A 210,000-nucleotide genomic window follows, 5' to 3' on the forward strand; every position below is an offset into this window, starting at 1 on the left:
AGATGAGATTTCCCATAGCGTAAGCTAGTAAGATCCCTGAAAGATGATCAGGTTGATAGGTTCGAGGTGGAAGCATGGTGACATGTGGAGCTGACGAATACTAATAGATCGAGGACTTAACCATATAATATGTAGCAATGTTATCTAGTTTTGAAGGAATATGCCTTCATAGTTTGGTGATGATGGCAGAGAGGTCACACCCGTTCCCATACCGAACACGGAAGTTAAGCTCTCTAGCGCCGATGGTAGTTGGGACCTTGTCCCTGTGAGAGTAGGACGTCGCCAAGCAAGAACCTAAGTTATTTTGACTTAGGTTTTTTTGTGTTTATTTTTATTTACCGAATGCTATAATCCGTAAATTTAATAAAGCTACAGACGAAAAAAGAATGAAGTAGAGACTCTTTAAAATAATAGTAATGATTTTTTGTGTTCCTGATTTTCCTAATGTCGCTAAAGTAATACTTAAAATAGGACACATTATTTCTATCATAAGTATATATTTTAAATAATGAGATGCTATAAATAAATATTTAATAATTACAGAAATTACTGCAATAGAGAAAAATAAATAGGATAATAGCATAGTTCTTTCTTTAACAGTTATCCTCCTTAGAAATTAAATCGTTATAATAATACAAGAGTGTATATATTTTGATTAAAAACATACTGAAGTGCTATTTAAACGATAAATACATAAAATAGATCTCTAGAAATATATATTCTAATTCCCTTTTCTTCTTGTATATAGTTGCAATTCTTCTTTTGAATATAACTAAAACACGAACGTTATTGACTGCTAATAAAAAAACATTCGATTATTTATTGACATTGTTTATGAAATATTGTTAATATAGCCATAGAAACAATAATATAAGACCTCATATAATCGCGGGGATATGGCCTGCAAGTCTCTACCTAACGACCGTTATTCGTTAGACTATGAGGGAAAGTCACTCGGTATTTTTCTATTCACAAGGGATACGTATGCCTGAGTAGAGCGCTTTCTCTCATAGTAAAAGAGAAACTGTTCTATTTCAGGCTTTTTTTATTTGAATCGGGGGGATTCTAATATGAAATCACTAGTTGGAGTCATAATGGGAAGTACGTCAGACTGGGAAACAATGAAATATGCTTGTGACATTTTAGATGAATTAAATATACCGTATGAGAAAAAAGTTGTATCCGCTCATCGGACTCCGGATTATATGTTTGAATATGCAGAGACGGCTCGTGAACGTGGATTGAAAGTTATTATTGCTGGAGCTGGTGGAGCAGCACATTTACCAGGAATGGTTGCAGCGAAGACAAATCTTCCTGTAATTGGAGTTCCAGTTCAATCAAAAGCATTAAACGGCTTAGATTCATTATTATCCATCGCCCAAATGCCAGGAGGTGTTCCAGTTGCAACTGTTGCAATTGGTAAAGCCGGTTCAACGAATGCTGGATTACTTGCCGCACAAATACTTGGATCATTTCATGATGATATACATGATGCATTAGAATTGAGACGAGAAGCGATTGAAAAAGATGTGCGTGAAGGTAGTGAGCTAGTATGACGAGAATCATTTTACCTGGAAAAACAATCGGTATTATTGGAGGCGGCCAGCTAGGAAGAATGATGGCATTGGCAGCTAAGGAGATGGGATATAAAATTGCTGTTTTAGATCCTACAAAGCATTCGCCATGTGCACAAGTTGCTGATATTGAAATTGTTGCACCATATGATGATTTAAAAGCAATTCAGCATTTAGCAGAGATAAGTGATGTTGTCACATATGAATTTGAGAATATTGATTATAGATGTTTACAATGGCTTGAAAAACATGCGTACTTACCACAAGGTAGTCAGTTGTTAAATACAACGCAAAATCGTTTTACAGAAAAGAATGCGATTGAGAAGGCTGGGTTACCAGTAGCAACGTATAGATTAGTTCAAAATCAAGATCAGCTTACAGAAGCAATTGCTGGGTTATCATTCCCTTCCGTCTTAAAAACGACGACAGGTGGATATGATGGGAAAGGGCAAGTTGTTTTAAGAAGTGAAGCTGATGTTGAGGCAGCAAGAAATCTTGTGGATAAAGCAGAATGTATTTTAGAGAAATGGGTGCCTTTTGAAAAAGAAGTATCAGTTATTGTGATTCGTAGTGTAAGTGGTGAAACAAAAGTGTTTCCAGTAGCAGAAAATATTCATGTAAATAACATTTTACATGAATCTATCGTTCCAGCTCGCATTACAGAAGAGCTTTCTCAAAAAGCAATTGCGTATGCAAAGGTACTTGCGGATGAATTAGAACTTGTGGGAACACTAGCTGTAGAGATGTTTGCTACAGATAATGGTGAGATTTATATTAATGAATTAGCGCCAAGACCTCACAATTCAGGACACTATACACAGGATGCATGTGAAACGAGTCAATTTGGTCAACATATTCGAGCAATCTGTAATTTACCTCTAGGAGAAACAAATTTGTTAAAACCAGTTGTCATGGTAAACATTTTAGGCGAACATATAGAAGGGGTCCTAAGACAAGTGAATAGATTAACCGGGTGCTATTTACACTTGTATGGAAAAGAAGAAGCAAAAGCACAGCGAAAAATGGGGCATGTTAATATTTTAAATGATAATATTGAAGTCGCTCTAGAAAAAGCGAAGAGTTTGCATATTTGGGACCATCAAGAACAACTGTTGGAGGGAAAAAGATGATTAGTCGTTATACACGCCCTGAAATGGGTGCGATTTGGACGGAAGAGAACAAATTTAAAGCGTGGTTAGAAGTTGAGATTTTAGCTTGTGAAGCATGGGCTGAGCTTGGCGATATTCCAAAAGAAGATGTTAAAAAAATTCGTGAACATGCATCATTTGATATTGATCGTATTTATGAAATTGAAAAAGAAACACGTCATGACGTAGTTGCATTCACTCGTGCTGTATCAGAAACGCCAGCATTAGGCGAAGAACGTAAATGGGTTCATTACGGTTTAACATCTACAGATGTAGTAGATACAGCATTATCTTACATCTTAAAACAAGCGAATGAAATTATATTAAAAGACTTAGAGAACTTTGTAAGCATTTTAGCTAACAAAGCGAAAGAGCATAAATACACAATCATGATGGGAAGAACACACGGTGTTCATGCAGAACCAACGACATTTGGTTTAAAACTTGGTCTTTGGTATGAAGAGATGAAACGTAACGTAGAGCGTTTCAAACAAGCTGCTGATACAGTTCGTGTTGGTAAACTATCTGGTGCGGTTGGTACATATGCAAATATCGATCCATTCGTAGAAAAATATGTTTGTGAAAATTTAGGATTAGAAGCAGCACCAATTTCAACACAAACATTGCAACGTGATCGTCACGCACACTACATGTCAACACTTGCACTAATTGCAACATCTATCGAAAAGATGGCAGTTGAGATTCGTGGTTTACAAAAGAGTGAAACACGTGAAGTTGAAGAAGCTTTCGCAAAAGGTCAAAAGGGTTCTTCTGCAATGCCACATAAACGTAATCCAATTGGTTCTGAAAATATGACTGGTTTAGCTCGTGTTATCCGCGGTTATATGATGACAGCTTACGAAAATGTTCCATTATGGCATGAGCGTGACATTTCTCACTCTTCGGCAGAACGCGTAATTTTACCAGATGCTACAATCGCATTAAATTACATGTTAAATCGCTTTGGTAATATCGTTAAAAACTTAACTGTATACCCAGAGAATATGAAACGTAATATGACAAGAACATACGGCTTAATTTATTCTCAGCGCGTAATGCTTACACTAATCGACAAAGGTATGGTACGTGAAGAAGCTTATGATATCGTACAGCCTAAAGCGATGGAAGCTTGGGAAACACAAGTACAATTTAAAGAGCTTGTAGAAGCTGATGAGCGTATTACAAGCAAGTTAACACAAGAAGAGATTAATGAATGCTTCAACTATGAGCATCATATGCAACACGTTGATACAATCTTTGAACGCCTTGGATTAAACGAAGCGTAAAATTTCATATGGCACAGAATAGAGTCATTCTGTGCCATTCTTTATAAAAATATTATTCACATTTTTCAAACTACAGGGGGCTTGCGAAATGCAAAAGCTAGAATTGCTGTATGAAGGTAAGGCAAAAAGAATTTATCGTACAGAATCAGCAGATATGGTTTGGGTAGAGTACAAAGATAGTGCGACTGCTTTCAATGGGGAGAAAAAAGAGACGATTACAGGAAAAGGTCGTTTGAACAATGAAATTACAACTTTATTGTTCAGAAAGTTACAAGAAGTGGGAATTAAAACACATTTTGTTGAGAAGTTATCTGAAACAGAACAACTTGTTAAAAAAGTGAGTATTATTCCTTTAGAAGTTGTCACAAGAAATGTAATTGCAGGAAGTCTTTCAAAACGATTAGGAATGGAAGAGGGAACTGTACTTGCAGAACCAATCGTAGAATTTTACTTCAAAGATGATGATTTAGGAGATCCGCTTGTAACGGAAGATCATATTCGTGTATTAAACGTTGCATCGCCAGAGCAAGTAAGTGTATTACGAGATATGGCTCTACAAATCAATCAAGTGTTGATTGATCATTTCGCAAGCTGTCGTGTAAGATTAGTAGATTTCAAATTAGAGTTTGGTGTAACGGAAGAAGGAGAAATCATTTTAGCGGATGAAATTTCACCAGATACTTGCCGTTTATGGGATGAAACGAGCAATGAAAAGTTTGATAAAGATGTATTCCGTCGTGATCTTGGAAATTTAACAGATGCTTATGAAGAGATTTTAAAACGTTTAGGGGGAATTTCACATGTATAAAGTTAAGGTATATGTAACATTAAGAGAAAGCGTATTAGATCCACAAGGAACAGCAGTAAAAGGAGCACTTCATAGTCTTTCATTCACAGAAGTACAAGACGTTCGAATCGGAAAGTACATGGAACTAACAATTGATAAATCTGTATCTGATTTAGATAGCAAGGTAAAAGAAATGTGTGAAAAACTATTAGCGAACGTTGTAATGGAAGACTTCCGTTATGAAGTTGAGGAGGTTGTCGCACAGTGAAATTTGCCGTAATAGTATTTCCGGGTTCGAACTGTGATGTCGATATGTTCCATGCAATTAAAGATGAGCTTGGCGAAGAAGTAGATTACGTTTGGCACGATACAGAGAATTTAGATGAATATGACGCAATTCTACTACCAGGTGGATTTTCTTATGGTGACTACTTACGCTGCGGTGCTATCTCTCGCTTTGCTAATGCAATGAAAGCAGTGCAAAAAGCTGCTGAGCAAGGAAAGCCGATTTTAGGTGTATGTAATGGATTCCAGATTCTTGTTGAATCAGGATTACTACCAGGAGCGTTAATGAGAAACGAAAACTTAAAATTTATGTGTCGCACTGTTCAGTTACGTGTTGAAAATAATGAAACGATGTTTACATCACAATATGGAAAAGATGAAATAATTAATATTCCAATCGCGCATGGTGAGGGGAATTACTATTGTGATGAAGCGACTCTTAAACAATTAGAAGAGAACAATCAAATCGCATTCCGTTACGTAGAAAACCCTAACGGTAGCGTTTCAGATATTGCTGGTATTGTAAATGAAAAAGGAAATGTACTTGGTATGATGCCACACCCAGAGCGTGCTGTAGATGAATTACTTGGCGGTGCTGAAGGGTTAAAAGTCTTTCAATCTATCTTAAAACAGTGGAGGGAAACATATGTCGTTAATGCTTGAACCAAATCCAACACAAATTAAAGAAGAGCGTATATATGCGGAAATGGGGCTAACAGACGAAGAGTTTGCCATGGTTGAAAAGATTTTAGGTCGTCTGCCAAATTATACAGAAACAGGGTTATTCTCTGTAATGTGGTCTGAACATTGTAGTTATAAAAATTCAAAACCAGTTCTTCGTAAGTTTCCAACGACAGGTGAGCGCGTTCTGCAAGGACCTGGAGAAGGTGCTGGAATTGTAGATATCGGTGATAATCAAGCAGTTGTATTTAAAATGGAAAGTCATAACCATCCTTCAGCTATTGAACCATATCAAGGAGCTGCAACAGGTGTTGGTGGTATTATTCGTGACGTATTCTCTATGGGAGCACGTCCGGTAGCTCTATTAAACTCACTTCGTTTCGGTGAATTACAGTCACCACGTGTGAAATATTTATTCGAAGAAGTAGTAGCAGGAATTGCAGGATACGGTAACTGCATCGGTATTCCGACTGTTGGCGGCGAAGTACAATTTGATCCATGTTACGAAGGAAATCCACTTGTAAATGCAATGTGCGTAGGTTTGATTAACCACGAAGACATTAAAAAAGGACAAGCACATGGTGCTGGTAACACAGTAATGTACGTAGGAGCATCAACTGGTCGTGACGGTATTCACGGTGCAACATTCGCGTCGGAAGAACTATCTGAAAGCTCAGAAGCGAAACGTCCAGCGGTTCAAGTAGGGGATCCATTTATGGAAAAACTTCTTATTGAAGCGTGTTTAGAATTAATTCAATCTGATGCACTTGTTGGAATTCAAGATATGGGTGCGGCTGGTTTAACATCATCTTCTGCAGAAATGGCAAGTAAAGCAGGAATGGGTATTGAAATGTACTTAGATGATGTACCACAGCGTGAAACAGGAATGACACCATATGAAATGATGCTATCTGAATCACAAGAGCGTATGTTAATTGTCGTGAAAAAAGGTAGAGAACAAGAAATAGTAGATTTATTTGAGAAGTATGGTCTTGCAGCGGTTACGATGGGGAAAGTAACAGAAGATAAAATGCTTCGTTTATTCCATAAAGGTGAAAAGGTAGCTGAAGTTCCAGCAGATGCTTTAGCAGAAGAAGCACCAATTTATCATAAGCCATCAAAAGAAGCAGCATACTTTGCTGAATTCCAAGCAATGAAAATGGAAACGCCAAAAGTAGAAAATTATAAAGAAACGTTATTCGCTTTATTACAGCAACCAACAATTGCAAGTAAAGAGTGGGTATACGATCAATACGATTACCAAGTTCGCACAAGCACAGTTGTTACGCCAGGTTCAGATGCTGCAGTTGTACGTGTACGCGGTACAGAAAAAGGATTAGCAATGACGACAGATTGTAACTCTCGCTACATTTATCTAGACCCAGAGATGGGCGGTAAAATTGCAGTAGCAGAGGCAGCGCGTAATATCGTATGTTCTGGCGGAGAGCCACTTGCAATTACAGATTGCTTAAACTTCGGTAACCCAGAAAAACCAGAAATCTTCTGGCAGATTGAGAAATCAGTAGACGGTATGAGTGAAGCTTGTCGCACATTACAAACACCAGTTATCGGCGGAAACGTATCGATGTATAACGAGCGTAGTGGTGAAGCTGTATATCCAACACCAACTGTTGGGATGGTCGGACTTGTGCATGACTTAAAACATGTAACAACACAAGAGTTTAAGCAAGCTGGTGATTTAGTGTATGTAATTGGTGAGACGAAAGCTGAGTTTGGCGGAAGTGAATTACAGAAAATGATTCACGGCAAAATTTTCGGTCAATCACCAAGTATCGATTTAGATGTAGAATTAAAACGCCAAAAACAAGTATTAGAAGCAATTCAAGCTGGTCTTGTTCAATCTGCACATGATGTTGCTGAAGGTGGTTTAGCAGTTGCGATTTCAGAAAGTGCAATTGGTGCTAAAGGCTTAGGTGCTACTGTGAAATTAGATGGAGAAGCAACAGCAGCATTATTTGCTGAATCACAGTCTCGCTTCGTGATAACTGTAAAACGTGAAAATAAAGAGGCGTTTGAGAAAGTGGTAGAAGCAATCCAAGTTGGAGAAGTAACAAGTACAAATGAAGTAACAATTCATAATGAAGAAAATGAAGTATTACTTACAGCAAATGTAGATGAAATGAGAAAGGCTTGGAAAGGGGCAATCCCATGCTTGCTGAAATAAAGGGGTTAAACGAAGAATGTGGCGTTTTCGGAATTTGGGGGCATGAAAATGCAGCACAAGTTTCATACTACGGATTGCACAGTTTACAGCACCGTGGGCAAGAAGGCGCAGGCATTGTCGTAAATAATGGGGAAAAAATCGTCGGTCACAAGGGGTTAGGTTTAATATCAGAAGTGTTTTCAAGAGGTGAGCTAGAAGGATTAAATGGAAAATCAGCGATCGGACATGTACGATATGCAACAGCTGGTGGAAGTGAAGTTGCTAACGTTCAACCATTGTTGTTCCGTTTTTCCGATCATAGTATGGCGTTAGCTCATAATGGAAATTTAATTAACGCAAAAATGCTTCGTCGTGAATTAGAAGCAGAGGGCAGTATTTTTCAAACTAGTTCAGATACAGAAGTACTTTTACATCTTATTAAACGTAGTACGAAAGATTCTTTAATTGAAAGTGTAAAAGAAGCTTTAAACAAAGTGAAAGGTGCGTTTGCGTATCTTTTACTAACTGGAAATGAAATGATCGTTGCATTAGATCCGAATGGGTTCCGTCCGCTTTCAATTGGAAAGATGGGGGATGCTTACGTTGTAGCATCTGAAACATGTGCTTTTGATGTAGTAGGTGCAACATACATTCGTGATGTAGAACCGGGTGAATTACTTATCATTAATGATGAAGGAATTCACGTAGATCGTTTCACAAATGATGTAGAACATGCAATTTGTAGTATGGAATACATTTACTTTGCACGACCAGATTCTAATATTGCAGGCGTTAACGTTCATGCAGCACGTAAGAATATGGGGAAACGTTTAGCGGCAGAAGCTCCTATTGAAGCAGATGTTGTTACTGGTGTACCAGACTCTAGTATTTCAGCTGCGATTGGCTATGCGGAGGCGACAGGTATTCCATATGAGTTAGGATTAATTAAAAATCGTTACGTTGGACGTACGTTTATTCAACCTTCTCAGGAACTGCGAGAGCAAGGGGTTAAGATGAAGCTTTCCGCAGTAAGAGGTGTAGTTGAAGGGAAACGAGTTGTTATGATTGATGACTCTATCGTAAGAGGAACGACAAGTAAACGAATTGTTCGTATGCTTCGTGAGGCTGGAGCGACAGAAGTTCACGTAAGAATTGCTTCACCACCTCTGAAATATCCATGTTTCTATGGCATTGATATTCAAACGAGAAAAGAATTAATTGCAGCAAATCATACAGTAGAAGAAATCCGTGAAATGATCGGAGCAGATTCTTTAACATTTTTAAGTGAAGATGGATTAGTAGATGCAATTGGACGTCCATATGAAGGGAAATATGGCGGCCTATGCATGGCTTACTTTAATGGGGACTATCCAACAGCTCTTTATGATTATGAGCAAGAGCTTTTAGAAAGCATGAAATAAGAAAAGTGAGAAAAGCTTCTACTTCTTTTGATGTAGGAGCTAGATCCTTTCTTAAAATAGCCCGCCCTGGATGGGGAGAAATTAAAAGACGAGGTGTAAATAACGATGGCGAATGCATATAAGCAAGCAGGAGTAGATATTGAAGCTGGATATGAAGCGGTATCTCGCATGAAAAAACACGTACAAACAACTATGAGAAAAGAAGTACTAGGCGGTTTAGGCGGTTTTGGAGGTATGTTTGATCTATCAAAATTTGCATTAGAAGAACCTGTATTAGTATCTGGAACAGATGGCGTGGGAACGAAATTGATGCTCGCTTTTATGGCAGATAAACATGACACAATTGGTATTGATGCAGTAGCAATGTGTGTAAATGATATTGTTGTCCAAGGAGCAGAGCCGCTTTTCTTCCTTGATTATATTGCTTGTGGTAAAGCTGAACCTAGTAAAATTGAAAACATCGTCAAAGGTATATCAGAGGGCTGTCGCCAAGCTGGTTGTGCATTAATCGGTGGAGAAACAGCTGAAATGCCAGGAATGTATTCTACGGAAGAATATGATTTAGCTGGTTTTACAGTTGGGATTGTTGATAAAAAGAAAATTGTAACAGGTGAAAAGATTGAAGCTGGTCACGTGCTAATTGGCTTAGCATCTAGCGGTATTCATAGCAATGGTTACTCTTTAGTACGAAAAGTGTTACTAGAAGATGGGGAATTATCTTTAGAGCGTATTTATGGCCGCTTAGAACTACCTCTTGGTGAAGAATTATTAAAACCAACGAAAATTTATGTCAAACCTATTTTAGAACTATTGAAGAAACATGAAGTATACGGTATGGCGCATATTACAGGTGGTGGATTTATTGAAAATATTCCACGCATGTTGCCAGAAGGAATCGGTGCCGAGATTGAACTAGGATCTTGGGAAATTCAGCCGATCTTTAGTTTGCTTCAAGAAGTTGGAAAACTGGAAGAAAAAGAAATGTTCAATATTTTTAACATGGGTATTGGTATGGTAGTAGCAGTGAAGGAAGAAGATGCAAAAGATGTTGTTCGTCTTCTTGAAGAGCAAGGAGAAATGGCTCGTATTATTGGACGTACTATACAAGGAGCTGGCGTTACTTTTAATGGGGGCACAGCACTATGAGTAGATTAGCAGTTTTTGCTTCTGGAAGTGGATCTAACTTTCAATCTCTCGTTAATGCGGTAGAAGAAAAAAGATTGGATGCAGAAATTAGTTTATTAGTATGTGATAAACCAGAAGCACGAGCTGTTGGACGGGCAAATTATCATCATATTCCGTGTTTTGCTTTTTCAGCGAAAGCATATGAGTCAAAAGAAGCGTTTGAAAAAGAGATATTAAAGAAGCTAGAAGAATATGAAATTGATTATGTTATTTTAGCTGGATATATGCGTTTAATCGGGCCGACGTTACTAGAAGCATACGGCGGGAAGATTATTAATATTCATCCATCATTACTACCGAGCTTTCCGGGTAAAGATGCTGTCGGTCAAGCGTTAGAAGCAGGTGTGAAAGTAACTGGAGTAACAATTCATTATGTAGATGCAGGTATGGATACAGGGCCAATTATTGCACAAGAAGCAGTGGTTGTTTCTGAAGGGGATACGAGAGAAAGCTTACAAAAGAAAATTCAACAAGTTGAACATAAATTATACGTAAATACAGTGAATCAAATTGTTCAGTCTGTGAAAGAATCAACTGTTAACTAACATACAACCAGGGGTGAAGGATAAATGAAAAAGCGTGCATTAGTAAGTGTTTCAGATAAAACAGGAGTAGTAGAATTTGTTAAAGGGTTACTAGAACAAGGGATTGAAGTTATTTCAACAGGTGGTACGAAAAAGTTACTAGAAGAAAATGGCTTACAAGTAATCGGCATTTCTGAAGTAACTGGTTTCCCTGAAATTATGGATGGCCGTGTGAAAACATTACATCCAAATATTCATGGTGGTCTATTAGCAGTTCGTGATAATGAAACACATGTAACACAAATGAATGAGTTAGGTATAGAGCCAATTGACTTTGTTGTTGTTAACTTATACCCATTTAAAGAAACAATCGCTAAGCCTGATGTAACATTTGCTGATGCAATTGAAAATATTGATATCGGTGGCCCAACAATGATTCGCTCTGCTGCGAAAAATCATAAATTCGTATCGGTAATTGTAGATCCAGTAGATTATGATATTGTGTTAGCAGAACTGAAAGAGAACGGTGAAGTAGCAGAGGAAACAAAACGTAAACTAGCAGCGAAAGTATTCCGTCATACAGCAGCGTATGATGCGTTAATTTCTAACTACTTAACAGAGCAAATGGGTGAAGAAAGTCCAGAAACATTAACTGTGACATTTGAGAAAAAGCAAGACTTACGCTATGGCGAGAACCCACATCAAAAAGCAACTTTCTATAAAGCGCCATTCGCAGCAACGTCTTCTGTTGCATACGCAGAACAATTACACGGTAAGGAATTATCGTATAACAATATTAATGATGCAGACGCAGCGCTTAGCATCGTAAAAGAATTTACAGAACCAGCAGTAGTAGCAGTAAAGCATATGAATCCATGTGGTGTTGGAGTAGGAACTAATATTCACGAAGCATATACTCGTGCTTATGAAGCAGATCCAGTATCAATCTTCGGCGGTATTATTGCAGCAAATCGTGAAATTGATAAAGCTACAGCAGAAAAGTTACATGAAATTTTCTTAGAAATTGTTATCGCACCTTCGTTCTCGCAAGAAGCTTTAGAAGTGTTGCAAAGTAAGAAGAACTTACGTTTATTAACTATAAATATTGAAAAAGCGACAAGTGCAAGCAAAAAACTAACTTCTGTACAAGGTGGACTTCTCGTTCAAGAGGAAGATACGTTATCATTAGATGAAAGTACAATTTCAATTCCAACGAAACGTGAACCTTCAGAGCAAGAATGGAAAGATTTAAAACTAGCTTGGAAAGTTGTAAAACATGTGAAATCAAACGCAATTGTTTTAGCGAAAGATGACATGACAATTGGTGTCGGTGCGGGACAGATGAACCGTGTAGGTTCTGCAAAAATCGCAATTACACAAGCTGGTGAAAAAGCACAAGGTAGCGCGCTTGCATCTGATGCTTTCTTCCCAATGCCAGATACATTAGAAGAAGCAGCAAAAGCAGGAATTACAGCAATCATTCAACCGGGCGGATCAATCCGTGATGAAGATTCTATTAAAGTGGCAGATACTTATGGGATTGCTATGGTGTTCACTGGCGTACGTCATTTCAAACACTAATAGAGGATGTTTAAAAAGTCCGGTCGAGATAACCTTTTATTGATATGAAAAAGCAAACTAGGAGCATAGCTTCTAGTTTGTACTTATTTAATTATTGGGGGATGAAATATGAATGTTTTAGTAATTGGCCGCGGTGGGCGTGAGCATGCTTTAGCTTGGAAGTTTGCACAATCTGAAAAAGTAGAAAAGGTATATGTAGCACCAGGTAATGAAGGTATGAGAGATGTTGCAACACCAGTTGATATTGATGAAAATGATTTTGATGCATTAGTTTTATTTGCAAAAGAGAATAATGTTGAGTTAACTTTCGTTGGACCAGAAATTCCGCTTATGAATGGAATTGTTGATCGTTTTAAAGAAGAGGGACTTCGCGTATTTGGTCCGAATAAAGCGGCTGCTGTTATTGAAGGTAGTAAAGCTTTTACAAAAGAGCTTATGAAAAAGTATGATATTCCAACTGCGGCGTACGAAACTTTTACAGATTATGAAGAAGCAGTACAGTACATTCAAAAAGTTGGTGCACCAATCGTTATTAAAGCTGACGGCCTAGCTGCTGGTAAAGGTGTAACGGTAGCGATGACGCTTGAAGAGGCATTACAAGCTGTGAAAGAAATGCTGCAAGATGTGAAATTCGGCGCGGCAAGTAAGAAGGTTGTTATTGAAGAGTTTTTAGATGGACAAGAATTTTCATTAATGGCATTCGTGAATGGAACAACTGTACATCCAATGGTAATCGCCCAAGATCATAAAAGAGCTTTTGATGGTGATAAAGGTCCAAATACGGGTGGAATGGGTGCATATTCTCCAGTACCACAAATTCCAGAATCAGCAGTTCAAGAAGCGATTCAAACCGTATTGCATCCAACTGCTAAGGCGATGATTGAAGAAAACCGTTCGTTTACAGGTATTTTATACGCAGGTCTTATTTTAACAAATGATGGTCCGAAGGTAATTGAATTTAATGCACGCTTCGGTGATCCTGAAACAGAAGTTGTATTACCTCGATTAGAAAACGATTTAGTTGATGTATGTAACGCTGTATTAGATGAAAGTGAACTAACGTTACAATGGTCAGAAGAAGCGGTAATCGGTGTTGTACTTGCTTCTAAAGGATATCCAGAAGCATATAAAAAAGGTGATATTATTAGCGGACTAGATGCACTGCAAGATGTGATTGTTTTCCATGCAGGTACAGCAATGAAACATGGGGACTTTGTAACGAACGGTGGCCGTGTATTATTTGTTGCTTGTAAGGCAAATAGTTTACAAGAAGCAAAAGATAAAGTATATAAAGAAATCGGTAAAATTGAGAGTGATGGTCTATTTTATCGAAGTGATATAGGATATCGTGCAATTGGGCATGAGATGACGAAAAGTTAATATGTAAAAATCCCGCTGAGGAATCAGCGGGATTTTTTATGCATCTTTATCTTTTTTTAATTTCCCTTTTTGCTTTGCCATTTCTCGAAGTAAATACTCGATGTGTGCATTGACGCTACGAAATTCATCATTTGCCCATTTTTCGATGACTGCGTGTAATTCAGGATCAATACGTAATGGAAAGCTTTTCTTTTTAGCCATAATTACTTATAGCCCTTAGTATAGGCTTCCTGTATTAATAACTGGTTGCGCACCTTTATCTGAAACGATGGCAACTAATAAGTTGTTTACCATATTTGCTTTACGCTCGTCATCGAGTTCTAGTACGCCTTCTTCATCTAACATATGGATGGAATCTTTCGCCATCTTCACAGCACCTTCAACAATTTCTTTTCTAGCAGCTAATACTGCTTTTGCTTGCTGGCGTTGTAGCATTGCATGGGCAATTTCTGTTGCGTAAGCTAAGTGCGTTAAACGAGTTTCTAATACTTCTACACCAGCAATTTCAAGACGCGCCTCTAACTCACGTTTTAATTCTTCAGAGATTTCTTCAGTATTTCCGCGTAACGTAACGCAGGTTTCATCTTGGAAATTGTCATAAGGATATTTTGTTGCAACATGGCGGATTGCCGTTTCGCTTTGAATTTCTACAAATCGATCATAATGTTCAACACCAAACATTGCTTTTGCAGAATCAACAACTTTATATACGATAACAGCTGCAATTTCAATTGGATTTCCATCAACGTCATTTACTTTTAATTTTTTACTGTTAAAGTTTTCAACACGTAAAGATACAGTTTGACGGAATGCGAACGGAATCGTTAAAAATAAACCGTTTTGACGAATTGTTCCTAAATAATTACCGAAGAACGTAATAACCTTCGCTTGATTCGGTTGAACAATACCGATACCTGTAGCGAGAACTGCGGATAATATAATAGTTAGTGCCGCTCCTATGAAAATTTCTTGTGCAAGGAAAAATACACCGATAGCAGCTAAAATCAAAATTCCAATAATACCGAGAAAACCATTTACATAAAATACTTGTTTTTCTTTCATATGATCGCCTCCTGATATAAAAATGATATCACTTTTATATCGTTTTAAGCAAGAGGTATGCACCTAATTTTCTGAATTTTGTTGATTGATATCTTTTATATACATTTTAAGGTCAAAAAAGAGAATGTACGTTCTGTTTTATGGTAAAATAAAGAAGACTTAACCGCCCACTGCAGCAGCTAAGTCCCTTTGAGAGCATCTTGCATCGTGACAAATGATTCAAAGCGGTTTTGCCAGGATTATATTTTCAATCGCTGACTCAATCTCTTTGTCAGAAGCGTCATAACTTCCTTTTGACTTTGGCTTGTCATGAGTGGAAGTTTGATTCACTTCTTCTTTAGCATGTCCTTTTTCAGCAAAATTCATGCTAGGCATTTTAAATGCCCCCATATTCATGTATTTTCCGAATTTCCACATTTCAACAACAGGGCAGAAACGAACAATTCCTTCTGCAATTTTCATTGCACCAATCCATAGAAAAATGTTAGACCAAGTGCACCACGGCTTGCGTACAAGTTTAGTTGCACTACATCCGAAGAGGACAAGCCCAAGTGTAATTCGAATTAGAGCGTTTATTGTCCCGATATTTTGCTTCATTAGAAAAACACTCCTTTTTATGAAAGTTGAAATAGATAATACTATTTCTTTTATTAGTATCCCGTTTGATTTTTGGGATATGTAATCCAACATTTGACGTGGAAAAAGATGTTGGAATGTGCGTGTGTGTAAGTAACTTTTTTTGTTATAATGAAAGAATGCATAAAAGGAACTTCAAAATTAAATCCTCTAGTTTAAAAAATATGGAAGAGGTAATTCCAAACTTAATTCTCCGTTTTAAACAAATATTTAAGATGAAGTTAAAACAATAATGATGAAAATAAACTGTTATTTTGAACAGAAATATATATAACTAGAGAAAAGGAAGGGTGTTTTCATGTACGATATTTCCGGATGGAAACATGTATTTAAGCTTGATCCAAATAAGGAGTTAAGCGATGAACATTTAGAAATGATTTGTGAGTCTGGAACTGATGCGGTTATTGTAGGCGGAAGTGATGGAGTTACAATTGATAACGTATTACACATGCTAGTTAGCATTCGTAGATATGCAGTTCCTTGTGTATTAGAGGTTTCTGATGTAGAAGCAATTACACCAGGATTTGATTTTTATTACATCCCAAGTGTTTTAAATAGCCGAAAAGTAGAATGGGTAACAGGTGTTCATCATGAGGCATTGAAAGAATTTGGGGATATTATGGACTGGGACGAAATTTTTATGGAAGGGTATTGTGTTTTAAATCCAGAAGCGAAAGTAGCCCAGCTTACAGAAGCGAAATGTGATTTAACAGAAGATGACGTTATTGCATATGCTCGTTTAGCAGACAAGTTATTACATTTACCGATATTTTATTTAGAATATAGCGGTACGTATGGAGATGTTGAACTTGTTAAAAATGTAAAAGCAGAATTGAAACAAGCTAAGTTATACTATGGCGGTGGTATTTCTAATGCAGAACAGGCGAAAGACATGGCACAATATGCTGATACAGTAGTTGTTGGAAATATTATTTATGATGATATAAAATCGGCGTTAAAAACAGTTAAAGCAGTAAAAGGAGAGTAGGTGCAGGCGTATATGAGTATGACAGATAGATTATTAAACGGTTTAAATCCACAGCAACAAAAAGCAGTCCAAACAACGAATGGACCACTTCTATTAATGGCAGGTGCAGGTAGTGGTAAGACACGTGTGTTAACACATCGTATTGCGTTTTTACTTGGTGAAAAAGGTGTAGCACCATGGAATGTACTAGCTATTACCTTCACAAATAAAGCAGCTCGTGAAATGCGTGAGCGTATTGATACACTTGTGGGACCAGAAGCAGAAGATATTTGGATTTCGACGTTCCACTCTATGTGTGTACGTATTTTACGACGGGATATCGATCGTATTGGTATTAATCGTAACTTTACAATCTTAGATTCAGGCGATCAGCTAACTGTAGTCAAAAAAATTATGAAAGAGCGCAATATTGATCCGAAGAAATTTGAGCCGCGCTCTATTTTAGCGGGTATTAGTAATGCGAAAAATGAACTGTTATCTGCGGATAAATATGCAAAAAAAATTACAATGGCTGATCCATATGAAAAATTAACGAGCGATGTATACACAGAGTATCAAAAACGTCTTTTGAAAAATAATTCATTAGACTTTGATGATTTAATTATGACCACGATTCAGTTATTTGAACGTGTTCCAGAAGTATTAGAGTTTTATCAGCGTAAGTTCCAATATATTCACGTTGATGAGTATCAAGATACGAACAAAGCGCAATATCTTCTTGTTAAACATTTGGCAGCGCGTTTTAAAAATCTTTGCGTTGTAGGTGACTCTGACCAGTCTATTTATCGCTGGCGTGGTGCAGATATTTCTAACATTTTGTCGTTCGAAAAAGACTATGAGAATGCACAAGTAATTTTGTTAGAACAAAACTATCGTTCGTCACAAAATATTTTAAATGCAGCGAATGCTGTTATTGAAAAAAATACGAATCGTAAGCCGAAGAAATTATGGACAGACAATCAAGTTGGAAGTAAAATCTCGTATTATCGTGCTGCAACTGAAAAGGACGAAGCGTATTTTGTTGCGAAAAAAATTCGTGACGATATTCAAATGGGGAAACGAAAATATACTGATTTTGCAGTGTTATATCGTACGAATGCTCAGTCTCGTATGGTCGAGGAGATTTTCCTTAAATCTAACATTCCGTACAAAATTGTCGGGGGTACGAAGTTCTACGATCGTAAAGAGATTAAAGATATTTTGGCGTACTTACGTTTAATCGGTAATCCAGATGATGAAATTAGTTTTGCACGTATTATTAACATGCCAAAGCGTGGTATTGGTGCGACTTCTATCGATAAAATTATTAATTACGGTGTGCAAAACGGAATTTCATTAACTGCTGTATTTGATGAAATTGAGCATGTTGGAGTAAGTGCAAAAATTACAAAGGCAGTAAAAGAATTTGCGAATTTATTAAATAACTGGGTAAATATGCAAGAGTATTTATCTGTTACAGAATTAGTAGAAGAAGTTATTGAAAAAACAGGCTATCGCGATATGTTGAAAAATGAACGTTCTTTAGAAGCGGAAGGTCGTTTAGAAAACTTAGACGAGTTCTTATCTGTTACGCAAACATTTGAATCTCAAAGCGAAGATAAGAGCCTTGTTGCATTCTTAACAGATTTAGCACTTGTTGCTGATATTGATCGTGTAGATGAAGACCCAACTGCTGGTGAAGAAGTTATTTTAATGACGATGCACTCAGCGAAAGGATTAGAGTTCCCGGTTGTCTTTATTGTTGGCTTAGAGGAAGGGATATTCCCTCATACTCGTTCTCTTATGGAAGAGGATGAAATGCAAGAAGAACGTCGTCTTGCTTATGTAGGTATTACCCGTGCAGAAGAAGAGCTATATTTATCTAACGCGCAAATGCGTACTTTATTTGGTAGAACAAGTATGAACGCTGCGTCTCGATTCATTACAGAAATCCCGACAGAACTAGTGGAATCATTAAATGAAACAGCGCCAAAGCGTGAAACATCGTTTGGTGCAAAAGGCAGAACGGCAAGTAGCGGCAAAACGACAATCACAACGACAACACGCTCTCGTTCAGCTTTCGCGCGCCCTGCAGCTAAGACGACAGGCGGCGAACAAATTGGCTGGGCAGTAGGAGATAAAGCTTCCCACCAAAAATGGGGAGTCGGTACAGTTGTAAGTGTAAAAGGTGAAGGTGATGCAAAAGAATTAGATATTGCATTCCCAAGCCCAATTGGTGTTAAACGTTTGTTAGCAAAATTTGCACCTGTGACGAAACAATAGAAAGGAATGAGGATATGTCAAAAGAGATAGCAAAAAAACGTATAGAAGAACTGCGTGATTTATTAAATACATTTAACTATCAATATCACGTATTAGACAATCCTTCTGTTTCTGATGCGGAATATGACCGTAATATGCAGGAGCTTATAAAATTAGAAGCAGAGAACCCAGAGTTTATGAGTGAAGATTCTCCCTCCGTTCGCGTTGGGGGGACTGTTCTTGATATATTTGAAAAAGTAACACATAAGTCACCAATGTTAAGTTTAGGAAATGCATTTAACGAAGGAGATTTACGTGATTTCGACAGAAGAGTACGTCAAGGAATTGATGGTGCGAATGTAAGATATATATGTGAATTAAAAATTGACGGGCTTGCCGTTTCGCTTCATTATGAAAAAGGACGCTTCATTCAAGGGGCGACACGTGGTGATGGTGTAACGGGTGAAGATATTACTCAAAATTTAAAAACGATTAAAGCTATCCCACTTCGTTTAAATGAAGAAGTAACGTTAGAAGCACGAGGCGAAGCTTATATGCCGAAGCGTTCATTCGTTAAACTAAATGAAGAAAAAGAGCAAAATGGAGAAGATGTATTTGCGAATCCGCGTAATGCAGCAGCAGGTTCAATACGTCAACTTGATCCGAAAATTGCAGCGAAGCGTAACTTATCTATGTTTGTGTATGGTCTTGCGAATGTAGAAGAAAAAACAATTCCATCACATAGTGAATCGCTTGATTTCTTAGGTGAACTTGGATTTAAGACAAATCCAAATCGCCGTACATGTGAAACAATTGAAGAAGTTATAGCTTATGTAGAAGAATGGCAAGAAAAACGTCCGCATCTTGATTATGAGATTGATGGAATCGTTATAAAAGTAGATGATGTTGCCCTTCAAGAAAGTCTAGGAACTACAGCGAAGAGTCCAAGATGGGCGATTGCTTATAAATTCCCGGCTGAAGAAGTTGTAACGAGATTAACAGGCATTGAATTAAGTGTTGGCCGAACAGGAGTTGTAACACCGACTGCAGAACTAGAGCCAGTGAGAGTTGCTGGTACGATTGTTCGTCGTGCTTCTTTACATAACGAAGATTTAATTCGTGAAAAAGACATTCGAATTGGTGACTACGTTGTTGTGAAGAAGGCTGGAGATATTATTCCTGAAGTTGTGAACGTTATTTTTGATAAGCGTACTGGTGAGGAAGAAGAATACCGCATGCCAACTCATTGTCCAGCATGTGAGAGTGAACTTGTTCGTTTAGAAGAAGAAGTAGCACTTCGTTGTATAAATCCAACTTGTCCTGCTCAAATTCGAGAAGGGTTAATCCATTTCGTTTCAAGAAATGCAATGAATATTGATGGACTTGGAGAACGTGTCATTACACAACTGTTTGATGCAGATTATATTCGTACATTTGCTGACTTATATGCATTGACGAAAGAGCAATTATTACAGTTAGAACGTTTTGGTGAAAAATCAGCAACAAACTTAATACAAGCAATTGAAAAGTCTAAAGAAAACTCGTTAGAGCGATTATTATTTGGTCTTGGAATTCGCCACGTTGGAGCGAAAGCAGCACGTACATTTGCAGAGCAATTTGAAACGATGGATGAGCTTGTAAAAGCAACGGAAGAAGAACTAAAAGCAATTAATGAAATTGGCGAAAAAATGGCTCAATCTGTTGTGACATATTTTGATAATGAAGATGTATTAGAGTTATTACAGCAGTTTAAAGAGTATGGCGTGAATATGACATACAAAGGTATAAAAATTGCAGATTTACAAAATGTTGAATCTTACTTCGCAGGAAAAACGGTTGTTTTAACAGGTAAGCTAGAAGTTATGGGGCGAAGTGAAGCGAAGAAGAAGATTGAGGCATTAGGTGGAAAAGTAACGGGAAGTGTTAGTAAGAGTACGGATTTAGTTGTTGCAGGTGAAGCGGCTGGTTCGAAATTAGCACAAGCGGAGAAACATAATGTTGAGGTTTGGAATGAAGAGAGGTTCTTACAAGAGCTAAATAAGTAAGAGGTGCAAACTTACCATGAAAAAAATAGCATTAGCGGTATTAAGCCTTGGCCTACTTGTAAGTGGGTGTAGTGCAGGTGCCGACAAAGATGAAAAAGTGGCTGAGAAATCGGGGAAAGCAAAAGAACAATCAGTTGTTCCAAAATACGCTATTTCGGATGAATATTATAAGACGACTATTCCATTTGATGGTGGAAAGGCACGTGGTTTAGTCGTGCAAGGGTTAAATAGTCGTCTTGATATAGATGAATTTGAAACAGGGTTAATGCGAATTGCAAAAGAATCATTTAGTACGAAAGATAATTTTTTAAAAGGCGGAAAAGCTCTAGATACTCAAACTATACAGATGCTTGTTAAAAGAAAACGTACAGATGCTGAACAAAAGGAACTAGAGGACAAATTAAAAAAAGATGCAGTTAAATTTCCTAATATAGGATTAAACCCTGCATTAGGAACAGGATCCGAATCACTAGAAGTGAAAAATAAAAAAAATCCAATATATATTTCGAATATTTTAGAGCATGATTATTATGTGAAAAAAGGCGATAACGGCGAGGAACGCGTTGGTATGGTAGTTGGATTAGCGATGAATTCTGTTCAATATTTTAACGAAGAGCATGGTTATCCACGTGAAGCTGCAATCCCGGATGAAAAGATGTTAGCTGAAGGGAAAAAAATGGCGCAAGAAATTTTGAAAGTCATACATCAAAAAGAACCTGAAACCAAAAATATTCCAATAACATTTGCGATTTATCGCCAAGCTCCAAAGTCTTCGCTCGTGCCAGGTAATTTTGTTTCTTATGCAAATGCCGAAAAAGGTAGTGAAACGGTTGAAGATTGGAAACAAATTAATGAAAAATATTATTTGTTCCCATCAGAGCAAGCGAAAACAGATAATAAACGTGAAGACCTTGCAAGAGTATCCAACTTTAAGGCAAAACTAAGCGATTATTTCCAAGGCGATTATACAGCTGTTATTGGTACTGGTATGTATAGAGATGATGAATTAAGAGAAATGAAGCTTGATATTCCTGTCCAGTTTAATGGAAAAGCTGAAATAGTTGGTTTTACACAATATGTGGCAGGGCTTGTTATGGAATACTTCCCGAATTATATGAAAGTACAAGTAACGATTAAATCTGTAGAACGCCCAGAAGCTATTATTATACGTGAAGCAAAACAAGATGAACCACTTGTGAAGATTTTAGATTAAATATGAAGGCTGTTCCTCTATGGAACAGCTTTTTTTCTTATGTAATTTTGTTATAATTTAAAATGTTGTAAAAAATAGGGGTAAGGGGTAAAGCTCATGGAAGAATTAAGTTTTCAAGTCATTATTTTATTAATTGCATTCGGTTTTTTAGCAGCTTTTATTGATTCCGTTGTTGGAGGAGGAGGGTTAATTTCGCTTCCTGCACTTATGTTTGTTGGCTTATCGCCAGCTTCGGCAATTGCAACGAATAAATTAGCGGCAACAATGGGGACGTTTACGAGTGCGATGTATTTCATTCGATCAGGAAAAGTTGATTTTAAAATTGTAGGAAAGTTAATCCCGTTAACTATTGTTGGAGCTGTTGCAGGTGCTTTAGTAGTAAAATTTATTCCACCGGATATTTTACGCCCATTAGTACTTGTAATGTTGGTATTTATTGCTATTTATATTATTGCAAAAAAGAATTGGGGAAGTGTGTCTACCTATAAGAAGATGACGCAAAGAAAAACATTAATATTTTTCTTTGCTATTTTAATGATAGGATTTTATGATGGATTTTTTGGACCAGGGACAGGGTCGTTTTTAATTTTTGCATTTTTATTAATTGGCCTGGATTTTATTCAAGCGGCAGCATCTGGAAAACTTTTGAACTTTGTTAGTAATATTGTATCTTTAATTACTTTTTTATTTTTAGATATAATTCATTTTGAATACGGTATTATCATGGGATTATCAATGATCTTAGGTGCTTATTTTGGATCGAAGTTTGCGGTTCAAAAAGGTGTTGGATATGTAAGGACTTTATTTTTATTAGTTACTATATTATTGATCGGGAAAAATGTTTTGGAATATACTCATATTTTGTAGATTCATACGCATGTATGAATCTCTTTTTTTTATTATATTTTAAAAATTTATTAATTTTTAAAATATAAGTCTAGGAATATTTGAATAAATCTAAATTATCGTGTAGAATAATGTTGTAAAATGTAAACGTTTTTCTAAGGGGAGGCTAAAAAAAATGGTAGTAGCATACAAACATGAGCCATTTACAGATTTTTCAGTGGAGGCTAACAAATTAGCGTTTGAAGAAGGTTTAAAGAAAGTAGAATCTTATCTTGGACAAGACTATCCATTAATTATTGGGGGAGAAAAAATCACTACAGAAGACAAAATTGTTTCTGTAAACCCTGCAAATAAAGAGGAACTTGTTGGTCGTGTTTCAAAAGCAAGCCGTGAGTTAGCTGAAAAAGCAATGCAAGTAGCGGATGAAACATTCCAAACTTGGAGAAAATCAAAGCCAGAAATGCGTGCAGATATTTTATTCCGTGCTGCAGCAATCGTTCGTCGCAGAAAACATGAATTCTCTGCTATTCTTGTAAAAGAAGCAGGTAAGCCATGGAATGAGGCAGATGCTGATACAGCAGAAGCAATCGATTTTATGGAATATTATGGTCGTCAAATGTTAAAATTAAAAGACGGTATTCCAGTAGAAAGCCGTCCAATTGAATATAATCGTTTCTCTTACATTCCATTAGGAGTAGGTGTTATCATTTCTCCTTGGAACTTCCCATTCGCAATTATGGCAGGTATGACAACAGCTGCTTTAGTTTCTGGTAACACAGTATTACTAAAACCAGCTAGTACAACTCCTGTAGTAGCAGCGAAATTTATGGAAGTATTAGAAGAAGCTGGCTTACCAGCTGGCGTAGTAAACTTCGTTCCAGGTAACGGTTCTGAAGTTGGTGACTACTTAGTAGATCATCCTCGTACACGTTTCGTAAGCTTCACGGGATCTCGTGATGTAGGTATCCGCATCTATGAGCGTGCAGCGAAAGTAAACCCAGGACAAATTTGGTTAAAACGCGTTATCGCTGAAATGGGCGGTAAAGATACAATCGTTGTTGATAAAGAAGCAGATCTTGAATTAGCAGCTAAGTCTATCGTTGCATCAGCATTCGGATTCTCAGGACAAAAATGTTCTGCATGTTCTCGTGCAGTAATCCATGAAGATGTATATGATCATGTATTAAATCGTGCTGTTGAATTAACAAAAGAATTAACAGTTGCTAACCCAGCAGTATTAGGTACAAACATGGGTCCTGTTAATGACCAAGCTGCCTTCGATAAAGTAATGAGCTATGTTGCAATTGGTAAAGAAGAAGGTAGAATCTTAGCAGGTGGCGAAGGAGACGATTCTAAAGGCTGGTTCATCCAACCAACAATCGTTGCTGACGTTGCAGAAGATGCTCGCTTAATGAAAGAAGAAATCTTCGGACCAGTAGTAGCATTCTGTAAAGCGAAAGACTTCGATCATGCACTTGCAATTGCAAATAATACGGAATACGGTTTAACAGGTGCTGTTATTACTAACAACCGTGACCATATTGAAAAAGCACGCGAAGACTTCCACGTTGGTAACTTATACTTCAACCGTGGATGTACTGGTGCAATCGTAGGTTACCAACCATTCGGTGGCTTTAACATGTCTGGTACAGACTCTAAAGCTGGTGGACCTGATTACTTAGCACTTCACATGCAAGCAAAAACTACTTCTGAAACTTTATAAGAAATAGTAGAGGAGCTCTTCACAGAATGTGAAGAGCTCCTTTTAAAATTGAAATCCTATATATTACCATCGTTCGAAGGGAATGAGCTAAAACCTATTAATAGCGGGATAAACATGTGAACAGAAATAAAATGATGAGAAAAGTTGACTTATTAGTCATATTTTTTAGTATTCATTTTGAGAATTTCCTGTATAATACAATTTGAAAGAAAATCTATGGTTCGACAAGGAACACTCCTTTCGGTTTTGCTCACTGAAAGGAGTGTTTTTTTATGTAGCTAAAAATTCTTGCGTGCTTATTACATTTGCATATACGCCATTTAAACTAGCTAAAATTGTATTGTGAATGTAAACAGCTGGTATAGTAGCGTTCTTAAAAGACAGGTCTTTTGTAGCACAAGCATCATGTATAACGGTACATTGAAAGCCAAAATCGAATGCAGCCCTTACTGTAGCATCGATACACATATGAGTCATCATCCCACATACAACGACATGTTCAATATTTAAACGTTTTAATTGCTCTAGAAGATTAGTTTCTCGGAAGCTATTTGGATAATGTTTGACTATAACTGTTTCTTCTCTAAGTGGACGTACGCTTTCGTGAATATGTACACCTTCTGTATTAGGTAGGAAAAAAGTAGCGTCATCTTTTATAGCTACGTGTTGGATATGAAAAATAGGTTCGCTGTTTGTTCTAAAGTGTTGTAATAACTGATTAGCATATTCGCTTGCTTCTACTGGATTACGCAATTCCATCTTTCCATTTGGAAAATAATCGTTTTGAATATCGATGAGTAAAAGAGCTGTTTTCATATATTTATCTTCCTCCGAGTTTCATATTCAAATAAATTTATTCAATTCGTAGAGAAGATTCTCCTGTTTAAAAATATGAGGAAGAAGAATTTTAAATAACCTTGAAAGTTACTATTTTCTCATGAATTTTCATCTGAAAATTTTAATAAAGGAATAATTAATATTTTTCTAAAAAATGTATTGACTCTTATTATTCTGAGTTCTATAATGAGAATTAATTAAACGACAATTAAATCGATACATTCTTATCCAGAGAGGTGGAGGGACTGGCCCTACGATACCTCAGCAACGGGTTTTTTTAATACCGTGCTAACTCCAGCAAGCCATATAAAGGCTTGGAAGATGAGAAGATGTGAATGAGTACATATAAGTGCTCTCCTTCTTATCTTTATGGTTGATAAGAAGGAGAGCACTTTTTATTTTACCTCGAAAGCTCTGCTTCAAGTTTTTACAGCATATAGGAGGGGAAAAAATGATTTCTTTTAACAATGTAAGTAAAGTGTATGAATCAGCTGGGCAATCTGTTCATGCGGTAGAGGATGTAACATTATCAGTTGAGAAAGGCGAAATTTTTGGCATTATCGGTTTTAGTGGCGCTGGAAAGAGTACGTTATTACGCCTAGTAAATATGTTAGAGAGACCGACGGCAGGAACGATTTCAATAGATGATAAAGATATTACATCATTATCGACGAAAGAATTACGTAAACTAAGACAAAGAATCGGAATGATCTTTCAAAGTTTTAATTTATTTAATTCAAGAACAGTATTTGGAAATATTGCTTATCCATTAAAGTTAGCGAAAGTACCAAAGAATGAGATAAAAGAAAGAGTAAATGAACTGCTGAAGTTTGTAGGGTTAGAAGATAAAGCAAACTATTACCCAGAGCAGCTATCAGGTGGACAAAAGCAACGTGTGGGCATTGCTAGAGCACTTGCGACATCGCCAGATATTCTTATATGTGATGAGGCAACATCAGCCTTAGATCCAGAAACAACGACAGAAATTCTAAACTTATTAAAGAAAGTAAATAGAGAATACAATTTAACAATTCTTCTTATTACACATGAAATGCATGTTGTGAAAGAAATTTGTCACCGTGTAGCTGTAATGGAGAAGGGAAAAGTTATTGAAGAAGGAAAACTGTTTGATGTTTTCACGCAACCAAAAACAAAGACGACTCAAAACTTTGTACGTTCTGTCATTAATGATCATTTACCGGAAAGTGTTCTAGCGAAAATTCAAAATGGTGGTCAAATTTATCGTCTAACATTTACTGGTGAGGAGACAGGACAGCCGGTACTATCATATATCGCAAAAAACTATAACGTCGATGTAAATGTACTGTACGGAAATATTATTGAACTTCAAAATGTGCTATTTGGAAATCTTCTTGTAGAGTTGCAAGGGGAGCAGAGGGAAATTCAAAAAGCATTACAACATCTAAGACTGCAAGTGCAGCTGAAGGAGGTAGAAGCTCATGCGAGTTGATTGGAGTATATTTTGGCCGCGCATACTAGATGCGACGGGGGATACCCTCTTAATGGTAATTGTAACCCTTATATTTGCTACAATTCTTGGTATACCGCTAGGTTTACTTTTATATGTAACGAGAAAAGGAAACTTTTTAGAAAATAAATGGGTCTTTTCTATTCTTAACATCATAATTAATACAATTCGTCCGGTACCATTCATTATCTTTTTAGTAGCGTTAAGTCCACTAACGAGAAGTGTTATCGGAACGACGATTGGAACAGCAGCAGCAATTTTCCCGATGACCTTAGTCGCATCAATTGGTATTGCTAGAATGGTTGAAACAAACCTTGTTTCCGTTCCGAAAGGAGTAATTGAAGCAGCGCAAGCAATGGGCGCCTCGCCAATTAGAATTGTTTTTGAAATCCTTGTACCAGAAGCGTTAGCACCATTAATCTTAGGTGTCACATTTATGACAGTTGGTTTAATTGAATTTTCTGCAGTTGCTGGGCTTGTCGGTGGTGGCGGTCTTGGTGATTTAGCAATGACATATGGTTATCAACGTTTTGATACATCAGTTATGTTCGTAACGGTCGTGTTACTTATTATTCTCGTACAGATAGCTCAAAATTTAGGGAATTACTTTGCGAAAGTCTTGTTACGCAGATCATAAAAAGGAAGAGAGGAAAAGAAAATGAAGAAAATTTTAGCATTTGCATTATCAGCGATTGTAGGAGTCTCAGCATTAAGCGGCTGCTCAAGTGGAGACACGGGTGCAGGAGCGAAAGAAAAAGTAGTTCGCGTCGGTGTAACTGGAACGGATGGAGACGCTTGGGAAATTTTGAAGAAAAAAGCTGAAAAAGAAGGGATTAAGATTAAACTGGTGGAGTTCTCCGATTACACAACGCCAAATAAAGCGTTAGCTGATGGAGATATTGAACTAAACTCATTCCAGCATATTGCGTTCTTAGAGCAATTTAAAAAGGAACATAAGTTAGATATTACAGCTGTTGGTACAACACAAATTGCACCAATGGGTTTATACTCTGAAAAATATAAGAAATCAAATGAAATCCCAGATGGTTCAGAAATTGCAATTCCAAACGATCCAACGAACCAAGCACGTGCATTAAAACTTCTTGATGCAGCTGGATTATTAAAGCTGAAAAAGGATTTTGGTCTATTTGGAGATCCAAGTGGTATTGCTGAAAATCCGAAGAAATTAAAAATTACACCGGTTATCGCACAGCAAACACCTCGTGTGTTAAAAGATGTAGCGGCATCAGTTATTAATAACGGTGTTGCTGGTCAAGCTGGATTAGATCCAGCGAAGGATCCTATTTTCTTAGAAGATCCAAAGAATGAAAATGCGAAGCCTTATATTAATATTTTCGCAGCTCGTACGAAAGATAAAGATGATCCAACACTGAAAAAAGTAATTGAATTATACCATTCAAAAGAAGTAACAGATGCAATTAAGAAAGAAACAAATGATGGTTCAATTTCAGTAGATCTTTCACTTGAGGAGCTTGAAAAAATCGTAAAATAATTATTGGGTTTAATGGACTAACAGAAGGAACCCCTCCGCTGTTAGTTCGTTCAACATATAAACTTAACAAACAAACCCTAATTCTGTACCTTCCAATTTTGTATAACGTAGAATCCAATGTTTGTTAAGTAGAGTAATGGACCAGGAGTTTTCCTGGTCTTTTTTTATGAATGAAAATAGCTAGCGAACAGTAAGGTAATCCAAATTATAATGGGATAAGAAAATAAGCTGAAAAGGAGTGTAATTACGAATTGCTTTTGATGAATTAAGTGTTTTTTGGATAAAAAAAAGAAAATAGAAAAGAGAGTAATGAAAAATGCTGATATGACGCCGGGGTTATAGGAGCGATAAATGAAAAACAAAATAATATGTTGAACAGAGTTGAAGAAGATGGCCCCTTGTATAAAAATAATCCAGCATATAGAAGACAAGAAGTTAAGTTGATATAGAAAGACGATAAGTAATACAAAGATTGTTAATACGGAAATGGCAATGAAAAATTGTTGGCTAGTTATAAGACGGATTGAAAATTGATTAGCAAGGTATTGTGGCATTTGGAAAGCTTCTTCAAGGTTATGAATGAAAAATAATAAGGGAATGATCCAGAGTATAGTAGTCGAATGTTTTTTCATCAATTTACATCACTCCAATAAAGTATAGAAAGCCCAAAAAAAGGCCCTCTATACAGAGATGGTTATTCAATTATGATATTTTTTAAATTAACTTCATGATGCTCTCGTTCTTTCAGATAAGCAGCTAGTTCCTCTTGTAAAATATTTAATATTTGCTTAGCGGATTGCTGGATTGGATTAGGTAGCTCTTCTAATATATGCATCCCGACTTTTACTTTTGTACGAATTACCCTTCGTAGTAATTCCTCATGCATGGACTACACCTCCAAACCGAATATTTAGTACATCTTCATCAAATTTTGCTCCTTGAATAGAAAGGTGTGTTAATGTTTTTGGTAACGTGATGTTCCGTTTAACAGAACCCGCTCGAATAATAAGTTCATCACCTTTTTGATTTAAGGAAAGTTCACTTTTGTTTGAGAAGGGAATGGACAGAACGAAAATATACTCATCGCCATCCTTTTTTACATATTGAGTGCGCCCGTTAAATTTCACTTCTGTAGGGGAATGATCAGTTTTAAATAAAGAATCTCCTACACGTTCTAACATAGACAAACCAACAACTTCTTGTTCAAACATTGGAGCTTCGTAAATAGGAAGGGGTTGAAAACTATCTTGAATTAATGTTTTATATTTCTTCTGTGTATCTTTCCATGCCTGAAAATAAGGATCGGTGACAGTGTTAGGGATGACGCGGTTAATCATAATGGCATCTACGTTATAATCGTATAAATTCAAATAAGTAAAGCTGCGCTGGGCTTCCTTAATGACCATTTTTTCAGGATTTACAACGATGCGGATACTTGTTACTTCTCGATTTGATAAAATATCTCTCATTTCTCCGAGCTGTTCAAGTGTACTTGTTAATTCGTCCATAATATCGTCGGTTGGAAGAGGGACACCAAGGAGTGGTTGAGCTACAGGACGAACGACTTTTAAAACTTTTCTTTTAATAGGAAATAATTTTTCCATCCACCAGCCGAGCATGTCTGGAAAGCTTAGCATTGCTAATGTTTCTCCTGTTGGGGCACAATCAATAATGATAACATCATATGTGTTTTGTTTATAATAATCGAGTACGCGAAGTAGGCTAATTAAATCTTCCATACCAGGAAACATCGTTAATTCTTCTGTTGTAATATCATCGGCTACTTTGGAAGTGAAGAGTAGTGTAATATATTTCTGTAATTTTCCCCATCCTTTTTCCATCTCATAAATCGTATTAATTTCTTGTGCCCACAAATTTTTACGAACTTCTAATGGCTCAGAAGATAGCTTTATACCAAATGAATCTCCTAAACTATGAGCAGGATCTGTGCTCATTACTAATGTTTTTAATCCTTGTTTCGCACTTTGAATTGCTGTTGCTGCTGAAATGCTAGTTTTTCCTACGCCGCCTTTACCTGTATACAAGATAATTCTCATCATTCATATCCCCTTTGTTTCGAATGTCGAATATTACGAGTGTCGAAGTAAATAGTTGAATAAAAACCCAAATAGGGTTTTATTCAATCGGAATGTTTTTCATTTTAGGTGTAGAAACTTTTTCTTCTGTTTTCTGCTGTGATGTAGCAATGTGATTCATGATTTTTTGGAAGATTTGTAGTAAGAATGCTTTTTCTTCTTCTGATAATGCTTCTGTTACTAAGCTAAAGTAATGGGCCGCATTTTGTTTTACTTCTTGAACGAGCATTGCGCCGTTTTCTGTTAACCGAATTAATACAATACGTCGGTCATTTTCATCACGGTAGCGTTCAATATATCCCTTTTTTACAAGGCGATTTATAACCCCCGTCGTTGTACTCATCGGTATATCAAGAAGGTCAGCAATTTTCGTCATTGTAATATCTGTATTTCGTTCCATCCAAAGTAAACAAAATACTTCTGTTTTAGAAAGTGTTAAATCTAGGCTTACCCATTCTTCAGGATAGAAAAGTTTCTTGGCGTTATCTAGCAGTAAGTCTAAAAAATGTTCATATTGCAACAATTAATTCCACTCCCGTATATTTCGAGGTTCGTAATATTTATTTTTATTTTATGTAGAATAGAAATAATTGTCAATGATTTTAATTGTTTTTTCAGATTAGACAGAAAACTTTCTTTAAAATAGTATTCTTTTATGATAGATTTATAAATATAAAACTAGAATTTACATAAAAATCCATCATGGTAAATATACTTATCTATAATGGGTATACAGCTAACGAGGGGGAGAACGATGAGAAGACGTAATACGCAAGCGTTCACATTTTTAGCATGGACTTCATTTGTTTGTGCGCTTTCAGGTATGCTAATTGGGATTTATACGTTAGATGAAACGCTTAGTGTAAAAGGATACTATTTAATTGGAACATTATTTTTAACGATGTCTTGTTTTGTATTACAAAAAACAATTCGTGATAATGAAGAAGATAACGAGAGATTTCCAAAAAATAAACCGTTAGATAAAGAGTAAATTGTAAAGAAAGGCATTTGCCTTTCTTTTTTTATGTAAAAATGGCGTAAGTACTCTGTGTTGACTTGCTTGAAGTACTGAAAATTTGGTATCATCAATAGTATTGTAGATTGAACGATATATTATGGAGGTGGCCTAGCCGTGTCAAGAATTTCCGTTGAGAATGTAAAGCACGTAGCACATTTAGCACGTCTTGCAATTACTGATCAAGAAGCAGAAAAATTTCAAAAACAACTAGATGCAATTGTTACATTTGCAGAACAGTTAAATGAATTAGATACAACAGATGTAAAACCAACAACTCATGTATTAACTATGAAAAATGTTATGCGTGAAGATGTACCAGAAAAAGGTTTACCAGTTGAAGAAGTATTAAAAAATGCACCGGATCACAAAGATAATCAAATCCGTGTTCCAGCAGTATTAGAATAGAGGAGGGGAATTTCGATGTCATTATTTGATCATTCAGTATCAGAGTTACATAAGAAGTTAAACAACAAAGAAATTTCCGTTACGGATTTAGTAGAAGAATCTTACAAACGTATTGCGGATGTTGAAGATAACGTAAAAGCTTTTCTTACATTAGATGAAGAAAATGCACGCGCAAAAGCGAAAGAATTAGATGCAAAAATCGGCGCTGAAGATAATGGTTTATTATTCGGTATGCCAATTGGTGTAAAAGATAACATTGTAACTAACGGTCTTCGTACAACTTGTGCAAGCAAAATATTAGCAAACTTCGATCCAATTTATGATGCGACAGTTGTGCAAAAGCTAAAAGCTGCTGACACAATTACAATCGGTAAATTAAACATGGACGAGTTCGCAATGGGTTCTTCAAATGAAAACTCAGGATTCTACGCTACGAAAAACCCATGGAACTTAGATTACGTTCCAGGCGGATCTAGTGGTGGTTCTGCAGCAGCTGTAGCAGCAGGAGAAGTACTATTCTCTCTAGGTTCTGATACGGGTGGTTCTATCCGTCAGCCAGCTGCATATTGCGGTGTTGTAGGTTTAAAACCAACTTACGGACGCGTATCTCGTTACGGATTAGTAGCATTCGCATCTTCACTTGACCAAATCGGACCGATTACACGTACAGTAGAAGACAATGCATACTTATTACAAGCTATTTCAGGTATTGACCGCATGGATGCAACTTCTGCAAACGTTGAAGTTGGAAACTATTTAGCTGGTTTAACAGGCGATGTTAAAGGTTTACGCATTGCTGTACCGAAAGAATACTTAGGCGAAGGTGTTGGCGAAGAAGCTCGTGAGTCAGTACTAGCTGCTTTAAAAGTATTAGAAGGTATGGGCGCAACTTGGGAGGAAGTATCTCTTCCACACTCTAAATACGCTCTAGCAACGTATTACTTACTATCTTCTTCTGAAGCATCTGCTAACCTTTCACGCTTTGATGGCGTGCGTTACGGTGTTCGTTCTGATAATGTAAATAACTTATTAGATCTTTACAAAAACACACGTAGTGAAGGTTTCGGTGATGAAGTTAAACGTCGTATTATGCTTGGTACATTTGCTCTTAGCTCTGGTTACTATGATGCATATTACAAAAAAGCACAACAAGTACGTACATTAATTAAGAACGACTTTGAAAACGTATTTGCTAACTATGATGTTATTATTGGACCAACAACACCAACTCCGGCATTTAAAGTGGGAGAAAAAGTTGACGATCCAATGACAATGTATGCAAATGACATTTTAACAATCCCAGTAAACTTAGCGGGTGTTCCAGCGATTTCAGTTCCATGTGGATTCGGTGCTAACAACATGCCACTTGGTCTACAAATCATTGGTAAACACTTCGATGAAGCGACAATTTACCGCGTTGCACATGCGTTTGAGCAAGCAACAGACTATCATACAAAAAAAGCAAGTCTGTAAGGAGGCGAGCATAGATGAATTTAGAAACAATTATTGGTTTAGAGGTTCACGTTGAGTTAAAAACAAATTCGAAAATTTTCTCTGCGAGTCCAACAGAATTCGGAGCGGAGCCAAATACACAAACAAGTGTAATTGACTTAGGATACCCAGGGGTACTTCCTACTTTAAATAAAGAAGCAGTTAACTTTGCGATGAAAGCTGCAATGGCATTAAACTGTGAAATCGCAACGGAAACGAAGTTTGACCGTAAAAACTATTTCTATCCAGATAACCCGAAAGCTTACCAAATCTCTCAATTTGATAAGCCAATTGGTGAAAATGGTTGGATTGAAATCGAAGTAGACGGTAAAAAGAAACGTATCGGTATTACACGTCTTCATTTAGAAGAAGATGCTGGTAAATCAACGCATACAGCTGATGGTTCATTAGTAGACTACAACCGTCAAGGTATGCCTTTAATCGAGATCGTATCTGAGCCAGATATGCGTACGCCAGAAGAAGCATATGCATACTTAGAGAAGTTAAAATCAATCATTCAATACACTGGTGTATCTGATTGTAAGATGGAAGAAGGTTCCTTACGTTGTGATGCGAACATTTCTCTTCGTCCAGTTGGACAAGAGAAGTTCGGTACAAAAGCGGAACTGAAAAACTTAAACTCATTCACTTACGTACAAAAAGGTCTTGAGCACGAGCAAGTGCGCCAAGAAAAAGAACTGTTATCTGGTGGTATCATCCAACAAGAAACACGTCGTTATGATGAAGCAACGAAGAAAACAATCTTAATGCGTGTGAAAGAAGGATCTGACGATTACCGTTACTTCCCGGAGCCAGACTTAGTTGAACTTTACATTGATGATGAGTGGAAAGAAGCAGTTCGAGCTTCTATTCCAGAACTTCCAGATGCACGTAAAGCTCGCTACGTTGCAGAACTAGGCTTACCAGCTTATGATGCACACGTGTTAACATTAACGAAAGAGATGTCTGATTTCTTTGAAGCAACTGTTGCAGACGGTGCTGATGCGAAATTAACATCGAACTGGTTAATGGGTGAAGTACTTGCATACTTAAACAAACAACAAAAAGAATTAAAAGACGTTGCATTAACGCCTGCTGGTTTATCTAAAATGGTTCAATTAATTGAAAAAGGTACAATTTCTTCTAAAATCGCAAAGAAAGTATTTAATGAATTAATTGAAAAAGGTGGAGACCCAGAAGAAATCGTTAAAGCGAAAGGTCTTGTTCAAATTTCTGACGAGGGTACACTTCGTAAAGTTGTAACAGAAATTCTTGATAATAATGAGCAATCTATCGAAGACTTTAAAAACGGTAAAGACCGTGCAATTGGCTTCTTAGTTGGTCAAATTATGAAAGCTACAAAAGGACAAGCAAATCCACCGCTTGTTAACAAAATCTTACTTGAAGAGATTAATAAGCGATAATAGTAGTAACTTTTAAAGATTAAGCAGAAAAACACCCGTACATGGGTGTTTTTCTAGGTTAATCAAACGTTTGTTTAAATGAGACAAAATCGTTTAAACAAACGTTTGATTAACTGTCAAAAGTGGAAAAATGTTTGTATAGCAACTATGGTATGATAGTTGCAAAAAGGTGGGAATAATGATAAATCTAAACATAGAGGTTTTTTTCATCTCATGAAATAATAGATAGTTATTATTCGTTATATGTAAATTTTTATGGAAGAATGGATAGAAATAAAGTGAAACTTTAATCAGTGGGAGGTTCATCCAAAGCTGATTATTAGCCCTCACCAATCGGGCATTTACTGCCCGCAAATAGCGGGATAAATTTTGGAGTCAAATAAAAAACCATTGAAGTGAATATTTACTTTTGATGGACTACACGAATCGGGTTCTTACTGCCTGTTTGAGCGGGATAAAAGAAGGATAGCAAGATGAGAGGAGGTAGGCATGGGAATACTGAATAGAAGTTCAGTATGTTCTTTTTCGATACATAAAGAAATTTCCTGTGCTAATAAATGATGAAGCGAGCAAGAATTATTTATAATCCTACTTCTGGGCGTGAGCTATTTAAGAAGAGCTTACCAGAAGTATTACAAAAATTAGAACAAGCTGGCTATGAGACATCTTGTCATGCGACAACGGGTCCTGGAGACGCTACTGTGGCGGCGAGGCAAGCTGCGGATCGTAAGTTTGATGTTGTTATTGCGGCTGGTGGCGACGGTACATTAAATGAAGTAGTAAACGGTTTAGTTGGGCATGAATTCCGTCCGAAATTTGGAATTATTCCAGTTGGAACGACAAATGACTTTGCACGTGCAATTGGTGTACCTCGTTCTATTGAAGAGGCAGCAGATATTATTTGCGAAGGAAAAACAGTGCCATTAGACCTTGGTAGAGCGAACGATACATATTTTATTAACATCGCTGGTGGCGGTCGTATTACAGAATTAACATACGAAGTACCGAGTAAGCTAAAGACAGTATTAGGGCAGCTTGCTTATTACCTAAAAGGTATCGAGATGTTACCATCATTGCATCCGACATATGTTGAAATTGAGTATGATGGAAAGTTACTACAAGAAGAAATTACGATGTTTTTAATTACGAATACTCGTTCAGTAGGTGGATTTGAAAAGGTAGCACCGTATGCATCTATTAACGATGGGTTATTTGACCTATTAGTACTGAAAAAAGGTTCTATCGCTGATTTAATTAAAGCAGCAACACAAGCACAACGTGGTGAACATATTAATAATCCAAAAGTGTTATATACACAAGCGAACCGAATTAAAGTACATTCACCAGATAAACTAATGATTAATTTAGATGGTGAGTATGGTGGAGATGCACCGATGGAATTCGAAAATATATATCATTGTTTAGAACTATTTGTTCCTGAACATCAAGAGGATGCCCTGTAAAGGCATCCTTTTTTACTTTGTTAAAATGAATTGTAAATTGGGAGTTAGTTTGATTTTTATGGTATTTTTACAATTCTTTTATTTTACATCCATATTTTATTGATACACTGGAGGAGATAAGAAACGAGAGGTAGGATGCTATGGAGAAGGTAAAAGCAATATTATTTGATAAAGATGGGACATTAATGGATTTTCATTCAATATGGATAAAAGTAGCTGAAGAACTTGTAGCTGAATGTATAAGTTTATATCATTTACCAAGTACAATGCGGCAGACCTTATTAGAAGAGATTGGTGTAGAGGGAGCATTTGTTAATCCAAGGAGTGCAATAGCTGCTGGAACAAGCCTTGATGTAGCGAAGGGGCTTTGTAATTATATTGAGTCTGCTAGAGAAGAAGAGATGCATCAGTGGGTAAGTGAGAAGTTATTTTCCCTTATGTATGAGCATCGTTCGCATATGAAAATGACAGCAGACTTACCGAAAGTGTTACAGGCATTAAAAGATAAAGGATTTATATTAGGGGTTGTCACGGCGGATGATTTCGCACCAACAGAATTATTTTTAAAACAATATAAGTTGGAGAACTTTTTTGATTATATTATAGCCTCGGATACATTCCCTGCGCAAAAACCAGATAAAAAGATTATAGAAGTGTTTTGTGAGAAATTTAATTTAGAATCATGTGAGGTTGCGGTTGTTGGAGATACGCCAACTGATTTACATTTAGCTAAAAATGGCGATTGCTATGCAATTGGGGTGCTATCTGGTACAGGAGACCGTCCAACATTAGAACCACTTGCTGATTTAGTGTTAGATTCTGTTGGAGAGTTTATTTCTCAATCGGGTGAGTTTTTCTGGGAGAAAGAAGAGTCTAATGTGTAAGGAAAATAAGTCTATAAAGACTCTTAATGAGTCTTTATAGACTTATTTTTTATGCCTGGATACAAAGAATATAGGATAAATGCTAGAAAAGAAAGTTGGCATATATTTTGCAATAAAAAGAGAAAACAATGTAAAGAAAAGGATGGGGTACGCAATGAACACAAAAAAATTTGCTAAAGTAAATGAACAAATTCCAGGACCGAAAGCGGCATCTTTATTAGAACGCCGTCAAAATATAGTACCAAAAGGAGTAAGTAACGGCATCCCAACGTTTGTACAATCTGCCAATGGTGCTCTTGTAACAGATGTTGATGGCAATCAGTACATTGATTTTGCAGGAGCAATCGGGACAATTAACGTAGGGCATTGTCATCCAACGGTTAAAGAAGCGCTCCATAAACAAGTCGATCAATACATTCATACTGGATTTAACGTCATGATGTATGAGCCATATATTGAATTAGCAGAAAAGCTTGCGGCATTGGCACCAGGAAGTTTCGATAAGCAAGTCCTGTTTTTAAATAGTGGTGCAGAAGCAGTTGAGAACGCGGTGAAAATCGCTCGTAAATATACGAAGAGACCTGGTATTATCGCATTTTCTAAAGGTTTCCACGGGCGTACATTAATGACAATGACGATGACAAGTAAAGTGAAGCCATATAAATTCGGGTTTGGTCCCTTTGCTCCAGAAGTATATAAAGCGCCATTTCCATACGAATACCGTCGCCCAGAGGGATTAACGGAAGAGCAGTATGATGATTTTATTATTGAAGAGTTTAAGAACTTCTTCATATCGGAAGTAGCACCAGAAACAATTGCAGCTGTTGTAATGGAACCTGTTCAAGGGGAAGGTGGATTTATCGTCCCAAGTAAGAAATTTGTTCAAGAAGTACGCCGCATTTGTTCAGAGAACGGCATCTTATTTGTAGCGGATGAAATACAAACAGGCTTTAGTCGTACAGGAAAATATTTTGCAATTGATCACTATGATGTCGTTCCAGATTTAATTACAGTGTCTAAATCATTAGGTGCTGGTGTACCGATAAGTGGTGTCATTGGACGTAAAGAAATTATGAATGAGTCTGCACCAGGTGAACTTGGTGGAACGTATGCAGGAAGTCCATTAGGATGTGCGGCTGCATTAGCTGTTCTCGATGTAATAGAAAATGAGAAATTAAATGATAGAGCGATAGAATTAGGAAAAGTCGTAATGAACCGATTCGAAGAGATGAAAAATAAATATCATTGCATCGGTGATGTGCGTGGGTTAGGCGCAATGTGTGCATTTGAGGTCGTTCAAGATCGTAAGACGAAAGCACCTGACAAAACGTTAACGGCTAATCTATGTGCAGAAGCAAATAAGCGTGGGTTACTGTTATTATCAGCAGGGACATATGGAAATGTTATCCGTGTGTTAATGCCTTTAGTTATTACAGATGAGCAACTTGAAGAAGGTTTAACAATAATTGAAGAATCATTGCAAGCTTGTTATGAGCAAACAAACATCGCTCGCGTGTAAAAACTGAAGTATAAATAGCAAACATTCTAGCTGACTCTATATTAAATGCAGAAAATTCACTTTATAATAAAGGTAGTGAAGTGGATCGATGGATTTGAAGTTAGGAGTGGCTAGGATGGTTGCAGAAAAGGAACGAGTGTTAATGGATTTAAAAGATGTATTTGAATATGCGTTTGACGAAATTTTTGTTACAGATGAGCAAGGGATCGTTGTACGTGTAAATAGTACATGTGAAAGGCACTACCAACTAGCTGCAGAAGAGTTAGTTGGTAAGCATGTAAAAGAACTACAAAAGGATGGAATCTTTTATCCATCAGCGACATTAGAAGTGATTGAAAAAAAGAGGCCAATTGAACTCGTTCAAACTACAAAATCAGGAGAGTATTTACACGTTCGTACAAGGCCTGTTTTTGATGATGAGGGAAATTTAAGAAGAGTGATTAGTTATTCTCGCGACCTTACTGAACTCTATCAATTACGTCAAAAGGTAGAGGAAATGGATAATCAGCTAAAAACATATAAAAAAGAATTAAGAGAAACATATGAGCATGAAGGACTTATTTTTAAAAGTCTAGCTATGCAAAAAATAGTCGATACAATCAAAAAAGTATCTGTAGTGGATAGTACTGTTCTCGTTTTAGGCGAGACTGGAGTAGGAAAAAGTCGATTAGTACGCCATTTACATGAAGTGAGTCACCGTAAGCATGAAAGTTTCTATGAAATTAATTGTGCGGCATTACCAACTAATTTAATTGAATCGGAGCTTTTTGGATATTCAGGTGGATCTTTTACAGGTGCGAATCGTGAAGGGAAAAAGGGACTATTAGAATCCGCGCATAAAGGAACTCTTTTTTTAGATGAAATCGGTGAAATGCCGCTTGAAATTCAAGCGAAGCTTTTGCAAGTATTGCAAGAAAAAACATTTCGTCCTATAGGCGGAAGAGAATTAAAAAAAGTAGATGTTCGAATTGTGGCGGCAACAAATAGAGATTTAAGCGAGATGGTGAAACAAGGAACATTTCGGAAAGATTTATACTATCGTTTGAATGTCATTCCAATTGCAATTCCCCCGCTTAGGGAAAGAACAGAAGATATTTTGCCGCTTATTTATCATTACTTGCAGCACTTTAATAAAAAGTACGGACGTGATGTGAAACTAGCGCCGAGTACGTTACAAATGTTTGTTGGATATCCGTGGGAAGGGAACAATAGAGAAATAGAGAATGTAATTGAGAGAATTGTTATTACTGTTGATGATGTTGTAACGGTAGAGGATTTGCCACTCTCTATGCAAGAGGCTGCAGTTGAACAATCGGGGCAAAGCCTTTATAAAATGCTGGAAGAGGTAGAGAGAAATATAATTCTTAAAGCGTATAAAACGTATGGATCAAGTTATAAAGTGGCTGAGTTTTTGCAAATTAGTCAATCTGCTGCTACTAGAAAAATTAAGAAGTTCATAGAGGAGGAAGAAAACATTGGATAAAAAGGCGACTTTCGTAAGTATAGATAAAAAGGCGATGTATATAAATGGTGAGTGGATTACACTACAAGAACAAATTGAAGTAAATAATCCTGCGACGAAGGAAATATTTGCAACTGTACCAAAAGGCGGAGTAACAGAGGCAAAGCAAGCTGTTGATGCTGCACATGAAGCTTTTAAAACGTGGTCTAAGTTAACGGCAGCAGATCGTGCAACGAAGTTAAAAAAGTGGTTCATGCTTATTGATGAAAATAAAGAAGAGATCGCAGCGATTATGACGAAGGAACAAGGGAAGCCGTTTGCAGAAGCGCTTGGTGAAGTAAATTATGCAAACAGTTTTGTTGAATGGTATGCAGAAGAGGGGAAACGCGTATATGGTGAAATGATTCCTGCTGCTCATCCGAATAAGCGCATTTTAGTTATGAAGCAACCAGTTGGCGTTATGGCAGCTATTACACCTTGGAACTTCCCAGCTGCTATGATTACGAGAAAGGTAGCCCCAGCGCTTGCAGCAGGCTGTACAGCCGTTGTGAAACCGGCAAGTCAAACGCCATTAACTGCATTGAAATTAGCTGAATTAGCCCATGAAGCAGATATTCCAAAGGGCGTAATCAATATCGTAACAGGTAGTGCAAAAGCAATTGCTGATACATGGATGGAAGATGGTCGCGTTCGAAAAGTGTCCTTTACAGGGTCAACGGAAATCGGGAAAGAGTTAATGGCTAGTGCGGCGCAAACGATGAAAAAAGTTTCGCTTGAGTTAGGGGGACACGCTCCGTTTATCGTAATGAATGATGCAGATTTAGATAAAGCAGTAGAAGCGGTGATTGGTTCGAAATTCCGTAATGCAGGACAAACGTGTATATGTACAAACCGAGTATTCGTTCAAGAAGAAGTATACGAAGTATTTGTAGAGAAGTTCCAAAAGGCAGTAGGGCAGTTGAAAGTAGGAGACGGTTTCGATGACGGAACGACTGTCGGGCCACTTATTGATGAGAATGCAGTTTCAAAAGTACAAGAACATATTGAAGATGCTATTCAAAAAGGTGGAACAGTTTTATATGGTGGTCAAAAGGTCGCAGAGTTAGAGGGACATTTCATTCAACCGACTGTAATTGGGTTGGCAAATGATACGATGCTTTGTATGAATGAAGAAACATTTGGGCCAGTGGCACCAGTTGCGAAATTTAAAACAGTTGATGAAGTAATCGAACGTGCAAACAATACACCATACGGTTTAGCTGCGTATATTTTCACGAAAGACATTAGCCAAGCATTCCAAATTAGTGAAGCGTTAGAGTACGGTATTATCGGTCTAAACGATGGTCTTCCATCAGTTGCACAAGCACCATTTGGGGGATTTAAAGAAAGTGGTATCGGTCGTGAAGGAGGCCATTTCGGCATCGAGGAATATTTAGAAATTAAATATATTTCATTGGGATTATAAGTAGTATACTAGAATCTCTATAAGGTAACAGAGAAGGAGATTCTAGTATGGTATATTGGCTATTATTACTTGTTACAATTATTTTTGAAGTAGCTGGAACAATTGCGATGAAACTATCAAATGGTTTAACAAAGCTTGTTCCAAGTGTACTGATTTTCGTGTTTTATGGGATTTGTTTCAGCGTGTTTGCCATCGTTGTGAAAAAGATTCATTTAAGTATTGCTTATGCTATTTGGTCTGGCGTTGGAACATTACTTATTACAATCATTAGTGTGTACTTTTTTAAAGAGCATATTAGTTTATTTCAAGCATTTTGTATTCTTTTTATTGTTTTGGGTGTCATTGGGCTTAAGGTTTCATCGGCATCATGAAAGCTATCTTTTGTAGAAGATAGCTTTTTTCTATTTGTGCAGTTAGCAATTAATACGACAAAATATGACAAGAAAGAGTAAAGCGTTTTGTTATGATACATATGAAATATTGTCTTATGTGGAGGAAAGAGTATGTTAAAAAAGGTAAGTCAAATTGTTTTAATTTTTGGCATAGCTTTTAGTTTAAGTGCTTGCACTGAGACTAAAGATAGTAATGAAAGTAAACAAGAAGATGTTCAAGATAAAGTGTATAAAATAGGGGAGACAGTAGACGTAGATGGTTTGCAAGTAACTATCGATTCAGTTAAATTAGGATATCCGGATTATGATGAGAATAAAAAGAAAGAGGAGATTTTGGGGATTATTTTCAAAGTAGAAAATAATAGTAAAAAGGAAATACCTTTTGCATTTTATGAATTTGAGATTACCGATAAGAAAGGTACAAGATTTAAAGAATATAATAACCCTGATAGCTTTATTAGTAAAAAGTTAGCACCAGATGAAAAAATTCAAGATATCATGCTATTTGACGTAGCGAAAGAAAATACGTATATCGCTACGTATAGACCGGAGTTTACGCATGAAAATAGAACGATAAAATTTGAATTGAAACCAAATAAATAAAGAAACACATTGGATTATCCAATGTGTTTCTTTATGGTAATAAATTTAAAACGCCCAGTTACCTTTACGGAAGATAGGCTCATGTCTGCCATCAGCAGTAATACCGTCAATATCAAGCTCAGCTGATCCAATCATGAAGTCGTTGTGTGTGATACTAGCGTTTGCGCCGTTTTCAGCAAGTTCTTCTTTAGACATTGTTTTTCCGCCAACTAAGTTAAATGCATAAGCATTTCCGATTGCAAGGTGGCAAGATGCATTTTCGTCAAATAGTGTATTGTAGAATAAAACATTTGTGTTTGAAATTGGTGAGTCATGAGGTACTAAAGCTACTTCTCCTAAGAAGTGAGAACCTTCATCTGTTTCTACTAAATGTTTTAAAGCTTCTTCACCAGCTTCAGCTTTATAGTCTACGATACGCCCATTTTCAAATGTTAACGTGAAATTATCGATAATATTACCTGCAAATACTAACGGTTTTGTACTAGAAACTTGGCCGTTTACACCTGTTTTAAGTGGCATTGTAAATACTTCTTCAGTTGGAATATTAGCCATAAATGGTACGTTCTTTTCATTTAAGCTACCAGCACCAGCCCATACATGTTTTTCTGGAAGTTCGATTGTTAAATCTGTTCCAGGACCTGTATAGTGAAGAGCTTTATAATGCTTTTCGTTTAAGTAATCCACTTTTGTATGTAATGTTTCATCATGTTCTTTCCATGCTTCTACAGGATTTTCTAAATCAGCACGAGTAGCTTTGAAAATAGCATCCCATAACTTTGCTTCTTGTTCTTCTGGCGCTACGTCAGGGAATACTTTCGCAGCCCATTCTTTCGTAGGAACAGAAATGACACACCAGCTTACTTTATCTGCTTGTACGTAATCACGGTATACTTTCATTGCTTCTCCAGCTACTTTATGAGCTGTTGCAATACGCGATGCTTCTACACCTTTTAATAAATCAGGGTTTTCTGCATAGATAGACATAAATGCAGCGCCTTCTTTTGCTAATTCTTCACGAGCATGTGCTTTCCAAGATGGAAATTCAGCGAAAGCTTCTTCAGGAGCTAGATCGAACTTTAAGCGTGTTAACGTCTCATCATTCCAATCTACATATACGTGTTTTGCACCAGATTTATATGCTTTTTCTGTAACGAGGCGTACAAATTGTACAGCTTCAAGAGGTGCACTAATTGATAAAGTTTGTCCAGGTTGAATATTAACACCAACATTAACTGCAAGAGCAGCATATTTCTCTAACGTTTGTTCAAATGACATATGTATAATCTCCTTTAATTTGAAAGATTTCTTACTATATATAATACAAGAAAATTCTAAAAATATATATAAATATAAAGTAAAAAGAGAGCTCAAAATGTATTGAGCCCTTATATTTACTTAATTGAAGAAGCAAACTGCTCTACAGTCGTTGTATGGTGTATACGAACGCGCTTCATCTTTAACAATTCATCAGGTTCACCCTTCGTAATGAATTGCCCAGGCTTTGTCGTCGTCGCGAATTGATAATACTTCTTCGTTTCTGTAACAACCTTATCATCTACATGACCGAATGGATAAGCAATCGCGATAACAGGCTTACCTGTTATTTTTTCTAGTTTTTCTTTTGAACCTTTTAACTCTTCCTCATAGTTTGTAATTTTCGGTAAGTCTGCATGTGTTGCAGTATGAGATTGCACCGAGAAAATGCCGGAATCAACCATTTCTTTTATTTCAGAAGTAGACAATGCTCCTTCTACATCAACGTTATCAACAATCATATATTCTGTTGCTGCCGGTTTAAAAGTATCATCTTTTAGCTTTTGTAAAACGCGAAATGCATTCATATTATTTTTCATACCGTCATCAAATGTAACGAAAATCGGCTTATTTACTTTATTTATATCGCTCCAGCGTTCAAACGTTAAAAGCGTATAACCATTGTCTTTTAAATGTTTCATTTGTGCTTCAAAGTTAGCTGGTGATACGAATAAGTCTTTAATACCTTGACCATGATAATCATCGATTGCGTGATACATAAGAACAGGAACCTTTTGTTCGAAAGTAATAGTAGATTTCGTAAGCGGGATTGTTTTCCCATCTTCTTTCATTCCTGTTGCTTCAATTTGGAACTCACCGCGTTTTCCTTCAAATTCTTTTATGTCAAAAGGAATTGTAAATTGTTTCTCCTTTTCTTTAGAAGAAAAAGATTTAGCACGTTCCTTTCCATCAGCTGTGCGCCAAATTTTATATTGTACTTCATTTAAAGAATCTTTTAAGTCTGTAATATGAATACTTGTGTTTGTAGATTCGTGTGTGATGGGAGTATAAGAAATTTTACCTTGTTCTGGTAGAGTCTCTTTTTGTATAGCTACTTCTTGAACCTTTTTCTCTTTTTTAGGTTCTTGGCTTACATTGCTAGTATTGCAGCCTGCTAGAATGGCAGACGTACATAAAGCAATTGCTGCGTATTTTCTCATAAAAATCACCTTCTATTGTGTAGTATGTTGCATATTGACATTAAAATCCCCACCGCTATAAGAGTGGTGGGGATATACCCTTGTTCATCATATCATTTGAAGAAAATGAGGGGAATATGATTTTTAGGAGGCTATTAAGGTAATAGATTAGTGACTTTGAATAGATGTATTTTTTTGTTTCTTATTAGAATTAATAATAATATAACCGACTACAAAGATAAGAGGAATAATGAAGACATAGATAGGCATTCCCCATACATAATAGCTTTTCAGCGTTAAGACTAGTAAATGTAAGAAATCGAAAAGGGCGTGAATTTTCATAAGGTCCTCCAATGTTTTTTACAAATTATAACATTTAACGCTTATTATTCGCATAATTTGGAAAGTTATTTAAGCTAATTTTAAAGTAAGAAGAAGACATATTAATATGCAATTTTGCATAAGGATATGTATTTAATTAAAATATAAAGATTTTATACTATAATGAAAACCGCTATAAAACTAAGTAAGAATAATGTATGGAGTGGAGAATAGAAATGAAATATAAAAAAATAATATATATCTTTTTCATATCGCTATTTATAGTTGGTTGTCAAAGTGAAGTGAGTAAAGCGAATAGCGTGGAAGAGTATATTCCATCGCATCTTATGAATGCGGAAGTGACGGCGGATATTATGACACTAGAATTTCCTTATGAGATAAAAGAGAAATTAGAGAAAATAGGAAATAAAATGAGCGATAGTATTACAAATAATTTAGATTGGTATTTGAAGTATGCCGAAGAAGAAATTATACCGAAAAAAACGTTTCCTTATCATCAAAACTTAGGTATTACAAAAGAAGAATATGATTTTATGATAGATAAAATGAATAATGCAGAATATGTAAATACCAAAGACGGAAAACTCTTTTTTAAACAGAAAGATCATGAAATTCAAATTCTCTCTGATGAAAATTTGAAGCTAATTAAAAATATTCGAATTGATACAGAGAAGAATATAATTAAAACTCCTTTAGGAGAATGCGAATATGAAGGTGAAATAAAGGCGTCGGATGAACAAAAAGCTACTGGTCCATGGAGTGGGAAGATGTGGACTTTAAAAAGCGATGGATTACTTTATCATTTTTCATTAGGAAAGTTAAAAAACATAAACAAATCTATCATTTACATTTCAATAAAAGGTATATATAAAGATAGGATTATCAATACAGAAGAAGCAGTTGAATTTCACTCGGTTTCATAAAGAATCAAAAAAACACCTTACTTGTTAAAGTAAGGTGTTTTTTTATTAAATAAACAATCCAGCGATTGTCGCAGATAAAATAGAAGCAAGTGTTGATGCAAATAGCATTTTCCAACCAAATTTAGAAACAACGCTTCCTTGCTTTTCAGAAAGGGCACGGATTGTACCAACGATTGCACCAATTTGGCTAATACTTGCGAAGCTAATTAAGAATACTGTAACGATTCCAACTGTACGTGGAGCTAATGTTGTAGCTGTGTCTTTTAAATCAAGGATTGCTACAAACTCATTTAAAACAATCTTCGTACCCATAATACCACCAGCTGGGATAATATCTTGAGTTGGAATACCCATTAAGAATGCGAATGGAGAAAGTACGTAACCGAAGATTTGTTGTAAAGTAACAGCATGTCCCATTGCGCCTGAAGCTGCACTAATTACGTAGTTTACAACTTCCATCACACCGATAAAGGCGATCATTAATGCGGCAACGATACCAGCTACTTTTAAACCATCAAGCGCACCGTTAATCATTGCGCCGATAAAGCTGTCTCCGAATAGAGTTCTATCAAATTTCTGAATCACTTCATCTTCTTTCTTCGTATCAACTGGTGTTAATAACGAACAAACGATTAAGCTTGAGAATAAGTTTAGCGGAAGAGCTGCCAGTACGTATTTTGCATCTAACATCATTACGTATGATGCTGTAACAGAAGCAGAAACGGAGCTCATCGCAGAACAACAAATGATAAACATACGGTTTTTATTGAAATGCTGTAAATCGTTTTTAATAACGATTAACGCTTCACTTGAACCGAAGAATACAGAGTTTACTGCGTGGAATGACTCAACACGTGGTAAACCAGTAATTTTTGAAATAGCACCGCCGACAACGCGAACGATGAATGGTAAAACACCTAAATAACTAAAGATTGAAAGTAGTGCTGAGAAAAATACGATGATTAATAATACGTTTAAGAAAAAGACAAAATCTCTGTGAATTCCATTAAAGAGAAAATCGACACCTGTCGTACCAAGTTTAATTAGTTTGTTGAAAACTTTACTAATGAAAATAATGATTTGTTGACCAATCTTTGTAGCAAACATAAACCAACCGATTAAAATTTGGAAACCAATCATAATTGCAATTGCACGGAAGTTGATTTTACTTTTGTTGTTTGACAAAGCAAAACATAAACCTAACACGGCAATAATACCGATAATGCTCATTACATATTGCATGTAGTTGCCCCTTTCAGAAGTTCGTATAAAGTTTGTACATAAAACGCTCGTTATATTACTAAAAATAAAGGAATGAGGTTTTATGTCATACGTAAGATGTCTGACCTTTTAGAAAAATAAAAATAAAAAAAGACCCATATGGATTCACTTTCATCTATGAGAGAAAGCTAATCAATATGAGTCCTTTTTTGCGCATAGGCTAATATTCATTAGTTTTCCCCATAGTCCAGCAATTTAAGGTTGCCGGGTAGAAACTCTCGATCCATATTATCAAGTATATATGAGGTAACATCGTCCGTATTAAATTAGTAGTAGCGTAACATTAACAGAGAAGTATCGTCAATAGCTTTTTTTCTTCCAATAGAAAAAGACCATATAAGTATGATAAAATGTAACGCAGTGTTATGAAAAAGAGAGGTCGGAAAATGAGTACTAAAATGACGCCACCAGTTGAGAAAAACGAGTTTATAGATGTAGTATTTGAAGATTTAACACATGATGGTGCCGGTGTTGCGAAAGTAAAGGGCTATCCTATTTTCGTTAAAAACGGATTACCAGGTGAAGAAGCGCAAATTAAAATTATTAAAGTGAAGAAAAACTTTGCATTTGGTCGTTTAATGAAGCTTCATACAGAAAGTCCATATCGTAAAGATGCTGAATGCCCAGTATATAATCAGTGCGGCGGTTGTCAGCTTCAGCACTTAACTTATGAAGGACAATTACAAGCGAAAGAAAAACAAGTACGTGACGTTATGCAACGCATTGGAGGACTAGGTGATGTTCCTGTTCATCCTGTACTTGGCATGAAGAATCCGTGGGTATACCGTAATAAAGCACAAGTACCAATCGGAGAACGTGAAGGCGGACTTGTAGCTGGTTTTTATCGCCAAGGAACGCATGACATCATTAATATGGAATCATGCTTAATTCAGGCAGAAGAAAACGATACATTAATTCAAGAAGTAAAACGTATTTGTGAAAAGCACGGTATCACTGCGTACAACGAAGAGCGTAACAAAGGAACACTTCGTCACGTAATGGCTCGTTACGGACAAGTAACAGGGGAAATTATGCTTGTCTTCATTACGCGTACAGCAGAATTACCGAACAAAAAAGCAATTATTGAAGAAATTGCAGCGAAATTCCCAGAAGTAAAATCAATTGTTCAAAACGTAAATACGAAGCGTACGAATGTAATTTTCGGAGACAAAACGACAGTACTGTACGGATCAGAATACATTTATGACTTTATCGGTGACATTAAATTTGCGATTTCAGCACGTTCATTCTATCAAGTAAACCCAGAGCAAACGAAAGTGCTTTACGATAAAACGTTAGAATACGCAAAATTAAATGGTAACGAAACAGTAATCGATGCCTATTGCGGAATCGGATCAATCTCGTTATTCCTAGCGCAAAAAGCGAAAAAAGTGTACGGCGTTGAAATCGTCCCAGAAGCAATTGAAGACGCAAACCGAAATGCAGCACTAAACAACATGACAAACGCTGAATTTGGCGTAGGAGAGGCAGAAGTAGTCATTCCAAAATGGTACAAAGAAGGCGTAATTGCTGACACAATGGTCGTAGACCCACCGCGTAAAGGCTGTGACGAAGCATTACTAAACACAATCATCGACATGAAGCCAAACCGTGTCGTATACGTATCATGTAATCCAGCAACATTAGCACGTGATTTAAAAGTACTAGAAGAAGGCGGATATAAAACACAGGAAGTACAACCTGTTGATATGTTCCCGCATACGACTCATGTGGAGTGTGTGGCTTGGCTTAAGTTGGTATAATAGGAAAGCAGTTGATATAGGGGAAATCTATACCACCTGCTTTTTGGTTTACAAAAATACCATTCATAAGCGATTTTAGTTAAAATAAATATTGCTGATTTTCACAAATTATAAATTGAGATTTTGAAATTGTATTCATAGTGAGAGGATTTGAATTTGAAATGATAGATAATTTTTGGCGTGAATTACCACGACCATTTTTCGTACTTGCACCAATGGAAGATGTGACAGACGTTGTTTTCCGTCACGTAGTAAGTGAAGCAGGTCGTCCGGACGTATTCTTCACAGAGTTTACAAACTCGGATAGCTATTGTCATCCAGAAGGTATGAAAAGTGTACGTGGCCGTTTAATTTTTACAGAAGACGAACAGCCGATGGTGGCACATATTTGGGGAGACAATCCCGAATACTTCCGTCAAATGAGTATTGGTATGGCAGAACTAGGATTTAAAGGCATCGATATTAACATGGGTTGCCCAGTACCGAACGTTGCATCAAGAGGAAAAGGTAGTGGCCTTATTCTACGTCCAGACGTTGCGGCAGAACTTATCCAAGCAGCAAAAGCGGGCGGACTACCTGTCAGTGTAAAAACACGACTTGGCTTTAAAGAGTTAAGCGAGTGGGAAGATTGGTTAACGCACATTTTCAAACAAGATATTGCAAACCTTTCTATTCACTTACGTACAAGAGAAGAAATGAGCCAAGTAGATGCGCATTGGGAACTAATTCCGGAAATTAAAAAATTACGTGACCGTATCGCACCAAATACGTTAATAACAATCAATGGGGACATTCTTGATCGTAAAATGGGGCTGGAACTTGCTGAAAAATACGGCATTGATGGCGTAATGATCGGACGAGGCATCTTCAAAAATCCATTTGCTTTTGAAAAAGAGCCGAGAGAGCATAGCAGTAAAGAGCACCTAGATCTTTTAAGACTACAACTTGATCTTCAAGATCAATATGCAGAAGTACTGCCACGCTCAATCACAGGGCTTCACCGCTTCTTCAAAATTTATGTAAAAGGCTTCCCTGGAGCTGCTGAATTGAGAAATCAATTGATGAGTACGAAATCGACTGATGAGGTGCGTGCTTTGTTGGATAAGTTTGAGGATAGTGTTGGTGTGGCACAGAATGGTGAGACGGTTTAACTTTTAAGCAGTTAAATCATTTCATATGTAGTGCATGACATGAGTGAGTTGAAAATAAGTGCAGAGCTGGAAAAGAACAGTGTATTTGAGAAATCAAAACACTGTTTTTTTTCTTTTAGTTAATGTTAAGAGAGAAATCCTTTTATAGGCATATAAAAAACATGTAAGAGCGCTGTAGATACAATGATAGAGAAAAGTTCGGGTAAGACTATAAAACATATCTTTAAAATGTTAAAGTATTAATTTAGCGGACAATAATTAAAAGGTTAGATTAAACATGATAATTTAAAGTAGGTTATAGCATAAACTTTAACCGCTGAATAAATAATCAACATTTCAGGAGGGAAACCCAATGGCAATGAGCAACAACGATATATTAAAAAGAGTACGATACGCTTTAGATATAAAAGACATAGATATGGTAGAAATCTTTAAACTTGGCGGGATGGAAGTAACGAAAGAAGACGTAGTTGATATGCTTACAAAAATAAAGAGAGCTCCTCAGCATGAAGCTGAAAATGATGAGGTAGCTGAAGATGAGTACGTAAAAACATGCGATATGATGATGTTAGAGGCATTTTTAAATGGATTTATTACTTTAAAAAGAGGAAAGCAAGATCCGAAACCAGGGCAGCCTGCACCTGTACAGAGCAAGGAGAGTGCCAATAACCTTCTTCTAAAGAAAATGAAAATCGCACTATCTTTAACGAGTGAGGATGTACTTGATATATTAGATAGCGTAGGCGTTACGGTAACAAAAGGAGAGTTAGGCGCTCTATTAAGAAAGAAAGGCCATAAAAATTACAAAGAGTGCGGCGATAGATACGCAAGGAATTTCATTAAGGGATTAGGTGTAAAGTATAGAGGATAATAAGCTTGCTAAAGCAGTAAATGATATAATAGGTAGAGTAGGACGTTCGTATCCTACTCTTTTTTATTTGTAAAAATACTATGCTAGGTGATGAAATGGTACATACATATTTAGGTGAGACAATTAATTTTCATATAACTTATAAGAAGAAAAAGTCCGTGCGTCTTTTTGTGGATTCGTATGGAAATGTGGAAGTGCAAGCTCCGAAAGGAACACCTGTTGAATACTTAGTCCAGTTGCTAGAGGAGAAGTGGGATTGGATTCAGGCAACACGTAAGGAAATGCAGGAGAGAGCGCTTGGACCACAGGAAAAGGACTATGATCAAGGAGAGGGCTTTCTATATTTAGGAAGTACGTATCCGATACAGATTTCCCAAGATGCAAGCATTGAGCAAGACAATGCGATTTTTGAAGGGGATAAGTTACATATTTATGTGAAAGAGCTTAAGGATGAGAAAATACAACAAGCTTTAAAACGATTTTACTATAAGCAGTGTAAATCTTTAGTAGAGAAGAGTATTAAAGCGCATCAAAGTAATTTCAAAACAAAACCACGTTCTATTCGTATTACAGATAGTAGTCGTACTTGGGGTACTTGCGATTCAAATTTACAACTAACATTCAATTGGAAGCTAGCAATGGCACCACAGCGAGTAATTGACTATGTAGTCGTTCATGAAATGTGTCATATGGTTCATTTAAATCATGATCGCTCTTTTTGGCGTCTTGTCGGGAAGATAATGCCTGATTATAAAGAAATGGAGAATTGGTTAGCGTTATCTAGTTGGAAGATGACGGTTTAGGAAGGGATATCGATTTTTGTCTGTAAATCGATATTTCTTGTCGAATCGTTGATATATTGTGAGTTTTGATAGATATATTTTAAAAATCGTTGATATATTGTAAGTTATGATAGATATATTCGAAAAATCGTTGATATAATTTCATTTACCACAGGATTGTTCAACAAATCGAAAAGAGAAGAGGTCACAGCAGACATCTCCTCTTTTCGACCATATAGATTATCGCCCAAACTTCACAATGAAAGTATCTGCTGTTTTCTCCATCTCATACCCAAGATACCCCTCCGAAAGCAAAGCCTGCTGTCCACTAGCATCACTCATTAGAATACTTTGAATATCCGTCCAATCGCTTTCTTTATCTCCGCGCAATTTCTTCACAAAAACATACCGCAGACTACCACCATACTTCTCCTTTAGCGCAGCAATCGCCATCCCTTGCGCAAACTTATCCTTCAAACTCGGGATGTTAAAAGGAGCAACGGTGCAGCATACATAATCATATTTGCTATCTTCTTTTTGTAATTCGTCCATGATGACGTTTGCTAATATTTTTTGCATCCCATTTCCTCGGCAGTTCGGATGAACGTTTGAGATTTCTTGATAGATGACGCGGTGCAGTTCACTTTCTGATAGACCAATATCAAGCCCTAAATGTTCATCGTCGATAGGAGGGACGAGTAGAGCGCGAAATGCGATGAGTTCGTTTTCGATAAAAGCACCGATCATCATGCCGTTTCCTTCTAGAATGTATTGAAATTCTTCTTGTGAGAGTGGTTGTAAACGACTTTTATCTTCTAGTGTTTCAACTACGATGTTTTGTAGTGATAAAATTTGTTCGATGTGCTCTAGTGATAGTAATGTAACGTGAAATGATTCGTTATTTTGTTTTAATGTTCCTTTGTATAGAACTGTCATGCGTTAGTCCTCCTTTAGCGTACAATGTCCTGAAAGACGGTGAGTTCTTGTAATGTATCTTCGTTTATTTCAATGCCGAGTCCAGGCTTTTCGTTTAAGCGAATGAATGGTACGTCGTAATGTAAGTTTCCGATGTCTTTTGTGAATTTTAATGGCCCTGTTAGCTCTACGCTCGTAATGATTTTCTTTGAGAAAGCGACATGGAATCCTGCGGAAGAGGCAACAGATGATTCGACCATTGATCCCACTTGGCATTCAATGCCTGCCATTTCTGCTTGATGAGCGAGCTTTACAGCTGGATATATGCCGCCGCATTTCATTAGTTTTATATTTACTTTATCAGCAGCTTCTAATTTAATAATTTGGCGCATTTCACGAGAACTTTTTAATCCTTCATCAATCATAAGCGGGAGGTCTGTTTTAGAACGAATATGAGCCATGGCATCAATATCGTCCGCGATAACAGGTTGTTCAATCCAGTCAATGTTTAAATGTCCTAATGAACGTAGTGCTGTTAATGTGTTTGCGCTATTTTTCCAGCCTTGGTTTACATCAACGCGAATAGCGATGTCATTTCCTACACGTTCTCGTACAGCTTCAATACGTTTCACATCTTCTTTTACATTTGTACCAACTTTCATTTTGAAAGATTGGTAACCTTTTTGAATCATAGAAGCAGCTTCTTCAGCCATGTTTTCTGGATCGGCAATACTTAAAACATGAGTGACAGGGAATTCTTCATGATAGCGCCCGCCAATTAATTGATATACAGGTTGATTTAGTTTTTTGCCCATTATATCAAAACAAGCAATATCAATTGCGGCTTTCGCTGTTGGAACACCGTAAATTGTATTGTCCATCATGTCGTGTATTTTTTCGATATTCATTGGATTTTGCCCGATTAGAGCAGGGGTTAGCGTATGTTTTAAAGTATGGAAAGTACTTTCCCATGATTCACCTGTGACGTGATCATCAGCAACGCCTTCACCGTAACCGATAATACCTTCATCTGTTTCCATTTTGACGATAATAGAGGGCATATCAGAATAAGAGCCATAACTAATAACAAACGGATTGCGAAGCGGTAAACGAATTGCGTAAAGATGAATAGCTGTAATTTTCATTGAATAGAAACCCCTTCCTGTTTACAATAGTTTTATACATTTGATATAGTTGACGTTAAATAGTCGTTAATTAATGATAAGGAGTTAGAGAAAATGATGATAAAAATTGCAGTTGTCGGTTCAAAGGAGTTTATGGAGAACCTTTTTCCAATTGCTCAAAAATTAGAAGGAATAGAAATTGATCCATATATTTACCTTCATCCGGCGGAATCTTCTGAACTATTAAAGTGTTTAAAGCCTTGTGATGTCATCTTTTTCTCAGGTGCTTTACCTTATTATATGGCAAAAGAAATAAGAGAACAATTACGAATTCCAAGTACATACTTACAGCAAGACGAGACAACTGTCGCATCTTCAATTCTTTCTATCATGTATCATCAAAGTATTCAACCACATAACATTTCCATCGATTTAGTAGACCGCTCGTTTATTACAAATGTGTTCCATGATATCGGTATAAAAGAAAGTCCACAAGTGTTGGATTATGAAAATATGCTGTGGAGTAAAGATGAAATAAATAGAGTTATCGATTTTCATGTAGCTAAATATCAATATGGAGAGGCTCATTTAGCTTTAACTAGTATTCACGCTGTTTACGACGAGCTTCAAAAAATAGGTATTCCTTCAGAGCGTATGATTGATCCAACACAGTCCATTATACATGGGCTAAAAGATGCAAAAATAAAAGCTGAGTTAGCAAAAAGCTATTCAGCTACTGTTGGTGCTTGTATTATTTCTTCCTTAGAATTACGAGCGAGTTTGCTTGAAAAACTAGATGTCATTTCAAAAGAACTACGTGGTTCATTTAAACAAGTGGATGAAATGACATGCATTTTGTATACAACTCGTGGTGATATCGAATCGATTATTAAAACAAATGCGATAGATAACTTGTTTGCGAGCATAGAAGGAACGATAGCTATTGGATTTGGTTATGGGAAAACCGTGAAAGAAGCGGAGCAAAATGCAAAAATTGCTCAAAGTTTTGCAAAGAACAATCCAATAGATCGTTGTTTTTATATACTAACAAGTGATAAAGATTTGTTTGGTCCGTTCCCGAAAGAACAGAGAGTACAAAGTTTGAAAAATGATAATCCGGAACTAATGAAAATAGCGAAGGAAACGAAGCTTAGTCCGGCCAACTTGTCAAAAATCATTCAATTTAGTCAATCGCACCCGTCATTGAAGTTTACAGCAGCTGACCTTTCTGAGTATTTACAAGTGACTCGAAGATCGACAGAAAGGTTGTTAAAGAAATTAGTTGATTACGGGTATGCTCATATTTGCGGCGAGGAAATGCCCTATCAACAAGGGCGACCTCGCGCACTATATGAACTGAATTTACCGCTATTTTTAAGCTTCTAGTTGAGCTTTTTGTTTCTTTAGTAGTTCTGCTTTTTCAATGTCTGATAGTTTTACAATTGTGAAGCCTGTTATACCATAAATGATTGAGATAATAGGTACGATGAAATTCAAAATAGCATACGGGGCATATTCAAATGCACCTACGCCAAGTGTAGCGAGAATAAATACACCGCACGTATTCCAAGGAACGAAGACAGAAGTTAATGTTCCGCCATCTTCTAATGCTCTGGATAAGTTTTTTGAATGTAGTCCTTTTTCTGTGTATGCATTTGCGTACATTCTTGAAGGGACAACAATTGAAATATATTGTTCAGAGCAAGTAAGGTTTGTTGCAAAACAAGATGCGATAGTAGAAGCGATAAGCCCTTTTGCTGATTTCGCTAACTTTAAAATCTGATTTACAATTGAGCGAAGAATACCTGTATGTTCTAATACTCCTCCGAAAGTCATAGCGACAATTGTCATCGAGACTGTATTCATCATCGAATCTAAGCCACCGCGGTTAAATAGTTCGTCTACTAGCTTGTTTCCAGTGTCTATAACAAATCCAGCTTGGAGTGCACCGACAGATGCTGATACAGAACCACCTTGAATAAAGACTTGTGATAAAAATCCTAAAATAATACCGACGAGAATCGCTGGTATGGCAGGGACCTTTTTAGCGACCAATACCATAACGACTACGGGTATAATGAGTAGGAAAGGTGAGATAACAAAGTTTTGTTGCAATACTTGTAACGTTTGATCGATGCTCTTCGCATCAATATTGTTAGCGCCGAAGCTTCTTCCTAAGACCGCGTAGACGATAAGAGTAATAATTAAACCTGGAACTGTAGTAAATAACATATGACGAATGTGTGCGAATAAATCTGTATTTGTTAATCCTGCGGCTAAGTTAGTTGTGTCTGAAAGCGGTGACATTTTATCGCCAAAATAAGAGCCTGAAATAATGGCACCAGCAACCATTGGAGCTGGAATTCCCATACTTAGGCCAATTCCCATTCCAGCAACACCAATTGTGCCCATTGTAGACCAAGAGCTACCAATTGCTAATGCTACGATAGAACAAATGACGGTAATGGAAACTAAAAATAGTGATGGAGTTAAAAGTTTTAAACCGTAATAAATCATCGTTGCGACGATTCCACCGCCAATCCAAGCACCAATTGTTAAGCCAACAAGAATAATAATGACGATAGCGGGTAATGCAAGACGAATCCCTTTATACATTGCTTCTTCAAGATCATTCCATTTGTAACCGTAACGCCAAGCGACAATAGAAGCAACGGTTGTACCAATAATAAGTGGAACGTGAGGGGTTTGTTTTAATACAACAATTGTAACCATCATAACTGCAACGGTAATGATAATAGGGATAATCGCTATTCCAAAAGGTATTTCTTTTTTCATAAAGTTCCTCCTTGTTACGTATGTTTGTTTGTATTTTTAGAATTGTCGTAAAATAGACGTTTATTAGGTTATGATAACTAAAAGTTTATGTAAGCGTCAACATAAAAAACAGAAAATAAGGAATGTTCTAGTTGTTTGTTTAGTTTGTAATATAAGTGCAGAGTAAGCTTTTTAAGTATTTAAAAATAAATAATTGACTTTTTTCTTAAAATTCAATATGTTCATAAAAACATCTGTTTTTCATAAGTATAATTAACCCGAATCGTTTGTAATGTGGGAAGGAGACTGGAACGTTGAAAACATTAGAACTACAAGAGCGCTTAACGGAGATTTTTCAGCATTTACACGAAAACCCTGAAGTAAGTTGGAAAGAATATGAAACGACAGCGTATATTACTGACTTTTTAAAAGAAGAAGGAATTTCATATAGAACATTTGATGATTGTCCAGGTGTAATTGCTGAGATTGGAGGCGGGAATCCAGTTATTGCGATTCGTGCTGATATGGATGCACTTTGGCAAGAAGTAAATGGAGAATTTAAAGCGAACCATTCATGTGGCCATGATGCTCATATGACCATTGTAATGGGACTTATTTTACAATTGAAAAATATGAGATGGAAAAGTGGTACGGTTAGATTTATTTTTCAGCCAGCAGAAGAGAAGGGGAATGGTGCTTTGAAGATGGTGGAGAAAGGTGCTGTAGATGATGCTGATTTCTTATTTGGCGTCCATCTAAGACCAATTGAAGAACTATCTTTGAAACAAGCAGCCCCATCTATTCGTCATGGAGCAGCAGGATTTTTAGAGGGTATGATTCATGGGGAGGATGCACACGGGGCAAGACCACATCAAGGTGTGAATGCAATTGATGTCATTTCCATGATTAATATCGGTTTGAAAAATATCTGGCTGCCACCGCAAAGTTCTTATTCAGTAAAAATGACGAGATGCCAAGCTGGTGGTGATAATTTAAATATTATTCCGGGAAATGGTCATTTCAGTTTAGATGTAAGAGCAGAGAGTAATATACTATTAGAAGAATTAAAGAAAAAGATTGAGCATGTAATAGAATCAGCTGCATCGATGGGATCAAAAACTTCATACGAATGGATGGATCTTGCACCAGGAGCAGAGGTTTCCGAAGAAGCAGAGCGCTTTATGCGTAAAGGTATTCTCGAAGTGTATGGGGAAGAGAGATGCACAGGGCCTCTCTATACGACAGGAAGCGATGATTTCCATTACTATACAGTGAAAAGACCACATTTAAAAGCTGTCATGCTTGGACTAGGAGCAGACCTACAACCTGGATTACACCATCCGTATATGAGGTTTGATCATAGTTGTATTATGGATGGGGTAGAAATATTGAAACAAACTGTATTGAAAGTGTTAGAAGACAGGGGCTAGAGAGCTCCTGTTTTTTTGTCGTGAATTGTCGGCAAATCGATATATTTGAAAAACCGTTGATATATTTTGAGTTATGATAGATATATTGAGAAAATCGTTGATATATTTGAAGTTACGATAGATATATTGAGAAAATCGTTGATATAATTTCACGTACCTATTAATTTGATGAAAAATGAGCCTCCAGTACATGGTGTATAATAATAAGTATCATTTTTTAATAGGAGAAAACGAATGAACGAACAATATTACGATGCAGTTTTACATATAAAAACAGTCGGTGAGCAAAAAGGGTTTAACAAGTCTATGCATTATCATCGCTATGAACCGACACCGTATAGCGGGTTAGATGAGTTATTGAATCAATATGAAATACGAAGTAGCGACCGAATTGTAGACTTTGGGTGCGGAAAAGGGCGATTAAACTTTTATATGCATCATAAATGTGGTGCTTCAGCAGTTGGAATTGAAATGAATGAAGAGTTTTATAAAGAAGCGATGGATAATCGAGATCGTTATGCACGAAAGGCACGAAACAGTAAGGGGAAAATTCAATTCCAATGTTGTTTAGCGCAGGAATATGAGATTGATCCACATGATAATAGGTTTTATTTCTTTAATCCGTTTTCTGTGCAAGTGTTTATGAATGTAGTAAATAACATTTTGCTTTCAGTAGAAGAAACGGGGAGAGAAGTAGATATTATTTTATATTATCCTTCTGAGGACTATATTTTCTTCTTAGAAAATCAGACTGCGTTTGAGCTGAAGAAAGAAGTTAGATTGTCAGGTGCTTATGAGAAGAATGGGAATGAGAGGTTTTTAGTTTATACATTAGGGTAATAAAAAAACAGGTGCCAAGGCACCTGTTTTTTTATTAGTTACGGATTAAGTAATCAAATGCACCTAAAGCTGCGTTTGCACCTGAACCCATAGAGATGATGATTTGTTTGTACGGATTATTTGTACAGTCACCTGCAGCAAACACTCCTGGTACGTTTGTAGCGCCGTGCTTGTCTGTTACGATTTCACCGCGAACGCGTTCAACTGTTTCGCCTAACCAGTCTGTGTTTGGTACAAGACCGATTTGTACGAATACACCTTGTAATTCAACGTGATGAACTTCTTCAGTTTCACGATCGATGTAAGAAATACCGTTTACTTTATCAGTACCAGTGATTTCTTTCGTTTGAACGTTTTTCAGAACAGTTACGTTTGGTAAGCTGTTAAGACGCTCTTGTAATACAGCATCAGCTTTTAATTCTGGCATGAATTCAAGAACAGTTACGTGCTTAACGATACCTGCTAAGTCGATAGCTGCTTCAATACCAGAGTTACCTCCACCGATAACTGCTACGTCTTTTCCAGTGAATAATGGACCGTCACAGTGTGGGCAATATGCTACACCTTTATTTTTGAACTCAGCTTCACCTGGTACGCCAACATTACGCCAGCGAGCACCTGTAGAAACGATTACGCTCTTACTTTTCAGAATAGCGCCGTTTTCAAGTTCCACTTCAATAAGTTCTTTTTTCTCTAAACGTTTCGCACGTTGTAGATTCATTACATCGATGTCGTATTCTTTTACGTGTTCTTCAAGGCTTGCTACTAGCTTAGGACCTTCAGTCTTTTTTACGCTGATGAAGTTCTCAATGCCCATAGTATCCATTACTTGACCACCGAAGCGCTCAGCAACGATACCAGTGCGGATGCCTTTACGTGCTGCGTAAATTGCTGCACTTGCACCAGCAGGGCCACCACCAACAACAAGAACATCGTATGGATCTTTATCAGAAAGCTCTGATGCATCTGGACCGTTACCCATTTTAGCTAAAATTTCTTCAAGTGTCATACGACCGCTTCCGAAAGATTCGCCGTTTAGGTAAACAGTTGGTACTGCCATGATGTCTTTGCTTTCTACTTCCTCTTTGAATGCAGCGCCATCAATCATAGTATGTGTAATACCAGGGTTAAGAACGCTCATTACGTTAAGAGCTTGTACAACATCAGGACAGTTATGACAACTTAGGCTGATATAAGATTCAAAATGATATTCGCCTTGAATGTTTTTAATTTGATCGATTAATTTTTGTTCAACTTTTGGAGCGCGTCCACTTACTTGTAGTAAAGCTAACACTAATGATGTAAATTCGTGTCCTAATGGAATACCAGCGAATACGACACCAGTGTCTTCACCAGGGCGGTTTACGCTAAAGCTTGGTGTTCTCTCTAATTCAACTTTTTCTACTGTAATCTTAGATGACATAGTAGCTAATTCGTCTACTAGAGCTAACATATCTTTAGATACGTTATCGTCTCCTGCGCTTACCTTAAGTAAAATATCGTTCTCCATTAATTGAAGGTATTGGGATAGTTGTGTTTTTATATCTGCATCTAGTATCATTTTGATCGAACTCCTTAGATTTTGCCTACAAGGTCAAGGCTTGGTTTAAGTGTTGCAGAACCCTCTTGCCATTTAGCTGGGCAAACTTCACCTGGGTTGTTACGTACGTATTGAGCAGCTTTAATTTTGTTAACAAGAATGCTTGCGTCACGGCCGATACCGTCAGCATTGATTTCCATAGATTGGATAACGCCGTCTGGATCGATGATGAATGTACCACGAGCAGCAAGACCTTCTTCTTCCATTAAAACGTTGAAGTTTGTAGTGATTGTGCGAGTTGGGTCACCAATCATGATGTACTCGATTTTGCCGATAGTTTCTGAGCTATCATGCCATGCTTTGTGAGTGAAGTGAGTGTCTGTAGATACAGAGTATACTTCAACGCCTAAGTCTTTTAGAGTTGCGTATTGGTTTTGTAAGTCTTCAAGTTCAGTTGGGCAAACGAATGTGAAGTCAGCTGGGTAGAAACAAACTACACTCCATTTTCCTTTTAAACTTTCGTCAGTAACTTGGATAAATTCTCCATTATGGTAAGCATTAGCTTTAAACGGTTTTACTTCTGTGCCGATTAATAACATATTAAAATTCCTCCTAAATGTTGGTTTTGAGCATCAAAAAATAGTGTGCTCATAAAATATATTTTTTAATTAACTATAATAATTCTAATTCGATATTAATTATCATATAGAAGTGGTTATTTTGTCAAGAGAATAAACCAACTTTATACCGATTTAATTAATATTTATTCTCAATTAAGGCTAACAGAGAATGGAAAGGTAACTTTAAGTTTATAAATTTTCAATGATTGTTTGAAAGAGTAGTGTGTATGTTAGAGATATGGTGTAAGTGTAAATTCTTAGGAAGGAAATATTTCTTAGAAGTTATGTATTTGAAAAGGAACTGCTTATTTCTATTTTACAAAGAATTGTGCGATAAATAAAATAAAATGAATCGAAATCTTTTTGAACAATTTTTGTCATCTCGAATATATAATTAGGAAGTATATTACGATGATAGTTAGAAATATTGACTCAAAGTGCTAACGAGATATAATAAAACCTAGATATACCTTTCAAAAAGAAGAATACATATTTATAGGATGAAAAAATTCAACCTATTATTTTTTATAGCTTTTAGAAAACGCTTACAATTGGTGTGGAGGGGAAACCATGTCTAAGTTCACAAAGTATTTTTTAATGGAAGCTAAAGATGTGATTGCATATGTGAAAGAGAAATTATCTAAGTTTGAACATGCAAAGGGGCTGAAGTGTAAAGAAATAGGTGATGGCAATTTAAATTATGTGTTCCGCGTTTGGGATGAAAAAGAGAACATGTCTGTCATCGTAAAGCAAGCTGGGGATACAGCTCGCATTTCAGATGAGTTTAAGTTGTCGACGAATCGTATTCGCATAGAATCAGATGTTTTGCAGTTAGAGGATGAGTTAGCACCTGGACTTGTTCCTAAGGTGTATTTATTTGATAGTGTGATGAACTGTTGCGTAATGGAAGATTTATCGAATCACACAATATTACGTACAGCACTTATAAATCATCAAATATTTCCGCGGCTTGCTGACGACTTAACTACTTTTATGGTAAATACACTTTTATTAACATCGGATGTTGTAATGAATCATAAAGAGAAGAAGGAACTTGTGAAGAATTATATAAATCCTGAATTATGTGAGATTACAGAGGACCTCGTATATTCAGAACCATTTACAAATCATAATAAGCGTAATGAGTTATTTCCTTTAAATGAGGGATGGATTAGGGAGCATATTTATAGTGATAAAGAGCTTCGTATGGAAGTAGCGAAACGTAAATTTTCTTTTATGACGAATGCACAGGCGCTTATTCATGGTGATTTACATACTGGTTCTGTTTTTGTAAGAGATGATTCTACAAAGGTTATTGATCCTGAGTTTGCTTTTTATGGACCTATGGGATATGACGTCGGGAATGTAATGGCGAATTTAATGTTTGCTTGGGTGAATGCAGATGCAACGATGCTACCTGGAGCTGAGAAAGATACGTATATGGATTGGTTACAAACTACGATGGTAGAGGTAATTGATTTATTTAAGAAGAAGTTTTTAGATGCTTGGGATATTCATGTGACCGAGATTATGGCGAAGGAAGAAGGCTTTAACGAAGCCTATTTACAATCTGTATTAGAGGATACAGCTGCAGTGACAGGTCTTGAATTAATCCGCCGTATTGTTGGATTAGCGAAAGTAAAAGATATTACTTGTATTGAGAATGAGGAAGCACGTGCTAGAGCGGAGCGAATTTGTCTTAAAGTAGCGAAGAGTTTTATTTTACGAGCGAATCAATATAGAACGGGTACAAGTTTTGTAGAAACGTTAAAAGAACAGTCAATGCACTACGCGGAGTAAGGGGAGAATATGATGGAAGAGCAATTAATACCAATTCAGTGGAAAGATGATGCTTTAGTTTTGTTAGATCAAACGTTATTACCGAATGAAATTGTTTATGAATCTTTTAAAACAGCTGAAAGTGTGTGGGATGCCATTCAAGTAATGAAAGTACGAGGTGCACCAGCGATTGGTGTTTCAGCAGCTTATGGAGTGTATTTAGGGATAAAGGAATTTGCTGAAGGTACGGAAGAAGGATTTATGGATGAAGTAAGAAAGGTATGTACATACTTGGCGACATCAAGACCGACTGCCGTAAATTTATTTTGGGCACTTGAAAGAATGGAAAGTGTAGCGACAGATAATATTCATTTATCAATCTCACAGCTGAAAAATAGATTACTAGAAGAGGCAAAAGAGATTCATAGAGAAGATGAAGAAATTAACCGTCAAATTGGAGAACATGCATTAACATTATTCCATGATGGAATGGGAGTATTAACACATTGTAATGCTGGTGCGTTAGCGACGACTAAGTATGGTACTGCGACGGCTCCAATGTACTTAGCGAAAGAAAAAGGATGGGACTTAAAAATCTTTTCGGATGAAACACGTCCAAGATTACAAGGGTCAACGTTAACGGCATTAGAACTACAGCGAGCGGGAATTGATGTTACTGTTATTACGGATAATATGGCAGCTATGGTCATGTCACAAGGGAAGATTGATGCAGTAATCGTTGGATGCGATCGTGTGGCAGCGAACGGTGATATAGCAAATAAAATTGGCACATTAGGCGTATCTATTTTAGCTAAGTACTACAACATTCCGTTTTATGTAGCAGCGCCAACACCGACAATCGACTTAAAAACACCGACAGGAAAAGAAATTCCCATCGAGGAAAGAGATGCTTCGGAAGTGATTAATCGCTTCGGACAATATTCTGCTCCGAAAGAAAGTAAAGTATATAATCCAGCATTTGATGTTACTCCACATGAAAATGTAACAGCGATTGTTACAGAAAAAGGGATTGTAAAGGCACCGTTTACGGAGAATTTAAAAAAGCTATTTCAATAAGTAGATAAATGTAAAAGTCAGTCATCATAAGCTTCATACTTAGGGGGATGTATATGTTATTACAAAAAGAAAGAGAAGAAATTGTAGCGTATGGAAAGAAAATGATTTCTAGTGGTTTAACAAAGGGGACGGGTGGTAATATTAGTATCTTTAATCGTGAACAAGGTCTTGTTGCGATTAGCCCAAGTGGTTTAGAGTATTATGAAACAAAGCCTGAAGATGTAGTTATATTAAACCTAGATGGTGAAGTAGTAGAAGGAGAGAGAAAACCATCAAGTGAATTAGATATGCACCTTATTTACTATAGGAAGCGTGAAGATATAAATGCGCTTGTGCATACACATTCTCCTTACGCGAAGACGATTGCGTCATTAGGATGGGAGCTTCCGGCTGTGTCATATTTAATTGCTTTTGCAGGCCCGAATGTCCGCTGTGCGCCGTATGAAACATTTGGTACGAAGCAATTAGCGGATGCTGCTTTTGAAGGCATGATTGATCGCCGAGCTGTGCTACTTGCAAATCACGGTTTAATTGCTGGTGCAAATAATATAAAAATGGCGTTTACTGTTGCAGAAGAGATTGAGTTTTGTGCTCAAATTTATTATCAAACGAAAAGCATTGGGGAACCAAAGCTATTGCCAGAAGATGAGATGGAGAATTTGGCGAAGAAGTTTGAAGGGTATGGGCAGCAGTAGAATGAAACAAAGACACCCTCAAGGAAAGATCTTGAGGGTGTCTTTTACGCTTTTTTAAGCAACAAATACATAAAGTAAGGAGCCCCAATTAAAGCAACGACAATACCTGCTGGAATGCCATTAGGATCAACGATATTTCGTCCGATTGTATCTGCTAATAATAATAGCCATCCGCCGATTAAAAGGGCGATAGGCATGAAAATTTGATGTCTTGGACCTACTAAAGATTTCGCAATATGAGGAGCCATTAATCCGATAAAGCTAATTCCTCCTGTTACGGAAACAGCTGCAGCTGCAAGTGCAACGGCTGCAACTAATAAGTACCTGCGTTCTTTTTCAATTTCAATTCCAACGCCAATTGCGACTGGTTCGTTTAATGCTAAAATGTTTAATCGATTTGCTTTATAGAAAATAAACGGAATGAATACGATTAACCATGGGAGCATTGCTAAAACGAAGATCCAGTCATCTCCCCAAATATTTCCGGCAATCCATTTTGAAATAAAGTCTACTTTCATACGATCCGCGGATGAAATAAGGACAATCATCGTTCCAGATAGTGCAAATGCAAAACCGATACCGGTTAATGTTAATCGGATTGGTTGAAGTCCAGTTGATTTACTATATGAAAATACGTAAATTAGAACAGCTGTCAGAAATGCTCCGATAAATCCAACTACAGGTAGTAAGTAAAGAAATGAACCTACATCTATTGGAAAGTATAAAAAGAAAATAGCAACAGCAACACCGGCCCCAGAGTTAATACCAAGAATACCAGGTTCAGCTAAATCATTTCGGGTAATTCCTTGCAGAATAGCCCCTGATAAGGCGAGAGCCATACCAGCTAATAATGTAATGACAATTCTAGGTAGTCTTAAAGAGTATAAAACAAACTCCTCTTTAAAAGTCCCTTGCCCCATTAATGTTGGGAGTAGTCGATCATAAGATAAAGACGCTGAACCAAGTCCCATTCCAACTACAATGGTTGTGATGATTACTATAAGTAAAGCGAGTATAATGAGACGCTGTTTTCTTAAAATAGATTGCATCATGAGAATGTTTTTCCTCCTTTACGTACAATGAATAGGAAGAATGGTAACCCTACAATCGCAACAATTGCCGCAACTGGTGTTTCGTATGGAGCGTTAATAGTACGTCCGATTGTATCTGCAAGTAGCATAAAGGAAGCTCCAGCAATTGCTGACATCGGTATAACAAATCGGTAATCTGGACCGACAATTGGGCGTACCATGTGAGGTACCATTAAGCCGATAAATGCCATATTTCCAACAAGCGCTACAGATGCACCTGCAAGTAAGATAATAATGATAAATAAAATAGTTTTAATAACAATAATTTTTTGACCTAGTCCAATAGCCACTTCCTCACTGAAACTAAGAACTGTCAATTTTTTTGCTAGTAAGATAGCGATAAAGATACTAATTGAAATGACTGGAATAATAATTTTTAATTGGCTCCAAGTTGTTCCAATTACGCCCCCAGCAGTCCAAAGTGATACATCTTGTGAAATTTTAAAGTAAATGCCGATTCCTTCTGAAATTGCGAGTAGAAATGCTGAAACTGCAGCGCCTGCTAATACAATTCGAAGAGGAGAAAGGCCGCCTTTTTTCACCATACCAATTCCAAATACCATAATTGCGCCAATTGCCGCACCGATAAAGCAAGCTAATGTTAAGTAAAGATAGCTGATGGAAGGGTTGAAAGCAAGTGTCAGTGCAAGCGCAGCATTTGCTCCACCAGATAGCCCTAATAATCCAGGATCCGCAAGTGGATTTCGTGTTAATCCTTGCATAATTGCCCCAGAAACGGCTAATCCAGCTCCTACAAAAATAGCAGCAACTTCACGTGGTAAACGTATTTCTCGAATAATAGATATTTTGTCTCCTTTAGCGGAGGAAGTGAGTGCTAACCATACATCTTTTATCGAAGTATCTGCAGCACCTAATACCATTGCAACCATAAAAATAAGAAAGAATGCAATTAAGCTTAAAATTAGTTTGTATGTAAAAGCTATAGAACGTGGATTGTCATGATCTTTTGTCATTCGTTTCACATCTTTTCTGTTCATAGAATAAAGGAAGAGGAATTCTTAAATTAAGAATTCCTCATGTTTGTATTATTTACCAAGAAAGCTCTTCTTGAAGAAGTCTAGTTGGAAATCTAATGTAAGTGGATCATTGAAATAGAATTCCATCATGTTTGCTTCATATACGCGATTATTTTTTACTGCTGGGATGTTTTTATATGATTCTGTCTCTTGGAATGAGTTATCAGTATCTTTGTTTTTACTTACGATTAAGTAATCACCAGCAAATTCAGGTAATACCTCAGTAGATAATGCGTAGTAACCTTCTTTTAATGCTTTTTCTTTTACTTTTTCAGGCATTTTTAATTTCATTTCTTGGTACAGGATTTCTGTTCCGCGGCCCCAGTTCTCGCCGTATACATAAAGCTGTTTGTTGAAGTTTTCTACAACAGAAACTGTTGCATCTTCACCGATTTTTGCTTTAATTTCTTTACCAGCTTCTTGTGCACGTTTCTTGAAGTCATCAACCCAAGTTTTTGCTTCTTTTTCTTTATTTAATAACTTACCGATTTCTAAATGCTGTGTTAAGTAATCAACTTTTCCGTAAGTGTATGTTACAGTAGGCGCGATTTTCTTTAACTTATCGACATTTTTAACATTTGATAAACCGATGATTAAATCTGGATTTAGTTCAGCGATTTTTTCAACATTTTCATCAGATACTTCAGCAACATCTTTAAGTTTGCTATCAAAACGTGGGTTTTGTTTAGACCATGAATCTACCCCAACAAGATTTACACCTAATGACATTACGTTACCAGCGAATGATGATAATACAACAACGCGTTTTGGATTTGCAGGAACTTCTACTTTTTTACCATCTTCAGATTGGTATGTAATTGTTTCTGATTTGCTACCTTTTGCATCGTTCTTTTTGTCTGTAGAGCTATTGCTACAAGCGCTCATAACAAGAACGAAAAGGACTGTTAGTGAAATAAATAACTTTTTCATCGTCTTTCTCCTTTAACATAGATGATATGTGTATACAATAATTTGTTTAACTGCAATCTTTTTGAAATAGTAGTGGTAATGCAAAATAATTTATTAAAAATCTTGAATATGAGATTTTATAATATAGTAATAACCATATTAATGAAAGAAGATGTAATCTCAAATTTGCTAATTATTAACAAAATGATAATGATTATCACTATTGATTCTTTAAATAATATAATTTTATATAGGTGTATTGTCAATAGTAATTTTGATTGTAAATTTTGCGGAAACAGGTTATATTTTATTGAGAATGATAATCAACGATTAATAGCTGAGGAGTGAGCACGAATGAATCGAGAAGAATTGTTTGATGTAACCGTGATAGGCGGAGGACCTGCAGGGCTTTATTCAGCTTTTTATAGTGGACTCAGAGAAATGAGAACGAAAATAATAGAATTTCAACCACATTTAGGTGGAAAAATACATGTGTATCCGGAAAAAATGATTTGGGATGTAGGAGGACTATTGCCAGTTACAGGTGATAAGTTAATTGAACAACTTGTACAGCAAGGGTTAACATTTAAGCCGGAAGTTGTATTAGATACAAAAGTAGAATCGATTATTCGTAATCAAGATGGTACTTTTACATTAAAAACAAGTACTGGCGAAGAACACTTTTCAAAAACAGTTATCGTCGCAACAGGAAGTGGTATATTGAAACCGCAAAAGTTATCTATTGAAGGTGCTGAGCGATTTGAAGTATCGAATTTAAATTATACAGTTAAATCTTTAAAGCGTTTTAAAGGTAAAACAGTTATTATTTCCGGTGGAGGCAATTCTGCTGTTGATTGGGCAAATGAATTGGAACCAATTGCGAAAAAAGTGTATGTAACTTATAGAAAAGAAGAATTATCTGGTCATGAAGCACAAGTAAAACAACTTATGAACAGCTCAGCGGAGTGTTTCTTTAATACATCGATTACAAAATTAATTGCCGGTGATAATCATGAAGCGATTGAATATGTAGAATTAACAAATCATGAAACAGGTGAGGTTTCTCATTTACCTATTGATGAAGTTATTATTAATCATGGATATGAACGCGACATTACATTATTAGAAAATAGTGAGTTAGACGTTGCAATTATAGATAATTATTATATTGCAGGTAATGCAAATAGTGAGTCTTCAGTAGATGGATTATATGCTGCTGGAGATATTTTAAAGCACGAAGGGAAACTACACTTAATTGCAGGTGCATTCCAAGATGCTGGAAATGCTGTGAATAAAGCAAAACAATTTATCCAACCAGATGCAAGTGAGTACGGAATGGTTTCTTCTCATAATGAAGTATTTAAGAAGAGAAATCGCGAACTGATTAAGCAGATGATGAAATAATAAGGAACAAGTATACCCCCACGTATTTCTCTATTCAAGTGAATGAGAGATGTACGTGGGGGTTTTCCTGTTTACTATATTTTCTATCATTATAATGACACCGGTTTCATCAGTTCATATGATATGAACATTTTATTGGTAAAGCATCCTAGAAAACAATTTAGCTATGTTTTGCTTACACAGAACATGGCTAAATTACGCTGTCCCTTTAGCGCGTTTATTAGGAAATGGCATATTTAGTATAGAAGCAATATACTGTTTTCCGTGTTTTCGAGCCAATGATTCTAATATTTGACGGACGCGTTTTGTAAGATGACCTTGTTTTTGGATGGCTTCACAATATGCGTCATAGAAGGCATATTTAGCCCAAAGGAAATCATCTTGTTGGAATAAGAAATGATTTTTGTACCATTCACCAATTGTATGATAACAATTGTTTTCATGTATTGCTGTGCTTTGAGAAAGAAAACGATCAGATAAAGATACATTCAAATGAGAAATTGTGTTTTCTGTTTCAACTTGTAGTGTTTTTTCTAACATTGTAATGATGTGACGAGTAGCCATATGTTAACTCTCCTTTGTGTAAATGGGTAATACCATTCTATATTTAAAAAATTCTTACTATATAATACTATACAATATATGGAATGCATCTACCTGCTTTTTGAACTGCATTTACAAAATCTTTTTTATTTGTTTACAAAAATAAAGTAAAGTAAGATACAGTATAGATGAAAAAATAATAAAGGAATGAACGCATTGTATATAACAATAGAAGAGACTGCGGAGTATTTGAATTTACCAAAATCGTATATTGAAGAGTTAATTCAGCAAAAGAAAATTCGTGCGCTATTCGATGGAGAGCAATATTTAGTAAATAAAGAACAATTCAATACGCATTTAGAACAAATGGAGAAATATAAGCAATTAGTGGAAGAAATATTGAACGAACCAATTCCAGAAGATATGGATGTTAAAGACGAAGATTAAACTATGGGAAATCCCTTATGAAGATATGCAGAAATGTATCTTCATAAGGGATTTTTTGTTTGAAGATATCAAAAACATAAGGAGTTCTTAGCCTTTCTTCAAATTTTGATAGGTAGTAGTCTACCATGTTAAAAGCATATTTTTTTCTAGCTAGGACAAACATAGAGAACGTAACCTGTACAGATACATATACTATCAGTGCAAAAGCTTATAAATTAATGGAAGGGGTTTTCTCGTGAGTTTATTTCATTGTGATTTTCTGAAAGACTTAATTGGATCTTTTGTGAGAGTAAACAGGGGTGGTCCAGAATCTCAAAAAGGAACAATAATATCAGTATGTCAGGACTACTTCGTATTGAAGAATGAAAAAGGTGAGCTTTATTACTATCAACTTAAACATCTAAAAAGTATTACAAAAAATGCGAAAGAATGTGGATCAAGTGATTGTGAGTGGGAAGATTGCGCCTGTGCAGAAGATTTTGAAGCACTACTTGAAAGTTTCAAATATTGCTGGGTGAAAATTAATCGCGGCGGTCCAGAGAAAGTGGAAGGCATTTTGCAAGATGTTTCTTGTGACTTCGTAACATTAATCGTAAAAGAAGAAATTATATTAATTGCAATAAAGCATATTAAAAGTGTTAACTATAATGCTTTAGCATGCGGAGAGAGCGATGAGAGCGACGATAGTAAGGAAAGTAGCGATAATTCAGGTCGTGCTCGTGCACAAAGACAATCAAGTAGAGGAAGATAATAAGAAAGGGGGATACGAAATTGGAGAATGTATTATGCTGTGACCAAATTAAATGTTTAGTTGGTGAGACTGTAAAAGTAAACCTTCGTGGACCAGAAAGTCGAGTTGGTGAGCTCGTATCGTTAGGAAAAGATTATCTAACGTTACAGTTACCTCATGGTGAATTAGTATATTATCAGTTGAAACATGTGAAGAGTCTAGTGAAGAAAGTGAAAGAAAGTAAATGTGGCGATTGCTATAGTTCATGTTTCTGCTCTGATGAGGATACTTTTTTAGATATATTAAAAGACTTGAAGTATAAGTGGGTAAAAATTAATCGTGGCGGTCCAGAGTGTGTGGAAGGTTTATTAAGTGAGGTACACCATGGCTGTATTACACTAGTAAACGGCGATGAAGTTATTTATGTAATTAAGTCTCATATTAAGAGTGTGAGTCAAGTAGTTAAATGTAAAAAGAATGAAGATGAATAATGTTTAATAAATAAGAGGGGCATTATGAGGGAAAGAGAAGAACAATTTCTTATTTCGATAGTATGAAAAGGAATTACTTACTATTAAAACAGAACTTTGCCCTGATTATTTTTTTAGAAATGGAAGACAGATAAGAAGAAATTCGTAGGAAGGAGGATATAGATGAATGAGTTAAACAAAAGTATTGGAGAAAATATATATGTTAAATTAATCGGTGAAAAAAGATTTAAAGGTGTATTAATTGATGTAGGAAATGATATCGTTGTTCTTTACAATGGACAAGACTACGTATATATATCTTTATATCATGTACAATATTATAAGTTTTTAAGATCAAATGATGAAGAAATCTCAAAACCAGATGTGGATTCTGTAATTAAGAGAGAGTCTCCTTCAATTTCTTTGAGGAAAGTATTAAGTACATCTAAAGGGATTTTTACGGAAATTTATGTAGCCGGAAATGCTCCAATACATGGTTATGTTACAAGTGTGATGAACGATTATATTGTTTTTTATAGTCCAGTTTATAAAACTGTATATATATCTTTAAAACACTTGAAATGGTTAATTCCGTATAAAGAAAATCAAGTGCCTTATGCCCTCAATAAAAATGAACTCCCCGTGAATCCGTTAAATATTACGTTAGCTCGAACGTTTGAAGAACAGCTTATTAAAATGGCTGGGAAAATTATGGTGTTCGATTTAGGTGAGGAGTCCAATAAAATTGGAAAAATGGCGAAAATTGATGAAGGTCATATTGAAATATCAAAAGCACGTGATGCGAAAATGTATGTAAATATTCAACATGTAAAATCTGTCCATTGTCCGTAAGCTAGTTGAAAGGGCTGGCTTTTTCTTTTATATGCAGAAGAAAAGGTCGAGCCTATTTGTTTTAGTTTAATTTGGAGATGAGGGGAAAATGAATTGAATATAAGCATAGTATAGTGTGATTTTTTAAAAGGTAACTTTGCACTAACTTATAAACATTGTGTACGAGCTATCTTATTATATATTCAATTTATTTTTTGAGGAGGAGCTGCTCAACTAATTTATTAAAGGGGTTTTGTTTGTGGAGCAGTTTCCGAATTCGTTATCAATTACATTGCTTGGTAGTGCTGGTGGAGCAGCAAAAGCAGTTTTAGCAATTTTAAATCAAGCGATAGCAAATGAAAAAGATCCAATTTATGAAGTATTAAAGAATGCTAAATTTCATTTGGTGGATATAAAACAAAAAGATAGGAATTATTACGATGAGTTGTTTTCGAATTTGAAAGATCAATTATATTTATATGAAATAAACCTTCAAAATGTAGTGGAATTTAAAAAGCATTTAAAAGAAAAAAGAACGAGTGTTGTGATTGATGTTTCAGGGGCAGATACAATTAGAGTATTAAGCTGCTGTAATGAACTAGGAATTTGTTATATTAATTCAGCCTTGGAAAATGAGGCAGTAGATCAGGACGATAGCTTAATCGGCTTTCAGCTTACGGAAAGATATACAAGGTTTGAGAAGGAGAAAGAGAAATTTACAAATACAAAAGCGATTATAGGTTCAGGTATGAATCCAGGTGTTGTTCAATGGATGGTTGTTGAGCTTATGAAGGAACGACCAAATGAAAGGCCAAGAGCATGTTATATTGTAGAACATGACACATCGTTTTTAAATGATACAGCACTTATAAAGCCACATACACTTTATGCTTCATGGGCAGTAGAGCGATTTTTAGATGAAGCAATCTGGAGTTATCCGATGTATATGAGTCATCATCGTCCTCTTTACTTTTATGAAGATGTATATGCTTCAGAGTATAAAGTGAAGTTAGGAGAAAAAGAATTCTATGGTTGTTTAATGCCACATGAGGAAGTATTAATTTTAGGGAAAAACTTTAATATGGAAGTTGGTTTTCTTTACCGAATTAATGAGTATACAACAAATATAATTAGACAGAACTTAGATCAAGTAGAAGATTTATGGAACTGGAATCGTAAAGTGTTTAATCCAGCGGAAGAAGAGGTTGCTGGAGAGGACTTGGTCGGTGTGTTACTCGTTTATGAAAATAGTGAGACATATATGTATAATGTGATGAATAGTAGCCAAGTTTTTCGTAAATATAAAACGAATGCAACGTATTTTCAAGTAGGGTGCGGGATTTATGCGGGCTTGTCCAGTTTACTTTTAGATCAATTTGAACAAGGTGCTTATTACGTTGAGGAGTTGTTATTAAATACAGAAAGTAAGTACGGTGAGTATTTAAATTTATATATGAAGGATTTTGTAATAGGGCATAATAATTTTACGGATGGATTGTTACATGACAGGGTAAGATGGATGTAAGTTGTTACCAAAAGGAAGGGGAGATCTCCTTCCTTTCATTATTATAAGGTTAAATATTGCCCTGAAAGCAATTTCATACTTATACTTTAAGGAGATAACAATGAAAGTTTTTTGTATCGATCAAGGGGAGTTTTTATATGAATAAATACAAGAGCTTGATTTATGAAGAAAGAAGAGCCTTAAAGGTATTTATATTATTATTTTATATTATATTCTTTTTATATGACGCTATATATTATTTTGTATATCCTGCTATGAATATTAGTGGAACAGCGGTAGGTTGGCCAGAAGGCAGTCTTGGGATAGGTGTGCCTATATTTGTAATAGCATTATTTCCTATTTCTATATATCTTCAAAAAAGAGGGTATGTATATTCTGTAAAATATTTATTTTTATTTGGGTACATGTTTATCAATCTTGTGAATAATTTAATGATTTATTTGCGAACGGATAGACCTTTTGAACATGGTAGTATGGTAGAAATGTTATTAATTTTATTTGCCCCAGTTTTCGTGAATAGAAAATACTTTTATTTAGTTTCCTTTAGTGTAATTGGAAAGTACGTATTTTTCACATTGCTATTACAAGATTTAAAAGTGGTAATTCCACTTGTTTTATGTATATTCTATTTCATTATTTCACATTCTTTATTAAAACGATTTCAATCTTATGTAAGAACAGTGGTTGAAATGATGAACAATATGAAAGAGACGGAAAATTTAGCTGTGATTGGGACTATGTCTACAACAATTGCCCATGAAATTCGAAATCCGCTAACAGCGTTAAAAGGGTTTACGCAAATGCAAAAAGAAAGAAATCCAACTGATACGATGAGCTACGACATTATGCTACAAGAAATTGAAAGAGTCAATGGATTTGTTAGTGAATTGATGTTGTTAGGAAAACCAAAGCCAACAAATTATGAAAGGTGTAATATACGAGACATCCTTCTATATGTTGTGCATCTAATGGAAAGTTATGCAACGCAATATAGAGTTAAATGTCATTTACAAGTAGATGGGAATTTACCGGCTATAAACGGTGATGATAAGCAATTAAAACAAGTGTTATTAAATATCATTAAAAATGGAATAGAATCAATGCCAGAGGGTGGAGAAATTCATATCCGTGCATATCAAAAAACGCAAGGACATTTGTGTATTTCTGTTGAAGACCAAGGATTTGGTATAGAGAATGAGAAGTTAGAAAAAATCGGCAAGGCGTTTTACACAACAAAGGAGACTGGTACAGGACTTGGATTAATGATTACATATAAAATTATTAAGGAACATCAAGGGAGTATCACGATCCAAAGTAGTGTAGGAGTAGGAACGAAAGTAGAAATTTTTTTGCCGACCTTTTAATGTATTGGGAGAAAAGATTTTTCAGAAAAGTGTTCTTGTTGTGTAAATATAAACATTTTATAAAATGTTTCAAGAAGGGTTTTTTTTATAAAATACTTCGTTTATAATGGAGGAAAATATCGACATGAGATTGATTGCTCATGTAGCGGTTCAGTAGTGTTATGAAAAGATAAGAAGGGGTGCACACGCATCCTTTTTTCTATGCAGATATTATGAAAGAGGTGGTATGATGGAATTAACATTAAATTCGACTGTATGTTTACACACGATTCAATTTCGAAAAGAGCAAAAGAATTATATTGTAAAAGATACAATTACAGGAGAAAAATATGAAATGCCGCCACTTTGGATTGATGCATTGGCAATGATGCGTGACGGTTTTTTATTGGGGGAAATTGAGGAGAAATTAAAAGAAGAGTATCCATCCGAAGAAGTGAATATGTTAGCATTCACGAGGCAACTGTTAGAACTAGAACTTGTTGAAATGGTAGATGGAGAAGAGATAGCTTGCACAAAGAAGAAAGAGATAGATTGTTTAGCTTGGGTGCGTCCTCGTGTGGAACAATTCTTTCTTAATTTAAATAGAAAATATAGAAGCAAAGACCAGTAGTGGCCTTTGCTTTTTTTATAGGCTGTGTTTAAAAAATAACAGCAAATGCTCTTGCGAAAGCACCGTCACTATTTTTAATTTTTAAAGGTGCTGCTGAGAAAAAGAAACGTTTTGCTTCGATAGCATCTAGATTTGTTAAGTTTTCAATTAAGTAAATATCATTCCCTAGTAATATGTGATGAATCGGTGATGTTTCTGTTGTGACTTCATCAGGAGAAATGAAATCTAAACCGATAGATTTTACTTTTAATCGCACTAGTTCTTTAGCTAATTCTTCAGAAAGATAAAATGCTTCCTTCTCATAAGCTTCTGTATTCCATTTTGTGGATAGATTAGAATGAAAAATAACAATATCACCTTCTTTTATGTCAGTATTATGCAATACTGTCTTAGGTAATTTTCGCTCTTGAATATGTGTTACATCTATAAGAACAGCTTCACCTACAAATTGATCCAGCGGTAATTGATCGATGGTCGTTGCGCCTGAAATAAAATGCGCAGGAGCATCACAATGCGTGCCAACATGAACGACAGAATGAAAATCTGTAACTTGATATCCTGATTCTTCAACACTTGTAACAGCTTCTAGTTGTATTTTAGGTGTTCCAGGAAATTGAGACATATTATTTTCAAATGTTTGTGATAAATCAATTACTTTCATTTTACATACCTCCAATATATGTTTTTCAAATAATAAAAAGCTCATCCTTCAGTATCAAGAAAGATGAGCTTTACATGCTAGTTGAGTTTTATCTTCCAAAATGCATTGCATTTTGCAGGAATTAGCACCTATTCAGTTCGTATAAACTGAGGTTGCTGGGCTTCAAAGGGCCGGTCCCTCTGCCTCTCTTGATAAAGAAGTATTCAGTTTTTAAAATTGGAACTTTCTGATAGTTAAATTGTAATTCATTTCCTTTTTGCGTGCAATACAAAATAGGTATTCACCCAAATAAAGCTGCTCGCATATTGTAGCTTATGTAAATAGAATGCTGCGAAGGAGTGAGTGCAGTGACAGGAAATGTATTAAATTATTATGCTGGTGGTAATACAGCTAGGGGATTTCACAATTTATACGAAGAGAATTTAAAAGGATTAGACAGATTATTTATCTTAAAGGGTGGCCCAGGAACGGGAAAATCTTCTTTAATAAAGGCAATAGGTCGTGAATGGATTGAAAAAGGATATGATATTGAATTTTTACATTGTTCTTCTGATAATAAATCGGTTGATGGTGTAATTATCCCACAATTAAAAGTAGGAATTGTTGATGGGACATCGCCGCATGTTATTGAGCCAAAAATGCCAGGAGTTGTTGAAGAGTATATAAATTTAGGAATTGCTTGGGACTCAGATAAACTAAGAAAGCAGAAGTTAGAAATTGAAAGATTTGTTTCAGAAGCAAGCAAAGCTTTTCAGTCTGCTTACGCACGTTTTAAAGAGGCATTGGTTATACATGATGAGTGGGAGAAGATATATATTGATAATATAGATTTTAATAAAGCAAATGAACTAACCAATCAGCTAATCCAGAAATTATTTGCAGATAAAAGCGGGAGACAATCGCTTGTAAAACATCGTTTTTTAGGAGCTGCTACACCGAAAGGAGCAGTTGATTTTGTTCCTAATTTAACAGAAGGGTTACCACATCGTTATTTTATAAAAGGGCGCCCAGGCTCTGGAAAATCGACGATGCTCAAAAAGTTAGCTAAGGCAGCTGAAGAAAAAGGGTTTGAAGTTGAAGTATATCATTGCGGATTTGACCCGAATAGTCTTGATATGGTTATCGTAAGAGAATTAGGTTTTGCAATTTTTGATAGCACCGCACCACATGAATATTTTCCAAGTCGCGAGGGTGATGAAATTATTGATATGTATGCCCTTATTGTTACGCCAGGGACGGATGAGAAATATGCGAAGGAAATTCGTGATGTTTCCATTCAATATAAAGCAAAAATGAATGAGGCGATGTCTTTCTTAGCGAAAGCAAAATCGATTCGTGATAAATTAGAACGAATTTATATTGCTGCTATGGATTTTTCAATAGTAGATGCATATAAAGAGGAGATTCAAAAAGAGTTTGAACGAATTGCTGCTACTGTAATTGAAAAGCAACAATAGACGTTTCATTAGGCTGTCAGTAATTTCTGACAGTTTTTTTAGTATGTAGTAAAATTAATAGTGTATTGTCGAATTTCCAGGGAAATAATCAAAAAATGGAGATGTTATGAAATGAGAGAGAAAATCGAGTTGGAGTTAGAAAGAATTGAAAAAGAGAATGATGTAAAAATTTTATTTGCGGTGGAATCAGGGAGTCGTGCTTGGGGGTTTCCATCGAAAGATAGCGATTATGATGTTAGGTTTGTTTATATACATCCGGTAGAATGGTATTTATCAATTCATGACAAACGAGATGTAATTGAATATCCAATTAGTGATGATTTAGATATAAGTGGTTGGGATATTAAAAAGGCGTTGCAACTATTCGCGAAGTCGAACCCAGCTTTACTTGAGTGGATTCGATCACCAATTTTTTATTCGAAAAACTCTAATTTTCCAGAACTACTTCAACAGATGAGTGAGAAGAATTTTGATCCAAAAGCAACGATATATCATTATTTACATATGGCGTCGAAAAATTATCGTGAATTTTTGCAAGGTGAGAATGTAAAGTTGAAAAAGTACTTTTATGTATTACGCCCTATTTTAGCTTGTAAGTGGCTAGAAGAGAAAGCAACTTTACCACCTGTAGAATTTGATCGATTGATTACAGAATTACCATTAGAACGTAGTGTATTAGATGAGATTGAAAAGTTGTTAATAAAGAAAAAAGCAGGTACTGAATTAGATGTTGGATTGAAAATTAAGGTGCTAAATCAATTTTTAGAAGAACAAATTCATTACTATGGGCAATATGTAAAAGGAATTGAAAAGGGATCAGGGATCGATATTGAGATTTTAAATACATTATTTCGAGACATGCTGTTTGAAGCATATGAAAAAGAGCACAAGTAAGTTTGTGCTCTTTTTATTTTGTAGGAATGAAGAAAACAGATATAGCTGCGATAAGACCTGCAAAGGAGAATAAGTAAAAATTCCATGCTAAGTCATATTGCATTGTCATAATAATACCGACGAGAATAGGGCCAGCAATTGCACCAACTCGGCCAAGCCCCAGTCCCCAGCCTAAGGAGGTAGCTCGGATATGTGATGGGAAGTATTGTGTTACATATGCATTTAATATTTGAGTAATACCGACTGATCCAATACCAGCAAGGCCAATTAAAAGATAAATGATTGTAACAGATGGTTTGATTGTTAATAGTCCGATACATATGGCTGCCATAAGATAAGAGATGCTAATAACAATTTTTGCTCCTATACGATCAGCAATTGCTCCAGCGAATAAAGCGCCGATAGCTGCGGTAATATTTAGCATAAGTAGAAATGACAGACTAGACCCAAGAGGATATCCTGCCTGGCGCATCATCTGTGGTAACCAAGTGTTTAAACCATATATTAAAAACATTCCCATTATATAAGTGATCCAAAAAAGTAGCGTTGCTTTTATGTATTCTTTTGAGAATAAAGTAAAAAATCCATTTTTCTTTCGTATAGTAGATGGGTCTTGATGAGTTTTATCTTTTACATGAAATTCAATTTGAAAACGATTAAGAATTTGGTTCACTTCTTCTTGGCGATTACGTGATAATAAAAATTGAATGGACTCGGGTAAATAGCGAATAATGAAAGGAATGAGGAGTAGTGGAATCATTCCGATACCAAACATAATTCTCCATCCGAAATCTGCTAACATAAGCATGGACAAAATAGCACTTAACACGATACCTAAAGGATAGCCAGTAAACATAAGAGCATAAATAAAAGATTGCCTTTTTTTGGGTGAATATTCAACAGTAAGTGCTGAAGCTGTTGGGATAACACCGCCTAATCCGATTCCTCCTACAAATCGAGATAATCCAAATAACTCAGGAGAAGGAGCGATAGCCGCTAAACCCATTGTGATAGAAAAAAGTGCTAAACAGCATATAAGCGTCCATTTACGCCCAATTAGATCTGTAATCGTTCCAACTAGAATAGCTCCAATAAACATCCCAAATAAAGCATAGCTTGCAATTGTACCAGCATGCGCTGGTGATAGCGCCCAGCTTTTGTCTTCTAGGAGCTTTGGTAGAACGGCACCGTAAATACCTAAATCATATCCATCAGCTAAAATGGCTAGCCAACAAATAAAAACAACAAGTTTTGTAATAGAGCTTGGAAAGATAGTTTCTGTAGATTCTAGATGAGGTGGAGCTGAAGGTTGCATAATATTCACCCCTTTTAATTTGTAGATGAATATATTATTTTATTTAATGTTAATATTTTCCTCCTTGTGTCGAATTTTATCTGAAAAGGGGTTATAACAAATAAAGAAGTTCAACAGTAATTTTGTTGAACTTCTTTATTTGTTTACTCATTATCAACTCGTTTTAACGGTTGATCTGCTGGGCCTTCAATAACGTCCCCCTCAATAGAAAAACGAGAACCGTGGCAAGGGCAATCCCAAGTACAATCACCATTATTCCATTCAACTTCACAGCCGAGATGTGTACAAGTTGTATCGACGATATGTAATTTTCCTTCTTTGTCTTTATAAGCACCTGCTCGTTTACCGTTAACATGTACGACAGATCCTTCACCAACTTCGAGATCTTCTGGCTTACGTAATGCGGTTTCAATCTTTCCTTCAATTAAATGTTTCGCAACATCAATGTTTTGGGAGAGGAACGTTTTTATATCTGGATTTGCATGGAAGCGTGATGGTGCATACAGTTCTTTATAGGGACTGTGAACTTTTAGGATGGAGTCCTTCAGTAGGTGAGCGGCAGCAGTTCCAGTTGTCATTCCCCATTTGCGATATCCAGTTGCAACAAATATATTTGGATTTCTTTCGTTAATATGTCCGATATAAGGAAGCTTATCTAGAGTGATTAAATCTTGTGCTGACCATCTATAAGGAACTTCGTCTATTCCAAAAGTTGCTTCAGCAAAAGAATAGAGTGCTTCATAATGAAGCATCGTATTTATTCCTTGTCCTGTTTTATGACTCTCTCCGCCAATCAAAATTAATTTTTCTCCATTGTTTGTTATATAGCGTAAGGAGCGCTTTGGATCATCAATACTTAAATACATGCCACCTGGATAATCTGTTTTTGCTTTTATTGCAAGAGCGTAGGAGCGTTCTGCGTACATTCGCGTAAAGAAAAAGCTATTCGCATCATAAAAAGGAAAATGTGAACAAGAGACGACATATTCACAAGTGATATGATGGCCCTCTTTTGTAATTATTTGTGGATAATCTCCCTTTTCCACATCCATAGCTGTTGTTTGTTCGTAGAGCTTTCCGCCCATCTCCACAAACTTTTCTAAAAGTGTTTTTAAATAAAGAAGGGGATGGAATTGTGCTTGATTTTTCATTACAAGTGCAGATTGTACTGGAATAGGAATCGATAGAGATTGAACATAGTCACAAGGTATATTTAATTTTTGATAAGCTTCATATTCTTTCGTTAAATTTCTTAATCCGTTATCGGTAGTTGTATATAAATATGAATCTTCATTTGAGAAATTACAGTCGATTTTATATGTTTGAACAGTTTCATTTATGAATTGTAGAGCCTGATTATTTGATTCATAGTAAAGCCCGGCCTTTTCTACACCGAAATGATTTATTAATTCATCATAAATAAGATCATGTTGTGCTGTTACTTTCGCTGTTGTATGCCCAGTTGTTCCATTTAAAATACGACCAGAATCAATTAAAACAACATCGATGCCTTCTTTTGCAAGTAAATAGGCGGTAGTAATACCTGTAATACCAGCACCGATAATAGCAACTTTCGTCTTTATATTTTCGGATAAACGAGGGAAAGTAGGAAACTGAGTAGATTCAATCCAATAAGATAGCGGCAGTTGTGGAAATGTATCACTTGTCATTGCGGAAACCTCCTGATTTTAGAACAATTTTCCTTTTAATATTTCCATATTATATGAAATTCATGTGTGTTGTTTTAGAAGTAGTCTATTTTTATTAAAAGAGGTTATAAATTATTTTAATATAATTAATTAGATGGGGCATTATGAAGTGGTAGGATTTATATAAAACTAAATTCAAGGGATTCTGTTTGTTGATTACATAGGGAGTTATTGAATGAGATAGAGTCTATGGCGTTTAAGAAAATGTCTATATATAGTGGGTAAATCCTTATGGAATCTATACATTTTCTTTAGTGAAATAAAGTATGATTATAAAAATATAACCACCTTTTATTACTAGGTCATAAAAGGTGTTGACAATATAGAAATTCTATTGTTATGATTCATCATGTGGAAAGGTTGATAGAGAGTAAAAAGAGAAATGTTTTTCATTGATAATAAAAGCGAAAAATAAGTGACGATAGAGTGAGTATATTTTCCTTATAATAGATGCTTTTTGGATCATCTAGTAAAATCAATCTGGAAGCAAGAATTGATATATGTAAGTTGCGCAAGGCGCGGCATAAGAAAGGAGCAAAAGGATGAAGGAGCTTCATACGTTTGGGTGGTATGCAGCACGTGTATCACCACATTTGCCGAAAAAAGCATTTAAACCAGTGCCTACTCGTTTATTTGGTGGACTGGCTTATTTGCTTGTGGCATTGGCGGGGTTAATATCGATTGGTGTATTTGAATTGAATGTGTGGGCGAATCTAGGAATTGCGATTGTTCTTGGATTATGTTTTGCTTCACTAGGATTTTTAGGGCATGAAATTTTACATGGAACTGTTGTAAGAAAGGCATGGCTTCGTGACTTCTTAGGCGCGATTGCATTTATGCCATTATCAACAGGGCCAAAGCTTTGGAGAAAGTGGCATAATGCAACGCATCATGTTCATACACAGCATGAAGAGAATGATCCAGATGCATGGCCGACACTTGAGAAACTTAAGAAGAGTAAGTTTTTGAGTTGGGTATATCGTATGCCTTTACATGTACGTTCATTCTTTAGTTTTCTGTCACTAACAATTCAATTTACATTGCATTCGACTCGAATGTTCTTTCATTTTATAAAAGAGTTCAAGTCATCCAATCAAAAATCTGTATGGCTTCAACTTCTTTTGCCTTGGACAGTTTGGATTAGTTTATTGTTTATTATGGGACCTGGAAAATGGTTATTTGCATATGTCATTCCGTTGTTAATTGCTAACTTTATTGTAATGGCATATATCGCAACAAATCACCGCTTAAATCCAATTGTTCCAGTAAATGATCCGTTAGCAAACTGTTTGTCAGTAACAGTGCCGCGTTGGGTAGACGTTTTACATTTCAATTTCTCATATCATACAGAACATCATCTGTTTCCTGCTATGAGTTCTAAATACTATCCGTTAGTAAAAGAGAAGATTAAAGAAATGTGGCCGGAACGCTATCATGAGATGCCGATGACAAAAGCTTTGGCAGCGCTATGGAATACACCACGTGTGTATTATCAAGGAAGTGAATTAGTGGATCCGCATAGAGAGCATTTCTATGGTTCTTTAGGAAATGGACTAGATCCTCATAATATTTCATATCGTGAGGAACATATAGAAGAAGAAAAGAGTATTAAAAAAGTAAATCAGTAAAAATTAATATATTTTTGCAATGAAAAAGCAAGCCATCTCAGGCTTGCTTTTTCTTATAAAGAAACTTCCTTTTTGTTCCTTTTATGGACTTGGACGGAGTTAGTTTCTTTTCGTTGTAATCGTTTTTCTAAAAGATTAACAAAATAAGTAAATAGAAGAACAAGTACGAGATAGTATGCACCAACGATTATGTAAGTATCTAATTGTTGGAAGTTACCTGCTGCAATTGATAAACCTGAACCCCATAATTCGGACATTCCTACATAAGCAACAAGTGAAGAATCTTTTAATCCGATAATAAATTGGTTTCCTAGAGGAGGAAGAGACAGACGAAATGCTTGTGGTAATATAATTCGTCGCATAGCTAAAGGATAAGGCATGCCTAAAGAGCGAGCTGCTTCTAATTGTCCCCGGTCAACGGATTGAATAGATCCACGGAAAATTTCCGTAATATATGCACCGTTATGAATTGCTAAAGCGATTGCACCTGCCCAAAAAGGGGTGAAAACAACAACGGATGTAATTCCAAAATATAGAATGGCAATTTGAACAATTAAAGGTGTACCACGAATAATAGCAATGTAGACATGAGCGATACTATTTAAAACTTTATTGTTAGAGATTCGAAAGAAAGCGAATAATAATCCAATTAATGAACCGAGTACTAGGGAAGTTAATGTTAATTGTAATGTGACAATAGTAGCCTTTAAGAGTGTGGGATAGGAAGAGATAAAAATTTCAAACATGCGTTTCACCTCATATTGTATAGATTTTAGTAGAGAATGAAATGCCCCACATAAAATGAACATTTAATCAGTGGGGCACTGTTTATGAATCTTTTGAATGGCTAACTTACTTCGTTTTTTCCTCTTCACCGAGAATATTACGCCCGAACCATTTTTTACTGATCTTTTCATACGTACCATCTTTAATGATTTCATCTAACGCTTTATTTACTTTCTCAACCATTTCTTTATCATCTTTGCGAATAGCAATTCCCATTTCATCAAGATTTAATGGTTTTCCGGCTTCTTTTATATTTGATTTTCCTTCTTTTATCATACGTAGACCAACCATTTGATCCGTAATTACTGCGTCAACACGCCCAGGCTCTAAATCCATAAGAGCAGTAATATCGCTGTCATATTCTGTGATTTGATCCGTATATTTTGCAACAAGATTTTTAAAGGTACTAGCTTTTACAACACCAATTTTCTTACCTTTTAAATCTTCTGGAGAAGAGATAGCGTTATTCTTTTTAGCTACAAAAATTTGGGCGCCGGAGCGATAGTACGGATTTGAGAAACTAACAGCTTTTAAGCGCTCCTCTGTAATTGCCATACTACCCAGTATTACATCATATTTCTTCGCTTGAAGACCTTGAATCAGCGTTTCCCATGGGTTTGTAACTGGCGTAGCCTTCATGTTCATCTTTTTAGCAAGAGCTTCACCGATTTCTACATCAAAACCGACAAGTTTGCCGTCATTTTCTTTATAGTTAAAAGGTTTGTATAATCCACTCATCGCATAGCGAAATTCTTTTTCACCATTTGTTGAAGTAGTAGAGCTTTCTTTGCTACAAGCTCCTAGTATGAAAGATGTACATAGTGTAATGCTAGCAACAATGGTTAATAGTTTTCTTTTCATAAAACCCCTCCTATATATTGATCATACGGATGGTTTTTTAGTATGTTATTGAAATATTTTATTTGGATGATTAGTTGTGCACCGTATGAATGTATTCTTTTTTGTTCGAAACAAAAGTTACATTATAAAACGTTGCGTAAAAATTGTTTTGCCCGTTCATGTGATGGAGCTGAAAAGAATTGTGCTGGCGGAGCATCTTCTACAATCTTTCCATCATCCATAAAGATGACGCGATCAGCTACATCTCTTGCGAAATTCATTTCATGAGTAACAATAACCATTGTCATCCCTTCTTCAGCAAGTTCTTTCATAACTTGCAATACTTCTCCAACAAGTTCAGGGTCTAAAGCTGAGGTAGGCTCATCAAATAGCATAATCTTAGGGCTCATTGCAAGAGCTCGTGCAATGGCAATGCGCTGTTTTTGACCACCTGAAAGAAGATGAGGAGTTACATCTGCTTTATCTTGAAGGCCGACTTTTTGGAGAAGTTGAGTTCCAATATCCTTTGCATTTGCTTTCTCTAATTTTTTTACGTGAATAGGTGCTTCTATGATGTTTTCTAGTGAGGTCATATGAGGAAAGAGGTTAAAGTGCTGAAAAACCATACCGACATTTTCACGGACTTTATTTAAATTTGAATGCTTTGGATCAATTAGCTCACCTTGTAAGTGAATTTCGCCTTCATCGTACATTTCTAAAAAGTTAAGACAGCGAAGTAATGTACTTTTACCAGAACCACTGGCACCAATTAAAACAACAACTTCTTTTTCTTTTACTTCTAAATCAATTCCTTTTAACACATCAAGTGTACCGAATGATTTTACTAGATTTCGAACTTGAATCATACAAAACCCCCAGTTAAAAATATATTTTACAAATGTTGCCCCTTATTTCTGTTATTAGTCATAAATTGTCAGAATCCTTTATTTTTTTCGTGCAATTTGATATTCAAAGAAATAATATTTTTTAAAATCTCTATATCCTTCTATAATGAAAATATGGATAATAATATATAGGTAGTATTTATATTGCTTATAAAAAGGGGGAAAGGGAAGATGGAAAAAGAAAGGAAAACATTTTCTTTTGGATTACGTACACAACTTATGCTATTCACTACAGTTTTAGCTTTCATTACATATTCAACAAGTATCTTTTTTATTTACGTGATATACGATTATTTTCAAAGTTATGTAAGTCAAACTGTATATAATATTATCGTTATGTTATTAGGGGTAGTATGGTCTGGAATTTTAGCATATGGAGCAGCCGTATTTTTAATTAAACCGCTTCGCAAGTTAGAGGAGGCGGCAAGAAAAGCAGCTGAGGGTGATATTCGTGAAGATGTTCCATTACCGAAGACAGATGATGAAATTAAATCTTTAAGTGTTGCATTTAATATGATGTTAGGAAACTTAAGGGGCATGGTAAAAAATATTGATACAACATTTTCGTATACAAATAATCAAGTACAGCAGATTAGAAAACAAACAGGCGAAGCAACGAGACAAGCGCAAGGTGTATCTGAGACACTTGCAGAAATTTCTTCAGGCGCTGAGCAATCAGCGGCATCAATTCAAGCAATTGTTTCTGCTGTTGATACAACGACTTCTATTGCAAGTGAAGTAGAAGAAAAAGCGAAGCAGTCTGATACATTGTCTTCAGAAATGGTTGAAGCTTTAGGGCATAGTACTCGTGTCTTTACGTCTTTAATTCAAGGTATTCAAACATTGGCAAAAGAAAATGAAGATTCAATGCAAAATGTACAGAAGTTAGAAGAACGAATGAAACAAGTAGAACATATTGTGTCTGTTGTGAGTGCGATTGCTAGCCAAACGAATTTATTAGCACTAAATGCTTCTATTGAGGCAGCTCGCGCAGGAGAGCATGGAAGAGGCTTTGCGGTTGTTGCGGAAGAAGTACGTAAACTTGCTGATGAAAGTGATCATTCTGCAAGAAACATATCGCAGTTATTACGGAATATGCAAGATGAAGTACAACAAGTTGCAATGAAAATGACAGAACAAGTGAAAATAGCTAAAGAAGAGGCGAAACGTGGGGAAGCTACGGAATTAATTTTAAAAGAAATGTCATCAAGTGTTATGGAAGTAGCCGATGCAACTCAGCAAATTAGTAGTTATATGAATGAACAAGTGAGCCACATTCATCAAACAGGAGCACAAACAAAAGCTGTAGCAGCAATTGCTGAAGAAACGTCAGCTGGTTCGCAAGAAGTGGCGCGTGTGACGCTACAACAGTCTAAAAATATGATAGTAATCGATCAATTATTAAAGGATTTAGAGAAGCAAGCAACTGATTTGAAACAAACAATTGAACGATTTTCAATGTAAAAGGAAGAACAGAGTGCTGTTCTTCTCTTTTTTATTTAGCTTGATTTAATATTTACAGTTAAACTATGAACGTTTCCGCAACATTGTTTTCTGTCCCTTTCGGATGAAAATTATAGCGAGCTATAATATTAAAAGGGGTGTCTTTTATGAAAAAAGAAAAAAGACAACGGTTAATTAAACAATTTGTAAAGGAGTATGAAATAGATAAGCAAGAAAGATTAGTAGAATTGTTAGCAAAAAAAGATGTATTAGTAACACAAGCTACGGTTTCTCGCGATATTCGTGAGTTAAACTTAACGAAGGTACCTTCTCAAGAAGGATTAATGATATATAAAGTTTTCTCAGAAGAGCATGTACAAACTGATATAAAGTTAAAGAAAAAATTACGAGAAGTGGTTGTAAAAATTGATTGTGTAGATCAATTAATGGTTATTAAAACATTACCTGGTAATGCACATGTTATTGGTGTTTTATTTGATGAGTTAGATTGGAAAGAAAAAATAGGATGTATATGTGGAAATGATACATGCCTTATAATTTCACAGTCGAAATCAGATAGGGAGATTATAGAAGAAAGATTAAATTTAATTATTTAGATGCAAAAATCCTGTTTTTAATAAAATTAAAAACAGGATTTTTGTTTAAATACGGAAGTTAAATATTCAACATATATGCGTAATATATGTATTTTTTATTGAGAAAGCGAGATAGTTTGTTATAAAAATACATATTCGTATGATTTTAAAAAAATAACTTGTTTAATATTTCACAATGATAATGTGGATACTTTCACAAAGATGAAAGTGCAGAGCATTTATTATGTACTTGTAAGACATCAAACATATTTAAAAGGAGGTACAACAAATGAAACATCCGATACATGTTACTTCAGAAATTGGGGAATTACAAACGGTTTTATTAAAACGGCCGGGTAAAGAAGTGGAAAACTTGACGCCAGATTATTTGCAGCAATTATTATTTGACGATATTCCATACTTACCAATTATTCAAAAAGAGCATGATTATTTTGCACAAACGTTACGCAATCGGGGTGTTGAAGTTCTTTATTTAGAAAAACTAGCCGCTGAGGCGTTAGTAGATAAAAAACTTCGAGAAGAATTTGTTGATCGTATTTTAAAAGAAGGACAGGCCGACGTAAATGTTGCACATCAAACTTTAAAAGAATATTTACTTTCCTTTTCAAATGAAGAATTAATTCAAAAAATTATGGGCGGTGTACGGAAAAACGAAATTGAAACAAGTAAGAAGACACATTTATATGAATTAATGGAAGATCACTATCCGTTTTACTTAGATCCAATGCCTAATTTATATTTTACTCGTGATCCAGCAGCTAGCGTGGGCGATGGCTTAACGATAAATAAGATGAGAGAACCAGCGCGTAGACGTGAATCATTATTCATGGAGTACATCATTAAATATCATCCAAGATTTGCAAAACATAATGTACCAATCTGGTTAGATCGTGATTATAAATTTCCAATTGAAGGTGGCGACGAGCTAATTTTAAATGAAGAAACAATTGCGATTGGAGTATCCGCTCGTACTTCAGCTAAAGCAATTGAACGTTTAGCTAAAAATCTCTTTAGCCGACAAAATAAAATTAAGAAAGTGTTAGCAATAGAAATTCCAAAATGTCGAGCATTTATGCATTTAGATACAGTATTTACAATGGTTGATTATGACAAGTTTACAATTCACCCAGCCATTCAAGGGCCAAAAGGGAATATGAATATTTATATTTTAGAAAAAGGATCAGATGAGGAAACTCTTAAAATTACACATCGTACTTCTTTAATGGAAGCATTAAAAGAGGTATTAGGCTTAAGTGAATTAGTTCTTATTCCATGTGGAGGAGGAGATGTAATTGCTTCTGCTCGTGAACAATGGAATGATGGCTCGAACACATTAGCAATTGCGCCAGGTGTAGTTGTTACATATGATCGCAACTATGTATCTAATACGTTATTACGTGAACACGGTATAGAAGTGATTGAGGTGCTAAGTTCGGAATTATCTCGTGGTCGTGGGGGTCCACGTTGCATGAGTATGCCAATTGTTCGTAAAGATATTTAGTATAAATAACAGAGAAAGTAGGGATGAATTATGTTAATGACTAGACCAAATTTAAAAGGAAGAAGCTTTCTAGCAGAAAAAGATTTTACACAAGAAGAATTGTTATATTTTCTAGATTTGGCAGCAGAATTAAAAGAGAAAAAGAAAAATGGTATCCCGCATCATTATTTAGAAGGTAAAAATGTAGCGCTCTTATTTGAAAAAACTTCTACTCGTACGCGTTGTGCATTTACAGTAGCATGTACAGATTTAGGGGCAAATCCTGAATATTTAGGGAAAGGTGATATTCAACTTGGGAAAAAAGAATCTGTAGAGGATACAGCAAAAGTGTTAGGGCGTATGTTTGACGGAATTGAGTTTCGTGGATTTAATCATGAAACTGTAGAATCTTTAGCACAAAATTCTGGTGTGCCAGTTTGGAATGGATTAACGGATATGTGGCATCCAACACAAACACTAGCAGATTTATTAACAATTAGAGAACATATAGGGAAATTGAAAAATGTGAAGCTCGTTTACGTTGGCGATGGGCGAAATAATGTTGCTAATAGCTTACTAGTTGGTGGAGCAATCGTTGGAATGGATGTACGTATTTGTACACCGGAATCTTTATGGCCTGCACAAGAAGTAATTGATTTAGCAAAAAAATATAATGAACAAGTAATGATAACAAGTAATGTGGAAGAAGCTGTTGCAAGTGCAGATGTAATTTATACAGATGTATGGGTGTCTATGGGGGAAGAAGAAAAATTTGCTGAACGTGTCGAGTTATTGAAACCTTATCAAGTAAATATGAAAATGATTAAAGCAACAGGGAATGAAAACGTAATTTTCTTACATTGTTTACCTGCATTTCATGATGTTGAAACGATGTATGGCGAAGAAGTTTATGAGAAATATGGGTTGAAAGAAATGGAGGTAACTGACGAAGTATTCCGCAGTAAACATTCAAAAGTATTTGATCAAGCTGAAAATAGAATGCATACAATTAAAGCGGTTATGGCAGCTACTTTAGGAAACATGGAGTAAAGAAGAAAGGGAGTCTTCCTTTCTTCTTTCTCCTCCTTTAGACACGATCATTCACTATTGCTTTTGTATTGTTATTGCAATTAAAGAGAGGTGAGTGGAATGGGTGAAGATAAGAAATTAGGGTTGTTTACACTAACGGCTCTTGTAGTTGGGTCTATGATTGGCGGTGGAGCCTTTAATTTAGCGAGTGATATGGCAAAAGGTGCTGGTGCTGGAGCCATTATTATTGGCTGGGTTATAACAGGAATTGGGATGATTGCACTCGGATTATCTTTTCAAAATCTAACTGTAAAACGGCCAGATTTAGATGGTGGTATTTTTAGCTATGCAAAAGCAGGGTTTGGTAATTTTATGGGGTTTAATAGTGCGTGGGGATACTGGCTATCTGCTTGGCTTGGGAATGTAGCTTACGGTACATTATTGTTTTCTTCATTAGGATATTTCTTCCCGATCTTTGAAGGCGGTCAAAATGTAGAATCCATTATTGGTGCAAGCGTATTATTATGGTGTGTTCACATGTTAATTTTACGTGGAGTTCAATCAGCAGCCCTTGTGAATTTAGTAACTACAATCGCGAAATTAGTACCTGTATTTGTATTTATTGTCATAGGAATCTTTGCGTTTCATATTGATACGTTCTTAGATGGATTTTGGGGGCAAACTGGTTCTTTTTCATGGGGAGCAGTTGGCAGCCAAGTTAAAAGTACAATGCTTGTAACTTTATGGGTATTTATTGGGGTAGAAGGGGCTGTTGTTTTATCCAGTCGAGCAAAAAATAGAAGTGATGTAGGGAAAGCAACCGTTATTGGCTTAATTGGTACACTCATCATTTACATTTTAATCACATTATTGTCTCTTGGACTTATGCAGCAAGCAGACATTGCAGGTTTGAAAAATCCGGCTATGGCTTATTTGTTTGAAAGTGTTGTTGGAAAATGGGGTGCTATCTTTATTAATTTAGGTTTAGTCATCTCTGTATTAGGTGCTTGGTTAGGTTGGACTTTGCTCGCTTCTGAAATTCCATATTTAGCGGCTAAAGATGGAGTATTTCCAAAATGGTTCGCAAAAGAAAATAAAAATAAGGCTCCAGTAAATTCATTATGGATAACAAATGGTTTAATACAAATATTCTTGTTAACATTCGTCGTTTCTGATCAGGCGTATAACTTTGCATTCTCTTTAGCATCTTCAGCTATTTTAATCCCATATGCTTTTTCAGCATTTTATCAACTGAAGCATAGCTTAAAGTCTGAAGAAGCAGATCGAAATAAAAATATAATAATTGGCTTGATCGCAAGTATTTATGGCGTGTGGTTAGTTTATGCAGCCGGTTTAGAGTATTTATTATTAACAATGACTTTATATGCGCCAGGTATTTTTATTTTTTACAATGTTCAAAAGCAAAAGAGTTCGAAGCAAATATTTACTCGAGTGGAATTAGCATCATCCGTAGCAATTGGTGCTTTAGCATTCTTTGCGATTTATGGATTAATTACAGGCAGTATTACTTTATAAAGCGCTGTGAAAGCGAAATCAACTGGAGGGCTGGAATATGGCACGAAGAAAAATTGTAGTTGCACTAGGGGGAAATGCGATACAGTCTGGAGAAGCTACTGCGGGAGCGCAGCAAGAAGCGTTGGAAAAAACGGCGGAACAACTTGTGAAAATAATGGAAAATGATGTGGATATAGTAATTGCGCATGGAAATGGCCCACAAGTGGGGAATATTTTATTACAGCAAAAAGCTGCAGAAACGGAAAAGACACCTGCAATGCCATTAGATACTTGTGGGGCAATGAGCCAAGGGATGATTGGATATTGGATGGAAAATGCGATTGAAAAGGCATTGAAAAAACGGAATATAAACAAAGATGTAGCAACGGTTATAACACGCGTTGTTGTGGATAAAAAAGATGAGGCATTTAAAAATCCAACTAAACCAATTGGTCCTTTTTATACAGAAGAAGAGGCCAGAAGATTAATGGATGGAACAAAAGCAGTGTTTAAAGAAGATGCTGGTAGAGGATGGAGACGTGTTGTTCCATCACCGAAGCCTGTAAGTATTCATGAACATAAAGTGATTAATTCTTTGGTCGAAGATGGAAACATAGTGATAGCTGTTGGCGGAGGTGGAATTCCAGTAATTGATTCCGAAGAAGGGTTAAAAGGAACTGAAGCGGTTATCGATAAAGATTTCGCTGCGCAGAAATTAGCAGAATTAGTAGATGCCGATACGCTCGTTATTTTAACTGCAGTTGATCATGTGTATGTAAATTATAATCAACCGAATCAAAAAAAATTAGAGCATGTCACAGTGAATCAATTAGAAGAATATATTGAAGAACAACAATTTGCTGCGGGAAGCATGCTTCCAAAAATTGAAGCTGCTATTAATTTTGTTAATACAAATCCAAAAAGAAAAACAATTATTACGTCTTTAGAAAAAGTATATGAAGCACTAGAAGAAAAAGCTGGTACTATTATTTCAAAACAGAATGTATGCATGTGTGTTTAAAATTATTATGTACGCTACTTAGTAGTAAAAAAGAATGGAGTTAGTAACTTCATTCTTTTTATTTATTAATATTTTTTGTATTCATTGTTCATAAAGTTTTCATGATGAAATCTGAATATACAAGTTAATTATGATAAAATTCAAATTGAATACGCTTTCTTGATTTTTCGCTCCAACATACAGCAAGAGAGAGGGAATTTTATGAATAGACGGAACGTAGTGAAAGACTTAAAGCAGTTCGAATTATTTGCTCATTTAACAGAAAAAAAATTGAAAGGCTTAACAGAGTTTGTTTATTGGCGAACTTATAAAAAAGGTCAATTTTTATTTTTAGAAGGGGATTCAAGGGAAAGAATTTACTTCATGTTAGATGGTTTTGTAAAGTTAGAGCGGGTTAATCAAAATGGGAACTTATTATACGATGACTATGTAAAGCGGTATTCTATTTTTCCTTATGGAGGTATGTTTACAGACAGAGGATATAACTATACAGCAGAAGCAATGACGGATGTGGAGGTATATTATATTCCAACGGTAATCTTTGAAGATATGGTAAAGTCCAGCAGAACGCAATTGATGTACGTTGTTCAGCAATTATCATCTATATTAAAATTGAACGAAAATCGAGTGCAAAATATTACAATTCCTAATGCACAAGATCGTGTTATCCAAACGTTAAATTATTTAATGCAGGATTTAGGAGAACAGAGTGGGGAAAAGATTGTAATTTCATGTCCACTTACAACAATTGAAATATCCAAAATATCTGGAACATCTCGAGAGACAGTTAGCAGCGTATTAAAACAATTAAAAAATGATAGCATTGTTACAATTTTAGATAAAAAAATTACAATACATGATCCAACATATTTTGAAGAAATCTCTATGTGAAAATTGTATATTGACTTTTTAATTCATAGTGTATATTAATAAAGTTCTTTATATATTTATAAGGAACTTTTTACGTTATCCTCTATAAAAAGATTGTATAGTATGGTAATAATAGCTAAAATCGATAATAAAATACAAAGTGAAGGGGAGAAAGAATGATTCGTATTGAGTATGATCGATTAGTAGCTATTTGTTACAGTATAGGGGTTTTGTTATTATTAAAAATTCCAAATGATAATGAATTAATTGGGGAAAAACTATTCAATGTCTATAAGGTTCCGATACATACGTATGTTTATATGGATTATAAAGTCTCAAATATATTGATTATTTCTTTCATACTACATGTAATTGCATTTATATTATTTTTAAAATGGCTAGGAAAAAAGGAGTCTAGTACATTTAGAAAAATGAATAAGATAAAAGTAGTAGGTACTAGTATTTTGATTTTAATGATGCCGTTTATTTTAAATACAATCCTCCAGACATTGAATAAAACATGGTATTACGCAGGAAAAACAGGGGTAGAAGCAATAGAATATAAAAAAGAAGATAGCCAGTGTAGAATGGAGAAAAATGGAGAGAATATCCAACCGAAGTGCATTGTTACTTTAAAAAATTATCGTAATCATTCACAAGCATTAAAAGTTGTTTTATATGATAATGCAAACGAGAATTCAAAAAGCTATCCAGTATCGAAACCAGTCTATTTACAAAAACATGAGACAAAGCAATTCGAATTTCAAGTTCCTGTTTCTTATAATAGAGGTATTGAAAAAGATAAAGTACCAAATATTAAATTACATTCATTGCATGAAAATGATACGAAATACAATTAATCTGTAAGTAAAAGTTTATTAGTAGGAGCAAGGATTTGAAACGATATAGAAAATCAACTTGAATCATCCAACATACTGCGAGGTAACGGTATATTGGATGATTTTTTTATGTTATCCCCTTTTTTCACGTATGAAAAGGAGGAATACTTTGGTGGAAATGAAAAACATCACAAGGATCATACATGGTTTTTACTTTACGCAATCTTTGAAAATTAGAGCCATAATAACTAGTTTGCCAATTTTTAATGTCGATATCGGGCCAGTTCACATAGTCACCTAGTGTATAAGGATCTAAGCTTTCTCGTAAACCTTTAACCCAGCGTATATTTCGATTTTCTTCATCATCGCATTTCCAAGAGGTAATGTATTCTTGAGCAATAATTGCTTTACGATGAAAATAAGCCGTTTCATTCGGCGAAATATTTTCAACAGCACCTATGAGCGATTGATGCCAAATACTAGCATCTTTATTTGGGGTATGAGAAAGAAAGGATTGCATGATTTGAATGCCTTTAAGGGGAATAGGTTTATAGACATAGGAACCAGAGCGCTTGAAATTTTCAGGGATGTTACCGCCATTAAAAAATTCAACAGCCTTTATATAAGGAACTTCTTCTATAAAGAGAGAGGGGCTACCAGTTTCAAGAAGAGGTGATAATAGGGAATGGAGTTCAGAGGGAGAACCGACAAACTCACCTTGTGCTTCAATTTTATTTCGTTGCTTGGCGAATAATTCGATCGATGAAGTGAGACGTTCATCTATATAAGGTGCCCAGTTTTGCCACGCTTGAAATGCAGCAATAAAGTCTTCCCATTCCCATGTAATTGAGAAAATTGATACATTTTTTATCGGGTGGACTCGAAAAGTTAAGGAAGTGACAATTCCGAAGTTTCCACCACCGCCACCACGGCATGCCCAAAAAAGGTTAGAGTTCTCTTGTTCATTTGCACGAATGAGTTTTGCACCAAATTTTCCACATGCTTGTACCATTTCCACTGCCATTAATTGATCACATGTTAATCCATATAAGCGCGAAAGCATACCAATACCACCACCAAGTGCTAATCCAACAATTCCAACGCTTGCACTTGTACCAGCAGGAATTGTAACACCGTAATTCCAAAGTTCTTTATAAACAGTGCCAAGATTTGCACCAGCCTCAATTGTTGCTGTTAATTTCTCTGTATTAACAGTAATGCGATGCATTTCACTCACATCAATAATAAGTCCTCTATTTAAAAGAGAAAAATTTTCATAGCTATGACGTCCACTTCTTAACCGAAATGGTATATGACGTTCACGTGCCCATTTTAAGGCGTTACAGACATCCTTGTTATTTTGACAAAAAACAATAATACAAGGGAGTTTTGGAATACTTAAATTTAAATTCATTCGGGCTACGTCGTAGTCAGGATCTGTGGGAACAACGATACGACCTGTTAATTTTGTTTGCTTCAATTTATTACTCCTTTCTAAAATAATTAGAGTTTTTTATTAATATATGAAAAATGTCTGTAATACGCGTGGACAAGGAGAGGTGAAGAATGAGATTTACCTTTGTGAGAAATAAATAAAGCATAAGAATAAAGAATCTACATAGAGTTCAATGAAAACAGTTGCAAACTGTTCATATTTTGTTATGATAGTGTTACGAAAACGTTTGCATAAAATTTCCGATGGGATGCAAAAGGAGAGAATGACTATGAATAAGACATGGTGGAAAGAAGCGGTTGCTTATCAAATTTATCCACGAAGCTTTATGGATTCAAATGGTGATGGTATTGGAGATTTACAAGGTATTATTGCAAAACTGGATTATTTAAAAGATTTAGGTATAGATGTAATTTGGATTTGTCCAATGTATAAGTCGCCTAATGATGATAATGGTTATGATATTAGTGATTATCAAGATATTATGGATGAGTTTGGTACAATGGCAGACTTTGATGCTTTACTAGATGAAGTTCATAAGCGTGATATGAAGCTTATTATTGATTTAGTTATTAATCATACGAGTGATGAACATCCATGGTTTATTGAATCACGTTCATCTAAAGATAATCCGAAGCGTGATTGGTATATTTGGCATGATGGTAAAGATGGTGCGGAGCCAAACAACTGGGAAAGTATTTTTAATGGTTCGGCATGGGAATATGATGAAGAAACAGAACAATATTATTTACATTTATTCTCACGTAAACAACCAGATTTAAACTGGGAGAATAAAGAAGTTCGCGAAGTACTATACGATACGGTTAATTGGTGGCTTGATAAAGGTATTGATGGTTTCCGCGTTGATGCGATCAGTCATATTAAAAAAGAAGAAGGCCTCAAGGATATGCCAAATCCAAAAGGGTTAAAATATGTGCCATCTTTTGATAAACATATGAATGTGAAAGGTATTCAACCTTTATTAGAAGAGCTAAAAGAAAATACATTCTCTAAGTACGATATTATGACTGTTGGTGAAGCAAATGGTGTTAAGATTGAAGATGCTGAGCTTTGGGTTGGAGAAGAGCAAGGTAAGTTCAATATGGTATTCCAATTTGAACATTTAAGTTTATGGGATGCAGAGAAGAAGAAAGACCTTGATGTTGTAGGATTGAAAAAAGTATTAACGAAATGGCAAAAAGGATTAGAAAATAAAGGATGGAACGCTTTATATATTGAGAATCACGATAAACCACGTATCGTTTCAACATGGGGAGATGATAAACAATATTGGCGTGAAAGTGCAACAGCTCTAGGGGCGATGTATTTCTTTATGCACGGTACACCTTTTATTTATCAAGGCCAAGAAATTGGTATGACAAATGTTCAGTTACCAAATATTGAAGATTACGATGATGTAGCAATTAAAAATTTATATCGCGAGAAAATTGCAGAGGGCGTACCACATCAAGATATGATGGAGATTATATGGGCTTCTTGCCGCGATAATTCACGTACACCTATGCAGTGGAATGATGAGATGAATGCTGGTTTCACGACAAGTACACCTTGGTTTAGCATGAATCCAAATTACAAAGAAATTAATGTTGAAAAGCAAAAAAATGAAGAAAAGTCTATTTTCAATTTCTATAAGAAAATGATTGCCCTGAAAAAAGAGCACGATGTACTGAACTATGGTACGTATGATTTACTTTTAGAAGACGATCCACAAATTTATGCATATACACGTACGTTACAGGATGAAAAAGTCATTGTAATTAGTAATATCTCAAAAGAGGAAGCTGTGTATAATGAGGGTTCATTTGCACTAGAACGCAAACGTTTGCTTTTAAATAACTATGAAGTTGCGGAACATGAAGAAGTAACAACAATTGCTTTAAAGCCTTATGAAACAAGGGTTTATCGCATTTCATAATAAAAAAGGATGCTCTTTGAGCATCTTTTTTTATGAAAAAAAATAAATTTCTATTGCAAAGTGAAAACGCTTTTATTAAAATAGATTTATGAAAACGGTTGCGTAAAGATAAAAATAAAGTAACATAAGGAATCGTTTTCATAAAGGGAACAGAAATTATAATTTAAATCATTATGTTTTTATAAATAAAGGGGAGGAAGAACAGATGAAAATTACGTCTTTTGATTTTTGGCAAAAGTTCGGGAAAGCGTTATTAGTTGTTGTAGCCGTAATGCCAGCAGCTGGTTTAATGATTTCCATCGGTAAGTTAATTGGTATGTCTGCTGGGGATGTTAACGCAGTTCATACAATCGCTCGCGTAATGGAAGACATCGGTTGGGCAATCATTACAAATCTACACATCTTATTCGCAGTAGCAATTGGGGGATCTTGGGCGAAAGATCGCGCGGGTGGTGCATTTGCAGCGCTATTAGCATTCGTCTTAACAAACCGAATTACAGGAGCTATATTTGGGGTAAACGCTGAAATGTTAGCGGATTCAAAAGCGAAAGTTTCTTCAGTAATAGCGGGAGATTTAATTGTAAAAGATTACTTTACTTCTGTACTTGGTGCACCTGCATTAAACATGGGAGTGTTCGTAGGGATCATCACAGGTTTCTTAGGAGCTACTTTATATAACAAATATTATAACTATAATAAACTGCCACAGGCATTAGCATTCTTTAATGGAAAACGATTTGTACCATTCGTTGTAATTCTTTGGTCTACAGTTACTGCGATTGTATTATCACTTCTATGGCCATTCATCCAAAGTGGGTTAAATGAATTTGGTCGCTGGATTGCAGCTTCAAAAGATAGTGCACCAGTTGTTGCACCGTTTGTATATGGAACGTTAGAGCGTTTATTATTACCATTTGGTTTACACCATATGTTAACGATTCCGATGAACTATACAGAGCTAGGCGGAACATATACGATGCTAACTGGTTCAAAAGTTGGACAAGTTGTAGCAGGACAAGATCCATTATGGCTTGCATGGATTACAGATTTAAATAATTTATTAGCAAATGGAGATACGAAGGCATATAACGATTTATTAAATAACGTTGTACCAGCTCGTTTCAAAGCTGGACAAGTTATCGGCTCAACAGCAGCGTTAATGGGGATTGCATTTGCGATGTTCCGTAACGTTGATAAAGAAAAGCGTGCAAAATATAAACCAATGTTTTTATCAGCAGCATTAGCAGTATTCTTAACAGGTGTAACAGAACCAATTGAATTCATGTTCATGTTTATTGCTCCAGTATTATATGTTGTATATGCTATTACAACAGGACTTGCATTCGCGCTAGCTGATTTAATTAACTTACGTGTTCATGCATTTGGATTTATTGAGTTAATTACTCGTACGCCAATGATGGTTAACGCAGGTTTAACAAGAGACTTAATCAACTTTGTTATTGTTTCATTAGTGTTCTTCGGTCTTAACTTTACACTATTTAATTTCTTAATTAAAAAATTCAATTTACCAACACCAGGGCGTGCAGGTAACTATATTGATAATGAAGATGAGGCATCAGAAGGAACAGGAAATGTACAAGACGGTTCATTAGCAACAAAAGTTATCGATTTATTAGGTGGAAAAGAAAATATTGCTGACGTAGATGCTTGTATGACGCGCTTACGTGTAACAGTAAAAGATTTAGATGTTGTTGCACCAGAAGCACAGTGGAAACAAAATGGTGCTTTAGGACTTATTGTAAAAGATAAAGGTGTACAAGCGGTATATGGTCCGAAAGCTGACGTATTAAAGTCAGACATTCAAGATATGTTAGGTGCGTAATAATATGAAATTGCTAACTTTAAACTGTCATTCTTGGCAAGAAGAGAATCAAATAGAAAAGATACAATACCTTGCTAAAGTAATTCAAGAAGAAGAGTACGATGTCATCGCATTGCAAGAAGTAAGTCAGTCCATACAAGCTGAAAATGTATGCGGTAACAAGAAAAAAGATAATTTTGGACTTTTACTATTAGAAGAGTTAAAAGCGCTACATGTAAAAGATTACAATATTACTTGGGATTTCTCTCATATTGGTTATGACGTGTACGAAGAAGGATTAGCGATTATAACGAAGCATAATATTATAAAAGAAGATACGTTCTTCATTTCAGAAAACGAGGATACGACGTATTGGAAAACGCGTAAAATTGTAAGTACAACAATTGCTTATAATGGTAAGGATATAACGTTTTACTCTTGTCATCTCGGTTGGTGGAATGATGAAGAAGAGTCATTCAAAGGTCAAGTCGATCGCTTGATGGAGCGTGTAGATAGCAATAAGCTCGTCTTCTTAATGGGAGATTTTAATAACAATGCTCGATTGAAAGGCGAAGGTTATGAGTATATGATGCAAAAAGGGTTGTATGACACATATGAATTAGCAATAGAGAAGGATGAAGGAACGACTGTCCAAGGTGAGATTGCTGGTTGGGATGAAAATAAACATAATTTGCGAATCGATCTAATATTGTGTAACCAAAGTAAAAAAGTTCATTCTTCAAAAGTTATTTTTAATGGTACAAACAGAAATGTAATTTCAGATCATTTCGGTGTAGAGGTTCAATTGGATATATAATAGAAGAAATCCTCACAGAGAATAAAAGCTGTGAGGATTTTTTTAGGAATACAAGTATTTCCAAGAGAAAATACTTGTATTTTTTATGACATTTCATATATATTTGTTATTATTGAATGTAAAACCGATTTGGTCATTTTGTATTCATACTTTGACTCACTTCGTTATATAATGAAGTAAGTGAAAGTTAATGGGAAAAAATAGTGCGTTTTTGGTTAATACACGATGTAGAAAGTGATATAATTGCAAAATGTATGTATCATTTTCTAAAGAAGGAAAAATATATAATTAGGTGATAACTTCTATGAAACAGATTTGGCGTATTTATAAGACAGATTTACGGAATGTAGCCAAACATTGGGCTGCAATTGTTATTGTTTTAGGATTAATGATTTTACCATCGTTATATGCATGGTTTAACATTAAAGCTTCTTGGGATCCGTATGGAAATACAAAAGAGGTTCCCATTGCAGTTTCTAACCAAGATGCAGGTTCTAATTTAAGAGGGAAAGATATTAATATCGGGAAAGAGATTGTAGACTCCCTTAAGAAAAACAAAAATCTTGGCTGGAAATTTGTAGATGAAAAACAAGCAATTTACGGAGTTGAGCGTGGGGATTATTATGCAAGTATTACGATTCCAAAGGACTTCTCTGAAAAAATTGCAACTGTTCTGGATGAAAATCCTAAAAAACCAGAACTGGATTACTATGTGAATGAAAAAGTAAACGCGATTGCACCGAAGATTACAGCAAAAGGTGCATCAGGTATTACAGAAGAAATTAGTAAAAACTTTGTTAAAACAGCAAACGGTGAGATTTTTAAAATTTTCAATGATCTTGGAATCGATTTAGAAACAAACTTACCAAGTATCGAAAAAGTAAAAGATCTTGTATTTAAGTTAGAAGCGCAGTTCCCAGAAATGAATACACTTATGGATAAGGCGTTAGATGATGCAACTCGAGCAGAAGATGTTGTGAAAGTAGCGCAGAAAGAGTTGCCGGTTGTAGAGAGTGTTATTAATGATGGGCAAGAAGCGTTAGGGAATTTAGATAAGTTCTTTGCAAACAATGATCAAACATTGCAAAATGCACCTGCGACGATACGAAATCATTTAACAGCGGCTAAAAATGTAATGGATAAAGCTAATGCTTTTACGGATTTTTTAATGCATCCGGGAATAGATTTTTCTGGTATGAAAGGATTGCCTGAGTTTCCAGCGCGTCCGGATCTTTCAAAGTTGAACGATGAAGGTTATAAAAATATTGCAAGAAATATTAATCAAACAGTGAATAATGTTTTAAACTCGGCACGTGCAGGAACAACATATGGTAAAAGTGTTGTAAACGGATTGCAAAATGGTCAATTTGATCCAGAAAAGGCAAAACAAGATCTTAATGCGGTTTCTGAAAATCTTCAAGGTCGTACAGATAGTATTGCATATCTTATTAATGTATTTACTGAACTTCAAAAGTCAGCGACGACTGATTTTGGTCAAAGCTTTTTCCAAGGGCGAGTGGATCGCTTAACTAAGCTAAAAAGCGGTATGGAAAATGCAAACAAGGGTATTAAAGATATTGTAAATGTTATCGGTACAGGACAAGAAGTAAAGAAAGATGTAACAGATGTAGCGAATCAAAAGTTAGATGCAGCAAATGGATTAATTGATCAAGCTGAAAAAGATTATAATGAAACGTTTGTAGCAGATTATAAAAAAGCAGTTAGCACAGTCGATCAAGCTAAAGTTGATGCAAATGCAGCATATGATAGTGTGAAAAATGAATATGATAAGTTCAAAAATGGTGTTGAAGATGCTAAAGCAAACATATCAAATAAAGGTGTAACTGATTTAGAGTGGGCAAAAGTATCTTTAAACGATTTAAATGGTCAATTACAAGCTACTAATAATCTAATTGGTGATGCGATTCCGGTTTTAGAAAGCACAAATAAAGTATTAGCAGATGTAAATAGCGGAAAAAACCTTAATGGCGGAATTGCAAAATTGAACAAAATACAAAATTCTGTTCAAAAAGGTATAGATGCAACGAATAAGGCAACTACACTAATTAACAATGGACAGAAGCCTACAAAAGAAGTTGTAGAAAGTATTAATGAAGCAAGTCAAAATGCTTCAGCTCAATTAGGAGATTTCTTAGCAACATATGATTCAGAAATCGTTCCAAACTTTAACACAGCAATTGAACGTACGAAACGTATGTCTAAAAATACATCTCAAATTTTAAAAGAAGCAGACAAAAAGCTTCCGGATGTTAAAAAGTTACTAGAAGATTCATCAAAAGGCTTAGTAGACGGTAGAAAGAAATTAACAGACATTAAAGCTGAAATGCCGGAGACTGAGAAAAAGATTAAAGAATTGGCAGATAAAATTCGTGATTTTGAATCTGAAGAGGATTTAAAAGACATCATACGCTTATTGAAAAACGATGTTGAGAAGCAAAGTGATTACTTTGCGAATCCAGTAAATTTAAAAGAAAATAAATTATTTGCGATGCCGAACTACGGTTCAGCAATGTCACCATTCTATACAGTGCTTGCATTATGGGTAGGCGCATTATTAATGGTTTCATTATTAACAGTAGAAGTACACGAAGAAGGCGCGAATTATAAGAGCCATGAAATTTACTTCGGACGTTTATTAACATTCTTAACGATAGGTCTTTCACAAGCGTTTATCGTATCAATGGGAGATATATTCTTACTCGGTACGTACGTAGTCGATAAGTTCTGGTTTGTATTATTTAGTTTATTTATTGGTGGAGTCTTCGTTTGTATCGTATACTCACTCGTTTCTATTTTCGGAAACGTTGGGAAATCGATGGCGATTATTTTACTTGTACTGCAAGTAGCAGGATCGGGCGGAACATTCCCAATCCAAATGACACCAGCGTTCTTCCAAGCGATTTATCCGTTCTTACCATTCACATACGCAATTAGCGCAATTCGTGAAACAGTTGGCGGAATGCTTTGGGATATCGTAACGCGAGATTTACTTGTGTTAAGTGCTTTCGTAGTAGTTATGATTGTTGCTGCGTTATTACTGAAAACACCAATTAACAAATCAAGTGAAAAATTTGTTGAGAATGCAAAAGGAAGTAAAATCATTCACTAAAATAAAAGGTTCCTACCGATAGAGGTAGGAACCTTTTTGTTTAATCAAATTTTAATTTTTTTAATGCTTCTGCGAATGGGTTATTTAATGGTTCTTCTTCTTTTTTCTGTTGTTTCATATATTTTTGAACGTCGCGTTTATCGGCTTTGTTTCCAGATTCTTTTTTACGTCGTTCTTGGAATGTTGATAATTTCTCACGATAGCCACATTTACATGCGAAAATTTGGCCTGCACCCTCACCACGTAATTCTAGTTTCTTCTTACATTGCGGACAGCGAGCGTTTGTTGTACGAGATACATTTTTACGATGACCACATTCACGATCTTGGCATACGAGCATTTTTCCCTTTTTGCCGTTTACTTCTAGCATTGGTTTACCGCAATCTGGACAAGACTTCGTTGAAATGTTGTCATGTTTATATTTTTTATCACTCGATTTAATTTCAGAAACGATTTCTTTCGTATAGTTCTTCATTTCAGAAATGAATACTTCTTTTTTCAATTTACCTTTTGCGATAGCCTCAAGTTTTTGTTCCCATTCACCAGTTAGTGTAGGAGATTTTAATTCTTCTGGTACTAAATCAAGTAACTGGCGACCTTTTGAAGTAATGTGAATATCTTTACCACGTTTTTCAATTAAGAATGAATTGAATAGCTTGTCGATAATGTCTGCACGTGTCGCTACAGTACCTAATCCACCAGTCGATTTTAACGTATCAGCAAGTTGTTTATTTTGCGTATCCATATATTTTGTAGGATTTTCCATTGCTGAAAGTAAAGTCGCTTCGTTAAATCGTGCAGGTGCTTTTGTTTGACCTGATGTTTGCATAATTAACTTTACAGCTAATGTATCGCCTTTCTCAATGTGAGGTAGAAGTTGCTCTTTTACGTCATCAGTTACATCATCATCTTCAAAGCGATTTTCATATACTTCTTTCCAACCGGCATGTAGAATTGTTTTTCCGCGCGCAATGAACGTTTCATTGCCAACCTTTGTGCGTAACGTTAGTTGCTCATATTCGAATGCCGGGAATAACACAGCTAAGAAACGTTTTACAACTAAATCATAAATTTTGCGTTCTTTATCTGTGAATGCTGAGAAGTTAACGTATCCTTCTGTTGGAATAATCGCATGATGATCGCTTACTTTACTATCATCAACAAATGATTTGTTAGGTTTGATAGGCTTTTGTAATACTTTATGTGCGAAGGGACGGTATTCTCCAACACCACATGCTTTTAGACGTTCTGGAAGTGTTCCAACGATATCAGATGAAATGTAGCGTGAATCTGTACGAGGGTACGTTAGCACTTTATGCTGTTCATACAATTTTTGCATAATATTTAATGTTTCTTTCGCAGAGTAACCGAACTTTTTATTCGCATCACGTTGCAATTCAGTTAAATCGTAAAGACCAGGAGAGAATGACTTCTTCTGTTTCTTATCAATTTCCACAACAGTAGCATTTTGTTTATCTAAACTTTTTACAATACCATCGATTTTTTCTTTATTAAAACTACGGCTATTGCCATTTGCATCTTGCCAAGTAAGTTTGAGCTTCTCCATTGTTTGAGCTTCGATGCCGTAGTAAGTTTGTGCTTTGAAGTTCTTTATTTCATCCTCACGACTAGCAATCATAGCAACAGTAGGGGTTTGTACACGGCCGCAATTTAACTGGGCATTAAAGCGAGTCGTTAAAGCACGAGTTGCATTAAGACCGATATACCAGTCAGCTTCTGAACGCGCAACTGCTGAAGCGTATAAATTGTCATAGGCTTTACCTGGTTTTAAATTTGCAAAACCATCTTTAATTGCTTTATCGGTTACAGAAGAAATCCATAGACGTTTGATCGGTTTATTAATGCGAACCTTATCAATAATCCAGCGAGCGACCAATTCTCCTTCACGTCCAGCATCTGTCGCTACAATAATTTCATTTACATCCTTTCTAAGTAGCTGGCTTTTCACAGCATTGAATTGTTTCCCAGTTTGTTTAATAACCGTTAATTTCAAACGCTCCGGTAGCATCGGTAAATCTTCTAAATTCCACTTTTTATATTTCACATCATAGCTTTCTGGGTCTGCTAATGTAACGAGATGGCCTAAAGCCCAAGTTACAATATATTTACTACCCTCAAGATAGCCGTTTCCTTTTTTATCACACTTCAGTACACGAGCAATATCTCGTGCAACGGAAGGTTTTTCAGCGATTACAACGCTTTTTGACATATTAAAAACATCCTTTCAAATTTCCATAAGTTAAATATAGCATACATCTTCTTGAGATTCAGTTTCGCTCCATATTTCAGCTGTTTTTAATGGAGTTAACAAAATCCCAACTGATTAAAGTTTCACTTTATCAGTTGCCTCTATATTAAATAGAAAAAGTAAAGAACTTGTTATTTTACTAGAATAAGAGTAGACTTTGAAGTAGATGAATAAGAAACACATGGGAGTTTGTGGATACAAACTGAGAGTATGGCTACTAGTCCGTCATTGACCATTTGAACCTGTTGGATAATGCCAGCGTAGGGAGAGTGTAAAAGCACATATTCAGGCACTTTGCGTACGCGCAAAGTGTCTTTTTGTGTATCTCCCATCATTATAGTTAGGAGATGAAAAGGATGAATATGAAAGAAATTAGTAAAGTAGTGGATTTGGTGAGAGAATCTAATCCGCTCGTTCATAATATTACAAATGTTGTTGTAACAAATTTTACTGCTAACGGTTTGTTGGCACTTGGGGCATCGCCTGTAATGGCGTATGCAAAAGAAGAAGTAGCAGAAATGGCTAGCATTGCTGGAGCGTTAGTATTAAATATGGGAACACTTCGTCCTGAGGAAGTAGAAGCGATGTTACTTGCTGGTAAATCAGCAAATGTGAACAATGTGCCAGTACTATTTGATCCAGTTGGTGCAGGAGCAACTTCGTATCGAACAGAAGTTGCGAGACATATTCCAGCCGAAATAGATTTAGCAATTATCCGCGGCAATGCGGCTGAAATAGCAAACGTTATTAATGAGAAATGGGAAATTAAAGGGGTAGACGCTGGTACTGGAAATGGCAATGTTGTAAGTATTGCAAGGCAGGCAGCAGACGAATTAAATACAGTTGCGGTTATTACTGGAAAAGAAGATGTTGTTACAGATGGAGAGAGAACTATTGTTATTCGAAACGGTCACCCTATTTTAACGAAAGTTACAGGAACAGGTTGTTTACTAACGTCTGTAATAGGAGCATTTGTAGCAGTGGAAAAAGATTATGTAAAAGCAGCAGTAGCAGCATTAACGTTTTATGGTGTAGCTTCGGAACTGGCAGCTGCTAAGACCGTGGAAAAGGGACCTGGTAGTTTCCAAATTGAATTTTTAAATCAGTTAGCGAATACTACTGCTGGTGATATTGAGAAGTATGGAAAGATTGAGGAGTTAGAGTAAGGGGGATGAAACACATGATGCGCATTGAAACAAAGAAGATGTCTAAGTTATTACAAGTGTATTTTATTATGGGAAGTAATAACTGCACGAGGGATCCTTTAGCTGTATTGAAAGAAGCATTAGATGGTGGAGTGACACTTTTTCAGTTTCGCGAGAAGGGGGAAGGTTCTTTAATCGGAGGAGATAGAGTGCGCTTTGCAAAAGAATTGCAGACGCTTTGTAAGGAATATAGTGTTCCTTTCATTGTAAATGATGATGTAGAATTAGCCATTGAATTAGATGCAGATGGTGTTCATGTAGGGCAAGATGATGAAGGAATTACATCGGTTCGTGAAAAAATGGGAGATAAAATTATCGGTGTATCTGCTCATACAATTGAAGAAGCACGCTTTGCAATCGAAAACGGAGCAGATTATTTAGGCGTTGGACCTATTTTCCCAACGAGTACGAAAAAAGATACGAAAGCGGTTCAAGGAACGAAAGGATTAGCTTATTTTAGAGAACAAGGAATTACAGTGCCAATCGTTGGTATTGGTGGGATTACAATTGAAAATACAGCGGCAGTTATAGAAGCGGGTGCGGACGGTGTTTCAGTTATTTCAGCAATTAGTTTAGCTGAATCTACGTATGAAAGTACGAGAAAATTAGCTGAAGAAGTAAAGCGAAGTTTGTAGAAAAGGACATGTAGTATTTTAAGTGCTACATCGAGAAGTAGACTGCCCAAAAAATTTAAACAAAAGTTTGATTAAAAAAGCACAAACCTTTTTAAATAAAGGTTTGTGCTTTTTCTTTAAAACATAATTGAAATTAAGAGCATTCCAATTCCGATAGAAGTAAATGTTGCAATTAAGCCTGGAATCATAAAGCTATGATTTAATACGTATTTACCAATACCTGTTGTACCGGTACGGTCAAAGTTAATGGCAGCAACGATTGTTCCATAGTTCGGAATGAAGAAATATCCATTTACTGCAGGGAACATCGCAATCAGTAGCGCTGGTGGAATACCAAGGGATAGTCCAAGTGGCATTAAGGCACGTACTGTTGCTGCTTGGCTGTACAGTAAAATAGATAGAATGAATAGTGCGATGGCAAATAGCCAAGGCGCACTTGTTACTAAATGCTGAATAGATCCTTGAATCATATTTAAGTTTCCATTAAAGAAAGTATCTCCCATCCAAGCGATACCGAAAATTGCAACAACTGCTGTTGCTCCTGCTTTAAAGACGTTACCAGACACAATGCTTTCTACATTTGGTTTACAGAAAATAATAATAAGAGCCGCGATAGTTAACATAACCATCTCAATTGTGTTCGGCATGGAAAGACGGGCTAACTTCCCATCAACTATCCATCCTGGACGAAGTGCTTCAAATGAACCAAGAAGTACAACAAGGAAGGTTCCTACAAGGAAAAGGATAACTGATAATTTTGCGCCCTTTACACCTACAAATTCTTTTTTCTCTTCAAGCTTAGGAATCATTCCTTCTTTTAATCGTTTTAAGTATTCAGGGTCTTCATTTAATTCTTTTCCCATCTTACTAGCAACAAATGCTGCTAACATACAAGCAATGAAAGTAGAAGGAATACTCACTTTTAAAATATCTAATAAAGTGATTTTATAGTCAGCTAACATTGCTAAAAGAGCAACTGTGGCAGCTGAAATTGGACTAGCTGTAATTGCTTGCTGAGAAGCGATTACGGCAATCGACATTGGGCGTTCCGGTCTAATCCCTGATTCACGAGAGACTTCTGCAATAACAGGAAGTACAGAATAGGCAACGTGACCAGTACCTGCACATAGTGTGAATAAATAAGTAACAATTGGAGCAAAAAAAGTAATACGCTTTGGATTTTTTCGCAATGCTTTTTCAGCTAGATGAACAAGATAGTCCATTCCTCCAGCAGCTTGCAAAGCACCAGCAGCTGTAATTACTGCCAAAATCATAAGCATTACATCGATAGGAGGCGCGGTTGGTTGTAGGTGGAAGACAAAAACGAGTATTGCCATACCAACTCCACCCATTACTCCTAAACCAACTCCGCCTAGGCGTGCACCAATAAAAATACAGAGTAACAAGGTAAGAAATTGTAGCCAAAACATGATAAACTACCTCCGAAATTCATTAGTTAAGATATATTCGAATAGTTTAATTTGAATGAAAATTAAATAAATACCCGAAGAAATCCTTGTTATTTATACATTTTTTATTATATAACACAAAAAAAGTAACATTCACGTACTTTTTGAAATTATTTTGAAAAAGCAATGCATTAAAAATTTGTATTTATATCTCTAAATAAGTAGACATTTTGATTTATATGTTGTAATCTTTGAAAGAGAATAAATTAATTCTCATAGAACTCCCATATCGTTCAACTCGTTCAGCGAGAAAGGCAAACTGATGGAAACATGAGGACGCAAAACTACAGGAGCTAAGGTCGAAAGGCTACGCTAGCCAGTTACCGGACGGATAGGGTTGGTCTTGGCCAATGCTTTTACATTGGCTTTTTTTTATTCTCGAACATATTGAGAAACATTTTCAAACAAAATATTCATATATTTTGTTTTTTTGTTTATGTTGATTAAGGAAGGTGGATATTAATGAAAAAATATTGGCATAAGTTATCGTTCCTTCAAAAGAACGTCTTATTAACCGTATTAGTTATTTTGACACTTGTTGGAAGTATGGGTGCGTTAAGTTTCAACATGTTTCAAAATAGTATGATGTCTTTATTTGAAAGGCAGTCTATTGAAACAGGAGAAATAGTATTGAAAAAATTGGATGTAGAATTAGTTAGAGACATGGCGAAAGATCCTACAGCCGAAAAAGTGAAAAAAGAAAAGTTAACAGAGAAATTAGATGAAGTGTCAAAAGAATTGAAAAGCGTTGGACAAACGTATGTTACAGGAGCAAAGCCGAATGAAAAGCGAGAATTACAACTTGTTGGTTTGACTACAGAGTTAACAAATGCGTTTCCTATAAAGCCGGGAGATTATTATGAACAACCCGCTCATTGGATGAAGGCATACGATAAAGTGATTGATACGAAAAAGGCCCAAATAACAGAAGTATATGAAGATGAAATAGGTTCGTGGGTGACAATATTAGAACCAATTACAGATGGAGAAAACAATATTGTTGCAATTGTTGCGGCTGACTTAGATGCTTCCATTGTTCCTATTACAAAAGAGAAGTTTATGATACAGGGCTTACTCTTTATCATTATTTCATTAGCAATTGCGACTATTACTCAATTCTTTATCGTGCGTCACTCGTTAGCTCCATTAAAAGATTTACGAGAAGGGTTACGTAAAATTGGTGAAGGTGACTTGAGTATTAAATTAAAAGAAAGACCAGATGATATTGGAATTATTAATGTTTATTTCAATAACACGATTGAAAAATTTAAAGGGATTATAGATAAAGTAAGGCAAACTGCTGAGCAAGTTTCTTCTTCTTCACAAGAATTGTCGGCGAGTACAGAGGAAAACAGCATGGCAGTTCAAGAGATTGCAAGTTCTATTGAAGGTTTAAGAGTAGGGGCACAGTCTCAAAAAACTTCAGTACAACAATGTTTAGGAATTGTACATGGAATGGAAGATAAGGTAGAAGAAATAACTGGGGCTGCAAAACAAGTTGCGGTTGCTTCTGAAGGTATGGAACAACATTCAATTGAAGGTAATGAAGTGATTGGACAAATTATTAATCAAATGAGTTTAATCCAAAATGCAGTACAAGATTTATCTTCCATCATTTATTCGTTAGAAACAAGGTCAAAAGAAATTAGTGATATCGTAACTGTAATTACAGGTATTTCAAATCAAACAAATTTATTAGCTTTAAATGCTTCTATTGAGGCTTCACGTGCTGGAGCAGCTGGAAGAGGGTTTGCAGTTGTTGCTGATGAAGTACGAAAATTAGCAGAACAAACGGAAGCGTCTGCTAAAGATATAGCGAAATTAATTGGTGAAACACAAGCTGAGACAGAAGATGCTGTAGTTTCCATGCAAAAAGGTTCAAGAGAAGTAGAAACTGGAATTTCGCTTGTTCAAAGTAGCGGTGATTTCTTTGAAAAAATCTCAAAATCAGCGCAATCTGTTACAGATCAAGTAAAAGCTGTTTCTGGTAATTCGAGTGATATTTTACAAAATAGCCAGAATATCGTTCAAGTCGTAAATGAATTATCACATATTGCAAATACTTATGCCAACAGCAGTAGTAATGTTGAAGAAAGCATGAAAGAGCAAGAAATATCAGTACAAGATATTGCAGAATTAGCGACTTCTTTAAGTTGGCTTTCTCAGGAATTACAAGAGCTTATTGGTGAGTTTAAAAGCGAATAAGGAGAAAGTTCAATTCTAATCAAGGGGGTATCTCCGCTACTGATTATGAATTGAACGAATCTGCCCTTTAATAAGGGATGAAAAAGGTGTGAATTTTCACACCTTTATTATATTTAAGAGAGGAATTTACATAAATATGAAATTAGCAATTTCTTATAATGAGATGGTAAAAGAATTTTTAGGAAAAGTAGAAGGAAGTATTAAAATACCTAAAGATGTGCAAGGAACAGAACTTAGGATAAAAAGGAAAACGGAACTGTTTTCAAATTTGACTCACATTGTAGATTTAATAGGAGCGACTGCAACGTGGTTATATCATATTTCTAAAGAAAAACATATTGTCGTGCTTTATCATGTAAGAGGAAGTTTATTTCCGATTACTATTGAAGTTTCTAATTTTCTCTCCTATGAAAGTTTAAATTTACAAATTGAAGAGCAACTGGAGCAAATTAAAGAAATGAATGAGGAAGAAATAGAAGAGTTTCAAAACGGTAATACGTTATATGAAATGTCACCTATTATTATTGGTGAAACATATTATGAGCTACAAGACACGAATACATTACAATTTGTATTTAGTAAAAATATGCAAAGTGTAGAAATAATATTTAATAGTGTTAATTGGAAAGAGACAACGATTACTCGTTATGCACAACAAATACAAGGTGTTTTAATTAATAAATCACAAAATAAGAATAATCATATAAATGATTTTAATATTATTACAGAGGCCGAGATGGCACTTTATAGTCAAGTGAATGATACGACAGCAGTATATCCTGAGAAAAGTATCGTCGATATGTTCTATAATACTGTTACTCAATTTCCAAATCGTATAGCTTTATCTTCAAGGGAAGGTACTTTAACTTATGAGGAGCTAAATAAAAAAAGTAATCAAATAGCTCATATGTTAATTAAAAACGGCGTCCAATTAGGAGACTATGTTGGAATATTTATGAAACGTAGCATAGACACAGTAGTAAGTATGGTAGCTATATTAAAAGCTGGTGCAGCGTATGTTCCGATTGATCCAGATTATCCGGAAAGTAGAATACAGTACATTATTCAAGATAGCCAAGCGAAAGTTATATTGATGAAAGAGACGCCTATAACATGTGATGGGGTTCAAACAGTTTCAATGTATGATAGTGAAACTTATGAAGATACAGATGTAAAGTTGTCTATTCATTGTGATGATATAGCTTATATGATTTATACATCTGGTTCAACAGGGAATCCAAAGGGAACGATGTTAGCACATAGAGGCGTTGTTAATCTGTATACTTGGATGAAAAAGCAATATGAATTGACAGAAGAGGATGTATTTGCCCAATTTCCTTCCTTTAGTTTCGATGCTTCTGTATGGGAGTCATTTGCTTCTTTATTCTGTGGAGGAAACTTATATGTACTATTAGAGGAAGAGCGATTGTCTGTAGAAGCATTTGCAAATGCAATCTATAAAGTGAAAGCAACTTCAATCTTGGCATTAGCAACAATTTTTGTTCGACAAGTAGCAACTTATTTAGCAGAAGAAGATATATATAAGCTAGCTTCCCTAAAAAGAATTGCGATTGGCGGTGAAATGTTGCCTGTAGAGGTTATTAAATTGTGGAGAGAAAGAATAGGTACAAATGTTGAAATTCATAATGTATACGGACCGACAGAATGTACTGTAGTGACGACAACCTATAAAATACCTAGTCAGTTAAATGAGGATGTTGCGAGTATTCCCATTGGTAAACCATGTGCTAATTATCAAGTTATGATTTTGGATGAGAATATGAATCTTTGTCCAATTGGTGTACCTGGTGAATTATATATAGATTCAGTGGGATTAGCAAAAGGGTATTTTAATAAGCCTAATAAAACAATTGAAGCTTTTATTCCGAATCCTTTTAATCCTATAGTTAATATATATAAAACAGGTGATATCGTTAAGTTGCTAGAGGATGGAAATATAGAGTTTTTACATCGGAAAGATGATCAAGTAAAAATTAGAGGACATCGTATTGAACTAGGCGAAATCCAAAGTAAAATTTCTCAAAATCATAATATAAAAGAAAATGCTGTTTTTGCTAAGAAGAGTAAGGAAGGTAGCCAATATTTAATCGCGTTCTATACAACTTTAAATAAAAAAGAAATACCAGAATTAGTTTATCAGTTACAAGAGCAATTACCAGATTATATGGTGCCATCTAAACTAATTTATATTAATGAATTGCCACTTACACCTAATAAAAAGATTGATGTTAAGAAGTTAGCTCAGTTAGAAGAAAAGTATGAACCGGTTCGGCTACAAGAATATGTTGCACCTTCTAATAAAGCAGAAAAACAAATAGCGAACGCCTGGGCGGAAGTATTAGGAATTTCAAAAGTTGGAGTGCATGATGATTTCTTTACAATTGGTGGACATTCATTAAAAGTATTACGAGTCTTAACATTGTTAAAAGAAGATTTCTCACATTTAACAATTCAAGATTTCTTTAAAGAAAGAACGATATATGGATTAGCTCGAATTGAGCGAGAAGTAAAAGTAGAGAAAGAAGAAGTATTTCGTGAATATAAAGTGATTCACGAACCAGATACTATCACGTATGCAAACGTTTTGGAAGAAAACCAGATTTCAAATGTCTTTTTAACAGGAGCTACTGGTTATTTAGGATCACACATATTATATGAATTGTTGAGAGATACATCTGCTACTATTTATTGTTTAGTAAGACCAACTAAAGATGTGCAGCAAAGAATTATAGATACATTAACAGGCTACTTTAATGATGTATGTGAAGAATGGTTACAGCGTATACAGGCCGTAGCTGGTGATCTGGGAGAAGAGTATCTTGGGATGAGCGAAGAAGAATTTATGTTCATCAGTTCTAAGATGGATACGATAATTCATTGCGGTGCAGATGTAAGACATTTTGGAGATGTAAAACAATTTGAAAATATAAATGTTCAAGGAACTAGCCGTATGCTAGCATTAGCGGAGAAAGGTGCTACATTCCATTTTATTTCTACAATTGGTATCCCGTTAGAATTAGCGGTAGATCAATGGGATACATACATGAAAACTGGTGATTTTAATTACAGTGTAGACTTAGAGAATGTATATTCAAATAGTAAACTACAAGCGGAAAACATTGTTCGTGAAGCAATGAAAAATGGTTTGCGCGGAAATATTTATCGTGCAGGTAATTTAGCATGTCATTCAGAAACAGGTTCGTTCCAACAAAATATTGAAGGAAACGCATTTTATCGTCTTATTAAAACAATGCTATTAATTGGGAAAGCACCAAATGTGAAGTGGAAAGTTGATTTCACACCAATTGATTTTGCTAGTAAATCAATTGTATCGTATTTGCAAGATTCGAAAATTATAGGAGAGACGTTACATATTTGTCATCCACATCAAATTGAGTTTGAACAATTTATACAGCTAATTGGAGAGTGTGGATACAATCTTGAAATGGTTCCACTTTCAGAATATGTAAATACCGGACTTGCATTAGCGAAGGGAAATGAAGTAATAGCAGAGTTAATTGCTTCTCAAGTTGCAGGAGATGGAGCGCAGCAATCTGAAATTGTAATGGGTACGCGTAGAACGAATAAATGGATTAAGAAAAAAGAATTGATAGTACCAGCAATTAATAAAGAATTTATTCAGCAGTTATTAGCTCATGGTGAAAAAGTTGGTTATTTTCCAAAAATAATGAAATGATTATGCATGCTTTTGTTTGTTCAATAAAATAAATCATGCTACAATGAAAACGAATTAAGGACCGGGGAGCCAATTGGCTGAGAGGATGTAAGTAAACATCGACCCTCAACCTGATCTGGATAATGCCAGCGTAGGGAGTTACTTAAAGTGATGTAGCATATGTTATTCTGTAATAACTTGCATACAAGGCTTTCCTACGCAGTAGGAAAGCCTTTTCTTATTTTTGAAATTTAATTTTATAAGGGGGATTTTATTATGTCACAACAAGTTACAATGTCATTTTCAGTAGTACCACAAGCGAAAACGAAAGATGTATATTCTGTTGTCGATAAAGCAATTGAAGTTGTGCAACAATCGGGAGTTCGTTATGAAGTAGGGGCAATGGAAACAACTTTGGAAGGAGAATTAGATGTACTTCTTGATGTCGTTAAACGTGCGCAACAAGCTTGCGTCGATGCTGGAGCAGAAGAAGTGATTACTTCTATTAAAATCCATTATCGTCCAAGCACTGGTGTAACGATAGATGAAAAGGTTTGGAAGTACCGTGATGAATATGCAAAACCAGAAGCAATCTAAACTTATTACAACTATTTGGCTTATCCTTCTCATTGCGATATGGGAAGGATCTGTTTCATTATTTAAAATCGAACCGTGGATTTTACCAAAGCCTTCTGCCATTGTTCAAGAATTAATTGGGATGAAAGATTTACTATTACCAAATACGATGCAAACACTGCAGGAAGTTATAATTGGACTATTTTTTGCAATTTTATTGGGGACGAGCATCGCAATTATTATGGACGTTATACCGTTATTTCGTATTTTAATAAATCCATTGCTTGTTATTTCGCAAACAATTCCAATTGTTGTACTTGCACCGCTATTTATTATTTGGTTTGGATATGGGATGTTGCCGAAAGTAATGGTCGTAATACTCGTTTGTTTCTTCCCAATTGCGCTTAGTATTTTAGAAGGTTTTCAAACAGTAGATAAAAACATGCTGAAACTGTTACAAACAATGAAGGCGACAAAATGGCAAGTTTACCAGAAAGTAAAATTTCCAGCAGTGCTTCCATACTTTTTCTCAGGTTTAAAAATTGCAGTTACATATAGCGTAATGGGGGCAATTATCGGAGAATGGCTCGGTGCAAGTGAAGGATTAGGCGTTATGCTTACGAGGGCTACAAAATCCTTTTTGACTGCCCGAGTATTTGGGGTTGCAGCAATCATCGTTATGGTGACATTATGCCTGTATTTTATCGTAGAGTTTATGGCAAGAATAACAGCACCATGGATATATAGAAAGGACGGCAGAAAATGAAAAAAGGTTTGAAAGTTATGTTAGCTGCCTTAGTAGCGGTAGGTGTGGCTGGATGTAATCCGGCGAAGAAAGAAGAAAGTGCAAGTAAAGATCAAAAAGTAAAAGTAGTATTAGATTGGTTTCCAAATACGAATCATACTGGCTTGTATGTAGCGCAAACGAAAGATTATTACAAAAAGCAAGGATTAGATGTAGAAATTATTCAACCAGGTGACAATGTAACAGCAGAGCAAATGATAGCATCAGGAAAAGCAGACTTCGCAATAAGCGCACAAGAAAATGTAACGTTAGCTCGTGTAGAAGGAATTCCTGTTGTATCTGTAGGAGCGATTATTCAGCATAACACTTCAGCGTTTGCATCGCTTAAGAAAGATAATATGACGTCACCGAAAGATTTTGAAGGTAAACGTTACGGCGGCTGGGGAGGACCAGCGGAAGAAGCGACATTAAAGACGATTATGGATAAACATCAAGCTGATTTTAATAAAGTTGAAAAAATCATCTTAGGACAAACAGATTTCTTTAAATCAATTGGCCGTGATGCAGATTTTGAATGGATTTATTACGGTTGGGATGGGATTGAAGCGAAGCGTCAAGGAAAAGAGTTAAATACGATTATGGTGAAGGACTTAGATCCAGCGCTTGATTTCTATAGTCCTGTTATTATTACGAGTGAAAAACATACGAAGCAAGATAAAGACTTTGTGAAAAAGTTTATGAGTGCAACGACAGAAGGTTATAATTTTGCAATTAAGGAACCGAAAGAAGCTGCTGATATTTTAATTAAAGCTGTTCCAGATGTAAATAAAGATTTAGTTCAAGAAAGCCAAAAATGGTTAAGTACGAAGTATCAAGATGATGCTAAAGCATGGGGAGTACAGAAGGAAGAAATTTGGACGAATTACATGAATTTCTTATATGACAACAAAGTTATTAAAAAGAAAATCGATGTAAAAGATGCTTTTACAAATGAATTCCTTCCAAGTGAAAAATGAGCGGATTACAAATAAAAAATATAGTGAAATCTTTCGACGGAAAGAATGTATTAGAGAATATTAGTGCCTCTATACAAGAGGGAGAGTTTGTTTCCTTTGTAGGACCGAGTGGTTGCGGGAAAAGCACATTATTAAACATGATTGCAAATGTTGAAAAACCAACAAGCGGGAACGTAACGTATAACGATAAGCAAGTACAAGAGCAAGATGTTGTTAGTTATATGCCACAACAAGATTTATTACTACCGTGGCGATCAGCTTTGCAAAATATCGTTCTTCCGTTAGAAATTGAAGGAAAGCCGAAAAAACAAAGGCTGACAGAAGGAATGGAAGCATTAAAGCAGTTCGAACTAGATGAATATGCAGACCATTATCCAGATGAATTATCTGGTGGTATGCGTCAAAGAATTAGTTTTCTGCGCACATATTTATGTGAAAAGCCAATTATGCTGCTTGATGAGCCTTTTGGTAAATTAGATGCATTTACAAAAATGGAAGTACATAGCTGGCTTTTAAACTCTTGGCATCAAGAAAAGCAAACAATCGTTATGGTGACACATGACTTAGATGAGGCAATCTTGCTTTCAGATCGCGTATTTATTTTATCTCAAAGACCAGCGTCAATAGTTGGCGAGGTACAAGTGAAATTACCTAGGCCGAGAACGATGGATATGTTAACATCACTCGAATTAAAAAAGGATAAAGAAGAGATTTTAAGTGTGTTAGCTCCTTATATGAAAAAATAGAAAAAGCTGATGTTTTAATTTTAGACGAACCGACTAATCATTTGGATGTAGAAACTAAGATGGCTTTACAGGAAGCGTTACAACAATACAAAGGAACGGTTTTAATTGTCTCACATGAACCTTCTTTCTATGAATCGTGGATAACAAAAGTATGGAATATAGAAGATTGGAATGCTGAACAATATGAATAAAGAAAAGGCATTAGCTTTTATGAGCTAATGCCTTTTCTTTGTGATTAACATGATTTTCGAGAACTCTTACATGAGAATTGTATGAAGAAGCACTCTTATGGTGCGCTTATAAGCGTGCTTTTTCTTTTGTTATATTTATAATAATACGAAAGCCTTTCCCTAACAGGTGACTATCTTTCTTTATATATATAGATAGTTCAAAATGGAATAAAAATAATTCCTTTATGTAAAGGATAATATGGATATTATAGGAAGACAATAGAAATTAAAGGAAATTCATGTGAAATTCAAATGAACTTCATATAAACTTCATATTAAAAATTAAATATAATTATAATAGGTTATTGTGATATTTTTGATTTTTCATAAAATTAAAAGTTTGAATTTAGGAGGTATTGCTCAAACCTAAATTCAAACTTTATTGAAGTAATTAATGGATATTACGTCTAGTTTTCGCTAATGACGGCATTTAAAAGTTCGGCAGGATTACCTGTTCCTGCACCGCCAATTGTAATAGATCCACCAGAAGGAATTTCACCATTCCATCCTGCGTTCGTAATTACATAATGATTATTTGTTTTACTACTAATTTTAGAATCCCAAACTTGTGTTAAATTGCCGCTATAATCAAATTCTAATTTCCAATTTTTAATAGGAGTCGTTCCATTATTTTTGATTATAATCGAGAAGTTATAACCGCTGCCCCAATTCGAAGTGACTGAAAATGTAGCAGTACCATTTCCATCAGGAGGTGTCGTATTAGCTTCATCCGTTTTGACAGTAAGAGCGGTAGGTTGTGATTTATTTCCAGCAGCATCTTTGGCAATTACCGAAAATTTGTATTCCGTATTAGGTTTTAAGTTTTTAATTGTAATGCTATTTGTTGTTGTACTCCATTTCTCTTCTCCAGCAGTAATTTCATATTCCGTAACTCCTACGTTATCAGTAGATACAGTCCAGTTTAATTGAACTGAGTTTGAACTTTTATTCGTAACTACAATGTTTTTAACATTCGTTGGTGGCTCAGTATCTTTTTGACTAATAGGTCCACCAAGTAATTCTTTTACTAGCGTATCAAGTAATTTTGGACCACTGCAACTATATTTTGGACTTGTACGGCAATCTCCGCTTAGTTCCCAAAACATTGCTCCACTTAAACCTTTCGTCTTTATATAGTCTGTTTTGTATTTCATAGATTCATTGTCATCGTAGCTAATAAATGTGCCTGTAGTTGCATTATATAAGTAAGGTACTTTAGCTGTGTCATTCCAGTAGCGTACAAAACCATTTTTATTAACGTAATTGGCTGCTAAATCACCGTAATCATACACACCTGTGTCACCGGTAGAGTAATCATCCCAAGTACCTTTAGAAGCAAGTTTCCCATCACTACCTGGTTTGCAAGGTTGATATTGTCCGTTATTTTCTTTGCCACAACTTTTCCAGCCACGTCCGTAAAAGGGTACGCCTAATACTAGTTTATCGACTGGAACACCTTCATTTGTATAAACATTTATAGCACCATCTACGTAAAAATTCGTATTTGCTGCTGGGTCATTTGGATCCTTATATAGAGCTGCATTATGATTAGAAGTAGCTTCCCATCCGCCGTGGAAATCATATGTCATAATATTAATCCAATCGAGTATTTGAGAAATTTTCTTTAGTTCTGTATGATCAGCGTAGCGTTGACTTGCACCTGAAGCGATTGTTAGTAAATATTGTTTGCCATCTTCAGCACCTGCTTTATTCAAAGCATTTCGGACGTCTTGAAGAAGGAGAGTGAAATTTTGTTTATCTTCAGGACGATAACTACCACCAGGAATCGTTTCAACGCCCGGATATTCCCAGTCTAAATCTACGCCATCAAACCCATATGCGCGAAGAAAAGCTACTGTAGATTCAGCAAATACTTTTCTTGTTTTTTCATCAGCGGCCATATCAGAAAAGCGGTTAGACCAAGTCCAGCCACCAACGGAAATAATTGTTTTTAAGTGAGGATATTTAGCTTTTAATCGTTTTAGTTCCCCGAAATTTCCGCAACGGGCATATTTATCGCAATCTTCCCAAGTTGTCCCTGAGCCAGGATACGATTTGGTAACATCAGCCCATGGTTCACCGAGTACGAGAGTACCATTAGGAACCTCTTTATTTTGCAATGGTACACCAGATTCTTTACAGTTCCACGTTTGTTTATTTGGATTATCAGGATGAGTAGAAGGGTTTCCATGTTTTCCGTTCCAACAAATATCCGCGAAAGCATAGTTAAGGTGAGTAAGTTTTGATGCATCAATGTCAGCAACTTGATAATTACGTCCGTAAACGCCCCACGAAGGAAAGTATCCAACAATTTTTTGACTTTGCTTTGGTGAATCTGCTAATGCGAGATTTGGATTAATAAAATTTGTGAGAAAAAGAGGTAAGAAAAGTAGTAGAGATAGTAATAACAGTGTGAATTTTTGAGACCTCATAGCCATTTCTCCTTTCAAAATAAAAGATATATTTAAAGGCATACGCCAATAAATCAAAATGAATCTAGACGTATAAAACGTCTAGATAAAATGATCAGACATCACGAAGTCTATACAAGGGAGCTGGGGGTGATTAAATCGTAACAAATGTAAGATTTAGTGTAAACGCTTTATTAAATTGAAAAAGACTTTCTCAATACAAAAAGGCTTGAATACAAACTGTATATGAAAACGAAAGATCGGTATGGGAGGAAAAAGCTCATTATAAATAAATTTGAGAAAAAATTGTATGGAGCCAATTATTAAAGACGTAGAAAGATAAGGAAATATCATGTAAAATAATAGTAAAAATATGTAAAGGAGGGAATAGTGTGGATGTGTTTTTGAACATTGCTGAAGAAAAAATTCGACAAGCAATACGGAATGGTGATCTTGATTATCTTCCGGGAAAAGGAAAACCACTACAATTAGAAGATCTTTCAATGGTACCTCCAGAACTTAGAATGAGTTATAAAATTTTAAAAAATGCGGGAATGATTCCACCAGAAATGGAACTACAAAAAGATATATTAAAAATAGAGGATCTAATTGCTTGCTGTTATGATGAAGAAGAGAGAAAGAAATTACGAGAAGAGTTAACAGCAAAAACGCTTCGTTTTCAGCAGGTAATGGAAAAGAGAAAGATTAAAGATAGTTCAGCTTTTCGTATGTATCAAGACAAAGTATTTCGTAAATTACGCTAAGAGGGATAAGATGACTACATTTAAAACGATAGAAGAATTAGCGAACTATATCGAAGAACAACAATTGGTACTTCTGTTTATTAAAACGGAAAATTGTGGTGTTTGTGATGTTATGCTAAGAAAAGTAAATTGCGTATTAGAGAATTATGATTACGTAGAGAAAATAGAGATATTACTACAAGACATGCAAGAGATTGCGGGGCGATATGGAGTATTTACAGGGCCAACAATTTTATTATTTCATAATGGAAAAGAAATTCTTCGTGAATCACGCTTCATTTCACTTGAAAATCTAGAGAGAATCATTCAATTATTCGAGGAATAGGGGAGGCTTTTATATGGGATTTATTATTGTCATACTATTATTTGTTGTAGTTGGAATAATCGTAACAGCAGTTCGATCGAACAAAAAGAAGGTGAACTTGGCGAAACAAAATAACATACATAATTCATCTAACAGCTCATCACCATTATTTTTCTTTGCTGGATCGGATAATGATAGCTCGCATGATGGCGGTTCACATGATTGTGGAGGGTCTTTTGGGGGAGATAGCGGGGGAAGCTGCGGTGGCGGTGGTGATTGATGAAAATGCGCCTTATATAGGCGTATTTCTTTTTAAACAAACGTTTGATTAGTTGGCTTACATATGCATAAACACAGTTAAACAAACGTTTGATTAATATTTTTAACATACTAAGGGGAATGGAAATGAAAAGGGAACCGAAAGTGAAAAATAAGGGGAAAATAGTGTTATTTTTATTAGCTGCGGGAGGCGTGTTTTTTGTTAAATTAGCATTTAAGTTTGGAACCATACATATGATTCGAACTTGGTTTGAAAGTACGTTTTCTTAAATAAGGAATATAGCCTCTTGCGATAGAGGTTTTTGATTTGTTATTATTAAACTGAACGGTCGGTTTAAAGAGGTGTGAATATGAGAAGAAGCGCAGAAGAGATAAAGAAAGAAATTGCATATAAAGCAAAAAGTCTATTTTCACAGAAAGGCTACGCAGCTACATCTATGGAAGAGATTTGTGAAATTACAGAGCGAAGTAAAGGAAGCATTTATTATCACTTTAAAAGTAAAGAAGAATTATTTTTATTTGTAGTGAAACAGCATACGTATGATTGGGTTGAAAAATGGAATGAAAAAGAGAAGTTGTATAGCACTAGTACTGAAAAACTATATGGTCTCGCGGAATATCATGTAGAGGACATACAGCAACCAATTTCAAATGCAATAGAGGAATTCTCTATGAGTCAAGTTGTAAGTAAAGAGATTTTGGAGGAACTATTAGCTTTAACTAGAGAATCATATGTTATGTTTGAGAAATTAATTGAAGCAGGTATACAGTCTGGAGAGTTCCGTGAAGATAATACTCGTGATCTTATGTATATTGTGAATGGATTATTATCAGGGCTTGGAGTACTTTACTACGAGCTAGATTATAAAGAGTTGAAGCGTATTTATAAAAAGGCAATAGATGTATTGTTAAAAGGAATGGCAGCTGAATAATAGGTCAGTTGCTTTTCTTACAAAATAAAATAGACCGAACGGTCGGTTTGTAAAAGGGGGATGAAAATGAACGCTTTATTTAAAAACCGAGCATTTATGCTCGTTATGGCATCTGATATTTTACAACAATTTGCAATTTGGATCAGAAATATGGCTCTTTTATATTTCATAATGGAGCGAACGAATAATGATCCGGTTTCTGTTTCTTTGTTATCAGTTATGGAATATGCACCTATTTTTATTTTCTCGTTTATCGGTGGTGCGCTAGCTGATCGCTGGAATCCGAAAAGAACAATGGTCGCTGGAGATGTATTAAGTGTACTGTCTATTATAGGAATTGTCCTGTTGTTAAAGCTGGATTATTGGCAGGCTATATTTTTTGCAACACTCATTTCCGCGATTGTAGGCCAGTTTTCTCAGCCCTCATCTTCGCGCATATTTAAGCGCTATGTAAAAGAAGAAGAGGTAGCAAATGCAATTGCATTTAACCAAACATTACAGTCATTATTTCTGATTTTTGGACCAGTGGTAGGATCGCTTGTGTATACACAACTTGGTTTATTTACGTCACTATATAGCTTAATCATTTTATTTTTGTTATCTGCTATCGCCCTTTCATTTTTACCAAAATGGGTTGAAAAAGAGCAAGTGGCGAGAGATTCATTAAAAAATGATATAAAAGAAGGTTGGAAGTATGTTCTTCATACGAAAAATTTACGTATGATTACGATCACTTTCACCATTATAGGCTTAGCTGTTGGATTAACAACTCCATTAGAGGTGTTTCTTGTAATAGAACGCCTTGGAATGGAAAAGGAAGCAGTTCAATATTTAGCTGCAGCTGATGGAATAGGTATGTTAATTGGTGGTATTGTTGCTGCAATTTTCGCTTCAAAAGTGAATCCGAAAAAAATGTTTGTATTCGGTATGGGCATATTAGCAATGTCATTTTTAGTAGAAGGGCTATCTACATCATTTTGGATTACTAGTTTCATGAGGTTTGGAACAGGTATTTGTTTAGCTTGTGTTAATATTGTTGTCGGTACGCTTATGATTCAACTTGTACCAGAAAATATGGTTGGAAGAGTAAATGGGACGATTTTACCACTGTTTATGGGGGCAATGCTAATTGGAACTTCACTAGCTGGAGGATTAAAGGAACTAACTTCACTAGTTACTGTGTTTTGTATAGCAATGGCACTTATTTTATTAGCGATAGGGCCAGTTCTACGTATGCAAATAAAAAAAGAAGATGTTGCTAATAAAGAGGCACTAACAAATTCGTTAGCTTCGAAATAACTATTGTAAGGGAGCAATATTGCTCCCTTTTTCTTTGAGGAACTTTTGACAACTATATGAGCCAATTATATACTGATGTTGTAAAAACGATTTTACAGGTTAGGAGCAATGGTGTGAAAAATCAAATCTATGAATTACGTACTGAAAATAATATTTCACAAGGCGCATTAGCTGATAAATGTAAGGTTTCTAGACAAACGATAAATGCAATTGAGAATAATAAATATGATCCAAGTTTAGCGTTAGCGTTCCGTTTAGCTGAAGTATTAGGAACAACTGTTGATAAATTATTTTTGTACAAGCAGTAGAGTCGTTCATTATAAGTCGCACCTTTAAAAATAAAAAAGATCCTCTTCTTATGAGAAGAGGATCTTTTCTTATAGCGTTTTAGTCTTTGGACTAGGTGGTGTAACGGATGTATTATTTTCTGGAACTCTAGTTAGTAAGAATCCTCCGATAATAAACAGAACAATAATACTAAGAACACCAGCGTTTGTTTTTCCTGTTAATTGGGTTGTAACACCGACTAATACTGGACCCATAATCGCGGCAAACTTGCCAAATATATTATAAAATCCGAAGAATTCATTTGCAGATTCTTTAGGTACTAGTTTTGCAAAGTATGAACGACTTAGTGCTTGAATACCACCTTGAGATGTAGCAACTAACATTGCTAAAATCCAAAAATCAAGTGTCGTTTTTAAGAAATAAGCATATGTGCAAATAATGATATAAATAATGATACCGACATATAACATTTTTTTACCAGTAAATGTTTCAGATAGTTTTCCATATAGTAAAGCAAATGGACAAGCGACAATTTGTGTTACAAATAATATGATTAATAGATTCGTTGCACTAATACCGAGATCGGTTCCGTAAGCGGTAGACATAGTAATAATCGTATCGACTCCGTCAATATAGAAAAAGTAAGCGATTAGAAACATAAATACAGTTTTATATTCTTTAATATTTTTAAAAGTATCAGCAAGGCGTTTGAAGCTCATTCTAATAGGTCTTGGATGACGTTCAATATAGTGCGTTTGCTCTACGTTTTTTAGCATTGGAATTGTAAATAACCCCCACCAAAGAGCTGTTATCGCGAATGAAATTTGACTAGCAATGCCAACTGATAAAGGGATAGTTCCTTTTTGAGCAAGAATGATAAGAGTGATACAACCGATAAATGGAATAGTACTCCCAATATAGCCTAAAGCGAAACCTCTCGTAGAAATTCGATCCATTCTATCTTCAGAAGTGACATCTACTAAAAATGCATCATAAAAAATGTTTGCTCCAGCAAAGCCGATTAAGGCGAGCATATAGCACCCTAGCAATAAGTACCACTGAGAGGTTGGAATGACTGCTAACATACTTGTAAATACGATACCGAGTCCAAAGAAGAATGTGAAAAAACGTTTTTTAAATCCTTTATAATCAGCAACTGTGCCAAGAATAGGAGCAAGTATAGAAATTAAAAGTGTTGCGAATGAGTTTGCATATCCCCAATATGCTGTTGAAGTTGCCCCAGATAAACCCGCTTCTTTTGCAGCTGCTTTAAAGTAAATTGGAAATAATGCAGTTGTAATGACGAGCGAATATACGGAGTTCGCCCAATCGTATAATATCCAGCTTTTTTCTTGTCTGGACATTTTTTTCATATAATGTTCCCCCTCAAATTTGTTTTACTAACAGTGTACAAAAATAAAAATTATAAAAAGAGAAACAATGATGAATTTTACATAACTTTTACATATATACACAGTTCTTTACAATTGGAGTAAATCCTCTACAATTGATCCGTCTGTTTCACCTAAGTGTAAACCGAGTAGTCTAGCGATAGTTGGGCCCTCATCAATAAGTCTCATATACGGTATGGTAATGCCGCTTTTTATCCCTTTCCCAGCAGCGATAAAAATTGTTTCATAGTTAGGTTTTGTTGGAGAGTATCCATGCGTACCAAATGTATATTTTTTACTAGGCGTAACATCTTTTTCGGTAATTTCTTTTATAAAATCTCCTGTATAGTTTTCAGTGAAATAATACCCTTCTCGTGCTTCTAACATGAATAAACAATTACCGTCTGCACCGCAGTCTTTGGCAGCTTCATCATGAAGTATAAATTCAATTCCGTTTTGTTTATTTTGAAGTAGTTCTTCAAGGAGTAGTTGTACCTCCCGAATTGTATCCGTATCATTTTTGTCCTTTACATATACATAGGCAGAGCCGTCGCAACTTTGGCAATAGGCTTTCCAGTCTACTAATTTTCTTTTTTTATTAAGAGATATAAGTCCTCTTTGATGGAATAGCACATTTAATTGGATGGATTTGTTTTCACTTAAAGCGCTATGATCACCAAGGGCAATAATTGTACTTTCTTCGTATAAGTCACTTTCTTTTAGTGCTTGAATAATTTTCCCTAGACGTTCGTCGTGTCTCTGGATAGCAGCTATTGTTTCGTTAGATTCAAAGCCGTGATAGTGTCTTTGTGTGTCTAAATCGGTGAAATGTACGAACATGACATTAGGCTTTTTCGTCTGGATTGTATGCACAGCAGAGGCGAGGACGAAATCATCCAGCTCTGGTTGTGATAAACCATTTCTTATATGGCCGAAACGACGATTTAAATCTAATTGGTATAGTGGGCTACCGCTAAATAAGGAAACTAACACTTGATTTTGCCAAGGTCTATTTGGAAAAATTTCTGGTAAATTGTAATCGATGTTCGCTCTTCCAGTAACAGGCCATAGAAGGGCAGCTGTCGTTAAATTTGCTTTGCGCGCTTCATCATACAATGTTGTTCCTTTTATTGATTTTCGATACCAATGCCAATCAGGTGATTCACGCCCTGGTTGAAGTAACGTATTGCTAACAACACCGTGCTTGTTAGGGTAATTACCGGTTACGATTGTTGAGTGGCTTGGATATGTTACAGAAGGATAAATTGGTTCTACTTTTTCGACAACCGTGCCCTTTTTTATTAGAAATTGGAAATGAGGTAGTTTTTGTAGTATAGGAAAATCTAAAGCTGATAAACAGTCGAATGATAAAATAATGACATGGTTTGTTAATGCTTTATCCATAAAGTTCCCTCCTGATTATATAAAACCTATTCTTATATATTACTATTAATACCTAGTAATAAAAATATATTTTAAGGTGAAAATTTATTATTTATTTTCAGAAAAATTAAACATATAATTAAGTATAAGGGAATCTATGGAAGGAGGAAACACTATGGATTGGTTAGATGGATTTGGTATCTTTTACATCATTGGCGGAATCACGATTATCCTTGTATTTGCTATTTCATATTTACTAAAGAAACGGTTTCCAGACAAACAGTTCGATATTATATTTGCACTTAGTTTAATACTTCTTTGCTTAGCGTCCTTTCCCGTTACAATGATTGTTATTGGTGGGTGGGAAGGAATGGGATATGGATTTATTGGTTTCTTCGTCCTACTTGGTACACTTATCGGTATGATTGCGCATCAACTTGTGAAAATTACGCGGAAAAGCTACGTATAAAACTGCAAAAAATGAAAAGAATATATAAAAATAAGAAAATTAGCTATTGTTTTAAAAAAGAATTTGTATTATGATAATCAACAAATTTATTTCGTTATAACGATGAAAAAGGACTAGTACATGTTCAACCTTTTTAGCAGAGAGAGAATCCGTCAGGCTGAAAGATTCTTAAAAAGGCAATATGGAACCTGCCTTTGAGTTCTGCATATGCAGCGGGAATTTCCCGTTATCAAAAAGAGAGCATGCGTAATTTTTGTGCATGAATCAGGGTGGTAACGCCGACAAAGCTCGGTCCCTATTTAGGGACGCGGGCTTTTTTGTATTTTCTAGAAGGAGGAAGACTGACTATGGCAAAAGAACAAGTGCAAGCCATTACGAAGATGGAAGAGGACTTTGCGCAGTGGTATACCGATATTGTAAAAAAAGCCGAACTTGTTGATTATTCAAGTGTAAAAGGATGCATGATTTTACGTCCGTATGGTTATGCCTTATGGGAGAATATGCAGAAGGTGATGGATGAGAAGTTAAAAGAAACTGGCCATGAAAATGTATATATGCCAATGTTTATCCCAGAGAGTTTATTGCAAAAAGAGAAGGATCATGTTGAAGGATTTGCTCCTGAAGTAGCATGGGTTACGCATGGCGGAGATGAAAAGTTAGCGGAAAGACTTTGTGTACGTCCTACATCTGAAACTTTATTTTGTGAGCACTTTTCAAAAATTGTGCAATCCTATAATGATTTGCCAAAGTTATATAATCAGTGGTGTTCAGTAGTTCGTTGGGAGAAGACAACTAGGCCATTCCTTCGTACGACTGAATTTTTATGGCAAGAGGGTCATACAATCCATGAAACGGCAGAAGAATCGCAGACTGAAACATTAAATATTTTAAACTTATATGCTTCTTTCTGTGAGGATTATTTAGCGATACCGGTTATTAAAGGACAAAAAACAGAAAAAGAGAAGTTTGCTGGAGCAAAGGCAACTTATACAATTGAAAGTTTAATGCATGATGGAAAAGCACTTCAAACAGGAACCTCTCATAACTTTGGAACGAATTTCTCTAAAGCATTTGATATTAAGTTTTTAGATCGTAACGGTAAGTGGCAATATGTGCACCAAACATCTTGGGGTGTATCAACAAGAATGATAGGCGGGCTAATAATGGTTCATAGTGATAATAATGGACTTGTAATGCCACCAAAAGTCGCTCCAGTGCAAGTTGTTATTGTACCAATTGCTCAGCATAAAGAAGGAGTTTTAGCAAAAGCAACAGAGTTACAAGCACATATTCAAAAGGTTGCACGAGTAAAAATAGATGCTAGTAATAAAACACCAGGCTGGAAATTTAATGAGTATGAAATGAAGGGGATTCCAATTCGATTAGAAGTTGGCCCTAAAGATATTGAAAAGAATCAAGTTGTACTTGTAAGAAGAGATACGAAGGAAAAAGAGTTTGTACCAATGGATCAATTAGAAGAACGTATTCCAGCATTACTTGAAGAAATTCATATTGCTTTATTTAATAAAGCAAAAGCATTTCGCGATGAGAATACGTATGTTGCGACAAATTTCGAAGAGATGAAAAAAATAGCTGACGAAAAGCAAGGCTTTATTAAGGCAATGTGGTGCGGGGAATTAGCTTGTGAAGAAAAACTAAAAGAAGAAGTTGGCGTATCTTCACGGTGTATGCCTTTTGAGCAAGAGCATTTAGCTGAAGAATGCATTTGTTGTGGTAAAGAAGCTAAACAAATGGTGTATTGGGGAAAAGCGTATTAATACTTTTTCTGATAGGTGATAAAAAGGACTTTGGGCTGCATAATAAAATGTAATCCAAAGTCCTTTTTAGTTTTATACAGTATTTCATGTATTCTTTAGATGGAAGGATATTGCTCTTATTTTACGTTTTTACGACGAATAAACAGTAACATACCGATTAGGAATGTTGAAAGACCCATTAAAATAGATATAGGGTAATGCGTTGCAGTATTAGGTAATTTATCACCTTGTTTTTTCGTATTACCTTTTACATTACCCCCTTGAGAACCGTTGCCCTCCTGAGAATTGCTATCGCCTTTAACACGATTGCCACCTTGAGAGCCATTACCCCCTTGAGAACTGCTATCACCTTTAACACGATTGCCGCCTTGAGAGCCATTGCCGCCAGAACCGTTACCGCCAGAACCATTGCCACCAGAACCGTTACCGCCAGAACCATTGCCACCAGAACCGTTACCGCCGGAACCATTGCCACCAGAACCGTTACCGCCAGAACCATTGTCACCAGAACCAGTATCGTCCTGAGAACCGTTATTTCCTGGAGGTATATTATTATCCTTTGAGTTTCCTTCTGCAAAATGATCGCTATTTTGTACAATAGCGTTTGTTAATGGTTGGAAGTTTTCAGTTGCAGCATTACCGATATTTAAACCGCTAAAAAAAGATAAAGAGAGTGTTGATGCTAAAATGAAGATTTTCGTCATGGTTTTCCTCCTAAGAGATTAATGTTCCATCTAAAATACATCCCTTTGTAATATTTCTTAGGAAAAAGAGTTTTATGCAAAAAAAACTATATATAGAAAAAGGTGGTGTATTTGTCAAAGCAGAAAAGAGTTAATGTAGATTTCCTGCAAATAGTAGAGGGGGAGAATTTACATTTATAACGGTAGAGGAAGTGGCAGCAGATGAAAGAGTATATAGCGTTTGATATTGGCGGTACGCAAATTAAGTATGGTATTGTTTCAGAAATAGGGAGAGTATTAAAGCGTAAAACAGTTGCAACAGAAATTCATTTAGGCGGAGAACAAATTATTCAAAAACTTATATATGTATCCAAAAAAATAATGAATGAACATACTATTGCCGGAATCGGTATTAGCACTGCGGGAATTGTTGATATTAATAAAGGAATTGTGACGGGAGGTGCGGATCATATTCCGGGATATAGTACTATTCCTATTATTGATAGATTGCAAGAGATATTAAAAGTTCCAGTATCGATTGACAATGATGTGAATTGTGCAGCGTTTGGAGAAAAGTGGAATGGTAGTGGAAGAGAGAAAGATAACTTTATTATGCTCACCCTTGGAACAGGGATTGGGGGAGCAATTTTTATAGATGGAAAATTGTACCGAGGACATTCATTTAGTGCTAGTGAATGGGGGAATATGTTAATAGAAGGAAAAACGTTTGAAGAGGTTGCTTCGATTTCAGGATTAATTCGACTTGTAAGCAAATATAAAGGCAAAGGCAAGTGGAATGGGAAAAGAATTTTCGAGTTGTATGATAAAGGAGATCGGGAAGTTGCTCAAGCAGTTGGGATTTTCTTTAAACATTTGGCAATCGGAATTAGTAATCTTGCTTATATTTTTAATCCAGAAACGATTATTATTGGTGGAGGAATTACCGATAGAGGAAATGAGTTTTTAAAAGAAGTAAAAGAAGAGGTCAGTAAATACTTAAATCAAGAGATTTATAATAATTGTGAGATTGAACTTGCGCAAAACGGTAATTGTGCAGGAATGATTGGTGCTATTTACCACTTCTTACATCATCATAAGTAAATTATATGAATGTTTTCATATAACTGAGAATTTATCCTTTTTATCGCTAGGTAAATAATGCTACAATATAAGAGAAGAATACAATATTTTCCGATTTGGAAAATGCTTTGTAGAAAGGGAGAAACTTCATGCCTATTATTTTAGAAAAAGGTCAAAAGATCGATTTAACGAAAGGACAACCAAAAGTAGCAAAACTACAGGTTGGCTTAGGCTGGGATCCAATTGGGCAATCAGGTGGATTTCTGTCTTCATTATTTGGAAGTAAACCAAATGTAGATTGTGATGCATCTGTTGTTATGTTAGAAGGAGATCGTTTTTTAAACAAAAATGATTTAGTTTACTTCGGAAATAAACTTTCTACTTGTGGTAGTATTATTCATTCAGGAGATAATTTAACAGGTGAAGGCGCTGGTGATGACGAAACAATTTTCGTAGAATTACATAAAGTTCCAAGCCGTATTAATCGTTTAGTATTCGTTGTAAATATTTATGACTGTGTAAATCGTCGTCAAGATTTCGGGATGATTCGTAATGCATATATTCGTATTCAAAACCCGCAAACTGGTGAAGAATTAGCACGCTATAATTTATCGGATAATTATGCTGGCAAAACAACTCTAATTGCAGGTGAAATGTATCGTCACGGAAGTGAATGGAAGTTTTCAGCAGTTGGAGAAGGCACGCAAGATAAAAACTTAAGTGAGATTGTATCACGTTATCAATAAAATAACCGAGGAGGAATTGTATATGGCATCAATTTCATTGAAAAAGGGACAAAAGGTAGACTTAACAAAAACGAATCCAGGTCTTTCGAAAGTTCTTGTAGGACTTGGTTGGGACACGAATCGTTATGACGGACAAAACGATTTCGACTTAGATGTTAGTATTTTCTTAGTAGGCGCGAATGGTAAAGTTTCAGGAGCTGAAGATTTCGTTTTCTATAATAATCCAAAAGGTGCGAATGGTGCTGTAGAGCATTTAGGAGATAACCGCACTGGTGAAGGTGAAGGCGATGACGAAGCGATTAAAGTAGATTTGAAAAATGTTCCTGCTCACATCGAACGTATTTGTTTCACAATTACAATTTATGATGGAGAAGGCCGTAGCCAAAACTTCGGACAAGTTTCTAATTCTTTCGTACGTATTCTTGATGAAGAAAAGAATGCAGAATTAATTCGTTACGATTTAGGAGAAGATTTCTCTATTGAAACAGCCGTAGTAGTAGGTGAATTATATCGTCATGCAGGTGATTGGAAATTCAATGCAATCGGAAGTGGATTCCAAGGTGGATTAGCGTCTCTATGTAATAACTTTGGTTTAGATGTAGAGTAATAGATTTGATTTATATATCCATCGGTGAAATGTATGTTTACTGATGGATATATTTTTAAAGATAAAAATATAGAGGTGAATATAGATGGTTATTCAATTACAAAAAGGCCAGAAAATCGATTTAGGTAAGACAAGCCCTGGTTTAACAAAAGCAGTAATTGGTCTTGGATGGGATATTAAATCTTATGACGGCGGAGCCGATTTCGATTTAGATGCATCTGCCTTTTTATTAGATGCAAACGGAAAATGTACGAAGGAAACTGATTTTATCTTCTATAATAATTTACAGTCTCCTTGTGGATCTGTTTTACATACAGGAGATAACCGTACAGGTGAAGGTGAAGGTGACGATGAGCAACTTGTTGTGGACTTGAAGAAAGTTCCAGCAGATGTGCACAGAATTGCTATTACAGTTACGATTTATGATGCAGAAGGCCGTAGTCAAAACTTTGGGCAAGTAGGAAATGCGTTTGTTCGTTTAGCGAATGAAGAAACGAGTGAAGAAGTTCTTCGTTTTGATTTAGGGGAAGATTTCTCCATCGAAACAGCAGTTGTCTTTTGTGAATTATACCGTCATAATGGACAGTGGAAGTTTAATGCAGTAGGAAGTGGATTCCAAGGTGGTTTAGGTGCGCTTGTAAGAGCGTATGGCTTGGATGCATAGAAAGGAAACGATATTCGTTTCCTTTTTTTGACCTTTCTATAAATCTAGCAAAGAATAGGGGATAAAGGTAAGATGAGTATTTTGCAAGGAATCCTTGATACGTATGCTCAGTTTTTCGACTTGGACATGTGGATTAAAGTGTTGCAGGATCCAGTATCTTGGGGATTAATTGGTACACTTGTTGTACTTGAAGGATTATTATCTGCTGATAACGCACTTGTGTTAGCGGTAATGGTAAAACATCTTCCGGAAGAAAAACGTAAAAAAGCATTATTCTATGGACTTATTGGAGCTTATGTGTTCCGCTTTATTGCGATTGGAATCGGAATGTTCTTAATTAAATTATGGTGGGTAAAACTTCTTGGTGCACTTTACCTTGCTTGGTTATCAGTAAAATACTTTATTGATAAGCGTAAAGGTGCAAGTGAAGAAGACGAAGCTCACGGTATGAATCAAAATAGTATTCTCTTTAGAATGTTTGGTGTCTTCTGGGGAACAGTTGCGATGGTTGAATTAATGGATATCGCATTCTCTGTAGATAGCGTACTTGCTGCATTTGGTGTATCTAATGAAGTTTGGATTTTACTATTAGGCGGAATGCTAGGTATTTTAATGATGCGTGGTATTGCTGGTGTATTCTTAAAATTGTTAGAGCGTATTCCAGAGCTTGAAACGACAGCATACATTTTAATCTTAATTATTGCAGCAAAAATGTTACTGTCTTTAATCGAGATTGAGATTAGTCATACACTATTCTTTATTATTTTAGTTGTAGCATTTGGAGCAACATTTATACTTCACTACATGAAGAATTCTGGACAAGCTAGAGAAGAAGTTGCAGCTACTAAAGAAGACAATAAATAATTGAAATGGGTTTGCTCGTTTTGCGAGCGCCCATTTTTTATAACCAAAAATAGTTTATAATAGAAGAAGGACTTAGAAAAAACGTAAATGTTTTTGGAGGTGAACTGTTGTGTTTTCACGTTTTACACTTCAACCATATGTATTAAAAGATGAATCAGATTTAAAGCAATTTGAAACGCTTTTAGAAAAACGCCCACAATATGAGCTGACAGAGAATGAGATGAAATTTAGTTATATAGCATGTCGAATCCTTGGCGTTCCTAATGATGTAGATGAATATTTTAATGAACTGTTTGATTATAGTGAAGCGAAAGGAATCGAAGTTTTACACGAACAAAATTTAAACAAAGTGATTGATTCGGAAAAGCTTCGTCATATTCAAGAAGTGTTCGGATTACATCAAGAAGCACCAAATGGTCTGACAGTAAATAGGCTAGTTGCACACTTATCTGGGAAACAACTTTTACCGAAAGTAGACAATCCTGATTTACAGCATTACATACATACGACGTTTATTTCACTATTGAAATTATATGAGAAGCAACATAATCAGTCGTTAAAGACAGAAGGCTTCCGTCGTTTCTTAATCGACATAATTAAACTAAGCGAAAATTACGTAGCGAAGTGGTTCTCTACGATTAACTATAAGAAACAAATGCCGCGTATCATTTGGTACGGTGATGCACAGGAAAGCCGTATATATTTCTTATACTTTCTTATTATGCTCGGTTGTGATGTGCTTTATTATCACCCAGAAGGAAAAGATGGATTTGAAAATATTGATGAAGAGGGAAGAACTTTTGTTGTATCTCATTCAAGTCGCATTTCGCTTGAACCATTCCCTGATCGTCGCCGTGAGCGTGTTGCAACAGTAGCGTATCAAGCTTCGAAAGAAATTGAACAAGTACTTCACCACGATAATTCACTGCTGTACAAGCCGTGGCAATTCCGTTCCTATACGCCTGTAGCTCGTACACTAAAAACAACATATGATGAACTCTTTTTAATTACGAAAGAAAAGGCGTTTGTACGCCCGACATTCTTTGTTGAAAATAAACACATTTATATCCCTTCTTTATTTGCGAAAATATCCGGCGTTTCAAAGAATGATAAAGAATATTTTCAACGATTAAAGGCTGTTACATCATTTGATAACAGTTTATTAATTAATACATTCCCATTTACGAAAGAGCAAAAAGCAAACTTCCAATATCATTATCGAGATGCATTGGACCGAGCTGGGAAATTGCATCCTGATCTAATTATGAATAGCCATTGGTGGCCGCATAAGCGTTTACCGGAAGGTTTACAGCATGGAATTGCAGAAGCGATTATCCATACGTGTGAAAGTGAAATGTGTAAACCAATTGCGAAAGAGACGAAACAAGATGTAGCGCTATATGTTTTCGCGCAACTTTCTCAAATACCACCGAATATTTTAGAACAGCTTGAGAAATTTGATTATTCACAAGATGTACCGAAAATTGTTATATTTAATAATGAGAAGAGTGGAGAGTTAACTCGTTCTGATGCTGTTTTATTACTATTTTTGAATCAAATTGGAGTAGATGTATTTCATTTCAATCCAACGGGAAGAAACGATATTGAACCGTATATTGAAGCGGGGGCATTTGATTCACATTGGCTTGAAGAGGTTAATTTCGATCTTGAGTTTCATGGTTCATCAGCCTATAAAAATTTATCACAAACAATAAAAGGACTATTTCGTCCATTTTTATAAGGAAAGGGAGAATACCATATGAATAACCCAGTCGTACTAGATCCGAAAACAGAATTAAATGAACAAACAGCACAAGATGTTCGCTTACAACTTAGACAAGATGCGGATGTACAACGTATTTATAATGCGGTAGATATTAAAGATCAATTAGAATTAATTGAACTTGGAAAAGAACCTTCTATGGAAATTTCACGTTTTGCTGATCAAATTTTACATACAATGTCATTATCAAAGATAGAAGATTCTGGTGAATTATTAAAACAGCTTGGTAAAATTATGGACCGATTCGATAGTAAAGACTTTGCGGAAGAGAAAAGCGGTTTCTTTTCACGTATGTTTAAAAAAGCGGATAAAATGATTGAACAAATTTTTAGCAAGTATCAAACGATGGGCCGTGAAATTGATAAAGTTTATGTGGAAATTACGAAGTACCAAGATGAGATGAAAAAATCAATTGGTACGTTAGATGGCTTGTATGAGCAAAACTTAAAATATTATCTAGACTTAGAGAAGTACGTAGTAGCAGGAGAAATGTTATTAGAGCGTTTAAATACAGAGTTAGTTCCGATGTATGAAGAGCGTGTACGTAATAATGATCAATTAGCAGGTATTGAATTAGAGTCGCTTAAAAACTCTGTTGAAATTTTAGAACAGCGTATTGACGATTTAGAAAAAGCACGTATGGTTGCGTTACTTACAGCACCACAAATTCGTATGATTCAACGTGGTAATAATAAATTAATTGGTAAAATCAATACAGCATTTATTACAACGATTCCTATCTTTAAAAATGGTATCATTCAAGCGGTAAATGCGAAGCGTCAAAAGCTTGTTGCAGATTCTATGGCTGAACTGGATCGCCGTACAAATGAATTACTTAAGAAAAATGCACAAAATATCGCAACGCAAAGTGTAGAAGTAGCGAGATTATCAGGTTCTTCTAGTATTAAGATGGAAACACTTGAGGAAACTTGGAACATTATTTCAAGAGGTATGCAAGAAACACAACAAATTGAAGAGCAAAACAAACGTGAGCGTGAAGAAAGCCGCAAACGTATGGCTACATTAACAGAGAACATCAAAAAAGAATTACAAGGATAAAGTGAAACTTTAATCAGTGGGGTTTTGTTCATCCCCACTGATTATTAGCCCACACCAATCGGATGTTTATGGGCAGTTAATCTCCCACCTAGTTTCTTTATTCTAGCTAAATTTTGAGGTGGGGGTTTTACTGCCCGTTAATATGGGGTAAATGAAAAGGCAATGAGGAATATTCCTCATTGCCTTTTTAGTTTCTCTTCACTAATTTAATAATCTCATTCACAACAAGTGGAATGATACTTAATAAGAGAACGAATCCCCAATCTCGCATCGTTAATGCATGTACACCGAATATATTTGCAAGGGGCGGGATGGAGATGATACAAACTTGCATAAGAACACCGATAAGAAGGGAGAAAACTAAATATTTATTTGTAAAGATCCCAATTGAAAAAATTGATTTCGTTCTTGAACGCAAGTTAAATGAATGAACGAGCTGAGAAAAACTAAGAACGACAAATGCCATCGTTTGAGCGTGTAATAGAGCATCGTCATCAATTCGCTCTGGGAAAAGAGGGAATAAATTTGTATCTCCAGTATAGAATTTTGCTCCGGCGATAAAAGCTATTAGCGTTAAAAGTCCAATGATAACTCCATTGAAAATCAGGAAAGGAACGCTGCCACTAAATAAGCTTTCTTTCGCATGTCGTGGTTTTTCCTTCATCACATCTGGATCTTCAGGATCAACCCCAAGTGATAATGCAGGCAGTGTATCTGTAATTAAATTCACCCATAAAATATGAATAGGTCGTAGTGGTGTTGCCCAGCCGAGTAAAATTGCTAAAAATAAAGCGATAATTTCTCCGAAGTTACAAGAGAGTAGGAAGAGAATTGATTTTTTTATGTTGCGATAAATGTTTCTACCTTCCTCAACAGCTTTCACGATAGATGAGAAATTATCATCTGTTAACACAACATCTGCTGCCCCTTTTGCAACGTCTGTTCCTGTAATGCCCATCGCTACGCCGACATCGGCTTGCTTTAAAGATGGTGCATCATTGACGCCATCACCAGTCATAGAAACGATATTTCCTTTCGCGCGTAATGCCTTTACAATTTTCACTTTATGCTCTGGAGAGACTCTAGCGAATACATTTAAATGATTAATTTTGCTAGCTAGTTCTGTATCAGAAATGTTATCTAATTCAGTTCCAATCATAATTTCCGATATTTCTTCAGCAATGCCAAGTTCTTTGGCAATTGCAAAGGCGGTATCTTTATGGTCACCAGTAATCATAACTGTGCGAATACCGGCTTTTTTACATTCTGTAATTGAATCTTTCACTTCAGTTCGTGGTGGATCAATCATACCGACAAGACCAATAAAGATAAGATTTTCTTCAAGATGATTTATATCCACATCGTTTGAATTGTATTGTTTAAATGCGAATGAAAGTACTCTTAAAGCTTCTTGAGACATTGCTCCGGCAGCTTCTAATATTTGATTTTTATCAGAATCAGTTAAAATCTCAATTTTGCCGTTTTTAAAAATATGGGTACATCGAGGTAAGAGCTTATCAATAGCGCCTTTCGTCATGCTATAGTAGCTTTCATCGTATGTATGTACGGTTGACATCATTTTACGATCTGAATCGAAAGGTACTTCGTTAACACGTTCATGTATTTTTTCTAAATGATCTTTTTGCATGTTAAAAGTGGTTCCAGCAACGAGAAGTGCAATTTCAGTCGGGTCTCCCGTTTGTGATTCGTTATTGTAAGAAGCATCATTACATAGCACCATATTTTCTAACAATAGACGTTGCGCATCATTATTTACATTTAAACTTTCTAAGCGATCGTATGTGTTATCACTATAAAAGTGAGTAACGGTCATTTTATTTTGCGTTAACGTACCTGTTTTATCTGAACAAATAATTGTGACAGAACCGAGGGCTTCAACAGCTGGTAGTTTCCGAATGATAACGTTTTGTTTAATCATACGTTGCACACCAATTGCAAGAACGATGGAAACGATAGCTGGCAAGCCTTCTGGAATAGCTGCAACGGCTAAACTAATAGCAGTCATAAACATTTCTAACGTATCCCGGCCTTGTAAAAAACCGATGAGGAACATAACGATACAAATAGCTACAGCGACAAAGCCTAAATATTTTCCGACTTGTGCTAAGCTTTTTTGAAGTGGTGTCATATCATCGTCTGCTTCATGTAAAAGGGTAGCAATCTTACCAATTTGTGAGTTCATTCCAGTTTCAACAGCAACACCGACGCCTCTTCCGTATGTTACAAGAGTGGACATAAATGCCATGTTTTTTTGATCGCCGAGTGGTACTTGCTCATCACTTTGCATGGAAGGGTGGTAGATTGCATCTTTATCAACAGGGACAGATTCACCAGTTAGAGCAGATTCTTCAACTTTTAAATTTGCGGTTTCAATAAGGCGTAAATCGCATGGGATATATCGTCCGGCGTCGAGCATAACGATATCACCTGGAACGACGTGCTCAGATGGAATTTCTTTTAGTTCACCATCTCGCTTGACGATAGCTTTAGGTGTCGCCATCTTTTTCAATGCCTCTAAGGCTTGTTCTGCTTTCGATTCTTGGACGACACCGATAACAGCATTTAAAACTACAACGAGCGCAATGATACTTGCATCTGCCCATTCACCTACAAAGGCAGAAATAAGGGCTGCAATAATAAGGACATATACGAGGACGTCATTAATTTGGGCGAAAATACGCTGCAATAAAGTGCGTTTTTGTTTTGTAGCTAATTCATTAGAACCGTATTGCTTTAAACGTTCACTTACAATTTCATCTGTTAAACCGTGTTGTTCGTTTGTTTCTAGGTCAATTAATGTTTGATCTTTCGTCTTACTGTACCAATTGCTCATAAGTAAGCACCTCCAGTAAAAACAGTTAGCAATGGTAGTGTTGCTATTATTTGTGAGTAGTATGTATGGAGAAAAAATCTAAGGTGAGGTTCTACTTCTATTGTACAATATTTTACAGTTGGTTGAGGGAAAGAGAAGAGTTGTCATGAATTTGTTGGAAATAAAAAAGAGCCTCATATAAGAGAGGCTTTTTTACTTTTTAATTAATGTACCTAATTCTTCTGTAATAGCTTGCATTTCACTAATGCTGAATGTTTCACGTTTCATAACATGATCATAAATGTCACGTAAATCTTCGTACATTTCTTCGTTAAAACTAGCAGCTCTCATCGCTCCAGCATTAACCATACGTAATTTTTCTTTAATAGCTTCGACCATGTATTCAACGTTTTCTTCTGACTTTACGGATAAATCCACCGAAGTGTCCCCCTTTAAAATAACATAAGGCTATCTTAACATTTTTTATCATTTTCGTTAATGAATCTTTTCAATCCCATTAAATTAGTAGGGATTTCCTTTATATTTAATAATTGGTTGTTTATACTATAAGTATATATTAAGAAATGCACCAAGAAGGGAAGAAACAAAAATATGGTTCAAGTATTGTTTGTTTGTCTTGGGAACATTTGCCGTTCTCCGATGGCAGAAGCGATTTTTCGAAATCTTGTCGTAAAAGAGGGACTTGAAGAGAAAATTGTCATTGATTCTGCAGGAACTGGAGATTGGCATGTTGGCCATCCGCCACATAAAGGAACACAAAAAATTTTAAAAGAAAATGCAGTCACTTTTGAAGGAATTAAAGCAAGGCAAGTAGAAAAAGAAGACTTAACAAAGTTTGATTATATTATTGCCATGGACAACAAGAATATAGCAGATTTAAAAAGTTTAGGTAAAACTGGAGGCTATATTGGTAGGCTGTCCGATTTTGTTCCAGACGGTGGCTGGACAGACGTTCCCGACCCTTACTATACAGGGAATTTCCAAGAAGTATATGACCTTGTAACAGAAGGGTGTGCAAAGCTATTAGCTTTCATTCGAAATGAACAAGGAATATGAGGAAGCTTAGAAAGAAATACTTTCTAACATAAGAAATGAAAGGGTGAAGGAATATGGCAAAGAAAAATAATATTGCTCGAAACATTGCGATTGGTGTAGCTGCAGGTGTAGCTGTATCTATGTTGAAGAAAGAAAATCGTGAAAAAGTAAAAAATACTGCAGAAAAAGCAAAAACAAAGATGATTGAAATTGGCGAAAATGCAAAGATCAAAGAAAAAGTGCAAACTGTTACAGATAAAGGACGCGAACTTGCTGATTTCAATGTGGTAAAAGCGAAAGTAGCAGAAATTAAAAAATTAACGCCATCTGTTGTAGAGACGTTAAAAGAAACGAAAGAAATTTTTAGTAAGAAAAAAGTTGAGCCAGAAGAAAAGCCAGAAACGATTGAAATTCAAGCTGTATCTCCAAAGGTAGATGAGTTGAAAGTAGAAGAAGAGCCAATAGTTGCTGAAGATGGTGGTATGAAAGAAGCGCGTGAATTATTTATGAAAGACTCAAATGCAGTGGAAAAAAAAACTGAAGCGTACATTGAGTTAAAGCAAGATAAAGAAGAGAAGAAAAGCGTTTAAACATATATGAGAAAAATTTTAGAAAAGGTGAGAAGAAATCGTACTTATTCGTTTGGTAAAGATTTATATGACCGGACGATGCGCGATGATGTAGCGGGCTTGGCAGCACAGCTCGCTTATTTCTTCTTGCTTGCAATTTTTCCTGGGCTCGTTTTCTTAATTACGCTTCTTGGATTTATTCCCATTCAAACAGAGGATGTGCTTAGTTTATTAGAGGTTTATGTACCAGATGATGCAATGAACTTAATTGAGGTAAATGTAGATAAAGTTGTAAACCAGCAAAATGGTGGTTTATTATCATTTGGTTTATTATCCATGTTATGGTTTGCCTCAAATGGTGTTAATGCGGTTATGAATGCTTTTAACCGCGCTTATGACGTGAAGGAAACACGTTCTTTTATTACAACAAGAGCGTTATCAATTGTGTTTACATTAGCTATTATTTTTATGATTGTCTTTGCGTTAATTGTTCCGGTATTCGGACAAGTTATTGGAGCAGCAGTGTTTAAAGCACTCGGTTTATCAGATAGCTTTTCTTTCGTATGGAGCATTACACGATTAGTAGCGAGTTTCTTCGTGCTATTTGCTTTGTTTAGTTTCTTATATACATTTGCACCAGATCGAAAGTTAAAAAGAAGAGAAGTTATTTCAGGGGCGTTATTTGCTACTGTAGGATGGATTGTGGTATCGTACTCATTTGCTTATTATGTAGATAAGTTTGCGAATTACGCCAATACATATGGTGGTCTCGGTGGTATCATTATTTTAATGTTATGGTTTTACTTAACTGGATGGGTAATTTTACTTGGCGGTGAAATTAATGGTTTACTCCACCATTATAGAACCGGTGACAATAATTCCCGTAATGAATAATGAGCTCTTGTTCCATAATAAAAAGGAACAGGGGGGATATTTCATGAGTAATAATAAAAAGAACCATAATAATAAAAGTAATAATAAACAAAAGAGCAGTTCGCATCCAAAGCATAAAACGAGTAGCAGTGCGAACGGTCATAATAGCTATCATTAAAAAAAACGGGTCCTCTATGAGGGACCCGTTTTATTTGCTTCCTTTTAATAATCGTAAGCCATTCAAAATGACAAGAATCGTACTTCCTTCATGGCCAATAACACCGAATGGAAGAGCTAAAAATTGCAAGAAGTTTGAACAAATTAGCATGGCAATAACGGCTAGCGAAAAGATTACGTTTTGCTTCACAATACGATTCATTCGTTTTGATAGACGGATTGCTTGAGAAAGACGAGATAGTTCGTTCTTCATCAGTACAACATCCGCAGTTTCTAAAGCTACATCTGTTCCTTCTCCCATTGCGACACCAATGCTAGCAGTAGCTAGTGCAGGTGCATCATTTATACCGTCTCCGACCATTGCTACTGTACCGTATTTTTCTTTTAACTTTTTAATCGTTTCAACTTTTGTTTCTGGTAAGCATGATGCGTAATATTCCTTTATATTACTTTCAGAGGCAATTGCTTTTGCCGTTTCTTCATTATCTCCAGTAATCATAATTGCTTCGACACCAATGCTTTGTAAATCACGAATAGCAGCTATTGTTTCTTGGCGAAGCGTATCTTTTAAAGCGATAAGTCCAAGAATGCCTCCCTCATCACTAATATAAACGACAGTTTTACCTTCCTTTTCAAGTGAGGCAGAAATACCATTATGAAATGTTTTTGTTTCTTCACCGATAAAATCAGCTTTACCTATTTTATAAGCGTTGTTTTCGAATATTCCTTTTAGCCCAAAACCAGTTACATCTTCAACCTTTTCTGGTTTTTTTAATGTAATGTCGTACGCATGTTGTGCATATTTAACAATAGATTCAGCCAAAGGATGTGTAGAGTGACTTTCAATTGATGCTGTAATAGAAAGTACTTCTTTTTCTGTCATATTTTCTCGAACATATATATCTGTTACGGTAGGTTTTCCTTCTGTTAATGTTCCTGTTTTATCAAAGGCGATTGCTTTTACTGAAGCGAGGCGTTCTAAATGTATGCCACCTTTAAAGAGAATTCCATTTCTTGCTCCGTTAGAAATTGCAGATAACGTTGCTGGTGTAATGGCAGCAACGAGTGCACAAGGAGATGCGACTACAAGTAAGATCATAGCGCGATAAAACGTTTCATTCCAGCTCCAGTCAAGTAAGAAATGAGGAACGAACATCATAAGCGCAACAACGAGTAGTACACCTTTTACGTATGTTCCTTCAAACTTTTCGATGAATAGTTGTGATGGTGATTTTTCACTTTGTGCACTTTGTACGAGACGGATAATCTTTTGGAATAATGTTTGATCGCTCGGCTTCGTAATTTTAACTTCGATAGCACCACGTAAATTTACAGTACCTGCAAATACTTCATCGCCATGTCTTTTCTCATTTGGAATAGGTTCTCCCGTGATTGCTGCTTCATCGATATTTGTTTCACCGTTATGAATCGTACCGTCAGCAGGAACACGTTCACCTGGTTTAATTAAAATAATGTCGTTAATTTGTAACTCTCCAACAGGAATACGTTCCTCTGTTCCGTTGGAAATGCGTAATGCTTCTTCGGGTTGTAAGTCAAGAAGAGCGGAAATTTCTTTTTGGCTCTTACTTAATGTATAAGATTCCATAGCACCGCTGAGCGCAAAGATGAAGATTAAAATAGCCCCTTCTGCCCAGTAGCCAATAATTGCAGCACCGATAGCTGCAAAGAGCATTAGCATTTCAACATTTAGCTCTTTTTCTTCAATCGTATCTTCAATTCCTTCTTTCGCTTTTGCATATCCACCAACTATATAAGCAAGGATATAGCAAGTAATACCTGCATTCATTGCATCGTTCTTTGTGAATAGCCAGCCAGCTAAAATAAAAATACCAGATGCCAATGCAAATACAAGTTCATAATGTTTTTTTAATGTGTCCCATAAAGAGGGATGAGAAATTGTTTCTTTTGCGTGTAACGTTTTTACTTCTGAGTTCATTACTACTCGCTCCTTCCGAATTCTTATTGAGAAAAATAATCAAAATCGAAACCCCTATAAAACGACGAAAGCTGCCATCCATAATGGATAGCAGCATTTCTGTTGAATCTGTTTTTAATAGTTATTATGTTGTAATTATTCTATAGTATATCATATGTTTTTATGAGATGGTACGGTTTTGTTTCAAGTATAAACGGAAAACTTGTGTTTTCGCAATTCCTTTGGTATATATGAATATTGTTCATAAAAAGGTCGGAAAGGAAGACAACAAGTGAAGACAGAGAAATTTTTTACCCATCCGATTGGCGTATTTATTGCTGCAATAGTAGCAACTTTTTTATGGGGAAGCGCATTTCCTTTTATTAAGTTAAGTTATGCTGAACTTGGAATTCAACCACAAGAAGTTGGAGAACAAATATTATTTGCCGGTTATCGTTTCTTGTTATCTGGAGTCATGCTCTTATTATTCTTTAAAGTGTTAGGAAAAGATATGAGCTTCAAAAAAGGAACGGGGAAACAGTTAATACAAATTGGTTTATTCCAAACGTTTCTTCAATATATCTGTTTTTACATTGGAATGAGTTATAGTTCAGGAATTGAAGGAGCTATCATTTCAGGGACATCATCATTCTTTCAAATTTTACTCGCCCATTTTTTATATAAAGATGATGCTCTCAATATAAGAAAAATAATTGGGGTATCGATTGGTTTTTGTGGCGTCGTTTTAGTAAATGTGCCGAGTGATGGTAGCTTATCATTTCATTTTGGAATCGGAAGCTTATTACTTCTTAGTGCAGCAATGCTGTATTCATATGGAAACATATTAGCAAAAGAAGGTAGTAAAACATTAGATGTTGGCTATATGACAGCATACCAAATGATGTTTGGTTCTATAGGATTATTATGTATAGGGGCTTTACAAGTTGGAGTCATGCCATTTACATTTAGTCTACATGCACTACTTATGCTGATTTATTTATCTTTCTTATCTGCAGCTGGTTTTTGCATTTGGAATACAATTATGAAGTACAATAAGGTTGGAAAAGTATCTATGTATATGTTCTTTATACCCGTATTTGGTGTGTTATTATCGAGCATGATTTTAGGTGAAGCAATTCATTCATTTGTGTTACTCGGTTTAGCATGTGTAGCCGCGGGAATTATTGTGGTAAATCGGACGCCAGCTAAGCAAAAAATAGAGAAAGAAAAACAAGTAGCATAGAAAGCAGAAAAGCGATTACAATGGAAGAACAGTACTGTTCTTCTTTTTTTATAGAAAAAGGATAATAGACTAAGTGTAACGAAAAAAGATACAAAAAGCATTTATTGAGGAGAACATATTATGAATCTACTTTACGTGGTGTTAATTGGGCAAATACTTCTTTTTTTAATTGGTGCAATTTATGCAATGCGGCAGACAAAAAGAACGAAAGATAATATGCCGTTACCTTTAGCAATCCGTCTTATTCTTAGTTTTTCTTTAACAGGTAGTGCAATTTGGATATGGTTACAAGATCCATCTGTAGAGTATAGTACGTGGGTTGCACTTGGTATGACTTTATCGACTGTGGGAGATTTGTTTATGGCTGGGCTGATTCCAATTGGTCACAGGTTAATTGGAGGGATGGTTACTTTCGCTCTTGCTCATTGTTTTTATGTAAAAGCATTTTTGCAAACAGGAATTTCGTGGAATGGTTTTTGGATTGGTTTACTCGTATATGGGCTCTTTCTAATTGTAGGATGGTTCTTCTTTATCCGAAATGATAAACAGGATAAATTGTTTACGATAGGAGCTCTAATTTACGGATTGTGGGTTGGAGGAATGGCTTGCTTTGCATTCGCCTTATATTATGAAAATACAGGAATATGGTGGATACCAGCGTTTGGTGGTTTACTGTTTGTGATTTCTGATTTTATTATTGGCGTGACAGATATCGGAGGGCGTAAATTAAAGTATGGGCCACTTTGGATTTGGTTTACATATGTAGCTGCTCAAATGTGTATTGTATATGTGGGATTATAAAAAGATACTCTCAAAATAGTGGATAGACTATTTTGAGAGTATCTTTTTTGCTTGTTTAATTTGATCAGTATTACCATTTTGAAATTTCTAATATTATAATTTTATAATTCAGAATTTTGTAGAAAAATATCGGTTGTATTATTTATAATAAAAGTAAAAAGATGATGAGATGGTGAAATGATGCAAAAGAAAAAACGTTGGCGTGAATTCTTTGGAACTATTGCAATTGCATGTTTATTGGTGTTTTTGGCGAAAATTTTTGTGTTTTTCCCTACGACTGTAAAAGGAGCATCTATGAGGCCAACGTTGCAAGATGGAGATAAGGTAATTGTTAATAAGTTAGCAAAACAATTTGAAAGCTATGGGAGAGAAGACATTATTGTTGTGAAAACAGATAATTTTTATGTCAAAAGAGTGATTGGATTATCTGGAGATATAATTGAGATGAGAAATGATCAATTATATGTAAATTCTGAAGTGAAAGATGAAGAGTATTTGGATAGTAATAAAAAACAAGCAGAAAAAAAACTTATGAATTTAACAGAGGACTTTGGACCGATTACAGTTCCTAAAAATAAGATTTTTGTTATGGGAGATAATCGCTTAATAAGTAAAGATAGTAGAAATGGTTTAGGTTTTATTGATAGAGAAGATGTGTTAGGAAAGTTAGCAGGCATTTATTATCCGTTTGAACATATGAAAATAATAAAGTAAAAAACCAAGCAAATTTTAGTTTGCTTGGTTTTTTTGTTAAACAGTAGGAGATTCGTTAGATACGAACATATTTTCATGTTTCTTTGTAGTACTTAAAACGAATTTATGTTGTAGCAATTGTAGTTTAAATAACGCCAAAGGATCATGATATGTTTCTGGATTGCTTCTTAGCGTTGCTAATGTTTGCTCGTCTTCCTTTATCTCAAGTTGAGCTGCATCTACATTTTGTTTCAATATATTAAGTGGATCTTTGAAGAACATCATGATATCACGTTCTAATGCACCTTCAAATACTTCAAATTGAAGGAAGAATTGTTTTGAAATTGTGTGAGCAATTTCTGTATAGTCTTCTGTTTCAATATATTGTTTATATTTGTTGGCGAGCATAGATTGGTTTTTTTGCATATTACCAAATAATTTTCCGGCACTTTTTAAGAAAAACTGTGTCGGTGTAAAGCGTAATAAAATATTGATGTTCGTTACTGTAATTCGATTTGTCATTCGTACAACATCTCGATTCCAATCATCTAATAATTTGAAATCGCAAGGAAGTTTCATACGTTCTTCTTTATATAATTTATTAAACGTTTCACTCATTTCATCTAAATAAGCTTGAGCTTGAATAAATTCATTATGTGCTGTTTCAATCCATTCTTGAATAGACCCAGTAAATTTAGGAAGAAGTACCTGTTGTACATGCTTTTGAACTCGTTCATTCATTGCAGCATTTAATTCTTCATGAACTAGTTTGAAATCACTATCTTCTTGAACAAGATCAGAGCAGCTCTGTAATAATTCAGGGATTTGAGAATGTATATCTCGTGTAATTTCTTCTTTCGTTAAAAGATAGGATTCGGTAATAGAGCGAATTTTATCTTTTTCAAGAGCAGTAAGGTTATTAATAAATCCAGTAAGTTTCACTGAGATGTGTTTATTCCAGCGTACGGATTTTACTAATGTATTTTCTAATTCCACACGTTCATTTATGAGATAAGCAATTGTCTTTTGCGTAAACCATATTAGCTTTTCTATACGTTCTTTTTCTACATCGCGTTTTGCAAGATTAGAAAGAATAGATTCTGTTACATCTCCAAGTTGCTGGCTACTCTCTTGCGAAGGAGAGTATGGGAAGAATTGTGCATCTGGAAAATGTACTTTAAGTTTACTAATTAGTTTTTCATTAGTAGTCGTATTATTTGTGTGTGATACGAAGTGAATTTGTAAGTTTGGTACTTGTTCACGTAAATAAATTAACGTATCAATTTCTTGACTATGCAATGGTGAAGAAGAATTTAATACGTATACAAGGCTATCTGCTGCTTGTAAGTATTCAAAGTATGCATTGTTTTTATCCAATTGTCCTTGAATGGATGGTGTAATAAGAAATGTAAACTTATTTTTTCTTAAAAACCTACTTGGTAGCTTAATTTCTATACATTTTTTCTCAAGTTCTGACTGAGCAGATGTAGCCGTTATTTGATGGAATTCATCAAGGTTAGGGATATTTCTTATATCTAAATCGGTAAATTCTGTTATTTCAGTTTGACTAGCGTCTTTAAATAGAATAGGAGTTGTTAAAGTTTCAGTTAAGATGTTCTCTCCTAATATTGAATTAACAAATGATGTTTTATCATGGTCACTAGTTCCAGCTATTAGTATTGGTGTGACATTTAAATCACATAGTTCATGGACGAGTAGCGTAAATTGATGACTTAAATCTACATCATTTTTCTCAGCCCATACAGCGATTGTTTCGAATAAATGAGAAACTGTTTCCATATTTACATCTGCTTCAGCTGATGTATTAGAAAGTAAGGATCCAGCACTTTTTACGAGTAATGATTCTAAAGTTGTAGGTGAGACTTCATTCCATGCTAACACTGCTGCAGAGACAACTAGAGAATCTTTTGCTTTCGTTAAACTGAACCAATTTGTTAATAGATTTGGTACAAGTCCGTTTAATTCATGCATAAAATGATTTCCGGTAATTAATGCAAAGTATGTTTCTTGGTAGCGAGTAGAAATTTCATTCCAATCGTCATTATTGTCTGTTTCAATATGCAAGAATAAATGATTAATACTTTGAATCCAAGGAAGGTATAAGGATTCATGTTGATAGCTATTCCAAAGAGCAATAACAAGTTCTTTAAATTGAGCTTGATCAACAGCATATAGAGCTTTTAAAGACTCATAGAAATATTCAGGCTTAATGTTTTTTGTAAATCCTTTGTTTATGTAAGTTATTAACGTATCAAACCAGTGTAAAGATTGTGTTCGGATACCTTCTTGAACAGCTAGTTCGATAGCGTTGTTCCAATCTTCTTGTTTTTCATAGAAAGAACGTGCAATTGCAGTAATATTTGGGTAATCCGGTTGGAATGCAACAGCTTCACTAATCGTCTTAAAAGCGAGTCCTAAACGATCTTGTTCGATATAAAGAGAAAGAAGTTGTAAGGAAACCTCCATCGTAAGAGTCGTATCTTCCGTTTGAATAGATTGATAAATTTCTTCTGCCTTTGGTAAGAATCCTAGTTCAAAATAAGCATCTGCAATATTTTTTGTCGCCCAAAGTGCAAGAGCATTATTTACTTTTTCCCATTTAAATATAGCTGCTTCAAAATCTTTATTTTGATAATAAAATTCACCTTGAGCAAATCGAATATTAGAAATGTTGGAGAATTCATTTTTAGATTCATTTATATATGCTTCACCGAGTATTTCCGATGCAGGAGTAGAAGTTTCTTCTGTTAAAAATGTTTTATAGTAAACTTTTTGAATAAATTGATTTTCAATGGTCATGTTCGTTCCCCCCTGTATAATTTAGAAAAATGATGTTGTATGTAAAAGGGTGTATGTTCTTTTAATAGGTAGAAGTTGCATTATATAGACCAAACTATGTTTTTGCTAGATATATCATTTTTCTTGAGAGTTAAACCGTTGCGAAAAGTAACTTTCCTTTATTGTAACAAAAAAACACGCATATGAATTTTTATTTTTTATCGGGTTATTTGCGGGCAATAAGAATCTAATCTCAAAATTGGTGAATGTAAGTGAGTTATGTGGAGTCGGGATGTCTGTAAAAGCAAGATTGGCATAGGTTAATAATTAGTAGAGGATGAACAAAACTCCCACTGAGTAAAGTTTTCCTTTATCTCTGTTAAAGGAAAGAATAGAAGTAGAGTTCATTATAAAAACAATGTATAGTGAATATGTATACCATGTTTGCCTTAAAGATAGAAAGGGTACAATGTGGAATAACGACCGTGCATAGGATGTGTCTTCCGAATGGAACAACATATTGGCGAGTTAATCGCGCATTATGGCTATTTTGGAATTGTTATAGCTTTAGCTGGTGGGATTGTCGGATTACCGATACCAGACGAGTTTTTATTGACCTTTGTTGGTTATAATGTTTCAAAAGGAGTTATGTCAGGAACTGCTGCTTTTTTAAGTGGGATGGCTGGTGCGATGTTAGGGATCACGTTAAGCTACATATTAGGTTTAAAACTTGGGCTCCCTGTTTTAAAGAAATATGGGCCGAAAATTAGAATTAAAGAACATCACATTGAAAAAACACATATTTTATTTGAAAAATATGGGCCATTTCTTTTAATGATTGGTTATTTTATACCGGGCGTACGTCATTTAACAGCATATTTTGCTGGGGTATCAAATTTGACACTTTGGCGTTTTTGTTTGTACGCTTACGGTGGTGCGCTCATTTGGATAAGTGTTTTTATTGGGCTTGGCTGGAAATTAGGCGAGAAGTGGCGCTTCGTTGAGTATAGTTTACATCATTATGGAATATGGATTTTATTAATTTCAGCAGTTGTTACATGTGTTGTATGGTTGTACATAAAGAAAAAGAAAAACCGCTAATAGCGGTTTTTTTAGCTGAAAGCAATAAATAATACACCAGCTGTAATAAAGACTACACCAACGCCGGTCATAAAGTTTAACTTTTCACCGAGGATAATCATAGCGAGAATGATAGAAAATACGACGCTTAATTTATCGACAGGAGCTACTTGTGAAACCTTTCCTGTTTTGAGGGCAAGAAAATAAAATAGCCATGAAGAAGCACCTGCAATCCCACTTAATGTGATAAATAGCAGTGCTTTTTTATTTAGCAGTACGTCGCCGATATTTTGAAATTTACCTTGTATGATAATAACGCCTATCATAAATAATGCCATAATAATAGATCGAATTGTTGTTGCAACGTTTGCATCGATGCCGTCTAAACCAAACTTTCCAAAAATCGATACAAGGGCAGCAGCAATTGCTGATAATAGTGCAAATAAGAGCCACGAACTCATAGTAAAATTCCTCCAATCTTACAGTATTATACATGAAAATGATTCTCATGTATAAAGTTGAAGCAATTGAGCTTTATAGGAAGCACGACTTCAACTTAACTTCTTGCTCCACCTGAATTTTAAGGTGGGAGTTTTACTGCCTGTAAATAGTGGGCTAAATAACGAAATAATCCCCACCTTATATTTTTAATAAGGTGGGGATTATTATACTACTCTGCAATTTCCTCATATAAAAAGTACGTTACATTATAAATATGTTCTACTTCATCGTCTGTCATAAACAATAATTCGTCACGCTCAATCCCTTTTTTCTTTTCAATAAACTCAATCATATTTTTGCGTTCTTCTCTCTTCATCAATTTTATTTCTCCTCTCAATCTGTTTTAATACAGTTTATTTAAGTTACTGCTATTATATAACAGAATCTTTGGAAAGTTCCACCTATTTTATTATTTTTTTTAAAAGAACTTTTCGACAAAACAAGCCCACCTAAGGGGGGGCTTGTTTTATTTTATAGTCGTAAAAACTCAGGCTCCGTCGTACCCGCACCATCAATGTAATAAATTGTGTCGGGATTGATTTTGATCAATACGTAATTAGGGTCTTCAGGACCGAGTAACCAACGTTTTAAGCTATTATTCCAAAACTTGTTTTTTAATGTTGAGTCTTCCTCGATTGAAGCTAACCCTTCAACTTCAATATAATCTTCATCTAATTTTTTTCCTTCTCGTCCGAGTAGTACATGGACATTAGGATTTTGTTCAATATCTGTTATCTTTTTTGATTGTCGATCTGTTGCAACATATAGTACAAAATCTTCATGGAAAAACATCATAAAGGCGCTATGAGGTTTCTCATTTCGTACTGTAGATAATACACCAGTACGTTGACCTTGAATAATAGTTGCGATTTTTTCTTTTAAGTGCATAATTTTAACCCCTTTTCACAATTTATAATTCTGTCTGTTTAAACAAGATAATTTAAATATCTTTCATACTGTTTTCTTCAATCCGATTTTTTAAACGTAATTGTGATGAAATCGGACAAGTTAGGAGAAGAATAATAATAATATTGAGGAGAAATACATACGATGGAAGGATGAAAAGCATGTTTAATAAAATATTTCTTATAGTAGCGCTTATAGGTGTACCACTATCTGTACTTGGAAAAACACTTCATTGGCCAGAAACAATTATGTTCGCTGTGTATTGTATTACGATTATCGCATTAGCTGGTTTTATGGGGAGAGCAACAGAGAGTCTAGCAATTGTTTCTGGTCCTAGAATAGGCGGATTATTAAATGCTACTTTCGGTAATGCTGTTGAACTTATCATTTCAATTTTTGCACTTCAAGCAGGGTTAATTGAAGTGGTGTTAGCTTCTTTAACCGGTTCTGTACTTGGAAATTTATTATTGGTAGGAGGGTTATCTTTCTTTGTTGGAGGTCTTAAATACAAAAGACAAAGTTTTAATGTATATGATGCAAGGCATAATTCAGCTTTATTAATATTTGCTGTTGTTGTGGCCTTTGTTATTCCAGAGATCTTTTCAATGAAGATGGACGCTGGCAAGACGTATCAATTAAGTATAGGTGTTTCTATTATTATGATTATCATGTACCTTGCTGCATTACTATTTAAGTTAGTTACGCACCGTGGTGTATATCAACATAAAAGTGACGAAGTAGCGCATGAAGAAGAGCCAGAGTGGTCAAAAGGGAAGGCGCTCCTTATTTTAGCAATAGCAACACTGGCAGTAGCTTATGTGTCAGAGGCACTCGTACATACTTTTGAAACTGTTGCAAAGTCATTTGGTTGGTCAGAGTTATTTATAGGGGTTATTATCGTTGCAATTGTTGGGAATGCAGCGGAACATGCGTCTGCAATTATTATGGCTTATAAAAATAAAGTAAATATTGCAGTCGAAATTGCAATAGGCTCTACATTACAAATCGCCATGTTTGTTGCTCCTGTATTAGTATTGCTATCTATGTTCTTCGCGCAAAGGATGCCTTTAGTATTTACCATACCAGAACTTGTGTCTATGATTACAGCCGTTTTCTTAACGATTGCGATTTCCAATGATGGAGATACAAACTGGTTTGAAGGTGGCACTTTACTAGCGGCGTATGTCATTATGGGAATTGGTTTTTATTTATTATGAAAAATAGGCATAACAATTGCACTCAGAGAAAACAATAAACGAAGTAGTATATATACCTACATAGGAAGGAGCCAGACAGGTGAAACGAGTATACAGCATATGTCTTTCAACTATGGTCTCGTTTATTTTATTATTTCCTAACATGAGTTTTGCAAAGACAACAGTAGGAACAAAAATGCCTTCATCTGTTTTAAATATTTCAAAAGACAATACATTTCCAAATGATGCGCAAGATTTGCCACGTTTACAACCAAGTAAATTTGCTCAAGAGCTATTGAAAACGGCTAATATTAAAATTGAAAATCCAGACTTAATTCGGATGTTTAATGAAACGACAATTTCAAATGCTCCGCTTGCAGTAGGGTATCGGGCAAAAATTTATTTAGGTCAATGGGCTTTACATTATGAATCAGTAGACACATCGATTAATTGGGAATATAAACAAGTGAATCGAAATGTGTATGATAATCGCGGAGGAGACCGTTTGTATCCACTTCGCTATAAGCAAGAAACACAAAAGACGGTTGAAGGCGATTTAACAGCAGATATGAAAGATGCTGCAGATGTGAAAAAAATGATGCTTCTCAAAGCGCTTGAAAAAGTACAATTGCCCCTTTCGTTTAAAACAACTATTGGTTATGGTACTGGACATGAGCGTGTGTATAATATTAGTCCGAGTCAACTCGGATATTTATACGCTTATACACCAGCAGTAAATGAAAAGGGAAAAGTAACATTTGGAGAAGTGTATCTTGTATTAAAGGGAAATCAAAAAAGACTTGTTGTGAAAAATATTACTTCTCAAGGAATTGGAGCGGCAATTCCAATTCATGATCATTTGTTTTTTAAATTTATTTCTTCTTCTCACTCGCAATAACAAAAAAAACGTCAGCTTATAAGCTGACGTTTTTTTTATAATGTAATGTTTGCTGTTTTTGATAAGAAATCTTCTGTCGGATAGTAGCTGTTTTTTACAAGAACATTTGGTCCAAGACATTTTACTGCAGGACAGTGACAGCTTAATGATTTTGCTGTTTTTGAAGCGCTCCATTTTTCATACGCTTCTTGTAATGTGTTTGTTTGTATGTTTCCTAGAAGTGGAACATCACCAAAATCAGTAACGATAATATTACCATCAAAAATATTTACATTTAAGCGTGAACGACCATCTGGATCGTTACGAACAGTTACATTTTTGCTCTCTTGCAATTTTTTAAATGTAGCTATGTCTTTTTCGTCATCGCTACAAGCATAGAAAGGTAAAGTTCCAAATAGCATCCATACATTTTCATCGCGAATTTCTAGTAAATGTTCAATCGCATCACGAATTTCAGCTTTTGTTAAAATCTCTAGATTACTCGCGAAGTCACTTGGATACATTGGATGAACTTCATGACGTTTACAGCCCATCTCTTCGACGATTTGGCGGTGAATATGTTCAATATGTGGTAGAGTTCTTTTGTTTAGCATTGTTTCGGCCGATACAAGTACACCTGCATCTGATAGAGCCTTACTATTTGTAATCATTCTTTCGAATAATTTTGCACGTTGTTCGTAAGTAGGCTTACGCTCCATCATTGCAAATCCGCCTTCAACGAAGTCATCAATTGTTCCCCAGTTATGAGAGATATGCAATACGTCTAAATAAGGAATAATCTGTTCGTAACGTGCTAAATCTATAGTTAAGTTAGAGTTGATTTGAGTGCGAACGCCTCGTTCATGGGCATATTTTAAGAGTGGTGTTACATAGTTGTCGACGGATTTTTTTGAAAGCATAGGTTCGCCGCCAGTAATACTTAAAGAACGTAAATGAGGAATCTCATCTAATCGTTTTAATAAAAGATCCATCGGAAGCGGATTTGGGTCTTTCGGCTGTAACGTGTAACCAACAGCGCAATGCTCACAGCGCATGTTGCATAACGTCGTCGTTGTAAATTCAACATTTGTTAATAGTAGTTTGCCGTACTCTTCAAGGTCCATATACGCTTCCCATGGATCGTAAGAAGGAGTAATCGGCTTCATTTTTTGTGATATCGTCATATGAAATACTCCTTTGACTATTGAAATAACAATTTGTCCATTCTCTATAATAGAAGAATATGTGCTTTTTATAAAGTGAAACTTTTTAGCATGGAAAGAGAGAGGGCTTACATTATAGTGGATGACTGTGACAAAATTGATGAAATTTCATGCCCATAGCAATCGTTTTTGCGGTATAATAAAAGCAACTCGAATTAAAAGGAGAGTGCCTTCATGGGAAAAGCAATTCAAGATAAAGATACACAATTAGTATATTTAAAAGAACGTTTAAATATGTTCATTGAAGTAATTGATACAATTGAACCTGAAGAAGTAGAATTAGAAGATGTAGATCGTCTTCTTGCAATGTTAGATGAATTAGAATTAAAATGTGAGCAATTTAAAAAAGACGAATAATATATTAAAAAGGCTACCAATTCCAATTTGGTAGCCTTTTTCTGTTCGGGTAATAGAAGGACGATAGAAAAAGAGGTATAATCAAGTTGTGAAAAATTTCATTTATGCTCTAATAGCGTGAAACAAATAAATAGCTAAAGAGCATAACAATTGAATTTTCAGCTCATAACGTTTTGGTAGCGTTCACAATTGAGGGGGAAGTAACAATGGAAAAGCTTCAAGAAAGCATGTATCAACTAATTGTTGAAACGTCAACGAACTTACCGAAAGATGTTCGTCGTGCGATTCAACAAGCGAAAGAGCGAGAAAATGCAGGGACTCGTTCTGCGATGGCACTTGGCACAATTACAAATAATATTAAAATGGCTGATGATAACATCTCGCCGATTTGCCAAGATACAGGGATGCCAACGTTTAAAATTTATACACCAGTTGGTGTGAATCAATTAAAGTTGAAGGAAGCTATCTATAATGCGCTTGAGCGGGCGACAAAAGATGGTAAACTTCGTCCCAATTCTGTTGATTCTCTTTTTGGAGATAATAGTGGAAATAATTTAGGACCAGGTACACCGGTGATTAAGTTTGAACAATGGGAAAAAGATTATATTGATGCACGTTTAATCCTAAAAGGTGGTGGCTGTGAGAATAAAAATATTCAATATAGCTTACCATGTGAACTAGAAGGACTTGGACGAGCTGGCCGTGATTTAGAAGGGATTCGTAAATGCCTTCTTCATGCAGTATATCAAGCACAAGGGCAAGGATGTAGCGCTGGTGTAATTGGTGTTGGTATCGGGGGAGACCGCACATCAGGTTATGAATTAGCAAAAAATCAATTATTCCGTACATTAGATGATGTCAATCCAGTACCAGAGTTACAACATCTTGAAGAGTACGTATTAGAAAATGCGAATAAGCTGGGCATTGGTACGATGGGATTTGGCGGAGAAACAACTTTACTTGGTTGTAAAATTGGCGTCTATAATCGTTTGCCAGCTAGTTTCTATGTATCTGTTGCGTATAATTGCTGGGCATATCGTCGCCTTGGTGTGAAAATCCATCCTGAAACAGGAGACATTATGGATTGGCTATATCAAGAAGGTGAAGATACACTTCAGCATGAAGTACAAGAAAAAACGGAGCAACGTGAGATTGTATTACAAGCACCAATTACAGAAGAGCAAATTCGTGAACTTCGCGTTGGTGATGTTGTAACAATTAATGGCATGATGTATACAGGTCGTGACGCAATCCATAAGCATTTAATGGATAATGATTGTCCAGTAGATTTAAATGGACAAATTATTTACCACTGTGGTCCAGTTGTTGTGAAAGATGAAAATGACAATTGGCAAATTAAAGCGGCAGGTCCAACGACAAGTATTCGTGAAGAACCGTACCAAGGCGATATTATGAAGAAATTCGGTATTCGCGCTGTCATTGGAAAAGGCGGTATGGGTGCGAAAACATTAGCGGCTTTAGAAGAACACGGCGGTGTATATTTAAACGCAATCGGTGGTGCAGCGCAATATTATGCTGAATGTATTAAAGAAGTGAAAGATGTTGATTTCTTACAATTTGGTATTCCAGAAGCAATGTGGCATTTACGTATCGACGGGTTTAAAGCAGTTGTAACGATGGACTCTCATGGTAATAGCTTACATGCAGATGTTGATAAAACATCACTTGAAAAATTAGCTAGCTTTAAAGAGCCAGTATTTAAGTAAATAAAAAATGCATCTCGAATGATTCGAGATGCATTTTTTTGGTATATATAGAAAAACATGTTCAGCATGAAAGAATGCGTAGCAACAGAAACTACAAGTACGATTATATATGGAAAGGAGACTATTTATGAAATATAAATGGTTATATATCGGTCTCATTTTTTCAATTATGATGGCACTTGTTCCAGTTTCAGCACTGGCTTATACAAATACTCCACATAACTGGGGAATCCCGCGTCCTAAAAATGAAACAGTACCAGATGCAGGAAAGTTATATACAGATTTATTACAAAAAAATGGCGGGTTTTATTTAGGAGATACGAAGAAAAAAGATATTTATTTAACATTTGATAATGGATATGAGAATGGATACACAGGGAAAATATTAGATGTATTAAAAGAGAAAAAAGTACCAGCAACTTTCTTTGTAACGGGGCATTACATTAAAACGCAAAAAGATTTATTGTTAAGAATGAAGGATGAAGGACATATTATTGGAAACCATTCTTGGAGTCATCCTGATTTTACAGCGGTAAATGATGAGAAACTTCGTGAAGAATTAACGAGTGTAACGGAAGAAATTAAAAAAGTAACTGGGCAAAAAGAAGTGAAATATGTACGTCCTCCGCGCGGTGTATTTAGTGAAAGAACGTTAGCTCTTACGAAAGAAATGGGCTATTATAATGTATTTTGGTCACTTGCATTTTTGGATTGGAAAGTGGATCAGCAAAGAGGATGGCAATATGCGCATAATAATGTAATGACGATGATTCATCCAGGATCTATTTTATTACTTCATGCAATATCAAAAGATAATGCAGAAGCACTTGCGAAAATCATTGATGATTTGCGCGAGAAAGGGTATCATTTTAAAAGTCTAGATGACTTAGTAAAAGGCAATCAACCGTAAGCATGTATGCTTACGGTTTTCTCATGCTATAATGATGTGTAAAAAGGATGGGGAAACGTATGTGGAGCGAACATGTTACGTTAGAGTATCCGTATCATTTTGAAGAAGTATTAAAACGTTTATCTTTTGATCCTCTTAACGTCATTCAATTAGATGAGAAAGTTATTTATATCCCGCTTTGTATAGACGAGGAACAGGTTGTTGTTCGCTTACAAGGGATTGGTACTGTTCAAAATCCACAGTTTTGGATTTCTAGTCAGACAGGAGATCCAGAGAAAGTCATGAAACGAATGAGGGCCATTTTTCATTGGAATGAACCGTTTCAAGATATACAAAATCATTTTTTAAACACATCATTACGTCCACTATTTGAAACATATGCTTATACTCCAATTATTTTAGAATTTGATTATTTTGCTTGTCTGCTTCGCTGTATCATTCACCAACAAATAAATTTGAAATTTGCTACTGTGTTAACAGAACAATTTGTGAAACGGTATGGAACAGAGAAGAACGGTGTATTCTTTTTCCCCACTCCGGAAATAGTAGCAAATATTTCAATAGAAGAATTGAGAGAGCAGAAGTTTAGTCAGCGAAAGGCTGAATATATAGTAGGATTAGGTCGAAGTATTGTCAGTGGTACATTAAATTTAGCGAGTATAGAAAATGGGACGGAAGAAGACATTTCAGCACAATTGTTGCCAATTAGGGGAATTGGTGCATGGACAGTGCAAAACTTTTTAATGTTTGGGCTTGGACGGAAAAATATGTTCCCGAAAGCGGACATTGGGATTCAGCGTGCAGTGCAAGGTATATTTCAATTAGATGATAAACCTGATGATGCATTTTTAGAAAAAGTGAAACAAGAGTGTGAACCATACTGCAGTTATGCAGCGTTATATTTATGGAAAAGTATAGAGTAGAGGTGTAATAATGATACAAAAGCAACATGAGAGTAAGTTGGAAGTTGGTCAAACGTTTCCTGTGACAATTAAACGTCTTGGGATTAACGGAGAAGGCGTTGGTTATTTTAAGAGACAAGTTGTTTTTATTCCAGGGGCATTACCAGGAGAAGAAGTTGTTGCAGAAACAACGAAAATTCAGCGTGGCTTCGCTGAAGCGAAAGTGAAAAAAGTTCGTAAAGCTTCACCGCATCGTGTGAAAGCACCGTGTCCAGTATATGAGGAGTGTGGTGGTTGTCAGCTGCAACATTTAGATTATAAAGAACAATTGAATCAAAAGCGTGATATCGTTGTACAAGCATTTGAGAAGTACATGAAAAATAGTATGGAAGAGAAAATTCGCCCAACGCTTGGCATGGAAAATCCATGGCATTATCGTAATAAGAGTCAATTACAAGTGGGGCGTAAAGACGAAAAGGTTATTACAGGGCTATATAAACAAAACTCACATCAGTTAATTGATATCGCTCACTGTATGATTCAACATAAAGCAACGAATGAAGCGACAAAAGTTGTAAGACGTATTTTAGAAAAATTAAATGTTTCTATTTACAATGAGAAAAAACAAAAAGGTTTAGTACGCACAATTGTAACACGTACTGCAGTTCAAACAGGGGAAGTACAAGTTACACTTATTACAACAAAAGAAGAATTACCAAATAAAGAACAATTTATTGCAGAAGTACAAAAACAGATGCCAGCGGTTAAATCAATTATGCAAAATGTAAACTGGCGTAAAACATCTGTTATTTTTGGCGACAAAACATTTAAATTAGCTGGAAAAGAAGTCATTCAAGAAACACTTGGCGATTTATCATTTGAATTATCAGCACGTGCATTCTTCCAGTTGAATCCAGAGCAAACAGTTGTTTTGTATAATGAAGCGAAAAAAGCAGCTGCGTTAACAGGAAACGAGAAGATTGTGGATGCGTACTGTGGTGTTGGTACAATCGGTCTTTGGCTTGCAAATGATGCAGCGGAAGTACGTGGTATGGATGTAATTCCAGAAGCAATTGCAGATGCAAGAAAAAATGCAAAGCGTCACGGATTTACAAATACGAAATATGAAGCAGGTAAAGCTGAACAATGGTTACCGAAATGGGTAAAAGAAGGATGGCGTCCAGATGTAATTGTTGTCGACCCACCACGTACAGGTTGCGATGATAAATTACTGGAAACAATTTTAAAAGTGAAGCCGAAACAAGTTGTGTACGTGTCTTGTAATCCTTCTTCATTAGCACGTGATGTACAAGCATTAATGAAGAGCTATGAAGTGGAGTATGTGCAACCAGTTGATATGTTCCCGCATACTGCGCATGTTGAGAATGTAGTGAAGCTTGTTAGAAAGTAAAGTTTATTAATATTCCCTCATGGTATGAGGGAATATTTTCTATGAAGGAGAATATTATGCATAATTATAAATTAACGATTCAGTACGACGGCGCACGTTTTAAAGGATGGCAACGTCTCGGTAATAACGATAATACAATTCAAGGAAAAATCGAAAGTGTCATATCTGAAATGGTCGGAAAAGAAATTGAAATTATCGGTTGTAGTAGAACAGACGCTGGTGTACATGCTTTGAATCAAGTTGCTAACTTTCAAAGTGATGAGAAGTTAGTGGAACATAAAGTGAAAAAATATTTAAATCAATATTTACCTAACGATATTAGCATTACGAATGTGGAAGAAGTACATGATCGTTTCCATGCTCGTTACAATTCTAAAGCAAAAACATATCTGTATAAAATTTGGAATGAAGAGCATACAAATCCATTTATGCGTAAATACAGCATGCATGTGAATAAAAAATTAAATGTGAAAAGCATGAAAGCAGCTGCAAAACATTTAGTTGGTTCACATGACTTTACTGCTTTTTCAAATGCGAAATCAAAGAAAAAATCCATGGTTCGAGAAGTATATACACTTGATGTGATGGAAGAGGCAGGGTTTGTACAAATTAGAGTAAGTGGTAACGGCTTCCTTCATAATATGGTAAGAAAAATTGTCGGGGCATTAATTGAAGTTGGATTAGGACAATTAGATGTTGAAGCAATTCCAAACATTTTAGAGGAAAAGCAGCGCAATCAAATTAATTGTCTTGCTGAGGCAAGTGGGTTGTATTTAGAGAATGTTGAGTTTTAATGGCAAATAAAAAAATCGGGCTAAGTAGCTCGATTTTTTTAGTATTAAGAAGATTTTTCGTTTTTTATACGTATCTTCAAATTCCAAAAAGCAGCAAGCATAATAGCTGCAAAGGAGCCAAAAATTGTTCCTAATAGCTTTGCATAAGGAGAGCTGCTTACATCGGCATTAATGAATAACATCATACAGAGCATGGCAGGGAAAAAGTATAAGTATTGTAATAACTTTAATTTTTTATCATTACTCATATATATAGCCCCTTTCTAGCATGTTATATGTTTATTTTAACATATTTTACCAATTTATTTTTACACTTGGAGACATGTTTATTTCATATGTGTAAATGCAGTTTTTTAATTCGATATTGTAAGTTTTGCCTACTTAATCCTAAAAATTTTGCAGCTTGTGAGATGTTGCCATGATTCTCTTTAAGAATTTGGTTAATGTAGTTCTTTTCCATTTTTTCTATTGTGTGTTTTAAAGTTTTAGGTGCATCAGTATTGTGAGTAGTTAGTGCATGTTGCATATTGAATTCTGTTTTTATTCGTTCGCGAAAGCGAGTAGGAAGATGAAACGCTGTAATGATGGTTTCATCTTCTATCAAGTTCATGGAACCTTCAATTATATGTTCCAACTCCCGTACGTTTCCAGGCCAATCGTATGCATAGAAAAATTCTCTTACATTTACATCTACATCGGTTACGTTGAGCCCGAATTGAGTATTATATTTTTCAATAAAGTGCTGAACAAGAGCTGGAATATCTTCTTTTCTTTCACGTAAAGGCGGAAGACATAAAGTAACGACGCTTAATCGGTAATATAAGTCTTCTCTTAATCGATTATGTGCGATGGCTTCAAAGGGATCTTCATTGATAGTTGCTATAATGCGAACATCAATTTCTTTTTCGTGTGTACCTCCGATTCTTCGTATTGTTTTTTCTTGTATAGCCCGCAGCAACTTAGCTTGAAGTATTGGGCTTAATGAATTGATTTCATCTAATAACAAAGTTCCTCCGTTTGCTTCTTCGAATAAGCCTGATTTATCTATTGCTCCTGTAAAGGCACCTCGATTTGTGCCAAATAGTAGGCTTTCCATTAAGGTATCAGGTATAGCGGCACAGTTTTGTGAAATAAAGGGTTTTGTTGAACGCTGACTTTCATTATGGATGCTTTGTGCAAATAGTTCTTTACCAGTGCCTGTTTCTCCTACTAGAAGTATGGAGGAAGATGTACGAATTACTCTTTTTCCTTCTGTAATGATTGATTGAATGGCTTCAGAATCACCAATTATGTGATCAAAGGTAAATTTAGTGCTTTGTTTTCGAGAAGGACCTATTTTTATCGTTTGCTTTAAGTTACTAATTTCTTTTGATATTTCAATAGCGCCTTTAATTTTTCCATTTTCTATTATAGGGAAAGTATCGTTAATCGTTGTAATTTCTTGTCCTTTATTGTTAAAATACGTTTGTTTTATATTTTTCTTTGTTTTTCCAAATTTTAATGCCTCTATAAGAGTACTATTTTTATTTTCCTCAAATGCGAATACTTCTAAAGGACTTTTATATAGCACATCTGAGCGCTCCATTGATTCAATTTCCATCATTTTGCGGTTATAGATAATCGTCTTACTTTCCTCATTAATAATATGAATTCCGATGTCGAGTTCATTGAGTAAAGTTTCATATAGCATATTCATTTCAATGATCTGTTTTAAATTAATTTCTTCTGTACGCATAGATTATCTTCTCCTCATTCCACCCTATGAAGACTGACTTTTTATAATTTTATTAAAATTCTTATAAAATCGCAAAAATTTTTTGCTATTTTCCTTTTAAAATCTCTGAAATGATAGAAAAATTTTGCGGTTATGAAGTTTTTTTTTTGAGAAACCTTCATTTTAAATAGGAATTGGAGATTGGTACGCATTTTGCATAAATAATAATTGATATATCTAAAGGAGGGATATGCAACGTTTCAGTACCAACTAATAAGAAGGAGGAGTGTATAAAGTGAAGACGGTTATAGAATGCGTGTATAGTCCTTGTTACGGGAAAGTAGAGAAGTTATTTGTTACGGAAAGTTCTTACGTATATGAGTGGGAGAAATTAGCATTAATTGAAACAATAGATAAACAGAAAGTAGAAATTAAGATAGGGATCAGTGGTTATATTGAATCATTAGAAGTAGTAGAAGGACAAGCTATTGCTGATCAAAAGTTATTAATAACAGTAAGGGATGACCTTTTAGTAACAGGCAGTGATTAATGTAAGTGACGTGTATTTTTGCTCTTTTAAATCATTATTTTTACGGTGAATAATTTTAAAAACGCTTACATTAAATGGGTTTACAAAGTGAAAAGGGGGGATTTATATGATGAATCAAAATCAAGGATTAAAAAGAGAATTGAAAAGCAGGCACATATTTATGATTGCACTTGGAGGCGTTATTGGTACCGGTCTTTTTTTAGGATCTGGGTATACAATTCATGAAGCTGGGCCTGGAGGAGCGATTGTAGCATATCTTGTTGGAGGATTTGTTATGTATTTAACGATGCTCTGTCTTGGAGAGTTAGCTGTTGCAATGCCTGACGCAGGATCTTATCAAACGTATGCTACGAAGCATATTTCCCCTGCAGCGGGTTATGTAGTTGGATGGATGTCATGGTTAAACTGGTCAGCTACGATAGGGATTGAACTAATTGCAGTTAGTATTTTAATGAAGCGATGGTTTCCAGATGTACCTTCATGGATTTGGTGCGTAGTGTTTGCGTTACTCCTCTTTGCTATTAATGCGTTATCTTCAAGAAGTTTTGCGGAAGTTGAATTTTGGTTTGCAAGTATTAAAGTAATTACGATCATTGCATTTATTATTTTGGGCGGGGCAGCAATGTTTGGTTTTCTAGATATGAAAGGAAATGAGCCAGCACCGATGTTCTCTAGTTTTACTGATTATGGTGGATTGTTCCCAAATGGATTATCAGCTATTTTAATTACGATGATTGCAGTTAATTTTTCTTTCCAAGGAACGGAACTAGTCGGTATTGCAGCAGGTGAGAGTGAAAATCCAGAGAAAACAATCCCGAAGGCAATTAACAATACAGTTTGGCGTATACTTGTTTTCTTTGTACTATCTATTTTTATTCTTGCTGGACTATTCCCTTGGCAACAAGCAGGAGTAATAGAAAGTCCATTTGTAGTTGTATTTGATAAAATTGGTATTCCTTATGCAGCAGATATTATAAATTTTGTTATCATTACAGCGGTTCTATCCGTTGCGAATTCAGGATTATATGCAACTTCTCGTATGCTATGGTCTATGTCTAATCAAGGAATGATTAGTCCGATTTTTGGTAAGTTATCTAAAAACGGTGTTCCTATTTATGCATTGATTGTAAGTACAATTGTAGGTTGCCTTTCATTACTATCAGGTATTTATGCGGAAGATACAGTTTATTTATGGCTACTTTCTATTGCTGGGTTCGGGGCGATATTAGTTTGGGCATCTATTGCTCTATCTAACTTATTAGCTAGGAGGTCATACATAAAGCAGGGCGGGGATGTGAAAGAATTGAAATTTAAAACACCTCTGTATCCATTCGTACCACTGCTTGCACTAGTATTAAATGTAACAGTAATTATTGGTATGGCCTTTATTCCAGAGCAAAGAATGGCATTGTATTGCGGAATTCCATTTATGATTGTTTGTTTACTGTTTTACCGTGCGACAAGAAATAAGGCACGTAAAGTAGAACATATTGAAAAGACAAATACGACGGAAGTAGAGAGCTTCTAATATGAATTAATTTGGAGACTGTAAGATTTGTAAACAGTCTCTTTTTTTGTGAAAATAAAGTTGGAAACATACTACGTATGTAAAGGGGAATTAGCGATGAATAAAAAAGTTTCACAGCTATTAGAGCAGATTGATTTACGAAAAGATGAGTTACTAGAGCTTACAAAGAATTTAATTCGTTTTGAAACACCAGCACCGCCGGCGAGAAATACAAATGAGGCACAACAATTTGTTGCAGAGTTTCTAAGAGAACAAAATTTTAGTGTTGATAAATGGGATGTATATCCTAATGATCCGAACGTTGTTGGTGTGAAAAAAGGGGCAAAAAGTGACTCATATAAAAGTCTTATTATTAATGGACATATGGATGTAGCTGAAGTATCGGCAGATGAGGCGTGGGAAACAAATCCGTTTGAGCCATTTATAAAAGATGGTTGGTTAGTTGGACGTGGTGCAGCTGATATGAAAGGGGGACTAGCTGGAGCGCTATTTGCTATTCAGCTATTACAAGAAGCTGGTATTGAATTACCTGGAGATTTAATCTTTCAATCCGTAATTGGAGAAGAAGTTGGAGAAGCTGGTACACTTCAATGCTGCAAAAGAGGTTATGATGCTGATTTTGCAGTCGTAGTGGATACGAGTAATTTACATATGCAAGGACAGGGCGGCGTAATTACTGGCTGGATTACTGTGAAAAGCCCTCAAACGTTTCATGATGCAACGCGTAGGCAAATGATTCATGCTGGAGGACGTTTATTTGGAGCGAGTGCAATTGAAAAAATGATGAAAATTGTGCAAAGTTTACAAGAATTAGAGCGTCATTGGGCAGTTATGAAAACATATGAAGGCTATCCGTCTGGAACAACAACAATTAATCCAGCTGTTATTGAGGGTGGAAGACATGCAGCTTTTATTGCGGATGAGTGCCGGTTATGGATAACAGTGCACTTTTATCCGAATGAAACACATGAACAAATAATAAAAGAAATTGAAGAGTATATCGGTAAAGTAGCAGCTGCCGATCCATGGCTAAGTGAAAATCCACCACAATTTAAGTGGGGCGGAGAATCAATGATTGTGGATCGTGGCGAAATTTTCCCTTCTTTAGAAATAGATAGTGAACATACAGCTGTAAAAACGCTTAGCTCAGTACATGAATCAATTCTTTCTAAAAACGCAATTTTAGATATGTCTGCAACGGTAACGGATGGTGGTTGGTTTAGTGAATTTCATATTCCGGCTGTTATTTACGGACCAGGCACATTAGAGGAAGCTCATTCAATAAATGAGAAAGTAGAAGTAGAGCAGTTAATTGAATTTACAAAAGTAATAACAGCATTTATATATGAATGGTGTCATATGAAAAAATAGATTAGTATGTTGAAATCGTACAGGTATGTATACTTGTACGATTTTTTAGTGAACTATTTCAGAGTTAAATAGAAATAACTGAAATAGTTCTTTATTTTTCTATGTCTTTCGTTTTAGTGCCATTAATTTCTCTTTTGCTAATTCAACAGCAATCGCATCATCTAAATAGCCAATTGGAAAGAGATAGTCGGGAATAATATCTGTCGATAAAATGAAATACAGTAATGCGCCACCAAGAACTGCACGCTCTTCTTTTGGAATCGTTTCATTGCAAAATTGTTGATACATATCTGTTAATTGTTCAATGAAAGGGCCAGCACTATCAATTTGTTCTAACTTGCTCGCGAAACTTTCATGAATGCGCTTTTCACCTTCTGTTGTTTGAGCATATCGTTCATAGTTTTCAAGTTCTTGTTTTACGCGGGTTGTTGTGTAGTCGAAATCGAATAAGTTAGAGGATTGCAGAGTTTGCTGAATTGTATCAAGAGATGTGTACATATCCGTCTTTTCTTTATTAATGTGAGGAGAATCAGGATACATTTCATCAAATAACAATTGGGGTGGAACTTGCAGACATTCTGCGAATTTTTGTAGGTGTTTTTGTTTTGGCGGTTGTTTACCATTCATAATTCTTGAGATTGTTGCGGGATCAATATTTGTAAGCATTCCGAGTTGGCGCATAGATAAGGCACGTTCTTTTAAAAGTTTTTTTATTAATCTACTAAGCCGCTCATTTGGATTTTCTTTAGGCATAGCGAAGGCACTCCTTTTTATTGTTGAAAAAATGTTGAGCATTTATTACATGTATATGAAACAGACAGGCACAGTTGCTCAACATTTTCATAAGATGCATGGAAAAGTGAGGAAAAGGGGTGGCTATTTATGAGTACGGCAGGTCTATTTTCAATTTTTTTAATCGGGATTGCTTCTAATTTAGATAATGCAGGTGTTGGGATTGCATATGGCATTCGTAAAATTAGAATTTCGTGGTTCAACAATTTTATCATCGCATTTTTTGGGTTTTTATTTACTTTATTAGCTGGATTTTTTGGGAACTGGATCGCGTTATTTATTTCAGAGTTTACGGCAAACCTGATTGGAGCAATCGTTTTAGGGATAATCGGGGTGTTTATTTTGTGCCAGCCTTTCTTGGGGCAAAGAAATACCGTAGGCTCTAAAGATGGTAATGTACTTATGGGAATTTTACGTGATCCAGAAAAAGCAGATTTTGATGGTTCTAAAACAATTAGTTTTTCAGAAGCAATTGTATTAGGGATTGCGTTGTCTATTAATAATATTGCAGGTGGATTTGATGCTGGGATAACAAATTTGAACCTTTGGCTTACAGCAACTATTTCAGGGGTGTTTAGTTTTATTTGTATTAGTGGCTTTGCGTATGTAGGGAAACGATTTTTAGCAGAATACTTAGGAAAGTGGGCGACAGTTATCGCAGGAGTGTTATTAATTCTTATTGGGATTGATCAGTTGTTGTAAGGAGAGTAGAAAACAAGGTTCGAGTATTTCCTTGGAAATACAGCAAGGGATTGCATATATCGACGTACTTTTCTCCATACTAATACGGATTTCTTTTAAGAAAGGGGGATTTGTATGGGACGCGGGAAAGCATTTGATCATAAGAAAAAAGGGCATGATCATCAACCACCTAAAGGTGCGTTCATTCATAAAGATGTAAATGAACATACTTTGGAAGAGGAAGAGCTACCAGTAAATATTGAGGCGTATAAAAATAGTTTAAAAAAACATTAAAAGCACCTACATAGGTGCTTTTTTACCGTATATCTTCAATTAATTGTTCCGATTCTTCATGCATACTGTACTCACTTAATACTTGAATGCAAAGCCATTTTAATTCCTCAATCGTATGCTCAAGTTCTTCAGGAAGCACGTGATAAATGTCTTCAAGTCCCATCCCGAAATGAATAAGTTCAAGTACTTGATCATCGATGTTCCGATCCATTAATAATTCAAGTACTTCTAAATTGAATATGTATCGGTGAGCTTCGTCGAGCGAAACAACTTTTAACTTCAAGCTTTCTACAATACTCAATATAAAAAGAAGGATTGTTTTTTCAAGAACAGGTTGTTTTCCCATTTGAAATATTAGTTTCATCTTTCACACCTCCACATATAGCGCTAGGTTGTACTATATTATTCAGGAGGGGGGAACAAATATGCATGATATAGAGAAACTTTCAGCACTGTTTTTATAAGAAGATTGATAACTGACAAAATTGAGGTTTTGGCGAAATAAAAAATCCTGCTAGTATAGCAGGATAACTCGCGATTAAAAAATGCTCCAACCTTCTTGAGCAGAAAGAAGTTCAAGAATTTTAAAACCAGCAATACTATTTCCGTTTGCATCTAAAGCTGGTCCGAAAATACCGATTCCCATGTCTCCTTTTACGCAGCCAAAAATACCACCGGCTACACCGCTTTTTGCAGGAATACCAACACGAATTGCAAATTCACCAGATTCGTTATACATACCACATGTGACCATAAATGTTTTGCAAATTTTTGTAATATGTTTAGGGATGATTTGTTTCTTTTTATATGGATCATATCCATCCATTGCAAAAATTAAGCCGATACGTGCTAAATCGATGCAGTTTACTTCAACTGCGCATTGACGAGTATATAAATCCATAAGTTCTTCAATATCACAATCGATAATTCCGTTTTGTTTCATATAATAACAAAGTGAACGGTTTAGATAAGCTGTCTCTAGTTCTGAATCGGCAACTTTAGAGGAATAATTAATAGTAGGATTATCTGTTATTTCACGTACAAAGTGAAGAATACGTTCCATTTTTTCCTCGTTATCTTTTCCTGCTAACATGCTTGTAATAGCTAATGCTCCTGCATTTATCATTGGATTAAGGGGTTTGGACGGACTTGTCGTTTCTAACTTAATAATAGAATTAAATGGGTCACCCGTTGGTTCCATTCCAACTTTAGAAAATACATATTCTTCACCACGGTCTAAAAGGGCAAGGGCAAGTGTAATTACTTTGGAAATACTTTGAAGAGTAAATAGTGTTTGTGAGTTGCCTGCATGGATATATTCTGTTTCTTTATGGAAAATGGCAATCCCTAAATCGTCTGGATTTGCATTTCCTAGTTCGGGGATATAAGTAGCAAGTTTGCCTTTTTTCGTATATGGTTTTACTTGTTCTAACAACTGTTGTAAGTTGTTTGTTTCAATGCACTGCATAGTACCAACGCTCCTATTTTGAATTAACTAAGTTTACTTTTCCCGATATGCTCGGAAATAAATAATAACATGAAAAAGTGGAATGATAAAACGAAAGTTCAATGTGATATAATAGGTCTTTCGTTTCGAGTATTCTGTATTTTAAAAAGGAGAATTTTCCTTTTATATAACAGTTTGGAAATAGGAGATTTATCCATAAAAAGTTCAGAAATAAAAACTACACATCTATACAACTATATGTTATTATGGTTATGTAATAGAAAGCGTTTTCTAAAGCGTACTTATAATGATAACGATTTCATAAATTTAATTAGGGGGAATTAAAATGTTGCAGTTTTTACAACGTATTGGTAAAGCGTTAATGCTTCCGATCGCAGTACTACCAGCAGCAGGATTATTGCTTCGTTTAGGGCAACCAGATGTATTTGATATTCCTGTTATGGCACAGGCCGGCGCAGCAGTTTTTGATAACTTAGCACTTATTTTTGCAATTGGTATTGCAATCGGTCTTTCAGTGGATGGTAGTGGTGCAGCAGGTCTTGCAGGTGCAATTGGTTATCTTGTTATGAAAAATAGTATTGATGCACTTAGCAAAGGGTATTCAACTGCTGAATTACAAGGTAAATTAGGTAAAGTCCAAGATTTAATAGGTAATAGCGCAAATGTAGATCCATCTAAGCTTGCAGATACAATGACACAAGTATCTAAGGCTGCTGAATTATCGACTAAAGTAGATATGAAAGTTTTAGGTGGTATTATTGTTGGTGTTATAGCAGGACTTCTTTATAATAAATTCCATAAGATTAAACTTCCAGAATGGTTAGGTTTCTTTGCTGGAAAACGTTTCGTTCCAATTGTTACATCAGTTGTGATGCTGATATTAGGAATTCTATTTGCACAAATTTGGCCAACAATTCAAAATGGTATTGATGCATTAGCTCATGGAATTGTTAATTTAGGTGCAATTGGTTCAGGATTATTTGGTTTATTAAACCGTTTATTAATCCCAATTGGTTTACACCACGTAATGAACACATACTTCTGGTTTGTATTTGGGGACTTTACAAATGCAGCAGGTAATGTTGTTAATGGTGATATTGCTCGTTTCCTTGCAGGTGACAAAACAGCAGGTATGTTTATGACTGGTTTCTTCCCAGTTATGATGTTCGGTTTACCAGCAGCATGTTTCGCAATGATTGCAGCTGCTAAACCAGAAAAGCGTAAAGCAGTTACTGGTATGTTAGCTGGTCTAGCATTAACTTCATTCTTAACTGGTATTACAGAGCCTATTGAATTCTCATTCATGTTCTTATCACCAGTATTATATGGTATTCATGCTGTACTAACAGGTCTTTCTTTATTCATTACAACATCACTTGGCATTCATGATGGTTTCTCATTTAGTGCCGGTGCAATCGATTATGCTTTAAACTTCGGTATTGCAACAAAACCAGTCTTACTAGCAGGTATCGGTTTAATTTACGCAGCAATTTATTTCATAGTATTCTACTTCTTAATTAAGAAGTTCGATTTAAAAACTCCTGGTCGTGAAGATGACGATGAGTTAGTTGAAGATGGTGATGCACCAGTTGCAGGTTCAATTGGTGAAACTTACGTAGCAGCTTTAGGCGGAAAAGAAAACTTAACAGTTATTGATAACTGTGCAACACGTCTACGCTTACAAGTAAAAGATGCTGGTCAAGTAAATGAAGCAGCATTAAAACGTGCTGGTGCAAAAGGTGTTATGAAATTAAGTAATACAAGTGTACAAGTTATCGTAGGTACAAATGTTGAATCTGTTGCCGATGATATGAAAAAACACGTATAAATAATGAGATAAGAGGATGTCCAAAAAGATTGATAACATCAATTTTTTAGAGGATATCCTCTTTTTTTTTGTTAATAATTTAACGGGAATCTTACTTTTGTAAATTTTCTTTTTCTTTTTTGTACATATAGGTTGGTAATATGTGCAGTGCGTGATAAAGTAGGGATGATATAGAATGGATTATCCATAATCTACTAAAACGAATCTTTAGTAGAGGAATTAAATTATTGGTGAGTAAGGGGAAAAAAGCAATTATGGATCAGGAAAAAAATAATGCGAATGGGAAAGCACATCGGCCGATTGTATACATAAAAAGAACAATCATTCTCGTCTTACTATTATCACTTGTATATTTCATGTATACAAAAATTGTTGCGCATAATAAGAAAGAAGAAACTTTAAAAGCGGCAGCAGAAATGAAGAAACAAGAAGAGTTAAAAAAGAAAGAAGAAAAAAAGAAACAAGAAGTACAGAAGCAAAAACAAAAAGAGCAGGAAGAACAAATGAAGCAAGCGCAAGCAGCGGAGAAACCTGCTGAAGGGCCACCTCAAGAAATTAATGAAAACGCTCAATTGGACCAGTATTTACAAAACGCAGGATTTAGCGGGACAGCTGTTATTGTGAAGAACGGAAAAGTTCTTCTGAATAAAGGGTATGGTATGGCAAATAAAGAGCAGCAAGTACCGAATAATTCAGAGACGACTTTTTATATTGGTTCTATTTCAAAGGCGTTTGTAGCAACTGCTATTATGCAATTGAAAGATCAAAATAAATTACAAGTAGAAGATACTGTTGCGAAGTATATTCCAGATTTTCCACAAGGTAATAATATTCAGCTAAAACATCTATTAACACATACATCAGGGATTCCCGAATATGAGCAGGGAAAAGAAGATATTTCTCATGAAGAACTGATAAAGCGGATAGGAAATCAAAAGCGTATTGGTGGTCCAGGAGAGAAGTGGAAGTATTCTGATTCGAACTACTCTATACTTGCTTATATTGCAGAGAAGGTAAGTGGGCAGTCACTCGAAGAATATATTAAACAACATATTTTTGCCACTGCCGGTATGAAACATTCTGGCTTTGGCACAGCGTTAGAACAAACAAGATTCCCATCAACGGGTTATAAAATAGTAAATAATAATATGACAACACCTAATATTCCAAGCATGTCACAACTATATGGTTGTGGTGATATATACACAAGTGCGCATGATTTATATTTATTTAACGAAGCACTATTCTCTGGAAAATTAATTTCAAAAGAGAGTTACGATCAAATGTTTACGGGTGGAAAAAAGGATTACGGGTTTGGATGGTACGTAGACCCAGGAAGCTATTCGAATCATGGTGTAATGCCAGGTTGGAATTGCTTAAACGGATTTAGTAAAAATGGTAGTGTATATGTTGTTTTATTATCTAACATTCAAAATAATATTAAATCATTTGGTAAAGTGAATAATGACATTTATTCGATATTGCGGAATATTGAAGTGTAAGAAACTATCCTGTTGGATAGTTTTTTTTATGCTCTGAAACAAATATTTCTTTTAGAAAATGTATGTCTTACCTATCACAAAAATATCCATTTTGTATACATTAAGATGTATGGATGTAAAATTTTATAATCTAAAAATAATAGGAGGAGAAGTGTATGTGTCTGTTCAGAAAATATTGGCATAAATTATCAAGATTGTTTAATAGACAATTAGATTATTTTTTAGATAATAAGTTATTGCCTGCTGTGGAAAGACTTTTATTTTCACAAAACTTCGCGAGATTTATTCAAAGAAACTCTAAGCAAGCTACGGAAGAAGTTATTGAATCAAGTAGATTTCAATCTATTATTTGTAACATTTTAAAAGAATGCAATACATCACCTTTTAAAGAAATTGCAAAGCAGTATTTAGGTAAAAACGTAGAAATTACGGTGACAGTTGGACAATTAACAGGTGTTATTGTAGCAGTTGGTGATGACTTCTTAACATTGCAAGAAGGAATAGGAACTGAAGTTTTATTACCATTTACAAGTATTATATCAATTAAAGAAGCGTAAGAAAGGAGAGTTATATATGTTATTTACTGATGAATTACGTAACCATGTTGGAGAACTAGTGCAAGTTGTGACAGCTGTAGAAATCATTGTAGGCGTTCTTTTATCTGTGACGGATGGGGCAGTAATTGTTCGTACTTCTCCTTCTTATGGACCACCAGAAGATGTAGTTGTGCGTATTCCTATTATTGCTTATGTTCGCTTGGAAGGGTAAGAGTGATACAAGTATGAGAGTGTCAGTTGTTATTCCAGTGCATAATGAAGCAAGTACTTTATCAAAAGTTTTAGTAGAGGTAAGAAAGCTCGAACCATATGAAGTTATCATAGTAGATAATGGATCGACAGATGGGACGAAGGAAATAGCATTACAGCATAATTGCCGTGTGATTTATTATAGATATTCTCTTGGTAATGATGTGGGACGGGCAATTGGTGCTAGAGAAGCAAAAGGCGAGATTGTTTTGTTTTTAGATGGTGATATCGTCATGAAAAGTGAAGAATTATACAATTTTATTAAAGGAATACGACAAGGACATGAGATTGTTTTAAATAATTTAACATGGTCCGTTTACTTGAAGATGAGACCGCATTATACGACGGTTGGAAAATATATGTTAAATCGTTATTTGAACAAGAAAGAGTTTGTTGTAGGATCTTTAATTGCAATACCACATGCGATAAGTCGTAAAGTGATTGAAAAACTGGGGTGGTGGAATTTAGCAGATCCAGCATTATTTCAAGCGATGGCGATGTCTAGAGGAGTAGATATTTCTGATATGGCTTCAGTTGATGTCATCTACACAAATAAAGTTCGTCCTGTGCATACTGGTACATCACCTGGCTCTCCTTATCCGAAAGCGACTAGTCGTATTATGGGTGATCATTTGCGAGCTTTACAATACGTAATCGAAACATATGGTAAACGCGGTGGTTTTTCAGAGGACAATAGAGATAGAGAGTTTGTAGGAAAGTATAAACCAGTTTTATTACAAAAGAATAAAGCGAAATATAGTGCCATTATCCCAGTATCAGAAGAGAAAATGACCATAAGGTCTGTTATAAAAGAAGTGAAAGAAGCAGGTGTAGATGAAATTATAGTTGTCGCGAATGGAGCAGATGTTGAGACTGTTAAACAGGCAAAGCTAGAGAATGTTATTGTTGTTGAATTTACGAAGGCGCTTGGACATAATGTAGCACGAGCAATAGGTGCCATGCATGCTACGGCAGATATTTGTTTATTCGTTGATAGTGATCTTGTTATTCCAGCAAAAAAACTCACTCTATTTTTACATGCTGTTGAAGATGGAAATGACGTGGTGTTAAATGATTTACAATGCTTATTAGATATGTTTCATCCAGCAGATCCAATTAGTATGGGAAAATACTTTGTGAATTTGATAGCGAAACGACCAGATTTATGGAATAACTCACTAACTGCTGTACCACATGCCATTCATAAGAAGGTAATAGAGAAAATAGGATATGATTCCCTTATCATTCCGCCATTAGCACAAGTGAAAGCTATTTTAGAAGGATTCTCTATTACAACAGTAGAGTTAGTAGATGTTATAAAAACAAATCGAGTACGTCCAGAGCAACACGAATTTGTAAATGGGCGTATTTCAGCGTTTGATCGTATTTTCGGTGATCAACTTGAAGCGGTTGCGTATTTATTACAATGTACGGACGAACGTGGTGGTTTTACAGATGGAGATAGAGATAGAGATGTAATTCAACAATTGAGAAGGGAAGAAGAGAATACAAATGAATAGTAGTAAAGTAGCTATTATTGGGCTAGGGTATGTTGGCCTTCCTTTAGCGGTACATTTTGCGGAAAGAGGGCATACAGTACTTGGATTAGATAAAGATATTAGAAAAATAGACTCAATTATAAAAGGAGAAAGTTATATTCCGGATGTTTCTTCTAAAGAGTTACAAAGTTTATTGACGAAAAAAAAATTAACAGTAAATACACCGGATCAAGGCATTGCTGATTTTCAAAATAGTGATTATGTTATTGTCACTGTCCCGACTCCAATTAATGAACAAAGAGAACCAGACTTAAGTGCCCTCATTTCAGCTTCGCATTATATACAACAAAACCTTCAAAAAGGACAAACCTTCATTTTTGAAAGCTCCACATATCCAGGCACACTTGAAGAAGTCATCCTACCTATTATTTCTCAAAATGGTAAAAAGGTAGGGGAAGATTTCTATATCGGATATTCCCCTGAGAGAATTGATCCAGCAAATAGTCAATATTCAGTTCAAGCTATTCCAAAAGTTATTAGTGGACAAACAGAAAAGTGTAAACAAAAGGTACAGGATTTATATAGTACCATTTTTGACGAAGTTGTACCTGTTAGCTCTCCGAAAGTAGCAGAGATGTGCAAGCTATTTGAAAATATTCAGCGCTTAGTTAACATTTCTTTAGTAAATGAACTAAACACACTATGTGAAAGTTTAGGCATTGATTTTTATGAGGCCATTGAAGCGGCATCTACAAAACCATTTGGGTTTACTCCGTATTGGCCAGGGCCAGGGATAGGGGGACACTGTATTCCCGTAGACCCTTTATATTTTCAATGGAGAATAAAAAAGAATGGAGCAATTAGTCAATTAATTGAGGCTGCACATATAATTAATGAAGAAATGCCAGAGAAAATGGTCCGGAAAGTAAAAAGTGTGGTGCAATTACCTGCAACGGTGTTAATTGTAGGGATTGCGTATAAAAAAGATGTAAATGATTTGAGAGAATCACCAGCGTTACCGATTATTCAATTATTAAGAAATCAAGGATACGAGATAGAATATCATGATCCTTATATTTCTTCCGCGGAAATTGGAGATAAGGTGTACCAATCTGTTTCTTTAGATGAAGAAAAAGTTAAAAAAGCGGATTGTATTTTAATTTTAACGGATCATTCTAATATTGATTGGAAGCTTTTTAAAGGAATAGACCGAGTAATAGATACACGCGGGATTGTAAAGAAGGTGAGTAAATGAGTAAGAAATGTTTAATTACAGGTGGAGCCGGATTTATCGGGTCACATTTAGCTGAAGAGTTGATGAGAAGAGGTTATGAGGTCACTGTTGTGGATAACTTTTATAAAGGTAAAAATAAGTACCATAAAGAGTTAATGAAAGAAATCCGTGTTATTCCAATAAGTGTTTTAGATAAAAATTCTATTTATGAATTAGTAGATCAGCATGATGTCGTGTTTCATTTAGCAGCAATTTTAGGTGTGAAAACAACAATGGAAAAAAGTATAGAGCTCATAGAAACGAATTTTGATGGGACGAGAAATATTTTACAAGCAGCGCTAAAAGGAAAGAAGAAAGTAGTTTTTGCTTCTACTTCAGAAGTATATGGTAAGGCCAAGCCGCCTTTCTCTGAAGAGGGAGATCGATTGTACGGGGCAACTTCTAAAATTCGTTGGAGTTATGCGGTTTGTAAAACGTTAGAAGAAACATTATGTTTAGGATACGCATTAGAAGGCTTACCGGTAACGATTGTTCGATATTTTAATATTTATGGTCCAAGAGCGAAAGATGGTCCGTATGCAGGAGTAATTCCGCGATTTATCCGTGCGGCACTGCAAGGAGAAGACATTCTCGTATATGGAGATGGAAAGCAGACACGTTGTTTTACGTATGTGAGTGATGCGGTAGAAGCAACAATTCGGGCAATGGATGAGAAGGTAAATGGTGAGATTATTAATATAGGTTCTGAGAATGAACAGAGTATAAAAGAAGTAGCAGAAGTAATTAAAAAATTAACGAATTCTTCTTCGAAGATTGTACAAGTGCCTTTTGAAGAAGTATATCCTCATGGTTTTGAAGAAATTCCAAATAGAAGACCAGATGTAACAAAATTAAAAGAGCTTGTTCAATTTCAGGCGAAAGTAACGTGGGAAAACGGATTGAAGGAAACAATTAAGTGGTTTCGTGAACAAAACAATGGCTAAGTCATTATCTGTTATTATTCCTGCATGTAATGAGGTCGATACGATTTCAGACGTTATTCAATCGGTAAGACCATTAAATCCAGTAGAAATCATTGTAGTAGCAAACGGTTGTAATGATGGAACAGAAGATGTTGCAGATCGTTTAGGGTGTAAAGTAATCAAGCATACAGAGCTACTAGGGAACGATGTTGGACGTGCAGTCGGCGCAAAACATGCGATAGGTGATGTATTACTATTTATAGATGGTGATTTTGCTATTCCAACTTCAAAATTAAAATTATTCCTTAATCCGATTTTATACGATCAGGCAGATGTAGTTTTAAATAATTTGGATGCATTATTTTTAAAAAGGCAAAAAACCACTTCTATTACAGTATGGCGCCAAATATTAAATGCAATGTTAGAGCGTGAAGAATTAAAAATGAATTCTTTATTAGATGTACCTCATGCGCTGACGAAAGAAGTCGTTCAAAGCATCGGATATGAATGTTTTGTTAATCCTATTGTGGCTCATTTACACCTAGTTCAAAGTAAATGGAGAATTAGTCGTCATTGTGCCATTGACGTTATTACGCCGAATAAATTTCGTCCATTCCAGCATGCTGCATATGGGCCAAATCTTTCCCAATCTGAAAAAAGAATGATAGGTGATCATATAGAAGCAGTAGCAGAACGGATATTAAGCAGTGATGAGCGCGGAGGATATTATGATGGAAATAGGAAAAGGGATAGTGTCTATCATACTTTAAGTTTTGAAGAGTTTTATCAAGGGTGGGGTGTTACATCTGATTTGTATAAAGGAAAGCAACTATCGGTTGTTATTCCCGTACAAGATGAAGAGAAAACAATTGGAAACGTTATAGAAGAGCTTCGCAAAATTGAACCCTTCGAAATTATCGTTGTCGTAAATGGTTCGTCAGATAAAACGAAAAAAATTGCAAAAGACAAAGGGGCAACGACAATTGTATATAAAGAAGCACTCGGAAATGATGTGGGGCGCTCACTTGGAACGTATTTTGCAAAAGGAGAAATTGTGTTATTTATAGATGGCGATTTTGTTATTCCAGCGAGTGAGCTGTATCCTTTTGCGAAAGCTATTGCAGATGGAACAGATGTTGCATTAAATGATCTAAATCATTATTTAGATTTAAGAGTACCGCTTCATCTTGTAACTGCATTTAAATATGCATTAAATTTAGCTTGTGATAGAAAAGATCTAGGCGTAGGCTCTCTTATCGCTGTACCGAATGCGTTTAGCCGTAAGTGTTTGAAAGAAATTGGGTATAGATCTTTACTGGCGCCGTGTGTAGCCCAAGTGAAAGCTATTCTTTCAGGATTTGAAGTTGCATGTGTAAGTCGTGTTGAGGTCGATAAGATGAACCGTATTCGTCCCAGTGAACATTTTGCTAAAATAGGTCATCCACCAGCTGTACTTCGAATTATAGGTGATCATATAGAAGGACTAGATCAAATAATTGCATTAACAGACAATCGTGGCGGATTCTATGATGGCAATAGAAAAAGAGATGTTTTATAGAAGTAACAAAAAAAGTGTACAACATGTGTACACTTTTTTGTTCTGTTATAAAAACTATAACAGATTAGGAGATAAGAGTATTACAGCTCTACAATGGGTATTGTTCTTATATTACAAAATAGGACTCGTATATAAGGATACCAAAAAAATACAATTAAGGAAAGGGTTAATTTTAAAGACTTTTAAATGAAGTTAACACTATATATATAGTGGTTTGCTCAACATTTCACAAACATGTCACAACTATTTCGTTCACTTTCGTAAAAAAGTAGTATTCTAAGTGTGTAAGCTGTTATATAAAAAATCTTAGTCCTGTACTAATCAAAAATGGAGGAGATTAGGATGACTCAAGTATTAGAAAATGTTAAAAACGCATGGGAAAACTTTAAAGGTGAAAAATGGAAAGCAGAGATTGATGTTCGCGATTTCATTTTAAATAATGTAAACGTTTTCGAAGGGGACGAATCTTTCTTAGCAGAAGCAACTGAAGCAACGAAACAACTTTGGGATCAAGTAATGGATTTAACAACGAAAGAACGTGAAAACGGTGGCGTTCTTGATATGGATACAAAAATTGTTTCTTCTATTACATCACATGACCCAGGATACTTAAATAAAGATATTGAAAAAGTAGTCGGTTTCCAAACTGATAAACCATTTAAACGTTCTTTACAACCATATGGTGGTATTCGTATGGCAGAACAAGCTTGTGAATCTTATGGATACGAAATGGATAAAGAACTTAGTCGTATTTTTAGAGAGTGGAGAAAAACTCATAACCAAGGTGTATTTGATGCATACACACCAGAAATGAGAAATGCACGTAAATCAGGTGTTATTACTGGTCTTCCAGATGCATACGGACGTGGACGTATTATCGGTGACTATCGCCGAGTAGCGTTATATGGTATTGATCATTTAATTGAAGCGAAAAAAGCTGATTTGAATTTAACTGGTGGTGTAATGAGCGAAGATACAATGCGTTTACGCGAAGAGTTATCTGAGCAAATGCGTGCACTTCAAGAGTTAAAAGAAATGGCTGCTTCTCATGGCTTCGATATTTCTAAGCCAGCAACAAATGCACAAGAAGCATTCCAATGGTTATACTTCGCATACCTTGCAGCGATTAAAGAGCAAAACGGAGCTGCAATGAGTCTTGGACGTACTTCTACATTCTTAGATATTTACATTGAAAGAGATTTAGCAAATGGTACTTTAACAGAAGAAGAAGTACAAGAAATTGTAGATCACTTCATTATGAAATTACGTCTTGTGAAATTCGCAAGAACACCTGATTATAATGAATTATTCTCTGGTGACCCAACTTGGGTAACTGAATCTATCGGTGGTATGGCATTAGATGGTCGTCCATTAGTAACAAAGAACTCATTCCGTTTCTTGCATACATTAGATAATTTGGGACCAGCTCCAGAACCAAACTTAACTGTTCTTTGGTCTAAACAATTACCAGAGAACTTTAAAAACTACTGTGCGAAAATGTCTATTAAAACATCAGCAATTCAATATGAAAATGATGACATTATGCGTCCTGAATACGGCGATGATTACGGTATTGCATGTTGCGTATCTGCAATGAGAATCGGTAAACAAATGCAGTTCTTCGGAGCTCGTGCAAACTTAGCGAAAGCATTATTATATGCGATTAACGGTGGTAAAGATGAAAAGTCAAAAGCACAAGTTGGTCCTGAGTACGCACCAATTACTTCTGAAGTATTAAATTATGAAGAAGTTATGCATAAGTTTGATATGACAATGGAATGGTTAGCGGGTCTATATTTAAACACATTAAATGTTATCCATTACATGCATGATAAATATAGCTATGAACGTATTGAAATGGCACTTCATGATACAAACGTTCTTCGTACAATGGCAACAGGTATCGCTGGTCTATCTGTAGTAGCAGATTCATTAAGTGCAATTAAATACGCAAAAGTAAAACCAATTCGTGATGAAAATGGTATTGCAGTTGACTTCGAGATTGAAGGAGATTTCCCTAAATACGGTAACAATGATGATCGTGTAGATGAGATTGCTGTAAATCTTGTAAAAACATTTATGAATAAACTTCGTAAACATAAAACATACAGAAATTCTGTTCATACAATGTCAATCTTAACAATCACATCTAATGTTGTATACGGTAAGAAAACTGGTAATACTCCAGATGGCCGCCGTACTGGAGAACCATTTGCACCAGGTGCGAACCCAATGCATGGACGTGATACAAAAGGTGCATTAGCTTCATTATTATCTGTGGCTAAATTACCATATGAAGATGCACAAGATGGTATTTCTAATACGTTCTCTATTATTCCGAAAGCACTTGGTAAAGAAGATGATGTACAAGTACGTAACTTAGTATCAATGCTTGATGGTTATGCAGTAAAAGAAGGGCACCACTTAAATATTAACGTATTTAACCGTGAAACATTAATGGATGCAATGGAACATCCTGAGAAGTATCCACAATTAACAATTCGTGTATCTGGTTATGCTGTAAACTTTATTAAATTAACCCGTGAACAACAAATTGATGTAATTAACCGTACAATGCATGAAAGCATGTAAATGAAAAAAGTGTCCCTTCGCTCTTAATATATAGCGAAGGGAGGCTGTTTCAATAAAGGAGGAAGTAACATGGTAAAAGGAAGAATACATTCTGTAGAGTCTTGTGGTACTGTTGATGGCCCAGGGATTCGTTATGTCATATTTACACAAGGGTGTTTATTACGTTGTCAATATTGTCATAATGCTGATACGTGGGAAATTGGTAAAGGTAAAGAAATAACAGTTGAAGAAGTGATGCAGGATGTGACATGTTACCTTCCATTTATTGAAGCTTCCGGAGGCGGTATAACAGTTAGCGGTGGAGAGCCATTATTACAGCTAGACTTTTTAATTGAGTTGTTTAAAAAGTGTAAAGCGGCTGGTATCCATACAACAATCGACTCTTCTGGTGGTTGTTATTCTGAGGAACCAGAATTCCAAAATAAGCTAGATATTTTAATGGATTATACAGATTTAGTTTTATTGGATCTGAAACATATCGATTCCAAAAAGCATCGTAAATTAACAGGGAAACCAAATGAACATATTTTACAATTTGCTCGTTATTTATCGGATAAGAATAAACCAATTTGGGTACGACACGTATTAGTTCCTGGTGTTACGGATAATGAAGAGGATCTACAAAAACTATCTAGCTTTATTCAAAGTCTGTCTAATGTTCAAAAAGTTGAAGTGTTACCATATCATAAGCTTGGTGTATATAAATGGGAGGCGCTTGGACACAAGTATCCACTCGCAAATGTAGAACCACCTACTGAGAAAAATGTAGAACATGCTAAATATATTTTACAAGCGGTCTAATCCAAATATTGGATTAGGCTTTTTGCTTTCTTTACAATAAAATCTAGAGTATATATTGATAAAAGAGTATACTGAAAGTAGAATATCCATAATTTTGTACGGAATAAATGGAGAAATTTACATAATTGTAAAGGGAAATCAAAATAGTAAAAAGAATTAAGAAGTAAAAGAGTGAGTATCATGGAATAGAGAACATTTGTAAGTTATTGCGAAAGCTCTTATAGGAAAGTATAATGTAAAGATATGAGCACAGATAGGATTAAGGGGTCAATCTTATATGCTTTGCATATCCACGACAGGTACATAGCTGAAAGGGAATTATTAGAATCTGTTTATGTAATTTTTAAGGAAAATGTTTTTCCTATTGTCGTATATGCAATATGGAGAAACAAAAAGCTAGGAGTGGATTTGTTTGATAAAAAACCCCAAGGTTTTAATATTAACTGCACATTACGGTAATGGTCATGTGCAAGTAGCAAAAACATTAGAACAAACATTTCGCCAAAAAGGAATTGAAGATGTTATTGTATGCGACTTGTTTGGAGAATCACATCCATTTATAACTGACATTACAAAATATCTATATTTAAAAAGTTATACAATAGGAAAAGAATTATATCGTTTGTTTTATTACGGGGTAGAAAAAATTTATGATAAGAAAATAGCATCTTGGTATGCGAACTTTGGAAGAAAACGTTTGAAAACACTATTACAGGTGGAGAAACCAGATATTGTGATTAATACATTTCCAATTATCGCTGTACCAGAATTGAAGAAACAAACAGGTATTTCAATTCCTGTCTATAACGTATTAACGGATTTTTGCGTGCACAAAATATGGATTCATCGAGAAGTAGATCGTTATTTTGTTGCAACGGATCATGTGAAAGAATTGATGGTTGATATCGGTGTACCTGCGGAACAAATTGTTGAAACAGGAATTCCAATTCGGAGTAGTTTTGAGTTAAAGGTAAATCCGGAAATCATATATACTAAATATCAGTTATGTAAGAATAAAAAGATTTTACTAATTGTAGCAGGTGCTCATGGGGTATTAGGAAATGTAAAAGAACTATGCCAATCATTTATGTCAGTGCCTAATTTACAAATAGTTGTCGTTTGTGGGAAAAATGAAGCTTTAAAACAGGATTTATTAAGTTTACAGAAGCAAAATTCCGATGCATTAAAAGTGTTTGGGTATGTTGAAAATATTGATGAATTATTCCGTGTTACTTCTTGTATGATTACGAAGCCAGGCGGAATAACATTAAGTGAAGCAGCAGCGTTGCAAGTACCTGTCATTTTATATAAGCCTGTTCCAGGACAAGAAAATGAAAATGCGATGTACTTTGAAAGAAAGGGAGCAGCAGTTGTCATTCGCGATGATAGTGAGGTTTTTGCAAAAACAGAGGCATTATTACAAGATGATGTGAAGCTTCTTCAAATGAAAGAAGCAATGAAAAGCATCTATCTTCCAGAGCCAGCTGGTCATATTGTAGATGCAATTTTGGCAGAAAATCATGCAGAACCGCGTCATATACCTATTAAATCACCTGCTCTTGCACAATCTTTTACTTAATATGAAACCCTCTTTGTATATGTAAAGAGGGTTCTTTATTATTTTCAAAGAAAATTCAGCCAGTTATCCACAAAAGGATTACGCTTTCATTAAACAGTAAAGTCGGAATATTAACAACTATATCCACATTGTCCACAATTTTTAGAAAAATATCCACAATTAAAACAGCTGATATATGCTTTAATATAGAAAAATATTAAATGTTTTTGAAAATTACTAACAATTCTGTTGGTTTTGTGGATAAAGTTGTCCACAGCAAAAAAAGTCCCTTATGTATAAGGGGCTTTTTTGCTTACTTCTATCAGTCGAGAAAATTATGTAATGAAAATGAATAATTAGGGGGGAAACTTCTAATTATTCATTTTCACTTTAAATGCTTTTCGAGCGATATCCTGCTGCACGATCTGCTTTTTGAAATTCGCGTTGATAGAGAACTTCTTGTGTACTAGATAATGTGTTTTTTGCTTTATCACGTTTCTTTTTATCCATTACAAATCACCTCGTGTCTTAAAGTTACTATTTATCGTTTCCAAAGACATGAGGGGATATACGCATATGGAAAATGTTAACGATTGATTATCATTTCAGAAAATTTAGATTACGCTTCTTTTAATTGATGAGCATCTTGGAAGGATGTATCTCGCATTGTAGCAAGTGTGTATTGATCTTTTGGAATTTCATATAAGTTATACACTTCTTCGTTTGCGTTAATTTCATCATATACGGCTTTTCTTGTTTCGTTTGCTAGATTCACATATTGCAGTTTTTCTGCAGCTTTAATAGAACGAATATTTATTTTACGAATACGCATGAAAATTGTTTCAATATCTAATTCATAGAAAAGTTCACTAAAAAATGAATCTTTTGCTAATTTGTTATAGCCTTTTCCATGATATGGTTTGCCAAGCCATGTCCCGAGAAATCCAGCTTTTTCTTGCACATCAAATAAAGTAATTGTTCCGATAGGGTTACCCCATTCATCTAAAATTGTGCGTGAAATTAATTCACCACGTTCTTCAGCTTCAATCGTTTGTTTTGTTAAGAATAAATATTCTTCATAAGAATAAGCCTTTTGACGCACAAAAGGGAAGACAGCTGGATCCACCATTAACTCGTATAGAACGTGGCTGTCGTGTAAGTCGCGTTTTTTCAACATACTAACTCCTCCTCACACGAGGGTAGCATGACGAAAAAACACCCCACCCTCGAAATTTTTATATCAATCTTTAAAAAATTTCGGGGTGGGAATCGAACCCACTAGAACCAGTTTCTAACGCTGGTGGCGCACCATTTGCCTTCCCCATTCATCAATTTGAAAATGATAATCACGACACAAATTGATTATGGTTTCATTCAGTTTATAATCGTATAATACTTTATCTAGTCAAAAAAATAAACTAGTTTTTTTTATTTTTTTTGTAAATTATTTTTCCATCAATCATAGTTAGTACAGGCTTGGCTAAATAATGGAAAGGATGATGAGTCCATAACACGAGATCGGCGTCTTTTCCAACCTCAATGCTTCCAATTCTATCCTCTAAACGCAAATTTCGCGCTGGGAATATGGTGATTCCTTCTAGTGCTGTTTTCTCGTCTAACCCTTCTCTTACTGCAACAGCGGCACAAATATTTAAATATTGAATGGGTGTATAAGGATGATCTGTTGTTATAGAAACTTCCACACCATTTTTAGATAATATATGGTAAGTATCCCATGTCTTGTTTTTTAGTTCGATTTTAGAACGACGTGTCAGAGTGGGACCAACTGAAACCTTCAAATTGTGTTTCGAAAGCTCTTCAACAAGAAAGTGTCCTTCTGTACAATGTTCAATACGTAGATCGAGGTTGAATTCCGTTGCAAAGCGTAGCGCAGAACTAATATCATCTGCTCGGTGAGCGTGGATACGTACGGGTATTTCACGACGTAATGCTTTTAAAATAGGAAGCATTCTAAAATCAGCTTCGTGCCCGTAGTGTTGTGCTTCATAGAATGATTCCCGAAGTAACCCCATAATCCCCATACGTGTAATGGATTCTTTTGTTCCATTACTATGGACTTTTTTAGGATTTTCTCCAAAGGCAATCTTTAAACCAGCAGGTTCTTGAATAATCATATGATCAATACAAGTTCCAGCTGTTTTTATTACACAAGTAGTACCCCCGATAATATTTTGACTGCCAGGCATAACGTGAACGGTTGTAATTCCGTTTTGTACAGCGTCTTGAAAGGCAATATCGAAAGGATGGATTCCATCTAAAGAACGAATATGTGGTGTTGAAACTTCAGATGTTTCATTGGCATCATTTCCAGCCCAACCAGTACCTTCATCATAGAGACCAAGGTGAGTATGGACATCAATAAAGCCAGGTAAGAGATGGAGTGCTCGTGCATCTATAACGGTCATATCTTGAGTAGGTTGAATAAAAGGTTTGACCTCGGTAATTCGCTCTCCTGTAACGAGTACATCTCCTTGAAACTTTTGAGATGTAATAGGGTATACAATGGCTTGTTTGAGCAATATTTTCATAGGTACCTCATTTCTGTTACTTTATAATGCTAATGGAAGTTAAGGGAAAGTAACTGAAAGGTTATTTGTATGGTAATGCTTAGGATCCTAGAAAATGAAAGTTTTGAAAGAGCCCATGTAAAATTGTGTTTTAGAAGTACTACATTGTATGCGAAAGTATATTTTGTAATGCATGGTCTATTGCCGGAAATGTGTATTGGTATCCATGTTCAATTGCCTTAATGGGTAATACACGTTGCCCTTCTAGTACAAGTATGCTCATTTCACCCAGTAAAGTTTGAATGATAAATGAAGGTACAGGCAACCAATGAGGTTTTTTCATTATAGTTGCAATGTTTTCTCCAAATTCCTTCATTCTTATGGGTGTTGGTGCTGTCATATTAAGAGGACCATCAATTTCTTTTTTGTGTATGATGAAATCCATCATACGAACGACATCGTCTATATGAATCCATGATAACCATTGCTTCCCAGAACCAATGGTGCCGCCGATATAGAATTGATAGGGAAGTAGCATTTTGGGAAGAGCTCCTCCATTTGCACCTAATACAACTCCAAATCTTGCGTAGATTGTTCGTATTCCGAGAGAACGTGCTTTAGATGCTTCTTGTTCCCATGAATATACTGTATTTGCTAAAAAGTCATTTCCAGGAGTCTCATGCTGTTCTGTAAAAGACTCTATTTCAGACGTTCCATAGTATCCAATAGCACTTGCGTTAATAAATGTGTGTGGTTTTGTATGGAGTGTCTGCAATTGTTTAATGATTCCTTTTGTTGTTTGAATTCTACTGTTTAAAATGACTTTCTTTTGTTGCTTTGTCCATCTACTATTAATAGACTCTCCGGCTAGATTAATAACTATATCAATAGAAGAGAGGGGGAAGGTTTGTAAATCTGGTGTCCATTGAACATACTGAAGGTTAGGATCGGAAGTTTCAGTAGTTTTTTTTCGTGTGAGAATGTAAACAGTATATCCTTTTTGAATAAAAAAAGTAGAAAGGGATTTACCGATAAAGCCTGTACCACCAGAAATTGCGATTTTCAAAAGTATTTCCTCCTCATTATATATATTCTTGAAAAGAAAAAATGTTCCTCGACTATGTTAAAATAATAGAGAGGTGAGAGTATGGCTGTCATTACAAAAATAGAAGTACAAAAACGATCGAAAGAACGATTTAATATTTATATTGATAAAGGTCAAGGCGAAGAGTACGGATTTAGTGTGGATCAAGTAATCTTAATAAAACATGGATTACAAAAAGGCTTAGAAATTGATGAAATCGAGTTAGGAAATATTTTGTACAATGAAGAAGTACAAAAAGCATATTTACAAGCAATCTCCTATTTATCCTATCAAATGAGAACAAAACAAGAAATAGAAGATTTTTTACGAAAAAAAGAAGTGGGACAGGCCATCATCTCTGAAGTCGTTTCGAAATTATTACATGACCGATATATTAATGATAAAGAGTATGCTGTTTTATATACGCGAACGCAAAGTAATGTGAATCGAAAAGGTCCAACTGTTATTAAAAGAGAGTTATTAAATAAAGGTGTTCAGGATTTAATTATTACACATAGTTTACAAGAATATCCGAAGGAAAAGCAAATTGAGAATGCCTTGTTTCTCATAGAGAAGAAGAAAAAATCTTATCAAAAACATTCTTTTTTACAAATGAAACTAAAGTTAGATGAGATGCTTGTTCGAAAAGGATATTCTAGAGAAGTAATTCAAATTTGTTTGGAAGAATTGAAAGACGAAAAAGATGACGAAAAGCAACAAGAAGCGTTACACTATCATGGGAATAAATATTATGAGAAATATAAGAAGCATGATGGATGGACATTTGAAAACAAGATGAAACAAGCGTTATATCGAAAAGGATTCTCTATTGATGAAATCGAGATATTTTTGCAAATGAAACGCGAAGAGGAATGAGGAGAATAAGATGAATATGCCAAAACGCTACAGTGAAATGACACCGCATGAGCTAAGGGAAGAAATTGGCGCTTTGAAGGAGCAAGCAGTAAAAGCTGAGCAGCTTGGGATTGTCAATGAATTTGATGTATTAATGAGAAAAATGGCAATGGCTCGTGCTTATATGACGGATGTAAACAAATTCCGTATTGGTGAAACATATGAATTAGTAGAAGAACCTGGTGTATTATTTAAAATTACGTATTTCAATGGGGTATTTGCTTGGGGATATAAGCAAAATGATAATGAAGAGATTGGCATACCAATTTCCTTATTGCAAGAAAAATAAAAACCAGAGAGCATATATCTCTCTGGTTTTCATCTTTGGTAGGCGTTAAAGGAGATAGGAGATTCTAAAATTGGCGTTTTTTACATTCATTTGCCAATATAATGAGAGACTGGGTTTGTTGCGTCTGTCCGTTAACTTGTGCTTTCGCATGTTTTGGACGAGTCCACGTATGGTTAAATAATTCAGAACGACTATCTAAGCGATCACGGTAGCTCATCTTTATCACCTCGTGTAGGAAGTTAATTTAATTTGTACTATTCTTCCTGCTGATTTGCAGCACGCATACGTTCTTGTGGGTGCGTGTTAATTGTGCCGTTAGGTCGTTTCGAAGCGAAGCGTGATTTCGCTTTCGGTTGACCGTCGATTTTGCTGTTGTTTTTTGACTCAGACCAAAATTCGGCTTGTTTACCCATTGCGAACGCCCTCCTCATTATCGGTTGATACCTCTTTAAGAAGTATCAATTATAGAATGTGCAAAATTGAAGAAACTATCCTTTAGAAATGAAGGGATAAATAGGTAAAAGGAGATTATAATATGAATGATATTTATGAAACATTAACGAAAGAATTATTAGACAAGAATGACAAGCTTTCTTACGCACAAGCTCGTGCGTGGGTTGAGTTACTATGGGAAGATTTTCAAACAACTTATGCAAAATCAGGTCGTTATCAAGGCGATGAAATGACGGAACAAGTGGTACGATCATGGATTAATAATCATGGTGTACGCCTTCATGAAATGCGGACAAATAATCCGAAGTATAGTCATTTAATTAATCAAGAAGATCATTTGAAACATTAAAAAAAGCGACTTAAGTCGCTTTTTTTAATGTGGAAGTAATTCCAGTTTTTTTCGAAGCTTTTCTTCACTAAAGATCCATCCTGTATAGGAACTAATAATATTTAAATTGTGGTCGAGCTGAACGATTGCAACAAATGGATAATAATCTTTACTTCGATATCGTAAATCAATGAATCGTACTTCATAATAATGGTCATGATCAAAAATATCCCAGCGATATACAGGAGAGAAAGATAGGAAGGCTGAGATGTTTTCATCTTGTTTAGCTGCTCGCATAATATTATTGTCTGGGAACGGTATCCGATCGAACTTATCATATATCATAATGTTACCACGGTGCCATCTCGCAACGTAGTAATAATCAGCCGTAACGACTGCTAAATGGTAATGATAAAATCGGTAAGAAGGAGAAATGATAATCTTTTCGACATTTTTGAAACGTTTGTGTACAACGCTTCTTATATTTCTGTGCATCATAATCCGTCCGATATAGTAAACAATCATTAATATATATGCCGCTAAAGCTGTATATCCCTTATGAGAACCGACGAGCATGCAAGCAATTGCAAGTATATGGATAAAGAAAATTACGGTATCGAATGTATTAATTATGCCAAGTGCGACCCATTTTTTTGTGAAAGGTCGTAATGCTTGTGTACCATAGGCGTTGAAAATATCTACAAAGACGTGAAGAAAGACGGCAATAAATGACCAAAGTAGTAGATGAAGATATGGAGCTTCTGAAAAGAAGGCGAAAGAGATGCCACTTATAAGGAATGACCAAAGAATTACCGCAGGAATAGAATGAGTAATCCCACGATGATTTCTTATATATTTAGCGTTATTACGCAATTTTAAAACTGTGTCAATGTCAGGAATGTTGGAACCAGCAATTGTAGCAAGCATAACAGCTTGGGGGCCAATATCACTTTGTGCTATGGCTGGATCTAATGTTGCTAAGCTACCTAAAGTGATACCCATAACAAGGTGAGTGGCTGTGTCCATAGAAATCCACCTCCGTTTTTTATTAATGTAACTCTTTTTATTCGATACCTCAAGTCCTTTGCCTTCTATTTCCTATGTCATCTTACTTAAATTTTTTCCTAAAATCTTTATAATAGTACTTATATGCAAAAAAATGAGGGGGATCAAGTTTGACACTTGAAATACTAAACAATTTTAATATAGAGCAGTTTCAAAATGATTTAATTGGTTGGTTTGAAGAAGAACAGCGCGACTTACCGTGGAGAAAGAATAAAGATCCATACCGCGTTTGGGTTTCTGAAATTATGTTGCAGCAAACAAGAGTAGAAGCTGTAAAACCATATTACGCAAATTTTATGGGGAAGTTTCCTACACTTGAAGCGTTAGCGAACGCTGATGATGAAGAAGTATTAAAAGCATGGGAAGGTTTAGGATATTATTCTAGAGCACGTAATTTACATGCGGCAGTAAAAGAGGTAAAAGAAGTATACGGCGGGGTTGTACCAAGTGATGTAAAGAAAATTGAAAAGTTAAAAGGAGTAGGACCATATACAAAAGGTGCTATTTTAAGTATCGCATATGGTATACCAGAGCCGGCAGTTGATGGAAATGTTATGCGTGTATTATCTCGTATTTTATCAGTATGGGATGATATTGCAAAACCAAAGACTCGAAAAGTTTTTGAAGAGATTGTGCGTGAAATTATTTCAGTAGAAAACCCATCTTATTTTAATCAAGGATTGATGGAATTAGGTGCATTGATTTGTATTCCTAAAAATCCATCGTGCTTACTTTGTCCTGTGCGTGAGCATTGCAGAGGATATGCTGAAGGTGTTCAAAAAGAATTACCAGTAAAAAGTAAAGCGAAAGCTCCTAAAATGGTACCTATTGTTGCAGGCGTACTTCAAACTGAAGACGGTCGTTACGTTATTAATAAACGTCCAAGTACAGGTTTGTTAGCTAACATGTGGGAGTTTCCTAATGCTGAACTTGGAGAAGGTATTCGAAATCAGAAGGAACAGCTTATAGATTATATGAAAGAAAAATTTGAGCTCGAGGTTTCTATTGATGAATACGCAATGAATGTACAACATACGTTTACACATCGTACTTGGGATATATTTGTATTTTACGGAAAAGTAACCGGTAATATTGTTGATACAGATACATTAAAATTTGTATCGAAAGAGGTATTTGAGCAATTACCTTTCTCAAAATCACACCGTACTATTTATGAAAATTGTGTGGAGAAAATTACAATGCAATAAATAAAAAAGTGTTCCCAATCTAGGGAACACTTTTTTAATCGTAAGAAATTTTTGTCCCATGAGTCCAACTAGCTTTACCTTCTTGTAAGCCGCCTCTTGATTCGATTTCTACTACAATTTCTTTGTAAATACTTTGCCCTTCTACATTTAAATAAGGCAGAACCTGTTGTAGTGAGTGATGAAAATAAGCTAATTCATCTTCTTTCCATTCATTTTTTGAAATCATCGTTAGTTCAGTCATATCGCGTCCTATATACATATTTCCACCTCCATTTCTTATAGTTTGAATAAGTAACAAAAGATATATGCGGAAATTATTCAAAAGAAAATTACGGATAGCTTCTAAGTGAATTGGTTACATTATTGATTGTGGAGGTGAGAAAGATGAGTAAAAAACAACAAGGTTATAACAAAGCAACTTCTGGTGCTAGCATTCAAAGTACAAATGCTAGTTATGGTACAGAGTTTTCAACTGAAACAGATGTACAAGCTGTAAAACAAGCAAACGCACAATCAGAAGCAAAGAAAGCACAAGCTTCTGGTGCACAAAGTGCAAACGCTAGTTATGGTACAGAATTTGCAACTGAAACAGACGTGCATTCTGTGAAAAAACAAAATGCTAAGTCAGCTGCAAAACAATCACAATCTTCTAGCTCAAATCAGTAATGAAAGAAAAACACTTCTCTAATTCGGGAGAAGTGTTTTCTTTTTGCGTGGATCGTTGTAATGAAAAGAAAGCGAACGACATAACTTCTAATAAGTCAACAAATGTAGTCAAAGGAGAAGGAAGTTAACAATTAGAATTATGTAATTAGGAATAATAACTGATGAATAAGTCCAAAAGGGGGTAAGTAATGAACGATTTTGATAAGTTGGTAGGGGAGCAATTAGAAACGATGGATGAATTGTTAAAATTACAAGCACATCTAGAGAAGTATCAACAAATTGAAATGAATGAAAAAGATACGTGCGATAAAAAAGAACTGCATTTTATCCGCCAGGAAATATATAGAACAGAAGTAGCGTTGAAGATGTTACATGAGAAATTTGAAGAACAAACGAATAGTGTAATTCAATCTTTTGCAACTGAAAAAATGATTTCAAATTTAGGATAAGATATATTGTTATCTTTAGGTGAAAAGTCCTTCTTTGTATGGAAATAGAGAAGGGCTTTTTCTATTATATGTCCTCGCTTATAAATAATACAGTACAATCCTTTTATCTCCTAAGAAGCGGTGGGGCATAGTATTCAACGATAAACCTCCTGCATATTCAGTTTGAAAAATAGAGTCTTATCCCTTTAGTTTTAAAATTTCGACAAAAAAGTTATAATAGAAAAAAAGTGAATGCCGTTCAAAGGGCATTTGCAGTTGAAAGAAGGGAGCATATATGGGATTTCCCAAAGAAGGAGAAAAAGTACAAATACATAGTTATAAACATAATGGCTCCATTCATAGAATGTGGGAAGAAACAACAATTTTAAAAGGGACACAGAGTCTTGTAATCGGAGCGAATGATCGTACAGTAGTTACAGAATCGGATGGCCGAACATGGATTACTCGTGAACCAGCAATTTGTTATTTTCATGCCAACTATTGGTTTAATGTGATTGGGATGCTTAGGGAAGATGGCGTATATTATTATTGTAATTTAAGCTCACCTTTTGCGTATGATCCTGAAGCATTAAAGTATATTGATTATGATTTAGATATTAAAGTATATCCAGATATGACATATACGCTTCTAGATGAAGATGAGTATGAAAAACATAGTGAAATTATGCAGTATCCACCTGTTATTGATACAATTTTAAAACGAAATGTAGCACATTTAACACAGTGGATTCATCAAAGAAAAGGTCCATTTGCACCAGATTTCGTAGATATGTGGTATGAACGATATTTAATGTACAGAAATTAAAACAAACCTGCAGGGGGCTTCCCGGCAGGTTTGTCCTATTAGAGGGGGGATTATGTGCAAGGCATAAAAAGATATTTACAATTTGTTAAACCATATCGATGGCTTATTGCTATTACAATTATTATTGGACTAGTTAAGTTCGGTATCCCACTTATTATGCCGTGGTTATTAAAGTATATTATCGATGATGTAATTCAAGGCGCTGGCTCACTTCAAGATAAAACATCTCAATTAATAACAGCGATTGGAATTGCTTTCTTTATTTTTGCGGTATTAAGACCACCGATTGAATATTATCGTCAATATTTCGCCCAACGTATCGCAAATACAATACTGTATGATTTGCGGAAGCATATTTTCGGTCACTTACAAAAGTTAAGTTTACGTTATTACTCCAATACAAAAACAGGGGAGATTATTTCGCGTGTCATCCATGATGTAGAACAAACGAAAGATTTTGTAATTACTGGTTTGATGAACGTCTGGTTAGATACTGCAACAATTGCTATTGCTATCATTGTTATGTTTTCTATGAATATAAAATTAACATTTGTTGCGTTATTGATTTTACCTATTTATGTAATTGCAGTGAAATATTTTTTCGGACGTCTTCGGAAATTGACGAAAGAGCGTTCACAAGCGTTAGCGACGATGCAAGGGTATTTGCATGAACGTATTCAAGGAATGCAAGTGACACGTAGCTTTGCGTTAGAAGAGTATGAGGGGAAGCAGTTTGAAAAAAGAAATAATGAATTTTTAACGAAAGCATTAACCCATACAAGTTGGACGGCAAGAACATTTTCGGCAGTAAACACGTTAACCGATTTAGGTCCGTTACTTGTGATTGGTTTTGCAGCATATGAAGTAATTCAAGGGCAGTTAACGCTAGGAACGATGGTAGCTTTTGTTGGATATATGGATAGTTTATATAGTCCGCTTCGCCGCCTTGTTAATTCATCTACAACATTAACACAATCTTTTGCATCGATGGACCGTGTGTTTGAACTGTTAGATGAAAAATACGATATTGTTAATGTACCAAATGCGGTACAAACGAAAAAATTAAATGGAGAAATTGTATTTGACAATGTTTCTTTTCGTTATAATGCAGATGAAAAAGAGATATTACACAACTTGTCATTAACTATGCAACCTGGAGAGAAAGTAGCGCTTGTAGGAGCGAGTGGGGGAGGAAAGTCATCTCTTGCTAGTTTGATCCCGCGTTTCTATGATGTTTCTGAAGGCACGGTTTATGTAGATGGCATAGATGTAAGAAAGTATAATATGAGAAATTTGCGTAGTCATATTGGAATTGTACTGCAAGATAATTTATTGTTTAGCGATACAATTGGAGCTAATATTTTATATGGAAATCCGAAGGCTACAGAGAAAGAGGTGATTGCAGCTGCTAAAGCTGCGCAAATTCATGATTTTATTATAGACTTACCAGATGGTTATAATACTGTCGTTGGAGAACGTGGTGTGAAGCTATCGGGCGGGCAAAGACAACGCGTGGCAATTGCACGAGTGTTTCTAAAGAATCCTTCGGTACTTATATTAGATGAAGCAACTTCAGCATTAGATTTAGAAAATGAAAGGTATATTCAAGAGGCGCTTCAGACGTTAGCTGCTGACCGGACAACGATTATAATTGCACATCGATTAGCGACGATTACGCATGTTGATACGATTATTTACATTGAAGACGGTGAGATTAAAGAGACTGGTTCTCATGAAGAGTTAATGCGAAAAAGAGGATTTTATTACAATTTATATCAACTTCAACATATAACAGAAACAGCTCCTTTAGCATAAAAGGAGCTGTTTTTTATTCGTCTTCTTTTTTATCATCGATTTGGAGTTCTTTTTCTGGTTTATGGTATGTGTAGAAGCTATCTACAAGCAAATCTAAATGCTCTACTTCTTCACTATAGTTAATGATGGAAGAAATAAGAGGGAAGAGATGTAACCATGTTTTATATGCTTCTTCATCGTCTTTATTTTGATATTCCATAAAGATATCAATTAATTCTTGTTTACCTGTTTCAACTTCATCAAGCATTTCAACTGATTGTTGTTTTTTTGCTTTACCAATAAATTTTAATAAAACTTGTTCATGATAATGCGTTAATGAGTCAAGTTCGTTTTGGATAGATTCCTGAAATTCTTCCGGCATATAGCGCAGTTCATTTTCAGTACGGTGTAATGATTTTAACGTACTTAAAGCACGGCTTGTTGTCGCTAACATTTGTCTGAATAAAACGAGCTTACGAATTTTTGCGAACTTTACTTTTTTCGTGTAGCTTCTTTCTTCTTTATACAGCAAATAGTAATGGTTTAGTTTGATCATTTTTTCTTTCATACGATCAATATCAGTTTTTAGCGTTGTAAAATCAGAAGCCTGCCTGCTATTCATTCGAATCCATTTTACAATTTCTTCTGTATTATCAACGATACGATGATAAAGTTTTGTTTCATATTTTGGCGGCATAAATACTAAATTTACAAGTGAAGCCGCAATAATACCAATCATAATCGTCGCAAATCGAAGTAAGGCAAAACTAAAGAAATCTTCGCCTTGATACTCCATAATGGCGATAACTGTTACTAAAGCAATTGATATTGTGTTTTCTAATCGTAATTGTAATGTAAGAGCAATTACTAATATACATGTTAATCCAATAATAAAAGGATTATGTCCAAAAGCAGTAGCAAATGCGATAGCAAATATCGCACCAATTACATTTGCTTGAATTTGTTCAAGTGCTGTTAAATAAGAACGGTATACAGACGGTTGGACAGCAAAGATAGCTGAAATTCCCGCAAATACCGGACTCGGTAATTGAAGTAAAATACAAGCAAATAAAGCTAACGTGATGGCAATACCCGTTTTTAAAATGCGAGCACCAAGTTTCATACCCTTAATAAGATCCTTTCTCTTGTCATAATGAATGTACAACATGATACTATACATTCATTACAATATGTTAGCAAGTGATATTTTAGTGACGTTAAAAGAAATTAGTGTTCATTTTATCCCGCTAATTGTGAGTAGTAAGATTCACGCCTCAAAATTCAGAAGCTGGATGCCGGTAAACGTCCGATTGGTGTAGGCTAATTAAAGTTTCACTTTATAATTTTTCCTAATTTCTTTTAAACATCAGTTTTTAGTAAAAAAACCTGCTGAATTTCAGCAGGTCTCAAATTGTTACTATAGATTACTATGAGAAGCGTACTTCGTCAATTTTTTCTTAATAATGAAAATTACTCATTTTACTCTGTTGAGATAGATGGATCTGCCTGTTCTTTTTTCGGGATAATCTCAAAAAACTTGTTCTGTATATCATCTAATAATGGTGTTAACAAAGCAACTTCCTCATATTGCTCGTGCTCGTTTAGTACACGAATATAGTCTAGCAATAATTCAGTTACATCTTTCAAACCATTTTTACTAATTGGTTGTAATGTAACATTTGCGCCTTTTGCGATTCTTCTTTTTAAGGCCTGTTCTGTTAAGCCTAAGTTTGAATCACGGCGCAAATAAACAACACCGCCAGTCATGCCAGCGCAAATCCATGGACCAGGGTCACCTAAAACAAGCGCTCGCCCATTTGTCATATATTCAAAAGCAAAACCTTTAATATTGGAGTATGCACCTATATTTCCTTGCTCTTTTTCACGGAGTGGTTTTGTTATTCTACCTCCAATTATCATGTCTGCCCCAGAAAGGCGAATGCCAGCGCGAGCATCAGCGTTCCCTTGCACGTATAGTGCCCCTTTTTGTGCACCATATCCAAATCCTTTTCCGACAGAACCGTTATAATATACTCCGTCTTTTCCTTTTGATTTCGTTATATAAATCCCACCACCAAAGGAAGTTTTACCAATGCCATCTTGTGCGCCGCCATTTACGTGTATAAATAAATTTTCACTATTGTAAGCACCTAACCCATTTCCGGGAATAGAACCATTCGTATACTTTAATGTAAGTGGTTCAAGTTGAGTAGCTTCATATAGTTTACTGCGAACGCGATAACATGATTCTAGACCACCCATAACGCGTTGCTCTACACCAACGCCTACCAATTCTTTTGAGTCAGCGGAATGAACTGTCTTAAATTGTTTTTCCGGTACGCCTTCTGTTGTTGTAACAGATGGATGTTCTATTATTTGTAGTAAATTACGTAAGTTTAATAAATTTTCGCCTCGAACTTGCTCTAATAAATCAGAACGCCCAACAATTGCTTGTAAATTTGTATAACCAAGCTGTCCTGTTAATCGTTTTAGTTCTACACCGAAAGAGGTGAATAAATTTAGCAGGCCAGCAACTGCGCTTTCTAATTCGCGTGGGACAAAGCGGCGTAACCCATGTTCTTTTGCTTGTGCTTCAGACTCGATTTGTGTCGCAATTCCAACATGGCAAGTATCTAGATGGCACCCACGGCAAGTAGTACAGCCGATTGCAATCATTGATAGTGTGCCAAATCCAATACGGTTTGCTCCGAGGAGCATGATTTTTAAGGCATCATTTACACTTCGAATACCACCATCTGCCCAAATCTCTACTTTATGTCTCATGCTTGCTTCTAATAAAGCGTTGTGAGCGGCTTTAACACCAATTTCTACAGGGAGACCTACATGCTGCAATGCGTGAATACGTGCAGCGCCTGTTCCGCCATCGAATCCGCTAATGTTAATAAAATCAGCGCCAGCTTTGGCGATACCGACAGCAATTGTTCCGATATTAGGAACAACAGGGACTTTCACGGCTACTTTGGCAAGTTGATTAGCTGTTTTAATTTCTGTAATCATTTGAGCTAAATCTTCAATTGAATAAATATCATGGTTATTAGAAGGTGAAATTAAATCTGAGCCGATTGTCGCATTACGTGCTTCAGCGATTTTGGCTGTCACTTTTGAACCAGGTAAATGCCCACCTTCCCCAGGCTTTGCGCCTTGACCGATTTTGATTTCAATTAAGTTTGATGAGTTTAGTAGTTCGGCATTTACTCCAAATCGCCCAGATGCCACTTGTTGTCCACGTGTATGTGGATATTTTCCAATCATATCTTTAATTTCGCCGCCTTCACCGTTCAAGCTAATCATATTTAGCTGATCGGCTGCTTCTGCATATGCGCGAAAGGCAATTTCGTTTTGAGAACCAAATGACATAGAACTAATAATAAATGGTAAATTATGATTTTTGATGCCGATAGATACTTCTTCAGTTGGAACGACATGTTTTGTTTGTTTCGTTTGAACAAGGTGTCTGATTGCAATTGGATTATTCTCTTCTAGTTCACTTAACTTGTCACGGTAATCATCATAAGAATTTCCTTTTGCAACATCGCCGATTGCTTTCCAAATTCGCGGGAATATATGAAATGATTTTCGCATTCTAATTTTAGGATTGTTATAATCCTCTGCTCGTATTTTTGCATCTTCAACAAGTGATTCAAGTGAAAAGGCTAAATCATTTGAACCGAAGAAATTTGTAATCTGTAATATATTTGCGATTTCTTCATGTAACCCAATAGATGAATAGAGACGTCCGTAACCACGTAACTCATGAATTCCAATTGTTGAAATGACTTTTTCTAATCCTTTATTAAGTGCATTATATAGATTCGTAATTGGTGTTTTTGTTCCATCATTTACAGTCGCGAATAATAAATATGGATTAATACCATCTGCTCCTAATCCATATAGCGTGACAATGTCATGTAAGGAGCGAAGAGCACCAGAACGTATAACGAGAGAACAATTGCGGCGTAATTTATTTTCACTTAATGCTTGATGTACTTTAGCAGTAACTAAATGTGGATCAATCCACAATCGTTCATTTAGATGGGCTTTTGCGTCATCTAATACTAGTAGGGAAGCGCCATTGTTAACAGCAGCTATCGCTTCAGAACTAATGCGGCTTAATGCGCATTGCAGAGTTTCTGACGAGCTGAATGTAGCAGAGATTGTGGCGATAGAGTTATGAGTCTTAAATAGCTCTATGAGTTGTTCGTACGTAATTGTGTGTAATTCCTCTGCAATAGGTTGTGCCACGCTGCCTTCTAAAATAATTGGTGAAAGCATTTCAACTACAAATGGCCGTTTTGCGCCGCTTAATAAACTTGGACGCTCTCCAAGTACAGTACGTGTAGAGAAGTGTTCAATTTCACGGTCACGGTCAATTGCAGGGTTTGTAACAACAGCTACACTTTCTTTAATAAAGTCAGCGATATTTCGTCTATCAGTATCGAGTGCGGCAAGTGGTGAGTCATGCCCAAGTGAGCGTATTGGCTCAACGCCTTTTGTTGCCATCTGTTCAAGAAGTTGAATATGTTCTCGGTCCCATCCGAAAGCGACGTATTGTTTCGTTTCAACTTGAACAGAATCACATAGCCCTTGGATTTTTTTTGTTTCAGGGATAGATAAATTTAAATGGTAATTGGTAGTATCAATTCGCTTTTTAAAACGGTTATATACTTGGATTTGATATTTGTCATATTCATAAAGAACAAGTTCATCTTGTTCATTCCATTTTAATCCGACTTTTTCTCCAGGAGCGAGTGGTTTTGGTTCTGCTACATATTTAGTTGGTGATACAACTCCAGGTTCAGAAGAGAAAATATAAGAGCTCTCTGTCTCTACTTTCCATACTGGGCGTAATCCAAGGGAATCAACGCTGAAAACAGCTTCATCTTTAAAACGGGAAATGATGCCAGCTGGTCCTTGTGCAAAATGTCCCCATGCTTCACGTATATACGTATATAAATCTTGTAAAGGTGTTTCATAAAGTTTAATTTCATTAATAATTGGTGGGAATAGAATTTCCATTGCTTCAAATAAGCTGTAGCCGTATTGAACAAGTAGGGTTTCTAAGGTGCGGTTTAAATCTTGAGAGTCACTGCCTCCTGCAGTAAGTGGTACATCAATCATTTCAGCTTGATCGCGTAATTTCGCAATTGTGTTAATTTCACCATTATGTCCGAGAATGCTAAATGGTTGTACACGAAAAAAATTAGATAATGTATTAGTAGAGTAGCGGTTATGTCCTAATGTCATAGTTGAAGCGATAAGCGGATGTTGTAAATCATTATAGTAGGCAACAAGCGTATCACCAGCACCTAGAACTTTATATACAACATGATCATGACTTAATGAAGCAACATGAATTGCTTCGTTTTCCTCTATTTTTATTGTGACAGAAAATAATGTTTGCTCAATATTTGTAATTTCGTTTTCTGCGATAAGGGCAACTTGCCAAAATAAAGGTTCTTCTTGTTTACCAAGTGGACCGAGCGCATCTGAGTTTGTTGCATCATCACTTTCGAAAATGATTGCAAAGTTTTTGTTGTTTAATTGCGTACGAATATAATCTTTTAAGGCAGTAATGTTTTCTTTTTTATTTAGAAAAAAATGTCCAACGATAAAGTGGGGATGATCCACAATCGTTGGATTATATCCGCTACTTTTTAGTTTTTCATTCCAAAGCGTTTTTGGTATATCAATGTGAATGCCGATGCCATCGCCCTCGCCATTAATGAAACCAGCTCTATGATTCATTTTGACGAGTGATTGTATGCAAAGGTCAATGTTTTCTTTTGTAGCAATTTTTCGTTTCTCCATAACGGAAACGATTCCACACGCATCATGTTCTGCATTTCTATAATCTCGAAATAAAGACGGTGTCCATGTATTTTTTTTATTGAGCATCCGTCAATCCCCCCTCTTGTAAAAGTTAGAATAATCTTACTATTTAAGGTGCAAATCACCTTGTACACAGAGATAGTAATGCTGTAAAAGAATATAAAACAGATAATTATGAATAATTATACTATTAATGCGTGATTTATGAAATAGAAAAAAGGAAAAAAGAAAGGTGAGCTTTCTTTTTTCCTTTTAATGAAGGGATTATTTATTGTCTGCTAGGGCAGCAAATGCTCTGCCTACAGCTTCGATTGTATATTCAATATCTTCTTTTGTATGTTCTGTAGTTAAGAACCATGCCTCGTATTTAGAAGGTGCTAAGTTAACTCCTTCTTGAAGCATAAGCTTGAAGAATTTACCGAACATTTCACCGTCTGTATCTTGTGCGGCATCGTAATCTTCAATTGTATTAGTTGTGAAGTATACAGTTAAAGCCCCTTTTAGACGATTTAATGTAATGTCGATATTATGTTTCGCTGCTTGCTCTAAAATTCCTTTTTCAAGCATTGCACCAAGTTCATCTAATTTCTCATAAAGCCCTTCTTGTTGAAGTACTTCTAGACAAGCGATACCTGATGCCATAGAAGCAGGGTTTCCTGCCATTGTACCAGCTTGGTATGCAGGTCCAAGCGGAGCAACTTGTTCCATAATTTCTTTCTTACCACCGTAAGCACCGATTGGTAAGCCGCCGCCAATAACTTTACCAAGCGCTGTTAAGTCAGGTGTAACACCAAGTAAGTCTTGAGCACCGCCGTACATAAAGCGGAAAGCAGTAATAACTTCATCATAAATTACTAGTGCGCCAGCTTCGTGAACAAGTTCATTCACTTTTTCAAGGAATCCAGGTTTAGGCTCTACAATACCGAAGTTTCCAACGATCGGTTCTACAAGGATAGCTGCTACTTCATGACCCCATTTATCTAAAGCTTCTTTTAAAGTTTCTACATTGTTAAATGGAACGGTAATAACTTCTTGTGCGATACTTTGTGGTACGCCAGCTGAGTCAGGAGTTCCTAAAGTAGAAGGGCCAGATCCAGCTGCCACAAGTACTAAATCAGAATGACCGTGGTAACAACCAGCAAATTTCATGATTTTTGTGCGACCTGTATAAGCACGAGCAACACGAATCGTTGTCATCACTGCTTCTGTACCAGAGTTTACGAAACGGACTTTATCTAATGCAGGCATTGCTTCTTTTAACATTTTTGCGAATTTTACCTCTAGCGCTGTTGGTGTTCCATAAAGTACCCCATTTTCAGCAGCTGTTGTAATTGCTTTTGTTATATGCGGATGAGCATGTCCAGTAATAATAGGACCGTATGCTGCTAAATAATCGATATATTTATTTCCGTCTACATCCCAGAAATAAGCGCCTTTCCCACGTTCCATAGCAACAGGAGCGCCGCCGCCAACTGCTTTAAAAGAACGAGAAGGACTGTTAACACCGCCAACGATATGCTCTAAAGCTTCTTTATGTAATGCTTCTGACTTTGTGAAATTCACTACAATTCATCTCCTTACAAAAATCTATGTATTATTCTAACATGTTTTTCGAAAAGACGTATTGTTTGTGATAGCGAAGGCAGTTGGGTAAACTATTCGTTGTGACATTTAGGAGGGGGGTCCGATTATGAAATCGGTAATTGAGGTACAAGGGTTACGTAAAGAGTTTACAGCCTATTCAAGTCGTCCGGGCTTAAAGGGTGCATTTCGCGATTTATTAAATCGTAATTATAAAATAGTACCAGCAGTAAATGATGTATCTTTTACTGTGAAGCAAGGTGAAATGGTTGGTTATATCGGTGAGAACGGTGCTGGTAAATCAACAACAATTAAAATGCTTACGGGGATTTTAACTCCGACATCAGGGCAAATCACAGTAAATGGAATGAACCCACATAAACAAAGAGAAGAATTTGTAAGAACAATTGGTGTTGTTTTTGGACAGCGTTCGCAACTTTGGTGGGATATTGCAGTACAAGAATCGTTTCGTTTATTAAAGAAAGTGTATGGTGTATCAGACGCTCAGTATAAGGAGCATATGGAACACGTAATTGAAACGTTAGATATAGGGCCCTTATTAGATAAACCAGTTCGAAAATTATCTCTTGGTCAAAGGATGCGTTGTGAATTAGCGGCAGCCTTAATTCATAATCCACCGTTATTATTTTTAGATGAGCCAACAATTGGGTTAGATGTACTTGTGAAATTGAAAATACGTGAATTTTTAAAAGAAATGAATGAACGTTATAAAACAACAATTTTATTAACAACACACGATATTACTGATATTGAAGCTTTATGTGAGCGCGTTATCATGCTGGATGAAGGAAATATTATGTATGACGGTTCTTTAAATAATCTTCGTACGCAGTGGGGAGCGGAGAAGGAAATTCACTTTCAGTTTGTTGCACCAGTTTCCTATCAGGCTTTATCAATGGTTATGCCAGATAATCATGTCGTTTGGTCGAAAGCAAAAGAGGAAAATGCATGGGTTGCAAAAATTCCGAATGAAGAAGTTATTATTTCAATGCTTATTTCTAAAGTAGTACAAGCCTTTCAAATTAAAGATTTAAAAATTAACGAAGTGTCTACAGAGGAAATTATTCGTAACATTTATGAAGAAGGTATTACGCATGGGTAAGTATATTGAAATGATTCGAATTCGCTTTTTAATGATGCTTGCGTATCGTACAAATTACTATAGCGGGATTTTAATTTATACGATTAATATCGGTGCTTACTATTTTTTATGGCAAGCAATTTATAGCGGAAAAGAGAATATTGAAAGTTTATCTATTTCGCAAATGACCATGTATATCGCAATCGCGTGGATGGCACGTGCCTTCTATTTTAATAATATAGATAGGGAAATTGCGATGGAGATTCAAGAAGGACGTGTGGCTGTAGAATTAATTCGTCCGTATAACTATTTGGGAATGAAAGTTATGCAAGGTCTTGGCGAGGGAATATTCCGCTTTGCCTTCTTTTCCATTCCAGGCATGGTTATCGTTACGTTATTATTTTCGTTGCAAATTACAACAAATTTTCAAACGTGGTTATATTTCTTCTTATCTTTAATATTTAGTTTTATTATTAATACACAAATTAATTTAATGACGGGAATGCTTACGTTTTTCCTATTTAATAATAGTGGGATTATGTATGCAAAACGCGTTGTTATTGATTTATTTTCAGGTCTATTATTACCAATTAGTTTTTATCCGCTATGGGCCCAAAAAGCAATGATGTTTTTACCGTTTCAGGCTATTAGTTATATTCCAAGTATGATTTTTTCTGAAGGTATACAGGGGAGTAAGTTGTATGAGGCTTTAGTATTTCAAGTGATTTGGGCGATTGTACTTATTATTCCAATTGTACTCATGTGGAGAACGGCGAGAAAACGTCTAATTGTACAAGGGGGATGATGAGATGCTATATATAAACTTATTTTTACAATATGCAAGTCAATATATAAAAACAAAATTGGAGTATCGAGGCGATTTTATCGTTGGTTTACTTTCTGATTTATCGCTTCAAGCAGTTAATTTAATATTTATTCTCGTTGTATTTGGGCATACACAAGCATTGAAGGGATGGAGTCGAGAAGAAGTAATCTTTATTTATGGTTTCTTTTTAGTACCATTTGCCATCTTTTCAGCTTTCTTTAATATATGGGATTTTAATGATCGATACATTATTAAAGGGGAGATGGATCGTGTATTAACGCGGCCGATCCATAGCCTATTTCAAATTATATTAGAAAGAATGGAACTTGAATCTTTAATTGGAGCTATTACAGGGATTGTTGTAATGGGATATGCAGCTGTGGAGTTACAATTATCTTTTTACTGGTATGATTTCTTCTTATTTATATTGATGGTAGGAGGAGGAGCACTTGTATATGGAGGTATATTTGTTACGCTGGCGAGCCTTGGTTTTTGGTCGGATGCGAAAAGTTCAATTATGCCTCTTATGTATAACATAGGTAATTACGGGCGCTATCCTGTTAATATTTATAATCGTGTAATTCGTTTCATTTTAACGTTTGTTTTACCGTTTGCGTTTGTTGGAGTATATCCAGCGGCATACTTTTTAAGAAAAACAGAATGGAATAGTTATGCATTTGCGACGCCAATTGTTGGTGTTATCTGTTTTACGATTGCAATCACCCTCTGGAACCAAGGGGTAAAAAGGTATCGTGGCGCGGGTAATTAATTATAGAAGCTTGTTCGTTTCTAAGGGATAAATCAGTTCTCCACCTCATACATATAAAATGAGGTGGAGGACATGTTATGGGGATTTATTCTATTAATTGCAGCAATCGCTATTTTGAAAAGTGTCCAATTATTATGGAGTTCCTATTCAGATTCAACGCGTTTTTTTTCGCTCTATAATTTGGCCACATTATTTTTAATCTATACAACAGTACTAATCGCATTTGGATTAAGTTACGTTGTATTAGAGGAAATGGGTTTCGCAGTTTTGAAAGAGGACGGAGAAAGTTTGAACGCTCATTCTTTTCAACTCGTCGAAGTTTGTTTATATTTTAGCGCAGTTACTTTATTGTCTGTTGGATATGGTGACATATCTCCGATTGGAATTGGGCGATGGATTGCAATCGCAGAAGCGCTAATTGGATATACACTCCCTTTTGCTTTTGTGATGAGGTCTGTAATAGACAATGAAAAATAAGGAAGCATTTGTTATAGTAAAGGAAAAGAGTAGGAGTGATAACTATGATTACAGTAGGAGAAATGGCACCAGAATTCACATTAGAGGGAAGTAACGGAGAAGAAGTTCGCCTAGCTGATTTCCGCGGTAAAAATGTAGTTCTCTATTTTTATCCGAAAGATATGACGCCAGGGTGTACAACTGAAGCATGTGATTTTCGTGATGCGTATGGAGTATTTCAAGAGAAGGATACGGTTATTCTTGGAGTAAGTCCTGATTCAGCGAATAGACATTTGAAATTCATTGAGAAACATGAATTGCCATTTACACTTTTAGTAGATGAAGATCATAAAGTAGCAGAGTTATACGATGTTTGGAAGTTAAAAAAGAACTTTGGGAAAGAGTATATGGGAATCGAGCGTTCTACATTCCTTATTAATAAAGACGGTGAACTTGTAAAAGAGTGGCGTAAAGTGAAAGTGAAAGGACATATTGAGGATGTTCTTTCTTATATAAAATAAATCTACATTGGAGATAAAATATGCAGAAACAAGGCAAGTGTCTATACATATTTTACTGCCTTACATAAAGTGGAAGTGTAGGGCATACCTCCTCAGATGATAGTATTCCAAGTGCGATTATGTCGCACTTTTTTCTATGGAATATATGAAGAAAAAAGGGAAAGATATATAAAAACAAGTCCTGAATATAAAAATAAACTACATACTTATAGTAGAAATATTGACGATTTATAAGAAAAGGAGTACACTCTTTATAAGAATTATAAAATAATAATCCGTATAGAATCGGGGTGCATGACGGTGGTCAAAGAAGAATTAAAAGAAGCGCTAGAAATGCTGAAAAATACGGGTGTACGCATTACTCCACAGCGTCATGCTATTTTAGAGTACCTTGTGGAATCAATGACGCACCCAACAGCGGATGATATTTATAAAGCATTAGAAGGTAAGTTTCCAAATATGAGTGTTGCAACTGTCTATAATAACTTACGTGTGTTTAAAGAGGTTGGACTTGTAAAGGAATTAACTTATGGAGACGCTTCAAGTAGATTTGATTATGTTACAAGTCAACATTATCATGTGATTTGCGAAAAATGTGGTAAGATTGTTGATTTTCCTTATGGAGGCTTGGAAAAGCTGGAAGAGGAAGCTGCGAAAACGACAGGCTTCGTTATCAATAGTCATCGCTTAGAAATTTATGGCGTTTGTCCAGAGTGTCATAAGGCGTAATATATAATAAAGAAAGAGGCTGACGGCTATACGTCAGCCTCTTTCTTTATTATATAAGGATTAGCGTGAGGTTAATCGGGATTTACAGTGCTAAGTTAGTAAGAAGGGTTAGATAAAAGTTTGTCGAATTTACTTTGTATTGGTGGAAATGAATTCTTGGAGGGGACATTTTGAAGAAATATGAGATTAAAAATAACATTCCAACATTGGAAGAATATAAATATTTATGTGATTCTGTGGGATGGACTAACTATATGAACTTTGAGGTGGCGGAAATATCACTTCAAAATTCGATTTACTGTATAACAGTCAAGGATAATAATCAAATCATCGGCATGGGGAGAATTGTTGGTGATGGGGCTATCTATTTCTATATTCAAGATATAGTGGTTCATCCAGAGTATCAAAAGAATGGTATTGGAAAGAAAATAATGAATACTTTAGTAGAATACTTAAATGGGAATGCTCCAGATAAAGCATTCATTGGTTTGTTTGCGTCGCAAGGTAAAACATCATTCTACGAAAAATATGATTTTAAAGATTATTCGCCTAATATGACAGGGATGTTTGCTGTTATTTCGAAAAAATAGGTGTAATAAATTTAATAAAATAATTAAAAAGTTGATTTTTTAAGAAATCAACTTTTTAATGAGTTGAAACGTTTGTAGTGTTGCAAATTCGTATTTCCCTTGATACTTATGATTTATAACTCTTCTTATTATACTTTTCATCAAATTCTTTTCCTTCTAGATCTCGATCTAGTGTTAAAGGTTGATTGCAGTGCATACATGCATCGACACGGCCCAGCATTTTGGTTGGCTTATCACAGCTTGGGCAAATAATTTGGATAGTCTTAGTAGATAACATACCAATCCAAAAGTAAACGACAGTGCTAGCGATAACAGCTAAAAAGCCAACCATCATAAACGTTGTCATAATAATAATGTTTTCGCGGAAAAAGACACCTAAGTATGCAATGAAGAGGCCGATAAATACTAAACTTAATGCAAAGGTCCGGATTTTATTGATTTTGTTTGAATACTTAATGCTCATTCTCACCACGCTCCTATACTAATAATATAA

At 35.5% G+C, this 210,000-nt stretch carries 194 protein-coding genes, 2 rRNA genes, 5 pseudogenes, 7 riboswitches and 1 other annotated feature (1 of these 209 only partly in view); of the genes and pseudogenes, 142 read left to right on the forward strand and 59 right to left on the reverse strand.

From position 1 onward, the window contains the following. Both DN399_RS01700 and rrf read left to right on the forward strand, forming a co-directional pair. Positions 1 to 124 (forward strand): 23S ribosomal RNA (locus DN399_RS01700) (it extends 2,798 nt beyond the left edge of the window). A gap of 48 nt (positions 125 to 172) precedes the next feature. Beyond that, a 5S ribosomal RNA gene (gene rrf / locus DN399_RS01705) occupies positions 173 to 288 on the forward strand. A gap of 43 nt (positions 289 to 331) precedes the next feature. On the opposite strand, the gene DN399_RS28280 is transcribed toward rrf, so the two are convergent. Beyond that, positions 332 to 583 (reverse strand): hypothetical protein, encoded by a 252-nt coding sequence (locus DN399_RS28280; protein ID WP_000927500.1) that lies wholly within the window; start codon positions 581 to 583, stop codon positions 332 to 334. A gap of 275 nt (positions 584 to 858) precedes the next feature. Then, positions 859 to 960, forward strand: a riboswitch (purine riboswitch). Positions 961 to 1,070: 110 nt separating this feature from the next. Between DN399_RS28280 and purE the strand changes: the two genes are divergently transcribed. The 12 genes from purE (at position 1,071) to purD (ending at position 14,016) form a co-directional block, all read left to right on the forward strand. Continuing rightward, the gene (gene purE / locus DN399_RS01715; RefSeq protein ID WP_000839365.1) at positions 1,071 to 1,556 is read left to right on the forward strand and encodes a 5-(carboxyamino)imidazole ribonucleotide mutase; all 486 of its coding nucleotides are present in this window, start codon (positions 1,071 to 1,073) and stop codon (positions 1,554 to 1,556) included. Then, complete coding sequence (gene purK / locus DN399_RS01720) at positions 1,553 to 2,704, forward strand: 5-(carboxyamino)imidazole ribonucleotide synthase (RefSeq protein ID WP_000196774.1); 1,152 nt, start codon at positions 1,553 to 1,555, stop codon at positions 2,702 to 2,704. The genes purE and purK overlap by 4 nt, the downstream gene beginning before the upstream one ends. Further along, complete coding sequence (gene purB, locus DN399_RS01725) at positions 2,701 to 4,008, forward strand: adenylosuccinate lyase (protein WP_000625682.1); 1,308 nt, start codon at positions 2,701 to 2,703, stop codon at positions 4,006 to 4,008. Before purK ends, purB begins: the two co-directional genes overlap by 4 nt. Positions 4,009 to 4,096: 88 nt before the next feature. Further along, entirely contained in the window at positions 4,097 to 4,816 is a 720-nt protein-coding gene (purC, locus tag DN399_RS01730; protein WP_001170544.1) for a phosphoribosylaminoimidazolesuccinocarboxamide synthase, read from the forward strand. Next, positions 4,809 to 5,063 carry a phosphoribosylformylglycinamidine synthase subunit PurS gene (gene purS / locus DN399_RS01735; RefSeq protein WP_000278823.1) on the forward strand — a complete coding sequence of 85 codons (255 nt, stop codon included), beginning with the start codon at positions 4,809 to 4,811 and terminating at the stop codon, positions 5,061 to 5,063. Before purC ends, purS begins: the two co-directional genes overlap by 8 nt. Further along, positions 5,060 to 5,743: a phosphoribosylformylglycinamidine synthase subunit PurQ gene (purQ, locus tag DN399_RS01740; RefSeq protein ID WP_000666786.1), complete on the forward strand. Its 684-nt coding sequence runs from the start codon at positions 5,060 to 5,062 to the stop codon at positions 5,741 to 5,743. Before purS ends, purQ begins: the two co-directional genes overlap by 4 nt. Further along, on the forward strand, positions 5,727 to 7,946 hold the full coding sequence (gene purL / locus DN399_RS01745) for a phosphoribosylformylglycinamidine synthase II (protein WP_000055564.1): 2,220 nt from the start codon (positions 5,727 to 5,729) through the stop codon (positions 7,944 to 7,946). The genes purQ and purL overlap by 17 nt, the downstream gene beginning before the upstream one ends. Then, positions 7,931 to 9,346 carry an amidophosphoribosyltransferase gene (gene purF / locus DN399_RS01750; RefSeq protein ID WP_000879025.1) on the forward strand — a complete coding sequence of 472 codons (1,416 nt, stop codon included), beginning with the start codon at positions 7,931 to 7,933 and terminating at the stop codon, positions 9,344 to 9,346. Before purL ends, purF begins: the two co-directional genes overlap by 16 nt. Positions 9,347 to 9,451: 105 nt before the next feature. After that, the gene (gene purM / locus DN399_RS01755) at positions 9,452 to 10,492 is read left to right on the forward strand and encodes a phosphoribosylformylglycinamidine cyclo-ligase (RefSeq protein ID WP_001262439.1); all 1,041 of its coding nucleotides are present in this window, start codon (positions 9,452 to 9,454) and stop codon (positions 10,490 to 10,492) included. Further along, positions 10,489 to 11,076, forward strand: a complete 588-nt coding sequence (gene purN / locus DN399_RS01760) for a phosphoribosylglycinamide formyltransferase (protein ID WP_000088589.1) — start codon at positions 10,489 to 10,491, stop codon at positions 11,074 to 11,076. Before purM ends, purN begins: the two co-directional genes overlap by 4 nt. Before the next feature lie 24 nt (positions 11,077 to 11,100). After that, positions 11,101 to 12,636 (forward strand): bifunctional phosphoribosylaminoimidazolecarboxamide formyltransferase/IMP cyclohydrolase, encoded by a 1,536-nt coding sequence (gene purH, locus DN399_RS01765; RefSeq protein ID WP_000745434.1) that lies wholly within the window; start codon positions 11,101 to 11,103, stop codon positions 12,634 to 12,636. 108 nt (positions 12,637 to 12,744) lie between these two features. Further along, a complete protein-coding gene (purD, locus tag DN399_RS01770) occupies positions 12,745 to 14,016 on the forward strand; it encodes a phosphoribosylamine--glycine ligase (RefSeq protein WP_001101977.1) in 1,272 nt (423 codons plus the stop codon). A 36-nt stretch (positions 14,017 to 14,052) separates the two neighbouring features. On the opposite strand, the gene DN399_RS01775 is transcribed toward purD, so the two are convergent. The 3 genes from DN399_RS01775 to DN399_RS01785 all read right to left on the reverse strand — a co-directional run bounded on the left by DN399_RS01775 (position 14,053) and on the right by DN399_RS01785 (position 15,675). Then, entirely contained in the window at positions 14,053 to 14,217 is a 165-nt protein-coding gene (locus DN399_RS01775; RefSeq protein WP_001085171.1) for a type II toxin-antitoxin system antitoxin, read from the reverse strand. A gap of 15 nt (positions 14,218 to 14,232) precedes the next feature. Continuing rightward, complete coding sequence (locus DN399_RS01780; protein WP_149149298.1) at positions 14,233 to 15,078, reverse strand: SPFH domain-containing protein; 846 nt, start codon at positions 15,076 to 15,078, stop codon at positions 14,233 to 14,235. 219 nt (positions 15,079 to 15,297) lie between these two features. Next, positions 15,298 to 15,675, reverse strand: a complete 378-nt coding sequence (locus DN399_RS01785) for a YgaP family membrane protein (protein ID WP_149149299.1) — start codon at positions 15,673 to 15,675, stop codon at positions 15,298 to 15,300. A 337-nt stretch (positions 15,676 to 16,012) separates the two neighbouring features. Here DN399_RS01785 and pcrB point away from each other — a divergent pair, with 337 nt between their 5' ends. From pcrB to pruA, 6 genes are all read left to right on the forward strand, one after another. Then, positions 16,013 to 16,702, forward strand: coding sequence for a heptaprenylglyceryl phosphate synthase (pcrB, locus tag DN399_RS01795; protein WP_000272097.1), 690 nt, complete (start codon positions 16,013 to 16,015; stop codon positions 16,700 to 16,702). 12 nt (positions 16,703 to 16,714) lie between these two features. Then, positions 16,715 to 18,964 carry a DNA helicase PcrA gene (gene pcrA, locus DN399_RS01800; protein WP_149149300.1) on the forward strand — a complete coding sequence of 750 codons (2,250 nt, stop codon included), beginning with the start codon at positions 16,715 to 16,717 and terminating at the stop codon, positions 18,962 to 18,964. Between the two features lie 14 nt (positions 18,965 to 18,978). Continuing rightward, positions 18,979 to 20,988, forward strand: a complete 2,010-nt coding sequence (ligA, locus tag DN399_RS01805) for an NAD-dependent DNA ligase LigA (RefSeq protein ID WP_149149301.1) — start codon at positions 18,979 to 18,981, stop codon at positions 20,986 to 20,988. Between the two features lie 16 nt (positions 20,989 to 21,004). Beyond that, complete coding sequence (locus tag DN399_RS01810) at positions 21,005 to 22,201, forward strand: CamS family sex pheromone protein (protein ID WP_000717028.1); 1,197 nt, start codon at positions 21,005 to 21,007, stop codon at positions 22,199 to 22,201. Positions 22,202 to 22,297: 96 nt separating this feature from the next. Next, on the forward strand, positions 22,298 to 23,068 hold the full coding sequence (locus tag DN399_RS01815) for a TSUP family transporter (RefSeq protein ID WP_000391974.1): 771 nt from the start codon (positions 22,298 to 22,300) through the stop codon (positions 23,066 to 23,068). 154 nt (positions 23,069 to 23,222) lie between these two features. Continuing rightward, positions 23,223 to 24,770 carry an L-glutamate gamma-semialdehyde dehydrogenase gene (pruA, locus tag DN399_RS01820; RefSeq protein ID WP_000259555.1) on the forward strand — a complete coding sequence of 516 codons (1,548 nt, stop codon included), beginning with the start codon at positions 23,223 to 23,225 and terminating at the stop codon, positions 24,768 to 24,770. Between the two features lie 250 nt (positions 24,771 to 25,020). On the opposite strand, the pseudogene DN399_RS01825 reads toward pruA, so the two are convergent. Next, positions 25,021 to 25,586, reverse strand: a pseudogene (locus tag DN399_RS01825) (cysteine hydrolase family protein). A gap of 242 nt (positions 25,587 to 25,828) precedes the next feature. Continuing rightward, positions 25,829 to 25,935, forward strand: a riboswitch (SAM riboswitch). A 123-nt stretch (positions 25,936 to 26,058) separates the two neighbouring features. On the opposite strand from DN399_RS01825, the gene DN399_RS01830 reads away from it, so the two are divergent. The 3 genes from DN399_RS01830 to DN399_RS01840 are packed head-to-tail and all read left to right on the forward strand — an operon-like array spanning position 26,059 to position 28,609. Continuing rightward, positions 26,059 to 27,078, forward strand: a complete 1,020-nt coding sequence (locus DN399_RS01830; protein WP_000622969.1) for a methionine ABC transporter ATP-binding protein — start codon at positions 26,059 to 26,061, stop codon at positions 27,076 to 27,078. Then, the gene (locus DN399_RS01835; protein WP_001261865.1) at positions 27,068 to 27,733 is read left to right on the forward strand and encodes a methionine ABC transporter permease; all 666 of its coding nucleotides are present in this window, start codon (positions 27,068 to 27,070) and stop codon (positions 27,731 to 27,733) included. The genes DN399_RS01830 and DN399_RS01835 overlap by 11 nt, the downstream gene beginning before the upstream one ends. A gap of 21 nt (positions 27,734 to 27,754) precedes the next feature. Next, positions 27,755 to 28,609: a MetQ/NlpA family ABC transporter substrate-binding protein gene (locus DN399_RS01840; RefSeq protein WP_000721599.1), complete on the forward strand. Its 855-nt coding sequence runs from the start codon at positions 27,755 to 27,757 to the stop codon at positions 28,607 to 28,609. 164 nt (positions 28,610 to 28,773) lie between these two features. Here the strand turns inward: DN399_RS01840 and DN399_RS01845 are convergent, their stop codons facing one another. The 4 genes from DN399_RS01845 to DN399_RS01860 all read right to left on the reverse strand — a co-directional run bounded on the left by DN399_RS01845 (position 28,774) and on the right by DN399_RS01860 (position 31,228). Beyond that, positions 28,774 to 29,241, reverse strand: coding sequence for an HXXEE domain-containing protein (locus tag DN399_RS01845; protein WP_002182395.1), 468 nt, complete (start codon positions 29,239 to 29,241; stop codon positions 28,774 to 28,776). Between the two features lie 62 nt (positions 29,242 to 29,303). Continuing rightward, complete coding sequence (locus DN399_RS01850) at positions 29,304 to 29,495, reverse strand: DUF3926 domain-containing protein (RefSeq protein WP_000544105.1); 192 nt, start codon at positions 29,493 to 29,495, stop codon at positions 29,304 to 29,306. Next, a complete protein-coding gene (locus tag DN399_RS01855; protein WP_086388542.1) occupies positions 29,488 to 30,669 on the reverse strand; it encodes an ArsA family ATPase in 1,182 nt (393 codons plus the stop codon). Before DN399_RS01855 ends, DN399_RS01850 begins: the two co-directional genes overlap by 8 nt. 76 nt (positions 30,670 to 30,745) lie before the next feature. Continuing rightward, complete coding sequence (locus DN399_RS01860; RefSeq protein ID WP_086388543.1) at positions 30,746 to 31,228, reverse strand: MarR family winged helix-turn-helix transcriptional regulator; 483 nt, start codon at positions 31,226 to 31,228, stop codon at positions 30,746 to 30,748. A gap of 231 nt (positions 31,229 to 31,459) precedes the next feature. Between DN399_RS01860 and DN399_RS01865 the strand changes: the two genes are divergently transcribed. The 11 genes from DN399_RS01865 (at position 31,460) to DN399_RS01915 (ending at position 42,831) form a co-directional block, all read left to right on the forward strand. Next, complete coding sequence (locus DN399_RS01865; RefSeq protein ID WP_001254393.1) at positions 31,460 to 31,696, forward strand: YiaA/YiaB family inner membrane protein; 237 nt, start codon at positions 31,460 to 31,462, stop codon at positions 31,694 to 31,696. A gap of 141 nt (positions 31,697 to 31,837) precedes the next feature. Beyond that, positions 31,838 to 32,128: an Asp-tRNA(Asn)/Glu-tRNA(Gln) amidotransferase subunit GatC gene (gene gatC / locus DN399_RS01870; RefSeq protein ID WP_000086999.1), complete on the forward strand. Its 291-nt coding sequence runs from the start codon at positions 31,838 to 31,840 to the stop codon at positions 32,126 to 32,128. Between the two features lie 15 nt (positions 32,129 to 32,143). After that, positions 32,144 to 33,601, forward strand: a complete 1,458-nt coding sequence (gatA, locus tag DN399_RS01875) for an Asp-tRNA(Asn)/Glu-tRNA(Gln) amidotransferase subunit GatA (RefSeq protein ID WP_000051433.1) — start codon at positions 32,144 to 32,146, stop codon at positions 33,599 to 33,601. A 14-nt stretch (positions 33,602 to 33,615) separates the two neighbouring features. Further along, the gene (gene gatB / locus DN399_RS01880; RefSeq protein WP_001047685.1) at positions 33,616 to 35,043 is read left to right on the forward strand and encodes an Asp-tRNA(Asn)/Glu-tRNA(Gln) amidotransferase subunit GatB; all 1,428 of its coding nucleotides are present in this window, start codon (positions 33,616 to 33,618) and stop codon (positions 35,041 to 35,043) included. A gap of 557 nt (positions 35,044 to 35,600) precedes the next feature. Next, on the forward strand, positions 35,601 to 36,506 hold the full coding sequence (locus tag DN399_RS01885) for a diacylglycerol kinase (RefSeq protein ID WP_000977679.1): 906 nt from the start codon (positions 35,601 to 35,603) through the stop codon (positions 36,504 to 36,506). Between the two features lie 140 nt (positions 36,507 to 36,646). Continuing rightward, positions 36,647 to 37,390 carry an HAD family hydrolase gene (locus DN399_RS01890; protein ID WP_000416671.1) on the forward strand — a complete coding sequence of 248 codons (744 nt, stop codon included), beginning with the start codon at positions 36,647 to 36,649 and terminating at the stop codon, positions 37,388 to 37,390. Positions 37,391 to 37,544: 154 nt separating this feature from the next. Beyond that, positions 37,545 to 38,909: a 4-aminobutyrate--2-oxoglutarate transaminase gene (gene gabT, locus DN399_RS01895; protein ID WP_001093019.1), complete on the forward strand. Its 1,365-nt coding sequence runs from the start codon at positions 37,545 to 37,547 to the stop codon at positions 38,907 to 38,909. 115 nt (positions 38,910 to 39,024) lie between these two features. Next, positions 39,025 to 40,392 (forward strand): sigma-54 interaction domain-containing protein, encoded by a 1,368-nt coding sequence (locus tag DN399_RS01900; protein WP_000225136.1) that lies wholly within the window; start codon positions 39,025 to 39,027, stop codon positions 40,390 to 40,392. Next, positions 40,385 to 41,836 carry an NADP-dependent succinate-semialdehyde dehydrogenase gene (gene gabD, locus DN399_RS01905; protein WP_006926214.1) on the forward strand — a complete coding sequence of 484 codons (1,452 nt, stop codon included), beginning with the start codon at positions 40,385 to 40,387 and terminating at the stop codon, positions 41,834 to 41,836. Before DN399_RS01900 ends, gabD begins: the two co-directional genes overlap by 8 nt. Positions 41,837 to 41,883: 47 nt before the next feature. Next, positions 41,884 to 42,207, forward strand: coding sequence for a DMT family transporter (locus tag DN399_RS01910; RefSeq protein WP_000263262.1), 324 nt, complete (start codon positions 41,884 to 41,886; stop codon positions 42,205 to 42,207). A 132-nt stretch (positions 42,208 to 42,339) separates the two neighbouring features. Next, complete coding sequence (locus tag DN399_RS01915) at positions 42,340 to 42,831, forward strand: DUF4352 domain-containing protein (RefSeq protein ID WP_000915109.1); 492 nt, start codon at positions 42,340 to 42,342, stop codon at positions 42,829 to 42,831. A 45-nt stretch (positions 42,832 to 42,876) separates the two neighbouring features. On the opposite strand, the gene DN399_RS01920 is transcribed toward DN399_RS01915, so the two are convergent. Further along, positions 42,877 to 44,106 carry an aminopeptidase gene (locus tag DN399_RS01920; protein ID WP_000007349.1) on the reverse strand — a complete coding sequence of 410 codons (1,230 nt, stop codon included), beginning with the start codon at positions 44,104 to 44,106 and terminating at the stop codon, positions 42,877 to 42,879. 116 nt (positions 44,107 to 44,222) lie between these two features. Further along, positions 44,223 to 45,305, reverse strand: coding sequence for a polysaccharide deacetylase family protein (locus DN399_RS01925; protein ID WP_006926212.1), 1,083 nt, complete (start codon positions 45,303 to 45,305; stop codon positions 44,223 to 44,225). A gap of 536 nt (positions 45,306 to 45,841) precedes the next feature. On the opposite strand from DN399_RS01925, the gene DN399_RS01930 reads away from it, so the two are divergent. After that, positions 45,842 to 46,549: a hypothetical protein gene (locus DN399_RS01930; protein WP_000875597.1), complete on the forward strand. Its 708-nt coding sequence runs from the start codon at positions 45,842 to 45,844 to the stop codon at positions 46,547 to 46,549. Positions 46,550 to 46,594: 45 nt separating this feature from the next. On the opposite strand, the gene DN399_RS01935 is transcribed toward DN399_RS01930, so the two are convergent. Continuing rightward, positions 46,595 to 47,791 (reverse strand): NupC/NupG family nucleoside CNT transporter, encoded by a 1,197-nt coding sequence (locus DN399_RS01935; protein WP_001200484.1) that lies wholly within the window; start codon positions 47,789 to 47,791, stop codon positions 46,595 to 46,597. Between the two features lie 202 nt (positions 47,792 to 47,993). Further along, positions 47,994 to 48,095: riboswitch (purine riboswitch) on the reverse strand. Between the two features lie 121 nt (positions 48,096 to 48,216). Between DN399_RS01935 and rlmD (DN399_RS01940) the strand changes: the two genes are divergently transcribed. From rlmD (DN399_RS01940) to DN399_RS01955, 4 genes are all read left to right on the forward strand, one after another. Next, positions 48,217 to 49,593: a 23S rRNA (uracil(1939)-C(5))-methyltransferase RlmD gene (gene rlmD, locus DN399_RS01940; RefSeq protein WP_000105032.1), complete on the forward strand. Its 1,377-nt coding sequence runs from the start codon at positions 48,217 to 48,219 to the stop codon at positions 49,591 to 49,593. Between the two features lie 161 nt (positions 49,594 to 49,754). Next, positions 49,755 to 50,744 carry a tRNA dihydrouridine synthase gene (locus DN399_RS01945; RefSeq protein WP_149149302.1) on the forward strand — a complete coding sequence of 330 codons (990 nt, stop codon included), beginning with the start codon at positions 49,755 to 49,757 and terminating at the stop codon, positions 50,742 to 50,744. A gap of 352 nt (positions 50,745 to 51,096) precedes the next feature. After that, positions 51,097 to 51,615: a YehS family protein gene (locus tag DN399_RS01950; RefSeq protein ID WP_001251702.1), complete on the forward strand. Its 519-nt coding sequence runs from the start codon at positions 51,097 to 51,099 to the stop codon at positions 51,613 to 51,615. A gap of 95 nt (positions 51,616 to 51,710) precedes the next feature. After that, the gene (locus tag DN399_RS01955; RefSeq protein ID WP_000233742.1) at positions 51,711 to 52,418 is read left to right on the forward strand and encodes a M48 family metallopeptidase; all 708 of its coding nucleotides are present in this window, start codon (positions 51,711 to 51,713) and stop codon (positions 52,416 to 52,418) included. A gap of 219 nt (positions 52,419 to 52,637) precedes the next feature. Here the strand turns inward: DN399_RS01955 and DN399_RS01965 are convergent, their stop codons facing one another. Both DN399_RS01965 and DN399_RS01970 read right to left on the reverse strand, forming a co-directional pair. Beyond that, the gene (locus DN399_RS01965) at positions 52,638 to 53,333 is read right to left on the reverse strand and encodes a hypothetical protein (RefSeq protein ID WP_000217578.1); all 696 of its coding nucleotides are present in this window, start codon (positions 53,331 to 53,333) and stop codon (positions 52,638 to 52,640) included. Positions 53,334 to 53,347: 14 nt separating this feature from the next. Beyond that, the gene (locus DN399_RS01970) at positions 53,348 to 54,457 is read right to left on the reverse strand and encodes a mandelate racemase/muconate lactonizing enzyme family protein (RefSeq protein ID WP_000704492.1); all 1,110 of its coding nucleotides are present in this window, start codon (positions 54,455 to 54,457) and stop codon (positions 53,348 to 53,350) included. 93 nt (positions 54,458 to 54,550) lie between these two features. Here DN399_RS01970 and DN399_RS01975 point away from each other — a divergent pair, with 93 nt between their 5' ends. Further along, positions 54,551 to 55,822, forward strand: coding sequence for a hypothetical protein (locus DN399_RS01975; protein WP_000972814.1), 1,272 nt, complete (start codon positions 54,551 to 54,553; stop codon positions 55,820 to 55,822). Here the strand turns inward: DN399_RS01975 and nhaC are convergent. Next, positions 55,811 to 57,232 (reverse strand): Na+/H+ antiporter NhaC, encoded by a 1,422-nt coding sequence (gene nhaC / locus DN399_RS01980; RefSeq protein ID WP_000711525.1) that lies wholly within the window; start codon positions 57,230 to 57,232, stop codon positions 55,811 to 55,813. The two genes, DN399_RS01975 and nhaC, sit on opposite strands and share 12 nt — an antisense overlap. 293 nt (positions 57,233 to 57,525) lie before the next feature. On the opposite strand from nhaC, the gene DN399_RS01985 reads away from it, so the two are divergent. Together DN399_RS01985 and DN399_RS01990 are read left to right on the forward strand one after the other, a co-directional pair. Beyond that, the gene (locus DN399_RS01985) at positions 57,526 to 58,641 is read left to right on the forward strand and encodes a M20 peptidase aminoacylase family protein (protein WP_000853516.1); all 1,116 of its coding nucleotides are present in this window, start codon (positions 57,526 to 57,528) and stop codon (positions 58,639 to 58,641) included. Positions 58,642 to 58,875: 234 nt separating this feature from the next. Then, the gene (locus DN399_RS01990) at positions 58,876 to 59,481 is read left to right on the forward strand and encodes an SAM-dependent methyltransferase (RefSeq protein WP_001005627.1); all 606 of its coding nucleotides are present in this window, start codon (positions 58,876 to 58,878) and stop codon (positions 59,479 to 59,481) included. Positions 59,482 to 59,515: 34 nt separating this feature from the next. On the opposite strand, the gene ahpF is transcribed toward DN399_RS01990, so the two are convergent. Together ahpF and ahpC are read right to left on the reverse strand one after the other, a co-directional pair. Continuing rightward, positions 59,516 to 61,042, reverse strand: a complete 1,527-nt coding sequence (ahpF, locus tag DN399_RS01995) for an alkyl hydroperoxide reductase subunit F (RefSeq protein ID WP_000599501.1) — start codon at positions 61,040 to 61,042, stop codon at positions 59,516 to 59,518. A 14-nt stretch (positions 61,043 to 61,056) separates the two neighbouring features. Continuing rightward, a complete protein-coding gene (gene ahpC / locus DN399_RS02000) occupies positions 61,057 to 61,620 on the reverse strand; it encodes an alkyl hydroperoxide reductase subunit C (protein WP_000924420.1) in 564 nt (187 codons plus the stop codon). Positions 61,621 to 62,211: 591 nt separating this feature from the next. Here ahpC and mtnK point away from each other — a divergent pair. From mtnK to DN399_RS02015, 3 genes are read left to right on the forward strand one after another with little or no spacing between them, the layout of a single operon-like run. Next, positions 62,212 to 63,441, forward strand: coding sequence for an S-methyl-5-thioribose kinase (gene mtnK, locus DN399_RS02005; RefSeq protein ID WP_000033223.1), 1,230 nt, complete (start codon positions 62,212 to 62,214; stop codon positions 63,439 to 63,441). Between the two features lie 9 nt (positions 63,442 to 63,450). Continuing rightward, complete coding sequence (gene mtnA, locus DN399_RS02010; protein ID WP_086385321.1) at positions 63,451 to 64,497, forward strand: S-methyl-5-thioribose-1-phosphate isomerase; 1,047 nt, start codon at positions 63,451 to 63,453, stop codon at positions 64,495 to 64,497. A 53-nt stretch (positions 64,498 to 64,550) separates the two neighbouring features. After that, positions 64,551 to 65,192, forward strand: coding sequence for an L-fuculose-phosphate aldolase (locus DN399_RS02015; protein WP_000926554.1), 642 nt, complete (start codon positions 64,551 to 64,553; stop codon positions 65,190 to 65,192). Positions 65,193 to 65,236: 44 nt separating this feature from the next. On the opposite strand, the gene DN399_RS02020 is transcribed toward DN399_RS02015, so the two are convergent. Genes DN399_RS02020 through DN399_RS02030 form a run of 3 tightly spaced genes read right to left on the reverse strand, consistent with a single transcriptional unit; the run spans position 65,237 to position 68,250 of the window. Next, positions 65,237 to 66,244, reverse strand: a complete 1,008-nt coding sequence (locus DN399_RS02020) for a FecCD family ABC transporter permease (RefSeq protein ID WP_000983753.1) — start codon at positions 66,242 to 66,244, stop codon at positions 65,237 to 65,239. Next, positions 66,241 to 67,281 carry a FecCD family ABC transporter permease gene (locus DN399_RS02025; RefSeq protein ID WP_002025239.1) on the reverse strand — a complete coding sequence of 347 codons (1,041 nt, stop codon included), beginning with the start codon at positions 67,279 to 67,281 and terminating at the stop codon, positions 66,241 to 66,243. Before DN399_RS02025 ends, DN399_RS02020 begins: the two co-directional genes overlap by 4 nt. A gap of 48 nt (positions 67,282 to 67,329) precedes the next feature. Next, positions 67,330 to 68,250 (reverse strand): iron-hydroxamate ABC transporter substrate-binding protein, encoded by a 921-nt coding sequence (locus DN399_RS02030; RefSeq protein WP_000732597.1) that lies wholly within the window; start codon positions 68,248 to 68,250, stop codon positions 67,330 to 67,332. Positions 68,251 to 68,583: 333 nt separating this feature from the next. Here DN399_RS02030 and DN399_RS02040 point away from each other — a divergent pair, with 333 nt between their 5' ends. Next, entirely contained in the window at positions 68,584 to 69,633 is a 1,050-nt protein-coding gene (locus tag DN399_RS02040) for an NAD(P)/FAD-dependent oxidoreductase (protein WP_001078299.1), read from the forward strand. A gap of 195 nt (positions 69,634 to 69,828) precedes the next feature. Here DN399_RS02040 and DN399_RS02050 read toward each other — a convergent pair whose 3' ends face one another. Next, positions 69,829 to 70,197: a hypothetical protein gene (locus DN399_RS02050; RefSeq protein ID WP_000235476.1), complete on the reverse strand. Its 369-nt coding sequence runs from the start codon at positions 70,195 to 70,197 to the stop codon at positions 69,829 to 69,831. Positions 70,198 to 70,383: 186 nt separating this feature from the next. Here DN399_RS02050 and DN399_RS02055 point away from each other — a divergent pair, with 186 nt between their 5' ends. The 7 genes from DN399_RS02055 to DN399_RS02085 all read left to right on the forward strand — a co-directional run bounded on the left by DN399_RS02055 (position 70,384) and on the right by DN399_RS02085 (position 76,153). Continuing rightward, complete coding sequence (locus tag DN399_RS02055; protein WP_002025240.1) at positions 70,384 to 70,623, forward strand: helix-turn-helix domain-containing protein; 240 nt, start codon at positions 70,384 to 70,386, stop codon at positions 70,621 to 70,623. A 235-nt stretch (positions 70,624 to 70,858) separates the two neighbouring features. Further along, positions 70,859 to 71,374, forward strand: coding sequence for a spore coat protein B (locus DN399_RS02060; protein WP_000051525.1), 516 nt, complete (start codon positions 70,859 to 70,861; stop codon positions 71,372 to 71,374). 20 nt (positions 71,375 to 71,394) lie between these two features. Continuing rightward, positions 71,395 to 71,844, forward strand: coding sequence for a spore coat protein B (locus DN399_RS02065; protein ID WP_000432509.1), 450 nt, complete (start codon positions 71,395 to 71,397; stop codon positions 71,842 to 71,844). 162 nt (positions 71,845 to 72,006) lie between these two features. Next, positions 72,007 to 72,675, forward strand: coding sequence for an LSm family protein (locus tag DN399_RS02070; RefSeq protein WP_001004284.1), 669 nt, complete (start codon positions 72,007 to 72,009; stop codon positions 72,673 to 72,675). A gap of 238 nt (positions 72,676 to 72,913) precedes the next feature. Next, on the forward strand, positions 72,914 to 74,179 hold the full coding sequence (locus DN399_RS02075; protein ID WP_086385319.1) for an S-adenosylmethionine decarboxylase related protein: 1,266 nt from the start codon (positions 72,914 to 72,916) through the stop codon (positions 74,177 to 74,179). Between the two features lie 137 nt (positions 74,180 to 74,316). After that, positions 74,317 to 75,543, forward strand: coding sequence for an ATP-binding protein (locus DN399_RS02080; RefSeq protein WP_001046110.1), 1,227 nt, complete (start codon positions 74,317 to 74,319; stop codon positions 75,541 to 75,543). Between the two features lie 229 nt (positions 75,544 to 75,772). Then, positions 75,773 to 76,153 (forward strand): hypothetical protein, encoded by a 381-nt coding sequence (locus DN399_RS02085; protein ID WP_000424116.1) that lies wholly within the window; start codon positions 75,773 to 75,775, stop codon positions 76,151 to 76,153. Between the two features lie 28 nt (positions 76,154 to 76,181). Here the strand turns inward: DN399_RS02085 and DN399_RS02090 are convergent, their stop codons facing one another. Then, positions 76,182 to 76,814, reverse strand: a complete 633-nt coding sequence (locus DN399_RS02090) for a cyclase family protein (protein WP_006926178.1) — start codon at positions 76,812 to 76,814, stop codon at positions 76,182 to 76,184. A gap of 85 nt (positions 76,815 to 76,899) precedes the next feature. Then, a riboswitch (SAM riboswitch) is annotated at positions 76,900 to 77,012 on the reverse strand. A gap of 149 nt (positions 77,013 to 77,161) precedes the next feature. On the opposite strand from DN399_RS02090, the gene DN399_RS02095 reads away from it, so the two are divergent. Both DN399_RS02095 and DN399_RS02100 read left to right on the forward strand, forming a co-directional pair. Continuing rightward, a complete protein-coding gene (locus tag DN399_RS02095; RefSeq protein WP_006926177.1) occupies positions 77,162 to 78,271 on the forward strand; it encodes a PRK06851 family protein in 1,110 nt (369 codons plus the stop codon). Positions 78,272 to 78,382: 111 nt separating this feature from the next. Then, positions 78,383 to 79,165: a nucleotidyltransferase domain-containing protein gene (locus DN399_RS02100; RefSeq protein ID WP_001208232.1), complete on the forward strand. Its 783-nt coding sequence runs from the start codon at positions 78,383 to 78,385 to the stop codon at positions 79,163 to 79,165. Between the two features lie 13 nt (positions 79,166 to 79,178). Here DN399_RS02100 and DN399_RS02105 read toward each other — a convergent pair whose 3' ends face one another. Both DN399_RS02105 and DN399_RS02110 read right to left on the reverse strand, forming a co-directional pair. Continuing rightward, positions 79,179 to 80,480: an MFS transporter gene (locus DN399_RS02105; RefSeq protein ID WP_149149303.1), complete on the reverse strand. Its 1,302-nt coding sequence runs from the start codon at positions 80,478 to 80,480 to the stop codon at positions 79,179 to 79,181. A gap of 143 nt (positions 80,481 to 80,623) precedes the next feature. Further along, entirely contained in the window at positions 80,624 to 82,150 is a 1,527-nt protein-coding gene (locus DN399_RS02110; protein ID WP_006926165.1) for an FAD-dependent oxidoreductase, read from the reverse strand. Between the two features lie 581 nt (positions 82,151 to 82,731). Between DN399_RS02110 and desB the strand changes: the two genes are divergently transcribed. Beyond that, the gene (gene desB / locus DN399_RS02115; protein WP_000661226.1) at positions 82,732 to 83,817 is read left to right on the forward strand and encodes a Delta(10) desaturase DesB; all 1,086 of its coding nucleotides are present in this window, start codon (positions 82,732 to 82,734) and stop codon (positions 83,815 to 83,817) included. A gap of 53 nt (positions 83,818 to 83,870) precedes the next feature. Here desB and DN399_RS02120 read toward each other — a convergent pair whose 3' ends face one another. The 3 genes from DN399_RS02120 to DN399_RS02130 form a co-directional block, all read right to left on the reverse strand. Beyond that, positions 83,871 to 84,626, reverse strand: coding sequence for an amino acid ABC transporter permease (locus DN399_RS02120; RefSeq protein WP_116269189.1), 756 nt, complete (start codon positions 84,624 to 84,626; stop codon positions 83,871 to 83,873). A 43-nt stretch (positions 84,627 to 84,669) separates the two neighbouring features. Continuing rightward, a complete protein-coding gene (locus DN399_RS02125; RefSeq protein ID WP_000823768.1) occupies positions 84,670 to 85,464 on the reverse strand; it encodes an ABC transporter substrate-binding protein in 795 nt (264 codons plus the stop codon). Between the two features lie 122 nt (positions 85,465 to 85,586). Then, positions 85,587 to 86,309, reverse strand: coding sequence for an amino acid ABC transporter ATP-binding protein (locus DN399_RS02130; protein ID WP_149149304.1), 723 nt, complete (start codon positions 86,307 to 86,309; stop codon positions 85,587 to 85,589). Between the two features lie 375 nt (positions 86,310 to 86,684). Between DN399_RS02130 and DN399_RS28675 the strand changes: the two are divergent. The 9 genes and pseudogenes from DN399_RS28675 to DN399_RS02170 all read left to right on the forward strand — a co-directional run. Next, a pseudogene (locus DN399_RS28675) lies at positions 86,685 to 86,870 on the forward strand (HAMP domain-containing protein); the annotation flags it as partial. Positions 86,871 to 87,239: 369 nt separating this feature from the next. Further along, positions 87,240 to 87,812: pseudogene (locus DN399_RS28680) on the forward strand (methyl-accepting chemotaxis protein); the annotation flags it as partial. A 146-nt stretch (positions 87,813 to 87,958) separates the two neighbouring features. Then, a complete protein-coding gene (argR, locus tag DN399_RS02140) occupies positions 87,959 to 88,408 on the forward strand; it encodes an arginine repressor (protein WP_000711827.1) in 450 nt (149 codons plus the stop codon). Between the two features lie 268 nt (positions 88,409 to 88,676). Further along, positions 88,677 to 89,909: an arginine deiminase gene (arcA, locus tag DN399_RS02145; protein WP_000682331.1), complete on the forward strand. Its 1,233-nt coding sequence runs from the start codon at positions 88,677 to 88,679 to the stop codon at positions 89,907 to 89,909. 30 nt (positions 89,910 to 89,939) lie between these two features. Then, on the forward strand, positions 89,940 to 90,938 hold the full coding sequence (gene argF, locus DN399_RS02150) for an ornithine carbamoyltransferase (RefSeq protein WP_000930291.1): 999 nt from the start codon (positions 89,940 to 89,942) through the stop codon (positions 90,936 to 90,938). A gap of 99 nt (positions 90,939 to 91,037) precedes the next feature. After that, positions 91,038 to 92,453, forward strand: a complete 1,416-nt coding sequence (gene arcD, locus DN399_RS02155; RefSeq protein ID WP_000503412.1) for an arginine-ornithine antiporter — start codon at positions 91,038 to 91,040, stop codon at positions 92,451 to 92,453. A 37-nt stretch (positions 92,454 to 92,490) separates the two neighbouring features. Further along, a complete protein-coding gene (gene arcC / locus DN399_RS02160) occupies positions 92,491 to 93,453 on the forward strand; it encodes a carbamate kinase (RefSeq protein ID WP_006916711.1) in 963 nt (320 codons plus the stop codon). 201 nt (positions 93,454 to 93,654) lie between these two features. Continuing rightward, a complete protein-coding gene (locus DN399_RS02165) occupies positions 93,655 to 94,344 on the forward strand; it encodes a Crp/Fnr family transcriptional regulator (protein WP_001081905.1) in 690 nt (229 codons plus the stop codon). 155 nt (positions 94,345 to 94,499) lie between these two features. Beyond that, the gene (locus DN399_RS02170) at positions 94,500 to 95,183 is read left to right on the forward strand and encodes a hypothetical protein (protein WP_006916705.1); all 684 of its coding nucleotides are present in this window, start codon (positions 94,500 to 94,502) and stop codon (positions 95,181 to 95,183) included. Between the two features lie 124 nt (positions 95,184 to 95,307). On the opposite strand, the gene DN399_RS02175 is transcribed toward DN399_RS02170, so the two are convergent. Next, positions 95,308 to 96,642, reverse strand: coding sequence for an FAD-binding oxidoreductase (locus tag DN399_RS02175; RefSeq protein ID WP_006916704.1), 1,335 nt, complete (start codon positions 96,640 to 96,642; stop codon positions 95,308 to 95,310). 244 nt (positions 96,643 to 96,886) lie between these two features. On the opposite strand from DN399_RS02175, the gene DN399_RS02180 reads away from it, so the two are divergent. From DN399_RS02180 to DN399_RS02195, 4 genes are all read left to right on the forward strand, one after another. Next, on the forward strand, positions 96,887 to 98,551 hold the full coding sequence (locus DN399_RS02180) for a glycoside hydrolase family 13 protein (protein ID WP_001044710.1): 1,665 nt from the start codon (positions 96,887 to 96,889) through the stop codon (positions 98,549 to 98,551). 205 nt (positions 98,552 to 98,756) lie between these two features. Next, on the forward strand, positions 98,757 to 100,394 hold the full coding sequence (locus tag DN399_RS02185) for a PTS transporter subunit IIBC (protein WP_000705560.1): 1,638 nt from the start codon (positions 98,757 to 98,759) through the stop codon (positions 100,392 to 100,394). A gap of 4 nt (positions 100,395 to 100,398) precedes the next feature. Beyond that, a complete protein-coding gene (locus DN399_RS02190) occupies positions 100,399 to 101,190 on the forward strand; it encodes an endonuclease/exonuclease/phosphatase family protein (protein WP_006916699.1) in 792 nt (263 codons plus the stop codon). A 304-nt stretch (positions 101,191 to 101,494) separates the two neighbouring features. Continuing rightward, positions 101,495 to 104,320, forward strand: a complete 2,826-nt coding sequence (locus DN399_RS02195; RefSeq protein WP_006916696.1) for a YhgE/Pip domain-containing protein — start codon at positions 101,495 to 101,497, stop codon at positions 104,318 to 104,320. 40 nt (positions 104,321 to 104,360) lie between these two features. Here the strand turns inward: DN399_RS02195 and topB are convergent, their stop codons facing one another. Further along, the gene (topB, locus tag DN399_RS02200) at positions 104,361 to 106,550 is read right to left on the reverse strand and encodes a DNA topoisomerase III (protein ID WP_149149305.1); all 2,190 of its coding nucleotides are present in this window, start codon (positions 106,548 to 106,550) and stop codon (positions 104,361 to 104,363) included. A 210-nt stretch (positions 106,551 to 106,760) separates the two neighbouring features. Further along, a riboswitch (TPP riboswitch) is annotated at positions 106,761 to 106,873 on the forward strand. Positions 106,874 to 106,945: 72 nt separating this feature from the next. On the opposite strand from topB, the gene thiM reads away from it, so the two are divergent. Both thiM and thiE read left to right on the forward strand, forming a co-directional pair. Continuing rightward, positions 106,946 to 107,755: a hydroxyethylthiazole kinase gene (thiM, locus tag DN399_RS02205; protein ID WP_001056105.1), complete on the forward strand. Its 810-nt coding sequence runs from the start codon at positions 106,946 to 106,948 to the stop codon at positions 107,753 to 107,755. A gap of 14 nt (positions 107,756 to 107,769) precedes the next feature. After that, positions 107,770 to 108,429 (forward strand): thiamine phosphate synthase, encoded by a 660-nt coding sequence (gene thiE / locus DN399_RS02210; protein ID WP_006916691.1) that lies wholly within the window; start codon positions 107,770 to 107,772, stop codon positions 108,427 to 108,429. Between the two features lie 116 nt (positions 108,430 to 108,545). On the opposite strand, the gene DN399_RS02215 is transcribed toward thiE, so the two are convergent. Continuing rightward, positions 108,546 to 109,859: an anaerobic C4-dicarboxylate transporter family protein gene (locus DN399_RS02215; RefSeq protein ID WP_000498704.1), complete on the reverse strand. Its 1,314-nt coding sequence runs from the start codon at positions 109,857 to 109,859 to the stop codon at positions 108,546 to 108,548. 282 nt (positions 109,860 to 110,141) lie between these two features. Then, positions 110,142 to 110,226, forward strand: a riboswitch (cyclic di-GMP riboswitch). A gap of 134 nt (positions 110,227 to 110,360) precedes the next feature. On the opposite strand from DN399_RS02215, the gene DN399_RS02220 reads away from it, so the two are divergent. From DN399_RS02220 to DN399_RS02250, 7 genes and pseudogenes are all read left to right on the forward strand, one after another. Further along, a complete protein-coding gene (locus DN399_RS02220) occupies positions 110,361 to 112,103 on the forward strand; it encodes a methyl-accepting chemotaxis protein (protein WP_006916687.1) in 1,743 nt (580 codons plus the stop codon). Between the two features lie 136 nt (positions 112,104 to 112,239). Next, positions 112,240 to 115,821, forward strand: coding sequence for a non-ribosomal peptide synthetase family protein (locus tag DN399_RS02225; RefSeq protein WP_006927474.1), 3,582 nt, complete (start codon positions 112,240 to 112,242; stop codon positions 115,819 to 115,821). Between the two features lie 52 nt (positions 115,822 to 115,873). After that, a riboswitch (TPP riboswitch) is annotated at positions 115,874 to 115,975 on the forward strand. A 101-nt stretch (positions 115,976 to 116,076) separates the two neighbouring features. Beyond that, entirely contained in the window at positions 116,077 to 116,397 is a 321-nt protein-coding gene (locus tag DN399_RS02230) for an MTH1187 family thiamine-binding protein (RefSeq protein ID WP_000082906.1), read from the forward strand. Then, positions 116,369 to 117,142 (forward strand): ABC transporter permease, encoded by a 774-nt coding sequence (locus DN399_RS02235; protein ID WP_001057166.1) that lies wholly within the window; start codon positions 116,369 to 116,371, stop codon positions 117,140 to 117,142. Before DN399_RS02230 ends, DN399_RS02235 begins: the two co-directional genes overlap by 29 nt. Further along, entirely contained in the window at positions 117,139 to 118,137 is a 999-nt protein-coding gene (locus DN399_RS02240) for an ABC transporter substrate-binding protein (protein ID WP_000715573.1), read from the forward strand. The genes DN399_RS02235 and DN399_RS02240 overlap by 4 nt, the downstream gene beginning before the upstream one ends. Beyond that, positions 118,134 to 118,883, forward strand: a complete 750-nt coding sequence (locus DN399_RS02245) for an ABC transporter ATP-binding protein (protein WP_000016084.1) — start codon at positions 118,134 to 118,136, stop codon at positions 118,881 to 118,883. The genes DN399_RS02240 and DN399_RS02245 overlap by 4 nt, the downstream gene beginning before the upstream one ends. After that, positions 118,880 to 119,074, forward strand: a pseudogene (locus tag DN399_RS02250) (P-loop NTPase family protein); the annotation flags it as partial. The gene DN399_RS02245 and the pseudogene DN399_RS02250, both read left to right, overlap by 4 nt. 446 nt (positions 119,075 to 119,520) lie before the next feature. On the opposite strand, the gene DN399_RS02255 reads toward DN399_RS02250, so the two are convergent. Then, positions 119,521 to 121,545: a glycosyl hydrolase family 18 protein gene (locus tag DN399_RS02255; protein WP_086388556.1), complete on the reverse strand. Its 2,025-nt coding sequence runs from the start codon at positions 121,543 to 121,545 to the stop codon at positions 119,521 to 119,523. Between the two features lie 371 nt (positions 121,546 to 121,916). Here DN399_RS02255 and DN399_RS02265 point away from each other — a divergent pair, with 371 nt between their 5' ends. From DN399_RS02265 to DN399_RS02295, 7 genes are all read left to right on the forward strand, one after another. Continuing rightward, positions 121,917 to 122,288 (forward strand): DnaJ family domain-containing protein, encoded by a 372-nt coding sequence (locus DN399_RS02265; RefSeq protein ID WP_000382375.1) that lies wholly within the window; start codon positions 121,917 to 121,919, stop codon positions 122,286 to 122,288. 10 nt (positions 122,289 to 122,298) lie between these two features. Then, complete coding sequence (locus DN399_RS02270; protein ID WP_000206514.1) at positions 122,299 to 122,613, forward strand: thioredoxin family protein; 315 nt, start codon at positions 122,299 to 122,301, stop codon at positions 122,611 to 122,613. Between the two features lie 13 nt (positions 122,614 to 122,626). Continuing rightward, positions 122,627 to 122,872 (forward strand): hypothetical protein, encoded by a 246-nt coding sequence (locus DN399_RS02275; protein WP_000505774.1) that lies wholly within the window; start codon positions 122,627 to 122,629, stop codon positions 122,870 to 122,872. Between the two features lie 125 nt (positions 122,873 to 122,997). Then, positions 122,998 to 123,141, forward strand: a complete 144-nt coding sequence (locus DN399_RS02280) for a hypothetical protein (RefSeq protein WP_000817973.1) — start codon at positions 122,998 to 123,000, stop codon at positions 123,139 to 123,141. Positions 123,142 to 123,221: 80 nt separating this feature from the next. Further along, positions 123,222 to 123,803 (forward strand): TetR/AcrR family transcriptional regulator, encoded by a 582-nt coding sequence (locus DN399_RS02285; RefSeq protein WP_001254452.1) that lies wholly within the window; start codon positions 123,222 to 123,224, stop codon positions 123,801 to 123,803. A gap of 66 nt (positions 123,804 to 123,869) precedes the next feature. Beyond that, entirely contained in the window at positions 123,870 to 125,102 is a 1,233-nt protein-coding gene (locus DN399_RS02290; RefSeq protein ID WP_044307350.1) for an MFS transporter, read from the forward strand. A gap of 56 nt (positions 125,103 to 125,158) precedes the next feature. Beyond that, on the forward strand, positions 125,159 to 125,410 hold the full coding sequence (locus DN399_RS02295; protein WP_002023181.1) for a helix-turn-helix transcriptional regulator: 252 nt from the start codon (positions 125,159 to 125,161) through the stop codon (positions 125,408 to 125,410). Positions 125,411 to 125,479: 69 nt separating this feature from the next. Here the strand turns inward: DN399_RS02295 and DN399_RS02300 are convergent, their stop codons facing one another. Together DN399_RS02300 and DN399_RS02305 are read right to left on the reverse strand one after the other, a co-directional pair. After that, positions 125,480 to 126,763 carry an MFS transporter gene (locus tag DN399_RS02300; protein WP_049106496.1) on the reverse strand — a complete coding sequence of 428 codons (1,284 nt, stop codon included), beginning with the start codon at positions 126,761 to 126,763 and terminating at the stop codon, positions 125,480 to 125,482. 108 nt (positions 126,764 to 126,871) lie between these two features. Continuing rightward, positions 126,872 to 128,185: an alkaline phosphatase family protein gene (locus tag DN399_RS02305; protein ID WP_149149306.1), complete on the reverse strand. Its 1,314-nt coding sequence runs from the start codon at positions 128,183 to 128,185 to the stop codon at positions 126,872 to 126,874. Between the two features lie 154 nt (positions 128,186 to 128,339). Between DN399_RS02305 and DN399_RS02310 the strand changes: the two genes are divergently transcribed. Both DN399_RS02310 and proS read left to right on the forward strand, forming a co-directional pair. Further along, positions 128,340 to 128,633, forward strand: a complete 294-nt coding sequence (locus tag DN399_RS02310) for a YesK-like family protein (RefSeq protein WP_000383850.1) — start codon at positions 128,340 to 128,342, stop codon at positions 128,631 to 128,633. A gap of 93 nt (positions 128,634 to 128,726) precedes the next feature. After that, positions 128,727 to 128,933, forward strand: a binding site (T-box leader). 47 nt (positions 128,934 to 128,980) lie between these two features. Next, a complete protein-coding gene (proS, locus tag DN399_RS02315) occupies positions 128,981 to 130,411 on the forward strand; it encodes a proline--tRNA ligase (RefSeq protein ID WP_006927466.1) in 1,431 nt (476 codons plus the stop codon). 116 nt (positions 130,412 to 130,527) lie between these two features. On the opposite strand, the gene DN399_RS02320 is transcribed toward proS, so the two are convergent. Next, positions 130,528 to 131,115 carry an LPXTG cell wall anchor domain-containing protein gene (locus DN399_RS02320; protein WP_149149307.1) on the reverse strand — a complete coding sequence of 196 codons (588 nt, stop codon included), beginning with the start codon at positions 131,113 to 131,115 and terminating at the stop codon, positions 130,528 to 130,530. A gap of 201 nt (positions 131,116 to 131,316) precedes the next feature. Here DN399_RS02320 and DN399_RS02325 point away from each other — a divergent pair, with 201 nt between their 5' ends. The 7 genes from DN399_RS02325 to DN399_RS02355 all read left to right on the forward strand — a co-directional run bounded on the left by DN399_RS02325 (position 131,317) and on the right by DN399_RS02355 (position 137,897). After that, positions 131,317 to 132,195 (forward strand): ROK family protein, encoded by an 879-nt coding sequence (locus tag DN399_RS02325; protein ID WP_149149308.1) that lies wholly within the window; start codon positions 131,317 to 131,319, stop codon positions 132,193 to 132,195. Between the two features lie 128 nt (positions 132,196 to 132,323). After that, positions 132,324 to 132,920, forward strand: a complete 597-nt coding sequence (locus DN399_RS02330) for a TerD family protein (RefSeq protein ID WP_001121586.1) — start codon at positions 132,324 to 132,326, stop codon at positions 132,918 to 132,920. A gap of 22 nt (positions 132,921 to 132,942) precedes the next feature. Next, complete coding sequence (locus DN399_RS02335; protein WP_000146726.1) at positions 132,943 to 133,527, forward strand: TerD family protein; 585 nt, start codon at positions 132,943 to 132,945, stop codon at positions 133,525 to 133,527. 85 nt (positions 133,528 to 133,612) lie between these two features. Further along, complete coding sequence (locus DN399_RS02340; RefSeq protein ID WP_000236643.1) at positions 133,613 to 134,191, forward strand: TerD family protein; 579 nt, start codon at positions 133,613 to 133,615, stop codon at positions 134,189 to 134,191. A gap of 72 nt (positions 134,192 to 134,263) precedes the next feature. Continuing rightward, positions 134,264 to 135,055 carry a TerC family protein gene (locus DN399_RS02345; protein ID WP_000025704.1) on the forward strand — a complete coding sequence of 264 codons (792 nt, stop codon included), beginning with the start codon at positions 134,264 to 134,266 and terminating at the stop codon, positions 135,053 to 135,055. A 109-nt stretch (positions 135,056 to 135,164) separates the two neighbouring features. Further along, on the forward strand, positions 135,165 to 136,796 hold the full coding sequence (locus DN399_RS02350; RefSeq protein WP_149149309.1) for a YceG family protein: 1,632 nt from the start codon (positions 135,165 to 135,167) through the stop codon (positions 136,794 to 136,796). Positions 136,797 to 136,814: 18 nt separating this feature from the next. After that, a complete protein-coding gene (locus DN399_RS02355; RefSeq protein WP_001064409.1) occupies positions 136,815 to 137,897 on the forward strand; it encodes a toxic anion resistance protein in 1,083 nt (360 codons plus the stop codon). A 187-nt stretch (positions 137,898 to 138,084) separates the two neighbouring features. Here the strand turns inward: DN399_RS02355 and DN399_RS02360 are convergent, their stop codons facing one another. Continuing rightward, the gene (locus DN399_RS02360; protein WP_086385311.1) at positions 138,085 to 140,751 is read right to left on the reverse strand and encodes a cation-translocating P-type ATPase; all 2,667 of its coding nucleotides are present in this window, start codon (positions 140,749 to 140,751) and stop codon (positions 138,085 to 138,087) included. Between the two features lie 192 nt (positions 140,752 to 140,943). Then, positions 140,944 to 141,168: a DUF1128 domain-containing protein gene (locus DN399_RS02365; RefSeq protein ID WP_000366196.1), complete on the reverse strand. Its 225-nt coding sequence runs from the start codon at positions 141,166 to 141,168 to the stop codon at positions 140,944 to 140,946. Between the two features lie 174 nt (positions 141,169 to 141,342). On the opposite strand from DN399_RS02365, the gene DN399_RS02370 reads away from it, so the two are divergent. The 3 genes from DN399_RS02370 to DN399_RS02380 are packed head-to-tail and all read left to right on the forward strand — an operon-like array spanning position 141,343 to position 143,249. Further along, positions 141,343 to 141,807 carry a low molecular weight protein-tyrosine-phosphatase gene (locus DN399_RS02370; RefSeq protein ID WP_000250916.1) on the forward strand — a complete coding sequence of 155 codons (465 nt, stop codon included), beginning with the start codon at positions 141,343 to 141,345 and terminating at the stop codon, positions 141,805 to 141,807. A 53-nt stretch (positions 141,808 to 141,860) separates the two neighbouring features. Then, on the forward strand, positions 141,861 to 142,376 hold the full coding sequence (locus tag DN399_RS02375) for a DUF4075 domain-containing protein (RefSeq protein ID WP_001085389.1): 516 nt from the start codon (positions 141,861 to 141,863) through the stop codon (positions 142,374 to 142,376). 6 nt (positions 142,377 to 142,382) lie between these two features. Continuing rightward, the gene (locus DN399_RS02380; RefSeq protein ID WP_001226536.1) at positions 142,383 to 143,249 is read left to right on the forward strand and encodes a YihY/virulence factor BrkB family protein; all 867 of its coding nucleotides are present in this window, start codon (positions 142,383 to 142,385) and stop codon (positions 143,247 to 143,249) included. Positions 143,250 to 143,436: 187 nt separating this feature from the next. Here the strand turns inward: DN399_RS02380 and DN399_RS02385 are convergent, their stop codons facing one another. After that, positions 143,437 to 145,362 carry a heavy metal translocating P-type ATPase gene (locus DN399_RS02385; RefSeq protein ID WP_006927450.1) on the reverse strand — a complete coding sequence of 642 codons (1,926 nt, stop codon included), beginning with the start codon at positions 145,360 to 145,362 and terminating at the stop codon, positions 143,437 to 143,439. A gap of 271 nt (positions 145,363 to 145,633) precedes the next feature. Here DN399_RS02385 and DN399_RS02390 point away from each other — a divergent pair, with 271 nt between their 5' ends. From DN399_RS02390 to lepB, 3 genes are all read left to right on the forward strand, one after another. Next, the gene (locus DN399_RS02390; RefSeq protein ID WP_000845697.1) at positions 145,634 to 146,584 is read left to right on the forward strand and encodes a DMT family transporter; all 951 of its coding nucleotides are present in this window, start codon (positions 145,634 to 145,636) and stop codon (positions 146,582 to 146,584) included. 120 nt (positions 146,585 to 146,704) lie between these two features. Beyond that, positions 146,705 to 147,385 carry a lysoplasmalogenase gene (locus DN399_RS02395; protein ID WP_149149310.1) on the forward strand — a complete coding sequence of 227 codons (681 nt, stop codon included), beginning with the start codon at positions 146,705 to 146,707 and terminating at the stop codon, positions 147,383 to 147,385. A 177-nt stretch (positions 147,386 to 147,562) separates the two neighbouring features. Further along, positions 147,563 to 148,099 (forward strand): signal peptidase I, encoded by a 537-nt coding sequence (gene lepB / locus DN399_RS02400; protein WP_000983310.1) that lies wholly within the window; start codon positions 147,563 to 147,565, stop codon positions 148,097 to 148,099. A 36-nt stretch (positions 148,100 to 148,135) separates the two neighbouring features. Here the strand turns inward: lepB and DN399_RS02405 are convergent, their stop codons facing one another. Further along, the gene (locus tag DN399_RS02405) at positions 148,136 to 150,898 is read right to left on the reverse strand and encodes a tetratricopeptide repeat protein (protein WP_149149311.1); all 2,763 of its coding nucleotides are present in this window, start codon (positions 150,896 to 150,898) and stop codon (positions 148,136 to 148,138) included. 486 nt (positions 150,899 to 151,384) lie between these two features. Here DN399_RS02405 and DN399_RS02410 point away from each other — a divergent pair, with 486 nt between their 5' ends. Continuing rightward, entirely contained in the window at positions 151,385 to 151,978 is a 594-nt protein-coding gene (locus tag DN399_RS02410; protein WP_000434878.1) for a DedA family protein, read from the forward strand. An 11-nt stretch (positions 151,979 to 151,989) separates the two neighbouring features. Here DN399_RS02410 and DN399_RS02415 read toward each other — a convergent pair whose 3' ends face one another. The 3 genes from DN399_RS02415 to DN399_RS02425 form a co-directional block, all read right to left on the reverse strand. Further along, positions 151,990 to 152,418, reverse strand: coding sequence for an EamA family transporter (locus DN399_RS02415; protein WP_000100295.1), 429 nt, complete (start codon positions 152,416 to 152,418; stop codon positions 151,990 to 151,992). Between the two features lie 209 nt (positions 152,419 to 152,627). Beyond that, a complete protein-coding gene (locus DN399_RS02420) occupies positions 152,628 to 152,774 on the reverse strand; it encodes a BH0509 family protein (protein WP_000817786.1) in 147 nt (48 codons plus the stop codon). Between the two features lie 155 nt (positions 152,775 to 152,929). Next, a complete protein-coding gene (locus DN399_RS02425; protein WP_000550220.1) occupies positions 152,930 to 153,346 on the reverse strand; it encodes a pyridoxamine 5'-phosphate oxidase family protein in 417 nt (138 codons plus the stop codon). Between the two features lie 179 nt (positions 153,347 to 153,525). Here DN399_RS02425 and cax point away from each other — a divergent pair, with 179 nt between their 5' ends. Together cax and DN399_RS02435 are read left to right on the forward strand one after the other, a co-directional pair. Further along, positions 153,526 to 154,581, forward strand: a complete 1,056-nt coding sequence (cax, locus tag DN399_RS02430) for a calcium/proton exchanger (protein WP_000482133.1) — start codon at positions 153,526 to 153,528, stop codon at positions 154,579 to 154,581. 79 nt (positions 154,582 to 154,660) lie between these two features. Further along, the gene (locus DN399_RS02435; protein WP_002083605.1) at positions 154,661 to 155,458 is read left to right on the forward strand and encodes a YfkD famly protein; all 798 of its coding nucleotides are present in this window, start codon (positions 154,661 to 154,663) and stop codon (positions 155,456 to 155,458) included. A 35-nt stretch (positions 155,459 to 155,493) separates the two neighbouring features. Here DN399_RS02435 and yfkAB read toward each other — a convergent pair whose 3' ends face one another. Next, positions 155,494 to 156,621, reverse strand: coding sequence for a radical SAM/CxCxxxxC motif protein YfkAB (gene yfkAB / locus DN399_RS02440; protein ID WP_016125372.1), 1,128 nt, complete (start codon positions 156,619 to 156,621; stop codon positions 155,494 to 155,496). 213 nt (positions 156,622 to 156,834) lie between these two features. Here yfkAB and DN399_RS02445 point away from each other — a divergent pair, with 213 nt between their 5' ends. The 6 genes from DN399_RS02445 (at position 156,835) to truA (ending at position 162,761) form a co-directional block, all read left to right on the forward strand. After that, positions 156,835 to 157,017: an SE1561 family protein gene (locus tag DN399_RS02445; protein ID WP_000513558.1), complete on the forward strand. Its 183-nt coding sequence runs from the start codon at positions 156,835 to 156,837 to the stop codon at positions 157,015 to 157,017. A gap of 206 nt (positions 157,018 to 157,223) precedes the next feature. Beyond that, on the forward strand, positions 157,224 to 158,744 hold the full coding sequence (gene fumA / locus DN399_RS02450; RefSeq protein WP_000413523.1) for a class I fumarate hydratase: 1,521 nt from the start codon (positions 157,224 to 157,226) through the stop codon (positions 158,742 to 158,744). A 127-nt stretch (positions 158,745 to 158,871) separates the two neighbouring features. Beyond that, a complete protein-coding gene (pdaA, locus tag DN399_RS02455) occupies positions 158,872 to 159,654 on the forward strand; it encodes a delta-lactam-biosynthetic de-N-acetylase (RefSeq protein ID WP_000875956.1) in 783 nt (260 codons plus the stop codon). A 59-nt stretch (positions 159,655 to 159,713) separates the two neighbouring features. Beyond that, entirely contained in the window at positions 159,714 to 160,577 is an 864-nt protein-coding gene (locus DN399_RS02460) for a DNA-3-methyladenine glycosylase family protein (protein ID WP_000269422.1), read from the forward strand. A 10-nt stretch (positions 160,578 to 160,587) separates the two neighbouring features. Next, the gene (gene rlmD, locus DN399_RS02465; RefSeq protein ID WP_000615206.1) at positions 160,588 to 161,967 is read left to right on the forward strand and encodes a 23S rRNA (uracil(1939)-C(5))-methyltransferase RlmD; all 1,380 of its coding nucleotides are present in this window, start codon (positions 160,588 to 160,590) and stop codon (positions 161,965 to 161,967) included. 56 nt (positions 161,968 to 162,023) lie between these two features. Beyond that, positions 162,024 to 162,761, forward strand: a complete 738-nt coding sequence (gene truA / locus DN399_RS02470; RefSeq protein WP_000553119.1) for a tRNA pseudouridine(38-40) synthase TruA — start codon at positions 162,024 to 162,026, stop codon at positions 162,759 to 162,761. A gap of 44 nt (positions 162,762 to 162,805) precedes the next feature. Here the strand turns inward: truA and DN399_RS02475 are convergent, their stop codons facing one another. Together DN399_RS02475 and DN399_RS02480 are read right to left on the reverse strand one after the other, a co-directional pair. Continuing rightward, complete coding sequence (locus DN399_RS02475) at positions 162,806 to 163,009, reverse strand: hypothetical protein (protein WP_000063860.1); 204 nt, start codon at positions 163,007 to 163,009, stop codon at positions 162,806 to 162,808. An 83-nt stretch (positions 163,010 to 163,092) separates the two neighbouring features. Continuing rightward, positions 163,093 to 164,496 carry a sigma-54 interaction domain-containing protein gene (locus DN399_RS02480; RefSeq protein ID WP_001258445.1) on the reverse strand — a complete coding sequence of 468 codons (1,404 nt, stop codon included), beginning with the start codon at positions 164,494 to 164,496 and terminating at the stop codon, positions 163,093 to 163,095. 274 nt (positions 164,497 to 164,770) lie between these two features. On the opposite strand from DN399_RS02480, the gene DN399_RS02485 reads away from it, so the two are divergent. From DN399_RS02485 to DN399_RS02495, 3 genes are all read left to right on the forward strand, one after another. Then, positions 164,771 to 165,025, forward strand: a complete 255-nt coding sequence (locus DN399_RS02485; RefSeq protein ID WP_000859480.1) for a biotin/lipoyl attachment domain-containing protein — start codon at positions 164,771 to 164,773, stop codon at positions 165,023 to 165,025. 106 nt (positions 165,026 to 165,131) lie between these two features. Continuing rightward, positions 165,132 to 166,553: an amino acid permease gene (locus DN399_RS02490; protein ID WP_000981860.1), complete on the forward strand. Its 1,422-nt coding sequence runs from the start codon at positions 165,132 to 165,134 to the stop codon at positions 166,551 to 166,553. A gap of 48 nt (positions 166,554 to 166,601) precedes the next feature. Further along, positions 166,602 to 167,924 (forward strand): acetylornithine deacetylase, encoded by a 1,323-nt coding sequence (locus DN399_RS02495; RefSeq protein ID WP_100617805.1) that lies wholly within the window; start codon positions 166,602 to 166,604, stop codon positions 167,922 to 167,924. A 99-nt stretch (positions 167,925 to 168,023) separates the two neighbouring features. Here DN399_RS02495 and DN399_RS02500 read toward each other — a convergent pair whose 3' ends face one another. Beyond that, positions 168,024 to 168,677, reverse strand: a complete 654-nt coding sequence (locus DN399_RS02500) for a helix-turn-helix domain-containing protein (protein WP_149149312.1) — start codon at positions 168,675 to 168,677, stop codon at positions 168,024 to 168,026. A 129-nt stretch (positions 168,678 to 168,806) separates the two neighbouring features. Between DN399_RS02500 and ytaF the strand changes: the two genes are divergently transcribed. Both ytaF and DN399_RS27965 read left to right on the forward strand, forming a co-directional pair. Beyond that, positions 168,807 to 169,418 (forward strand): sporulation membrane protein YtaF, encoded by a 612-nt coding sequence (gene ytaF / locus DN399_RS02505; protein ID WP_000100724.1) that lies wholly within the window; start codon positions 168,807 to 168,809, stop codon positions 169,416 to 169,418. Positions 169,419 to 169,532: 114 nt separating this feature from the next. Next, positions 169,533 to 169,691: a hypothetical protein gene (locus tag DN399_RS27965; protein WP_000532409.1), complete on the forward strand. Its 159-nt coding sequence runs from the start codon at positions 169,533 to 169,535 to the stop codon at positions 169,689 to 169,691. 22 nt (positions 169,692 to 169,713) lie between these two features. Here the strand turns inward: DN399_RS27965 and DN399_RS02510 are convergent, their stop codons facing one another. Next, a complete protein-coding gene (locus tag DN399_RS02510; protein WP_000766604.1) occupies positions 169,714 to 170,055 on the reverse strand; it encodes a DUF3969 family protein in 342 nt (113 codons plus the stop codon). A 174-nt stretch (positions 170,056 to 170,229) separates the two neighbouring features. Further along, positions 170,230 to 171,159 carry a glutaminase A gene (gene glsA, locus DN399_RS02515; RefSeq protein WP_001149850.1) on the reverse strand — a complete coding sequence of 310 codons (930 nt, stop codon included), beginning with the start codon at positions 171,157 to 171,159 and terminating at the stop codon, positions 170,230 to 170,232. Between the two features lie 69 nt (positions 171,160 to 171,228). On the opposite strand from glsA, the pseudogene DN399_RS28575 reads away from it, so the two are divergent. The 13 genes and pseudogenes from DN399_RS28575 to DN399_RS02580 all read left to right on the forward strand — a co-directional run bounded on the left by DN399_RS28575 (position 171,229) and on the right by DN399_RS02580 (position 185,520). Continuing rightward, a pseudogene (locus DN399_RS28575) lies at positions 171,229 to 171,343 on the forward strand (transcriptional regulator). Between the two features lie 141 nt (positions 171,344 to 171,484). Continuing rightward, a complete protein-coding gene (gene nagE, locus DN399_RS02525; protein WP_000938900.1) occupies positions 171,485 to 172,987 on the forward strand; it encodes an N-acetylglucosamine-specific PTS transporter subunit IIBC in 1,503 nt (500 codons plus the stop codon). A gap of 254 nt (positions 172,988 to 173,241) precedes the next feature. Next, a complete protein-coding gene (locus DN399_RS02530; RefSeq protein ID WP_033691709.1) occupies positions 173,242 to 174,489 on the forward strand; it encodes a serine hydrolase domain-containing protein in 1,248 nt (415 codons plus the stop codon). A 155-nt stretch (positions 174,490 to 174,644) separates the two neighbouring features. Beyond that, positions 174,645 to 175,046, forward strand: coding sequence for an LSm family protein (locus tag DN399_RS02535; protein ID WP_000335531.1), 402 nt, complete (start codon positions 174,645 to 174,647; stop codon positions 175,044 to 175,046). Positions 175,047 to 175,062: 16 nt separating this feature from the next. Continuing rightward, complete coding sequence (locus tag DN399_RS02540) at positions 175,063 to 175,257, forward strand: LSm family protein (RefSeq protein ID WP_000899470.1); 195 nt, start codon at positions 175,063 to 175,065, stop codon at positions 175,255 to 175,257. A gap of 13 nt (positions 175,258 to 175,270) precedes the next feature. Further along, positions 175,271 to 176,815, forward strand: coding sequence for a glycosyltransferase family 2 protein (locus DN399_RS02545; protein WP_001266468.1), 1,545 nt, complete (start codon positions 175,271 to 175,273; stop codon positions 176,813 to 176,815). After that, complete coding sequence (locus DN399_RS02550; RefSeq protein ID WP_001088924.1) at positions 176,808 to 178,049, forward strand: nucleotide sugar dehydrogenase; 1,242 nt, start codon at positions 176,808 to 176,810, stop codon at positions 178,047 to 178,049. Before DN399_RS02545 ends, DN399_RS02550 begins: the two co-directional genes overlap by 8 nt. Continuing rightward, positions 178,046 to 179,011, forward strand: coding sequence for a UDP-N-acetyl-alpha-D-glucosaminuronate decarboxylase (locus DN399_RS02555; RefSeq protein WP_000037018.1), 966 nt, complete (start codon positions 178,046 to 178,048; stop codon positions 179,009 to 179,011). Before DN399_RS02550 ends, DN399_RS02555 begins: the two co-directional genes overlap by 4 nt. After that, positions 179,004 to 180,548, forward strand: a complete 1,545-nt coding sequence (locus tag DN399_RS02560) for a glycosyltransferase family 2 protein (RefSeq protein WP_006916162.1) — start codon at positions 179,004 to 179,006, stop codon at positions 180,546 to 180,548. Before DN399_RS02555 ends, DN399_RS02560 begins: the two co-directional genes overlap by 8 nt. Next, positions 180,517 to 180,738 carry a hypothetical protein gene (locus tag DN399_RS02565; protein WP_002094217.1) on the forward strand — a complete coding sequence of 74 codons (222 nt, stop codon included), beginning with the start codon at positions 180,517 to 180,519 and terminating at the stop codon, positions 180,736 to 180,738. The genes DN399_RS02560 and DN399_RS02565 overlap by 32 nt, the downstream gene beginning before the upstream one ends. A 152-nt stretch (positions 180,739 to 180,890) precedes the next feature. Next, positions 180,891 to 183,140 (forward strand): formate C-acetyltransferase, encoded by a 2,250-nt coding sequence (gene pflB, locus DN399_RS02570; RefSeq protein ID WP_000195471.1) that lies wholly within the window; start codon positions 180,891 to 180,893, stop codon positions 183,138 to 183,140. Between the two features lie 69 nt (positions 183,141 to 183,209). Beyond that, entirely contained in the window at positions 183,210 to 183,941 is a 732-nt protein-coding gene (pflA, locus tag DN399_RS02575) for a pyruvate formate-lyase-activating protein (protein WP_000238458.1), read from the forward strand. Positions 183,942 to 184,353: 412 nt separating this feature from the next. Beyond that, positions 184,354 to 185,520, forward strand: coding sequence for a diglucosyl diacylglycerol synthase (locus tag DN399_RS02580; RefSeq protein WP_000594690.1), 1,167 nt, complete (start codon positions 184,354 to 184,356; stop codon positions 185,518 to 185,520). 369 nt (positions 185,521 to 185,889) lie between these two features. Here DN399_RS02580 and DN399_RS02585 read toward each other — a convergent pair whose 3' ends face one another. From DN399_RS02585 to DN399_RS02600, 4 genes are all read right to left on the reverse strand, one after another. Further along, on the reverse strand, positions 185,890 to 186,009 hold the full coding sequence (locus DN399_RS02585; protein WP_000358482.1) for a YfhE family protein: 120 nt from the start codon (positions 186,007 to 186,009) through the stop codon (positions 185,890 to 185,892). A gap of 109 nt (positions 186,010 to 186,118) precedes the next feature. Continuing rightward, positions 186,119 to 186,676, reverse strand: a complete 558-nt coding sequence (locus tag DN399_RS02590) for a GNAT family N-acetyltransferase (RefSeq protein ID WP_000914734.1) — start codon at positions 186,674 to 186,676, stop codon at positions 186,119 to 186,121. Between the two features lie 241 nt (positions 186,677 to 186,917). Then, positions 186,918 to 188,048, reverse strand: a complete 1,131-nt coding sequence (locus DN399_RS02595) for an amidohydrolase (protein WP_000698317.1) — start codon at positions 188,046 to 188,048, stop codon at positions 186,918 to 186,920. Positions 188,049 to 188,187: 139 nt separating this feature from the next. After that, positions 188,188 to 189,093 (reverse strand): TIGR01777 family oxidoreductase, encoded by a 906-nt coding sequence (locus DN399_RS02600; RefSeq protein ID WP_000684379.1) that lies wholly within the window; start codon positions 189,091 to 189,093, stop codon positions 188,188 to 188,190. Positions 189,094 to 189,174: 81 nt separating this feature from the next. Between DN399_RS02600 and recX the strand changes: the two genes are divergently transcribed. Together recX and DN399_RS02610 are read left to right on the forward strand one after the other, a co-directional pair. After that, positions 189,175 to 189,987: a recombination regulator RecX gene (gene recX / locus DN399_RS02605; RefSeq protein ID WP_000268502.1), complete on the forward strand. Its 813-nt coding sequence runs from the start codon at positions 189,175 to 189,177 to the stop codon at positions 189,985 to 189,987. 10 nt (positions 189,988 to 189,997) lie between these two features. Then, a complete protein-coding gene (locus DN399_RS02610; protein ID WP_001057025.1) occupies positions 189,998 to 190,315 on the forward strand; it encodes a YfhH family protein in 318 nt (105 codons plus the stop codon). 64 nt (positions 190,316 to 190,379) lie between these two features. Here the strand turns inward: DN399_RS02610 and DN399_RS02615 are convergent, their stop codons facing one another. Continuing rightward, on the reverse strand, positions 190,380 to 190,532 hold the full coding sequence (locus DN399_RS02615; RefSeq protein WP_000122093.1) for a YpzG family protein: 153 nt from the start codon (positions 190,530 to 190,532) through the stop codon (positions 190,380 to 190,382). A 37-nt stretch (positions 190,533 to 190,569) separates the two neighbouring features. Continuing rightward, positions 190,570 to 190,728: a small, acid-soluble spore protein K gene (locus DN399_RS02620; protein ID WP_000517891.1), complete on the reverse strand. Its 159-nt coding sequence runs from the start codon at positions 190,726 to 190,728 to the stop codon at positions 190,570 to 190,572. Positions 190,729 to 190,850: 122 nt separating this feature from the next. Between DN399_RS02620 and DN399_RS02625 the strand changes: the two genes are divergently transcribed. Next, entirely contained in the window at positions 190,851 to 191,117 is a 267-nt protein-coding gene (locus DN399_RS02625) for a YfhJ family protein (RefSeq protein ID WP_000998166.1), read from the forward strand. Positions 191,118 to 191,141: 24 nt separating this feature from the next. Here DN399_RS02625 and DN399_RS02630 read toward each other — a convergent pair whose 3' ends face one another. Further along, positions 191,142 to 192,122, reverse strand: coding sequence for a metal-dependent hydrolase (locus tag DN399_RS02630; RefSeq protein WP_000379109.1), 981 nt, complete (start codon positions 192,120 to 192,122; stop codon positions 191,142 to 191,144). A gap of 149 nt (positions 192,123 to 192,271) precedes the next feature. Between DN399_RS02630 and mutY the strand changes: the two genes are divergently transcribed. Continuing rightward, complete coding sequence (mutY, locus tag DN399_RS02635) at positions 192,272 to 193,369, forward strand: A/G-specific adenine glycosylase (RefSeq protein ID WP_000171397.1); 1,098 nt, start codon at positions 192,272 to 192,274, stop codon at positions 193,367 to 193,369. Positions 193,370 to 193,403: 34 nt separating this feature from the next. Here mutY and DN399_RS02640 read toward each other — a convergent pair whose 3' ends face one another. Beyond that, positions 193,404 to 193,628 (reverse strand): hypothetical protein, encoded by a 225-nt coding sequence (locus tag DN399_RS02640; protein WP_006916136.1) that lies wholly within the window; start codon positions 193,626 to 193,628, stop codon positions 193,404 to 193,406. Positions 193,629 to 193,753: 125 nt separating this feature from the next. On the opposite strand from DN399_RS02640, the gene DN399_RS02645 reads away from it, so the two are divergent. The 4 genes from DN399_RS02645 (at position 193,754) to DN399_RS02660 (ending at position 197,104) form a co-directional block, all read left to right on the forward strand. After that, positions 193,754 to 194,035 (forward strand): gamma-type small acid-soluble spore protein, encoded by a 282-nt coding sequence (locus DN399_RS02645; protein WP_000039046.1) that lies wholly within the window; start codon positions 193,754 to 193,756, stop codon positions 194,033 to 194,035. Positions 194,036 to 194,223: 188 nt separating this feature from the next. After that, on the forward strand, positions 194,224 to 194,484 hold the full coding sequence (locus tag DN399_RS02650) for a YgaB family protein (RefSeq protein ID WP_000997575.1): 261 nt from the start codon (positions 194,224 to 194,226) through the stop codon (positions 194,482 to 194,484). A gap of 274 nt (positions 194,485 to 194,758) precedes the next feature. Next, positions 194,759 to 195,289 (forward strand): nucleoside tri-diphosphate phosphatase, encoded by a 531-nt coding sequence (gene ntdP, locus DN399_RS02655; protein WP_000506622.1) that lies wholly within the window; start codon positions 194,759 to 194,761, stop codon positions 195,287 to 195,289. A 54-nt stretch (positions 195,290 to 195,343) separates the two neighbouring features. Continuing rightward, complete coding sequence (locus tag DN399_RS02660) at positions 195,344 to 197,104, forward strand: ABC transporter ATP-binding protein (protein WP_001161598.1); 1,761 nt, start codon at positions 195,344 to 195,346, stop codon at positions 197,102 to 197,104. Positions 197,105 to 197,117: 13 nt separating this feature from the next. On the opposite strand, the gene DN399_RS02665 is transcribed toward DN399_RS02660, so the two are convergent. From DN399_RS02665 to hemL, 3 genes are all read right to left on the reverse strand, one after another. Further along, entirely contained in the window at positions 197,118 to 198,206 is a 1,089-nt protein-coding gene (locus DN399_RS02665; RefSeq protein ID WP_000765787.1) for an aromatic acid exporter family protein, read from the reverse strand. A 356-nt stretch (positions 198,207 to 198,562) separates the two neighbouring features. Next, a complete protein-coding gene (locus DN399_RS02670; RefSeq protein WP_000932758.1) occupies positions 198,563 to 202,999 on the reverse strand; it encodes a glutamate synthase-related protein in 4,437 nt (1,478 codons plus the stop codon). A gap of 198 nt (positions 203,000 to 203,197) precedes the next feature. Further along, positions 203,198 to 204,496: a glutamate-1-semialdehyde-2,1-aminomutase gene (gene hemL / locus DN399_RS02675; RefSeq protein WP_001011863.1), complete on the reverse strand. Its 1,299-nt coding sequence runs from the start codon at positions 204,494 to 204,496 to the stop codon at positions 203,198 to 203,200. A 127-nt stretch (positions 204,497 to 204,623) separates the two neighbouring features. On the opposite strand from hemL, the gene DN399_RS02680 reads away from it, so the two are divergent. The 7 genes from DN399_RS02680 (at position 204,624) to DN399_RS02710 (ending at position 209,507) form a co-directional block, all read left to right on the forward strand. Then, entirely contained in the window at positions 204,624 to 205,637 is a 1,014-nt protein-coding gene (locus tag DN399_RS02680) for an ABC transporter ATP-binding protein (protein ID WP_000843655.1), read from the forward strand. Beyond that, a complete protein-coding gene (locus DN399_RS02685; protein ID WP_149149313.1) occupies positions 205,630 to 206,421 on the forward strand; it encodes an ABC transporter permease in 792 nt (263 codons plus the stop codon). Before DN399_RS02680 ends, DN399_RS02685 begins: the two co-directional genes overlap by 8 nt. Before the next feature lie 4 nt (positions 206,422 to 206,425). Beyond that, on the forward strand, positions 206,426 to 207,211 hold the full coding sequence (locus tag DN399_RS02690; RefSeq protein ID WP_000965773.1) for an ABC transporter permease: 786 nt from the start codon (positions 206,426 to 206,428) through the stop codon (positions 207,209 to 207,211). 72 nt (positions 207,212 to 207,283) lie between these two features. After that, positions 207,284 to 207,688 carry a potassium channel family protein gene (locus tag DN399_RS02695; protein ID WP_000964343.1) on the forward strand — a complete coding sequence of 135 codons (405 nt, stop codon included), beginning with the start codon at positions 207,284 to 207,286 and terminating at the stop codon, positions 207,686 to 207,688. A gap of 44 nt (positions 207,689 to 207,732) precedes the next feature. Next, positions 207,733 to 208,188 carry a thioredoxin-dependent thiol peroxidase gene (gene bcp, locus DN399_RS02700; RefSeq protein ID WP_000633710.1) on the forward strand — a complete coding sequence of 152 codons (456 nt, stop codon included), beginning with the start codon at positions 207,733 to 207,735 and terminating at the stop codon, positions 208,186 to 208,188. Between the two features lie 300 nt (positions 208,189 to 208,488). Next, positions 208,489 to 208,917, forward strand: a complete 429-nt coding sequence (gene perR, locus DN399_RS02705; protein WP_000237829.1) for a peroxide-responsive transcriptional repressor PerR — start codon at positions 208,489 to 208,491, stop codon at positions 208,915 to 208,917. Positions 208,918 to 209,087: 170 nt separating this feature from the next. Next, a complete protein-coding gene (locus DN399_RS02710) occupies positions 209,088 to 209,507 on the forward strand; it encodes a GNAT family N-acetyltransferase (protein WP_000759736.1) in 420 nt (139 codons plus the stop codon). A gap of 106 nt (positions 209,508 to 209,613) precedes the next feature. On the opposite strand, the gene DN399_RS02715 is transcribed toward DN399_RS02710, so the two are convergent. Continuing rightward, a complete protein-coding gene (locus DN399_RS02715; protein WP_000025058.1) occupies positions 209,614 to 209,970 on the reverse strand; it encodes a YgzB family protein in 357 nt (118 codons plus the stop codon). Positions 209,971 to 210,000 lie beyond the last annotated feature (30 nt).

The organism is Bacillus sp. AR4-2, from assembly GCF_008274865.1.
Lineage (GTDB): Bacteria > Bacillota > Bacilli > Bacillales > Bacillaceae_G > Bacillus_A > Bacillus_A cereus.

Excerpts from the sequence above, each read along its gene's own strand:
- DN399_RS02235 (WP_001057166.1), top strand. The coding sequence starts at position 116,369 with ATGAATATGCAAAACCAGAAGCAATCTAAACTTATTACAACTATTTGG.
- purS (WP_000278823.1), top strand. The coding sequence starts at position 4,809 with ATGTATAAAGTTAAGGTATATGTAACATTAAGAGAAAGCGTATTAGAT.
- DN399_RS02650 (WP_000997575.1), top strand. The coding sequence starts at position 194,224 with ATGAACGATTTTGATAAGTTGGTAGGGGAGCAATTAGAAACGATGGAT.
- purB (WP_000625682.1), top strand. The coding sequence starts at position 2,701 with ATGATTAGTCGTTATACACGCCCTGAAATGGGTGCGATTTGGACGGAA.
- pcrB (WP_000272097.1), top strand. The coding sequence starts at position 16,013 with ATGTACGATATTTCCGGATGGAAACATGTATTTAAGCTTGATCCAAAT.
- DN399_RS02015 (WP_000926554.1), top strand. The coding sequence starts at position 64,551 with ATGTTATTACAAAAAGAAAGAGAAGAAATTGTAGCGTATGGAAAGAAA.
- DN399_RS01775 (WP_001085171.1), bottom strand. The coding sequence starts at position 14,217 with ATGGCTAAAAAGAAAAGCTTTCCATTACGTATTGATCCTGAATTACAC.
- DN399_RS01920 (WP_000007349.1), bottom strand. The coding sequence starts at position 44,106 with ATGTCATTTGAACAAACGTTAGAGAAATATGCTGCTCTTGCAGTTAAT.
- DN399_RS02125 (WP_000823768.1), bottom strand. The coding sequence starts at position 85,464 with ATGAAAAGAAAACTATTAACCATTGTTGCTAGCATTACACTATGTACA.
- purL (WP_000055564.1), top strand. The coding sequence starts at position 5,727 with ATGTCGTTAATGCTTGAACCAAATCCAACACAAATTAAAGAAGAGCGT.
- DN399_RS02415 (WP_000100295.1), bottom strand. The coding sequence starts at position 152,418 with ATGAGTTCGTGGCTCTTATTTGCACTATTATCAGCAATTGCTGCTGCC.
- DN399_RS02080 (WP_001046110.1), top strand. The coding sequence starts at position 74,317 with ATGAATAAATACAAGAGCTTGATTTATGAAGAAAGAAGAGCCTTAAAG.
- DN399_RS02395 (WP_149149310.1), top strand. The coding sequence starts at position 146,705 with ATGAATCTACTTTACGTGGTGTTAATTGGGCAAATACTTCTTTTTTTA.
- DN399_RS02290 (WP_044307350.1), top strand. The coding sequence starts at position 123,870 with ATGAACGCTTTATTTAAAAACCGAGCATTTATGCTCGTTATGGCATCT.
- DN399_RS01970 (WP_000704492.1), bottom strand. The coding sequence starts at position 54,457 with ATGAAAATTACAGCTATTCATCTTTACGCAATTCGTTTACCGCTTCGC.
- DN399_RS02625 (WP_000998166.1), top strand. The coding sequence starts at position 190,851 with ATGAATGATATTTATGAAACATTAACGAAAGAATTATTAGACAAGAAT.
- DN399_RS02300 (WP_049106496.1), bottom strand. The coding sequence starts at position 126,763 with ATGAAAAAAATGTCCAGACAAGAAAAAAGCTGGATATTATACGATTGG.
- DN399_RS02030 (WP_000732597.1), bottom strand. The coding sequence starts at position 68,250 with ATGAAAAAGTTATTTATTTCACTAACAGTCCTTTTCGTTCTTGTTATG.
- DN399_RS02680 (WP_000843655.1), top strand. The coding sequence starts at position 204,624 with ATGAAATCGGTAATTGAGGTACAAGGGTTACGTAAAGAGTTTACAGCC.
- gatA (WP_000051433.1), top strand. The coding sequence starts at position 32,144 with ATGTCATTATTTGATCATTCAGTATCAGAGTTACATAAGAAGTTAAAC.
- ytaF (WP_000100724.1), top strand. The coding sequence starts at position 168,807 with ATGAGTACGGCAGGTCTATTTTCAATTTTTTTAATCGGGATTGCTTCT.
- DN399_RS02375 (WP_001085389.1), top strand. The coding sequence starts at position 141,861 with ATGGCAAAGAAAAATAATATTGCTCGAAACATTGCGATTGGTGTAGCT.
- gabT (WP_001093019.1), top strand. The coding sequence starts at position 37,545 with ATGAACACAAAAAAATTTGCTAAAGTAAATGAACAAATTCCAGGACCG.
- DN399_RS02500 (WP_149149312.1), bottom strand. The coding sequence starts at position 168,677 with ATGCCTAAAGAAAATCCAAATGAGCGGCTTAGTAGATTAATAAAAAAA.
- mtnA (WP_086385321.1), top strand. The coding sequence starts at position 63,451 with ATGATGGAAGAGCAATTAATACCAATTCAGTGGAAAGATGATGCTTTA.
- DN399_RS02715 (WP_000025058.1), bottom strand. The coding sequence starts at position 209,970 with ATGAGCATTAAGTATTCAAACAAAATCAATAAAATCCGGACCTTTGCA.
- nagE (WP_000938900.1), top strand. The coding sequence starts at position 171,485 with ATGTTGCAGTTTTTACAACGTATTGGTAAAGCGTTAATGCTTCCGATC.
- DN399_RS02305 (WP_149149306.1), bottom strand. The coding sequence starts at position 128,185 with ATGGATAAAGCATTAACAAACCATGTCATTATTTTATCATTCGACTGT.
- DN399_RS01810 (WP_000717028.1), top strand. The coding sequence starts at position 21,005 with ATGAAAAAAATAGCATTAGCGGTATTAAGCCTTGGCCTACTTGTAAGT.
- DN399_RS02380 (WP_001226536.1), top strand. The coding sequence starts at position 142,383 with ATGAGAAAAATTTTAGAAAAGGTGAGAAGAAATCGTACTTATTCGTTT.
- DN399_RS02195 (WP_006916696.1), top strand. The coding sequence starts at position 101,495 with ATGAAACAGATTTGGCGTATTTATAAGACAGATTTACGGAATGTAGCC.
- DN399_RS01935 (WP_001200484.1), bottom strand. The coding sequence starts at position 47,791 with ATGCAATATGTAATGAGCATTATCGGTATTATTGCCGTGTTAGGTTTA.
- DN399_RS02020 (WP_000983753.1), bottom strand. The coding sequence starts at position 66,244 with ATGATGCAATCTATTTTAAGAAAACAGCGTCTCATTATACTCGCTTTA.
- DN399_RS02620 (WP_000517891.1), bottom strand. The coding sequence starts at position 190,728 with ATGGGTAAACAAGCCGAATTTTGGTCTGAGTCAAAAAACAACAGCAAA.
- DN399_RS02370 (WP_000250916.1), top strand. The coding sequence starts at position 141,343 with ATGGTTCAAGTATTGTTTGTTTGTCTTGGGAACATTTGCCGTTCTCCG.
- DN399_RS02610 (WP_001057025.1), top strand. The coding sequence starts at position 189,998 with ATGAATATGCCAAAACGCTACAGTGAAATGACACCGCATGAGCTAAGG.
- pcrA (WP_149149300.1), top strand. The coding sequence starts at position 16,715 with ATGAGTATGACAGATAGATTATTAAACGGTTTAAATCCACAGCAACAA.
- rlmD (WP_000105032.1), top strand. The coding sequence starts at position 48,217 with ATGAGTACTAAAATGACGCCACCAGTTGAGAAAAACGAGTTTATAGAT.
- DN399_RS02385 (WP_006927450.1), bottom strand. The coding sequence starts at position 145,362 with ATGAACTCAGAAGTAAAAACGTTACACGCAAAAGAAACAATTTCTCAT.
- DN399_RS02170 (WP_006916705.1), top strand. The coding sequence starts at position 94,500 with ATGATTCGTATTGAGTATGATCGATTAGTAGCTATTTGTTACAGTATA.
- DN399_RS01975 (WP_000972814.1), top strand. The coding sequence starts at position 54,551 with ATGATGATAAAAATTGCAGTTGTCGGTTCAAAGGAGTTTATGGAGAAC.
- DN399_RS01945 (WP_149149302.1), top strand. The coding sequence starts at position 49,755 with ATGATAGATAATTTTTGGCGTGAATTACCACGACCATTTTTCGTACTT.
- DN399_RS02320 (WP_149149307.1), bottom strand. The coding sequence starts at position 131,115 with ATGACGAAAATCTTCATTTTAGCATCAACACTCTCTTTATCTTTTTTT.
- DN399_RS02555 (WP_000037018.1), top strand. The coding sequence starts at position 178,046 with ATGAGTAAGAAATGTTTAATTACAGGTGGAGCCGGATTTATCGGGTCA.
- DN399_RS02275 (WP_000505774.1), top strand. The coding sequence starts at position 122,627 with ATGGGATTTATTATTGTCATACTATTATTTGTTGTAGTTGGAATAATC.
- DN399_RS02540 (WP_000899470.1), top strand. The coding sequence starts at position 175,063 with ATGTTATTTACTGATGAATTACGTAACCATGTTGGAGAACTAGTGCAA.
- DN399_RS02110 (WP_006926165.1), bottom strand. The coding sequence starts at position 82,150 with ATGACAAGTGATACATTTCCACAACTGCCGCTATCTTATTGGATTGAA.
- DN399_RS02330 (WP_001121586.1), top strand. The coding sequence starts at position 132,324 with ATGCCTATTATTTTAGAAAAAGGTCAAAAGATCGATTTAACGAAAGGA.
- proS (WP_006927466.1), top strand. The coding sequence starts at position 128,981 with ATGGCAAAAGAACAAGTGCAAGCCATTACGAAGATGGAAGAGGACTTT.
- DN399_RS01910 (WP_000263262.1), top strand. The coding sequence starts at position 41,884 with ATGGTATATTGGCTATTATTACTTGTTACAATTATTTTTGAAGTAGCT.
- gatB (WP_001047685.1), top strand. The coding sequence starts at position 33,616 with ATGAATTTAGAAACAATTATTGGTTTAGAGGTTCACGTTGAGTTAAAA.
- argR (WP_000711827.1), top strand. The coding sequence starts at position 87,959 with ATGAAAAAAGAAAAAAGACAACGGTTAATTAAACAATTTGTAAAGGAG.
- glsA (WP_001149850.1), bottom strand. The coding sequence starts at position 171,159 with ATGCAGTGCATTGAAACAAACAACTTACAACAGTTGTTAGAACAAGTA.
- DN399_RS02245 (WP_000016084.1), top strand. The coding sequence starts at position 118,134 with ATGAGCGGATTACAAATAAAAAATATAGTGAAATCTTTCGACGGAAAG.
- DN399_RS02025 (WP_002025239.1), bottom strand. The coding sequence starts at position 67,281 with ATGAACAGAAAAGATGTGAAACGAATGACAAAAGATCATGACAATCCA.
- DN399_RS01915 (WP_000915109.1), top strand. The coding sequence starts at position 42,340 with ATGTTAAAAAAGGTAAGTCAAATTGTTTTAATTTTTGGCATAGCTTTT.
- DN399_RS02565 (WP_002094217.1), top strand. The coding sequence starts at position 180,517 with ATGATGGCAATAGAAAAAGAGATGTTTTATAGAAGTAACAAAAAAAGT.
- pflA (WP_000238458.1), top strand. The coding sequence starts at position 183,210 with ATGGTAAAAGGAAGAATACATTCTGTAGAGTCTTGTGGTACTGTTGAT.
- nhaC (WP_000711525.1), bottom strand. The coding sequence starts at position 57,232 with ATGAAAAAAGAAATACCTTTTGGAATAGCGATTATCCCTATTATCATT.
- DN399_RS01850 (WP_000544105.1), bottom strand. The coding sequence starts at position 29,495 with ATGCATGAGGAATTACTACGAAGGGTAATTCGTACAAAAGTAAAAGTC.
- ahpF (WP_000599501.1), bottom strand. The coding sequence starts at position 61,042 with ATGATACTAGATGCAGATATAAAAACACAACTATCCCAATACCTTCAA.
- DN399_RS02615 (WP_000122093.1), bottom strand. The coding sequence starts at position 190,532 with ATGAGCTACCGTGATCGCTTAGATAGTCGTTCTGAATTATTTAACCAT.
- purF (WP_000879025.1), top strand. The coding sequence starts at position 7,931 with ATGCTTGCTGAAATAAAGGGGTTAAACGAAGAATGTGGCGTTTTCGGA.
- DN399_RS02595 (WP_000698317.1), bottom strand. The coding sequence starts at position 188,048 with ATGAAAATATTGCTCAAACAAGCCATTGTATACCCTATTACATCTCAA.
- DN399_RS02665 (WP_000765787.1), bottom strand. The coding sequence starts at position 198,206 with ATGAAACTTGGTGCTCGCATTTTAAAAACGGGTATTGCCATCACGTTA.
- DN399_RS02460 (WP_000269422.1), top strand. The coding sequence starts at position 159,714 with ATGTGGAGCGAACATGTTACGTTAGAGTATCCGTATCATTTTGAAGAA.
- topB (WP_149149305.1), bottom strand. The coding sequence starts at position 106,550 with ATGTCAAAAAGCGTTGTAATCGCTGAAAAACCTTCCGTTGCACGAGAT.
- DN399_RS02345 (WP_000025704.1), top strand. The coding sequence starts at position 134,264 with ATGAGTATTTTGCAAGGAATCCTTGATACGTATGCTCAGTTTTTCGAC.
- purK (WP_000196774.1), top strand. The coding sequence starts at position 1,553 with ATGACGAGAATCATTTTACCTGGAAAAACAATCGGTATTATTGGAGGC.
- DN399_RS01930 (WP_000875597.1), top strand. The coding sequence starts at position 45,842 with ATGAAATATAAAAAAATAATATATATCTTTTTCATATCGCTATTTATA.
- DN399_RS02240 (WP_000715573.1), top strand. The coding sequence starts at position 117,139 with ATGAAAAAAGGTTTGAAAGTTATGTTAGCTGCCTTAGTAGCGGTAGGT.
- purC (WP_001170544.1), top strand. The coding sequence starts at position 4,097 with ATGCAAAAGCTAGAATTGCTGTATGAAGGTAAGGCAAAAAGAATTTAT.
- DN399_RS02490 (WP_000981860.1), top strand. The coding sequence starts at position 165,132 with ATGATGAATCAAAATCAAGGATTAAAAAGAGAATTGAAAAGCAGGCAC.
- DN399_RS02410 (WP_000434878.1), top strand. The coding sequence starts at position 151,385 with ATGGAACAACATATTGGCGAGTTAATCGCGCATTATGGCTATTTTGGA.
- DN399_RS01965 (WP_000217578.1), bottom strand. The coding sequence starts at position 53,333 with ATGACAGTTCTATACAAAGGAACATTAAAACAAAATAACGAATCATTT.
- DN399_RS02355 (WP_001064409.1), top strand. The coding sequence starts at position 136,815 with ATGAATAACCCAGTCGTACTAGATCCGAAAACAGAATTAAATGAACAA.
- DN399_RS01840 (WP_000721599.1), top strand. The coding sequence starts at position 27,755 with ATGAAGAAAATTTTAGCATTTGCATTATCAGCGATTGTAGGAGTCTCA.
- DN399_RS02480 (WP_001258445.1), bottom strand. The coding sequence starts at position 164,496 with ATGCGTACAGAAGAAATTAATTTAAAACAGATCATTGAAATGAATATG.
- cax (WP_000482133.1), top strand. The coding sequence starts at position 153,526 with ATGTTTAATAAAATATTTCTTATAGTAGCGCTTATAGGTGTACCACTA.
- DN399_RS01835 (WP_001261865.1), top strand. The coding sequence starts at position 27,068 with ATGCGAGTTGATTGGAGTATATTTTGGCCGCGCATACTAGATGCGACG.
- DN399_RS02690 (WP_000965773.1), top strand. The coding sequence starts at position 206,426 with ATGCTATATATAAACTTATTTTTACAATATGCAAGTCAATATATAAAA.
- DN399_RS01925 (WP_006926212.1), bottom strand. The coding sequence starts at position 45,305 with ATGAGAAAATACGCAGCAATTGCTTTATGTACGTCTGCCATTCTAGCA.
- DN399_RS02130 (WP_149149304.1), bottom strand. The coding sequence starts at position 86,309 with ATGATTCAAGTTCGAAATCTAGTAAAATCATTCGGTACACTTGATGTG.
- DN399_RS02190 (WP_006916699.1), top strand. The coding sequence starts at position 100,399 with ATGAAATTGCTAACTTTAAACTGTCATTCTTGGCAAGAAGAGAATCAA.
- DN399_RS02285 (WP_001254452.1), top strand. The coding sequence starts at position 123,222 with ATGAGAAGAAGCGCAGAAGAGATAAAGAAAGAAATTGCATATAAAGCA.
- DN399_RS02055 (WP_002025240.1), top strand. The coding sequence starts at position 70,384 with ATGAACGCATTGTATATAACAATAGAAGAGACTGCGGAGTATTTGAAT.
- DN399_RS02420 (WP_000817786.1), bottom strand. The coding sequence starts at position 152,774 with ATGAAGAGAGAAGAACGCAAAAATATGATTGAGTTTATTGAAAAGAAA.
- pruA (WP_000259555.1), top strand. The coding sequence starts at position 23,223 with ATGGTAGTAGCATACAAACATGAGCCATTTACAGATTTTTCAGTGGAG.
- DN399_RS02695 (WP_000964343.1), top strand. The coding sequence starts at position 207,284 with ATGTTATGGGGATTTATTCTATTAATTGCAGCAATCGCTATTTTGAAA.
- ahpC (WP_000924420.1), bottom strand. The coding sequence starts at position 61,620 with ATGTTATTAATCGGCACAGAAGTAAAACCGTTTAAAGCTAATGCTTAC.
- mtnK (WP_000033223.1), top strand. The coding sequence starts at position 62,212 with ATGTCTAAGTTCACAAAGTATTTTTTAATGGAAGCTAAAGATGTGATT.
- DN399_RS01780 (WP_149149298.1), bottom strand. The coding sequence starts at position 15,078 with ATGAAAGAAAAACAAGTATTTTATGTAAATGGTTTTCTCGGTATTATT.
- DN399_RS02550 (WP_001088924.1), top strand. The coding sequence starts at position 176,808 with ATGAATAGTAGTAAAGTAGCTATTATTGGGCTAGGGTATGTTGGCCTT.
- DN399_RS02270 (WP_000206514.1), top strand. The coding sequence starts at position 122,299 with ATGACTACATTTAAAACGATAGAAGAATTAGCGAACTATATCGAAGAA.
- DN399_RS02325 (WP_149149308.1), top strand. The coding sequence starts at position 131,317 with ATGAAAGAGTATATAGCGTTTGATATTGGCGGTACGCAAATTAAGTAT.
- DN399_RS02295 (WP_002023181.1), top strand. The coding sequence starts at position 125,159 with ATGAGCCAATTATATACTGATGTTGTAAAAACGATTTTACAGGTTAGG.
- DN399_RS02255 (WP_086388556.1), bottom strand. The coding sequence starts at position 121,545 with ATGAGGTCTCAAAAATTCACACTGTTATTACTATCTCTACTACTTTTC.
- purM (WP_001262439.1), top strand. The coding sequence starts at position 9,452 with ATGGCGAATGCATATAAGCAAGCAGGAGTAGATATTGAAGCTGGATAT.
- DN399_RS02280 (WP_000817973.1), top strand. The coding sequence starts at position 122,998 with ATGAAAAGGGAACCGAAAGTGAAAAATAAGGGGAAAATAGTGTTATTT.
- DN399_RS01815 (WP_000391974.1), top strand. The coding sequence starts at position 22,298 with ATGGAAGAATTAAGTTTTCAAGTCATTATTTTATTAATTGCATTCGGT.
- DN399_RS02100 (WP_001208232.1), top strand. The coding sequence starts at position 78,383 with ATGAGAGAGAAAATCGAGTTGGAGTTAGAAAGAATTGAAAAAGAGAAT.
- DN399_RS02475 (WP_000063860.1), bottom strand. The coding sequence starts at position 163,009 with ATGAGTAATGATAAAAAATTAAAGTTATTACAATACTTATACTTTTTC.
- desB (WP_000661226.1), top strand. The coding sequence starts at position 82,732 with ATGAAGGAGCTTCATACGTTTGGGTGGTATGCAGCACGTGTATCACCA.
- DN399_RS02630 (WP_000379109.1), bottom strand. The coding sequence starts at position 192,122 with ATGGACACAGCCACTCACCTTGTTATGGGTATCACTTTAGGTAGCTTA.
- truA (WP_000553119.1), top strand. The coding sequence starts at position 162,024 with ATGCATAATTATAAATTAACGATTCAGTACGACGGCGCACGTTTTAAA.
- DN399_RS02425 (WP_000550220.1), bottom strand. The coding sequence starts at position 153,346 with ATGCACTTAAAAGAAAAAATCGCAACTATTATTCAAGGTCAACGTACT.
- DN399_RS02040 (WP_001078299.1), top strand. The coding sequence starts at position 68,584 with ATGAATCGAGAAGAATTGTTTGATGTAACCGTGATAGGCGGAGGACCT.
- DN399_RS02085 (WP_000424116.1), top strand. The coding sequence starts at position 75,773 with ATGGAATTAACATTAAATTCGACTGTATGTTTACACACGATTCAATTT.
- DN399_RS02165 (WP_001081905.1), top strand. The coding sequence starts at position 93,655 with ATGAATAGACGGAACGTAGTGAAAGACTTAAAGCAGTTCGAATTATTT.
- DN399_RS02560 (WP_006916162.1), top strand. The coding sequence starts at position 179,004 with ATGGCTAAGTCATTATCTGTTATTATTCCTGCATGTAATGAGGTCGAT.
- DN399_RS02220 (WP_006916687.1), top strand. The coding sequence starts at position 110,361 with ATGAAAAAATATTGGCATAAGTTATCGTTCCTTCAAAAGAACGTCTTA.
- DN399_RS01785 (WP_149149299.1), bottom strand. The coding sequence starts at position 15,675 with ATGAAGCAAAATATCGGGACAATAAACGCTCTAATTCGAATTACACTT.
- arcD (WP_000503412.1), top strand. The coding sequence starts at position 91,038 with ATGGGTGAAGATAAGAAATTAGGGTTGTTTACACTAACGGCTCTTGTA.
- DN399_RS02310 (WP_000383850.1), top strand. The coding sequence starts at position 128,340 with ATGGATTGGTTAGATGGATTTGGTATCTTTTACATCATTGGCGGAATC.
- ntdP (WP_000506622.1), top strand. The coding sequence starts at position 194,759 with ATGGGATTTCCCAAAGAAGGAGAAAAAGTACAAATACATAGTTATAAA.
- DN399_RS02340 (WP_000236643.1), top strand. The coding sequence starts at position 133,613 with ATGGTTATTCAATTACAAAAAGGCCAGAAAATCGATTTAGGTAAGACA.
- DN399_RS02225 (WP_006927474.1), top strand. The coding sequence starts at position 112,240 with ATGAAATTAGCAATTTCTTATAATGAGATGGTAAAAGAATTTTTAGGA.
- DN399_RS02215 (WP_000498704.1), bottom strand. The coding sequence starts at position 109,859 with ATGTTTTGGCTACAATTTCTTACCTTGTTACTCTGTATTTTTATTGGT.
- fumA (WP_000413523.1), top strand. The coding sequence starts at position 157,224 with ATGGAAAAGCTTCAAGAAAGCATGTATCAACTAATTGTTGAAACGTCA.
- DN399_RS02335 (WP_000146726.1), top strand. The coding sequence starts at position 132,943 with ATGGCATCAATTTCATTGAAAAAGGGACAAAAGGTAGACTTAACAAAA.
- DN399_RS02105 (WP_149149303.1), bottom strand. The coding sequence starts at position 80,480 with ATGCAACCTTCAGCTCCACCTCATCTAGAATCTACAGAAACTATCTTT.
- DN399_RS01900 (WP_000225136.1), top strand. The coding sequence starts at position 39,025 with ATGGTTGCAGAAAAGGAACGAGTGTTAATGGATTTAAAAGATGTATTT.
- DN399_RS02530 (WP_033691709.1), top strand. The coding sequence starts at position 173,242 with ATGGATCAGGAAAAAAATAATGCGAATGGGAAAGCACATCGGCCGATT.
- DN399_RS02645 (WP_000039046.1), top strand. The coding sequence starts at position 193,754 with ATGAGTAAAAAACAACAAGGTTATAACAAAGCAACTTCTGGTGCTAGC.
- argF (WP_000930291.1), top strand. The coding sequence starts at position 89,940 with ATGTTAATGACTAGACCAAATTTAAAAGGAAGAAGCTTTCTAGCAGAA.
- DN399_RS02510 (WP_000766604.1), bottom strand. The coding sequence starts at position 170,055 with ATGAAACTAATATTTCAAATGGGAAAACAACCTGTTCTTGAAAAAACA.
- arcA (WP_000682331.1), top strand. The coding sequence starts at position 88,677 with ATGAAACATCCGATACATGTTACTTCAGAAATTGGGGAATTACAAACG.
- DN399_RS02405 (WP_149149311.1), bottom strand. The coding sequence starts at position 150,898 with ATGACCATTGAAAATCAATTTATTCAAAAAGTTTACTATAAAACATTT.
- DN399_RS02185 (WP_000705560.1), top strand. The coding sequence starts at position 98,757 with ATGAAAATTACGTCTTTTGATTTTTGGCAAAAGTTCGGGAAAGCGTTA.
- DN399_RS02360 (WP_086385311.1), bottom strand. The coding sequence starts at position 140,751 with ATGAGCAATTGGTACAGTAAGACGAAAGATCAAACATTAATTGACCTA.
- DN399_RS02050 (WP_000235476.1), bottom strand. The coding sequence starts at position 70,197 with ATGGCTACTCGTCACATCATTACAATGTTAGAAAAAACACTACAAGTT.
- DN399_RS01885 (WP_000977679.1), top strand. The coding sequence starts at position 35,601 with ATGATGAAGCGAGCAAGAATTATTTATAATCCTACTTCTGGGCGTGAG.
- yfkAB (WP_016125372.1), bottom strand. The coding sequence starts at position 156,621 with ATGACGATATCACAAAAAATGAAGCCGATTACTCCTTCTTACGATCCA.
- DN399_RS01990 (WP_001005627.1), top strand. The coding sequence starts at position 58,876 with ATGAACGAACAATATTACGATGCAGTTTTACATATAAAAACAGTCGGT.
- DN399_RS02090 (WP_006926178.1), bottom strand. The coding sequence starts at position 76,814 with ATGAAAGTAATTGATTTATCACAAACATTTGAAAATAATATGTCTCAA.
- purD (WP_001101977.1), top strand. The coding sequence starts at position 12,745 with ATGAATGTTTTAGTAATTGGCCGCGGTGGGCGTGAGCATGCTTTAGCT.
- DN399_RS01865 (WP_001254393.1), top strand. The coding sequence starts at position 31,460 with ATGAGAAGACGTAATACGCAAGCGTTCACATTTTTAGCATGGACTTCA.
- rlmD (WP_000615206.1), top strand. The coding sequence starts at position 160,588 with ATGATACAAAAGCAACATGAGAGTAAGTTGGAAGTTGGTCAAACGTTT.
- DN399_RS01855 (WP_086388542.1), bottom strand. The coding sequence starts at position 30,669 with ATGATGAGAATTATCTTGTATACAGGTAAAGGCGGCGTAGGAAAAACT.
- DN399_RS02230 (WP_000082906.1), top strand. The coding sequence starts at position 116,077 with ATGTCACAACAAGTTACAATGTCATTTTCAGTAGTACCACAAGCGAAA.
- DN399_RS02180 (WP_001044710.1), top strand. The coding sequence starts at position 96,887 with ATGAATAAGACATGGTGGAAAGAAGCGGTTGCTTATCAAATTTATCCA.
- DN399_RS02545 (WP_001266468.1), top strand. The coding sequence starts at position 175,271 with ATGAGAGTGTCAGTTGTTATTCCAGTGCATAATGAAGCAAGTACTTTA.
- DN399_RS01890 (WP_000416671.1), top strand. The coding sequence starts at position 36,647 with ATGGAGAAGGTAAAAGCAATATTATTTGATAAAGATGGGACATTAATG.
- thiM (WP_001056105.1), top strand. The coding sequence starts at position 106,946 with ATGAATATGAAAGAAATTAGTAAAGTAGTGGATTTGGTGAGAGAATCT.
- lepB (WP_000983310.1), top strand. The coding sequence starts at position 147,563 with ATGATGCAAAAGAAAAAACGTTGGCGTGAATTCTTTGGAACTATTGCA.
- purE (WP_000839365.1), top strand. The coding sequence starts at position 1,071 with ATGAAATCACTAGTTGGAGTCATAATGGGAAGTACGTCAGACTGGGAA.
- DN399_RS01950 (WP_001251702.1), top strand. The coding sequence starts at position 51,097 with ATGGCAATGAGCAACAACGATATATTAAAAAGAGTACGATACGCTTTA.
- DN399_RS01845 (WP_002182395.1), bottom strand. The coding sequence starts at position 29,241 with ATGAAAAAACATTCGACTACTATACTCTGGATCATTCCCTTATTATTT.
- DN399_RS02445 (WP_000513558.1), top strand. The coding sequence starts at position 156,835 with ATGGGAAAAGCAATTCAAGATAAAGATACACAATTAGTATATTTAAAA.
- bcp (WP_000633710.1), top strand. The coding sequence starts at position 207,733 with ATGATTACAGTAGGAGAAATGGCACCAGAATTCACATTAGAGGGAAGT.
- ligA (WP_149149301.1), top strand. The coding sequence starts at position 18,979 with ATGTCAAAAGAGATAGCAAAAAAACGTATAGAAGAACTGCGTGATTTA.
- DN399_RS27965 (WP_000532409.1), top strand. The coding sequence starts at position 169,533 with ATGGGACGCGGGAAAGCATTTGATCATAAGAAAAAAGGGCATGATCAT.
- DN399_RS28280 (WP_000927500.1), bottom strand. The coding sequence starts at position 583 with ATGCTATTATCCTATTTATTTTTCTCTATTGCAGTAATTTCTGTAATT.
- purN (WP_000088589.1), top strand. The coding sequence starts at position 10,489 with ATGAGTAGATTAGCAGTTTTTGCTTCTGGAAGTGGATCTAACTTTCAA.
- DN399_RS02640 (WP_006916136.1), bottom strand. The coding sequence starts at position 193,628 with ATGTATATAGGACGCGATATGACTGAACTAACGATGATTTCAAAAAAT.
- purH (WP_000745434.1), top strand. The coding sequence starts at position 11,101 with ATGAAAAAGCGTGCATTAGTAAGTGTTTCAGATAAAACAGGAGTAGTA.
- DN399_RS02685 (WP_149149313.1), top strand. The coding sequence starts at position 205,630 with ATGGGTAAGTATATTGAAATGATTCGAATTCGCTTTTTAATGATGCTT.
- pdaA (WP_000875956.1), top strand. The coding sequence starts at position 158,872 with ATGAAATATAAATGGTTATATATCGGTCTCATTTTTTCAATTATGATG.
- DN399_RS02585 (WP_000358482.1), bottom strand. The coding sequence starts at position 186,009 with ATGGATAAAAAGAAACGTGATAAAGCAAAAAACACATTATCTAGTACA.
- DN399_RS02670 (WP_000932758.1), bottom strand. The coding sequence starts at position 202,999 with ATGCTCAATAAAAAAAATACATGGACACCGTCTTTATTTCGAGATTAT.
- DN399_RS02535 (WP_000335531.1), top strand. The coding sequence starts at position 174,645 with ATGTGTCTGTTCAGAAAATATTGGCATAAATTATCAAGATTGTTTAAT.
- DN399_RS02590 (WP_000914734.1), bottom strand. The coding sequence starts at position 186,676 with ATGTTGAAAAAACGCGACTTACACGACAGCCACGTTCTATACGAGTTA.
- DN399_RS02120 (WP_116269189.1), bottom strand. The coding sequence starts at position 84,626 with ATGTTCATTTTATGTGGGGCATTTCATTCTCTACTAAAATCTATACAA.
- thiE (WP_006916691.1), top strand. The coding sequence starts at position 107,770 with ATGATGCGCATTGAAACAAAGAAGATGTCTAAGTTATTACAAGTGTAT.
- pflB (WP_000195471.1), top strand. The coding sequence starts at position 180,891 with ATGACTCAAGTATTAGAAAATGTTAAAAACGCATGGGAAAACTTTAAA.
- DN399_RS01830 (WP_000622969.1), top strand. The coding sequence starts at position 26,059 with ATGATTTCTTTTAACAATGTAAGTAAAGTGTATGAATCAGCTGGGCAA.
- recX (WP_000268502.1), top strand. The coding sequence starts at position 189,175 with ATGGCTGTCATTACAAAAATAGAAGTACAAAAACGATCGAAAGAACGA.
- DN399_RS01955 (WP_000233742.1), top strand. The coding sequence starts at position 51,711 with ATGGTACATACATATTTAGGTGAGACAATTAATTTTCATATAACTTAT.
- arcC (WP_006916711.1), top strand. The coding sequence starts at position 92,491 with ATGGCACGAAGAAAAATTGTAGTTGCACTAGGGGGAAATGCGATACAG.
- DN399_RS02070 (WP_001004284.1), top strand. The coding sequence starts at position 72,007 with ATGAATGAGTTAAACAAAAGTATTGGAGAAAATATATATGTTAAATTA.